Source organism: Xanthomonas sp. AM6 (assembly GCF_025665335.1).
Taxonomy (GTDB): domain Bacteria; phylum Pseudomonadota; class Gammaproteobacteria; order Xanthomonadales; family Xanthomonadaceae; genus Xanthomonas_A.
On the sequence record NZ_CP106869.1, the window covers coordinates 3083574 to 3314259 of the forward strand.

A 230686-nucleotide genomic window follows, 5' to 3' on the forward strand; every position below is an offset into this window, starting at 1 on the left:
CAGCCAGGTGTGCACCGGGAACATCGGCACCTTGACCGCGAACGCGATCAGGAACGCGAAGAACAGCCAGGTCTGCTCCTTGGAGCTCAGCGACAGCTGGTACAGGTCGGCGAGCTGGAAGCTGCCGCCTTTCAGGTACAGGTAGATCAACCCGACCAGCATCAGCACCGAGCCGAGGAAGGTGTACAGGAAGAACTTGACCGCGGCGTAGATGCGGCGCGGGCCGCCCCAGATGCCGATGATCAGGAACATCGGGATCAGCATCGCCTCGAAGAACACGTAGAACAGCATCGCGTCGGTGGCGGCGAAGATGCCGACGGTGACGCCTTCCAGGATCAGGAACGCGGCCACGTACTGGTTGACGCGCTTCTCGATCGAGGTCCAGGCGCCGATCAGCGCCAGCACCGTGACCAGCGTGGTCAGCACGATCAGCGCCACCGCGATGCCGTCGGCGCCGAGGTTGTAGCCGATGTCGTAGGCCGGGATCCACGCATGGGTCTCGACGAACTGCAGCGCGTCGCTGGCGTAGTCGAAGCCGGTGAGCAGCGGGATGCTCAGCGCGAAGGTCAGCAACGCGACCAGCAGCGACGCCCAGCGCGCCGCCTTGGCGTCGCGCAGCGCGAGGATCAGCGCGCCGCCGAGGATCGGCAGCCAGATCAGGAGAGTAAGCAGGGGCCAGTTCGACACGTGTTCTTATTCCGTACAGGTCAACGCCAGAAATGCATCAGCACGCCCAACAGGGCAATGAGACCGATGATCATCGCGAAGGCGTAGTGATAGAGGAAACCGGATTGCGTGCGACGCAGCAGGTTGGCCGCCAGGTCGATCACGCGCGCGGTGCCGTTGACCATGACGCCGTCCACGACATGCGTATCCACCGCGCGCGACACCTTGCCCAGGCCCAGACCGGCGCCGGCGAAGCCGTTGATCCAGAGCTTGTCCAAACCGTACTTGTTCTCGAGGATCCACACCGGCAGCGAGAACGTCTTGCGCGCCTTCGCCGCCAGTTCCGGCTTCCACAGGTACAGGATCCAGGCCAGGGCGAAGCCGGCCAGGGTCAGGAAGAACGGCGGCTGGGTCAGGCCGTGCAGCGCGAACGCGACCGGGCCGTGGAACTCCTCGGCCAGCGCGCCGACGGTGTCGCGCGCCGGGTTGTAGAAGTCGACGATGCCGCTGAAGAAGCCCAGCGCCTGGCCCTTGATCGCCGCCGCGGCGTGGTGCCCGGCCCAGTCGGTGCCGAACAGCATCGGGCCGATGGTGAAGAAGCCGATCGCGATCGACGGGATCGCCAGCAGCACCAGCGGCACCGTCACCACCCACGGCGACTCGTGCGGCTCGTGCGCGCCGTGGTGGCCGTGGCCGTGGTCGTCGTGCGCGTGGTCGTCATGGGCATGCGCGTCGTGCGCATGCGCCTGCTGCGCCTCGGCGTCGGTGTGCGCGCTGTCGTTGTGCGCGTGCACCTCGTGCGCATGCGCGTCGCGGAAGCGCTCCTTGCCGTGGAAGGTCAAAAACAGCAGGCGGAAGCTGTAGAAGCTGGTGACCAGCACGCCGCCGAGCACCGCCCAGTAGCCGTAGCTGGCGATGCTCCAGAACGGGGCGCCATGCGCGTGGTGCTGCGCCGCCTCGATGATCGTGTCCTTGGAGTAGAAGCCGGCGAAGAACGGCGTGCCGACCAGCGCCAGGGTGCCGATCACGCTGGTCCAGTAGGTGACCGGCATGTACTTGCGCAGGCCGCCCATCTTGCGCATGTCCTGCTCGTGGTGCATGCCGATGATCACCGAGCCGGCGGCCAGGAATAGCAGCGCCTTGAAGAAAGCATGGGTCATCAGGTGGAACACCGCCGCCGAGTACGCCGACACGCCCAGCGCCACGGTCATGTAGCCCAGCTGCGACAGCGTCGAATAGGCGACCACGCGCTTGATGTCGTTCTGCACGATGCCGATCAGGCCGGTGAAGAACGCGGTGGTGGCGCCGACGAGCAGCACGAAGTCCAGCGCGGTCTGCGACAGCTCGAACAGCGGCGACATGCGCGCCACCATGAAGATGCCGGCGGTGACCATGGTCGCGGCATGGATCAGCGCCGAGATCGGGGTCGGGCCTTCCATCGAGTCGGGCAGCCACACGTGCAGCGGCACCTGCGCCGACTTGCCCATCGCGCCGATGAACAGGCAGATGCAGATGATCGTCGACACGTTCCACGGATGGCCCTGGAACAGCTGCACCTGGGCCAGGCCGCCGGCCGCCTCGCTGCCGAGCACGGCGGTGGCGTTGGCGAACACGGTGGAATAGTCCAGCGTGCCGAACCACAGCAGCACGCCGGCGATGCCGAGGATGAAGCCGAAATCGCCGACGCGGTTGACCAGGAACGCCTTCATGTTGGCGAACACCGCGCTCGGGCGCTTGAACCAGAAGCCGATCAGCAGGTACGACACCAGGCCCACCGCTTCCCAGCCGAAGAACAGCTGCAGGAAGTTGTTGCTCATCACCAGGCTCAGCATCGAGAAGGTGAACAGCGAGATGTAGCTGAAGAAACGCTGGTAGCCCGGATCGTCGGCCATGTAGCCGATGGTGTAGACGTGCACCAGCAGCGACACGAAGGTCACCACCACCATCATCATCGCGGTCAGCCGGTCGACCATGAAACCGACGTGGGCCGAGTAATGGCCGACCTCGAAGAAGGTGTAGACGTTCTGGTTGAACGGCGCCGCGCCCTGCCCGACCAGCTGGTACAGGGTCCAGCACGACAGCGCGCAGCTGACCGCCACGCCGAGAATGGTGACCAGCTGGGCGCCCTTGCGGCCGACCTGGCGGCCGAACAGGCCGGCGATGACGCTGCCGAGCAGCGGCGCGAGCACCACGGCGATCAGCAGACTCTTGGAGAGAGTGATTTCCATCTACGGGTCAGCCCTTCAGCGAATCGACTTCGGCCACGTTGATCGTGTGGCGGGTACGGAACAGCGTCACCAGGATCGCGAGGCCGATGGCGGCCTCGGCCGCGGCCACGGTCAGGATGAAGAACACGAACAGCTGACCGGCGGCGTCGCCGAGTTCGCGCGAGAACGCCACGAAGTTGATGTTGACCGACAGCAGCATCAGCTCGATCGACATCAGCAGCACGATGACGTTCTTGCGGTTGAGGAAGATGCCGGCCAGGCTGATGCAGAACAGCACCGCGCCGAGCGCCAGCAGGTGGCCCAGGGTGATCATGGCTGGCCCTCCTGCGGTGCCGCGGCCGGGGTGGTGTGCAACGTAGGTTTCTCGGCGTCCATCTTGACGATGCGCAGGCGGTCGCCGGCCTTGACCCGCGCCTGGTCGCCGGGGTTCTGGGTCTTGATGCCGGTGCGCTTGCGCAGGGTCAGCATCACCGCCGCCACCACCGCCACGGTCAGGATGATCGCGGCGAACTCGAACGGCAGCAGGAACTGGGTGAACAGGGTCTTGGCCAGCCACGCGATGTTGGAGGTGTCGGCGGCCTGCGCGGCGGCGTTGTCGGCCGGGAACGGCGTGGCCGTGCGCGCCTTGACCCCGATCAGGGTGACCATCTGCACCAGCATCGCCACCGCCACCACCAGCCCGACCGGCAGGTAGCGCACCCAGCCCTGGCGCAGCCGCGCCGTATCGATGTCGAGCATCATCACCACGAACAGGAACAGCACCATCACCGCGCCGACGTAGACCAGCACCAGGGTCACGCCGAGGAACTCGGCGCCCACCAGCAGCCACACGCAGGCGATGGAGAAGAAGGTCAGGATCAGGCACAGCACCGCGTACACCGAGTTGCGCACGCTGATCACCGCGCCGGCGGAGACCGCGGCGATGGTGGCGAAGATCCAGAAAGCGATATTTACCCAATCCATTTCAGGACCTCAGCGGAAGGCGGCGTCGGCGGCGCGGCGCTCGGCGATCTCGGCTTCGAGCCGGTCGCCGATCGCCAGCAGCTGCGGCTTGGTGACGATGTTCTCGCCGCGGTTCTCGAAGTGGTACTCGAGCACGTGGGTCTCCACGATCGAGTCGACCGGGCAGCTCTCCTCGCAGAAACCGCAGTAGATGCACTTGAACAGGTCGATGTCGTAGCGGGTGGTGCGGCGGGTGCCGTCCTCGCGCTTGGCCGAATCGATGGTGATCGCCAGCGCCGGGCACACCGCCTCGCACAGCTTGCAGGCGATGCAGCGTTCCTCGCCGTTGGGATAGCGGCGCAGCGCGTGCAGGCCGCGGAAGCGCACCGACTGCGGGAACTTCTCCATCGGGTACAGCACGGTGTACTTCGGACGGAACGTGTACTTCAGGGTCAGCCACAGGCCGCCGAGCAGCTCGAGCAGCAGCAGGCTCTTGAAGTAATGGGTGACTTTATTCATCGCTTACACGCCCTTCTGGATCACGCCGTAGAACACCATCAATGCCGTCACCGCGATCCACACGATCGTCAGCGGGATGAATACCTTCCAGCCCAGACGCATGATCTGGTCGTAGCGGTAGCGCGGGAAGCTGGCGCGGAACCAGATGTAGGCGCTGGCGAAGAACAACACCTTCATCAGCAGCCACGGCCAGCCGCCGGTCCAGATCCAGTTGATCCACGGCGAGATGTCCGCCGTGACCCAGCCCTGGATCGGGCTCAGCCAGCCACCCAGGAAGAAGATCGAGACCAGGAAGCTGACCAGGATCATGTTGGCGTATTCGGCCAGGAAGAACAGCGCGAACGCGCCGCCCGAATACTCGACCATGTGCCCGGCCACGATTTCCGACTCGCCTTCGACCACGTCGAACGGCGCGCGGTTGGTCTCGGCCACGCCGGACACCCAGTACACGATGAACAGCGGGAACAGCGGCACCAGGAACCAGTCGAGGAAGCCCCAGTTGCCGGCCTGCGCGGCCACGATCGTGCTCAGGTTGAGGCTGCCGGCGGCGATCATGACGCCGACCAGGGCGAAGCCCATCGCGATCTCGTAGCTGACCACCTGCGCAGCCGAGCGCATCGCGCCCAGGAACGCGTACTTGGAGTTGGACGCCCAGCCGGCCAGGATGATGCCGTACACGCCCAGCGAGGTCATCGCCAGCAGGTACAGCAGGCCGGCGTTGGCGTTGGACAGCACCAGCTTGGCGTCGAACGGCACCACCGCCCACGCCGCGAACGCCGGCGCCAGGGTGATCAGCGGGGCGATCACGAACATCGCCTTGTGCGAGCTGCTGGGCTGGATGATCTCCTTGAACAGCAGCTTGAACACGTCGGCGAAGGCCTGGAAGATGCCCATGCCCACGTACATCGGCCCGTGGCGCACGTGCATCCAGCCGATCAGCTTGCGCTCCCAGACCACGTAGAACGCCACCGAGATGATCACCGGCATGGCGATCAGCAGGATCTTCAGCACGATCCACAGCACCACGCCGATCGCGCCCAGGCCAACGAACCACTGGTGCAGCGGATCGACCACGTTCAACAGCATCTCGTTCATGCAGCCACCACCGTTACCCGGCCGGCACCGATCGGCGCCGTCGCACCATGGCCCGATTCGATCCAGGCCACCCCTGCCGCGACCCGCGGATCCAGCACCACCGGCAGCGTCGCGTTGCCGACGGCGTTGCCGACCCTGACCACCTGCCCGGCGGCCACGCCCAGTTGCGCAGCGTGCTCGGGATGCAGGCGGATCGCCGGCGCGTCGTTGAGCGGATGCGCCTGCAGCGCGGGCGCGCGGCGCACCACCGCATCGGTGCGGTAGATCGCCGGCGTCGCCGCCACCTCGATGCCCTCGCCCGCCGCCGCGCCCTGCGCCGAACCGCGCAGGCTCACGCTGCGCGGTTGCACGCCTGCGCGCAGGCCGGCCAGGTCGGTGAAGTCGAAGCCGGCCAGCTGCAGCGCGCCGCCGAGCGCGCGCAGCACCCGCCAGCCTTCGCGCGCCTGGTCCGGCAGCTTGCCGGCGGCGCGCGCGAGCTGGTCCACGCCGTCCAGGTTGGTCAGCGTCGCGTCGATCTCAGGCAGCGCGCCGATCGGCAGGATCACGTCGGCGACGTCGCGGGTGGAGGCGCAGGCGAACTGGCTGAACGCCACCACCTTGGCCCCGCTCAGCGCGGCGCGCGCGGCGCCGGCGTCGGCGAAATCCAGGCCCGGCTCGATGCCGTACAGCAGGTAGGCGCTGCGCGGTTCGGCGAACATGCCGGCCACGTCGCGCGCGCTCGGCAGCACGCCCAGCCGGGCCAGGCCGACCGCGTTGGCGCCCTGCGGCACGCGGCACAGCGCCGCGCCGGTGGCGGCGGCGAAGTCGCGCGCGGCGGCGCGCAGCGCGGCGGCCTGCGGGTGGTTCTCGACTAGCGCGCCGACGATCAGCACCGCGCGCCCGGCCGCGCCCTGCACCGCCTCGCGCAGCGCCGCATCGGCGAGCGCATCGGCGAAACCGGACGGAGCCACGATCTGCTTGCCCGCCTGGTCGAAGGCGAAGTCGAAATCGACCGGATTGATCGAGTACACGCGCGCCTGGCGCTGCATCCGCGCCTTGCGGATGCGGGCGTGCAGCAGCGGCAGCTCGTGGCGCAGGTTGCTGCCCAGCACCACGATCACCTCGGCCTGCTCGATCTGCGCCAGCGGCACCGCGAACGGTTCGGCCACGGCGCCGTCGGAGAAATCGCGGTTGCCGATGCGGTGGTCCAGGTTGCCGCTGCCCAGGCCATCGGCCAGGCGCGCCAGCAGCGCGCCTTCCTCGTTGGAGGTGGCCGGGTGCGCGAGCACGCCCAGCGCGTCGCCGCGGTGGTCGCCCAGGATCTGCGCGGCCGCGGCCAGGCCGTCGGCCCAGGACACTTCCTGCCACTGCCCGTCGATCTTGCGCAGCGGCCGGGTGGCGCGGTCGGCGGCGTACAGGCCCTGGTGCGAATAGCGGTCGCGGTCGGACAGCCAGCACTCGTTGACCGCCTCGTTGTCGCGCGGCACGGTGCGCAGCACTTCGCCGCGGCGCACGTGCAGGAACAGGTTCGAGCCCATCGCGTCGTGGTAGCCGAGCGATTCGCGCGCGGTCAGCTCCCACGGGCGGGCGCGGAACTGGAACACCTTGTTGGTCAGCGCGCCGACCGGGCACACGTCGATGACATTGCCCGACAGCTCGGTGGTCAGCGGCTTGCCGTCGTAGGTGCCGATCTGCAGGTTCTCGCCGCGGTACATGCCGCCCAGCTCGTAGGTCCCGGCGATGTCGGCGGTGAAGCGCACGCAGCGCGTGCACTGGATGCAGCGGGTCATCTCGGTGGCGACCAGCGGACCGATGTCCTCGTCGGCGACCACGCGCTTGCGCTCGTTGAAGCGGCTGACCGAGCGGCCATAGCCCAGCGACACGTCCTGCAGTTCGCACTCGCCGCCCTGGTCGCAGATCGGGCAGTCCAGCGGGTGGTTGATCAGCAGGAATTCCATCACGCTGCGCTGGTACTTCAGCGCCTTCTCGCTGCGCGTGGCGACCTTCATGCCGTCCATCACCGGCGTGGCGCAGGCCGGCGACGGCTTCGGCGACTTCTCCACGTCGACCAGGCACATGCGGCAGTTGGCCGCGATCGGCAGCTTCTCGTGGTAGCAGAAGCGCGGGATCGGGATGCCGGCCTTGTCGGCGGCCTGGATGATCATCGAGCCCTTCGGCACGACCAGGGACTGGCCGTCGATCTCGACGGTGACGTGGTCCGGCGGAACGTTGGGATTTACCGGCTGCGCACTCATGCGGCCACTTCCAGTTGCTGGTCGACGATCGAACGACCGTTGACGATGTAGTACTCGAATTCGTCCCAGAACTGGCGCAGGAAGCCCTGGATCGGCCACGCCGCGGCTTCGCCGAAGGCGCAGATGGTGTGGCCCTCGATCTGCCCGGCGACGGTGCGCAGCTGGTGCAGGTCGTCCATCGTCGCCTTGCCGGCGACGATGCGCTCCAGCACGCGGTGCATCCAGCCGGTGCCTTCGCGGCACGGGGTGCACTGGCCGCAGGACTCCTTGTGGAAGAACTGCGAGATGCGGCAGGCGAACTTGACGCAGCACACGCTGTCGTCCAGCACCACGATGGCGCCCGACCCCAGGCCGGTGCCGAGCGCGCGCAGGGTGTCGTAGTCCATCTGCAGGCCCTTGAGCTGCTCGGCCTTGAGCACCGGCATCGACACGCCGCCCGGGATCGCCGCCTTCAGCGTGCGGCCCGGCTTCAGCCCGCCGGCCATCTCCAGCAGCTCGTCGAAGGTGGTGCCCAGCGGCACCTCGAAGTTGCCGCCCTTCTGCACGCAGCCGGACACCGAGAAGATCTTCGGCCCGCCGTTCTTGGTCTTGCTCAGACCCAGGAACCATTCCGGGCCGTTGCGGATGATCGCCGGCACCGAGGCGTAGGTCTCGGTGTTGTTGATCGTCGACGGCTTGCCGTACAGGCCGAAATTGGCCGGGAACGGCGGCTTGTAGCGCGGCTGGCCCTTCTTGCCTTCCAGCGACTCCATCAGCGCGGTCTCTTCGCCGCAGATGTAGGCGCCGGCGCCGAGCGCGCCGTAGATGTCGATGTCCACGCCGCTGCCCAGCACGTTCTTGCCCAGCCAGCCGTTGGCGTAGGCATCGGCCAGGGCCTGCTCGAAGTGCTCGAACGGCTCGTGGTGGAACTCGCCGCGCAGGTAGTTGTAGCCCACCGTGCTGCCGGTGGCGTAGCAGGCGATGGCCATGCCCTCCACCACCGAGTGCGGGTTGTAGCGCAGGATGTCGCGGTCCTTGCAGGTGCCCGGCTCGGACTCGTCCGAGTTGCACAGGATGTACTTCTGCGGCGCGCCCTTGGGCATGAACGACCACTTCAGGCCGGTCGGGAAACCGGCGCCGCCGCGGCCGCGCAGGTTCGGCTGCTTGACCATCTCGATCACCTGCTCCGGCGCGATCTTCTCTTCGAGGATCTTGCGCAGGGCGGCGTAGCCGCCGGTCTTCAGGTAGCTCTCGTACGACCACGGGGTGTCGTAGTGCAGCGTGGTGTACACCACCTGGTGCGGCAGCGGCGCGGGGCCGACCGGACCGGTGGAAGCGTGGGGATGCTGTGCCATTGCCGTTACTCCAACCCGTCCAGCAGCGCGTCGACCTTGTCCTTGGTCAAGTGCTCGTGATAGTGGCCGTTGATCACCATCATCGGCGCGCCGGCGCAGCCGGCCAGGCATTCCTCTTCGCGCTTGAGGTAGACGCGGCCGTCGGCGGTGGACTGGCCCAGCTTGCAGCCGAGCTTCTTCTCCGCGTGCGCGACCAGGTCCTCGGCGCCGTTGAGCCAGCAGCTGATGTTGGTGCAGAAGGCGACGTTGTTGCGGCCGACCTTCTCGGTCTCGAACATCGAGTAGAAGCTGGCGACCTCGTAGGCCCACACCGGCGGCAGCTCCAGGTACTTGGCCACGCCGGCGATCAGCTCGTCGGTCAGCCAGCCCTGGTTCTGCTCCTGCGCCGCGTGCAGGCCCTGCAGCACCGCCGAACGCTTGCGGTCCGGCGGGAACTTGGCCAGCCAGTGATCGATGTGCGCGCGCGTCTTGTCGCTCAGCACCACCATCGGATCGACGTCGCGCGCCGCCTCGAAATTACCTGTCGCCTTCATCGGTCGACCTCACCAAACACCAGATCATAGGTACCAATCATCGCCACCACGTCGGCCAGCATGTGCCCGCGCACGATCGCGTCCATCGAGGACAGATGGGCGAAGCCCGGCGCGCGCAGGTGCACGCGGAACGGCTTGTTGGCGCCGTCGGAAGCCAGGTAGCAGCCGAACTCGCCCTTCGGCGCCTCGACCGCGCAATAGGTCTCGCCGGCCGGCACGCAGTAGCCTTCGCTGAACAGCTTGAAGTGGTGGATCAGCGCTTCCATGTCGTCCTTCATGTCGGCGCGCTTGGGCGGCGCCACCTTGAAGTTCTCGACCATCACCGGGCCGGGGTTGGCCTTGAGCCACTTCACGCACTGCTGGATGATGCGGTTGGATTCGCGCATCTCGGCCACGCGCACCAGGTAGCGGTCGTAGCAGTCGCCGTTGGTGCCGACCGGGATGTCGAAATCGACCGCGTCGTACTTGGCGTACGGCTGCTTCTTGCGCAGGTCCCACTCGATGCCCGAGCCGCGCAGCATCGCGCCGGTCATGCCCCAGCCATAGGCCTGCTCCGGGGTGACCACGCCGATGCCGACGGTACGCTGCTTCCAGATGCGGTTGTCGGTGAGCAGGGTCTCGTACTCGTCGACGCGGCCCGGGAAGGTGTTGGTGAAGTCTTCCAGGAAGTCGAGCAGCGAGCCTTCGCGCGCGGCGTTGAGCCGCTTGAGCGCGTTGCCCTTGTGCCAGCGCGATTCCTTGTACTTGGGCATGCGGTCCGGCAGGTCGCGGTAGACGCCGCCGGGCCGGTAGTAGGTCGCGTGCATGCGCGCGCCGGAGACCGCCTCGTAGCAGTCCATCAGCTCCTCGCGCTCGCGGAACGCGTACAGCATCACCGCCATCGCGCCCAGGTCCAGGCCGTTGGAGCCGACCCACATCAGGTGGTTCAGGATGCGGGTGATCTCGTCGAACATGGTGCGGATGTACTGCGCGCGCTCGGGCGCCTCGATCCCCATCAGGGTCTCGATCGCGCGCACGTAGGCGTGCTCGTTGCACATCATCGACACGTAGTCCAGGCGGTCCATGTAGCCGATCGACTGGTTGAACGGCTTGGACTCGGCCAGCTTCTCGGTGCCCCGGTGCAGCAGGCCGATGTGCGGATCGGCGCGGACCACGGTCTCGCCGTCCATCTCCAGGATCAGGCGCAGCACGCCATGCGCGGCCGGATGCTGCGGGCCGAAGTTCATGGTGTAGTTGCGGATCTCCTGCTTGCTCTCGGCAGGATTGCTGGCGAAGGCGTCGTGCGCCTGCTGGTACTCGCTCACTTGGCGGGCTCCTTGAGTGCTTCGCCCGCGGCGGTCTGGTAGCGCGCGTCGTCGCGGATCACCCGCGGCACGCCCACGCGCGGCTCGACCGAGGTCACCGGCTCGTAGACCACGCGCTGCTTCTCCTCGTCGTAGCGCACTTCGACGTTGCCGATCAGCGGGAAGTCCTTGCGGAACGGGTGGCCGACGAAGCCGTAGTCGGTGAGGATGCGGCGCAGGTCCGGGTGGCCGGCGAAGACCACGCCGAACAGGTCGAAGGCCTCGCGCTCGAACCAGTTGGCGCCCGGCCAGATGTCGGTGACCGAGGCCACCACCGGCAGGTCCTCGTTCGGCGCATAGCAGCGCACGCGCAGGCGCTGGTTGTGGCGATAGGAGATCAGCTGCGCGAGCACCGCGTAGCGCTGCAGCGGCACCGGCAGCGGCTGGATGTCGCCGGCGGTCTCGCCGCTGGGGAATTCGCCCCAGGCGAAACGGCCCATGCCCTTGCCTTCGACGCCGCGGCTGAAGCCCTGCGACGACACGTCGGCGGTATCCCACTCGTCGCTGCCGTAGCCCAGGTAGTCCACGCCGCACAGGTCGGACAACTGCTCGAAACCGAACTCGTCGCGCAGCGCCAGGCAGGTGGCGTGCCAGGCGTCGGCCGGCACTTCCAGGGTGACTTCGCCACGCGGGAGGACCACGAACACCTGGCTGCCGGGGAAACGGGCGCCGAGTCGGTCGCTAAAGGAAGATGCTTGCTCTGCCATGGGGGCTTGGCGTGCTCTTAAGAAGTAAGAGGAATCAGCGCGCGATGGTCTGGGTTCGCCAGATCTTCTTCTGCAGCTGCAAGATGCCGTAGACCAGCGCTTCGGCGGTCGGCGGGCAGCCCGGGACGTAGATGTCCACCGGCACGATGCGGTCGCAGCCGCGCACCACCGAGTACGAATAGTGGTAGTAGCCGCCGCCGTTGGCGCAGCTGCCCATCGAGATCACCCACTTCGGGTCCGGCATCTGGTCGTAGACCTTGCGCAGCGCCGGGGCCATCTTGTTGACCAGGGTGCCGGCGACGATCATCACGTCGGACTGGCGCGGCGACGGGCGGAACACCACGCCGTAGCGGTCCAGATCCAGGCGCGCGGCGCCGGCGTGCATCATCTCCACCGCGCAGCAGGCCAGGCCGAAGGTCATCGGCCACATCGAGCCGGTGCGCGCCCAGTTCAGCAGCGCATCGACGCTGGTGGTCACGTAGCCCTTCTCGAGCAACGGGTTCTCGCCTTCGGGACGCAGGATGTCGTCGACCCGCCCTTCCGGGATCGGGTTGGTCATCAGGCGATCCAGGGTCTGAATCACTCCCATTCCAGCGCTCCCTTCTTCCACACGTAGATAAAACCGAGGAACAGCATGCCGACGAACAGGCCCATGGTGACCAGGGAGCGAGCGCCCAGGTCCATGAACACCTGCGTCCACGGCACGATGAAGATGATTTCCAGATCGAAGACGATGAACTGGATCGCGATCAGGTAGTAGCGCACGTCGAACTTCATGCGCGCGTCCTCGAAGGCCTCGAAGCCGCACTCGTACGGCGAGAGCTTCTTCAGGTCCGGACGCCGGGGACCGAGGAACCGTCCCACCAGCATCAGCGCGACGCCGATTCCGGTGGCCACGATCAGAAACAGCAGGGTCGGCAAATATTCGGCCAGCACTCGCAATTCTCTCTTGCCTGTGCCCGCGCGCGTGCCGCGCAGGCATGGGATAGACGATTTTCACGGCAGGGACGTGACGTTCCTGCGCAGAAACCGTAGCCAAACAATGGTGCCCAAGAGGGGACTCGAACCCCTACGACCTAAGTCGCTACCACCTCAAGGTAGTGCGTCTACCAATTCCGCCACCTGGGCTTGCGTATCGCGCGCGGCATCCCGCCGCGCAACATATTGTAACCGTCTTCAGTCTTTCTGCGACGGGGCAGGCGACTTTTGTTGTGCATTTTCCGGCGCCGGCTGCACGGGCGGCGCGGCGACCGGCGCGGTCGCCGCCGGCGCCTGCGGGATCTGCAGCTCACCGGCCGGCGCGGCCGGGCCCGGGGTCGCGGCCTGCGACATCACGCCGAGGTTGGCCTCGGCCGCCGGGCGGGCGCTGTGGCCGGCGTACCAGGCCATGAACAGGCTGATGGCGAAGAACACCACCGCCAGCCACTTGGTCGACTTGGACAGGAAGTTGGATGCGCCGCGCGATCCGAACACAGTGCCGGACGCGCCCGCGCCGAAGCCCGACCCCGCCGCCGCGCCGGAACCGCGCTGCATCAGGATCAGCGCGATCATCGCGATCGCCACCAGCACGTAGACCACATTGAGGATGACCATCAGCATTTCGAAATCCGTCCGGACAGTACGACTTGGGTAGCGAGCGGCCGCCAACGCGGCGGCCGTTCGGTTAACGGGCGGCCGCCGCGCGCGCGATGGCCAGGAAGTCCTCGGCGACCAGCGACGCGCCGCCGACCAGCCCTCCATCGACGTCGGGCTGCGCGAACAGCTCCGCGGCGTTGTCGGGCTTGACGCTGCCCCCATACAGGAGCGGCAGCGAATCAGCGATTCTAGCATCGTGGGCGGCGACTTCGCCACGGATGAACGCGTGCACCGCCTGCGCCTGGGCCGGACTGGCGGTGCGCCCGGTGCCGATCGCCCAGACCGGCTCGTAGGCGACCACGGCATTGGCGAAGCCCTGCGCGCCGACCAGCGCCAGCACCGGCGCCAGCTGCGCGGCGATGACCGGTTCAGTCTGGCCGGCCTCGCGCTGCTCCAGGGTCTCGCCCACGCACAGGATCGGGACCAGCCCGGCGTGCAGCGCCGCGGCGAACTTGCGCGCGACCAGCTCGCTGCTCTCGGCGTGGTACTGGCGCCGCTCCGAATGCCCGACCAGGCCGTACTCGGCGCCGACGTCGACCAGCATCGCCGCCGACACCTCGCCGGTGTAGGCGCCCTTCTCGTTGCTGCTCACGTCCTGCGCGCCGAAGCGCAGCGCATGGCCCTCGAAATCCTCGATCAGGTCGCCCAGGTAGGGCAGCGGCGGCAGGATCACCACCTCCACGCCACCGGCGGGCAGGCCCGCGGCCACCTCCTGCACCAGCGCGGTGGCGAAATGGCGGTTGCCGTGCAGCTTCCAGTTTCCGGCTACGATCTTGCGTCGCATCGGCGCGTTCTCCGGCGAAAAAGTGCCGAAAGGATAGCCGATGCGCGGTGAGGCCCGGCACGCCGCCGGGCGCGCCGCCCCGCCCCGCCCCTGCCGCTCCCGCGAGACCGCCATGCCCCAGCCCTCCGGCCATGCCCTGATCACCGGCGCCTCCAGCGGCATCGGCCGCGAGATCGCCCGCGAATACGCCCGCCGCGGCGTGCCCCTGATCCTCAGCGCGCGCCGCGAGGCGCTGCTGCAGGCGCTGGCCGAGGAACTGCGCGCGCAGGTGCCGGTGCAGATCGTGGTCGCCGACCTGGCCGACCCGGCGGCGCCGGCCGCGCTGGTGGCCGAACTGGAACGCCGCGGCCTGGCGGTGCGGATCCTGGTCAACAATGCCGGCTACGGCGTGCCGGGACGCTTTCCCGACAGCGACTGGGCCACCCACGCCGCGTTCCTGCAGGTGATGGTCGGCGCGGTCTGCGAGCTGACCTGGCGCCTGCTGCCGGCGCTGCGCGCCAGCGGCCACGGCCGCATCCTCAACGTCGCCTCGTTCGCCGCGCTGGTGCCCGGCGCCGACGGGCAGACCCTGTACGCGGCGGCGAAGAGCTTCATGCTGCGCTTCAGCGAATCGCTGGCGCTGGAGAACGCCGACCGCGGCGTCAACGTCTGCGCGCTGTGCCCGGGCTTCACCTGGTCCGAATTCCACGACGTGACCGGCACCCGCGCGCAGATGGACAAGCTGCCGCGCTGGGCCTGGCTGCACGCCGACGCGGTGGCCCGCGCCGGCATCGACGGCGCCGAGCGCGGCCACGTGCGGGTAGTGCCGGGCCTGTTCTACCGCACCTTGCTGGGCCTGATCGCGCTGCTTCCGAACGCCCTGCTGCTGAGACTGATGCGCCGCGGCTCGCAGCGGATCAGGCCGCTGTGAGGGGCCGGGATTGGGGATTTGGGATTGGGGATTCGCAAAAGCGGCATATCGCAGCATGCAACCGTCGGCGCGGGGACCCGCTCTTGCGAATCCCCAATCCCCAATCCCGACTCCCGGCTACTTCAGCTTGATCTCCCGCAACCGCTCCTCCAGATACCCCTGTGCGGTGATCGGCTCGGGATAGCGGCTGGGGTTGTCGGCGCTGACGCAGGAGGGCAGCACGTCGATGACGAAGTCCGGGTTCGGGTGCAGGAAGAACGGCACCGAATAGCGCGGCTGGCGCGCCTGCTCGCCCGGCGGGTTGACCACGCGGTGGGTGGTCGAGGGATACACGTGGTTGGTCAGGCGCTGCAGCATGTCGCCGATGTTGACCACGATGGTGTCGGCGTCGGAGGTGAACGGCACCCACTCGCCCTGCTTGGACTTGACTTCCAGGCCGGCGGCGCTGGCGCCGACCAGCAGGGTGATCAGGTTGATGTCCTCGTGCGCGCCGGCGCGCACGTTGGGGATGTCGTCGGCGGTGATCGGCGGGTAGTGGATCGGGCGCAGGATCGAGTTGCCCGAGTCGGTCTTGTCGGCGAAGTACTGCTCCGGCAGGCCGATGTGCAGCGCCAGCGCCGCCAGCACGCGCGCGCCGAGCTGGTCCAGCGCCTGGTACAGGCCGTAGCCGTGCTCGCGGAAGCCCGGCACCTCGCTCGGCCACAGGTTGGGCGGCATCACCTCGCGATACCTGGAATCGTCCGGGATCTCGCGGCCGATGTGCCAGAACTCCTTCAGGTCGAAGTGCTTGGAGTCCTTGGCGGTCTCCACGCCGAACGCGGTGTAGCCGCGCGCGCCGCCGCTGCCGGGCAGGTGGTACTTGCGCTTGGTGTCCTCGGGCAGCGCGAAGAACGCCTTGAACACGCCGTAGGCCGCGTCGATCCGCGCCTGCGCGATGCCGTGGTTGCGAATGCCGGCGAAGCCCCACTCGCGGTAGGCCGCGCCCAGTTCGGCGACGAAGGCGTCGCGGTCGCTGGCACTGGAGGGATTGATGAAGCGGTTGATGTCCAGGGTCGGGATGCGCGCAGTCATGGCGGGAACCGTAGTCGTGAAAGGAAGAAACGCCGCGATCAGATCAGCAGGCGGTACAGCAGGTAGAAGGTGGCCATCTTGGCGAGGACCACCGCCACGGCGATGGCGAGCGACTCACGCCGCGTCACGGACCGCCCCGGCCAGTTTTTCCAGGGTGTCCTGCATCAGCGCCGCGTCGTCGGCCTCGACCGTCACCCGCACCACCGGCTCGGTGCCGGACGGGCGCAGGAACGCGCGTCCGCGGCCCTGCACCGCCGCCTGCGCCGCGGCCAGCGCGGCCTGCACGCTGGCCGCCTCGGCCGGGCGCGCGCCCTGCTGCAGGCGCACGTTGACGGTCTTCTGCGGCACCTTGTCCAGGCCCTGCAGCGCCTGCCGCAGGGTCTGCCGGGAGCGCTTGAGCACTTCCAGCACCTGCAGCGCGCTGACGATGGCGTCGCCGGTAGTGGCGCGGTCCAGGCACAGCATGTGCCCGGAGGTCTCGCCGCCGAGCACGCCGCCCTGTTCGACCAGCGCCTGGTGCACGTAGCGGTCGCCGACCTTGACCCGCAGGAACGGCAGCTGCAGCGCGGCCAGGGCCTTCTCCAGCCCGTAGTTGGTCATCAGCGTACCGACCACCGGCCCGCGCAGGCGCCCGCTGGCCTGCCAGCCGCGCGCCAGCACGTACAGCAGGTCGTCGCCGTCGACCGGGTTGCCCTGGTCGTCGGCCATCAGCACGCGGTCGCCGTCGCCGTCGAAGGCGATGCCCAGCTGCGCGCCATGCTGGCGCACGTTGCTGGCGAGGTTGTCGATGTGCATCGAACCGACCCCGGCGTTGATGTTGAGCCCGTCCGGCGCGGCGCCGATCGCGATCACCTCCGCGCCCAGTTCGCGGAACAGCAGCGGCGCGATGTGGTAGGTCGCGCCGTGCGCGCAGTCCAGCACCACCTTGAGCCCGCGCAGGTCGAAGCCGCGCGGCACGCTGGCCTTGCAGAACTCGATGTAGCGGCCGATCGCGTCGCGCGCGCGCATCGCCTTGCCCAGGCGCTCGGACTCCACCGTGGCGAACGGCGCGTCGAGCGCGGCCTCGATCGCGCTCTCGGTGGCGTCGTCGAGCTTCTCGCCTTCGGCGGAGAAGAACTTGATGCCGTTGTCGTAGTGCGGGTTGTGCGAGGCGCTGATCACGATGCCGGCGCTGGCGCCGAGCGTGCGGGTCAGGAACGCCACCGCCGGGGTCGGCATCGGCCCGAGCAGTTGCACGTCGGCGCCGGCGGCGACCAGCCCGGCCTCCAGCGCCGATTCGAACATGTAGCCGGAGATGCGCGTGTCCTTGCCGATCACCACCGTCGGCCGCGCGCCGCCGGCGCTGCCGGCACCGAGCACGCGGCCCAGCGCATTGCCCAGGCGCATCACGAAATCGGCGGAAATCGCGCCCTGCCCGACCCGGCCGCGGATGCCGTCGGTACCGAAGTACTTGCGCGTGCTCATGCGGCGGGGAATCGGGAATCGGGAATGGGGAATCGGGAAAAGCCGGAGACGTCCAGGGATCGCGAGCGATGCGCGCTTGCCGCGCAATGCATCACGCGCGCGGGACCACGATTCCCGATTCCCATTTCCCGATTCCCGGCACCCATCACGCCACCACCTCGCTCTTCGCCGGCGCCGGCTGCCGCATCATCATCGCCAGCAGTTCGGACAGGCGGTCGCGCAGTTCGCGGCGGTCGCAGATCTGGTCGATGGCGCCGTGCTCGAGCAGGAACTCCGAGCGCTGGAAGCCTTCCGGCAGGGTCTCGCGCACGGTCTGCTCGATCACCCGCGGGCCGGCGAAGCCGATCAGCGCGTGCGGCTCGGCGATGTTGATGTCGCCGAGCATGGCGAAGCTGGCCGAGACGCCGCCGGTGGTCGGATGGGTCAGCACCGACACGTACGGCAGGCCGGCCTCGCGCAGGCGCCCGAGCGCGGCCGAGGTCTTGGCCATCTGCATCAGCGAGAACAGGCCTTCCTGCATGCGCGCGCCGCCGCTGGCGGAGAAGCACACGAACGGCGCGCCGATCTGCAGCGCGGTTTCGGCGGCCAGCGCGAAGCGTTCGCCGACCACCGAGCCCATCGAGCCGCCCATGAAGGCGAAGTCGAACGAGGCGGCGACCAGCGGCTGCGCCTTGAGCAGGCCCTGCATCGCGATCAGCGCGTCGTATTCGCCGGTGCTCTTCTGCGAGGCCTTGATGCGCTCGCCGTATTTCTTCTGGTCCTTGAACTTCAGCGCGTCGGTCGGGCCCAGGCGCGCGCCGATCTCGGTCGGCGCAGTGTCCGGGTCGAACAGCGCGGCCAGGCGCGCGCGCGCGCGGATCGCCATGTGGTGGCCGCACTTCGGGCACACCTCCAGGTTCTCCTCCAGTTCCGGCCGGTACAGCACGGCGCTGCAGTTGGGGCACTTCTCCCACAGGCCTTCGGGAACGCTGCGCTTCTTGCTGGGCGTGCTATCGGTGCGGATGCCGGAGGGCATCAATTTGCTGAGCCAACTCATGCGGAATGACGATCCAGTCGCGCGGCCCGCCGGGCCGCCAAGGGGCGACAGTCTAGCGCGCCGCTAGATATCGCGCCGCAACGAGGTCACGCGGGCGGCAGCGCCACGTCGTTGATGCACCGCAACATCCCAGCCTCGTGGCCGGCGCGCAACCGCCTCGCACGGCAAGCCATGCCTCAGGCCTGATCCAGCGCCTGCCGCAGCGGCGCGAGGAAGGCCAGCGCGCGTTCGCGCGCCGCCTGCGGGCTCGCGGCCTCGGCCAGCGCCGCGACCAGCGCGCTGCCGACCACCACGCCGTCGGCGTCCACCGCCATGGCCTTGGCGCTGGCGGCGTCCTTGATCCCGAACCCGGCCACCACCGGCACCGCGGAACGGGCGCGCAACTGGCGCAGGCGGTCCCCGGCGGCGCGGGTGTCGAGATGGTCGGCGCCGGTCACGCCGGCGAAGCTGACGTAGTACAGGTAGCCGCGCGCGGCATCGCACAGCAGGCCGATGCGTTCGTCGCTGGTGGTCGGCGAGGCCAGCACGATCAGGTCCAGGCCGGCCGCGGTGAAGATCGCCAACGTCTCGGCCGACTCTTCCGGCGGCAGATCGACCAGCAGCACGCCGTCCACGCCGGCGGCCACCGCTTCGTCGGCGAAGCGCGCGGTGCCGTGGATCTCGACCGGGTTGAGGTAGCCCATCAGCACCACCGGCGTGGCCGCGTCGTCGCGGCGGAACGCGCTGACCGTCTCCAGCACGTAGGCCAGGCCGGCGCCGCGCGCCAGCGCGCGCTCGGAGCTGCGCTGGATGGTCGGGCCGTCGGCCATCGGATCGGAGAACGGCACGCCGAGTTCGATCACGTCGGCGCCGGCTTCGACCAGCGCGTGCATCGCCGGCACGGTGGCCTCCAGCGACGGGTCGCCGGCGGTGAGGAAGGGAATCAGGGCCTTGCGCGAGTGCGTGCGCAGGCGGGCAAAGGTGTCGTCGATACGGCGCATGGGAGTCCAGGCTGATGAGGATGAGGAATCAATCGGTCGGCGGCGGCGCATCGGGCCGGGCGCTGCGGGCCACCATGTGCCCCGGCAGTTCGGCCAGTGCCTGCTCGGGCGCCTCCACCTGGAACGTGTCCACGCAGCAGCCGCAGCCGGTGTTCTCGGAACAGGCACGCAGTGCGCCGCGCCAGCGGTCCAGCCAGTCGAGCAGCAGGTCCTGCTCGCCGGGCGCGTCGATCTCGGCGGTCAGCGTCGCGCGCACCCAGCGCATCGGTCAGACCTGCACGCCTTCGCGCGCGGCGATGGTGTGCACGTCCTTGTCGCCGCGACCGGACAGGTTGCACAGCACCAGCGCGTCCCTGGGCAGGTCGCGCGCCAGCTTGATCGACTGCGCCACCGCGTGGCTGGATTCCAGCGCGGCCAGGATGCCTTCGGTGTGCGCCAGCAGGTGGAACGCGGCCAGCGCCTCGTCGTCGGTGATGCCCTGGTAGACCGCGCGGCCGCTGTCGGACAGGAACGCGTGCTCGGGACCGACGCCGGGGTAGTCCAGGCCGGCGGAGACCGAATGGGTCTCGGTGATCTGGCCGTCGTCGTCGCAGATCACGTAGGTGCGGTTGCCGTGCAGCACGCCGGGACGGCCGGCGGCGATCGAGGCGGCGTGGCGGCCGCTGGCGATGCCGTCGCCGGCGGCTTCGGCGCCGTAGATCTTCACCCCCGGATCGTTGAGGAAGGCATGGAACAGGCCGATCGCGTTGCTGCCGCCGCCGACGCAGGCGCTGATCGCGTCCGGCAGGCGGCCGTAGTCCTCGAGCATCTGCACGCGCGCCTCGCGGCCGACGATGGCGTTGAAGTCGCGCACCATGCGCGGATACGGATCCGGGCCGGCGACGGTGCCGATGATGTAGAAGGTGTCGCGCACGTTGGTCACCCAGTCGCGCATCGCCTCGTTCAGCGCGTCCTTGAGCGTGGCCGAGCCCGAGGTCACCGGCACCACCGTGGCGCCGAGCAGCTTCATCCGGTAGACGTTGATCTTCTGCCGCTCGATGTCGGTGGCGCCCATGTACACCACGCACTCCAGGCCCAGCCGCGCGGCCACCGTGGCGCTGGCCACGCCGTGCTGGCCGGCGCCGGTCTCGGCGATGATGCGGGTCTTGCCCATGCGGCTGGCCAGAAGCGCCTGGCCGATGGTGTTGTTGATCTTGTGCGCGCCGGTGTGGTTCAGGTCCTCGCGCTTGAGCAGGATCTGCGCGCCGCCGACCTCGCGGCTGAGCCGCTCGGCGTGGTAGATCGGGCTGGGCCGGCCGACGTAGTGCTTCAGGTCCTTGTCGTACTCGGCGATGAAGGCCGGGTCCTGGCGCGCGGCGTCGTAGGCCGCCGCCAGTTCCTGCAGCGGCCCGATCAGGGTCTCGGCGACGAAGCGGCCGCCGTAGCGGCCGAAATGGCCGCTGGCGTCGGGATAGGCGTGGAAGTCGCTGATGGGGACGGAGGACATGGCGATCGCAGGCAGCAGGACAGGCCTGCACTTTAGCGCACGCGTGTTCGCGCAAAAACCGATAAAGTCTGAGCACATCCGTCAGGAAATCTCACATGTCCAGCCTGCGCCGCCTGCCCTCGCTGAACGCGCTGCGCGCGTTCGAGGCCGCCGCGCGCCTGCGCAGCGTCGGCGGCGCGGCGGCCGAACTGCACGTCACCCACGGCGCGGTCAGCCGCCAGATCCGGCTGCTGGAGGAGGAACTGGGGCTGGCGCTGCTGCAGCGCGAAGGCCGCGGCATCCGCCCGACCGCGGCCGGCGAACGGCTGCGCGAGGCGGCCGGCGGCGCCTTCGGCCAGTTGCAGGATGCGGTGGCGGAACTGCGCCGCCCGGCGCGCGCCAGCGCCCTGGTGCTGGGCTGCCCGGGCAGCATCCTGGCGCGCTGGATGATTCCGCGGCTGCAGGCGCTGCAGCGCGACCTGCCCGACCTGACCCTGCACCTGTCCGCGCACGAAGGCGACTTCGGCGCCGACCTGGACGGCCTGGACGCCGCGCTGCTGCTGGGCCAGGCGCCGTGGCCGGACGGTTGGCAGGTGCACGTGCTGGCGCCGGAACGGATCGGCCCGGTGCTCAGCCCTGCCCTGCCGCAGGCGCAGGCGCTGGCGGCAAGTTCGCCGGCGGCGCTGCTGCGGCAGCCGCTGCTGCACACCGCCTCGCGCCCGCAGGCATGGCCGGCCTGGGCGCAGGCGCATGGCGTGGACCCGGCCGCGCTGCGCTACGGCACCGGCTTCGAACACCTGTACTACCTGCTCGAAGCCGCGCTCGCCGGCATCGGCGTGGCGATCGCGCCGCAGCCGCTGGTCGCCGACGACCTGGCCAGCGGGCGCCTGCTGGCGCCGTGGGGGTTCGCCGGGACCGGCGGGCAATGGGCGCTGTGCGCGCCGGGCGGGCGCGAGGACCCGCGCATCGCCGCGCTGGCGGCGTGGCTGCGCCTGCAGTTGCGTTGAAGCGACGCATCTCGCGCGGCGGCCGTACGCGAGCCGAGAGCGTTGTCCGATGGCGTCGCTTGCACGGGCGTCGCTTGCAGGAACGCCCTGCGCAAGCTCGTCGCTACGGCACCCGCGACGGAAGCACATCGGCGACGTCGCTTCCTTCCGAAGCGCGCCGATCGCCAATCGCCAAGCCCGCGGCGATCGCTGACGCTCAGCAGCCGGTGGACAGCTCGTGGCAGTCGGCGCGGCGCACTTCCTCGACGAACTTGCGCATCTTGTGGCCGTCCTTGATCCCCGGCTGGCTCTCGATGCCGCTGGAGACGTCCACGCCCCACGGCAGGGTGGCGATGATCGCGTCGAACACGTTGTCGGCGGTGACGCCGCCGGCGAGCAGGAACGGCCGGTGCAGGCCGGTCGGCAGGCGGGTCCAGTCGAAGGTCTTGCCCGAGCCGCCGCTCTCGCCCGGGGCATGGCTGTCGAACAGGAAGCCGGACGCGTTGGGGTACTGCAGCTGCAGGGTGCGGGCGTTGACGTCGGCGCCGCCCATCGGCACCGCTTTCAGGTACGGCAGGTTGAAGCCGCGGCAGAAGCCGTCGTCCTCGTCGCCGTGGAACTGCAGCAGGGTCGGCCGCACCGTGCGCAGCACCTCGCGCACTTCGTCCTTGGGGTTGTCGCGGAACAGCGCGACCACGTCCACCATCGGCGAGGCGGCCTGGCGCATCGCGCGGGCCTCGGCCGGGGCGACCCGCCGCGGGCTGCCGTGCGCGAAGATGAACCCCACCGAATCCACACCAAGTTCGCCCGCCAGGCGGATGTCGCCAGCGCGGGTCATGCCACAAAACTTGATGCGGGTGCGATACAGGGTGCGATTCATAGGGTGACCTCGGCCGGTAACTTCCAGATGTCGGGATAGAGGGGACCGACGAAGACCAATCCCTGCGGCGGCGCGGTCGGGCCTGCGACGCTACGGTCGCGCCCTGCAAGCAGTTCGCCGATCCAGGAAACCGGCTTGTCGCCCGTTCCTACCATGATTAAGGACCCTACGATATTGCGCACCATGTGATGAAGGAATGCATTGGCCTGGACCTGGACCTCGACCACCTCGCCGACCCGGGTCACCGCGATCGACTGCAGTTCGCGGCGGGCGTGCAGCGCCTGGCACTGGATGCTGCGGAACGCGCTGAAGTCCTGTTCGCCCAGCAGCGCCTGCGCCGCGGCATGCATCGCCTCGGCCTGCAGCGGCCGCCGTTCCCAGCTCAGCGTCTGCCGGTACAGCGCCGGGCGCACCTGGCGGTTGAGCAGGCGGTAGCGGTAGCGCCGCGCGCGCGCGGAGAAGCGCGCATGGAAATCGTCCGCGGCCGGCACGCACCAGCGCACGCACACCGACGCCGGCAGCCGCGCGGTGGCGCCGAGCATCCAGCCGCGCGGCGCGCGCGGCGCATCGCAATCGAAATGCACGACCTGGCATTCGCCGTGCACGCCGGCGTCGGTGCGCCCGGCGCAGACCACGCTCACCGGCGCATCGGCCACCGACGACAGCGCCGCCTGCAACGCGGCCTGCACGCTCGGCCCGCCCGATTCGCCGAGCTGCTGCCAGCCCTGGAACTCGCTGCCGTCGTATTCCACGCCAAGCGCGTAACGCATGCCGGCCTACTCCGCGATGCCGTGCGACGCGGGCACGCGCGGCCAGCGCCGGGCGGCGTGGTGCGCGCGAACCTGCTGCGGCGCGCATCGCAGAGTGGCGGCGCGGGCCGGCCGCGGCGACGGCAGCGTCAAACAGGCGCCGCCGGCAGCGCGTGCGCGGCCGGCCACGGCCTGGTGGCGATATGCCGCCGGCCAGTGAGCCGCGTTGCGTGCCGCCGCCAGCGCACCGTCGAGGATGTGTTCGCGCATCGTCGCATTCCCTGTCGAGGCAGGACGGCGGCGGCGCACCCGCCGCGCGCCGCCTGCGCACATCAGCCCAGGCGTCCCAGCAGTTGCAGGGCTTCGGCGCGTGCCGCCGGATCGCCGCCGGCCGCCACTTCGGTCAGCAGGGTGCGCGCGGTCTCGTTGTCGCCCAGGTCCATGTAGGCCACCGCCAGCTCCAGGCGTTCGCGGCCCATCGGCGCATAGGTCGGCGCCGGTTCGACGCTGGGCTCGGCCGCGGCCGGCGCTTCTTCCTGGTGCCAGGTCGGTTCGAGGCGTTCCGCCGCCGCGGGCGCGATGGCGGACGCCGGCGCCAGCGGCGGTTGCCGCCAGGGTTCGTCGGGGTCGGCCGGCGGCGCCTGCGGCGCAGGCGCGGCAGCGAAGGCGGACTGCGCTGCGACGTGCGGACGCTCCACGGCCGGCTCGGCGGTCGCATCCGCCGCATCCTCGGGACGCTGCACATGCGCGGCCAGCTCGCGCTCGAACGCCTGGTCCTGGTAGGCCCGCTCCTCGTCCAGGTCGTCTTCGGCCACGTCGTGCGCGTGTTCGTCCAGCGGCGGCAGGTCCGGCGCGTCCACGTCGCGATGCGCGACCACCGGCACCGCCGCGGCCAGTTCCGCCGCGTCGTAGCCATGCCGCGGCAGCGGCGGCAGCGGCGAGGGCTTGCGCCGGCGCGACAGCAGCAGCGCGCCAACGCCCAGCACCAGCAGCGCCAGCCCGCCCCACAGCCACAGCGGCCAGCCGCCGTCGGACGTTGCCGCTGGCGCCGGTTGCGCCTGGGCCTGGGTCTGCCCGGCCTGGGCCAGGCGCTTCTGCGCCGCGGCCAGGTCGCTGTCCTTCAGCGCGATCAGTTGCTGCTGCTGGGCCTTGAGCTTTTCCAGCTGCTCGACCCGCGAACGCAGTTCCTGGACCTCGGCATCGCGTGCCGCGAGGTCTTCGCGCGCCTGCTGCAATTGTTGAGTCGCCACCATGTCTCCCTCGTCGCCGGCACCGGTGCCGGACTTGGTTCCTGCCTTGTTCTGCTGCGCCGGCACCGCCGGTGCGATTTCCAGGCGCGCGCCGGGCGCCGCGGCCGCCGCGGAGGCGGCCGGTTTGGCCGCGACGGTCGGCGCAGCGGCGTCGGCCTGTTGCGCCTGCGCCGGTTGCGGCACCGGCGCGCGTGCCTGGCGCCACTGTGCGGCCTGCTCGCGGACGATGGCCGTGGCGGCCGCCGCATCGATGTCGGCCAGTTCCTCCTGGCGCGGCGTGCGCAGCACCGCGCCCTGCTTGAGCAGGTTGACGTTGCCGCGGATGAACGCATCCGGGTTGGCGCGCAGCAGCGCAACCATGGTCTGGTCCAGCGAGTGGCCGCTGCCGCGCGCCAGTTGCCCGGCGATCTGCGACAGGGTCTGCCCGCGCTGCACCGGCGCCAGCGCATCGCCGGCCGCGGCGACCGGTGCCGGCGCGCTGCGCACTGGCGCCGTGGGTGCGGCCGGCAGCGCCGGTGGCGGCGTCGGCGTGCTCGCGGCGGGCGCCGGCACCTGCGCCGGCAGCGGTTCGCTGCGCACGATGCGGTCGGACGGCACCGCGGCGGCGGGCGCATCGATCGCCGGCGCGTCGATCGCCGCGGCGGTGTTGGGCGCGTCGACCAGCGCCGAGTATTCGCGGATCAACCGGCCCTGGCCCCAATCGACTTCGATCAGGAAGCTCAGCGACGGCACCTCGACCGGCATCCGGCTGCTGACGCGGATCACCGCGCGGCCCTGGTTGGTCTGGGCGAAGCGGAACTGCAGGTCGCCGACCAGGCCGTCCGGGCGCTGCAGCCCGACCCGGGCGAAGGTCGCCGGCGACGCCAGCGCCACGCGCGCGTTCTCCAGTTCGCCCGGCTCGTTGGAAATCACCGGGATCTCGGCCAGGAACGGCTCGCCGGGCTTGGACAGCACGCGGATGTCGCCCAGCCCCAGCGCCAGCGCGGCCTGGCTGCAGGCCAGCAACAGCACTGCGCATGCGGCGCGCCAGCCGCGGCCCAGGCCGGACGCGATGGAAACGCGGTCGCCGCCTTGGCGGCGGCGATGGAAGAAGCGTGGTTGTAGGCGCATCACGCCCCTGCCCTTGGTGTCATGGCGTGCAATATAGCCGTTGCCCCTGGAATTGTGGCATTCGGCGACGCCGCCGGGCGACGGGGCTTGCGCAGCGTCATGCCGCTCTCCCCTTCTCCCCTGGGAGAAGGGGCCCGAAAGACGGATGAGGGTACGGCCGGTGCCGCGCAGTCGAATGCCGCGAGGGCTTCGTTCGTACCCTCACCCCTCTCCCGAGGGGTGAGGGGAATCACGACTTCGTACGATTGTTGCGATGCGACTGGGTTGCGTCGAGTGCGCAGCGCCGCTCCCCTCTCCCCTCGGGAGACGGTGCCCCAAGGGCGGATGAGGGCACGGCCGGTGCGCGGCAATCGAATGCCGCGAGGGCTTCGCCCCGTACCCTCACCCCTGCCCCTCTCCCGGAAGGAGAGGGGCATCATGGGCGCGGAGGAGAGACCCGTGCTCAGCCTTCCTGGGCGACCAGTTCGGCCAGCTGCACCGCATTGAGCGCGGCGCCCTTGCGGATGTTGTCGGAGACGATCCACAGGTTGAGGCCGCGCGGATGCGAGATGTCCTCGCGGATGCGGCCGACGTAGACCGCGTCGTTGCCGGAGGCGTGGGTGACCGGGGTCGGGTAGCCGCCGGGCTTGCGCTCGTCCACCACTTCCACGCCGGGCGCGGCGGACAGCAGCGCGCGCGCCTGTTCGGCGCTGACCTTGCGCGTGGTCTCGATCGCCACCGCCTCGGAGTGGCCGTAGAACACCGGCACGCGCACCGCGGTCGGGTTCACCTGGATGCTGTCGTCGCCGAGGATCTTGCGCGTCTCCCAGACCAGCTTCATCTCTTCCTTGGTGAAGCCGTTCTCGAGGAAATCGTCGATCTGCGGGATCAGGTTGAAGGCGATCTGCACCGGGAAGCGCTGCGGGTCGATCTCCTGGAAGTTGAGCAGCTGGCCGGTCTGCTTGCCCAATTCTTCCAGCGCCGACCGCCCGCCGCCGGACACCGACTGGTAGGTGGCCACGTTGATGCGCTCGATGTTGTATTCGCGGTGCAGGGGCGCCAGCGCCACCAGCATCTGCATGGTCGAGCAGTTGGGATTGGCGATGATGCCGCGCGGACGCTGCTTCAGCGCGTCCGGGTTCACTTCCGACACCACCAGCGGCACGTCGTCGTCGTAGCGGAACGCGGAGGAATTGTCGATCACCACCGCGCCGGCGGCGGCGAACTTCGGCGCGTATTCCTTGGAGATACCGCCGCCGGCGGAGAACAGCGCGATGTCCACGCCGGTCGGGTCGAAGGTGGCCAGGTCGAGCACGGTGACCTTCTGGCCCTTGAACTCGACCTGCCCGCCGGCCGAGCGCTCGGAGGCCAGCGGGTACAGGGTGGCGATGGGGAAATCGCGTTCGGCGAGGATGGCCAGCATGGTTTCGCCGACGGCACCGGTGGCGCCGACGACGGCGACGTTGAAACGACGGGGTTCGTTGCTCATGGGAGATTGTTCGATCGGGTAGGAGAAAGGGGGGAACAGCCGCAGTGCCAGCTGGATTCGGGGAACCTCCCGAGCGCGCCGCTCAGGTCGCCGGAGGTTCCCTATCGTTTTTTGCCGGCGATGATGCCGCCGCCGTTGCCGGCCGCGATCGCGTCCAGGTTCAATGCGTTCGGCGGACGCCCGGCGTCTGCGCCGATGCCCAGCGCGGCGAGCAGGTTGTCCACCGCCAGCGCCACCATCGCGCGCCGGGTCGCGGCGCTGGCGCTGCCGATGTGCGGGGTCAGCACCACGTTGCGCAGCGCCAGCAGTTCCGGGCGCACCGCCGGCTCGCCTTCGTACACGTCCAGCCCGGCCGCGGCCAGGCGCCCGTGCGCGAGCGCGTCGGCCAGCGCCAGTTCGTCGATCAGGCCGCCGCGGGCGATGTTCACCACCGTGGCGCTCGGCTTCATCTGCGCCAGCGCGGCGGCATCCAGGATGTGGTGCGACTGCGCCGAATACGGCAGCACCAGCAGCAGGTGATCGGCGCGCGCCAGCAGTTCGTCGAAGCCGACGTACCCGGCGGCGTGCGCGCGCTCCACCTCGGCCGGCAGGCGGCTGCGGTTGTGGTACAGCACGCGCATCGAGAAGCCGGCGGCGCGCCGCGCGATGGCCTGGCCGATGCGGCCCATGCCGAGGATGCCCAGGGTGCTGCCGTGCACGTCGGCACCGAGCATGGTCTGGAACGACCACTGCCGCCATTGCCCCTCGCGCAGCCAGCGCTCGGATTCGGTGATGCGCCGCGCGGCGGCCATCAGCAGCGCGAAGCCGAGGTCGGCGGTGGTCTCGGTGAGCACGTCGGGGGTGTTGCTGGCGACGATGCCGGCCGCGCTGAGCGCGTCCAGATCCAGGTTGTTGTAGCCGACGCCGACGTTGGCGATGGCGCGCAGCCGCGGCGCGCTCGCGATCTCGGCCGCGCCGATGCGCTCGTTGAGGGTCACCAGCGCACCGTCCAGCGGCGCCAGCGCGGCGGCCAGTTGCGCTGGCGAATACCTGGTCACGTCGGCGGTGGTGGTCAGCGCGCAATGCTCGCCGAGCCGTGCGACGACATCGTCGAACAGCGGCTGGCTGACCCACACCCGGGGCCGCGACTCAGCCATCGCCACCGCCGGGAATGCGCGGGGTCACGCTGCCGACGTCGCCGCACTGCGCGCGGTGGCGCAGCGCCTGGTCCATCAGCACCAGCGCCATCATCGCCTCGGCGATCGGGGTGGCGCGGATGCCCACGCACGGATCGTGGCGGCCGGTGGTGATCACGTCCACCGCCTGCCCGTCCACGTCCACAGTGGCGCCGGGCAGGCGCAGGCTGGAGGTGGGCTTGAACGCCAGCGAGGCGACGACCGGCTGGCCGGTGGCGATGCCGCCGAGCACGCCGCCGGCGTGGTTGGACTGGAAGCCGTCCGGCGCGATCAGGTCGCGGTGCTCGGTGCCCTTCTGGGCGACCGCGGCGAAGCCGTCGCCGATCTCCACGCCCTTGACCGCGTTGATGCTCATCAGCGCCGCGGCCAGTTCGCCGTCGAGCTTGCCGTAGATCGGCTCGCCCCAGCCCGGCGGCACGCCGTCGGCGACCACGGTCACCTTGGCGCCGATCGAATCGCCGGACTTGCGCAGCGCGTCCATGTAGCGTTCCAGTTCCGGCACCTGCGCCGCGTGCGGCCAGAAGAACGGGTTGTCCTCCACCGCGTCCCAGTCGAAGCCCTGCGGCAGCAGCGGCCCGAGCTGGGACAGGTAGCCGCGCACGCGCACGCCGTAGCGCTGCGCCAGCCACTTCTTGGCGATCACGCCGGCGGCCACGCGCATGGTGGTCTCGCGCGCCGAGGAACGGCCGCCGCCGCGCGGGTCGCGGATGCCGTACTTCTGCCAGTAGCTGTAGTCGGCATGGCCCGGGCGGAACTGGCGGGCGATGTCGGTGTAGTCCTTGCTGCGCTGGTCGGTGTTGCGGATCAGCAGGCCGATCGGGGTGCCGGTGGTGCGGCCTTCGTAGACGCCGGACAGGATCTCGATGGCGTCGGCCTCGCGCCGCGCCGAGGTGTGGCGGCTCTTGCCGGTGGCGCGACGCTGCAGGTCGTGGGCGAACTCGCTGGCGTCCAGTTCCAGCCCCGGCGGGCAGCCGTCGACCACGCAGCCGATCGCCGGCCCGTGCGATTCGCCGAAGGTGGTGACGGTCAGCAGGGTGCCGAAGCTGTTCGCGCTCATGGCCGCCGGCTCACCGGCCCGCGGCCAGGTCGGCGATGCGCGCGTGGTGCGCGACCAGTTCGCTGGCTTCCACCGCGAAGATGCCCATCTGCCCGACCTTGAACTCGACCCAGGCGAAATCCACTTCCGGCAGCAGTTGCACCAGCGCGCGCTCGGATTCGCCGACTTCGCAGATCAGCAGGCCGTCCTCGCTGAGGTGGTCCGGCGCGTCGCGCAGGATCTTCAGCGCCAGGTCCAGGCCGTCGTCGCCGGCGCGCAGGCCCAGTTCCGGCTCGTGCGCGTACTCGGGCGGCAGCGCGTCGGTCTCGGCGTGGGTGACGTAGGGCGGATTGGTGACGATCAGTTCGTAGCGGCGCCCGCCCAGCCCGGCGAACAGGTCGGACTTGACCAGTTCGACGTTGTCGGCCAGCAGCCGCGCCTTGTTCTCGGCGGCCAGCGCCAGCGCATCGTCGCTGATGTCGACCGCGTCCACCTGCCAGTTCGGGTTGTAGTGCCCCATCGCGATGGCGATGCAGCCCGAGCCGGTGCACAGGTCCAGCGCGCGGCTGACCTCGCGCCCGGCCAGCCACGGCTCGAACCCGGCTTCGATCAGCTCGGCGATCGGCGAGCGCGGCACCAGCGCGCGCGCGTCGCTCTTGAAGCTGAGCCCGGCGAACCAGGCCTCGCCGGTCAGGTAGGCGGCGGGGATGCGCTCGGCGATGCGGCGCTCGAACAGCGCCAGCACCTGCGCCTTTTCCGGCGTGGTGACGCGGGCGCTGCCGTAGGCCGGGCCCAGGTCGTGCGGCAGGTGCAGCGCGTGCAGCACCAGCTGGGTGGCTTCGTCCAGGGCGTTGTCGTAGCTGTGGCCGAAGCTCAGCCCGGCGGCGTTGAAACGGCTGGTGCCGTAGCGGATCAGGTCGATGATCGTGTGGAGTTCGGCGGCCGCGTCGGCAGTCATGGCAACAGGCAAGGCAATTCGGCCCCCGATTATAGAGGCCCGACCGCTATCATGAGCGTTCGTTGCACGGGAAATCAGTATGTTCAACCGCAACTTCGGCATCGTTCTGGTGGTCGCGCTGGCCGCCGGCCTGGGCTTGCTGCTGGCCCAGAAGTATTTCGGCGGCAGCGCCGCCCCGGCCTGGCCGGAGACGCGCGCGGTGCGCCTGTACCCGCAGCCGCGCACCCTGCCCGACTTCCACCTGCGCCAGTCCGACGGCACGCCGCTGGTCCCGGGCGAGCTGAAAGGCCACTGGACGCTGGTGTTCCTGGGCTTCACCGCCTGCCCGGACGTGTGCCCGACCACCCTGGCCGACCTGGCCCGGGCGCAGAAGCAGTGGCAGCCGATCCCGGAGACGCTGCGCCCGCGGGTGCTGTTCGTGTCGGTCGATCCGCAGCGCGACACCCCGTCGCGGCTGGGCGACTACGCCCACGCCTTCCACAAGGACACGATCGCCGCCACCGCCGACGTGCCGGAGCTGGAGCGCTTCGCCACCGCGCTGGGCTTCGTGTTCCAGAAGGTGCCCGGCAAGCATTTCCAGGAAAACCCCAACGACTACAGCATGGACCACTCCGCCGCGATCGCCGTGCTCGACCCGCAGGGCCGCCAGACCGGGCTGATCCGCCCGCCGTTCGATCCGGCCGCGATCGCCGCCGACCTGCAGGCGCTGACCGAGGCGACCGCGCCATGAGCCTGGTGACCTCGCTGACCTACGTGCTGCCGCACCGGCTGCTGTCCTCGCTGGCGCGGCGCCTGGCGTATTCGTCGCGGCCGGGCCTGAAGCAATGGCTGATCGACACCGTGGTGCGCCGCTTCGGGGTGAACCTGGCCGAGGCCGCCGAACCCGACCCGCGCGCCTACCCGACCTTCAATGCGTTCTTCACCCGTGCGCTGAAGCCCGGCGCGCGCGTGGCCGACGCCGACCCGCAGGCGCTGCTGATGCCGGCCGACGGGCGCATCAGCCAGCTCGGCCCGATCCGGGACGGGCGCATCTTCCAGGCCAAGGGCCAGTCGTTCACCGCCGCCGAGCTGCTCGGCGACGAGGCGGCCGCCGCGCCGTTCGCCAACGGCCTGTACGCCACCGTGTACCTGTCCCCGCGCGACTACCACCGCGTGCACATGCCCTGGACCGGCACCCTGCGCGAGACCGTGCACGTGCCGGGCCGCCTGTTCAGCGTCGGCCCCGACGCGGTGCGCGCGGTACCGCGGCTGTTCGCGCGCAACGAGCGGCTGGTCTGCCATTTCGACACCGACTTCGGGCCGATGGCCTCGGTGATGGTCGGCGCGCTGCTGGTCTCCGGCGTGGAGACGGTGTGGAACGGCGTGGAGATCCCGCGCTATGGCGACCGCATCACCCGCAAGGACTGGCGCGGCAAGGGCATCACCTTGCAGCGGTTCGAGGAGATGGCGCGCTTCAACTACGGCTCCACCGTGATCGTGCTGCTGCCTCCGGGCGTGGCCGCCTTCGATCCGGCGCTGGCCGCAGAATCGCCGGTGCGATTGGGTCAGGCGCTGGCGCGGTTGCTGCACTGACGCGCGGCGGCGCGCCAAGCCAGCCGCGCCCTCGGGCCACTGCGGCGCGGCGCGCTTCGACTACGGCTCCACCGTGATCGTGCCGTTGCCGCCGGGCGTGGCCGCCTTCGACGCCGGCCTGGCCGCGAAAACGCAGGTGCGGCTCGGCCAGGCCCTGGCGCGGCGGCTGCAAGGCCGAGGCACGGCGGCATCGGCCAAGCATTTCGGACGGCGCGGCGCTTTCTGCAGCAGGGGCTTCAGCCCGACCAGGCGTTACCGGCAATGCCGGCCGGACTGAAGCGCTGCGCTTTGCGGGAGGGACTTCAGTCCCGACGCAGTGCCGCCGGTCCCGCACCGGAACCAGGCCCCGGTGCGCCACAGGCAAAACGCGCGTCGCCGCCGCGTTCCAGCGCCCCGCAAGCCGTCACTTGTCGCAGCCCGTCATCTTCAGCGACTGCCCCGGCTTCAGTGCATACCCCGGCGCACGCAGGCCATTGGCCTTGGCCAGCTGCTTGATGTCGCAGCTGTAGCGGTCGGCGATCCGGCCCAACGTGTCGCCCTTGGCCACACGGTAGCTGCGCACCTGCCTGGGCTTGGGCTTGACCGGCGCCGGGCGCCCGGTGGCGACCGTGGTCGGCACGCCGGCCACCGGGGTCACGTCGCCCACCGCCACGTTGCCGGTGGGGTCGGCCACCGCCGGGCCGTTGCTGCGGATCGCGGCGTTGACGTCGGCGGTGATCAGCGCGCGCGCCAGGTCGGCGCGCGGGCCGCTGACGCAGTTGCGGTTGTACAGGCCGACGATCTTGGTGGTGGCGTTGAGGGTGACCCCGGCCGGGATCCAGCCGTCCGGCTCGTAGCGCGGGTTGAGGTTGCGCAGCGCGCGCATGTAGCCGTCGCGGGTGCCGTCGCTGCCCAGGCAGATGGTCAGTTCGTAGATCGTGGTCGACTTGGCCAGGCGCAGCGTCGCCGGCTGCGCGGTGATCTTCGGGAACGCCACGCCGTACTGCTGCGGGTGCAGGAAGATCCACGCCGCGGCGATCACCATCGGCACGTAGTCCTTGGTCTCGGCCGGGAACTGGTTGTACACCGAGGCGTCCCAGAAGCTGCGCCCCTGCATCTGGTTGAACACGCGCGCGGCGCGGCCCTCGCCGCCGTTGTAGCCGGCCAGCGACAGCTCGATGCTGCGGTTGAGCTCGGCCATGCGCTCGTTGATGTACACCGCGCTGGCCTCGGCGGCGCTGCGCGCGTCGTAGCGGGTATCGAAGCCGGTGCCGTCCGGGCCCAGCCCGAAGCGGCGCCCGGTGGCCGGCATGAACTGCATCAGCCCGGCGGCGCCGACCCGCGAATTGGCGTGCACGCGGCCGTTGGATTCCTTGGCCATGATGCCGAACAGCAGCGCCTCCGGCAGCCCGCGCTTCTCCCACTCCGGCCACATGACCGCGCGCAGGTTCTGGTAGTTCTCGTAGCTGTTCATCAGCGACGGGCGCATGTCGGTGAGCCAGCGGCGGATGCCGGCCTGCACCGCCGGGTTGTATTCGACCATCGCGTCGAAGGCATGGCGCTGGTCGTTGAGCAGGCTGGCCGCGCGCGCGGCCTCCGGCACGTCGGCGGCCAGCGGGCTGATGTGGTCCGGGTCGGCCTGCAGCGGCGCGGCGCCGTCGTCGACCGCATCGGCGTCGGTGGCCTCGCCCTGCGCGTCGGCCTTCGCCTTGAGCAGGCGCTTGTAGGCGCTCAGGTAGGTGCCGACCTGGCAGCCGCGCTGCTTGATGCAGGCGTCGACCACGTCCTCGATGTCCTCCAGCGCCGCGTCGCTTTCCTGGGTGCCCTTGGGGTCGCTGTTGCCGACCAGCACCATCGCGTCGTTGTAGCGCTTCTCGGCCGCGGCCAGGCGCTGGTCGAGCACGGCGATGGCGGCCTTGTCGCGGGTGGAGACGCGTTCGGCGTGGGCGGCGGGAGCGGCGCAGGCCAGCGCCAGGGCAGCCACGGCGGGCCATCCATGGGGGATACGGAACGAAAGGGGCATGATCGGACGCGACGACGGAAAGGCCGCAGGGTAGCCGCCGCTGTCACATCGCGGCAAGGTCGGGCCATCGCCGGCCCCGTGCCGGCACGGCCTGCGTTCATCGCTGCGGCCGGGCGAATCCCGGCCCGCGGCCATCCGCCCGGCGAGCGGGCGCCGGCGCGAACGCCTAGAATCCGCCCACCTCACCGCGGAGCTGTTCATGGACCCGATCCTGCTGGGCAAAGGCGTGACCGACGACATCGCGGTGCTGCTGCAGCCGCGCCTGGGCAATCGCCACGGGCTGGTCGCCGGCGCCACCGGCACCGGCAAGACCGTGACCCTGATGACCCTGGCCGAAGGCTACTCGCGGATCGGCGTGCCGGTGTTCATGGCCGACGTGAAGGGCGACGTGGCCGGGCTGGCGGTGGCCGGCGACGGCAGCGAGAAAGTGCTGCAGCGCGCCAAGGACATCGGCGTGGCCGACTATGCCCCGGCCGCCAACCCGGTGGTGTTCTGGGACCTGTACGGCCAGCTCGGGCACCCGGTGCGCACCACCGTCAGCGAGATGGGGCCGACCCTGCTGGCGCGGATCCTGGAACTCAACGACACCCAGGCCGGGGTGCTCGACATCGTGTTCAAGCTGGCCGATGACCGCGGCCTGCTGCTGCTCGACCTGGACGACCTGCGCGCGCTGCTGGCGCTGGTGGTGGAGCAGCGCAAGGACATCTCCACCGAATACGGCCTGGTCAGCGCGCCCTCGGTGGCGGCGATCCAGCGCGCGCTGCTGCGCCTGGCGCAGGACGGCGGCGAAGGCTTCTTCGGCGAACCGGCGCTGGACCTGGCCGAGCTGATGCGGGTCGGCAGCGACGGCCGCGGCGTGATCGGCATCCTCGCCGCCGCGCAGCTGGTGCTCAAGCCGCGCCTGTACTCGACCTTCCTGCTGTGGCTGCTGTCGGAGCTGTTCGAGCGGCTGCCGGAAGTGGGCGACCTGGACAAGCCCAAGCTGGTGTTCGTGTTCGACGAGGCGCACCTGCTGTTCGACGATGCGCCGCCGGCGCTGGTGCAGCGCATCGAACAGGTGGTGCGGCTGATCCGCTCCAAGGGCGTGGGCGTGTACTTCTGCTCGCAGTTCCCCGACGACGTGCCCGACAACATCCTCGGCCAGCTCGGCAACCGCGTGCAGCACGCACTGCGCGCCTACACCCCGCGCGACCAGAAGGCGGTGCGCACCGCCGCCGAGACCTTCGTCGCCAATCCCAAGCTGGACGTGGCCAAGGCCATTTCCCAGCTCGGCACCGGCGAGGCCCTGGTCTCCACGCTGCAGGACAAGGGCGTGCCGTCGCCGGTGCAGCAGACCCTGATCGCGCCGCCGCGCTGCCGGATGGGCGCGATCTCCGATGCCGAGCGCGCGCAGGTGCGCGCCGCCAGCGTGGTCGGCAACCGCTACGACACCGCGGTCAACCGCGAATCGGCGGCGGAGCTGCTGGCGCGCCGGGTCGAGCAGGTCGCGGAGAAGACCGCCGCGCCGGCGGCGCGCACCCGCGAGCAGGACGACGCGCAGGACAGCGGCTTCGGCCAGGCGGTCAAGGACGCGGTGTTCGGCACCAAGCGCCGCCAGGGCATGCTGGAGACGATGGCCAAGCAGACCTCGCGCACCGTCGGCAACCGCATCGGCCAGCAGATCGTGCGCGGCATCTTCGGCAGCATCTTCGGCGGCAAGCGCTGAGCCCCCCACCAAAGGGCACATGGATGAGCAAGGACACGATACGCATCATGCTGCTATGCCTGGCCGCAAGCACAGCGACGGCCAACGCCCGGCAGGCCGACCCGGCCGACGGGTGGCCGCTGCAGCGGCAGCACCTGCTCGCCGGTCACTATGCCGGCAAACTGCAGTCCTACATGCGCAATTGCCAGACCGTTCGCGCCGAGCTGTGGTTGCAGATGCAGCCGCAGCGCGAAAAAAGCCGCCGCTACACGCTGAAGACGACCTGCATCGCGGGCGCCGCGCAGCACGCTCCGCCCAGGACAATCAGCGGATCCTGGTGGATGGACCGGGTGGGCGACAGCTGCCTGACGCTCAGCTTCGAAGATCCCGGCGACCCGCAGATCGGCCCCAGTCTCTACGGATTCCGCATCGAACAGGATCCACCGTCCGGCAGCCGTCCCCGCGCCGCCGGCCAAGTGCTGGTCCAGGATGGGCACAACTGCCATAGCGGCAGCCCGCCGGAGCAACGCGACAAGCGGCTGCGGCGCGTTCGCTGACGCACGCATTCGCGCCGGCGCGAGCGCCGCGGGCAACGGCGCCAGCAGTGGCGAACGCGCAGGCCGGCATGCGGGACCCGCCCCCCGCTCGCCAGCCCCTGCGCTGCCGATTGCGCGCGCGCCCGGCCCGCCGCACAATCGGCGCACATCGAACGCAGGGGGCGTCATGGAAGACCGTCGTCGTGCCGGCGCAAGCCGCGCGCACCGCACCACACCCGTCCCTTTCTGGGCGCGCACCCGCGCCATCGCGCTGTATCCGCTGCGCGGCAGTGCCTTGTTCGCGCTGATCGCGCTGACCCTGTGCAGCCTGCTGGGCATGCTGCCGGGCATCGGCTGGATCCTCGGCCTCGTCGCCACGCTGGCGACCTACAAGTACGCCTTCGAGATCCTGCGGCACACCGCCGATGGGTACATGGACGCGCCCGAGCGCGGCTTCGACATCGGCGACGGGGTGGTGCTGCGGCTGCTGGCGCTGATGATCGTGCTCGGCGCGGCGGTGATCGCGGCCTTGCTGCTGGCCGGCCCGGTCGCCGCCCTGCTGGTGCTGCTGGCGGTGGTGCTGCTGCAGCCCGGCTTCCTGATCTCGCTGGCGATGGATGGCAGCCTGCGCCGCGCGCTGAACCCGGCGGTGTCGGTCGGCCTGGCGCTGCGCATCGGCTGGCCGTACCTGGCCGCGTTCGGCCTGCTGTTCGTGATCCAGGCCAGTGCGCTGACCGCCGCCGGCTGGCTGCAGCGCTACCTGCCGCCGCTGGCCAGCGATCTGGCGGTCACCGTGGTCACGATCTGGGGCCTGTTCGCCGCCTTCCACCTGATGGGCTACCTGGTCTACCAGTACCACGAGGTGCTGGGCTACGAACCGGCCGCCGGCAACGACGCGGCGTATCGCCGCCACGACCCGGACCAGCGCGTGCTCGACGAAGCCGAGCAGTTCGTGCGCGACGGCCATGCGGCCGAGGCGCTGCAGCTGCTGCGCGGCGAAGTGCGCTCGCGTGCGGTCAGCCTGGCCGTGCACGAGCTGTACCAGCGCCTGCTGCGCAACGGCGGGCGCGCCGACGACCTGCGCGACCACACCCGCCAGTACATCGGCCGCCTGCTGCAGGAAAAGCAGGAGCGGCGCGCGCTGGCGCTGCTGCGCGAGGCGCTGGACGCCGATCCCGGCTTCGTCCCGCTGCTGCCGGAGCAGGCCAGCTTGCTGGCCGAACGCGCGCAACTGGCCGGGCAGTTCAAGCTGTCGCTCGACGGCCTGCTCGCGGCGCTGCGCGCCTGGCCGAAGGCGGCCGAGTTCGGCAACTGGTCGCTGAGCGCGGCGCTGCTGCTCGCCGAGCGCTTCGGCGAGGACGCGCAGGCGCGCGTGCTGCTGCAGGACGCGCTCGCGCGTTGCGAGGACGAAACGCAGCGCGTCAAGCTGGAAGCGGCGCTGAAGCCGCTGGCCATCGCGCCGGTCTAGACGCTGGCGGCACGGGCGGGCCGGCCATGGCGCCGTGCCTGCCGCTCACGCATTGGCGAGCAGGAACCGCGCCTTGTCCGCCTGCGGAAGATCCGGGTAGCGCTCGATCACCGCGAGCAGCAGGCGCTGCCATTCGGAAGCGGCCTGCCGCTCGCCATGGCCCAGCGCGAGCCGGAACCAGTGCTGCGCCTGCTCGGCGCGCGGCACCGTCGCGGCCTCCTGCGCCAGCAGCGCTTCGGCATCGTGCAAGCGGCCCAGCGTCAGCCAGCGATCGAACAACAGCGTGCGCGTCGCCGCGTCCACGGTGATGGCGCCGGCCGCGCAGTCGCCCAGCAGCGCCACCTGCGCCTGCGCTTCCTGCGCCGTGGCCGCCGGCAGGCGCAGCAGTTCGATCGCGCGGGCCTGCGCGGCGCGCGCGTCGCCGGCATTGCGCGCCACCCGGTAGCGCGCCTGCGCCACGTCGAAGCGGCGCGGCTGCTCGGCGGCGAGTTCGTCGAGCAGCAACGCGGCCTCGCGGTTCTCCAGCCGCCCCAGATGCCGTTGCGCCCGTTCCCAGCGGTCGTCGGCGGCGAGCGCCGTTTCGTCGCGCATGAAGTCTTCGCGGGTCTGCCGGGTCGCCACCAGCACCGCGCCGAGCAGCGCGCCGACCACCAGGCCGCCGGCATGCGCATCGAAGCCGATCCCGGCATCGCCGTTGGCCAGCAGGTTGTACAGCTCCCAGCCCAGCCACACCGGCAACAAGGCGATCGCCGGGCCGCGCACGTAGTCGAACACCACCGCGATCCAGTAGAAGAAGCGCACCGGCCGCCGCCCCCAGACCACGCAGAACGCCCCCATCAGCGCGGCGATGGCGCCGGACGCGCCCAGCCCGCCACCCGCCTCGCCCCAGCGCCACCACAGGCTGACCGCGCTCGCGCCAAACCCGCCGAGCAGGTAGACCAGCAGGAACCGCCAGCGGCCGATCGCCCCTTCCAGCAAGGTGCCGAGCACGACCAGGAACAGCATGTTGCCGAACAGGTGCAGCGCATCGCCGTGCAGGAACGTCGCCGACAGCATCCGCGCCGGCGACCATTCGGAGCTGCGCTGCAGATGGCGCAGGGTGAACACGCGATCCAGCAGCGCATCGTAGCGGGCGCGCAGCGGCGCCCAGGCCTGCCGCGCGGCAGGGTCCTCGAACGCCTCGCCGCTGCGCAGCGCCCGCACGAAGCGCACGTCGTTGACGCTGGCCTGGCCGACGAACGCCGCCTGTTGCGCCGTCGGCACGCGCTCGAGCTGGGCCAGCGCGTCCGTGCGCCCGCTGCGCTGCAGGTAGTGCGCATACGCCGGCGCTTCGTGGGCGCCGAGCCCGGAATCGAGGTAGTAGCGTTGCGCCTGTTGCAGCGGCACCGCGTCCTGGCGCTGCCAGCCGAAATAGACCGCCGCGTTGAGCAGCACCAGCAGCAGCGTGACCAGCGGAAAATTCTCCCGCGACAGCGGCTTGTGCAACGGCAGGATCAGCATCGAACAACGTCCCTGTGGATGGCCGCGCCAGCTTCGGCCATCGCCCGCCAGTGCGCAAGCCGGGCGCACGCGCTAGCATCGCCACCCCGCTCCACCGCAGTACCGAACCCGATGAGCCGCTGGCGCCCCCCTGCCGAGAAGAGCACCGCCCTGATCACCGCCGAAGGCCACGCCCGGCTCAAGGCCGAGCTGGACGAGCTGTGGCGCGTGCGCCGCCCGGAGGTGGTCAAGGCGCTGGCCGCCGCCGCGGCCGAGGGCGACCGTTCGGAGAACGCCGAGTACACCTACCGCAAGAAGCAGCTGGGCGAGATCGACCGCCGCGTGCGCTACCTGAGCAAGCGCCTGGAGGCGCTGCGCGTGGTCGACACCGCGCCGTCCGATCCGCAGGCGGTGTTCTTCGGCGCCGTGGTCGAACTGGAGGATGCCGACAGCGGCGAACTGCTGCGCTACCGCATCGTCGGCCCGGACGAGACCGACGCCGGCCGCGGCTGGATCAGCATCGACTCGCCGCTGGCGCGGGCGCTGCTGAAGAAGCGCATCGACGACGAGGTCGAGGCGCAGCTGCCCGGCGGCCGCCACAGCTTCGTCGTGGTGTCGGTGGACTACGCGGCGCGCTGAGCGCCTCGCACCCGCATGAAGGCGCGCCGGCGCGGCCGGCGGCTTCGCTCACAGTACCCGCAGGTCCAACGCGCGTGGCTGCGACGCCGCACCTGCCGGCAGGGCCTCGCCGAACAGGTCGTGCTCGTCGCTGTCGGTGATCTCCACGTCGACCAGGTCGCCCGGCCGCAGGCCCAGTTCGGCGCCGTTCTGGACATGCACCAGGCCGTCGATCTCCGGCGCATCGGCCTTCGAGCGCGCCACCGCGATGCCGTCCTCGAGCAGGTCGACCAGGCATTGCTGCACGCTGCCGATCCTGGCTTCCAGGCGCGCGGCGGAGATGTCGGCCTGCCTGGCCATGAAGCGCGCCAACCGTTCCTGCTTGACCGCCTCCGGCACCGGATCGGGCAGCGCGTTGGCGCTGGCGCCCTCCACCGGCGAGTAGGCGAACGCGCCGACGCGGTCGAGCTGGGCGGCGTCGAGGAATTCCAGCAGCTGTTCGAACTCGGCCTCGGTCTCGCCGGGGAAGCCGACGATGAAGGTCGAGCGCAGGGTGATGTCCGGGCACAGCGCGCGCCAGCGCTGCACCCGCTCCAGGGTCCGCTCCACCGCGCCCGGGCGCTTCATCAGCCGCAGGATGCGCGGGCTGGCGTGCTGGAACGGGATGTCCAGGTACGGCAGCAGCTTGCCTTCGGCCATCAGCGGGATCACCTCGTCCACGTGCGGATACGGATACACGTAGTGCAGCCGCGTCCACACACCCAGCTCCGACAAACCCTCGCACAGCGCCTTCATCCGCGTCTGGTAGCCGCGGCCGCGCCATTGCCGCTCGGCGTACTTGATATCCACGCCGTAGGCCGAGGTGTCCTGCGACACCACCAGCAGCTCGCGCACGCCGCCGGCGACCAGGCGCTCGGCCTCGCGCAGCACCTCGTCGACCGGGCGCGAATCCAGGTCGCCGCGCATCGAGGGAATGATGCAGAAGCTGCAGCGGTGGTTGCATCCTTCGGAGATCTTCAGATACGCGTAGTGGCGCGGGGTCAGCTTGACCCCGATGCCGTCCTCGTCGCGCACGCCGTGGCGCCCGCGCGGCAGCAGGTCCACGAACGGGTCGTGGCGCGGCGGCAGCGCCGCATGCACCGCCTCCATCACGCTCTGGTAGTCCTGCGGCCCGGACACCGCCAGCACGTCCGGGTAGGCCGCGCGGATCTGCTCGGAGCGCTTGCCCAGGCAGCCGGTGACGATGACCTTGCCGTTCTCGGCCATGGCCTCGCCGATCGCCTCCATCGATTCGGCCACCGCCGAGTCGATGAAGCCGCAGGTATTGACCACCACCACGTCGGCCGCATCGTAGCTGGGCACGATCGCATAGCCCTCCACGCGCAACTGGGTGAGGATGCGTTCGGAGTCGACCAGCGCCTTGGGGCAGCCGAGGCTGACGAAGCCGACTTTGGGGTTCGCGAGGGACATGGGGCCTGGGTCCAAGGGGCCTGGGAGAAAAACCGCGCGGATTATAGCCAGCCGCGCCGCGATGCGCCGGGCGAGCGGGCCGTCCCCGCGCTCGGCGCGACCGGTCCGGATCGTGTTAACCGGCCTTCGCGGCCAGCGTGGATAATCGGCGCCTCTCTTTCCGCTGCAGGAACCGACCATGGGCCACTGGACTACCCTCGATACCGCGCACGGCCAGGTCTCCGCCTGGCATGTCCTGCCGCAAGGCGCCCCGCGCGGCGGCCTGGTGATCATCCAGGAGATCTTCGGCGTCAACGCCTACGTCCGCGAGGTCGCCGAGCGCTACGCGGCGCAGGGCTACGAAGTGCTCGCTCCGGGCCTGTTCGACCTGGTGGAGAAGGACATCCAGCTCGAATACGACCAGGACGGCGTGCGCAAGGGCCTGGAGCTGGTCGGCGCGCTCGGCTTCGACAAGGCGCTGGACGTGGTGCAGGCCGCGGCGCAGGCGCTGGCGCCGGCCGGCAAGGTCGGCACCGTCGGCTACTGCTGGGGCGGCAGCGTCGCGCTGCTGGCGGCGCTGCGCCTGGGCCTGCCGTCGGTGAGCTACTACGGCGGGCGCAACACCCAGTTCCTCGACGAGACGCCGAAGGCGCCGGTGCTGTTCCACTTCGGCGCCAACGACAGCAGCATCCCGCCCGAGGCGATCCAGCAGCACCGCGAGAAGCTGCCGCAGATGCAGACCTTCGTGTACCCGGCCGGCCACGGCTTCGACCGCCATGTCGATCCCAACCACCACGATGCCGACAGCGCCAACAGCGCGCGCCAGCGCAGCCTCGCCTTCCTCGCCGAACACCTGCGCTGAGCCGCCGCCGATGCCCGATTTCGTCCTCGATCCGCGGCTGCAGGCCGACAGCGCGTTCGTCGCCGACGGCCCGCTGTCGCAGGTGCGACTGATGGACGACGCGCGCTTCCCCTGGCTGCTGCTGGTACCGCGCGTGGCCGACGCCAGCGAATGGATCGACCTGGACGGCGCCCAACAGCGCCTGCTGCTGGCCGAGATCAACCAGCTCTCGCAGTTGCTGCGCGCCGAGCCGGGGGTGCACAAGCTCAACCTCGGCGCGCTGGGCAACATCGTGCGCCAGCTGCACGTGCATCTGGTCGGGCGTCACGAAGGCGATGCGGCCTGGCCCGGGCCGGTCTGGGGCAGCGGCCCGGCGCAGCGGCTGGACGCCGACGACCTGCAGGCCCGTGTTGCGGCATGGCGGCAACGGCTACGATAGGCGCCCTTTTTGCGGAAGCCGCGTCTCCATGAAATCCAATGTGATCGCCGCCATCGTGCTGATCGTGATCGGCCTGGTGTTCCTGGCCAACAACCTCGGCTGGACCAACCTCAGCCTGGGCCGGCTGATCGCCACCTGGTGGCCGGCGATCCTGGTCGCGGTCGGCGTGGGCATGCTGTTCGGGCGCGGCAAGTAGGGGCCGGGATTGGTGATTCGGGATCGGGGATTCGATCCAGCGGTCCATATCCCGGCTGCTTGAGCCATGCGACCGGCCTCGGGCCGGTCGCATGGCTGGCGCAGGTCGGCGCGGTCGCGCCGCCTCAGCGGCGGACGTTGACCACCTGGGTGCCGGCGATCAGGTCGTGCAGGCAGCGCTTGTCCCGGCGGAAGATGAACAGCGCATCGATCAGCGCGTAGAAGTTGCCCACCACCGGCACCAGCGACAGCAACTGGGTCGGCAGGTAGCGCAGCACGAGCAGCCGCCACAGCGGCGGCTGTACGCCGTCCAGATCGACGATGCGGATCCACAGCAGCTTCTTGCCCCAGGTCTGACCGGTCTTGGCCAGCGGATAGCCCTGCACCACCACGAACATCACGAACGCCAGCGCCACGTAGCCGGCCATGGTCAGGAACGAAATCGCCTCGCCGCCGCGCGCCGCGTCCATGACCTTGCCGAAATAGCCGGTGACCGCGGCCACCGGCAGGAAGGTCGCCAGCGAGATCACGCCGTCGATCAGCGATGCGCCCAGGCGCTCGCCGCGGCCGGCCAGCACGTCGGCACCGTCCGGCGCCAACGGCACCGACGGCAGTGGCGCTTCCGGCGCCTGGTAGGGATTGGGATCGTTCATTGCGCGCTCCTTGCTTGTGGGGTTGGAAAAAGACTCAGGTTCTGGGCAGGGTGACGCCGGTCTGGCCCTGGTACTTGCCGCCGCGGTCCTTGTAGCTGGTCTCGCAGACGTCGTCGGCATCGGACTGGAAGAACAGCATCTGCGCCACGCCCTCGTTGGCGTAGATGCGCGCCGGCAGCGGCGTGGTGTTGCTGAACTCCAGGGTGACGTGGCCTTCCCACTCCGGCTCCAGCGGGGTGACGTTGACGATGATGCCGCAGCGCGCGTAGGTGCTCTTGCCCAGGCACACCACCAGGGTGTCGCGCGGGATGCGGAAGAACTCCACCGTGCGCGCCAACGCGAAGCTGTTGGGCGGGATGATGCACTCGTCGGCCTCGATGTCGACGAAGCTCTTGGGATCGAAGCGCTTGGGGTCGACGATGGTCGAGTTGATGTTGGTGAACACCTTGAACTCGCGCGAGCAGCGCACGTCGTAGCCGTAGCTGGAGGTGCCGTAGCTGACGATGCGTTCGCCGTTGGCCTGCTTCACCTGGCCCGGCTCGTACGGCGAGATCATGCCGTGTTGCTCGGACATGCGGCGGATCCAGCGGTCGCTCTTGATGCTCATGCGTATTCCTGATGCCTGTGGCGGCAGGCCGGAAACCCTGCCCGCCGGGAGCGCGGCCGACGCCGGAGCGGGCCGCAGTGACCGGCGATTCTAGCCGGTCGCGACGCGTTCGCGGCAGCTGTGGCGCCGCTCAGAGCAGCGAGGCGGAAATCGGGATCGATGCCCGCGGCCGCTTGCGCAGCTCCTCGGTCAGGCGCTGCGCGGTGGCCAGATAGGCCTGCGCGGCGGCCGACTCCGGGGCCGCGGCCACGATCGGAGTACCGGCGTCGCCCTGCTCGCGGATCGCGATCGCCAGCGGCAGCGAGCCCAGCAGCGGCACGCCGTACTGCTGCGCCATGCGCTGGCCGCCGCCCTCGCCGAACAGGTGCTCGACGTGCCCGCACTGCGTGCAGGTATGCACCGCCATGTTCTCGACGATGCCCAGCACCGGCACCTCGACCTTCTCGAACATCTTCAGCGCCTTCTTCGCATCCAGCGTGGCGATGTCCTGCGGCGTGGTGACGATCACCGCGCCGGCCACCGGGATCTTCTGCGCCAGGGTCAGCTGGATGTCGCCGGTGCCCGGCGGCAGGTCGATCAGCAGGTAGTCCAGGTCGTCCCACAGCGTATCGGTGAACAGCTGGGTCAGCGCCGAGGTCGCCATCGGCCCGCGCCAGATCATCGGCGTGTCCTGGTCCACCAGCAGCCCGATCGACATCGCCTCGATGCCGAACGCACGCATCGGCTCGATCGACTTGTTGTCGGGACTGTCCGGGCGCCCGCTCAGGCCCAGCATGGCCGGCACGCTGGGACCATAGACATCGGCATCCAGCACCCCGACCCGCGCGCCCTGGCGCTGCAGCGCCAGCGCCAGGTTGACCGCGGTGGTGGACTTGCCCACGCCGCCCTTGCCGGAACCGATGGCGATGACATTGCGGATCCGCGGCAGCGGCGACAGGTTGGGCTGGACGGCATGGGCGGGGATGCGGGGACGGTCGGTCATCGGAAAACTCGCAGGGAACCGCAGCGCACGGGCATACGGCGGAAATGAGGATGGCAGCGGCGAGCGCCGTGTTGGGGCAACGGGCGTCGCAGCGGGTCGAATGGAGGGACATGACTATACAAGTGCAGCGCGCTGCCCACGCCGGTGCGCGTCCGGGCCAGGCCGCTGGCCGCGGTCGCGCCAGCGCAGTTCTGGCCGGGCCGCGGCCAACCGCGGCCTCGGCAGTGCGTCGGCAACCCGGCGGCGGATGCCCCGAGGAGGGCAAGGACCGCAGCGTCAGCAGGCGATCGCGGCAACGCGCCCGCCGCCGAACGACCGCTCCCCATTATGGCGAAACCCGCTCACCAGATTGGTGCAGGGGGTGGCCTTCGGCAATGCCTGCCTCGATCGCGGGAATGCCCGGCTTAACGACGTTCCGAGCGGCCCCGGCACTAGCACAAGTCGCTATTCAGTGACATGGCCCATGTAACGCCCTGAAATGGTGCAAAGCAGCGTCAGCGGCGCCGCCAAGCGCACGTAACGTCATGTTTGACGGGCGTTTGCAGCCAAATCGCGGCAGATTCAATCCGTAGACGAAAAAGGTGACAGATCTGTACAAACGGCGTTAAGTTCATGTTACGTTTGGGTTGCTCGCACGGATGCGAATCCAATTTCAAGGCGATCGCGGCACGAGGCCCCTCGCCTTTTCATTCTGGTTTTTCGGGGATAGACAGAGATGACTGCTCGTCAGACACGTAGTTTCAAGCACAGCCGCCTGAGCGCGGCCCTGGTCACCGCGATGGTCGTGCCGGCCGCGTTCAGCGCCTTCGCGCAGGACAGCACCGACACCAAGGCGACCGACCTGGAGCGGGTCACCGTCACCGGCTCGCTGATCCCGCAGAGCGAGATCGAGACCGCCACGCCGGTCACCACCATCACCGCCGAAGACATCAAGGCCCGCGGCTTCAACTCGGTGGCCGACGTGCTGCAGAAGAGCTCGTTCGCGACCGGCGCCGTCCAGGGCGGACAGACCTCCGGCTCCTTCACCCAGGGCGCGAAGACGGTCAGCCTGTTCGGCCTGTCGCCGGGCTACGTGAAGTACCTGATCGACGGCCGGCCGATGTCGAACTACCCGGCGCTGTACAACGGCAGCGACACCTTCAACAACATCAGCGGCATTCCGATCGACCTGGTCGACCGCATCGAGATCCTGCCGGGCGGCCAGTCGTCGCTGTACGGCTCCGACGCGATCGCCGGCGTCATCAACGTCATTCTCAAGAAGAAGATGGACGGCGCGGTGTTCAGCATCCGCGGCGGCGGCTACTCCGAAGGCGGCGGCAGCAACTTCCGCGCGACCTTCGCCGACGGCTGGACCTCGGCCGACGGCCGCACCAGCGTGCTCGGCGGCGTGCAGTACGAAGAGAAGGACCCGATCTGGGCCTACGACCGCGGCCTGACCAGGCAGTACAACACGCAGGGCTACACCGCGCCGCTGATCAGCCGCGACTTCCTGGTGTACAGCCCGTTCACCAGCTACAAGTTCCTGGACCCGGCCAACTGCGGCAACATCTCCGGCCTGTTCGGCGGCACCATGGAACTGCAACGGCGTCCGGGCTTCGGCGACGAGTACTACTGCGGCTCCAAGTACACCCCGGGCTACCGCACCCTGGACAACGGCCAGAAGTCGCTGCAGGCGTACGTGCACGGCACCTTCGACCTCAACGACAACGTGCAGCTGTACGGCGACGTGCTCTACAGCAAGGACCAGGTCAAGTACAACTCCGGCGGCAACTATCTGTGGTGGGGTACCAACGCCGACTTCGGCTACTACTATGACCCGAACCTGGACGACCTGGTCAACCTGCAGCGCTCGTTCGCGCCTGAGGAAGTCGGCCCGAACGGCTTCAACGACACGATGAGCCGCGACACCAGCGAGTCGGTGCGCGTGACTTTCGGCGCGCAGGGCACGCTCGGCCAGTCGAGCTGGGACTACGACGCCGGCGTCACCTACACCCAGTACGAACTGGAAGAGCGCAACTTCGTCCGCTTCAAGGACCCGATCGACCAGTTCTTCATCAACAAGGTGCTGGGACCGCAGCAGGGCCTGGATCCGTACTACGACGCCTATCCGGTCTTCACCCCCGACTACGCGGCGTTCTACTCGCCGATCACGCCGGAGGAATTCGCCAGCTTCACCGGCCATGCCACCAACAAGAGCAAGACCTCCGACGGCATGCTGCGCCTGCAGCTGACCAATGCCAAGCTGTTCGCTCTGCCCGGCGGCGACGCGGGCCTGGCCGTGGTGGGCGAGTACGGCAAGCAGAAGTGGAACTACGATCCGGCGCCGGAGATCCTCAACGGCGAGGTGTGGGGCCTGACCTCGGTGGCCGGCGGCGGCGACCGCGACCGCTACGCGCTGACCTCGGAACTGCGCATGCCGGTGTTCGACCCGCTGACCATCACCCTGGCCGGCCGCTACGACGCGTTCAAGGCCAGCGGCACCACCGTCGACAAGCCGACCTACAGCGTCGCGCTGGAATACCGTCCGTTCCAGTCGCTGCTGCTGCGCGGCAAGTACGGCACCGCGTTCCGCGCGCCGACGCTGTCCGACCAGTACCAGGGCGAGAGCGGCTACTACAACACGGTGATCGACTACTACCAGTGCGCGCAGCGCGGCTTTCTGCCGGGCAATACCGACACCTGCCCGGCCGCCTACTCCAGCCGCCAGTTCTTCGGCACCCAGTCCGGCAACCTCGGCCTGAAGCCGATCAACGCCGACGTGTGGAGCGCAGGCGTGGTGTGGTCTCCGCTCGATCGCATGGCGCTGACCTTCGACTACCTCAACTGGGACATCAGCGATGAAGTCACCCAGCAGAGCGCCAATGCGCTGAGCCTGCAGGACTACCGTTGCCGCGCCGGCATCGACGACATCAATTCGGCGCTGTGCACCAGCGCGATGGCGCAGGTCACCCGCAACGCGGCCGGCCAGATCACGGAGATCTACACCCCGAAGATCAACGTGTCCAACCAGAAGCTGGAGATGGCCGTGGCCTCGTTCCGCTACGGCTACGACTTCGGGCGCTGGGGCGATCTCAGCATGATCGCCAGCTACACCCAGAAGATCAGCCACGAGTACACGCAGTACGCGGGCGACGAGCCGGTCGACCTGCTCAACGATCCGTACTGGAGCGTGGACCCGAAGCGCAAGGCGGACGCCTCGTTGACCTGGGAGATCGGCGACTTCTCGACCACCTGGTACGCCAGCTGGTTCGACAAGACCCCGAACTACGCGGCCACGATCAGCGAGGCGGGCTATGCCGCGCCCCGCGCCGGCAAGCTGCCCTCGCACATCACCCACAACGCTAGCATCACCTACACGGCGTTCGAGGGCATGGAGCTGTCGCTGATGGTGAACAACGTGTTCAACAAGATGCCGCCCTTCGACGCGTCCTACCCGGGCAGCTCGAGCTCGCCGTACAACTCGTACAACTTCGACGTGTACGGCCGCGCGTACTACCTGGAAATGCGCTACGCGTTCGGCAAGTAATCAAGCGTCAAGCGACACCAAGGCCCACCCGCAAGGGTGGGCTTTTTTTTGCGCGGCCGCCGGCCGCGGGACATGTACGCCATCTTCGGTGAGGACGCATCGTCCACAGGAACGTCCCGAGGCCGTGCGCCCGCGATGGCGCGGCGTTCGCCTTCGACCCGTTACCGTTTCAGCGGCCGTCGCGCCCCTGCACCCGCAGCGACTGGGTATCGAGCAACTGCTTCAGCTCGGCAAGGTCCTCGCCGTAGCGCCGCCAACGCCCCATGTAGGCGCGCGTCATCGAGGTGCGTACCTGGACCACGCTGGCGGTGGCCACCGGCGCCTGGTTCTGCTCGAAACGCAGGCAAGCCTCGTCCCACGGCAATCCGCAGAACTCCAGCAGGCGGCGCGTGGTCGCTTCCTGCTCCAGCACCAGGTCCTCGTAGTCGATTTCCAGGAAGCGTTGCGGGAACAGCGCGCGCCAGTGCGCCATCAGCCGCTCGAACATCAGGTAGTAGCGGCCGACGTCCATCAGGTCGAACGAGTAGTCGTAGTACGGCGAGGACAATGCGAACAGCTGGCGGAAGTTGCTCAAACAGGTATCCATCGGATCGCGGTGCAGGCAGACGATGCGCGCGTTCGGCAAGGCACGCGCGATGTGCCCCACGTACAGGAAGTTGTGCGGCAGCTTGTCCACGAAGCGCGGCTTGGCGGCAGTGCCTGGACGGGTGGACTCGACGTAGGCGCGGCCCAGTTCGCGCCAATCCAGCCCTTGCAACCGGGTCAGCGTGTCCACATCGAGAATCGCCGGCGACGGCGTTCGCACCATGCGCTTGAGCACCACCGAGAAGTTCTGCAGTTCGCCGGCCGAATGCACCTGCGGATGGCTGGACAGGATCCGGTCGACCAGGGTGGTTCCGCTGCGCGGCATGCCGACCACGAAGATCGGCTCTTCGCTGTCGAAGCCCGGCGCCGGCGCGTCGCCGGCATGGAACGTCCGGTGCAAGGCATCGAACAACTGTTGGTCGCGGCTGGACGTGTAGCCGCGCGCGCGTTTCTGCACCGCCTTGCCCTGCACATAGCCACGGAATGCCGCATGGTAATCGCCGATGTCCTCGTGCTCCTTGGCCAGCGCCAGGTTGAGGTGCAGCACGGCTTCCGGCACGTCGCCGGCCGAGGCCAGCACGCGCTGCAGCAGGGCCAGGTTGTTCTCCTCCGCGGTCCATTTGCGCAGCTGCGACAGCGACAGGTACACCTTCCAGTAGCGCGGCTCCAGGGCCAGGCAGGCCCGGTATTCCTGCTCGGCCTCCTGCAGGCGCCCGGAGAACAGCAGCGAGGTGCCGAGGTTGTAGCGGAAGCTGGCCTGCTGCGGTGCGAGTTGCACCGCCTGGGTGAACGCGCCCAGCGCGGCGACGTGCTCGTTGACCTGGGTATAGACGACGCCCAACGTGTCCAGCGTGTGCGCGTCGGTCGGATGCAACGCCATCGCCTGGTCGGCGAAGCGATGCGCCTCCTGCATGAAGCGCCCCATCGCCAGCACCTTGGCCAACTGCGTCGCATAGTCCGCGCGCTCGGGATTCAGCGTCGTCGCCTGGTACAGGTGCGCCGCCGCAGGTTGCATCTGCTTCAACTCCAAGGCCGCCACGCCGGCCACGAAATGCACGCCAGCGTGTTGCGGCAACGATCGCAACAGGTGTTGCGCGAGTCGCTGCGCCTGACCCCAGTCGCGCTGGTTGAGCGCGGCGACGGCCTGGTTGTAGAGCTGAACCTGTTCGGTCATGGAGGAGCCTGGTGTCTTTGGGAGCCGGTGATGACGCGAGAACGCCACGGTTCGACGGCCGGCCGGCCATTATGCCCGGCGAGCGCGGCGGCGACCTTGGAACGGATGCCCTGCTCCAGGTCGGCATCCGGTCCGAGCGGCGAGGCATGGCCGTGACTGCACCGGCGCCACGGCGGCGCCGATGAAGCGAAGACAACGGGGCCACCAAGGCGACCGGACTGCCGCCGCCGTGCTCAGCGGCGGCCATCGCCCAGCAGCGCCATCGCCGCATTGTGCCCGGGCGCGCCGGTCACGCCGCCGCCCGGATGGGTGCCGGAGCCGCACAGGTACAGCCCGGGAATCGCGCCGCGGTAGTTGGCCTGGCCGAGCATCGGGCGGGCGCTGAACAACTGGTTGAGGCTCAGCGCGCCATGGAAGATGTCGCCGCCGACCAGACCGAAGCTGCGCTCCAGGTCCAGCGGGGTCAGCGCCTGCCGGCCCAGCACCGAGGCGGCGAAACCCGGCGCGTAGCGTTCGACGGTGGCGATCATCAGGTCGGCGACTTCGTCGCGGTGCGCGTCCCAGCTGCGCCCGTCCGGCAGCTGCGGCGCCACGTGCTGGCAGAACAGGCTGGCCACGTGCTGGCCGGGCGGCGCCAGCGACCCGTCCAGCGTGCTGGGGATCAGCAGTTCGACGATCGGCTCGCGCGACCAGCCGTGCTCGCGCGCGTCGCGATAGGCGCGATCCATGTAGTCCAGGCTCGGCGCCAGGATGATGCCGGCGGTGAGGTGGTCGCCCTGCCCCGGCAGCGCGCGGAACTGCGGCAGCCGCGACAGCGCCACGTTCATCCGGAACGTGCCCGAGCCGCAGCGCCAGTGCGCCATGCGTTCGCGGGTGGCGGCCGGCACGTGCGCCGGGTCGAGCAGGCGCTCGTACAGCAGCTTGGGATTGACGTTGGCGACGACGCGGCGCGCATGCAGCCGCTCGCCGTGTTCGGTGACCACGCCGACCGCGCGCCCGTCCTCGACCAGGATCTCGCGCACGCCGGCGTCGGTGCGGATCTGCGCGCCGGCCGCGATCGCCGCCCTGGCCATCGCCTGGGTGATCGCGCCCATGCCGCCGAGCGCATGGCCCCAGGCGCCCTTGACCCCATTGCTCTCGCCGAACACGTGGTGCAGCAGCACGTACGCCGAGCCCGGCGTGTACGGGCTGGCGTAGTTGCCGACGATGCCGTCGAAGCCGAACAAGGCCTTGACCGGGTCGCTCTCGAACCAGCGTTCCAGGTATTCGGCGGCGGAGATCGTGAACAGGTCCAGCAGTTCCTGGCGCAGGCCGGGACCGAGCGCATGCAGGCGGCGGCCGAGGCGGCCGGCGCGCAGCAGTTCCGGCAGCGCCTGCGTCCAGCCGCCGTCGGTGACGTTCGGCGGCGGCTGCAGCGCCAGCGCGCGCAGCACGTCGGCGATGCGTTCCAGGTGCGCCTCGTAGGCCGGCAGGCGCTCGGCGTCGCGGGCGGAGAAGGTCGCCACCTGCGCCTGGGTGATGCCGGCGCCGGCGAGCAGGTAGCGGTCGTCGGGCAGCGGCACGAAGTTGTTGCAGCGGCGCGGCACGATGCGCAGGCCGTGCGCGGCCAGGTCGAGGTCGGCGATCACCTTCGGTTGCAGCAACGACACCGTGTAGGCGGCCACCGAATTGCGGAAGCCGGGATGGAATTCCTCGGTGACCGCGGCGCCGCCGACCACGCCGCGCCGCTCCAGCACCGTGACCTTCCAGCCGGCACGCGCCAGGTAGGCGGCGCAGACCAGGCCGTTGTGGCCGGCGCCGACGATCAGGGCATCGCAGGACGGTTCGCGCTTCATCGCGGGAATCATATCGAGTAGCGCGATGGCCCGCGCGCGGCGCGGCGGCGGCGGCCGGCCCTGCGCCGGCCGACCGCGCCACCCAGCCCATGACCTTCGACACCCCTGAAACCCCGGGCAGCGGCGTACAGTCTCGCCACGGCCTCCGGGCCATTTCCGTATCCACGCTGGCTTGGAGCTTCCTTGTGACCTTTCGCAATCCCCAGATGTTGCTGTTGACCCTGGCCGTGAGCGCCGCGCTGAGCGGCTGCAACAAGCCCGACGCGGCCGCCCCCGCCGCCGACACCGCCAAGACCGAGGCCGCCGCACCGGCCGCCGCCGCCGCGGCGCCGACCGAGCTCAAGCTCGACGCCAGCAAGCTGCCGGCCTACAACGCGTTCAATGCCAACGACCTGGACCCGGCCAAGGACGCCTGCGGCGACTTCGCCGGCTACGTCAACGGCAAGTGGCTGGCCGCCAACGAAATCCCCAAGGACCGCAGCAGCTGGGGCGCGTTCTCGATCCTGGACGAGCGCTCGGTCGCCGTGCAGCACCAACTGGCCGAGCAGGCCGCCGCTGCGGCCAACGCGCAGGGCGTGGACAAGATCGTCGGCGATTTCTGGGCCTCGGGCATGGACGAAGCCAAGGTCAACGCGCAGGGCATCGAACCGCTGAAGGCCGACCTGGCCGCGATCGACGGCCTCAAGGACGGCCCGGCGGTGGCCGAGTACCTGCGCCAGAGCGCGGCCAAGGGCGAGAACGGCCTGTTCGGCTTCGGCGCCGAGGCCGACTTCAAGAACTCGTCGATGAACATGGCCTACGCGATGCAGGCCGGCCTGGGCCTGCCGGACCGCGGCTACTATTTCGACGCCGACAAGAAGGACAAGCTCAAGGCCTACCAGGCGCACGTGGCCAAGGTGCTGGAGCTGTCCGGCGTGCCGGCCGCCGATGCGGCCAAGCAGGCGCAGGACGTGGTGGCGCTGGAAACGCGCCTGGCCAAGGTCTCCAAGTCCAGCGAAGAGATGTCGCGCGACGCCGAGCTGGCCTACAACCCGGTCACCCCGGCCGAGGCCGACAAGCTGACCCCGAACTTCCCGTGGACCAAGTTCTTCGAATCGCAGGGCGTGGCGGTGCCGGAGAAGTTCTCGCTGGCGATCCCGGCGTTCCACCAGGAAGTGAGCAAGGCGCTGGGCGACGCCGATCCGTCGGTGTGGCGCGCCTACCTGCGCTTCCACACCGTCGACAGCGCTTCGCCGTACCTGAGCGATGCGTTCGCGCAGGAGAACTTCGCCTTCTACGGCAAGGAACTCAACGGCCAGGCCGAGATGAAGCCGCGCTGGAAGCGCGTGCTCGGCAGCATCGAGGACGGCGCCGGCGAGGCGATGGGCCAGATGTACGTCAAGGTCGCCTTCTCGCCCGACGCCAAGGCCAAGATGCAGCAGCTGGTCGACAACCTGCGCCAGGCGCTGAAGGCCCGCATCGAGAACCTGAGCTGGATGAGCGACGAAACCAAGGCCAAGGCGATCGCCAAGTGGGAGACGTTCACCCCGAAGATCGGCTACCCGGACAAGTGGCGCGACTACAGCGGCCTGAGCACCCAGCGCGACAGCTACCTGGACAACGTGCGCGCCGCCACCGCGTTCAACTACAAGTACAACCTGAGCAAGATCGGCAAGCCGGTGGACAAGACCGAATGGGGCATGACCCCGCAGACGGTCAACGCCTACTACAATCCGCTGCAGAACGAGATCGTGTTCCCGGCCGCGATCCTGCAGCCGCCGTTCTTCGATCCCAGCGCCGACGAGGCGTTCAACTACGGCGGTATCGGCGCGGTGATCGGCCACGAGATGACCCACGGCTACGACGACCAGGGCGCGCGCTTCGGGCCCAGCGGCAACTTCGAGAACTGGTGGACGCCGACCGACGCCAAGAACTTCGCCGCGCTCACCGGCAAGCTGGTCAAGCAGTTCGACGAGTACAAGGTGAACGGCAAGCCGGTCAACGGCAAGCTGACCCTGGGCGAGAACATCGCCGACCTGGGCGGCCTGTCCACCGCCTACGACGCGATGAAGAAGGCCACCGAGGGCAAGGACGACCCGAAGGTCGGCGGCATGACCCGCGACCAGAACTTCTTCCTCAACTGGGCCACCGTGTGGCGCACCAAGTACACCCCGCAGAATGCGATGGTGCGCCTGACCACCGACCCGCACGCCCCGGCGCAGTTCCGCGCGATGGGCGCGCCGTCGAACCTGCCGGCCTTCGCCGCCGCGTTCCAGTGCAAGGCCGGTTCGCCGATGGTCCGCGCCGGCGACCGGCAGGTCGTGATCTGGTAAGCGCAGCGCCCCGGCGCAACACGAAAAGGCCCGGCATGTCCGGGCCTTTTCTTTGTGCGCAGCGTGCGCTGCGGTGCGATGCCTGCATCCGGCCAGGTGCCGGGCCCGCGCTGCGGGGGCGCTGTCGCAAGGGCAACAGCCAGCGGGCGCAACGGATCGACGACCCGAGCGACACCCCGGCCCACCCATCTGAACCGGTTAGGGACCAACCGCGCCGCGCGCGGACACAGCTGCGGGTCGCGGCTTGTTAAACTCCGCCGACTTTAATCCTGACCGGATTCGCTCCCGATGCTCAATGCCCGTCCGCTTGCCCTCGCCGTCGCCCTCGGCCTGATCGCCCTGGCGTCCACCGCCGATGCCGCGCCCAAGAAGAAGCGCGCCGCCGCCAAGGCGCCCGTCGTCAGCGCCGCCTGCACCGATTTCTACGACTACGCCAACGCCGACTGGCTGAAGAGCAACCCGCTGCCGCAGACCGGCGCGGTGACCGCGCTGGGCCAGTTGTCCGCGCGCGCGCAGCAACAGCAGCGCGACCTGCTCGACGCGTCGATGAAGACGCCGCAGAACGACGTGCAGAAGGCGCTGGGCGATTTCTGGGCCAGCGGCCTGGACGAGGCGGCGGTGGAGAAGGACGGGTCCAACCCGATCGCGCCGCTGCTCAGCCGCATCGACGCGATCAAGAAGGCCAAGGACGTCCCGGCCTCGATCGCCGCGCTGCACCAGGTCGGCATCCCGGTGGCGTTCAACTTCGGCGCCGACGTCGACCTCAAGGCGCTGGACCGCCACATCGGCTACTTCATGCAGGGCGGCATGGGCCTGCCCGACCCGGCCTTCTACACCCGCACCGACGCCGACACCGTGGCGCTGATGGGCCGCTACCGCGCCTACGTCAAGCAGATCCTGACCCTGACCGGCACCCCGGCGGCCAAGCTCGAGGCCGACGCGCAGTCGGTGCTGCAGATCGAGACCGCGCTGGCGCGCAGCGCCAAGTCGCTGGCCGGCATCAACAACCCGTTCAACAACTACGCGCCGATCTCCACCAAGGACCTGAACAAGCAGTACCGCAACCTGCAGCTGGACGCGTTCCTGAAGGCGCAGGGCGTCAACGACGACCTGGTGTCGCTGGCCGACCCGGAGATGTTCAAGCAGCTCGACGGCATGATCACCAGCATCAAGCCGGACCAGTGGAAGGCCTACCTGCGCTGGCGCGTCGGCGATGCGATGGCGCCGTACCTGTCCAAGAGCTTCCGCGACGCCAGCTTCGAGTTCCGCGGCCGCGTGCTGGAAGGCCAGGCCCTGCCGCCGCAGCGCTGGACGCAGGTGCTGGATGCGATCAACGTCGCCGCCGGCCCGATGCTGGGCCGCGAGTATGTCGGCCGCTATCTCAGCGCCGACGCCCGCCGCCAGGCCGAAAGCATCGCCGACCAGGTCCGCAACACCCAGATCGCGGCGGTCAAGCGCAGCACCTGGCTGAGCGACCCGGCGCGCGCCGAAGCGCAGGCCAAGCTGGCCGCGCTGAAGATCGAAGTCGGTGCGCCGCGCCGCGACCTGGACTACAGCGTGCAGCCGATGGGCCGCGGCAGCTTCGGCGGCAACATGCTGATCGCCTCCACCTGGCGCCACCGCGAGGAAATGAAGCGCATCGGCAAGGGCAACGCCGACCGCCGCTGGGACGTGCTGCCGCAGCAGCCGGCGCTGACCTACGACCTGGCCCAGAACCGCCTGATCGTCACCGCCGCGGTGCTGCAGCCGCCGGTGTTCGTCGCCGGCGGCGACGCGGCCGCGCTGTACGGCGGCTACGGCGCGCTGGTCGCGCACGAACTGATCGGCGCGATCGACAGCAAGGGCAGCCTGGTCGACGCCAAGGGCGAGCTGCGCAGCTGGTGGACCCCGGAAGACAAGAGCGCGTGGAACGCACTCAGCGCGCGCGCCGCGGCGCAGTACGGCGCCTACGACTTCCCCGGGGTGAAGGGCGCCAAGGTCAACGGCCAGCTGACCCAGGAAGAGGACCTGACCGACATCGGCAGCGTCGAACTGGCCTGGCAGGCCTACGCCGCCGCCCAGCCCGCCGCCGGCGACGCCGGCAAGCAGGCGTTCTACAAGGCCTGGGCCGGCCTGTGGGCGCAGCAGCTGTCGCCGAACGAAGCGGTGCAGCGCGTCACCGCCGACGTGCACGCACCGGGCCGCTGGCGCGCCAACGGCCCGCTGGCCAACCTGCCCTCCTTCGCCGCCACCTTCACCTGCAAGGCCGGCCAGCCGATGGTCCGCAGCGAGGCCGAGCAGCTGCGCCTCTGGCCGTAACTGCGGTTCGATCGGCGATGTACGCAGGACGGCGCGGGCAACCGCGCCGTCTTGCGTTGTGGCGATGACGATCGACAAGGCGGCGTCGCGGGCGTTCGCTGCCCGACCGAACGGGGCGGTCGGCACGACGCGCACGTGCTGCAGCGGCGCGGCGACCCGGCAACGCATCCCCCATGCATTGCCTGGTTGCCTTCGAGCAGGCGCTCGAACAGCTGCAGGCGGCGCGATTCGCCAACCCTCGAAATACGCCGAGCGCACGCCACAGGGCGCCGCCGCCGAAGCACAGAGCGGCTGCGTGCTATGTGGCTATTTCGGAGCGCCGTCCATCAACGCGTGCACACGTCGACTCGCCACGGCGATGTGCCCACCGACGCAGGCAGGCGCCGCTAGCGCACGATCCGCGGCCGCGGCGGCTTGCGCTTGCCGAACGGCGGCTGCCCGCGCCAGTAGCGGATCAGCAGCCAGCCGAACAGCATGCCGCCCAGGTGCGCGAAATGCGCCACGCCCGGCTGCCAGCCGGTGAAGCCCATGATCAGCTCCAGCGCGCCGAACACGATCACGAAGGTGCGCGCCTTCATCGGGATCGGCGGGAACAGCAGCATCACCCGCTGGTTCGGGAACAGCATGCCGAACGCCAGCAACAGGCCGAACACGCCGCCGGAGGCGCCCAGGGTCGGATACGGCTCGCCGCCGTTGCTGACCGTCCACCAGCCCACCAGCAACTGGCACAGGCCGGCGCCGGCCACGCACACCAGGTAGTAGGTCAGGAAGCGCTTGTTGCCCCAGGTCTGCTCCAGCGGGCCGCCGAACATGTACAGCGCCAGCATGTTGAACAGCAGGTGCGAAAAGCCGCCGTGCAGGAAGCCGTAGGTCAGCAGCTGCCAGATCTGGAAGTTCTGTCCCGGCGAGAACGCATCGAACGCGCCGATCGGCCACAGCATGAACGGTGCGAACGTCTCGTTGCCCAGCAGCATCTGCAGCAGGAACAACACCACATTGCCGATCAGCAAGGCTTGGGTAACGGGCGGAAGTCTGGGGAACATGGTCGTGTCCGTGGCAACTGCCGACCATCATAGCGGCTCGCTATTGCGGCCCCCATAACGCGGCGTCGAGGTCGCGCGCCGGCGTTGGGGCGCGCTTCACCCGCCCGCCCTGTACCGCCACGCCTTCGGCGCGCAGCCGCTGGCACTGTTCGCGGAAGCCGCGCGACCCTTCCGGGAAGGCGATGCGCCCGTCGCTGCGCAGCACGCGGTGCCAGGGCAGCGCCGGATCCTCGTTGCCGCCGAGCACGCGCGCGACCAGCCGCGCGCGGCCCGGCAACCCGGCCAGCATCGCGACCTCGCCGTAGCCGCGCACCTGGCCGGGCGGGATCGCACGGATCGTCGCCAGGATCTTCGCCTGGGCCGCGGCCGACGCCTCGGCGGCGGCCGGCGCGGGATGGCGCCCGCTCATGCCGCCACCGCCCGTGCCGGCCGCGACACCATCAGCACCCCGCCCAGCACCAGCAGCGTGCCGGCGATCTGCCACGGCCCCATCGCCTCGCCCAGCAGCAGCACGCTGAGCACGATGGTCGAGACCGGGCCGAGCATGCCAATCTGCGACGCCAGGCCCGAGCCGATCCGCCGCACCGCCAGCATCGTCGCCAGCACCGGCACCGCGGTGCAGGCGGTACCGTTGAGCAGCGACAGCCAGTACACCTGGTGCGGCAGCGCCAGCGCCTGCAGCGGCCGCAGCAGCAGGAACTGGGCGATGCACAGCACGCAGGCGACCAGGCTGGCATAGGCGGTCAGCCGCACCGCGCCGATCCGCGCCACCATCTGCCCGCTGCCGACCAGGTACAGCGCGTAGGCCAGCGCGCTGCCGAACACCAGCAGGCTGCCCCAGGCGGTGCGTGCGCCGCCGACCTGCAGGTCGTGGCCGAAGGCGAGCAGCACGCCGAGATAGCTCAGCGCCAGCGCCCACAGCTGGCGGCGCTGCGGCCGGCGGCGGAACGCCAGCACCCCGATCAGCAGCACCAGGGTCGGGGTCAGATACAGGATCAACCGCTCCAGCGTGGCGGTGATGTAGGCCAGGCCGAGGAAATCCAGATAGCTGGCCAGGTAGTAGCCGAGCACGCCGAGCGCGCCGATGCGCCAGCGGTCCCCAGGCTGCAGCGGCGCCGCGCGGCGCGCGGCCCACAGCGCCATCGCCGCGAAACACGGCAGCGCCACCAGCATGCGCAGCGCCAGCAGGGTCACCGCGTCCACGCCATAGCGATAGCCGAGCTTGACGATGATCGCCTTGCCGGAAAACGCGATCGCGCCGCCGGCGGCGAGCAACACCCCGCCCAGGTCGGCGTGCGCCGTCGGCAACGCAGCGGAAGTCGGGCGCCCGGACGCATTCATCGCGGACCGGCGCCGAGGCGGAAACGGACATCGGGCATGCGCCCATTCTACGGCCGCCGCGCGCCATGCCCAGCGTTGCCGGCGGTGCGGCGCGCAGGATCGGTGCGAACGCCGCGCGTCGACGCGATCACGGCTGCGCGCGATGCGACGACGAAGAGGACTGCAACGAGTACTGCCTCGCGCCCGCTGCGGTGTTGGGCAGCGTAGCGCCGCGCTGCCCGTCGCCTCAACGCATCAGCGTCACTTCCTCGGCCGAGGTCGGATGGATCGCCACCGTGTCCTCCAGCTGGCGCTTGGTCACGCCCAGCTTCAGCGCCACCGCGAAACCCTGCAGGATCTCGTCGGCGCCGTCGCCGAGCAGGTGGAAGCCGACCACCCGCTCCTCCTCGCCGACGCAGACCAGCTTGAACAGGCTGCGCTGCGGCGAATCGGCCAGCGCATGCAGCATCGGCCGGAAATTGCTGCGGTACACCGTCACCGCTTCGCCGTAGCGCTCCCGCGCCTGCTCCTCGCCGAGCCCGACCTGGCCCAGCGGCGGATGCGAGAACACCACGCTGGGCACGTTCTCGTAGTCCAGCCGCGCCTGCGGCCGGTCGCCGAACAGGCGCTCCATCAGCTTGCGCCCGGCGGCGATCGCCACCGGGGTCAGGCCGACCTTGCCGGCCACGTCGCCGATCGCGTACAGCCCCGGCACGTCGGTGTTCTGGTAATCGTCGACCAGCACTTCGTGCTTGTCGCCCAGCCGCACGCCCAGCGCTTCCAGGCCGATGCCCCGGCTGTTCGGGCGCCGCCCGATCGCGAAGAACGCCTGGTCGACCGCCTCGCCCGCCGTTCCGTCCGCGTCGTACAGCTGCAGACCCTGCGCGCCGCGCCGCAAGGCGCTGGCGCGATAGCCGAAATGCAGGCGCACGCCCTGATGGCGCAGGTTCTCGCCGAGTTGCCGCGCCAGCTCCGCATCGAAGCGCTCCAGCAGGCGGTCGCCCTGCACGTACAGTTCGACGCGGCTGCCCAGCGCCTGCAGCAGGCCGGCCAGTTCCACCGCGATATAGCCGCCGCCGACGATCGCCACCCGCGCCGGCGCCTCGCACAGGTTGAAGAAATCGTCCGACACCAGGCCCAGTTCGGCGCCCTCGATCGACGGCCGCAGCGCGTGCGCGCCGGTGGCGATCACCACGTGGCGGGCGCTGACCCGCACGCCGTCGCCGCACTCGACCGTGTGCGCGTCCAGCAACCGGCCGCGCTGCGGGATCAGCACCACGCCGTCGGCGTCCAGGCGCCGCCGGTAGCTGCCATGGATGTTGCCGATGTAGCCCTGGCGATGCGCCACCAGTTCCGGCCACGACAAGGTGGAATCGGGAATGGAGAAGCCGATGCCGCGCGCCAGATCGATGCGCCCGACCAGATCGGCGGCCAGCCACATCACCTTCTTCGGCACGCAGCCGACGTTGACGCAGGTGCCGCCGAGCGCGTCCGGTTCCAGGATCGCCACGCGCGCACCGAGACCGGCGGCGCGGAACGCGGCGGCCAGGCCGCCGGAACCGCCGCCGAGCACCAGCAGGTCGTAGTCGTAGAGCGCCGCGCTCACCGGCAACGCTCCACGCATTGCGGCGCGGGGTCGGTCGCGGGCGTGGGCCCGCCTGTCAGATCGGCCATCGTGTTGTGTCCTGTCGCGCTGTTGATGCTGATTTCCGAGCATGCCATGGCCGGCGGCACGCCACATGTGAGGACGTCGCGGCGAGCGCCAAGCACGCTCGCGCGGCTGCGGGACTCGTGACGCGTGCAAGCGCCGGGCGCGGCCAAGCAACCCAAGCGCACCGTTGCCGACGCTTTGCGCGTGGCCGAGGGAAAAACCGTGGTCACCGGACCTCAGGCGCGTCGCGACGCCGCAGCGGTTGCCAGCGCAGGTAGCTCGCCGAACGCCACAGCCATTCCATCGGGCCGAAGCGGAAATGCCGCAGCCACAGCTGCGACAACACCACCTGCAGCGCGAACAGCGCGAACGCGAACGGGATCTGCCAGGCGCGCGGCAGGCGTTCGAAATACCCCAGGCCGTAGCCGTAGAAGAGCGTGGTGCACACCAGCGACTGCAGCAGGTAGTTGCTCAGCGCCATGCGCCCGGCCGGCGCCAGCCAGCGCAGCGCCGGGGTGAGGCGCACGATCCAGGCCGCGTAGCCCAGCGCCATCATGCCGCTGGCCACCGTGGACAGCGCGAACGCGGCGGCCAGGCGCAGGTCCAGCCGCGCCGGATCCATCCACGGCTCCAGCCGGAAGCTCAGCAGCATCAGCGCCAGGCCCAGCGGCAGCACGCCCCAGCGCAGCGCCGCCAGCAGCCGCGGACGCCGTTGCGGCTGCGTCGCCAGGCCGCTGCGCACGCACCAGGCGCCGAGCAGGAACATGCCGAAGATGGCGGGCGCATTGAACACCAGCAGGCCCAGCGCATCGACCAGGTCGCGCAGCCGCTGCGCGGTGGCCGCGGCGTAGCTGCCATGGCCGAACACCTGGCGCTGCTCGGCCAGCGCCGTCGCCGCGCGCTGCGCCTGCTCGGCCATGTCCTGCCGCCACTGCACCGCGGCGTGCGGATCGGCCTGCGCCGCCGAGCCGACCGCGCCGGCCAGCAGCGACAGCAGCGGCGCGCACAGGTACACCGCCAGCGCCATCCACGGCAGCCAGCGCGTCGGCGCCTCGCGGAAGGCGAGCAGCATGAACGCCAGCAGCGCATAGCTGACCAGGATGTCCCCGGACCACAGCAGCGTCGCATGCAGCACGCCGATCAGCAGCAGCGCCGCGCTGCGGCGCACGAAGAAGCCGCCGAACGCGCGCCGCGCCGCCTCGGCGCGCTGCGCCATCACCGCAAAGCCCATGCCGAACAGCAACGCGAACAAGGTGTAGAACTTGCCCTGCACCAGCAGGTAGACCGCCGCGTCGGCGACGCGGTCGGCGCCGCGCAGCAGCGGATTCAGCCCGGTCATCGCTTCGTCGAGCGGCCCGACGAAGCCCTCGATGTTCATCAGCAGGATGCCGAGCAGCGCGAAGCCGCGCAGCACGTCCAGCGTGGCGATGCGCTCGGCGGGCGCGACGGGCTGCAGCACGGGGGCGGAGGAAGCCAAGGGATGGCACCGGGCGGAGGACCGGCGATCCGTCGCCGCGGCGCGCGTGCGCCCAGGCGCATGCGCGAAGAACTCTGGGCGGAGCGCGAGCGGCGCGACGCCGCCCGGCGAAGCCGCGCGGGCAACGACCGCGACGCAGCGCCCGCCCACGCGGCAGCGACGGACCCCGCAGGCGGGATCCGCGCCGCGCTCACTCAGTGGTGGTGGCCGCCATCGCCATGCACGTGGCCGTGCTCGATCTCTTCGGCGGTGGCTTCACGCACGTCGATGATCTCCACGTCGAAGTGCAGGTCCTTGCCCGCCATCGGGTGGTTGAGGTCGACGTCGACCACGCTCATGCCGACCTTCTGCACGGTCACCGCGCGCGGGCCGAAGTTGGTCTGCAGCACCACCTGGCTGCCCGGCTGCAGCTTGGTCGCGCCGAAATGCTTCTTCGGCACACGCTGGGTCAGGCCCTCGCGGTATTCGCCGTAGGCGTCGGCGGCGGCCACGTCGACGCCGAAGCTCGCACCGGCTTCCTGGTCCAGCATCGCGTTCTCCAGGCCCGGGATGATGTTGCCGTGGCCGACCAGGATCACCAGCGGATCGCGGTCCTTGGACGTTTCGATCGGCGCCTGGCCGGCTTCCGAGACGGTGTAGTGGAAACGGACGACGCGGTCTTTTTCGATCTTCATGTGCAACTACTCTGCGCTGTGGCTGCCGGGGCAGACGGTGTGGACGGCTTGTCGGCCGACGGGAGCGCCGCCATCATGGCGGCCATCTGAGGTCGCGCATTATCCGGGCTCCATGCACAACACGCCAGTTTCACCGTCCGTGCGCCGCCTGCCTCTCTGGGCCGCCCTGATCTGCATGGCCGTGCTGGCCGCCTGCGGCCGCCAGGAGGTGCGCCCGTCGCGTCCGCCGCCGGCGGTGCGCAGCTGGCCGCAGGTGGTGCCGGCCGACCCGGCCGCGGCCAACGCGGTGCTGATGCGCGCGCTGGGCCTGGTCGGCACGCCCTACCGCTATGGCGGCAACACCCCCGAGTCCGGCTTCGACTGCAGCGGCCTGGTCGCCTACGTCTACCGCGACATGCTCGACCTGCGGCTGCCGCGCACCTCGCGCGAACTGGCCGCGGTGCAGGGCCCCCGGATCGATCCGCAGCGGCTGAGCGCCGGCGACCTGGTGTTCTTCGGCAGCGCCGGCAACGTCAGCCACGTCGGCATCTATGTCGGCGAGGGCCGCTTCGTGCACGCCCCGAGCAGCGGCGGAACGGTCCGCCTGGACTATCTGGACGGGTCGTATTGGCGCGACCACTACACCGGCGCCAAGCGGGTTTTGCACTGAAGTGTGGTTTCGCTCACATTCATAATTACGAAATATTAACGTTATTTGAACTTCCTCTTGCTGTCTACAGGGCATGATCGCCCATCGTTTGAATTTGTGATCGAAGCGTGACGACCGAAGCCAAGACCTCTCCAGGCAAGACCACCGTCCCCCGCCGGGCCGCCTTCCGCCTCATCTGCACCGCCTCGCTCTGCCTCTCGGCCGTTCCGGCCCTGGCCCAGTCGGCTCCCGCCGACACCGTGATCCCCGAAGCCATCGCGGCCGCCGCGCCGGCGCCGGTGACCGCCACCAGCACCGCTCCCGCTGCAGCGCAGCCCGCGACCGCCAAGCCGGCCACCGCCGCGCAGGCGCAGGCCCCGGCCCGCAGCAAGGCCGATGCCGCCGCGACCGCCACCCTGGCCGCCCTGCTCCCGCACCTGGCCGCCAACGACACCATTCCGCTGATGGACCGCTCGGCGATGTTCGCCGGCGACATCAGCCGCCTGCTGGCCAACTACGACGTGTCCCAGGCCCCGCTGCGCGAAGGCGTGGTGCCGGGCGGCGACAAGGTCCAGTCGGTGCTCAAGCGCGCCATGGCCCTGCTCGGCACGCCCTACCGCTGGGGCGGCGAGGACACCGAAGGCTTCGATTGCAGCGGCCTGGTCGGCTACGTGTTCCGCACCGCGCTGGGCATCGAGCTGCCGCGCGTGTCGCGCGAGATGGCGCGCGAGGCCAATGCCGAACTGATCAAGGACCGCGACGCGCTGGCGCCGGGCGACCTGGTGTTCTTCGGCCGCAAGGGCCGCGTCGACCACGTCGGCCTGTACGTCGGCGAAGGCCGCTTCCTGCACGCGCCGAGCCGCGGCAAGGACGTGCGCGTGGATACGCTGGCCAGCGGCTACTGGAGCGCCAAGTTCCTGCAGGCGCGGCGCGTGGCGATGTAAGGGCCGCGGCGCACGCCGGGCACAACGAAAGGCCGCTGGGAACAGCGGCCTTTTTCGTTGCCGCGGGTCGCGCAGGCCCGTGCGGCAGATACAGGCACAGGCCATGTGCGCAGGAACACGACGGGGAACGCAACCGCGCCGGCGGCCACGGCCGGCGCGAGCCTCAGGCCTGGTAGTGGGAAATGGTGTCCTCGATCCCCTTGCTCAGCTCCATCACCTTCAGCGCGTACTCGGCCAGGCGATGGTCCTCCGGCGTGTCCGGCTGCCACGACGGCACCGGCGTCGGCTTGCCCTCCACCCCATCCAGGGCCACGAACACGATGATGCAGTGGGTGCACAGCCGCGAATCGCCGCCCATCGGGTCGCGCGCGCGCACGTCGATCGCGAAATGCATGCTGGTGCTGCCGGTGTAGACCAGCTTGGCGCTGACCGTGACCATGTCGCTGATCCGGATCGGCGAGACGAAGCGGATCCCGCCGACCGCCACGGTCACGCTGTAGTGTCCGCTCCAGCCCACCGCGGCGGCGTAACCGACCTGGTCGATCCACTTCATCACCACCCCGCCGTGGACCTTGCCGCCGTAGTTGACGTCGATCGGTTCGGCCAGGAATCGGAAGGTCAGTTCGCGTTGCGTGCCGCTCATCTGTGCTCCAGTGCACGGGAAGGAAGCGCGAGTCTGCCACGGCGGCGGCCAGGCGGTCGGTCCGCGCATCGGCCGTGGTCATGCGGGGTCCAGCGGCGGCCACCGCCGCAAGCGGCATGCGACGGCGGCGACTCAGCCGGCGCGCGCCTGCCGCCGCACCACCCGGGCCATGCCGACCGAGGCCGGCGCGGTCTCGACGAAGCCGAACTGCGCGTACAGATGGCGCGCGTCGCCGTCGGCGATCAGCGACACGTAGGCGCCCTCGGCTGCGTGCGCGCTCAGCCAGTCGTGCAGCGCGGCCATGATCCGCCGGCCCAGGCCGCGCCGCTGGTGCGCCGGCTCGACCGCGATGTCGACGATCTGGAAGAAGCAGCCGCCGTCGCCGACGATCCGCCCCATGCCCACCGCGCGCCCCTGGTGGCGCACGGTCACCGCGAAACAGCTGTTGGGCAGGCCGCGCACCGCGGCCTCCTGCGACTTGGGCGACAGGCCGGCGGCCACCCGCAGCCGCCGGTAATCCTCCACCGACGGCACTTCGGCCTCGACGACGTAACCGTCGTCGTCGGCGCGGACGTTCATGCGCGGCGGTCGGCGCCGTCGCCGAGCGGGTCTTCGAGGCCGACGTTGCTCGAGGCCGTGTCGTAGACCGCCTTGTCCAGCAACCCGGTCTCCTTGGCCACCAGCACCGGCACCAGCATCTGCCCGGTGACGTTGGTCATGGTGCGCATCATGTCCAGGATGCGGTCGATGGCATACAGATACCCGATCACTTCCAGCGGCAGGTTGGCCGCGCTCAGCACCACCGTGGCCATCACCACCGCGGTGCCGGGCACGCCGGCGGTGCCGAAGCTGCCCAGCACCGAGGCGATCAGCACCACGAAGTACTGGTTGGCGGTCAGCGGCACCCCGGTGTACTGGGCGATGAACACCGCGCACAGCGCCGGGAAGATCGCGCCGCAGCCGTCCATCTTGATGCTGGCGCCCAGCGGCACCGCGAATGCGGCGTAGTCCTTGTTCACGCCCAGGTTGTGGGTGATCGAGCGCAGCGCCACCGGCATCGCGGCGAAGCTGGAGGAACTGACGAAGGCCACCTGCATGCCCGGCGCGGCGCCGCGGAAGAACTTCCACGGGTTCAGCCCGTGCGCCAACAGCAGGCCGCTGTACACCACCAGGATGTGGATCGCGCAGGCCAGGTACAGCGCCAGCACGAAGTTGCCGAACGGCAACAGCTTCTCGAAGCCATAGCTGCCGACCAGCGAGGCGATCAGGCCGAAGGTGCCGAGCGGGGTCATCTCCAGCACGAAGCGGGTGACCTGGATCATGATCTCGCTCATCTGCGCGGTCAGCTGCCGCGCCTGCGCCACGCGCTCGCCGAGCTTGACCATCGCAAAACCGAGCAGGCCGGCGAAGAAGATCACCGGCAGGATCGAGCCGCGCCCGGCGGCCAGCACTGTCTCGCCGGCGGCATTGGTCCTGGTGCCGATGCCGGTCAGCGCGTAGAACGGGTTGGACGGCACCACGTCCAGCAACACCTGGATCGGGCTGGGCACGTCGCGCGGTTTCCATGCGCTGTCCACGCTCAGGCCGAAGTGGCCGGCGCCGGGCTGCAGCAGCGTGCCCACCGCCAGGCCGACGCCGACCGCCAGCGCGGCGGTCAGCACGAACCACAGGAAGGTGCGCCCGCCCAGCTTGGCCACCGACTGCTGGCCGTGCAGCGAGGAGATCGCGTTGATCACCGCGAAGAACACCAGCGGCACCGCGATCATCTTGATCAGGGTCACGTACAGGTCGCCCAGCGGCCCGAACCAGGTGTCCGCCGCCGGCCCCAGCGCCCAACCGGCCAGCGCGCCGAGCCCGAAGCCGGCCACCACGCGCTGCCAGAACGGAATGCGCAACCAGGCGCTCACCATTTTCATCGAGACGTCCACAAAAAACCCGAGGTCTCGCACCATAGCGCAAGCCGCCGCGGACGACGACGCCATGGCTGGAAAGGCGCGATGTCATCGGCGTGCATTGTCGCAGCCGGCATAATGCCCGGGACTTCGTGCCCAGGGCCCGCTCTTCGTATGCGCTACCTCGTTCCTGCCTTCGCCGCCGCCTCCACCCTGCTGCTGGCGGCCTGCGCCAGCGCGCCGCGCGCCCCGTCCGCCACGGCCGTCGCCCCGATCCAGGTGCCTGCCGTCGCCCATCCCGGCGGCGAGACCCCGGACTGGTGGTACCGCAGCGGCGCGGCCAAGGCCGCCAACAACGGCGCCATGCGCGGCAAGGCCAAGAACGTGATCCTGTTCCTCGGCGACGGCATGAGCCTGACCACGGTCGCCGCCGCGCGCATCCTCGACGGCCAGCGCAAGGGCGCCTCCGGCGAGGAGAACCAGCTGTCGTGGGAGGCGTTCCCGGCCACCGCGCTGAGCAAGACCTACAACACCGATTCGCAGACCCCGGACTCGGCCGGCACCATGACCTCGATCACCACCGGGGTGAAGACCCACATGGGCGCGATCGGCGTGGCCGCCGGCAAGCGCGAGGCCTGCGCCGACAGCCTCGGCAAGCAGCTGCTGACCTGGCTGGAACTGGCCGACAGCGCCGGCCTGAACACCGGCATCGTCACCACCACCCGGCTCACCCACGCCACCCCGGCGGCGACCTACGCGCACACCCCCGAACGCAACTGGGAAAGCGACACCGACCTGCCGGAGAAGGCGGTGGCCGAAGGCTGCCGCGACATCGCCCAGCAGATGGTCGGCGCGCGCTATGGCCGCGGCCCGCAGGTGATGCTGGCCGGCGGCCGCAGCCAGTTCACCACCGTCGAGCAGCGCGATCCGGAATACGACGACAAGGTCGGCCTGCGCCTGGACGGCCGCGACCTGGTCGGCGAATGGCGCCAGCGCCACCCGCAGGGCGCCTACGTGTGGAACCGCGGGCAGCTGGAAGCGGCGCAGGACGCGCCGGCGCTGCTCGGCCTGTTCGAACCGGACCACATGCAGTTCGACCACGACCGCGAGCAGAGCGCGGCCGGCGACCCGAGCCTGGCCGAGATGACCCGCGCCGCGATCCGCACCCTGTCGCGCGGCAAGGACGGCTACGTGCTGATGGTCGAAGGCGGCCGCATCGACCACGCCCACCATGCCGGCAACGCCTACCGCGCGCTGGACGAGACCATCGCCCTGTCGCAGGCGGTGCAGGCCGCAGTGGAGGCGACCTCGGCCGAGGACACGCTGATCGTGGTCACCGCCGACCACTCGCACACGCTGAACTTCGTCGGCTACCCGCAGCGCGGCAACCCGATCCTGGGCAAGGTGCGCGGCACCAGCGGCGAAGACGCCAACACCGGCGAACTGGCGCTGGACGGCAACGGCCAGCCCTACGCCACGCTCAGCTACGCCAACGGCCCCGGCTACACCGGCGCCAGCAACCAGCAGCCGGCCGGCATCAAGCAGTTCCCGCATGCGCCGAGCAGCTTCGAGCCGGTCAAGGGCCGCCCCGACCTGACCCACGTCGATACCGAGCAGCCGGACTTCATGCAGGAGGCGCTGGTGCCGACCAAGGCCGAGACCCACGGCGGCGACGACGTCGGCATCTGGGCGCGCGGCCCCGGCAGCGACGCGTTCCGCGGCAGCCTGGAAGAGAACGTGATCTACCACGTGATCGTGCAGGCCACGCCGAAGCTGCGCGGCCGCCTGTGCCAGGCCGGCACCTGCAACGGCGACGGCGTGCCGGTGCAATTGCCGAAGCCGGCCGCGTTCGTGACCGACGCCGCAGCGGCGAAATGACGGCGACACGGTGGCGGCGCGCGCTCGCGCGCTGCGCTTGGCTACTCGCGCTGGCGGCGCTGGCCATGGTGCCGTCCGCCTGGGCGCAGGCCGACGCGGCCTGCCGGCTGGCCGATCCGAACACCGACAGGGACGCCGTGCCCGGCTGCAGCGTCGGCGCCGACGGGCGCCTGGCGCTGTCGCCACAGGCCGTGCGGCGCCTGCGGTTCGACGCCGACGGCCTGTCCGTGCTGACCGTGCAGGACCGCTTCTACTACGTGCGCGCCGACGGCAGCAGCCTGCCGGTGATCCTCTGGGACAACGGGCCGGACTATTTCACCGAAGGCCTGACCCGCGGCATCGTCAACGGCCGCATCGGCTTCTACGACCAGCAACTGCGCGAAGTGATCCCGCCGGTCCACGACTTCGCCTGGCCGTTCGACAACGGCGTGGCCCGGGTCTGCGACGGCTGCCGTCGCGGCACGCCCGGGCTCGACGGGCATACGCCGATGCTGGGCGGGCGCTGGTACTACATCGACCGCAGCAACCGCGAAGTGCCCGAGCCGTCGCGCTGAGCGCGCCGCGGCCGCGGCGCGGGATTGGGGATTGGGATTGGGATTGGGGATTGGATGAAACGCGGCGCGCTGCCGCGTGCGATCAGTCCTCGTCCGCCGCGACGGCGCCGCCCTGCGGCGGATGGTCGCTTCCCCTACTGCCGCACATCCGCTTCGCCGCCGCGTCGCCAGCCTCTAAAGTGGTGCGATGAGCGACCGTTCCGATCCCGTCCCGCCTTGCACCGTGCGCGCCGCCCTGCCCGACCCGGCGCCGGCCGCGGTGCTGGTCGGCCTCAGCGGCGGGCTGGATTCCAGCGTGCTGCTGCATGCGCTGTCGCAACGGCCGCAATACCGCAGCGCCGGATTGCGTGCGCTGCACGTGCACCACGGCCTGCATGCCGATGCCGACGCCTGGGCCGAACACTGCGCCGCGGTCTGCGCCGCGCTGGCGATCCCGTTGCAGGTGCTGCGCGTGCAGGTGCCGCGCGACAGCGGCCTGGGCCTGGAGGCGGCGGCGCGGCAGGCGCGGCGCGCGGCCTTCGCCCAGGCGCTGGCCGCCGGCGAATGGCTGGCGCTGGCGCAGCACCGCGACGACCAGGCCGAGACCTTCCTGCTGCGCGCGCTGCGCGCCTCCGGCCCGGACGCGCTGGCGGCGATGCAAGGCCTGCGCCCGTTCGCCGACGGCATGCTGTGGCGGCCGCTACTGGCGCTGCCGCGCGGCGACCTGCACGCGTATGCGCTGCGGCATGCGCTGCGCTGGATCGAAGACCCGAGCAACGCCGACCCCGGCTTCGACCGCAACTTCCTGCGCCTGCACGTGCTGCCGCTGCTACGCCAGCGCTGGCCGCAGGCCGACGCGGCGCTGGCGCGCAGCGCGCAGCTGTGCGGCGAGGCCGGCGCGCTGCTGGACGATGGCGACCAGGCCGCGCTGGAGGCGGCGCGCGACGGTGCCGCGGCATCGCTGTCGCTGCCGCGGCTGCGCGCGCTGCCGGCGCCGCGGCGCGCGCGCGTGCTGCGGCGCTGGGTCGCGCAGGCGGGCCTGCCGCCGCTGCCGGCCGCCGGCCTGGCGGCGATCGAGCGCGACCTGCTGCATGCGCGTGCCGACGCCTCCGCGCAGTTCGCCTGGCACGGCGCGACGCTGCGCTGCTGGCGCGATGCGCTGTACGCCGAACGCGATCCGCCGCCGCTGCCGGCCGACTGGCATGCGCACTGGGACGGACGCGCGCCGCTGGCCCTGCCCGACGGCCGCCATCTGCGCCTGCTGGCCGATGCGCCGCTGGGATTCGACGCCCCGCTGCGGGTGCGGCTGCGCCAGGGCGGCGAACGCATCCTGCTGCCCGGGCGCGCGCACTCGCAGGCGCTCAAGCAGGTGCTGCAGGACCGCGCGGTGCCGCCGTGGCAGCGCGCGCGCTTGCCGCTGCTGTTCGACGCCGAGCGACTGCAGGCCGCCGGTGCGGACATCCTCGCCGCGCCGCTGCATGCCTGGCTGCAGGCGCACGGCGCGCGGCTGGCGCTGGACGCCGCCGCCACGCCATCGTCACCCGCCTCGCATTGACCCTGCCGCCGACGCCGCGCACACTTCCGCGATGCCCAAGAAGTCCCTAGACGATGCCTCCCCCATCGCCCGCTTCGAGCAGTCGCTCGAAGAGCTGGAAGTGCTGGTGGAGAAGATGGAAACCGGCGACCTGAGCCTGGAACAGTCGCTGAGCGCCTACGAACGCGGCGTCGGCCTGTACCGGCAGTGCCAGCAGGCGCTGGAACAGGCCGAACTGCGCGTGCGCCTGCTCAGCGACCCGGAGCAGCCGGACACCGCCGAGCCGTTCGATCCCGCCCCGCTCCATGGCGGCTGACGCCGCGTTCGCGCGCTGGCGCCAGCGCGTGGAGGCCGGCCTGGAGGCGCACCTGCCTGCCGCTGCGGCCGCGCCGCAGCGCCTGCACGCGGCGATGCGCCATGCCACGCTCGGCGGCGGCAAGCGCATGCGCCCGCTGCTGGTCTACGCCAGCGGCGCGCTGTTCGGGGCCGACGAGGCGCGGCTGGATGCGCCGGCGCTGGCGGTGGAACTGATCCATGCCTATTCCCTGGTCCACGACGACCTGCCGGCGATGGACGACGATGCGCTGCGCCGCGGCCAGCCCACCGTGCACGTCGCCTTCGACGAGGCCACCGCGATCCTGGCCGGCGACGCGCTGCAGAGCCTGGCCTTCGCGCTGCTGGCCGGCGCCGGCGATGCCGACGCCGCGCTGCGTGTGCGCTGGCTGCAGACCCTGGCCGACGCGGCGGGCGCGGCCGGCATGTGCGGCGGCCAGGCGCTGGACATCGACGCCACCGGCGCAGTGCAGCCGCTGGCCGCGCTGGAACGCATGCATGCCTTGAAGACCGGCGCGCTGATCCGCGCCAGCGTGCGCCTGGGCGCGCTCGGCGGCGGCGCCGACGCCGGCGCGCTGGCGCAGCTGGACGCCTTCGCCACCGCGCTGGGCCTGGCGTTCCAGGTGCGCGACGACATCCTCGACGTCGAGGCCAGTTCCGAACAGCTCGGCAAGACCGCCGGCAAGGACGCGGCGCAGGCCAAGTCCACCTACCCGGCGCTGCTCGGCATGGACGGCGCCAAGGCCAAGCTGGCCGAACTGGCGAGCGCGATGCGCGACGGCCTGCACGGCCATGGCGCGCGCGCCGACGCACTGGCCGCGCTGGCGCGGCTGGCGGTGGACCGCTCGCACTGACCCGTCCGATTCAGGCGCCGCTCCTGCAGGAGCGGCTTCAATCTGGCGATGGATCAGTCGCGACGCATCGTTCGGCTCAGCCGACGCTCCCTGCAGGAGCTGTAGGAGCGGCTTCAGCCGCGACGAACGAAACGGCGGGCATGTCAGGCTTCAACTGTCAGGACTCAAGCCCTTCCCGGCACACCCATCGCACCGGCCGCAGCGCCCTGCGAAGCGACTTCAGTCTGTCGATAGATCAGTCGCGACGCATCGTTCGGCTAAGCCGCCGCTCCCTGCAAGAACTGTAGGAGCGGCTTCAGCCGCGACGAACGAAGCGGCAGGCGTGTCAGGCCGCAGATCCTGTCGGCGCTCAAGCCCTCCACCGCACCCCATCGCACTGGCCTCAGTCCCTGTGGGAGCGACTTCAGTCGCGACGGGCTCTGCCGGTAACGCCTGTCGCGGCTGAAGCCGCTCCCGCAGGCTCCATGTGCAGCGATGAACGAAGGAACCCGCTAGCGCGGGCTCACCTCGACCAGCACCACGTCGTTGGCGCGCATCCGCACCTCCACCTGCGCGTTGCCGTCCTTGCCCACGCGCAGGGTGCGCGACTCCGGCGTGTCGGCGGTCAGGTCCTGCAGCTTGCGCAGCTGTTCGCTGCTCAACGTCTTCGGCGAACCCATGCGCAGATACGCGCTGTACGCGTCGTTGGCGTCGAACCCGGTGCGGCGGATCGCCAGCGCGTAGGTGCCCGGCGCCAGGCCGCGCAGCTGCAGGCGCAGCGGCGCGCTCGGCGCGGCCGGCAGCACCTGGGTGAAGTACGGGCGATTGCTCTTGTCCTGGCGCGGCGTGACGAAGTCCCAGGCCAGCAGCTTCAGCACGCCGCCGTCGTAGGTCGCATAGCTCTGCGCGTCGGCGCTGCGCAGCTGCCGCTCGCCCAGCGCGTTGAGGTACTTGTAGGCGAAGTACGCCGGCTTGCGGATGCCCTGCGGGTTGAGCAGGCCGAAGCCGCCCTGGAACGGCGCCGTCGGCGGGCCCGGCTCCTCGAACAGGTCGCTGTAGGTCCAGTAGCTCATGCCCTGCACCAGCCCTTCGGTCGCCTTGAGCTTGCTCAGGATGTAGGCGGCGCTGAGGTAGGCGTCATGCACCGGATCGCGCGGCGTGTAGCTGGTGCTCCACTCGGTGAAGTACAGCGGCAGCCCGGGCATCGCCGAGGCCTGGATCTGCTCGCGCACGCGGCGCACGTCGCCGATGATCGCGTCGGGCGACGGCGACAGCTTGGTGTCGCTCTCGCCCTTCTCGTCGAGGAAGCCGCCATCCACGCCATAGGTGTGGGTGGTGATGAAATCCAGCGGCGTGCCGGCGGCATGCGCATGGGCGATGAATTCCGGCACCCAGGCCGCGCCCGCCGTCGACGGCCCGCCGACCTTGAGCTGCGGGTCGATGCGCTTGATCGTCCTGGCCGTCGCGTCGTACAGGGCGAAATACGCCGGCTGGTCGGCGCCCTCCCAGAAGCCGGCCAGGTTCGGTTCGTTCCACACCTCGAAGTACCAGCGGCGCACTTCCTCTTCGCCGTAGCGCTGGCGCGCGTGGCGCACGAACGCCTCCACCAGCGCATTCCACTTGTCCAGCTGCGGATGCGAGGTGTTGCCCTTCCAGTAGAAGATCTGCTGGTCCGAACGCTTCATCGCCTCGGGAGTGAAGCCCAGTTCGACGAAGGGGCGGATGCCCATGCCGAGCATGCGGTCGTAGAGCTGGTCGATCCTGCTCCAGTCGTAGACCGGGCGCCCATCGACCTCGCGATAGGTGCCGAGCACGTCGTGGAAGATCGCGTGGAAGCGCAGGTAGCGGAACCCCAGTTCGTCCCGGGCGGTGCGCAGCTGCGCCAGGCTGTCCTCGCGCAGCAGCGTGCCCGGATAGTCCGACCCCACCGACAGGTCGTAGAAGCGGTCGCGCGGCGATGTCGGCCCCTGCACGTCCAGCGCGATGTCGCGCGCCGCAGGTTGCGCCGCGGCGACCGCGCCAAGCGACATCAATGCGGCAGCCAGCACCAGGCGCAGCGCTCCCATGACATCCCCTCTCCAAAGCGTGAACGCTCGACTCTAGCATCGGAATGCTCACCGGCAAATCTGCAGCGCACCGGCGAACGCGCGATCCATGGCGCCAAGCGCTCGCGCAATGCAGCGAATCGTCGCGGGTACCTGATGCCCGCAAACGTCGATGTGGGATCGAGCACCCGGTTCGCTGGACGAAATCGCAGACAACCCTGCAAACGCCGGTTGTGCGCCGATCGCCGGGCTAGTTTGCATACGCCCGCGCATGGGCAACCCTTTTTCGACGGAGAAAGCCCGCATGAAACACGCATCCCTGATCTCGGCGGCAATCGGCCTCAGCCTGGTCGGCGTCATGTCGGCGGCCACTGCGCAATCGCAGCTGTCGCGCAACGCCACCCCGCTGCAGGTCGAGTTGGCGCCGGTCGCCGACGCGGACGGCCAGTACCGCGGCCAGATCGCGGTGACGGTGCGCAACACCGGCGAGCGCGTCGCGCGCGTGCCCAAGTGGGAACTGCCGCTGGGCGAACTCGACGCCAGCCTGTTCGAGGTCGTGCGCGACGGCAGCAGCGTCGACTACGTCGGCCGCCTGGTCAAGCGCGCCGCACCGCGCGCCGAGGATTACGTGACCCTGCAGCCGGGCGAGGCGCGGCACGCGCAGATCGACCTGGCCAACGCCTACGACCTGTCGCGCAGCGGCACCTACACGATCAACCTCGACGCATCGCTGCAGTACGCCGCGTTCGCCGACGGCAGCAGGATGCAGCGCGCCGACGGCCAGCCGCAGACGGTGACCAGCGCGCCGCTGACGCTGTGGCTGGACGGCCGCGGCCGTGCGCTGCGCAACGAGCTGATGGCGGGGCCGCAGGCGGTGGTCAACGGCATCAACTATGCCTCGTGCAGCAGCAGCCAGATCAGCACCATCGGCAGCGCGGTGAACTCGGCGCGCACCTACTCGCAGAACGCCAAGACCTATCTCAACGGCGGCGGCACCGGCCCGCGCTACACCACCTGGTTCGGCGCCTACAATGCCAGCCGCTACAGCACCGCCACCTCCAACTTCGTCAACATCGACGCGGCGATCGACCAGAACAACGGCCAGGTCACCATCAACTGCGGCTGCAGCGACAGTTCCTACGCCTACGTCTACGCCAACCAGCCGTACCAGATCTACGTATGCAACGCGTTCTGGAGCGCGCCGCTGACCGGCACCGACTCCAAGGCCGGCACCCTGATCCACGAGATGAGCCACTTCACCGTGGTCGCCGGCACCTCCGACTACGCCTACGGCCAGAGCGCGGCCAAGAGCCTGGCCACCAGCAACCCGGCGCGCGCGGTGAAGAACGCCGACAGCCACGAGTACTTCGCCGAGAACACGCCGGCGCAGAACTGAGCCGGCGCGACATCCGGCGGTCCGCCCCAACGCTGCCGGCGTGCCGGCGGCGTTCGGACGTTGCCGCCAAGCGCGCCGGTCCATGCGGTGGCGGGCCTGGCCGCCATCGACGCAGGATGGCGGGCCCGGCTTGGGCCTCCGGCACGGATGCGTTCGGCATAAAAAAAGCCCGGCGGGCGCCGGGCTTTTTCGCGAAGCGGTGCCGCGCTTACTTGATCAGGCGCAGCGCGAACGGGTAGCGGTAGGCCACGCCTTCGTTGGCCTTGATCCCGGCGAGGATGCAGAACACCAGGTTCACCACCCACACCACCGGCATCAGCAGCCCGCCGATCACGATGATGCTGAGCACCACGCAGATCACGTAGCCGATGGCGACGGTGATCTGGAAGTTCAGCGCTTCCTTGGCCTGGTCGTTGAGGAACGACTTGGCCGGGTTGTCCTTGTTGATCAGCCAGATGATCAGCGGCACGATGAAGCCGGCGATGATGCCGGACAGATGGGTGATCAGTGCGACCGTGCGGTCTTCCTGCGGGCCGGTGGCCGGCGGCGGCGGCGGGGCGGTCACATTGTCGAATTCGCTCATCGGTATTCCCTTCCTATGGTGGTGAGTGGGCAAGGCTGGCGCGCCACTCTCGGCGGCTGGCGCAAGCCTGTCAAGCCGTGCGACGCGGACCGGCGCCGGCGCGGCCGCGCCGCCCGCGCCGGGAGGGCAACGCCCGGGGGGAACCGGCCGTCCTGCGCCGCCCAGGCACGCGTGCCTGCCGCCGCCCGCCTCCACCACCCGCCGCCAGGCCGATCCGCGCCGCCACAGCGCGTGACGGCGGCGCGCCGCGCAGGTTCAGGAGTTGCCGGCCACCGTCATCTTGCCGACCAGCACCGCGCCGATGTGCACGTGCGAGCGCACGTCGATGTCGCGGCCGACCGCCTCGATGCGCTGGAACATCTCGCGCAGGTTGCCGGCGATGGTCACCTCGTCCACTGGGTAGGCGATGGCGCCGTTCTCGATCCAGAAGCCGCCGGCGCCGCGCGAATAGTCGCCGGTGACCGGGTTGACGCCGTTGCCCATCAGTTCGGTGACCAGCAGGCCGCGCGGGATGCCGGCGGCGATCGACGCCAGGTCGTCGGCGTTGGCCGCCACCTGCAGGTTGTGCACGCCGCCGGCGTTGGCGGTGGTCTGCAGGCCGAGCTTGCGCGCCGAGTAGCTGCCCAGCACGTAGCGCTGCAGCACCCCGCCGGCGACCAGCGGCGCGGCGCGGGTGGCCACGCCCTCGCCGTCGAAGGCGGCCGAGCGCAGCCCGCGGCGCAGGTGCGGCAGTTCGTCGATCGCGAACCAGTCCGGGAACAGGCGGGTGCCGACGCTGTCGAGCAGGAAGCTGGCGCGGCGGTACAGCGCGCCGCCGGACACCGCGCCGAGCAGGTGCCCGACCAGCGAGCGCGCCATCTCCGGCGCGAACAGCACCGGCAGCTCGCCGGTCGGCAGCGAACGCGGCTGCAGCCGGGCGACGGTGCGTTCGGCGGCGCGGCGGCCGATCGCCGCCGGCTGTTCCAGGTCCTCGCGCGCCAGCGCGCTGCTGTACCAGCCGTCGCGCTGCATGCCGTCGCCGTGGCCGGCGATCAGCGCGCAGCCGATCGAATGGTGGGTGCTGCGCTCGCGGCCAAGGAAGCCGTGCGAGTTGGCGTATACCGACAGGCTCTCGCTGCTGCCGGCCGAGGCGCCGTCGGAATTGGCCACGCGCGGGTCGGCGTCGCGGCCGGCGGCCTCGCAGGCCAGCGCCAGTTCGATCGCCTCCTCGGCCTCCAGCGCCCACGGATGCCAACGGTCCAGCTCGGGCAGCTCGCGCGCCATCAGCGCCGCGTCGGCCAGCCCGGCGGCGACGTCGTCCTCGGTGTAGCGGGCGATCGCGCAGGCCTGGGCGACGGTCGCCTCGAGGCTGGATTCGTGCAGGTCGGCGGTGCTGGCGCTGCCCTTGCGCTGGCCGAAGTAGACGGTGACGCCGATGCCGCGGTCGCGGGTGGCCTCGACCGTTTCCACCGCGCCCAGGCGTACGTTGACGTCCAGCCCGCGGTCTTCGCTGCAGCTGACCTCGGCCTGGCTGGCGCCGAGCGCGCGCGCGCGCGCCAGCAGCCGCTCGGCGATGTCGGACAGGCGCTCCAGCCGTTCCAGGCTGTCGTCGCGGCGCAGTTCGGAGGTGATCGCGTTCAATGCTTTATCCTTGTTATGCGAGTCCCTTCGCAAGAGCCCGGCCATCCATGGCCGGACTTGGAATAATGCGATTCCTTCGCAAGAGCCCGGCCATCCATGGCCGGACTTTCTAATTTGATGTTTCAGACTGATCGAGTAGTAGGACCATGCGCGGACGCGACGAAGACACCGGTGAATTCCGCGGCGACAGCCGCAGCCAGCAGCGCCGCGCGGCGCTGGAAGTGCTGACCCTGGGCGAGAAGCTGGTGGCGCTGACCCCGGCACAGCTGGCCAAGCTGCCGGTGCCCGAGTCGCTGATCCCGCACATCGAGGAAACCAAGCGCATCACCTCGCACATCGCGCACAAGCGGCAGCTGGCGTTCCTGGCCAAGCAGATGCGCCGCGAGGACGACGCGACGCTGGACGCGATCCGCGAGGCGATGGACGTCAACAGCGACGGCGCGCGCCGCGAAGTGGCGGCGATCCACCGGGTCGAGGACTGGCGCGCGCGGCTGCTCGCCGACGGCGACAGCGCGCTGTCCGAGCTGCTGGACGAATACCCCGAGGCCGACCGCCAGCGGCTGCGCCAGCTGATCCGCAACGCCAAGGAAGAGCGGCTGAAGAACAAACCGCCGCATGCCTATCGCGAGCTGTTCCGGGAGCTGCGTGAGCTGGTGCTGGGTGACTTGGGACGCGGGGCCGGGGACGCGGGACTCGAAGAAGCGGACGCCGAAGACGACGATATGGACACCGACGACGACGCGCGCGGCTGAGCCGCGACGCCGGCCCCGCACGGTCGCGCGCCCGCGACCGCCCCGGCACGCCAGGCGGCGACGCCGGGCACGCGCATCGGCATCGCCACAGCGACGGCGCGCGGCTTTGCCGAATCCCGAATCCCGATTCCCCACTCCCGGCTCCTACGCCGTCCCGCCCACCGTCAGCCCGTCGATCAGCAGCGACGGCTGGCCGACGCCGACCGGCACGCTCTGGCCGTCCTTGCCGCACACGCCCACGCCTTCGTCCAGCGCCAGGTCGTGGCCGATCATGCGTACCTTCTGCATGGTCTCCGGGCCGTTGCCGATCAGCGTGGCGCCCTTCACCGGCGCGGTGACCTTGCCGTCCTCGATCAGGTAGGCCTCGGTGGCCGAGAACACGTACTTGCCGCTGGTGATGTCGACCTGGCCGCCGCCGAAATTGACCGCGTACAGGCCCTTCTTCACCGAGCGGATCATCTCCTGCGGGTCGTGCTGGCCGGCCAGCATATAGGTGTTGGTCATGCGCGGCATCGGCAGGTGCGCGAACGACTCGCGGCGGCCGTTGCCGGTCGGCGCCACGCCCATCAGCCGCGCGTTCAGCGAATCCTGCATGTAGCCCACCAGCACGCCGTCCTCGATCAGCGTGGTGCAGTTGCTCGGCGTGCCCTCGTCGTCGACGTTGAGCGAGCCGCGGCGGCCGGCAAGCGTGCCGTCGTCGACGATGGTCACCCCCGGCGAGGCCACGCGCTGGCCGACGCGGCCGGCATAGACGCTGGTGCCCTTGCGCGCGAAGTCGCCTTCCAGGCCGTGGCCGACCGCCTCGTGCAGCAGCACCCCGGGCCAGCCGGAGCCCAGCACCACCGGCATCACCCCGGCCGGCGCCGGCACCGCCTCCAGGTTCACCAGCGCCTGGCGCAGCGCTTCCCTGGCGAAGGCTTCGGGGCGGCCATCGGCGAACAGCACCTCGTAGCCGTAGCGGCCGCCGCCGCCGGAGTAGCCGGATTCGCGGCGCCCGTTCTGCTCGACGATCACCTGCACGTTCAGCCGCACCAGCGGGCGCACGTCGGCGGCGAGCACGCCGTCGCTGCGCGCCACCAGCACCGTGTCCACGCCGCCGGACAGGCCGACCATCACCTGCTGCACGCGCGGGTCGGCGGCACGCAGGAACTGGTCCAGGCGCCGCAGCATCTCGACCTTGAGGTCGTTGCCCATGCCGTCCACCGGGTCCAGCGCCGGGTACAGCGCGCGCCCGCCGCCGCGCAGCAGCGATTGCGCCGGCTGCGCGCCGCCGTCGCGGGAAATGGCCCGCGCCGACTGCGCCGCGGCCAGCAGCGCGTCGCGGTGGATGTCGTCGGAATAGGCGAAGCCGGTCTTCTCGCCGGAGATCGCGCGCACGCCCACGCCCTGCTCGATGGAATGCGCACCGTCCTTGACGATGCCGTCCTCCACGCTCCAGCTCTCGCGGCGGGCATGCTGGAAATACAGGTCGCCGAAGTCGATGCCGGGGCCGAGCAGCGTGCCGAAGGCGCGCTCCAGGCTGGTGGCGTCGAGGCCGGCGGGAAGCAACAGGCGGGTTTCGGCGAGGCTCAGGGCGTTTTCGGTCATGGGCTCAACATGGGGGACGGGAGCGCTCAGCGCAAGCGCGGCCGGCGCGGGATGCGCGCCGATTCAGGGACTGCGGGACGCCGCCGGCGGTGTCGGCGGCGCCGGCGCACGCGGGGCGTCGCGCTCGATCACCTCCACCTTCGGATCCTTCCACGGGCCGGTGACGCGGTAGGTGCGCGCGCCGATCGTGCCCAGCGGCTTGCCCAGCACCGCGTTGGCGGCGGCGCCGACTGCCGCGCCGACCGGGCCGCCGGCGACCGCGCCGACCACGGTCAGCAGGTTGCCGGACTTGGGATTGACGTCGATGGTCTGGTCGAACTGCTGCGCGCGCAGGTCGGCCTGCCCGCGCACCTTGATCTCCGCGGCGGGGCCGTCGATCAGCATCGATTCGCTGCGCGCCACGCCGTTGCCGAACTGCACCTGGCCGTCGATGCGGTTGAAGGCGAAGCCCTTGGAGAAGAAGTCGCGGAAGTCGAACATCAGCCGGCGCGGCAGCTGCGCCACGCTCAGCAGGCCGAGCACGCGCCCGGCGCCGGGGTTCAGTTCCAGCAGCTGGCCGTTGCGCGCGGCCACGTCGAGCTGGCCCTGCAAGGTGGCCAGCTGGAACCCGGCCGGGTCGCCCGGCCAGGCCGCGCGCAGGTTCAGCGTGCCTTCGCCGCCGCGCAGCTGGCCGCCGAAATCCAGGCTCTGCATCAGCTCGCCCAGGTCCTGGCTGTCCACGCTGGCGATGAGCTGGGTGCGCGCGCTGGCGGCCTTGCCGCGCCAGTCGCCGCTGATGTCGATCTTCTGCTTGTCCGAGCGCAGGTGCAGCTGGTCCACGCGCATGCCGTCGATCAGCTTGCGGGTCCGCAGCGAGGCCGCGCCGAGCTGCATCGTGCCCAGGCGCAGGTCGTCCACGTCCAGCGCCAGCGCCGGGATCGTGGCCGGGTCGATCGTGCTGGTCAGCGGCCGCACCGCCGCGGCCACGGGCGCGGCTGCCGCCGTCGGGTCGGGCGTCGCGCTGGGCGCAGGAGTCGCGGTCGCCGCCGGAGCCGCGGCCGCCGCGCCCGGCGCCGCGCGCCAGTGCACCCGCGCCAGGCGGCCGCCGAGCACGCCGCCGGGCTTGTTCGGCACGCTCAGTTCGCCGGCCAGCGCCGGCCCGTCCAGCTGCACGGCCACGGTATCGGCCTGCGGCTGCAGGCGCAGGCGGGTGGCGTCGAACACGCCGCCCAGCAGCAGCAGATGGTCGGCGAGCACGTCGATCTGGCGCAGCGGCATCGGGTCGGCGGCGCCCGGCGTGGCCGGCGCGTTCGGGTCCGGGCCGCTGACCAGGCCGATCCAGTCGATCGCGTTCAGCGAGGCGGTGCGCCCGCTCACGGTCAGGCCGTGGCCGGGCGGGTCCCCGGCCACGCGGTCGCTGCCCATCACCACCTTGACCCCGGTCTTGCCGTCCTGGCTGCGCGCGACCAGCGCCATCAGCTTGCCGAAGGCGACCTCGATGCGCCCGGTGCCGACCGGCAGCGGCACGTTGACCGAGGTCGCCAGCGGCGCCGCGGCGCCCTTGTCCATCGGCGCCGGCAGCAGCAACTGGGTGCCGACCAGGTCCGAATGCAGCTGCAGCCGGGTCGGCGGCTGCACCCCGCCGTCGGCGGTCTTGGGCAGGCCCACGCCGATGTTCCAGCGCGAGCGGCCCTGCACGTAGGGCTTGAGCCAGGCCATCTCCGGCGCCCGGTCGAGCAGTTCGTCCGCGTCCACCGACGCGCTCAACGCCGCCTCGAAGGCCTGCTGCGGATCGCTGACGCCGTCGCCGGCGCGCAGCGCCAGTTCGCCGGGGTGGCCCTCGTGCAGCACCGCCAGCTGCGGCGCCTCGAACCCGGTGTCGCGGTAGTCGGCGCGACCGCGCATGTCGTCGAACGCCACGTCCCAGCGGCGGTCGGCGATGTGCGCGCCGAGCAGCTCGACCGTGCCGCGCAGGTGATGGCCGCCCACGTCGCGGCGCAACGGCTGCAGCAGGTCGAAGCTGACGTCGGCCGGGCCGGAGGCGCTGAGCGCATCCAGGGTCTCGCCGTAGCGCCGGCGCAGCGGGCTCTGCCGCAGCATCGCCAGCAGCTTGCCGGTGTCGGCGCGGCTGCTGGCCAGCACGCTGAGCTGGCCCTGCTTGTAGTCCGGCAGCACCGCCGACAGCCGGTCCACCGCCACCCCGCCCAGTTCGCCGCGGCCATGCACCTCGAAGCCGTTGCCGATGAAGGCGACATCGGCGTCCACCTTCTCCACCGCCGGCCATTCGCGCTGGAAGCGGATCCTGGCATCGTCCAGCCGCGCGGTGGCCTCGAAGCGGCCGTTGTGGTCGACGAACGGCCACTGGTCGAGGTCGCCGGACACCAGCGCGCGGCCGCCGCGCAGGCGCCCGCCCTGCAGCGCGGCGTCCAGCCAGTCGGTGGCCGCCTTGCTCATCTTCGAATGCACCCAGAACTTCTTCGCCGCCGTCACCGGCGCGTCCTGCAGGTCGGCGGCCAGGTCGATCCACGGCCGCGAGCCGTCGGCCTGGAAACGCACCCCGCCGCGGACGTCGGCGCCGTAGTCGGTGCCCTGCACGCGCAGCGCCGGGGTCGCCACGCGCACGTCGTCGCCGTCGCGGAACGCCACGATGCGCCCGGCCAGCCGCACCTCGTGGACCACGCCGAAGCCGCTGGGCCAGTCGAAGCGCACCGGGCTGGCGGCGTCCAGCACCAGCTCCCCGCCCTGCGCGTCGCCATCGAAGCGGCCGCGCAGGCCGCTCACCCCGGGCGACTGCCCGACCGGCGCGAACGCCAGTTCGGTCAGCCGGCCCTGCGCGTACAGCGGCCCGCCGGCCGTGCCGGTCAGCGCCACCCGGGTCAGCTGCAGCCGCGGCCTGGCCGCGTGCAGCCAGGCACGCAGGGTCGGCGACAGGCCGTCGCTGAGCGCGGCCACCGCCAGCAGCGGCGCCGCGTCCAGGCGCTCGCCGAGCAGCGCGAAGCGGCGCCCGCCGGCCACGGTCAGCCCGTCCAGGCGCTGCGTCGGCTGGCCGGCCTGGCCGATCTGCAGCCGCGGCGCATCCAGCCGCCAGCCACCGTCGATCTGCCGCCAGCGCGCGGTGGCGCGCAGCGTGGTGAACGCGGTCTGCGGCCGCGCGCCGCCGGCGGCCAGCGGGGCGCCGCTCAGGCGCAGGTCGCGCAAGGTGGCCTCGACGCTGACCCCGACGATCCGGTGCCGCTGCAGCTGCGCCCAGCCCTGCACCGAGCCGGCGCCGCCTTCGACGCGGATCCCGGCGGCATGCAGCAGCCCCGACCAGCCGTCCAGTTCGGCCGGACGCGCGGCCACATAGGCCTGGCCGTCGCCGCGCCGACGGTCCATGTCCAGCACCGCGGTCAGCGGCGCCTGCTTCAGGTCGATCCAGGCCTGCGCGCCCACGCGCAGGCGCTCGCCGTCCACGCGCAGGCGCAGGTCGATCTTCGGCAGCTGCGCGTCCAGGCCCAGTTCCGGCGCGTGCAACGCCAGGCGGCCGTCGATGACCTGCAACTCGCCCAGGCCCTGCAGGGCGTCCAGCGGATCGCCGCCGTGCGCGGCCGGCAGCCCCTGCACCGACCAGGTGCCGTCGGCGCCGCGCAGCAGGGTCAGCGCCAGCCCGCGCAGGCGCAGCTCGGTGAACGAGCGGCCCGGCAGCAGGCCGGCGTACATCGACACCAGCACCTCGGCCTGGCCGATGCGCACCCCGTCGCCGGCGCCGATGCGCAGGCCGTCCAGGCGCAGCAGCGGCCCGCGCCGGGTCCAGGCGGTCTCGACCCGGTCGAACTGGATCGGCCGCCCGGCGCGCTCGCTGAGCCAGGCCTGGATCCGCTGCGGATGCCGCTCCACGAACGGCAGCGCCTGGCTCAGCGCCCCCACCAGCAACGCCACGCACACCAGCCCGACCGCCACCGCATAGAACGCGAAACGGCGGGCCAGGCGCAGGCGGCGGCGCAGGGGGGTGGGCATTAGGGGCCGGGAATGGGGATTGGGGAGTGGGGATTCGCGAAAGCCGCGGCGATGCGCGCGGACAGTGGACGGTTGCGATCGTGCCGCTCAACCAATCCCCACTCCCCAATCCCGAATCCCGGCCTCACAACAACACCACGTCGAACTGCTCCTGCAGGTACTGCTCGTCGGCCTGGAAGCGGATGGTCTTGCCGAGGAATTCCTCCAGTTCGGCCACCGCCGAGGATTCCTCGTCGGTGATCCGCGCCACCACCTTGGTCGAGGCGATCACCAGCAAGCGCGCCGCGTCGAACTGGCGCACGGCGCGGGTGATCTCGCGGAAGATCTCGTAGGTGACGGTCTCGGCGGTCTTGATCGAGCCGCGCCCGCTGCACTCCGGGCAGGGCTCGGACAGCTGCCGCTCCAGGCTTTCGACGGTGCGCTTGCGGGTCATCTCCACCAGGCCCAGCGGCGAGAACTCGTACACCGTGGTCTTGGCGTGGTCGCGCGACAGGGCCTTCTCCAGCGTGCGCAGCACCTGGCGGCGATGCTCGGCGTCGTCCATGTCGATGAAGTCGATGATGATGATGCCGCCCAGGTTGCGCAGCCGCAGCTGCCGCGCCACCGCCTGCGCCGCCTCCAGGTTGGTGCGGAACACCGTCTCCTCGAGGTTGCGCTGGCCCAGGAACGAGCCGGTGTTGACGTCGATGGTGGTCATCGCCTCGGTCTGGTCGATCACCAGGTAGCCGCCGGACTTCAGCGGCACCTGCTTGTCCAGCGCGCGCGCGATCTCGTCCTCCACGCCGTACAGGTCGAAGATCGGGCGGTCGCCGGTGTACAGCTCCAGGCGCTCGGCCAGCACCGGCATGTACTTGGCGACGAACGCCTGCAGGCGCTCGAAGGTCTCGTGCGAATCGACCTTGACCTTCTCCACGTCCTTGCGGATCAGATCGCGCACCGCGCGCAGCGGCAGGCTCAGGTCCTCGTAGATGATGCTGGCCGGCGCGCCCTCGCGCCCGCGCCGCTCGACCACGTTCCACACCCGCGACAGGTAGGCGATGTCCTCGGCCAGCGCCTCGGCCGGCTGGCCCTCGGCGTTGGTGCGGATGATGTAGCCGAAGCCGCCGTGGCTGGCGGCCAGGTCGGCGACCAGGGTCTTCAGGCGCAGCCGCTCGGCCTCGTCCTCGATCCGCGCCGACACCCCGATCACCCGCGACTGCGGCAGCAGCACCAGGTAGCGCGAGGGGATGCTGATCTGCGTGGTCAGCCGCGCGCCCTTGCTGCCGATCGGATCCTTGACCACCTGCACCACGATGTCCTGGCCGTCGCGCAGCAGCTCCACGATCGGCACCGCCGAGGACACCGGCAACGGCGGCGCCTCCTCGGTATCGCCGTTGGCCACCGGCGCCGGCCGCACCACGTCGTTGGCGTGCAGGAACGCCGCGCGCTCCAGCCCGACCTCGACGAACGCCGCCTGCATGCCCGGCATCACCCGCTGCACCCGGCCCTTGTAGATGTTGCCCACCACCCCGCGGCGCCAGCCGCGCTCGATGTGCAGTTCCTGCAGCATGCCGTTCTCGATGACGGCCACCCGGGTCTCGCGTGGTGTGACGTTGACCAGGATCTCTTGCGACATCAAAGCACTCCGAAGGCGCGCAGCAGGTGGGAAGTTTGATGCAGAGGCAGGCCCATCACCCCGGAATAGCTGCCGTCCAGGCGGCTGACGAAGCGCTCGGCGCCGCCCTGGATCGCATAGGCGCCGGCCCGGCCCATCGGCTCGCCGCTGGCCACGTAGTCGGCGATGTCCTGCGCCGACAGGACCGCGAAACTGACCTCGGTCGGTACCAGCACGACCTCCTCGCGCGCCGCGCCGACCAGCGCCACCGCGGTCATCGCCTGGTGGGTGCGCCCGGACAGCGCGGCGAGCATCGCCGCCGCGGCGTCGGCGTCGGCCGGCTTGCCGAACACGCGATCGTCCAGCACCACTTCGGTGTCGGCGCCGAGCACCACCGCGTCGGCCGCGCCGCCGAGCTGCGCCAGCCCGGCGCGGGCCTTGTCCAGCGCCACGCGGCGCACGTAGGCGGGCGCCGATTCGCCGGCCGCGCGCTCTTCCGGCACCTCCAGATCGAGGATCCGGAACGGCACGCCCAGGCGCGTCAGCAGGTCGTTTCTGCGGGGGGAACGGGAAGCGAGATACAGCATGGCGGAAGGATAACCCGCCGGGCCTGACTGAACGATCGCTAATTCCGGCACCATGCGCACAACCCCGGCGCGCATCACGACGCGTTCATCGTCGCGGCAACACCCTCGCCCCCACTCTTCAAGGAGAACCCCGATGCGTCCATTGTCCGTCCGTCCGCTGCTGCTGGCCCTGACCCTCGCCCTAGGAGGCACGATGACCGCCCATGCCCAGACCGCCGCGCCGGCCTACGCCGTGCCCGCCGACGGCACCCTGCTCAACATCGCCGCCCAGGCCGAGGCCAAGCATGCGCCGGACGTGGCCACGCTGTCGGCCGGGGTGGTCACCCAGGCCGTCGACAGCGCCGCGGCGATGCGCCAGAACGCCGAGCAGATGACCAAGGTGCTGGCCGCGGTGCGCGCCGCCGGCATCGCCGACAAGGACGTGCAGACCAGCGGCATCAGCCTCAGCCCGCAGTACAAGTACGCCGAGAACCAGGCGCCGCAGATCATCGGCTACCAGGCCAGCAATTCGGTCAACCTGAAGGTGCGCGACATCGCCAAGCTCGGCAAGGTGCTCGACGCGCTGGCCGCGCAGGGCGCCAACCAGATCAACGGCCCCACCTTCGAGATCGACGATCCGGAACCGCTGTACGACCAGGCCCGGGTCGATGCGCTGAAGAAGGCGCAGGCCCGCGCGCAGACCTACGCCAAGTCGCTGGGCCTGCGCGTGCGCCGCATCGTCAGCATTTCCGAAGGCGGCGGCGGTGGCGTGCGCCCGGTGCCGATGATGCGCGCGATGGCGATGAAGGCGGAGATGGACACCCCGGTGGCCGCCGGCGAAAGCAGCGTGTCGGTCAACCTGGACGTAGTGTTCGAACTGGGCAAGTAAGCCCTGCCGCACCAGCGGTACCGACGACGGCGCCTGCGGGCGCCGTCGTCGTTCCTGCGCCAGGCACGGCGCCGGAACCATGGCGCATCGCGGAGCCTGCGCGCTGCTGCGGAACGCCGGCCCGACCGCCATGGACGGTGTCCGGACGGCGATGCCCCGATGCGGCGCTTGCCAAGTCCAGGGCGACAGGCTCAATGTCGGAAGCGCCGGCGGGTGCCGCCTTGACCCCGTCCGCCGCGCTGGCGCGTTTGGTCGTACCGCAAGTCCACAAGACGCACATCATCATGGAGGTGGATCATGGTTCGCACGCAACTCCCCGCTCCCTCGTTCGGCATCGACCTGTCCCGCATCCTGGCGCTCAGCGCCGCGATCGGCCTGCACCTGCTGGCCCTGCTGCTGTTGCTGATCCCGCTCTCGCACGTGGCGCCGCCGCAGGAACCGGCGAAGGCCGAGCCGCGCTGGCAGCAACCGGTGGTGGTGCCGGTCACCCCCGCACCGCCGATCCCCACCGTGCCGACCGAAAGGAAGCCGGTCGCCACCCAGCCACGGGTCCCGACCGCCACGCCGGTCCCGACGCCGGTACAGGCGCCGCTGGTCGATGCCAGCCCGGCGCCGCTCCCGGCGGCCGCCGCCGACCCCGCGCCGGCGGCGGTGGCCGAGCCCAGCGTGCCGCCCGGCCCGGCCAATGCGCCGGTCGCCGGCATGCAGTTGCAGTACCTGCGCGCGCCGGCCCCGCCCTACCCGCGCGACGCGTTGCGCGAGGGCCTGCAGGGCAGCGTGCTGCTGCGCGTGCTGGTCGGCGTCGACGGCCAACCGCTGGAGGTCAGCATCGCCAAGAGCAGTGGCCACCGGATCCTCGACCAGGCCGCGCGCGAGCAGGTGCTGAAACGCTGGAAATTCCATGCTGCATTGCAGCAGGGGGTCCCGGTTCAGGCGTACGGGCTGGTGCCGGTGGATTTTTCGCTCGACCATTGAATGCTGGGCCGGCCCCGGCGCAGAAGCGCGCGCCGGGGCCGCTTTAATTCAAAATTCACAATTCATTCACCTTAAATACACCTAGATGGCACTCAGCCGACCCTCACGTGTCGGCGCTTTTAGCAAAATTAGAAATCAAAACTTGCGCTTCCAGTTAGGAGAGAGACTGTGAACACCCCGAACCAACGGCGTGCAACCCGCCGCCATATCCTTTGCGCGTCCGTCGCTGGCGTCCTCGCCACCGCTGCCGCCGTCCCCGCCGCGTTCGCGCAGGAGGCGGCCACCAACCTCGACCGCATCACCGTCACCGGCTCCAACATCCCGCGCACCAACACCGAGACCCCATCCCCGGTCCAGGTGGTCACGCGCCAGGAAATCGATCGCACCGGCAAGTCGACGGTCGCCGAATACCTGCAGACGCTGACCTCCGACGGCGCCGGCTCCATTCCCAAGAGCTTCGGCAACGGCTTCGCCGGCGGCGGCGCCGGCATCTCGCTGCGCGGCCTGGGCGCCGGTTCCACGCTGGTGCTGTTGAACGGCCGCCGCATGGCCACCTACGGCCTGGCCGACGACGGCCAGAAGGTCTTCACCGACCTGAGCACCATCCCGCTGGACGCGGTCGAGCGGATCGACATCCTGAAGGACGGCGCCTCGGCCATCTACGGCTCCGACGCGATCGCCGGCGTGGTCAACATCATCCTGCGCAGCGACTTCGAAGGCGCCATCCTGCGCGGCTCCTACGGCATGTCCGGCGACAGCGACGGCGACACCCGCAAGGCGACCCTGACCGCCGGTACCGGCAACCTCGCCAACGATGGCTGGAATGCGTTCTTCAGCCTGGACGTGGGCAAGTCCGACGCGATCAAGATCAGCGACCGCAAGGACCGCAAGTGGATCGGCACCGGCGACATCCGTCGCTACGGCTACGGCAACGATGCCCAGTTCCTGGGCGGCGCGTTCCTCAGCGGCGGCACCCGTGGCGGCGTCGGCCCGAACGGCTCGGTGTTCGACGACACCGGCCACTTGGTCGCCCTGCCCGGCTGCGCCGGCGTGACCACCATCCCCGGCCAGAACGACACCACCGCGCAGGACCAAGGCTGCCTGTGGGATCCGGCGCAGCAGTACCGCGACCTGAGCCCGGAAGAGAAGTATGTCAACGTGTTCGCCCGTGCCAGCTTCGCCTTCGGCGAGGGCGGCGAGATCTACACCGAACTCGGCTACTCGAAGAAGGAGACCGTGTTCTCCAATACCCCTTCCGCCGTGTCCGGTGGCTGGGGCTTTCCCGGCGGCCCGGTCAACACCAACAGCGGCGACCGCGCCACCGTGCTCTACGACGGCCATCCCGACAATCCCTTGCCCTACGCCGCACGCCTGCGCTACAGCGCCTGGGACGTGGGCCCGCGCGTGACCGACAACACCAACGAGTTCAACCGCTTCCTGGTCGGGGTCAAGGGCAACTGGGGCGAGTGGAGCTACGACACCGCCTACCTGCATTCGGGTACCGACCTGGTCAACAAGCGCACCGGCTTCCTGCGCAACAGCGCGGTGCAGTGCGTGCTGGGCAACCCGGCCTGCGCGGCCGGTACCTGGCGCATCGGCGACAACGCCGGCCTGAACTCGCAGGCGCTGTACGACTTCATCTCGCCGACCATCAGTGCGACCGCCAAGTCCAGCCTCGACATGTTCAACTTCACCGTCTCGCGCAGCCTGGCCGACCTGCAGGGCGGCCCGCTGGGCCTGGCGATGGGTACCGAATGGCGCAAGACCAGCAACAGCCTGACTCCGCAGACCTTCACCGACATCGGCGACATCATCGGCCTGGGCTACTCGGCCTACGACGGCACCCAGAACGTCTACGCCGGCTACGCCGAACTGTCGGCGCCGGTGCTGGAGCAGCTGGAACTGTCGGCGGCGGTGCGCTACGACAAGTACGAGAGCGGCGACAGCAAGGCCACGCCGAAGCTGGGCGTGAAGTGGACCCCGGCCGACTGGATCGCCCTGCGCGCCAGCTACGCCGAAGGCTTCCGTGCGCCGAACCCGGCCGAGAATGGCGATGGTGGCCTGTCCGCGTTCTCCAATGCATCCGATCCGGTGCGTTGCGCGATCGATCCGACCGAGTGCGGCGCGCGGTCGGTGGCGATCATCACCCGTCCGAACGCGGCGCTGAAGCCGGAAGAGTCCAAGAGCTACTCGGTGGGCTTCGTGCTGCAGCCGACCTCCACCACTTCGCTGACCGTGGATGCGTGGCAGATCAAGCGCACCAACGAGATCGCCCAGGGCAGCACCGAGGCCGCGATCGCCGCCGGCAACGTCCTGCGCGACAGCAACGACATCGGCGGCGTGGCCAACAGCGGCAGCATCCTGGCGGTCAACACCGCGTACGTGAACGCCAATTCCTCGCGCGTGCGCGGCGTCGATACCGACATTCGCCAGACCTTCGAGGTCGGGCCGGGCCAGCTGGAAATGGACCTGCAGTGGAGCCACCTGCTCAAGTTCGAGCGCACCGAAGCCGGCGATACGGTCGACTACGTCGGCACCCACGGCAACTGCGACGTGACCAACTGCATCGGCACCCCGCAGGACCGCGTCAACTTCGGCACCACCTGGAAGCAGGGCAACTGGAGCGTCAGCGGCGTCGTCAACTACATCTCCAGCATCGAGAACAAGGACCGTCGCGGCGGCGACTACCTGGCGTTCTACGCGGACGGCAGCCCGGTGGAGAAGATCGCCTCGTTCACCACCTTCGACCTGTCCGGCCGTTGGAACATCACCGATGCGTTCGAACTCAACGCCTCGGTGCAGAACGTGTTCGACCGGATCGCTCCGCTGGATCCGACCACCTACGGCGGCGTCAACTACAACCCGCTGCACTTCAGCGGCGCGGTCGGCCGCTACTTCACGGTGGGCGCGAAGTACACGTTCAACTGATCGAACGCGTCGCGCTGTACACGAAGCCCGGGCGCAAGCCCGGGCTTTTTTGTGCGTGTCGATGCCGATGGCATAGCGCGCGACATGGTGCCGCATGCGACCGCTGTCGGCTTACCTGCTCGGCTTCACGGCACGTCGAAAACCTCGCATCCGGAATCCGCGCGAATAACGCATCGCCGGTGCGCGCCTTTTTCTGTCGCGGCTGAAGCCGCTCCTAGAGGCGACTCACGCATTTTGTAGGAGCGGCTTCAGCCGCGACAGGACGGCGAAGCGGTTGCGATGCCAAGGCACCCATGGAAACGCGACATCGATGCCGGCAAGCCCGTCTCCGCCAAATCGCCTTACGACGTTCGGGATCCGGAAAACCTCAAATCCGAGAAACTGCACGGCGGGCATGGCACGCCCTCAAGCACTCAAGCACTCAAACACTCAAGCGCGATGGTAGGGATGGTTGGCCAGCATCGCCGCGGCGCGGTACAGCTGCTCGGCGACCACCAGGCGCACCAGCATGTGCGGCAGGGTCAGCGGCCCCAGCGACCAGGATTCGCTGGCCACGGCCAGCACTTCCGGCGAATGGCCTTCGGGGCCGCCGATCAGCAGCGCCAGGTCGCGCCCCTGCCCGCGCCAGTGCTCCATGCGCTGCGCCAGCTGCTCGGAACTGTGCGCCTTGCCGGGCACGTCCAGCGCCACCACCAGCGCATTCTTCGGCAGCGCCGCCAGCACGCGGCGGCCTTCGTCCTCGATCGCGCGCTGCGCGTCGCGGCCCTTGCCGCGCAGCCCGGGTTCGATCTCGACCAGTTCCAGCGGCAGCCAGTGCGACAGGCGCTTGCGGTATTCGGCGAAGCCCTGCGCGACCCAGGCGGGCGCGCGTTCGCCGGTGGCGATGAGTCGGCATTTCATCCGCCCATGATAGCCGCGGCGCCGATGGCGGCGCGGCGGACGCGCGCCGTGCATGGGCGCATGGCGGTGCCCGCCTCGCCTGGCCGACAACACCGGCGCCGGCACCGGCTTCACGCATGGAGCCGCGCCGGGAAATTGTCTACCGCGGTGTCACCCACGCGTTAGACGGCCTGCCTAGGGTCGGGACCACCTCAGCCAGCAGGAGCCGCATGATGCACGTCTTCGACCCCGCCCGCCGACACGTCCTCAAGAGCAGCGCCGCCGCGATGGCGATGGGCGCCATCGGCAGCCTGGGCGCCTTGCAGTCGCGCCAGGCGCATGCCGCCACCGCCGCGCAGCTGTCGCCGGTGCCCAGCCGCTACGGCCCGCTCGCTCCCGTCGCCGACGACAGCACCGGTCTGCCGCTGCTGCAGCTGCCGCGCGGCTTCAGCTATCGCTCCTTCGCCTGGAGCGGCGACCGCATGGACGATGGTCAGCCCTGCCCCGATCGCCACGACGGCATGGCGGTGGTCGCGGTGCGCCGCGCGCGCGGCGGCGGTCGCGACGACCGCCACGGCCACGGCCACGATCGCGGCCTGGAATACGTGCTGATCCGCAACCACGAACGCGGCGCCACCGCGCCGATCCGGGCGCCGGCGATGTACGACACCGGCATCGTCGCCGACGGCCAGCCCGCCGGCGGCGGCACCACCACGCTGAGCTTCCGCAACGGCCGCTGGGACCGCCTGGAGCCGAGCCTGGGCGGCACCCTGGTCAACTGTGCCGGCGGCCCGACGCCGTGGGGCACCTGGCTGAGCTGCGAGGAGATCAAGAGCGATGCGCTGTCCAGCAGCGGCCGCAAGCACGGCTACGTGTTCGAGGTGGACCCGGACAGCGAACGCACCAGCGGCCGCCCGCTGCAGGGCCTGGGCCGCTTCAGCCACGAGGCGGTGGCGGTGGACCCGCGCACCGGCATCGTCTACCTGACCGAGGACGACCGCAACAAGGCCGGGCTGTACCGCTTCGTCCCCAACGACCGCCGCGGCCGCTACGGTTCGCTGGAGAACGGCGGCCGCCTGCAGGCGGCGCGGGTCAAGGGCCGGCGCAACGCCGACCTCACCGTGGCCGCGGTCGGGCAAACCTACGACCTGGAGTGGGTCGACATCCCCGAGCCGGACCTGGACAGCATCGTCGCGCCGAGCGGCTTCGCCGACATCGGCGCCGGCGAGACTCTGAGCGGGCCGTTCGCGCAGGCCTGGAGCGAGGGTGCGCTGCGGATGAGCCGCGGCGAAGGCATCTGGTACAGCTACGGCAAGATGTTCATCGTCGACACCAGCACCGGCACCGACGCGCAGGGACGCAAGGGCCGCGGCAACGGCGCGGTCTGGGTGCTGGACCTGCTGCGCCAGCGGCTCGAGGCGCTGTTCGTCAGCGGCGACCAGTTGGCCGCGCACAACCCGGACAACGTCACCGTCAGCGCGCGCGGCGGCGTGGTGCTGTGCGAGGACGGCGGCGAGAGTCCGGACGAATACGGCCCCGGCTCGCGGCTGATCGGCCTGACCCGCGCCGGCGAATCGTTCTACCTGGCCAAGAACAACATCGCGCTGACCTCCACCCAGTTGGCCAATGCCGGCAAGACCGTCGCCGAGGGCGATTACCGCGACAGCGAGTTCTGCGGCGCGTGCTGGGATCCGCTGGCGCGCACGCTGTTCGTCAACATCCAGACCCCGGGCATCACCGTGGCGATCACCGGGCCTTGGGAGCGCGGGCCGCTGTAAACGGTCCGGTGCCCACGTCGCGGTCGCACGCGCGATCGCGGCCGCTGCACACGACGACGGCGCCGGCAAGGCGCCGCCGTCCTGGTCGTGCCGGCGGGCGGCGCGCGACGCGGCGCCGATCCGCCCGGCCGAGCACTCTGGCGGAGACACAACGCGGCGGGCAGGCAGCTGCGGCGCGGGTACTCGCAGCCGATACGTTGCAGGAGCGATCGAACCAGCTGATGCCGCGCGGCATTCGCGCACGTCTCGGTGCGCGATCGAGGGCGCGCCTAGTCGTCGCGCTGCGCGTCGTCCAGCATGGCCTGGAACAGCAGCGCTTCGCGCGTTTGCTCGGGCGGCTGCGCGTGCTGGCGCCGGAGCCAGTGGCGCAGGGACGGCTCCTGCCGCAGTGCGCGCAGATCCTCGGCCAGCTCGTCGATCTCGTCCTGCAGCGCGCGCTTGAGCTCGGCCATCGCCGCCTGCAGCCGCTCAGGCTTGAGCCGGCGCGTACCGAACACGGCGTAGTCGGCCTTGAACGCGGCATCGGTGCGGCGCAGCTCGTCCTGCGCCGCCTGCAACTGTTCGCCGAGCATGCGGTTGTAGCGGGCGATGCGGGGTTCGGCCATCGCCGCGAACGCGGCGGCGTCCAGCTGGCCGGCCTGCGCCTGCAGCTCAAGCAGGCCGAGCAGGTCGGCATCGGCGTAGGCCGCGTTGAGCCGCTGCATCAGCATGGTCTTGCGCTCGCGCTGCTGCGGGTCGGCCTCGCGGTCCGGATGCAGGGTCGCGGCCAGCCTGCGGTACAGCTCGCGCAGCGCAGCCTGCGGATCGAACGCCGGCGCGGGCGCCGACGCCGCGGCGCGCTGCGCCTTCTTCGCCTTGCGCGACGCGGCCGCGGCCTGGATCTGCCGGCGCCGCTGCTGCAGCCGCTCGAACAGCGCCTGCGGCGTGGCCAGGTACGGCAGCGCGTCGGCGTCCTCGCCGAAATGCGCGGCGATCATCGCCCGCAGCGCCGCGTCCGAGGCGGCGATGTACTGGTCGAACGGCACGTCCGCGTGGCGGTCGTAGAGCGGCTTGAGTTCGGGCAGGCCGGCATGCTCGATCAGCGGCGCGGCCAGCATGCAGATCTGCGCCGACAGCGCGGCGCGATCGGCCTTGCCCGGCTTGTGCGCCATGCACAGCGCATCCAGCGCCAGCACGCGCTCGGCGTGCAGCGCATCGCGCCGCTGCAACAGCGGCTGCACCTGTTCGTGGAAGCGCTGCTGCCAGCGCGGCAAGGCCTCGCGCCAGGCGGCGAGTTCGCCCCGGCAGCGTTCCAGTTGCAGCACCAGCGTGTCGAAGCGCAGGCCTTCGGCGCTGCGCAGCATGCTGCCGGCGGCCGGCAGCACGGCCGACAGCATCCGCTCCGGCATCGCATCCGCGACCGGCGCGTCATCGCGCCGGTGCGTGGGATCAGGCATCGCGCTCGGCGTCGTCCGCATCGCCCGGCGGCTGGTCGCCGACCGTCCACAGCCGCTCCAGCGCATAGAACTCGCGCACCCGCGGCAGCATCACGTGCACCACCACGTCGCCGAGATCGACCAGCACCCACTCGGCCTCGCGCTCGCCCTCCACGCCCAGCGGCATCACGTCCAGCTTCTTGGCGTACTTGATCACTTCGTCGGCGATCGACTTGACGTGGCGGGTGGAGGTGCCGGAGACGACGATCATGTAGTCGGTGACGCTGGACTTGCCGCGCACGTCGATTTCCACCACGTCCTTGGCCTTGAGTTCCTCGAGCGCGTTGCGGACGTGGGCCAGCAGCACCGGCAACGGCGGCGGCGGGTTGGGCAGTTGGGTCTTGATGACGTGGGCTTGTTGGCTGGACAAAGGTGCGAACTCGATGGAATGGGGCGAATTATAGGGAACTGCGCGAAGCCGCGTATTCAGCTGGCGCCGGCCGCGGCCGGCGCATACAGGCCGGCGGCGCGGATGTAGTCCGCGACCGGCGCCGGCACCAGTCCCGCCCAGTCGCCGCCGGCGGCGATGCGCGCGCGCACCTGGCTGGCCGATTCGGTGCGCAGCGGCTGCCGCAGGCACCACAGCCGGCCGCCCGGCGCGGCCGCCAGCGCCTGCGGCGAGGCCGCCCAGCGTCCCGCCACGGCCTGCGCCAGTTCGGCCGGCAGCGCGCGTTCCCAGCCGCTGCCGGCGCGGTCGGCCACGACCAGATGCGCCGCGTCGAGCAGGCTGCGCCAGTCGCGCCAGCTAGTGAACCCGACGAAGCTGTCGGCGCCGATCAGCAGCGCCAGTGGCGCGCCGGCGCCGAGTTCGGCGCGCAGTTCGCGCACCGTGTCGATGCTGTACGAGGCCACGCCCGGCTGCGCCAGCGCGCGCTGCAGTTCGTGCCGGTCCAGCAGCAGCCCCGGCTCGTCGGCGATCGCCAGCGCCAGCATCCGGCAGCGCTGCCGCGCATCGGCCCCGGGCGCGGCGCGATGCGGCGGATCGGCCGCCGGCATCAGCCGCACCGGCACCCCGAACGCATCGCGCGCGGCCCGCGCGATCGCCAGGTGGCCGTTGTGGATGGGGTCGAAGGTGCCGCCGTAGATCAGGTGGAGAGGCCGGGATTCGGGATTCGGGATTGGGGATCCGTCAGCAGCGCTGGCACCCGCCACCCTCGCAGCGCCGCCGTTGCCGATCCCCGATCCCCAATCCCGTATCCCGGCCGTCATACCACCAGCAACCGCACCGCCCGCGCCTCGGCGATCGCCAGCAGCAGACGCTCCAGCGCGACCCAGGCGTCGCCGTCGGCGCGGCCCTTGGCGATGCGGTCGATGCGCCCGGCCTCGGCGGCGAAGCGTTCCCAGCGGCGCGGTTCGGCATGCCGCTGCAGGGCGCGCTTGAACGGGGCCTGGCGCGACTCCCAGATGCCCTGCCCCTTCATCTCCGCGGCCAGGTTGCCGCCGGCGGCCTGGACCTTGGCCAGCGCCGCGGTGCGCAGCAGTTCCTTGATCAGGATCGGCAGCAGCGCCGCCACCGCTTCGCCCTCGGCGCGCAGGCCGGCGAGCATGCGCCCGACCACCGGCGCCTGCCCGGCCAGGGTGGCCTCGGCCAGGCGGAACACGTCGTAGCGCGCGGCGTCGGCGACCAGCGACTCCATCGCCGCCACGTCCAGGCTATGGCCGTCGGCCAGCAGCGCCAGCTTGTCGATCTCCTGCGCGGCCGCCAGCAGGTTGCCCTCGACCCGTTCGGCCAGGCGCTGCACCGCGCCGGCGTCGGCCCGCAGGCCCTTGCTGCGCAGGCGGCGCTCGATCCAGTCGCCCAGCTCGTGCGGCTTGATCGCCCAGGCCACCGCGATCACGCCGATGCGCCCGATCGCGTCGGCCCACTTGCCCTGGTGCGCCTTGCTCCACTCGTTGCAGGTGATCAGCAGCACCACGTCCGGCGGCGGGTCGGCGCAGAACGCGCCGAGCACCTCGGCGCCCTCCTTGCCGGGCTTGCCGCTGGACAGGCGCAGTTCGATCAGCCGGCGCGGGCTGAACAGGCTCGGCGCGTTGAAGCTGGAATACAGCTGGCTCCAGTCGAACTCGCGGCCGTCGGCGTCGAACACCTCACGCTCGCCGATGCCTTCGGCGCGCGCGCGGGCGCGCACCGCGTCGGCCGCCTCGAGCACGCGCAGGGTTTCCGGGCCGGCGATCAGGTAGACCGGGTGCAGCGGCTGCGAGGCCGGCTGGGTGGCGAGTTGTTCGGGACGCAGTTCCATGGCGGCAGCCTACGCCGAGTCGGCGCGGTTGGGAGCGGCGCTGCCGCCGCATCCGGGGATCGGGCGGGCGCGTCCGTCGCCGGCGGGCTGGCGATTGGAGGCGTGCGGCGCCGTGGCGCAGGAGCGCGCAGGCGTTGCGCCGCCGGCCCCGGGCGGCGGCATGACCCGGCCGGTCAAGGTTGCGGCGTGGTCGCCGGCGTGCCTTCGACCGGCGTGCCGGTGGCCGCAGGCGGCGCGGCGTTGACGTTCTTGCCGTCGCGCACTTCGGCGCGCACCACGCTGTCGATCCGGCGCAGCATCGAGGCCGACATCTCGCGGCGCAATTCGTCGGCGAGGATCTCGCGCTCGGTGGTGGTGCCGGTGGCGTCGGTCGGCGGCGACACGTAGTCGCGCGACAGCTCGATCACCTGCTGCGGCACCAGCACGCTGCCGTCGGCGCGGCGGAACACGAAGATCGCCGCGTAGCGCAGGCTGTATTCCTGCGCGCGGCCTTCGGCGTCGAGCGCGATCGGCAGGTCGCCCCAGCGCTCGGACAGCACTTCCAGGCGCGCCACGCCGGTGTTGACGTCCTTCGGCGCGATCTCCGCGCCGGCCGCGCGCAGGCCGCGCTCGAGCAACTTGACCAGCTCGCTGTACGGCGCCGAGGAGACCACCTTCACCGAGGGCGTGCCGGCCGGCAGGGTCAGCTTGTCGCGCAGGTGGAAGCCGCAGGCGGTCAGGGACGTCGCGAGGACGAGGGCGAGCAGGAGTCGGGTCATGGACACAGTCTGGAGGAGCCGGCTGGGCGCGGCAACAGGCGGCTAGCCTGCCGGATGCCGCGTGAACGAGGGTTGAGAAGCGCCGCGCCGCGCGCCGGACACGGCGCCGGGGCGCGGCGCGCGCCGGCGGCGACCGCGGCGCGCCGGCTCACGCCGCCACCAGGTTCACGATCTTGCCCGGCACGATGATGATCTTGCGGATGCTCAGGCCTTCCAGGAACTTGGCGGTGTTCGGCTCGGCCTGGGCCAGCGCCTCGATCTGTTCGCGCGGGGTGTCGGCGGCCACCTCGATGGTGCCGCGCAGCTTGCCGTTGACCTGCACCGCCAGGGTCAGCGCGTCGCGCACCAGCGCGGCCGGGTCCGGCTGCGGGAACGGCAGGTCTTCCAGCAGCGTCGGCGCATGGCCCAACGCCTGCCACAGCGCATGGCTGGCATGCGGGGTGATCGGGTTGAGCAGCAGCACCGCCGCTTCCAGCGCTTCCTGGCGCACCGCGCGGCCCTGCGCGCTGGCGTCGTCGAACCTGGCCAGCGCATTGGTCAGCTCCATCACCGCGGCGATGGCGGTGTTGAAGCTGTGGCGGCGGCCGTAGTCGTCGGCGACCTTGCCGATGGTCTCGTGGGTCTTGCGCCGGATCGCCTTGTGCTCGGCGCCGAGCGCGGCCGCATCCAGCGGCGGCGCGGCGCCGTCGGCGGCATGCCGGTGCACCTGCGCCCACAGCCGGCGCAGGAACCGCGCCATGCCGTCCACGCCGGCCTCGTTCCACTCCAGCGACTGCTCCGGCGGCGCGGCGAACATCGAGAACAGGCGCACCGTGTCGGCGCCGTACTTGCCGACCATCGCCTGCGGGTCCACGCCGTTGTTCTTGGACTTGGACATCTTCTCGGTGCCGCCGATCTGCACCGGCTCCCCGTCGGCCTTGTGCACCGCGCCGACCACGCGCGCCTTGTCGTCGCGCTGCACGTCCACGTCGGCGGGATTGATCCAGTCCTTGGAACCGTCCGGGTTGTGCCGGTAGAAGGTCTCGGCGATCACCATGCCCTGGGTCAGCAGGTTGGTCGCCGGCTCGTCGCTGTCGACCAGGCGCGCGTCGCGCAGCAGCTTGTGGAAGAAGCGGAAGTACATCAGGTGCAGGATCGCGTGCTCGATGCCGCCGATGTACTGGTCCACCGGCAGCCAGTAGTTGCCGCGCTTGTCGACCATGTCCTTGGCGCCGGGCGAGGTGTAGCGCGCGTAGTACCAGCTCGACTCCATGAAGGTGTCGAAGGTGTCGGTCTCGCGCTCGGCCGCCGCGCCGCACTGCGGGCAGGTGGTCTTGCGCCACTCCGGGTCGGTCTTCAGCGGCGAACCGGTGCCGCTCAGCGCCACGTTCTCCGGCAGCAGCACCGGCAACTGGTCTTCCGGCACCGGCACCGCGCCGCAGCTGGCGCAGTAGATCACCGGGATCGGGCAGCCCCAGTAGCGCTGGCGGCTGACGCCCCAGTCGCGCAGCCGGTAGTTGATGCGGCGCTGGCCCTGGCCCTTGCGCTCGAAGCGCTCGGCCAGCGCCTCGAACGCGCCGTAGTGGTCCAGCCCGTCGAACTCGGCCGAGTTGACCAGTTCCAGCTCGCGGGTCTTGTCGCCGTACCAGTCCTGCCAGCGGGTCGGATCGTAGGTGCGCTCGTCGTCGTTCTTCGGCGCCTTCAGCGCGATCACCTGGCGGATCGGCAGCGCGTACTTGGTGGCGAACTCGAAATCGCGCTGGTCGTGGCCGGGCACCGCCATCACCGCGCCGGTGCCGTAGCCCATCAGCACGAAGTTGGCGACCCACACCGGCACCCGCTCGCCGCTGACCGGATGCACCGCCACCAGGCCGGTGTCCATGCCGCGCTTTTCCTGGGTCTCCAGTTCCGCCTCCGACACTCCGCCCTGCTTCAGCTCGGCCAGCAACGCGGCCAGCTGCGGGTTGGACTTGGCCGCATGCAGCGCCAGCGGATGCTCGCTGGCGATGGAGACGAAGGTCACCCCCATCAGCGTGTCCGGGCGGGTGGTGAACACGCGCAGCGGATCCAGCGCCGCGCCGTCGGCGTCGCGCACCTCGAACTGGATCTCCAGCCCCTCGGAGCGGCCGATCCAGTTGCGCTGCATGGTCTTGACCGATTCCGGCCAGCCCGGCAGCTGGTCCAGGCCGTCCAGCAGTTCCTGCGCGTAATCGGTGATGCGCAGGAACCACTGCGGGATCTCGCGCTTCTCCACCAGCGCGCCGGAGCGCCAGCCGCGGCCGTCGATGACCTGCTCGTTGGCCAGCACGGTCTGGTCGACCGGGTCCCAGTTCACCACCGCGTTGCGGCGGTAGGCCAGGCCCTTGCGCATCAGCCGGGTGAACATGCGCTGCTCGTGCACGTAGTACTCGGGCCGGCAGGTGGCGAACTCGCGCGACCAGTCGATCGCGTAGCCCAGCGACTTGAGCTGGCTGCGCATGTGCTCGATGTTGGCGTAGGTCCACTTGGCCGGCGCGGTCTTGTTCTTGATCGCCGCGTTCTCGGCCGGCAGGCCGAACGCGTCCCAGCCCATCGGCTGCAGCACGTTCTTGCCGGTCATGCGCTGGTAGCGGCTGATCACGTCGCCGATCGTGTAGTTGCGCACGTGGCCCATGTGCAGCGCACCGGACGGGTACGGCAGCATCGACAGGCAGTAGAACTTCGGCTTGTCGGAGGTCTCGTTGACCTCGAAGGCGCGGGTGGCGTCCCAGAACTGCTGGGCGGACGATTCGACCTGCTGCGGGTCGTAGGCGGTGGGCTCGACGGCGGACATGGAGACGGGCAAGGGCCAGGCGGCAACAAAGCGGACAAGGGTACCGCAGCGCAGGAAGCGGCTCCAATCCCGGCGACGGGCGGCGCCGGCCGCACCTGCCCGAACGCGGCGCGCGCGGGCGCGCGCATGGCCGCCAGCGCGCCCGTGGCGGGCAAAACCCCGCAGGCCGCGGCGGGCGCCGTGGCGCGCCGGCCAATCCGGGGCGGCATGCGCCAGCGCCGGCAATGGACGCCGAGTGCGCAGCCGCGGGCCGCTTCAGCCGCGCCGCGGCGCCGCGTACGGGCCGGGCCGGCAGGCCAGCAGCGCCAGCCAGGCCCACCACAGCGCGAACACCAGCCGCTGCGCCACCGCCGCCGACAGCAGCGCGTCCAGCGCGAACGCGCCGAGCGCGGCCAGCACCGCCACCGCCAGCGCGGTCCGCGCCCAGCCGCGCGCGCCGGGCCGGCGCCAGGCGCCGGCCGCCAGCAGGCTCGCCGCCGCCGCCAGCGCCACCACCCATAGCAGCCAGGCGCTGGCATGCAGCCGGGTGGCGCGCGATTCCAGGTCGGCCGGGTCCAGCGGCAACAGGCCCATGCCGGCGAAGGCCAGCCCGGCCAGCAGCAGCACCTGCCCGCCGACGCGCAGCGCCCACGGCGCGCCGCGGCCGGCACGGCGCAGCAGGCGCAGCGCCAGCAGCGCGGCCAGCGCCCCGGGCAGCACGAACGCGAGCAGGTCGAACGCCCAGGCGTGCGGCATCCCGCGCGCGCCGAGCAAGGCCACCGGGTGCGACCACGGCAGGTAGCCCGGCAGCGCCAGCCCGAAGCCCAGCACCGCGGCCACCGCGGCCATCGCCAGCAACGGCCCTGCATAGCGCAGCGCCTGATCGTATCGGTTCGCCACCTCGTCTCCCGGCATCCGCGCCGCCACGCCACCGCGGCGCGCCAAGCGCCCATTGTCGCCGCTGCCGCCGCGGCTGGCACCTGCGGCGCGGGGCGGCCGTCCTTCCAGGGTGGCGCCTCGCGCCGCGGCGCATGCGGCGGCGCCGGTGGCGCCCTTGCGCCGCCGCCGGTCTGTCACCATAGAAGCCATCTTCTTCGCCTCCACGATGCCCCCATGTCCGACATGCCCCACGTTTTCGACGCCAAGACCGAGACCTTCGAAGCCGAGGTGCTGCAGAAATCGCTGCAGACCCCGGTGCTGGTGGATTTCTGGGCGCCCTGGTGCGGCCCGTGCAAGACCCTGAGCCCGATCCTGGAGAAGCTGGCCGCCGAGTACCACGGCGCGTTCGAGCTGGCCAAGGTCGACGTGGACCAGGAGCAACAGATCGCCGCCGCCTTCCAGATCCGGTCGGTGCCGACCGTGTTCCTGGTCAAGGACGGGCAACTGGTCGACGGCTTCCCCGGCGCCATGCCCGAAGGCCAGCTGCGCGAGTTCCTGAACCAGCACGGCATCGTGCCGCTGCCGGCGCCGGCCGCGGCGCAGGACGACGCCCCCGCCGCGCCGCTGGACCCGCAGGCCGAGGTGTCGCGCCTGCGCGAGGCGGTGGCGGCCGAGCCGGACAAGGACGAACTGAAGCTGGACCTGGCGCTGGCGCTGGTGAAGACCGGCGCCGCCGCCGAGGCCGAGACGCTGATCGACGCGTTGCCGGCCAACCTGGCCACCGACGAGCGCGCGGTGCGCGCGCGGGCGCGGCTGGGCTTCGTCGGCGCGCTGCAGTCGGCGCCGCCGGTGGAGACGCTGCAGGCGGCGATCGCGCAGGACCCGGCCGACCTCAAGGCGCGCCACCTGCTGGGCGTGCAGCGCCTGGTCGCCGGCGAGGACGAGGCGGCGCTGGAGCAGTTCCTGGAGATGCTGCGCCAGGACCGCAGTTTCGAGGACGGCCTGGCCAAGAAGTCGCTGATCGACGCGTTCCGGGTGATCGAGGACGAGGACCTGGTCGGGCGTTATCGGCGTAAGATGTCCGCGCTGCTATTCTGAGATTCAGGTCACGGACGGGATCGGGCGGCGATGATTCCGCGGTTCGGCCACCCGGTGGCCGGACGAGTCGTCCGGCTCCCTCCGCGACATCACGACCAGGGGGAAACCACAGGCCCGGCCCGTCCGGCGTCGCGTACCCGGTCCTTGCCAGGGCGAGACGTTGAGCAGCCACCACCGCACCCCCTTCCCGCGCCGCCTGCCGCTGCCCGCTTGGCGCCTTCTGGTCCTGTTGCTGCTGGCCTGCGCGGGCCTGGCGGCCGCGCCGCTGGCCGCGGCGCAGGACTGGGTCTACCGGGTCCGCCCCGGCGATACGCTGTGGCAGCTGCGCGACCTCTACCTCAAGCCCGGCCTGGACTGGCAGCGCCTGGGCCGGCACAACGGCGTGGCCGATCCCTATGCGCTGCCGCCGGGGCAGCCGTTGCGCTTCCCCATCGCCTGGCTGCGGGTGCAACCGGCCCCGGCGCGGGTGATCGCGCTGCGCGGCGCGGCCACCGTGCTCGGCATCGGCAATGCGACGGCGCCGGTGCAGGAGGGCATGCTGCTGCCGATCGGCACCACGTTGCAGACCGCGGCCGAGGCCAGCGTGACCGTGCAGTTCGCCGACGGCTCGCAGATGCAGATCCGCGAGAACAGCCGCGTGCGCTTCGACCAGCTGGCCCGCTACGGCGCCACCGGCATGGTCGATACGCGGGTGCGGCTGGAACAGGGCCGCGCCAGCAACGAGGTGGCCCCGGCCCAGGGCCCGGCCTCGCGCTACATCATCCAGACCCCGGCCGGCACCAGCAGCGTGCGCGGCACCCGCTTCCGTGCCGCCGCCGGCGGCGACGGCCAGCTGGCCGCCACCGAGGTGCTGCACGGCGTGGTGCAGGTCGCCAATCCGCACGGCCGGCAGCTGCTGCAGCCCGGCGAGGCCGCGCGCATGGCCGCCGACGGCTCGCCGCAGCCCGAGCGGCTGCTGCCCGCGCCGGTGCTCGACGAGCAGCGCAGCCGCCTGGACCGCGCACCGTACCTGCTGGCCTGGCAGCCGCTGCCGGGCGCGACCGCCTACCGGGTCGAAGCGGTGGACGCCGAGCGCCGCCAGGTGCTGCGCTTCGCGCGGCAGACCGCGCAGGCGCAGATCGCGCTGGACGATCTGCCGGCCGGCCGCCTGCTGGTGCTGGTGCGCGGCATCGCCGCCACCGGCGTGGAAGGCGAGGACGCCGAACGGGCGCTGCAGGTGTGGGCGACGCCATTGCCGCCGCTGACGCTGCAGCCCTTGCAACAGCAGCAGGTGCGCACGCCGCATCCGCGTTTCGAATGGACCCGCAGCGCCGACGCCAGCGCCACCGTGCTGCAGCTGGCCCGCGACGCGCAGTTCAACGACCTGCTGTTCGAACGCGCCACCGACGCCACCCGGCTGCGCGCGCCACTGCCGCTGCCGCCCGGCGACTACTACTGGCGCGTGGCCTCGCGCGATGCGCAGGGGCGCCAGGGCCCGTTCGGGCAGCCGCTGCTGCTGCGGATCAGCGACGCGCCGCCGGATCCGTCGCTGCAGCCGCCGGAAGCGGCCAAGGGCCAGCTGACCCTGCGCTGGCAGGCCGGCGAGCCGGGCCAGCGCTACCGGGTGCAGATCGCGCGCAAGCCGGACTTCGGCGCGCCGCTGCTGCTCGACCGCACCCTGGACACCCCGCAGATCTCGCTGCCGCGTCCGCGCGGCGGCACCTGGTACGTCCGCGTGCAGCAGGTCGACGACGACGGGTACGCGGCGCCGTTCTCGCCGACCCAGACGATCGCGCTGCCGTGCCGGGGCTGCTATCTGGGCGGCGGCGCCGGCGCGCTGCTGTTGTGGCTGCTGCTGTGAAGGCGCCCACGCCGCTGCGCTGGCTTGCGGCCACGGCGGCGGCACTGCTGGCCGCCGGTTTCAGCCTGTCCGACGGCCTGTGGCGGCTGGACAACACGTTCTACGACACGCTGGTGACGCACTGGCGCTACACGCCCGATTCCAGCGTGGTGCTGGTGATGATCGACGACCGCAGCCTGCAGGCGCTCGGGCAATGGCCGTGGCCGCGCAGCACCCACGCGCGGCTGCTGGACCGGCTGAGCGAGGCCGGCGTCAAGCGCGTGGCGCTGGACCTGGTGCTGAGCGAATCGGACCAGGCCGATCCGGACAACGACGCGCGGCTGGCCGCGGCGCTGCGCCGCAACGGCAACACCGTGCTGTCGGTGACCACCAGCAGCACCGATGCCGGCGAGATGCCGCAGGAACTGCTGCCGGTGCCGGTCATCGCCCGCGCCGCGGCCGGGCTGGCGCATACCGACATCGAGATCGACGCCGACGGCGTCTCGCGCGGCATCTACCTGCGCGCCGGCCTGGGCAGTGCGCACTGGCCGGCGCTGGGCGTGGCCCTGGCCGGGCTCGCCCCGCCATGGCCCGGCCTGGCGTCCGACCGTGCCGGACCGGCCGCGGACGCGATGCCGTACCGCTGGCATCGCGACAACTACGTCGGGATCCGCTACGCCGGACCGCCCGGCAGCTTCCCGCAGCTGTCCTACGTCGACGTGCTGGAAGGGCACGTGCCACCGCAGGCGCTGCGCGGCCGGCGCGTGATCGTCGGCGTCGGCGCCACCGGCCTGGGCCAGCGCTTCCTGACCCCGATGTCGCACGAGAACTGGATGAACGGCGCCGAGTACCAGGCCAACGTGGCCGCGATGCTGCTCGGCGGGCATGCGATCACGCCGTTGTCCAAACACCAGCAGATCGGCGCCTCGGCGCTGCTGGCCCTGCTCGCCGTGCTCGGCATGACCTATTCGGCCCGCCACCGGCGCTGGCCGTGGCTGGGGTTGCCGGTCATGCTGGCGCTGATCCTGGCCTGCAGCCTGCTGTGGACGCTGGCCAGCGGCCGCTGGTTCGCGCCGACCGCGTGCCTGGCGGCGGTGACCCTGGTATCGGCCTGCTGGCTGGGCCTGCGCATCGCGCACTGGCAGCGCCAGGCGCACCGCGACGGCCTCACCGGCCTGGCCAACCGCCACAGCTTCGAGCTCGCGTTCCGCCAGGAACTGGCGATGGCGCAGCGCAGCGGCAAGCCGCTGACCCTGATCGTCGTCGACGTCGACCACTTCAAGCGCTACAACGACGCCCTCGGCCACCACAGCGGCGACCGCGCGCTGACCCTGGTCGCCGCGGCGGTCGCACGCCACGCGCGGCGCGCGCACGACGTGGCCGCGCGCTTCGGCGGCGACGAATTCGCGATGATCCTGCCCGACACCGCGCTGGACGACGCGCGCCAGATCGCCGAAGCGCTGCTGGAGGACATCCGCCAGCTGACCGTGCCCGGACCGCAGGGCCCGGTGCCGATCACCGTCACCCTCGGCGTGCACAGCACCACGGTCGATGCGGACACCCGCGACCGCGACTTCTTCGCCCAGGCCGACGCGGCGCTGTACCGGGCCAAGACCGCCGGACGCGACGGCTATGCGTGCAGCGTGCCCGGCCAGGGCCTGGCGACGCGGTGACATCGCTGCGCGCTGCTAGGGCGCGCAGGCAGCGCAGAAACACGGGAGTGGATGGCGCGAGTGGTGCCCGCTGCCGTCGTCGCGCCAGTTGAAAACGCCACGCTGCGTAGCGCACCCCGCGCGGAATTCGGGCGGCCGTCCTCGCTGGCGCCTGCGGCCGGCCGCACCATACTCATGCGAATGGTAAGCTCGCCGCTTCGTCCGTCCCGCGATCCGCCATGAAAGCCTCCCTGTTCCGCCTGGGCCTGAACCTGTGGCCGCCGTTCCTGTTCGCCGGCATCCACCTGGCGGAACTGAGCGCCGACTACCGCTACGCGCGGGTCGAGCTGCGCATGCGGCCGTGGAACCGCAACTACGTCGGCACCCATTTCGGCGGCAGCCTGTTCGCCATGACCGATCCGTTCTGGATGCTGCTGGCGATGCAGAACCTGGGCGGCGCCTACTACGTCTGGGACAAGGCCGGCAGCATCGAGTTCGTGCGCCCGGGGCGCGGCACGGTGAGCGCGCAGTTCCGCCTGGACGAGGCGATGCTGGACGAAATGCGGACCGCCACCGCCGGCGGCGAGAAATACCTGCGCTGGTTCGACAACGAGATCCTCGACGCGCAGGGCGAGGTGGTGGCGCGCACGCGCAAGCAGCTGTACGTCAAGCGCAAGCCGGCGCGCTAGCGCCATCGCAAGGTCGCGATCGCGCCGGGCACGATCGCTGCACGCGCCCGCCGGCGCAGTTCCACGCACCATCGCGCTGCGCCAACACCGGCGGCGGTCCGATGTCCGCAGACCGTCCGGCTGCGCGCGTCGCGACTGAAGTCGCTCCCACAGACTCGCCCACAGGCTCGCGCAGCGCGCCCGGGGTGCGGCGCGGAGGGTGCCGATCCGTTGTGCGGACGGCTCGACGCAGCAGGAACGCGCGTCGATGCCGCCCCAATCGCACCTGCACGGCGTGCGCCATCCGTGCCGGCGGCGCAGCGGCCGGCGCAGCGCTCCACTACACTACGCCGATGTCGCCCGATACCCCCGCTCCGCACCCCCGCCCGTCCCTGCAACGGCTGTTCTTCACCGGCCTGCTGACCCTGCTGCCGATCTGGCTGACCTGGGTCGTGGTCAAGTTCGTGTTCGTGCTGCTGTCGGGCATCAGCAGCCCGTGGGTGGTGCCGCTGTCGGCGCGCATCGCCGCCTCGTTTCCGCGCGAGATGGGCTGGGTCACCGCGCTGTGGGTGCAGAACACCATCGCGCTGATCGCCACCCTGGCGGTGATCCTGCTGGTCGGCATCCTCAGCCGGCGCGTGGTCGGGCAGCGCCTGCTGCGCTGGTTCGAGGCGGTGATGCGCCGCATCCCGCTGGCCAGCGTGGTCTACGACAGCGCGCGCAAGCTGCTGGACATCCTGCAGACCCAGCCCGGCAGCACCCAGCGCGTGGTGCTGATCGACTTCCCGCACCGCGACATGAAGTCGGTGGGCCTGGTGACGCGGGTGATCAAGGAACAGGGCACCGGCCGCGAACTGGCCGCGGTGTACGTGCCGACCACGCCGAACCCGACTTCCGGCTACCTGGAGATCGTGCCGGTGGAGCTGCTGACCCCGACCGACTGGAGCGTGGACCAGGCGATGAGCTTCATCATCTCCGGCGGCGCGGTGGCGCCGGACAGCGTGCCGTTCACCCGCACCATGGACCGCTGAGGGAAGGACGATGCGCAACGGCACGCTGGACGATCGCGCCGTTCGCCTGTTCATCGGCCTGGCCGCGTTCTTCTGCGTCAACGCCGCGCTCGCCGAGTTCATCGGGGTCAAGATCTTCGCGCTGGAAGACACCCTGGGCATCGCGCCGCTGAACTGGAACCTGTTCGGCCAGGCCGGCTCGATGAACTTCACCGCCGGCACCCTGCTGTGGCCGCTGGTGTTCATCCTCACCGACACCATCAACGAGTTCTTCGGCCGCCGCGGGGTGCGCTTCATCTCCTGGCTGGCGGTGGCGCTGATCGGCTACGGCTTCCTGTTCGCGTTCGCCGCGATCGCGCTGGCGCCGGCCGGATTCTGGGTCGGCGCGGCGCAGGCGCAGGGCGTGCCGGACTACCAGGCCGCGTTCGCCGCGGTGTTCGGCCAGGGCCTGTGGACCATCGCCGGCTCGCTGGTCGCGTTCCTGGCCGGGCAGCTGATCGACGTGACGGTGTTCCACCGCATCCGCAACGCCACCGGCGAACGGCACGTGTGGCTGCGCGCCACCGGCTCCACCGCGGTGTCGCAGCTGATCGACAGCTTCGTGGTCATCTACATCGCCTTCGTGCTCGGCCCGCAGCACTGGTCGATCCCGCTGTTCCTGGCGGTGAGCACGCTCAACTACCTGTGCAAGATGCTGCTGGCGGTGCTGCTGATCCCGCTGCTGTACTTGATGCGGCGGCTGATCACCGACTACCTGAGTCCCGCGCGCGCCGCACAGCTGCGCGAGGAAGCGGCGGCCGACTGAGCCGCGCAGCGCCCGCGCAATGCGCGGATGCGCGGCCACGCCGCGGGCCATGTCCGCGCGCCGGCAGCGCCGCCGCGGCGCAACGCCGGCCCCGCCCCGCAGCGCCGGCGCGAACGCCGAAGACATCCGCCCGGCCTGCGTGCGCGCCGCGGCACGCCGGTCGCACAGGCATCGGCCGGGCTGCCCCGCACTGGATTTTTCCTGACCGCGCACGCGGCGGTGGGTGGCCTCCACGGTGCGGATCGGGCAAGCTCCCGGGCTCGCTTGTCGTTGGAGCCCGCAATGCCGCCCAGCTTTCCCCGCCTGCTGTCGCTCGCCATCGCCGCCGTCCTGAGCCTGTCGCTGGCCGCGCCGGCGGACGCGGCCAAGAAGAAGACCGCCAAACAGCAGACCTCGCAGACCCGCGCCAAGGCCAGCAAGGCCAGGAAGGCGCGACCGGCCGCCGCGCCGGTGGTGCGCAGCAAGGCCGAACAGCTCAACCGCCTGTACGACGACTACTGGGAAGCCTCGCTGAGGCTGAACCCGCTGCAGGCCACGTTCCAGGGCGACAGCCGCTACAACGACCAGTTGCCGAACTTCCTGTCGGCCGCGTTCCGCCAGCAGTCGCACGACTTCACCGTGCAGTGGCTGGGCAAGGCCGAGGCGATCGGCAAGGACGGGCTGAGCGGGCAGGACCTGCTCAGCTACGAGATCTTCGTCGGCGACGCGCGCAACGCGCTGGAAGCGGAGAAGTACCCGAGCTGGATGCAGCCGGTGAACCAGTTCTACAACGTCGGCAGCATCATGGTGATGCTCGGCTCCGGCACCGGCGCGCAGCCGTTCCGCACGGTCAAGGACTACGACAACTGGTCGCGGCGCGCGCTCGGCATTCCGGCCCTGTTCGACCAGGCCATCGCCAACATGCGCGAAGGCATGAAGGCCGGCGTGGTGCAGCCGCGCGCGCTGATGGAGAAGGTGCTGCCGCAGCTGGACGCGATCATCAAGCCCAGCGCCGAGGAAAGCCTGTTCTGGGGCCCGGTGCGCAACCTGCCGGCGGACATGCCCGAGGCCGAGAAGCAGCGCATCACCGCCGAATACAAGCGCATGATCGAATACCGGATCATGCCGGCCTACCGCGCGCTGCGCGGCTTCATCGCCACCGAGTACCTGCCGGCCACGCGCAGCACCGCCGGCGTCGGCGCGCTGCCGGGCGGCGCGGACTGGTACGCGTACAACGTGCGCCAGAGCACCACCACCGAGCTGAGCCCGGCGCAGATCCACCAGATCGGCCTGGACGAGGTCGCGCGCATCCAGGGGCAGATCCAGGCGGTGATGAAGCAGGTGAAGTTCCGCGGCTCGATGCCGAAGTTCTTCAAGTTCATGCAGACCGACAAGCGCTTCACCTTCAAGAGCGAGGACGAGCTGCTGAACTACTACCGCGGGCTGGAAGCGCGGGTGGACGCGGCGGTGCCGCGCATGTTCACGCTCAAGCCGAAGGCGGCGTTCGAGATCCGTCCGGTGGAACCGTACCGCGCGCAGTCGGCGGCCGGCGGCTCGTACATGCGCCCCAGCGAGGACGGCTCGCGCCCGGGCATCTTCTACGTCAACACCTACGACCTGCCGAGCCGCAAGACCTGGGACGCGGAAGACCTGTACCTGCACGAGGCCATTCCCGGCCACCACTTCCAGCTCGGCCTGCAGCAGGAACTGACCAACCTGCCCAAGTTCCGCCGCTTCGGCGGCGAGACCGCCTACATCGAAGGCTGGGGCCTGTACACCGAATCGCTGGGCAAGGAACTGGGCCTGTACCAGGACCCGTACAACTACTTCGGCTACCTGCAGAACGAGCTGTGGCGCGCGATCCGCCTGGTGGTGGACACCGGCCTGCACAGCAAGGGCTGGACCCGCGAGCAGGTGATCGACTACATGCTGGAGAATTCGGCCACCAGCCGCACCGATGCCGAGGCCGAAGCCGAGCGCTACATGGCCATCCCCGGGCAGGCGCTGTCCTACAAGATCGGCGAGATGAAGATCCTGCAACTGCGCGACTACGCGCGCGCGCAGCTCGGCGACACGTTCGACATCCGCGAGTTCCACGCCGAGATCCTGAAGGACGGCTCGGTGCCGCTGGACGTGCTGCAGGAAAAGATCGAGCGCTGGGTGGCGAGCAAGAAGCGCTGAGCGATCGCCCAGGCTGATCGTGCAGGAGGGGCTTGAGCCCGGCCCGGGCGTTGCCGGCAACGCCCGGACGGGCTGAACCGCGCGCGCAGGGCGTCGCGCATCGACACCGCCTGCAAAGCCGTGTCGATGCGGCGGCGGATCAGCCGCCCGGCGACGCGCCCAGCGCCAGCTGCCGCGCCACCTGCGCGATAGCCTGCGGCGTCGTGCGGCAGCAGCCGCCGATCAGGCGCGCGCCGGCCGCGCGCCATGCATCCAGATGCCCGACCAGGGCGCAGGCATCGGCGCCTGCACGTTGCCAGCGCTTGCCGGCGGCGTCGTAGCGTTCGCCGGAATTCGGATACACCAGCAGCGGCAACGCGGTCAGCGGCGCCAGGTGCTGCAGCGCCGCGGTGGCCAGCTCCGGCGCGACGCAATTGACGCCGAGCGCGGCGACCTGCGGATGGCCGTCGAGCAGGTCCGCCAACGCGCGCAACGGCGTACCGTCGCTCAGGTGCGCCGCATCGCGCAAGGTGCACGAGAACCAGGCGACGGTCTGCGGAAATTCCTCCAGCAGGTCCAGCAGCGCGGCGATCTCGGCCAGCGACGGCTGCGTCTCGCAGGCCAGCAGGTCCACGCCCGCCGCGACCAGCGCGGCGATGCGCGGGCGGTGGAAGTCCAGCATCTGCGCCCGCGGCAGCGCGTAGTCGCCGCGGTATTCCGAACCGTCGGCCAGGAACGCCCCATACGGCCCGACCGACCCGGCGACCAGCAGCGGGCCGGCATCGGCATGCGCGGCGCGATAGGCCTCGCGCGCCTCCAGCGCCAGCTGCGCGCTGCGGGCGATCAGCCGCTGCGATTGCGCCAGGTCCAGCCCGCGCGCGGCGAACCCGGACGGCGTGGCCTGGTAGCTGGCGGTGATCGCGCATTGCGCGCCGGCCTGGAAATAGTCCAGGTGCACCTGGCGGATCAGCTGCGGCTGCTCAAGCAGCACTTTCGCCGACCACAGCGCATCGCCGAGATCGCAGCCGCGCGCCTCCAGTTCGGTGGCCAGCGCGCCGTCGAGCACGATGCAGCGATCGTCGGCCAGCAGCGCGGCCAATGGGTTGTGCGGCATGGCCGCGTCCTCGCGGGCGAACGTGATGCCGCCATTGTGTCAGGCCACGCTGCGCGCGCCGCGTGGATGAGCGCGGCGACCGCACGCTCGAACTGCGCGCGTGGCGCATGCGCTTCGCCGCCGCACGACCGCCATGCCCGGCACGATTCAGGCGCGATCGCCGATCGCTGCGTTATGCTCGGTACATGGCTGTTTCCCATCCTTCCGCCGCGGAGCAACGCATGGCCTTGACCGCGTTGACGCCGATGCTGCGCAGCGCCGACCTGGCCGCCGCGCTGGCGTTCTACACCGACGTGCTGGATTTCCGCATCGACGGCGGCGGCGCGGACGCCGGCTGGGCGTCGCTGCGGCATGGCCCGCTGGCGCTGATGCTGGCCGCGCGCCAGGCGGCGGACGGCGCTGCCGATCCCGGCGTTTGCAGCTCGCTGTATTTCCGCACCGACGACGTGGACGGCTGCTGGCACCGCCTGCAGTCGCAGGCGCGCATCGCCTATCCGCTCGAGGACTTCGCCTACGGCATGCGCGAATTCGCGATCCACGATCCGGACGGGCACCTGCTGCAGTTCGGCCAGGCGCTGTGCCGATGAGCCTGACCCTGGGCGGCCTGCACCACGTGGCGATCATCGCCTCCGACTACGCGCGGTCCAAGGACTTCTACTGCCGCATCCTCGGCCTGCGCGTGGTCGCCGAGGCCTACCGCGCAGCGCGCGATTCCTGGAAGCTGGACCTGGGCCTGCCCGACGGCACCCAGGTCGAACTGTTCTCGTTCCCGGCGCCGCCGCCGCGGCCCAGCCGCCCGGAAGCCTGCGGCCTGCGCCACCTGGCCTTGCGCGTGGCCGACCTGGACGCGGCCGTCGCCCACCTGCAGGCGCACGGCGTGGTCACCGAGCCGATCCGCGTCGACGAGTACACCGGGCGCCGCTTCACCTTCTTCGCCGACCCCGACGACCTGCCGCTGGAACTGTACGAGAGCGGCTGAGGCGCGTTTCGACGCGAGGGCGCGCGCAGCACCTGCCCACCCCTGCAGCATTGGCGCACGGCGCATTGCTGAACCGCCTGCGGCCGGCGATTCCCAGCACCATACGCTTGGGTATACAGTCGGCTCCAGGTCGGCATCGCGCCGACCGCTCTGGACACACCCTGGGAGGGGACACATGCGCACCACCTTCAAGACCCTGCTGCTGGCCCTGCCGCTGAGCGTGGCCGCGTTCGTCGCGCAGGCCGCCGACACCTCGCCGGTCGGCCGCTGGAAGACCATCGACGACGAGACCGGCAAGCCCAAGTCGATCGTGCAGATCGAACAGGCCGGCAACGGCACGCTTAGCGGCAAGGTGATCGAGATCCTGCAATCGGACAAGGGCCCCAACCCGCTGTGCGACAAATGCGACGGCGCGCAGAAGGGCAAGCCGATCAAGGGCATGACGATCCTGTGGGGGCTCAAGCCGGACGGCACCGCCACCTGGAGCGGCGGCTCGGTGCTGGACCCGGCCAAGGGCAAGACCTACAAGGCCAAGGTCACCCTCAGCGATGGCGGCAAGAAGCTGCAGATGCGCGGCTACATCGGCATCGAAGCGCTGGGCCGGACGCAGACGTGGGTCAGGGAGTGAAGGGCCGGGATTCGGGAGTGGGGATTCGGGATTGGTAAGAAAGCGGGGCGCCTTCGGGCGCCCTTTTTTGCAGCGGCATGCAGCCCTTGCGGCCGACCGGAACGCCTCCGATCCCGAATCCCCCGCTCCCCGATCCCCGCTCCAAGACAATGCGATAATCGCGATCCCCCAGGATCGCCGTTCGCCATGACCCGCACCGCTCTCGTCACCACCGCCCTGCCCTATGCCAACGGTCCGCTGCACCTGGGGCACCTGGTCGGCTATATCCAGGCCGACATCTGGGTGCGCGCGCGGCGGTTGCGCGGCGACCGTACCTGGTTCGTCTGCGCCGACGATACGCACGGCACGCCGATCATGCTCGCCGCGGAAAAGGCCGGAGTCACCCCGGAGAACTTCATCGCCAACATCCAGGCCAGCCACGAGCGCGACTTCGCCGCGTTCGGCGTGGCCTTCGACCACTACGACTCGACCAACTCGGCCGCCAACCGCGCGCTGACCGAGGCGTTCTACGCGAAACTCGACGCCGGCGGCCACATTGCGCGGCGCTCGGTGGCGCAGTTCTACGATCCGGCCAAGGGCATGTTCCTGCCCGACCGCTACATCAAGGGCATCTGCCCGAACTGCGGCAGCGCCGACCAGTACGGCGACAACTGCGAGGTCTGCGGCGCCACCTACGCGCCGACCGAGCTGAAGGAACCCAGGTCGGTGATCTCCGGCGCCACGCCGGAGCTGCGCGATTCGGAGCACTTCTTCTTCGAGGTCGGCCGTTTCGACGGCTTCCTGCGGCAGTGGCTGGCCGGCGACGTGGCGCTGCCCGGGGTCAAGGCCAAGCTGATGGAGTGGCTGGACAGCGAGGGCGGGCTGCGCGCCTGGGACATCTCGCGCGACGCGCCGTACTTCGGCTTCGAGATCCCCGGCCAGCCGGGCAAGTACTTCTACGTGTGGCTGGACGCGCCGATCGGCTACCTGAGCAGCTTCCAGACCCTGTGCGCGAGCCTGGGCGAAGCGTTCGAGCCGCACCTGGCCGCCGGCACCGCCACCGAACTGCACCATTTCATCGGCAAGGACATCGTCAACTTCCACGGCCTGTTCTGGCCGGCGGTGCTGCACGGCACCGGCCACCGCGCGCCGACCCGGCTGCACGTCAACGGCTACCTGATGGTGGACGGCGCCAAGATGTCCAAGTCGCGCGGCACCTTCGTGATGGCGCGCACCTACCTGGACGTGGGCCTGGAGCCGGAAGCGCTGCGCTACTACTTCGCGGCCAAGTCCTCCGGCGGCGTGGACGACCTGGACCTGAACCTGGGCGACTTCGTGGCGCGGGTCAACGCCGACCTGGTCGGCAAGTTCGTCAACCTGGCCAGCCGCTGCGCCGGCTTCATCGACAAGCGCTTCGGCGGCCGGCTCGCCGACGCGCTGCCGGACCCGGCGCAGTACGCGCGCTTCGTCGCCGCGCTGGCGCCGATCCGCGAGGCCTACGAACGCAACGACGCGGCCAGCGCGATCCGCCAGACCATGGCCCTGGCCGACGAGGCCAACAAGTACATCGACGAGCACAAGCCGTGGGTGATCGCCAAGCAGGACGGCGCCGAGGCGCAGTTGCAGGCGGTGTGCACGCAAGGCCTGAACCTGTTCCGGGTGCTGGCCGGCGCGCTGAAGCCGGTGCTGCCGCGCACCAGCGCCGAGGCCGAGGCCTTCCTGTCCGCGCCGCTGACCGCCTGGGAAGACCTCGACGCACCGCTGCTGGCGCATACGATCCAGCCCTACACCCCGCTGTTCACCCGAATCGACCCGAAACTGATCGACGCCATGACCGACGCCTCCAAGGACACCCTCGCCCCCGCCCCCGCCGCCGCCAAGCCGGCACCGGCCAAGACCGAAGCGAAGGCCGCCGCTCCCGAATCCCCACTCCCCAATCCCGGCTTCATCGGCATCGACGATTTCGCCAAGCTCGACCTGCGCATCGGCAAGGTGCTGACCTGCGAATTCGTCGAGGGCTCGGACAAGCTGCTGCGCTTCGAACTGGACGCCGGCGAGCTGGGCAAGCGCCAGATCTTCTCCGGCATCCGCGGCAGCTATGCCGAGCCGGAAAAACTGGTCGGCCGCAACGTGGTGTTCATCGCCAACCTGGCGCCGCGCAAGATGCGCTTCGGCCTGAGCGAAGGCATGATCCTGTCGGCCGGCTTCGACGGCGGCGCGCTGGCGCTGCTCGACGCCGACGGCGGCGCGCAGCCGGGGATGCCGGTGCGGTGATGGCCGGGAGTGGGGAGTGGGGATTGGGGATTCGTTGAAGCGATTCCCCGGCACTGATCCACTCCGTGAACCCGCATTTGACCGGACGCTACGCCGACGGCGACTGCGGTCCGCACAAGGCGCGGCTGATCCGTACGCGCTACGATGTGGCGGCCTGCTCGCGCGTCTATGCCTACGGCGACAGCCGCGAGGACCGGCCGATGCTGGCACTGGCGCACGAGCGCTGGTACGGCGGCCGCCGCATCGCCTGACCCATGCCGCGCGGCGCGCCGCGCAGCCCAATCGCCCATGAAGCCCGCCCACGACCCGTTGCTCGAACGCCTCGATCGCCTGCTGCCGCAGACCCAGTGCGGGCAGTGCGGCTTCGACGGCTGCCGCCCGTATGCCGAGGCGATGGCGCGCGGCGCGGCGCAGGTGGACCGCTGCCCGCCTGGCGGCGATGCCGGCGCGCGCGCGCTGGCGCGGGTGCTCGGCACTGCGCCGCTGCCCTACGACCGCAGCCGCGGCACGCACAAGCCGCCGCAGGTGGCGTTCGTGATCGAGGCCGACTGCATCGGCTGCACCAAGTGCATCCAGGCCTGTCCGGTCGATGCCATCGTCGGCGGCGCCAAGCACATGCACACGGTGCTGGCGCCGCTGTGCACCGGCTGCGAGCTGTGCGTGCCGGCCTGCCCGGTGGACTGCATCGAACTGCGCTGAGCGCCGCCGCGCGCCGCATTCGGCGCGACGACCTCTGCAGGAGCGGCTCCTGTCCCCTATCCGGGATCAGCCCCGACGCTACGCAAAAGCGTCGGGGCCGAAGCCCCTCCTACAGGGAGCACAAAACGCACCGCACCCCGAATCCCTGCCCATCACACCGCCGCAGTCACCACGATCTCGATCTTCCACTCGGGATTGGCCAGCTTGGCCTGCACCGTGGCGCGTGCCGGGGTGCTGCCCGGACAGACCCATTCTTCCCAGACCTTGTTCATTTCCGCGAACTCGGCCAGGTCGGTCATGTAGATCTCCGCGCGCAGCACCTTGCTCTTGTCGCTGGCCGCGCGCGCCAGCAGCGCGTCGATCGCCGCCAGCACCTGGCGGGTCTGCCCGGCGATGTCCGCGCCGGTGTCGTCGGCGATCTGCCCGGCCAGGTAGGCCACGCCGTTGTGCACGGTCATTTCCGACATGCGCGGGCCGGTATCGAAACGCTGGATCATGAGGCGATGTCCTGAAGAGGGGAAACGCGGCCATTGTCGCGCGATTGCGCCGCCGCTGCAGGCCGCCACAACCGGTACGCCACCGGCAGCAGCCAGGCCAGGATCAGCACGATCGCCAGCTTCTGGGTCAGCCCGCGCGGCGGCGCCCGCCACAGCACGTGCACCCACAGGGCGACGAAGGCCGCCAGCGCCAGCGCGAACGCTGCGCCGGCGCTGCCGCGCCAGTGCGGTTGCCGGCGCAGCCAGGCGCTCTGCAGCAGCATCGCCGCGGTCACGCACAGGAATGCGGTCTGCGCGAACAGGCCGTGCAGCAGCGGCGCCAGCAACGGGGCGCGCTGCGGCAGGTAGCTGTCGCCGATCGCCACCCCGCACAGGCCCAGCGCGGCCACCACGAACAGCAGCGTCGGCGCGGCGCTGCGCGCCTGCGGCGGAGCCTGCGCATACAGGCCGGCGGCCAGCGCGACGATGCCCGCCGCCAGCAGCACGTAGACCACGCGCAGCAGCAGCCCGCCGGGACCGTGCAGGTACAGGCTCAGCGTCGCCTGCTGCCAGTGCAGGTCCGCGCGCAGCAGTTGCAGCGCCAGCGCGGTGCCGAGGAACAGCAGGCACAGCAGCGTGGCGAGGGCGCCGGCGCGGCGCGGCCAGCGCAGCGGCGCGGGGGCAAGGTCCATCGGCGACGGCATGGGCATGGCTCCGGATCGGATCGGGGACGCGATGCGCGGCGTCTCCGCGCCGGCACCCTCGGCGCACACCGACGCGGTGCCGACGTGCGATTCCACTATGATGCGCGACGCCGGCCGCCGGCACAGCCCCAGGCAACCGACATCGCGATGGACCAGCCCCCTGCCCGCTCCAGGCTCGCCACCGTGACGGCCCACGCTCTTCGCAGCGCGCACCTGCGCAACGCCGCCGGCCTGCGCGCGCTGCCGCCCTTCTTCTTCGCTTACGCTCGCCCGCAATGACCGACGCCGCACCTTCCGTTCCCTCCTCCGCCCCCGGCTGGCGCCGTGCGCTGCCGGTGCTGGCCAGCCTGGCGATCCTGGCGCTGGCGTTGCGCGCGCTGGCCACCGAGTTCAGCACCCACGGCTATGCCGCGATCCGCCATGCGTTCAACCAGCTCGGCGTCGGCCAGATCGCGCTGACCCTGCTGCTGGGCCTGAGCAGCTACGCCTGCCTGATCGGCTTCGACGCGGTCGGCCTGCACCGCAGCGGGCGCAAGCTGCATCCGATGCGGATCAGCATCACCGCGTTCCTGGCGCACGCGGTCGGCCAGACCCTGGGCTTCGCCGCGCTCACCGGCGGCGCGGTGCGCCTGCGCGGCTACGGCCGGGTCGGGCTGAGCCTGGCCGAGATCGGCCAGGTGGTGCTGATGAGCACGCTCGGCTTCGTGTTCGGCGCCTGGCTGCTGCTGGCGCTGGCGCTGACCCTGGAACCGGCCTCGGCGGCGCTGGCGCTGCCGCTCGCCGCGCCGGCGGTGCGCGCGATCGGCATCGCGCTGCTGGCCGGCTTCGGCCTGATGCTGCTGCTGGCCGGGCGCGAGGGCCGCACGCTGCGCTGGCGCAGCCACGAACTGTGGCTGCCGGACCGGCGCACCACGCTCGGCGTGACCGCGCTGAGCGTGGTCGAACTGGGCCTGGCCAGCGCCGCGTTCTACGTGCTGCTGCCGAACGAGTCGGGCATCGAGTTCGTCGGCTTCGTCGGCCTGTACCTGGTCGCGGTGGTGGCCGGGCTGATGTCGACCGTGCCGGCCGGGCTGGGCGTGTTCGAATGGAGCCTGCTCAAGCTGCTGCCCGGCGTGGCGCCGGCGGCGGTGCTGGCGGCGGCGCTGATCTACCGCATCACCTACTACGTGGTGCCGCTGCTGCTGTCGGTGCTGATGGCCGCGGCCAGCGGCCTGCGCCGGCCGCTGGCGGTCAGCGCCGGCGGAGTGCGCGTGGCCTGGGGCACGTTGCGCCCGTGGCTGCCGCAGATCATCGCGATGGCGGTGTTCGCGGTCGGCGCGGCGCTGGTCATCGACGGCACCCTGCCGACGCCGAAGCGGCGCCTGGGCATGGCGCCGCTGTCGATCGTGGAGACCTCGCACCTGCTGGCCAGCCTCGGCGGCGTGGTGCTGCTGCTGATCGGCCAGGGCCTGCAGCGGCGCAGCCATGCGGCATGGGCGCTGGCGATCGGCATCTGCGTGCTGCTGCCGCTGCCGGCCTGGCTGCGCGGCGGCCACGCCTCGGTGGCGCTGTCCTCGCTGGTGGTGGCTGCCGGGCTGTGGGGGGCGCGCCGCGAGTTCTACCGCCAGGGCGCGCTGCTCGACGAGGCCTGGTCGTGGCCGTGGATCCGCAACCTGGGCCTGGTGCTGATCGCCACGGTGTGGCTGCTGTTCTTCGTCTACAGCCACGTCGAATACCAGAACGAGCTGTGGTGGCAGTTCGCCACCTCGGCCAACGCGCCGCGCGCGCTGCGCGCGGTGCTGCTGGTCAGCGTGGCGGTGGTGGTGTTCGGCATGGCGCGGCTGCTGCACAGCACGCGTTCGCCGCTGCCGCCGGCCGACGCGGCGCAGCTGGACGCGCTGGCGCCGGTGCTGGCCACCGCCACCGACACCCAGGCCTGCCTGGTGCTGACCGGCGACAAGGCGCTGCTGCCGGCCGAGGACGGCCAGGGCTTCGTGATGATGCAGCGCTACGGCGGTTCGCTGGTGGCGATGGGCGATCCGGTGGGGCCGGCGGAGACCGCGCGGGCACTGATCTGGCGCTTCCGCGAGGAAGCCGACCGGCTGGGCCTGCGCCCGGTGTTCTACCAGGTCGGCGAGCAGCACTGGCAGACCTACCTGGACCTGGGCCTGACCCTGGTCAAGCTTGGCGAGGAAGCGATGGTGTCGCTGGAAGGCTTCCACCTGGAAGGGCGCGAACGCGCCGACCTGCGCCAGGCCTGGAACCGCGGCAAGCGCAGCGGGCTGAGCTTCCGCATCGTGCCGCTGGAGGAGATCGACGCGCTGATGCCGGCGCTGGCCGAGGTCTCGCAGCAGTGGCTGGAGGAAAAGGCCGGCGAGGAGAAGGGGTTCTCGCTCGGCAGCTTCGACCCGGCCTATCTGCGCCGCTTCCCGATCGCGGTGGTCGAGGCCGAAGGCAGGATCGTCGCCTTCGCCAACCTGTGGCAGGCGCCGGCCGGGCACGAGCTGTCGGTGGACCTGATGCGGCACATCGCCGACGCGCCGAAGGGCACGATGGATTTCCTGTTCATCGAGCTGTTCCTGTGGGGCCGCGACCAGGGCTACCAGCGCTTCTCGCTGGGCATGGCGCCGCTGTCGGGCCTGGCCCAGCACCGCCTGGCCGGGCGCTGGAACCGCTTCGGCAACCTGATCGTGCGCCACGGCGAGCGCTTCTACGGCTTCACTGGGCTGCGCCGCTTCAAGTCCAAGTTCGCCCCGACCTGGCGCACCCGCTACCTGGCCGCGCCCGGCGGCATGCATCTGCCGGCGGCGCTGCTGGACGTGACGCGGTTGATTTCGCTGGATCCGCGCAAGCCGGATTGAAGAAGCCGGGATTGGGGATTCGCAAATGCGCATTGCAGGAGGCTGAAACCCTATCTGCAGCAGGCATCGTACCGAACAGCGTGCCGGGGCATCCCCAATCCCGAATCCCGAATCCCGAATCCCGGCCCTAATCGACCCGCTGCAGGATCTGCTTGGCCAGCTCCGCGTAGTCGCCCTCGAAATGGTGGTCGCCGGGCAGCTTCACCAGTTGCGCGGCGCCGCGCGGCAGGTCCGGGCACAGGGCGTCGTCGTCGTCCTCGCCGTAGATGCACAGGGTCTGCGCGCCCGGCATCTTCGCCACTTCCGGCGCGATCGGCAGGCCGTCGTCGTCGGAGCTGATCCAGTTGGACACATGGAATTCGTAGTCGGCGGTCTTGCCCGGCGACAGCAGCGCGGTGGCCCGCACCTGCGCGCGCATCGGCGCCGGCAACTGGTTGTACGCCGCCGGCAGCACGTCGGCGCCCTGCGAGAAGCCGATCAGCACCACCCGCCCGCGCTGCCACAGGCGGCTGTAGTGGCGGTAGATCCGGTCCAGGTCGGTGGCGAAGCCCTGCGGCGTGCGCTCGCTCCAGAAGTAGCGCAGCGAATCCACGCCGACCACCGGGATGCCGGCCTGGGCCAGCGCGCCGGCGACCTGCTGGTCGAGCCCGGCCCAGCCGCCGTCGCCGGACACGAAGATCGCGAACACCTCGCCGTTGCCGCCGGCGGCGGTGCCCGCCGCGACCGGCACCTCGACCACCGGCAGCCCGGCCAGGTCGGCCGGCGTCGGCGGCAGGCTGACTCCCGGTTGCGCGCCCAGCGAACGCACCGCCGCGCGCAGCCCGGGCAGCGCATCGCCGCTGGCGCTGCGGCGGAACGGCCGCGCCTGCGGCACCTTCTGCACGAACGCATCGCTCTGCTGGCTGCAGCGCGTGGCCGGCGTGGCGGCGGCCGCCACCAGCCACGGCACCGGCAGCGCCGCCGGCTGCAGCGCGCGTGCCGGCGCGGTGATGCCGGCGCCGCAGATCTGGTCGTCCAGCACCTGCACCGGGCAGAAATCCTCGGTGACCATGCCGGCCAGCAGCTGCTTGGGCGCCTGCGCCGCGACCGCATAGGCCAGCGCCGCGCCGTCGCCATCGCCGACCAGCAGCGGCAGGTGGTAGGTGGGCATGTGGTAATAGGCCTGCACGTAGCGCGAGAAGTTCTCCACGTCGCCGGCGGAAAAGCCGCAGGTGCCGGGGATCTTGGCCAGCACCGCCTGCAGGTGCGCGCTGTCGATCACCGCGACCATCGCGCCGTCGTGGCGCAGGGCCTCGATCTGGCGCGCGCGCGCGGCCTCGCCGCGCTTGCCGCCGGCGAACCACAACACCACGCGCTGCGCATCGCCCTGCGGCAACAGTACCGGCACCTGCTCGAAGCGGCCGTGGCTGAGCTTTTCCGGGGCGGCGGCCGGCACCGCGGGCGCTGCGGGCGTCGCTGCGCCAGGCGCCGCCGAGGCGACAGCCGCTGCGGCCAGCCCGGCCAACGCACTTCCCCACATCCATCCGCCACGCATTCGCATCATCCGGCAATCCTGAAAAGGCGTGTAAAGATAATCCCGAACGGCAGCAGCGCGAAGCGCGGCGCGGACGCCGGTTCATGCGCGGTAGCTCAGCGCGTCGCCGCGCCTTGGCCGCGGCATGTCGCAGCGAGGCGGCGCGAGGCGACGAGGCCGCTGCAGCAGGCGCTCACGCGTCCGGCGCGGCCCCGGGATGGCGCAACCGCCACGCCGCCAGCGCCTGCCGATAGCGCTCCACGTCCTCGTTGTACAGGTCGTACACGCACAGCGGGCAGCCGCTGTTGCAGCAGTCGCCGGGCGCCGGCGGTTCGGGCGGCTGCGGGCGCGGGTCGGCCATGGCGGAATCGGAATCGGGATCGGACATCACGGTGTGCGGCAGAAGGCACGCCGGTGCGCGCGCAGGGATGCGATTGTAGAGCGCGCGGCCGGCGGGTTCAGCCGATCGCCTGGCGCAGGTTGGCGCGCGCCGGCGTGTCGTAGCGCGCATGGAACCAGTCGCTGAGGAAGATGCGCGGCTGCGCCAGCACCGTCTTCAGGAACGCGCGGCGCTTGCGCCGGTACAGCCAGCCCGGCACCACGCCGCGGTACTCCTCGGCGATGGCGCGATCGTAGGCGGCGAACGCGGCGGGATCGGCGCCGAGGATGGCCATGTCGCAATCCAGGAACAGCGCCGCTTCGGCATCCACCGCGGCGGCGGTCAGTTGTCCGTGGCGCGCGGTCAGTTCGATCAGCGCGGCCACGCGCGCCGCGTCCAGCCCGGCGTCGGGCAGCCATTGCGCGATCGCCGCCTGCGCCAGGCGCGCCGACTGCGCCTCGTTGTCGCCGCGCCCGGGCTGGTACACCGCGTCGTGGTACAGCACCGCCAGGTAGACCTCGCGCGGCTGCCGCCAACCCACCGCGGCGGCGACCTCGGCGTAGTGGCCCAGCACCGCCTGTACGTGGCCGAAGTGGTGGTAGGCGCGCGGCGGCGTGGCGTAGGCCGCCTGCAGCTGCGTCCATTGCGCGTCGGGCAGGCGCAGCGGCGCCTGTTCGCCCATCGGATCGCTCATGGGGCCGCTCCGTGTTCGTGCGCTGCGCGGGCCGGATCCGCGCGCAGCGGCCAGGTCGCTTCGTGCAGATGGCGGCCCTGCCCCTGCACGCTGCGGACCAGGCTCAGCGTGGCGGCCGTCCAGCGCAATTCGGGCACCGCCTGTGGCGGCAGTTCCCGATCGTCATAGGCCAGGGTCAGGTGCGGGACGTAGGTCGCATCGGCGCGCGTGGCCAGGCCCTGTTGGCCCAGTTGCCACTGCAGCGCGTGGCGCAATTCGCGCAGCGGCGTCGGCTCGGCGTCGCCAAGCATCACCAGCGGCCGCGCGCCGCGGCCGCGGCCGAAGCTGGCGACCCGGTCGAAACACAGTTCGAACGGTGCCGACGCCAACGCCTGCCCGGCGGCATGCGCCTGCTGCAACAGCCGCGGCGGCACGCCGGCGTACTCGCCGAGATAGTGCACGGTGACGTGCAGGCGTTCGGGCGGCAGCGCGCGTCCGCGCAGGCCTTGCTCGGCGCGCAGGCGCTCGCCCAGCGCGAACGCGCGCTGTGCGGTGGCCGGGTCCGGCAGCAATGCGAAGAACAGGCTCTCGCGCGGCGCCGATGCGGCGAAGCCCAGCGAGAACTGCGCGCCTGCGGAGGAAGCATCGTGGGCCATCGGCGTGAGTGCGGCGAAAGGCCGCGACGAGTCGGCAATGATCGGGCGGCCATGGTAGCAAGCGCGCAGCGGCCGGCGCATCGCAAGCGGCGCGATGGCCGCGGCGCAGAAACGCAGAAGGCCGACCGGACAATCCGGTCGGCCTTCGCTTCACTGCGGCGTCCACAGGATGCTCGCCACGGGCGACATCGCGCAGACTTGCTGCGATCGGCCGGACGCGCGGTCCGGCCGGCGGCTTACGCCGCGTTCTTCATCGCCAGCTTGCGGTTGCGCATCACGTCGTGGCAGGCGCGCACTTCCGGCAGCAGGCGAGTGGCCGCATCGCGCGCGGCGACCGGGGTGTCGCTGTCGGCGATGGTCTCGTTGAACGCCTTCATCAGGCGATCCTCGGACTCTTCCAGTTCGGCCACGTAGCCGTACTTGGTGTCGCCCAGCGCAGCGCGCACCTTGCCGTACATCTGCTGCATGCTGCCGACCATGGTGCCGTGCTCCTCGGGCTTGCCGCCGACCGCCTGGACCACGGCGCTCAGGCTGCTGACGATGTCCGACTTGACCCCGGCGATGCGCAGGAACAGCGCCGACAGTTCCGCGTCGCCGACCTTCTGCGCGGCTTCTTCGTAGAACTGCTTGCCGTCGCGGGAAATGGCGATGAGGTCGTTGAGGCTGTGCGTGGTCTTGCTCTGAATGCTCATGCTTGGACTCCTTCTGGATGGGCCGGCGAACTGGATGGGCCGGCGAACATCGCGCAACGGGCACGTCGGGTCGTGTTCCCTGGATGTCGCTCGGCCGGTATGAAGCGTCTTGCCGCGTTGCGTCGTGGGGGAATGCTGGACGGCGCGGCATAAAAGGCATGTGAGCCGAAACCGCGATGTCCTCACGCGATGCTGGCAGGCATGAACAGGCGTTCATCGCCGCAGTGGCGGGCATCAGGCCAACGATTTCGCCATGCTGTCCACACGCCTTGCGGCAGCCTGCTCCGGCGACGTCATCCACCACTGCCACGCGCTCGTCCGCAGCTGCCGTGGATGAATGCGCAGCGCCCATGGCGCAGGCCGCGCGCGCCAGCCCCAACCACGCCTTCCGGCACATCCGCCGCGCCGGCAAAGGACTATATTTGCGGCCACAGCCCTCTTCCGGGGCCGCTGCGAGGTGCGCCATGTTCGGTTGGACCGCATTCGCCCTGGTCGCCGCGACGGCGATCGCGCCACCGCCCGCGCCGCCCGCACCGGAGCAGATCATGCAGGTTCCGCCCGCGCTGCATGCGCTGGTGCAGCAGCGCGTCGATCCGCATGCCTCGCGCGAGCAGCGCCTGCAGCAGCTGGTGCGGCTGGCCTTCGATGCCGACGGGCTGGATCTGCAGTACGACGCCAAGGCCACCCACAGCGTGGCCGAGAGCTACGCCACCCGGCGCGTGAACTGCCTGTCGTTCACCCTGCTGTTCGTCGTGCTGGCGCGCGACGCCGGGCTGGATGCGCAGGTGCAGGAAGTGGGCCGCGTGCTGAGCTGGTACCAGGACGGCGATGCGTTGTACAACGCCGGCCACGTCAACGTCGGCGTGCGCATCGACGGGCGCCGCGGCAGCATCGACCTGGACCGCAGCGTGCTGATGGACCGGCGCGGCCCGCGGCCGATTTCCGACCGCCGCGCGCTGGCCCACTACTACAACAACCGCGGCGCCGAACTGATGGCCGACGGCGCGCTGCCCGCCGCGCAACAGCACCTGGCGATGGCGCTGCAGATGGACCGCGATTTCGCCGCCGCCTGGAACAACCTCGGCGTGCTGGCGCTGCGCCAGGGCGACACGCAGGCGGCCGCGCAGGACTACGCGACCGCGCTGGCGGTCGATCCCGGCCATGTCTCGACCCTGTCCAACGCCGCCAGCCTGTACCGGCGCCTGGGCGACAGCCGACGCGAGGCGGCGATGCTGGCACGGCTGCAGCGCGTGCAGCTGACCGACCCGTTCCACCAGTACCTGCTCGGCAACGAGGCCGAGCGGCGCCAGGACTACGCCGCGGCGATCGGCTACTACCGGCATGCGCTGCGCCTGTACGACGGCGCGCACCTGCTGTACTTCGCCCTGGCCCGCGCCTATCTGCTCAGCGGCGACCAGCGCCGCGCGCACCGGGCGATGCAGCAGGCGCTGGAACATGCCGACAGTGGCGCGCAGCCGCGCTACCAGACCAAGCTGGACGCGCTGCGGCGGCTGTCGCACAACACCCAGGCGCGGCGCTGAGCCACCCGGGCGGACCTCGCGGCGACGTGCGCTGCGCATCGGCGCCGCGCGGCGCGCTTCGCACGACCATGCCCCGCCGAAAAATCGGAGCGCGCTACCTAGCCACCGCCATGCGTTGCGCGCGGCGCGCGTCGTGGCGCGCCCACAGGTACACCAGCAGCCCGCCCAGCGCCGCCGCGGCGCCGACGTAGCCGGTCGAGGTCCAGCCCAGCCCGGCGCTGATCGCGATCCCGCCCATCCACGGACCCAGCGCGTTGGCCAGGTTGAACGCGGCGTGGTTGGAGGCCGCGGCCAGGGTCTGCGCCTCGCTGGCCACGTCCATCAGCCGGGTCTGCAGCACCGGCGCCAGCGCGCCCATGGTGCCCACCGCGACCACCGCCGGCAGCACCGCCCACGGCGACTGCGCGGCCAGCGGCCAGGCCAGCAGCACCGCCATCGACCACAGCAGCACCAGCGGCACCGCGCGGAACTGCAGCCGGTCGAACAGCCAGCCGCCGGCCAGATTGCCGAGCAGGCCGCCGAAGCCGAACGCGCCCATCGCCAACGGGATCCAGCGCTCGGAGACGCCGGTGACCTGGGTCAGGGTCGGCGCCAGGTAACTGAACACGCAGAACATGCCGGCGAAGCCGACCGAACCGATGCCCAGCGCCAGCCACACCTGCGGGCGGTTGAACGCGCGCAGTTCGCGCAGCGGCCGCTGCCGCGGCTCGTCCGGGTCGGCCGGCAGCAGCCGCAACACCAGCACCACGGTCAGCACCGCGATCACCGCGACCAGCGCATAGGCGTAGCGCCACTGCGCGACCTGCCCCAGCCAGGTCGCCAGCGGATTGCCGACCAGCACCGCCAGGTTCAACCCCAGCAGCACCCGGCTCACCGCCGCGCCGCGCTGGTCGGGGCGGCTGATCGACGCGGCGACCAGCGTGGCCACGCCGAAATAGGCGCCATGCGGCAGGCCGGCGATGAAGCGCACCAGCAGCATGCTGTGATAGTCCGGCGCCAGCGCGCTGGCCAGGTTGCCGACCGCGTAGAAGCCCATCAGCGCCAGCAGCAGCGTGCGCCGCGGCCAGCGCGCGCCGACGATCGCCAGCAACGGCGCGCCGACCACCACGCCCAGCGCATAGGCGCTGATCAGGTGCCCGACCTGCGGCTCGTCGATCGCCAGCCCGCGCGCGATGTACGGCATCAGGCCCATCGTGGAGAACTCGCTGGTGCCGATCGCGAAGCCGCCCATCGCCAGCGCGAACAGGATCAGCACGTAGCCGCGGCGCGACAGCGGCGTCGGATCGGTTCGGGAAATGGACATGCCCGGCTCCGGATACGGGGCGCCCCATTATTGTGCATCGCAACATCGAGCGAAAGGGGTGGGCCTGAACCGGAGGCCGAGCCCGAACGGGGCACGACGCGAGCATGGCACTCGCGATTCAGCCGGCGACACGCTTCGGTAGGCAACGGCACCGCCGCATGCGCCGCTGCGCCAGGGCGCGCTCGGATGCACGGCGCTACGGGCGATGGAAAACATCGTGACTGGCGCTCGGCTTGCGCCCACGGCGCCGTGCCATGGCTCCACACCGTGCGCGCGGCACTGGGCCGGCGCGCCAGGAAGACAGCGGAACTCAGCAGGGACTCACGGCAGCAGACCGGGCGCCAGCAGCGCCAGGCAGGCGTCCAGATGCGCCGCCACCGAACCGTCGGGCAGCGGCGCCGCCAGGCCGAGCGCCATCTGCCGCAGCGGTTCGGCCACTGCCATGGCCAGGATCAGCGTCGCCATGTCCGCCGGATCGCCGTTGCGCAGCAGGCCGCGCCGCTGCTGGCGCGCCAACCACTCCGCGAGCAAGCCGCGGCCACGCCCGATGCCGTTGGCCTGGTAGCTGTCCAGCAATTGCGGCTTGCCGGGAAATTCGGTGGTCAACAGGCGGAACAGCTTGACCGCCGACGCGGACAGCACCCGCTCGCAGATCGACTGCAGGATCCCGCGCAGCAGCGGCAGCAGTTCGTCGCGATGGCCGGCGTCGCGCTGCATCAATGGCGCGAAGCCATCGCTCCACTCGCGCACCGCCAGCCCGACCAGCGCCTCGCGGTTGGCGGCATGGCGATAGACCGTCTTCTTGGCCACGCCGGCCTGCGCCGCGACGGCTTCCATCGTGGTGGCCTCGTACCCCTGTTCGAGCAGCAGTTGCATTGCGTGGCGTAGCAGCGCCTGGCGGACCTCGGCCGGCGGTCGCGCAGGCCGGCCGCGTGGGCGCTTCTCGGGAACGGAGGTCTCTGTCATGGCAAGCGAAGGTGATGGCATCGGACGCATGGTAGCGCACCCGGATATTTGAGAAACGGATAACGTTTCTATATTATCCCTCCCCTCTTCCGCAGGAGTTCCACTGATGACCATTCCCCTCAAGGCTTCGCCCTGGTTGGACCACGACGCGCTGCTCGACCCGGCGCCGCTCCACCTGGAAACAGGCATCCAGCGCCGCGACGACGGCACCTTGCTGGTGGCCGTGCGCACCGACCTGCACGGCTGCAAGGGGCGCATGCTCGACTGGTGGTTCACGTTCTTCGAGACCACCCAACACATCAAGTGGTGGCACCCGGTCGACCATGTCGCGCACCACGGCTGGGACGGCCTCTGGCGCAAGGGCGAGAGCTATCACGGCGCCAGCATCAGCGCGGTGGAATCGCTGGCGGACATCCCGCCGGTGGCCGCCAGGCTGAAGTTCCACGATCCGCGCGAGATCTTCGATCGCCAGCGGCTGGAGCAGGCGCAGACCGAACACCGCGTGGCGGCGATCATCGCCGCCCGGGTAGGCTTCGGCGACCATGTGCAATGCGACGCCGACGGCGATCCCATCGACGGCGAAATGCTCCACGTCGCCCGCGACACGCCGTTCGGCTGCGTGCTGCGCAGCCGCTTCGTGCTCGGGCGCGCCAGCGACGATCCACACCGCGACGCCAGCGACGCGGTCGGCCTGGGCCTGCTGCGCCACTGCTACACCGAGTTCACCTTCCTCGCGCGGTTCCTGCCGTCGCTGTACTACGGCGAACACGCCAACGGGGAAACCGTACCGCTGCCCTGGTGACGTGGTATGCGCTGCCGCGCAACGGCTCGCCGATAGCGAGCGTGGCGTTGCGGGATGCCGGACTCCATCCGGACTGGCCATGGCGTCGTTTCGCCGCGCCGCGTCGCTGCGCGCCTCGACGGTGGCATGCCTCGTCGCCGGCGAGCCGGAGAACGCACTGTCTCGCCGGCGCGGCGAACTGGAGGGCATCCACGGCTTTGAGCCGCGCGCTGGCGCCCCCATGAAGAAGCGACGGACGCGCCGCGTCCGCTCCCCCCTCTTCAGACTTCTTCCATGACCTCGTCCGATATCTCCTTGTTTTCCCCGTTGCGCCTGGGCGCGATCGAACTGGCCAACCGCATCGTGATGGCGCCGCTGACCCGCAACCGCGCCGAAGGCGAAGGCCGCATCCCCTCGCCGCTGGCCGCCGAGTACTACGGCCAGCGCGCCGGCGCCGGGCTGATCGTGGCCGAGGCCACCCAGATCAGCCCGATGGGCCAGGGCTACATGGACACGCCCGGGATCTACAGCGAGGCGCAGGTCGCCGCGTGGAAGCCGGTCACCGCCGAGGTGCACCGTCGCGGCGGCAAGATCGTGCTGCAGTTGTGGCACGTGGGCCGCATCTCCCACGTCAGCCTGCTGCCGGACGGCGCCGCGCCGGTGGCGCCGAGCGCGCTGCGCGCCGAGGCCAAGACCTACACCGCCGAAGGCTTCAGCGACGTCTCCGCGCCGCGCGCGCTGCGCCTGGACGAGATTCCCGGCCTGATCGCGGACTACCGCAACGCCGCCCGCAACGCCATCGCTGCGGGCTTCGACGGCGTCGAGGTGCATGCGGCCAATGGGTACCTGATCGACCAGTTCCTGCGCGACGGCAGCAACCACCGCGATGACGCCTACGGCGGCAGCATCGAGAACCGCACCCGCTTGCTGTTCGAAGTGGTGCAGGCGGTGGCGCAGGAAATCGGCGCCGAACGCACCGGCGTGCGGCTGTCGCCGGTGACCCCGGTCAACGATGCGCGCGACAGCGACCCGCAGCCGCTGTTCGAGCGCGCGGTCGAGCGCCTGGATGCGCTGGGCCTGGCCTTCGTGCACGTGATCGAAGGCACCACCGGCGGCCCGCGCGACGGCATCGCCTTCGACTACGCCGCGCTGCGCGCCAGGTTCCGCGGGCCGTGGCTGGTCAACAACGGCTACGACAAGGCCCTGGCCGAGCAGGCCGTCGCCTCCGGCCGCGCCGACGCGGTGGCGTTCGGACGCCCGTTCATCGCCAACCCGGACCTGGTGGAACGGCTGCGCCGCGACGCGCCACTCAACCCGGTGGATGCGGACACGCTCTACGGCGGCGGCGCCAAAGGCTACATCGACTACCCGACGCTGGACTGAGCACCGAGTCGGGCCGCGGCGGCAACGCGAATCGCGTGCCGCCGCCGGCGGGCGTCAGGGCGTCCCCGCCTGCGGCGGTGCGCCCGCGGTCAGATGCGCCTGCAGGAAGCCGGCCACGCCGCTCCACAGCGCGGCACGGTGATCGACATCGGCGAAACCGTGGCCCTCGCCGGCGAAGCTCAGCCCCACCGGCGGATTGCCGGCCATGTCCAGCATCCGCAGCATGCGCCGGGTGTGTTCGTAGTCCACGCGCCGGTCTTCCAGTCCGTGCGCCAGCATCACCGGCACCTTGATCGCGTCGTAGCGGTACAGCGGCGAGGTGTTGGTCATCCGTTCCTGTTGCGTGTTCGGATCGCCGAGCCAGCGCTCCAGGTCGGCGCGGCCTTTCGCATAGCTGCCCGCATCGCTGGCGGTATAGAACAGGATCCGGTCGGCGACCCCGGCGATCGACACCGCGCAGCGGAAGCGATCGGGCCAGCGCATCGCCATCACCAGCGCCGAATAGCCGCCGTAGCTGGCACCCAGCACGCACATGCGCTGCGCATCCAGCGGATAGCGCGCCAGCGCCTGCTCGATCGCCGCGTCGATGTCGTCCTCGATCAGCGTGCCGAACCCGTCGCGCCCGGCTTCGCGGAACGCGCGGCCATAGCCGTCGGAGCCGCGGAAATTGACCCGCAGCACCGCGTAGCCGAGCGAGGCCAGGAACTGCGTGTCCGGATCGAAGCCCAGCGCGTCGGCCACGCCGATCGGGCCGCCATGCGGGTACACCACCAGCGGCTTGCGCCCGCTGCCGGGCGGCAGGGTCAGGAACGCGTCCAGCGCCAGCCCGTCGCGACCCTTGAACTTGATCACCTCGCTGGGCGCGAACGCCGTGCGCTGCAGCCACGGCATGTCCTCGCCGATCGACACCGCGGCGCGCTTGTCCAAATCCAGGTGAAACAGCTGCGGCGGGCGGTCGGCGGCATCGGCCCACAGGACCATCTGCCGTCCGTCCGCGTTGCGCGCGGCGATCTGCACGTTGCGCCCTGGCAGCGCGGCGCTCAGCGCACGGTTGAGGCGTTCGTCGGCGCTCTCGAAATAGTGGCTGACCAGGCGCCCGCTCTCATAGTAGGTCACCCCGATCGGCGCGCGCCGCGGGCCCTGGATCAGGTCGACGACGTCGACCCCGGGCTGGCTGAACAGCGTGCGCACGATCTTGCGCGCGGCGACGTCGTAGGCCACCAGGTCGCGCTGGCCGCGCCCCTCGTCGGTCACCGCGTAGATCTCGCCCGCATCGAAGGACAGGCCCACCGGCTCGAAATCGCGCAGGTCGCTGAGCGTCATCACGTCGCGGTAGGTCGCCCCCAGGCCGTCGCGGTACATCAGCACGTAGTCGTCGTCGCGCCGCACCACCGCCAGGCGCAGCCGCCCGTTGCCGTCGGTCAGCCAGCCCACGTCGCGCTCCAGGCCGATGTTCAACCGCTCCTGGTAGCGCGGCCGCCAGCGGTCGATCGCCGCCTGGCTGGACACGTCCATCAGCTGCACGGCGTTGTCGCCGTTGCGCAGCGTGGTGGCGTACAGCACCGTGTCCGGCGTCTGCGGCAAGGCGGCCACGATGTAGCCGCCGTTGGGCAGGTTCAGCGGCATCCACTTGCGCGTGCCGTCGGCGGCGGTTTCCACGCGCATGCCGCGCACCACGTCCGGGCCGTTGGGCACGCGCACGCTGAACAGCAGCGTGTCGTTGCCGGCCCACAACAACTGCTTGATCGGCTCGACGCTGGTGGCCAGCAGGCGCTGCTCGTTGCTGGGCAGATCCAGCAGTTCGATCCGCCATTCGTCCTTGCGCTCGTGCAGTTGCAGCGCCAGCAGGTCGCCGCGCGGATTCAGCCGCAGCGCATTGATCAGACCGTCGCGGAACAGCGTGGCCGGCGCGATCGGCAACGCGCTCGCCGGCGGCGGCGCACGCAATGCCACCTTGGCGGCCGGCGTGGCGCCTGGGTGCTGCGCCAGCGCCTTGCGGTAGAACTGCGGGAACGGATCGGGATAGTGTCCCGAATAGGCCAGTTCGTAGCCGGACCACAACGCCGGATGGGTCTGCTGCAGCCAGTCCATCGCTGCCAGCGAACGGTTGACCATGCCCATGTCGGCACGGAACAACGACTCCGGACGGAACAGCAGGTCGCCCGGATAGGTGATGCGCCCGGCCTGGATGCGGAAACGGAACTCGTCGCTGTCGCGCAGGTTGTAGGCGAACTGCGGTACCAGCACCACCTTGCGCCAGGCGTAGTCGCCGACCGGCGCGATGTACAGCCGGTAGCTGATGCCCGGCTTGAGCCTGGACATGGTGCCGGCGCCGAAGAGCTTGCCGTCCTTGTTCAACTCCACGCCTTGGAGGTCGACAGCGGTGTCCACCGCGACCAGCACCAGGCCCTCGTCGGCCGCCAGCTGCGGCGTCTGCCCGGGTTTGACTTCCTGCATCCGCGCCCATGCCGGCAGCGCCAGCAGGCACAGCAACAACAACCCTGCCAGCCGGCGCCCCACGCGACCGCCGGCCGCGAGACCCTGCTTCTCCATGCGTCCCCCTGCTCCTGGTTGGGCGGCGCCCCCCGGCGCCCGTCCGCATCATAGCCGCGGCCGCCGCCGCCCGCAGCCCGGCACGCGCCAGGACCTAAAGGGTCAGCCGCTCGCCGAGAAAATCGATGAACACACGCAGTTTCGGCAGCATGTGCCGGCCCGACGGCCACAGCAGGTGGAAGGTGCCGATGGAATCGACGTGTTCGTCGAGGACCGTGCGCAAGCTGCCGGCCTCCAGTTCCGCGCGCACCGAGTGCTCGGGGAGGAAGGCGATGCCGCAGCCGCGCAGCGCCAGGCTCAGCCGCGTTTCGATGTTGTTGCAGACCATCGACACCGGCAGTTGCAGGCCGGCCGCCGCCGCGCCCAGCGGCCAGGCCTCCAGCCGCCCGCTGCTGCGGAAGCGGTAGTGCAGGCACTGGTGCGCGGCTAGGTCCGCCGGTTGCTGCGGCGTGCCGTAGCGCCGCAGGTAGCCCGGCGCGGCGACCAGGCAGCGCCGGAAGCTGCCCAGTCGCCGCGAGGCCAGCCGCGAATCGTTCGGCTCGGCGACGCGCAGCACCGCGTCGAAGCCTTCCTCGATCACGTCCACCAGGCGGTCGTCGAAATCCAGGTCCAGCTGGACCTGCGGATAGGCGCACATGAAATCGGCCAGCGCCGGCAGCAGCACGGTGTTGTTCATCGGCAGGCTGATCCGCAGCCGCCCTTTCGGCGTCCCGGCCAGGCTGCTCAATTCGCCGCGCGCCGCCTCGGCCTCGGCGAGGATGCGCCGGCAACGCACCAGGAACAGCTGGCCCTCGGCGGTCAGGGTCTGGCTGCGGGTGCTGCGATGGAACAGGCGCACCCCCAGCGACTGCTCCAGCCGCGCCACGCTCTTGGCCATCGCCGATGCCGACAGGCCCTGCGCCCGGCCGGCCTCGGCGAAGCCGCCGCTCTCCACCACCTGTACGAAGCCGCGCAGGCTGCCCAGACTGTCCATCGCATCGCCACCATTGCGGACATTGGCGTCCTCATAGCCAGGAACTCTACCCGTCTTTTTCCGCAATCGGCATGCAGCCATGCTGCGCCTTCCCCTCCACGAGTGCGCCAATGCCCATGTCCCCCTCCTCCTCCGAGCCCGCCGCGGCACTTTCGCCGCGACAGGCCGCGCCGCTCGATGCCGCGATCGATGCCGCGCTGCGCGAGCAGCGGCTGGTCGGCGCCGTGGTCCTGGTCGCGCACCGCGGCGCATGCCTCTATCGCCGCGCCGCCGGCTGGGCCGACCGCGAGGCGCAGCGGCCGATGCGCGAGGACACCCCGTTCCGCCTGGCCTCGGTCAGCAAGCTGGTGGTCGCGACGGCGGCGCTGGCGCTGGTGGCGCAGGGCCGGCTGGCGCTGGATGCGCCGATCGCGCGCTGGCTGCCGTGGTTCCGCCCCGCCCTGCCCGACGGCCGGGCGCCGGACATCAGCCTGCGCCAGCTGCTCAGCCACAGCGCCGGGCTCGGCTACCGCTTCCTGGAGCCGGCGGACGGCGCGCATGCGCGCGCCGGCGTCTCCGACGGCATGGACAACAGCGGCCTGAGCCTGGAGGACAACCTGCGCCGCCTCGCCCAGGTGCCGCTGCAGTACGCGCCCGGCACCGGCTGGGGCTATTCGCTGGCGATCGACGTGGCCGGCGCGGTGCTGCAGGCGGCCGGCGGGCAACCGCTGCCGGCGTTGGTGCGCGAGCTGGTCACCGCGCCGCTGGGGATGCACGCCACCGCCTTCCATGCCGAGGACGCCGCCAGCCTGGCCGTGCCCTACGTCAATGGCGACCCGGCGCCGCACCGGCTGGGCGAAGGCGAGGTGGCCGCGCCGTTCGCCGACGCTGCCGGCATCGTGTTCCATCCCTCGCGTGCGCTGGACCGCACCGCGTTCGCCTCCGCCGGCGCCGGCATGGTCGGCAACGCCGGCGACGTGCTGCGCCTGCTGGAAGCGCTGCGCGGCGGCGGCACGCCACTGCTGCCGGCCGCGCTGGTAGCCGAGATGGGCCGCGCGCAGGCCGGCGACTTCGGCCCGCCGGACGGGCCGGGCTGGGGCTACGGCCTGGGCTTTGCGGTGCTGCGCGATCCGGCGCCGACCGCGACCCCGGAGGCGCCGGGCACCTGGCGCTGGGGCGGCGCCTACGGGCACAACTGGTTCGTCGATCCGGCGCGGCAGCTGAGCGTGGTGGCGCTGACCAACACCCTGTACGAAGGCATGTCCGGCGCGTTCGTGGTCGACCTGCGCGACGCGGTCTACGCCAGCCTGCGCGAGGTGGCGGCATGAGCGGCGATTGCCTGGCGCCCTGCCCGGCCGCGTGCGCCGCGCCCGCGCCCACCGCGGCGCGGCGCCTGCCCTGGAGCGGATTGCTGGCGCTGGCCTGCGCCGGCTTCGTCACCATCCTCACCGAAGCGCTGCCGGCCGGCCTGTTGCCGGCGATGGCGGCAGGACTGGGCGTGGGCGAGGCGTGGATCGGCCAGTTGGTGACGGTCTACGCGCTCGGCTCGCTGCTGGCGGCGATCCCGCTCACCGCCGCCACCCGGCGCCAGCGGCGGCGGCCGTTGCTGCTGCTCGCCATCGCCGGCTTCGCGGTGGCCAACACGGTCACCGCGGTGTCCGCCAGCTATCCGTTGATCCTGGCCGCGCGCCTGCTCGCCGGAGTCAGCGCCGGGCTGCTGTGGGCGCTGCTGGCCGGCTACGCCAGCCGCATGGTGGCGCCGGCGCAGCAGGGCCGCGCGATCGCGGTGGCGATGCTCGGCACGCCGCTGGCGCTGGCGCTGGGCGTGCCCGCCGGCACCCTGCTCGGTCAGCTGTGGGGTTGGCGCTGGACGTTCGGCGCGATGTCGCTGCTGAGCCTGGGCCTGCTCGTCTGGGCGCGCGCGGCGCTGCCCGATTTCGCCGGCCAGGCGGCGACCTCCGCGCTGCCGCTGCGCCGCGTGCTGGGCCTGCGCGGCGTGGCCCAGGTGCTGGCGGTGATGCTGCTGTTCGTGCTCGCGCACAACCTGCTCTACACCTATGTGGCGCCGCTGCTGGCGCTGTCGAGCGCGGCGGCGGCGCTGGACCGCTACCTGCTGCTGTTCGGCGTGGCCTCGCTGCTGGGCATCGTCGTGGTCGGGGTGTGGATCGACCGCTGGATGCGGCCGCTGCTGCTGGCCAGCATCGGCCTGTTCGCGCTCGCCGCGCTGGCGATGGCGCTGTGGCCGCGTTCGCCGCCGCTGCTGGCGGTGGCGCTGGCGCTGTGGGGCGTGGCGTTCGGCGGCTGCGCCACGCTGTTCCAGACCGCGATCGCGCGCCGCGCCGGCGACGCCGCCGACCTGGCGCAGTCGCTGGTGGTCACCGGCTGGAACCTGGCGATCGCCGGCGGCGGCGTGCTCGGCGGCGCGCTGCTGCAGCACGCCGGCGCCGGCGCGTTGTCCTGGGTGGCGCTGGCGCTGCTGGTGCTGGCATGGGCGTTCGCGCAGCGTCGGCACGGCTGGGCGAACGCCGGCGAGTGAACGCGATCGCCACGAGCGGCGATTCGTGCCGTGGCGCCGAGCGCTTGCTGGACCACGGCCCCGGGCCTAGCGCTACGCCATGCGGCGCGTCAGCGCGGCGCGCCGCGAACGCGACGCGCCAGCGCCGACGCCGCGGCGGCTAGGCCTTGCGCAGGAAGCAGGTCTTCAGCACCAGGCCCTTGATCTTGTCCGAGTGGCCTTCGATGTGTTCGGCATCGTCCTCGACCAGGCGGATGCCGCGGATCACCGTGCCCTGCTTGAGCGGGATCGACGAACCCTTGACCTTCAGGTCCTTGATCACCACCACCGTGTCGCCGGCCTGCAGCACGTTGCCGTTGCTGTCGCGCACCACCGTCGCGGCGACGGCGGCAGTGTCCGCCGCGGCCGGCCATTCGTAGCCGCAATCGGCGCAGGTCCACATCGCCCCGTCGACGTAGGTGTTGAGCAGGGTGCATTGCGGACAGGCGGGTGCGGCGGACATGGCGTTCCTTGATACGGCGACGACGGGAGGGCGGCTATTGTAGCCGCCCGCTCCGCGCCGCCTCGCCTGCGACCCGGGCCGCTCCCGCACAGGAATCCGCATGTCCGCCGCTTCCGGCTCCCGCCTTGCGATCTATGCCGCGCTCGCCGGCAACCTGGCCATCGCCATCGCCAAGTTCGTCGCCGCCGCGCTGTCCGGTAGTTCGGCGATGCTCAGCGAAGGCGTGCATTCGCTGGTCGACACCGTCAACGAACTGTTGCTGCTGTACGGGCTGCGCCGCGCCGCGCGGCCCGCCGACGCCAGCCATCCGTTCGGCTACGGGCGCGAACTGTATTTCTGGAGTTTCATCGTCGCCCTGCTGGTGTTCGCGCTCGGCGCCGGGGTCTCGCTGTACCAGGGCATCGCCCATCTGCGCCATCCGGAGCCGGCCAGCAGCCATACGCTCAACTACGTGGTGCTCGGGCTGTCGATGCTGTTCGAAGGCGGTTCGTGGTGGGTCTCGCTGCGCGAGTTCCGCGCGCGCAAGGGCGCCATGGGCTACGTGCAGGCGTTTCGCGAGAGCAAGGATCCGAGCCTGTTCACCGTGCTGCTGGAAGACAGCGCCGCGCTGATCGGCCTGCTCATCGCCCTGCTCGGCCTGCTGGCCGCGCAGTGGCTGCAGATGCCGGAACTGGACGGCGTGGCGTCGATCGGCATCGCCGCGGTGCTGGCCTGCTCGGCGTTCCTGCTGGCGCGCGAGACCAAGGGCCTGCTGATCGGCGAGCCGGCCGCGCGGCCGTTGAGCGATGCGCTGCGCCGCATCGCCGGCGCCGATCCGGACGTGCGTGCGGTCAACGGCGTGCTGAGCGTGCAGATGGGACCGCAGCAGGTGGTCGCCGCGCTCAGCGCCGAATTCGAGGACCAGCGCAGCACTGCGCAGATCGAGGCCTGCATCGAGCGCATCGAGCGTGCCGCGCGCGCCGAACACCCGGAACTGCAATCGCTGTTCGTCAAGCCGCAGACGCCGGCGGCCTGGCAGGCGCGGCGCAATGCGCTGCGCGTGCCGCCGCCAGCCTGAACACGCGCGCGGCGCGCCGACTTGCGATCGGCCGCCGCTTTTCGTTAGGGTAGCCGGGTAGCACCTCTCATCGCGCTGTGACTGTGCCGGCGTATCCCACTTTACCTACTGAATGAGGTTTCCCATGGAGATCGCCAATGGTCTTGTCGCCACCATCCACTACACCCTGACCGACGACGCGGGCGAAGTGATCGACCAGTCCGCGCCGGACAATCCGCTGAGCTATCTGCACGGCGCCGGCAACATCGTGCCCGGCCTGGAAAACGCGCTGACCGGCAAGCGCCCCGGCGAACGCGTGCAGGTCGACGTGATCCCGGCCGAAGGCTACGGCCCGCGCCACGAGCAACTGCAGCAGCAGGTGCCGCGCGGTTCGTTCCCGGACGCGGCCGGGCTGGTGCCCGGCATGCAGTTCCAGGCGCAGACCGACCAGGGCCCGCTGCTGGTCACGGTCACCGAGGTCGGCCCCGAACTGGTCACCATCGACGGCAACCATCCGCTGGCCGGACAGGTGCTGCATTTCGCGGTGGAAGTGGCCGGCGTGCGCGAGGCCACCGAGCAGGAAAAGACCCAGGGCCACGCGGGCGCGGCGCTGTAACCGCCCCTGCCACCGGCTGGATCCGCACGAGGCCCGCCAGCGCGGGCCTCGTGCATTTTGGGACGGCAGCGGCGACTTCATCGCCGATGCGGCGCTGCCGCTGTGGCAGCGCCGGCGCGGCGCCGCCGGCTTGCGCCGCGCTGCGGCTTGCCGCACAGTGCGCGGCCCCCTGCCCGGCCCGCAGCCAGATGAGACTCGGCATCGATTTCGGCACCAGCAATTCCGCCGCCGCCGCGGTCGTCGACGGCCGCGTGGTGCCGATCGCCTTCGGCGACCAGCACCAGTTCCGCACCACGGTGTACTTCCCCGACGTGATGCGCGACCCGGCCGATTTCGAGCTGACCCCGGTGCTGGAGCGGCAGGTGGACGAGCTGATCGAGGCCGGCCGCCGCGATGCGGCCGCCGCCGGCCGCGAGCGCAGCCGCGACGAACTGCGCCGCGACGCGATCCGCGTGGTGCGCCGGCAATGGATGGAAGCGCAGATGCGCGAGCCGCGCAGTTCCGCGGCGCTGCTGCAGAACGCGGTGTACGGCGACGCGGCGCTGGATGCGTATTTCCTCGAAGGCGAAGGCAGCCTGGTGCAGAGCCCGAAATCGATGCTCGGCTACAACCTGCACCCGCGCGCCAGGCAGACCATCACCGGCATCGCCACCCACATCCTCGAACACATCCGCCTGACCGCCTCGCAGCAGCTCGGCCAGCAGGTGCGCAGCGCGCTGCTCGGGCGCCCGGTGCAGTTCCGCAGCTCGATCGGCGAGGCCGGCAACGCGCAGGCGCTGGAGATCCTGCACAGCGCCGCGCTCGCCGCCGGCTTCGACGACATCGCATTCCTGGAAGAACCCGCCGCCGCGGCGATGCACTACCACGCCAACAGCCGCGAGCGCCACGACGCGGTGGTGGTGGACATCGGCGGCGGCACCACCGACATCGCCCACGCCAGCGTCGGCGGCGACGGCGCGCCGGACGTGCACCGCGCCTGGGGCATCGCCCGCGGCGGCACCGACATCGACCTGGCGCTGAGCCTGACCGGCTACATGCCGCTGTTCGGCCGCGGCAGCACGCGCGTGCCGGCGCACCACTACGTCGAGGCGGCGATGGTGCAGGACACCACCCGCCAGCGCGATTTCCGCCAGCACCGCTACGACGAGGTGCCGCGCCCGTACGACACGCGCCTGCAGGCGCTGCAGGACACCGGCAACACCGCGCGCCTGTACCGCGCGGTGGAACGCAGCAAGATCGGCCTCAGCGACAGCGCGCAGCACGAGGAGGCGCTGGACTACATCGAGGCCGGGCTGCAGGTGCGCATCCACGCCGAACAGCTGACCCACGCCGCGCGCAGCTACCTGGACGCGCTCGGCGAACTGCTCGCGCAGGTCCGCAGCGACATCGGCCACGACCCGGCGGCGGTGTTCCTGACCGGCGGCATGTCGCGCGCCGGCTACATCCGGCAGGTGGTCGCCGCCGCGTTCGCGCAGGCGCGGCTGGTGCATGGCGATCCTTCGTTCGGCGTGGTCCAGGGCCTGGCCCTGGCCGCCGCGCAGCGCTGAACGACGCCGCGCGGCGCGGCGCACTGCACGGCCTGGCGCTTCGCACGCGCAGCCCTCACCCACGCTGCGGCCATGGCGCCGAGGCGATCGCGGCATGACCGCGTTTTCATGACCGCGTTTGTAGGAGCGGCTTCAGCCGCGACCGGGCATTCCCGGTAACGCCCGGTCGCGGCTGAAGCCGCTCCTACAAAAAGCAGCGAGCGACCGATCCGCTTGCGCCGATCGCAATGGTGGCCCGCATGCAGGCGTACTAACCGCTAGCGCAGCTGCCGTTCATACGCAAGAGGCGCGACTGGCGTAGTATGCGCGGTCACGCTTCAGCGTCACGTTGCTACACGCGTCTCGTCCGGCCGTTTCTGTCGCCCGACTCGCTCCTCTTCTCGCGCCAGCCTCCGTCCCGCTCCGGGCCGGATCCACCGGGAGCGCCTGTGTCCGGCTACGCCACCCAGATTCAAACGCTCAACCTGGGCGGCCAGGACTATCGCATCCGTTCGCTGCTCGACACCCAGCAGTTCTCCGATCCCGACGCGCTGGCCGAAGACGCCGGCATCTCTTCGGCGCAGTGGAGCCTGTTCGGCAACGTGTGGCCGGCCGGGCGCCTGCTCGCCGAAGCGATGGCGGTGTACGACGTCGCCGGCAAGCGCATTCTGGAGATCGGCTGCGGCCTCGGCCTGGCCAGCCTGGTGCTGCGCCACCGCGGCGCCGACATCGTCGCCAGCGACCGCCACCCGCTGACCGAGGTGTTCCTGGCCTACAACGCCGCGCTCAACGACATGCCCGCCGTGCCGTACCGCCGCCTGGACTGGGACCAGCCCAATCCCGACCTGGGCCGTTTCGACATGATCATCGGCAGCGACGTGCTGTACGAGCACCAGCATCCGACCATGCTCGCCGACCTGCTGGCGCGGCATGCGACGCCGAGCGCGGACGTGCTGATCGCCGATCCTGGCCGCGGCAACAGCGCCGCGCTGACCCGCGCGCTGGCCACGCAGGGCTACACGCTCAGCGAACAGCGCGAACTGCAGCTGAGTCCCGGCGATCTGCCGCCGCACCGCGGCCGCGTGCTGCGCTATCGGCGCGACGCCGCGCCGACCGGCGGCAACGCTTGAGCGCGCAACCCGCAACCCGCGCGCCGGCCGAGAAATCCGTCGCCTGCGATCGCTGCGACGCGATCTGCTGCCGCCTGACCGTGCTGCTGATGCCCGAGGACAAGGTGCCCGAGCACCTCACCGAGCACACCGAGCAGGGCCTGCACGTGATGGCGCGCGACGAGGACGGCTGGTGCGTGGCGGTGGACAGCAAGCGCATGTGCTGCTCGATCTACGAACAGCGCCCGGCGATCTGCCGCAAGTTCACGATGGCCGGCCCGTATTGCCGCGACATCCGCCGCATCCACAACGACCAGTTGGCGCGCGGCATTCCCCTGACGATGTACTGACTCCAGGAGATCCACCATGGCACGTCCCACCAGCAAGACCCCGCCCCCGACCGCCAAGACCGCCCGCAGCGGCGCCGGCGGCGACAAGGCGCAGAAAGGCCTCAGCCGCGAGCGCATCGAGGCCGACATGGCCGCGTTCCGCAAGGCCGGCGGCCGCGTCGAGGTGCTCGGCACCACCCGCGTGCTGAAGAAGGTCGACGAGGCCGAAGCCGGCTGAGTCCGCGCCGCGGGCACCGCCCGCCGCGATGTCGGCGCCGTCTTCACGGCGCCGGCCGATACTCTCACTACTTCCTGCGGCAGACGCACGGCATGCTCCTGCGATCCCTCACCGCCGAACTGGGCCAGCCGGCTTGCGGCCACTGCCGCGACGGCGAACTGCTCGACTTCGGCATCCGCATGGCGTTCCAGCCGATCGTCGATGCCGACGCGCGCGCGATCTACGCCTACGAGGCGCTGGTGCGCGGCGAGGACGGCAGCGGCGCGGCCGCGGTGCTGGCGCGGGTCCGCCCGCAGCAGCTGTACCGCTTCGACCAGACCTGCCGGGTGCAGGCGATCGCCACCGCCGCGCGCCTGGGGCTGCGCACCCGGCTATCGATCAACTTCATTCCCAACGCGGTCTACGAACCGGCGGCCTGCATCCGCCTGACCCTGCTTGCGGCCGAACGCTACGGCGTGCCGTCCGGCGCGCTGATCTTCGAGATGAGCGAGTCCGAACGCATCCGCGACCTGCCCAAGGTGGTGCGGATCCTGCACGACTACGCCCAGCGCGGGTTCCTGACCGCGATCGACGATTTCGGCGCCGGCTACTCCGGACTCACCCTGCTCGCCGAGTTCCAGCCGCACCTGCTCAAGCTGGACATGGCCCTGGTCCGCGGCATCGACGCCAGCGCGGCGCGGCGGAACATCGTCGCCGGCGTCGTCGGCATCGCCGCGGCCCTGGGCTGCAGGGTGCTCGCCGAAGGCGTGGAGACGCCGGCCGAATACCGCACGCTGCGCGCGCTGGGCATCGGCCTGTACCAGGGCTTCCTGTTCGCGATGCCGGCGCTGGAGGCGTTGCCGCAGATCCCCGACGAACGCTGGGACAGCGTGGAACAGGCCGCCTGCTGAGCCCGGTGCGGCAGCCGCGTGCGCGATGAAGCGGCGGCAATGACGGTCGGCTTCGCCGCGCCGGCGCACTTGCCCGGCGCGGCGACGATTGCGACCATCGCGCCTCCCCCGCACGCCGAAACCGCCGATGTCCTCGTTCCACGCCATGCTGCCGCCCTGGGTCCACCGCTGGCTCGATCTGATCGTGCCGGGCGCGCAGGTCGCGCTGATCGTGCTTGCCGCCTGGCTGCTGCGCACGCTGCTGCGGCGGCTGATCCGGCGCCTTGGCGAGCGCTACGCCTTGCCGCCGGAGCTGGTGATGATGGCGCGCCGCGGCAGCGGCTTCGTCATCTACACCGCCGCGCTGCTGTCGATCCTGGACCGGCTCGGCGTGTCCGGCACGGTGCTGTGGACCGCGTTCACCGGTTTCGCCGCCGTCGCCGCAGTGGCGTTCTTCGCGGCCTGGAGCGTGTTGTCCAACATCTTCTGCGCGCTGCTGATCTTCACCACCCGGCCGTTCCGCCTGCACGACCACATCGAACTGCTCGAGAACGGCGAAAAACCCGGGCTCAAGGGCCAGGTGATCGACATCAACCTGATCTACACCACGCTGCACGAGAACCGCGGCGACGAGCGCGACAGCGTGCTGCAGATTCCCAACAGCCTGTTCTTCCAGCGCAGCACGCGGCGCTGGCGCGGCCATCCGGTGCCGCCGGGGCTCGGCTAGGACCGGCGCGCGAGAAGCGCACGCCCTAACAAGACACTGATCGCGCCCACGCTATCGTGCCCGGTCCGTCCGCCGCCACCATGCGGCGCGCGCCCTCCCCTGTCGACAAGGTGCCCCATGGAACAACCCGTCCATCCGTTTGCCGAGCTGTTCGCCCAGTTGGGCCTGCCCGCGTCCGAAACCGAGATCCGCCAGTTCATTGCCCGCCATTCGCCGTTGCCGGACACCATGCGGCTGGAAGAGGCGCCGTTCTGGACCCCGGCGCAGGCGCAGCTGCTGCGCGAGGAACGCCTGGACGATGCCGACTGGGCGATGGTGGTCGACCAGCTCAACATCGCCCTGCACTCGCGGCCGGTGCCGCCGGTCAGCAGCGCCGCCAACGACGACTGAGCGCCGGGACGCGCCATCATCCCGGGGTAGGATCGCGCCACGATTGCGCGTGCACTAAGGCACGAGGGAAACGCGTAGGTCCGCGCGTCGTCACAGCGCCGCGCGCGCGCAGGAACGGCCTCGCGCGTCGGGCCGTCAGGCCCGTGCGACGTACCCGGCAACGGTCGTCCCGCCCTAGCGCAGCTGGCTGTCCTTGCTGCCGCGGCGGTTGTAGCCGCTGTGCTCGTGCTGCTCGCGGTCCTGCGCTTCCTGGCAGGCCACGCACAGGCGCACGCCGGGAACCGCCTTGCGTCGCGCCTCGGGAATCGGCGCATCGCAGTCCTCGCACCGGTGCAGGCTCGGGCCCTGCGGCAACTGGCTGCGCGCACGCTTGATCGCATCTTCGACGGTGGCGTCGATCTGGTCCTGCACCGCCCCGTCGTTTGCCCATCCGGTCGCCATCGGCGTCTCCGCTTATTGCCTGTCCTGGATGATGCGGCCGTTGCCGGCCGATGCAATGAAGGACGGCTTCACATTGCCGATGCGTTCAGGGCGCTGGGCCGGGATTCGGGATTCGGGATTCGGGATTCGGGATTGGCAATCGCGCCGCGCGGATGCCGGGAAACGCGTGCTCGCTTTGTGTTTCCGTCGCCACGACCGCAACTCCCGAATCCCCAATCCCGAATCCCGGCCCCACTAGGGGCCCGCCAGAAACGCCTGCAACCGGGGCACCACGAAATCCAGGAACACGCGCACGCGCTGCGGCAGGCGCGGGCCGCCGCGATAGAGCGCGTGGATCTCCTCGGTATCGCCCTCCACCGCCTCGCGCAGCACTTCCACCAGGCGGCCGGCGGCCAGATCGGCGCGCACGTGGTAGTCGCCCAGCCGCGCCAGGCCGATACCGGCCACGGCCATGCGCCGCACCGTTTCGCCGTTGTTGGCGAGCAGCGCGCCCTGCACCGTGCGATCGACGATGCGGCCGCTGTGCGCGAGCGGCCACACCGGCGCGGCGCGGCGGAAGTTGAAGCCCAGACAGCTGTGCCGCGACAGGTCGTCGATGCTGCGCGGCGTGCCGTGGCGCGCCAGATACGCCGGCGCGGCGACGATCTTGCGGCGCGCCACGCCGACCGATCGCGCCATCATGCTCGAATCCTGCAGGGCGCCGACCCGGAACGCGACGTCGGTGCGGTCCAGGTACAGATCGACCATCTCGTCGGACAGCGAAAGATCGACCACGATCTGCGGATGCGCCTGCCAGAACGCGGGCAGCACCGGCTCCAGGCCGAGGATGCCGAACGCCACCGACGCGTTGACCCGCACGCTGCCGCCGGCGCTGGCCGCGCCACGCCCCAGATCGCGCTCCACATCGTCGAGTTCGGCGAGCAGCGACAGGCTGCGCTCGTAGTAGACCTGGCCCTCGGCGGTCAGCGACAGACGCCGCGTCGACCGCTCCAGCAGGCGCACGCCCAGGCGGGTCTCGACCCGGCCGATCAGCTTGCTGACCGTGGACGGGGTCATGCGCAGCAGGCGCGCGGCGGCCGAAAAGCTGCCCGCTTCCACCACCCGCAGGAACACCTGCATTTCGCCAACCCGATTGTCCATTGCACCGACCTGTGAATCCGCTTCACAGATCATATGCGGGCGCGGCCGATTATCAAACGCGCCGCTGCGGCCTATCGTGGCCCGTAGCGAGCGGCGTGACGCGCACTGCCATGGCCGCCAGTGGTCGTCGGGCCGTCCCGACCGCTGCGCGCGGCACCCCGTCGCGTGCGCACCGCCCATCCCGCCCGACTGCGGCCCCGTCGCACTGCTCCCTCTCCCACTCACCGAAGGAAGACCCCATGGATCTGCAACTCGACGGCAAGACCGTCCTCGTCACCGGCGCGACCGCCGGCATCGGCCTGGCCATCGCCCGCACGCTCGCCGCCGAAGGCGCCGAGGTGATCATCTGCGGCCGCAACCAGGCCAACCTGGACGCCGCCGCCGGCACGATCGGCGGCAAGGTGCGCAGCGTGCTGGCCGATCCGGCGACCGCGCAGGGCGCCCAGGCGCTCGTCGCCGCGGTGCCACAGGTCGATGTGCTGGTCAACAACCTGGGCATCTACGAGTCCAAGGAATTCGGCGCGATCAGCGACGCGGACTGGATGCGCTTCTTCGAGATCAACGTGCTCAGCGGCGCGCGCCTGGCCCGGCACTACCTGCCCGGCATGCTGGCGCGCGACTGGGGCCGGATCATCTTCATCTCCAGCGAGAGCGCGGTGCTGGTCCCGCCCAACATGATCCACTACGGCATGACCAAGACCGCGCAGCTGGCGATCTCGCGCGGCCTGGCGGCCACGACCAAGGGCACCCGCGTCACCGTCAACGCGGTGCTGCCCGGCACCACGCGCTCGGCCGGCATCGAGGACTTCATGCGCAGCGTCGCCAGCGATCCGGACATGCCGCCGGCGGACATGGAGCGCGAGTATTTCGCCAAGGAACGCGGCAGCTCGCTGATCCAGCGCATGATCGAACCCGAAGAGGTCGCCAGCCTGGTCGCCTACGTGGCCAGCCCGCTGTCGGCGGCGACCAACGGCGCGGCGCTGCGCGTGGACGGCGGCATCACCCCGACCATCGTGTGAGGCGCGGCGCGCGCAGAGGCAACGGACCGGTCGCGCATCGGCACGGCGTACGCAGGCGCTGGCCGATGCGCTGCGTGCGGTCGTCGCGCACGTGTGTCCACGCGCACCGTGGCCCGCGCTTCGCGCACGCCGCGGTGACGGGCGCGGCGATGCCGCGGCTACCAGATCAGATCGTCCGGCACCTGGAAGCGGCTGTAGTACGCGTCGTCCTCGTCGCCGGCGGCCGGCGCGGCGCGGGTGGTGTCGAGCACGATCGCCGCAGGATCGCGGCTGGCCACTTTCTCCACCACCGCGCGCGGGATCGGCGCATAGCCGGCGTCCAGCCGCGCGATCACCACCGCACCGCTGATCAGCTGCGCGCGCAGCGCCGCATCCACCCGCAAGCGCTGGATCCTGCCGGCATCGGTGAAGTGGTAGTCGATCTCGCCATCGGCCTTGAGCTTGTGGCTGTCGATGAGTTGCCGCGCCTGTACGCGCTGCTCCTGCGCGCGCGCCTGCGCGTTGCGCTCGGCGGCCAGCGCGCGGTCGCGCTCCACCCGCTCCAGCCGCAGCCGCTCGCTCTCCAGCTGCTCGGCGCTGGGCGGCGGCGGCGCCTTGCCGTGGCGCGCCTTGGCCTGCTCGCGCGCGACCTGCGCCACCTGGTTCTTCTTCACCAGGCCGGCCTTGAGCAGCTGTTCCTGCAGGGGATTGCGCATCGGGAAAATCCGGTCGATCCAGGACGTTGGCCGGCATCATACCCGCTGCCGCCGCGGCCCGGCGTGGCCGCGCGAGGGCACCGCGGCGCGCTATCGTAGCGCCATGCAGGCGCTGAAATACCTCCTCGGCTATCCGCCCCACGTGCAGGACCAGGTCCGCGAGCTGATCGCGCGCGATCGCCTGGGCGAGTGGCTGCGCAAGCGCTACGACACGCCCAATCCGGTCCGCACCGACCGCCAGCTGTACGACTACGCGCTGGCGCTGAAGGAACGCCACATGCGCAGCTCCGAGCCGCTGCACAAGGTGGTCTACGACAACCGGCTGCAGGCGGTGAAGCACGCGCTCGGCACCCACACCAGCATCTCGCGCGTGCAGGGCAGCCGGCTCAAGGCCAGCCGCGAGATCCGCATCGCCGGCGTGTTCCGCGACGCGCCGGCGGCGTTCCTGCAGATGATCGTGGCGCACGAACTGGCGCACCTGAAGGAAAGCGCGCACAACAAGCCGTTCTACCAGCTGTGCGCGCACATCGCGCCGGACTACCACCAGCTGGAATTCGACCTGCGCCTGTACCTGACCCAGCTGGAACTCGCCGGCGCCGCCGACGCCTGAGCGCTGCCGCGCCCAGCGCGCATGGCGGGGCGGCGACGGCTGCACGTACACTGCCCTGCCCCGATCGCCGAGTTTTCGATGTCCGCTCCCACCCGCCTCGACAAATACGTGGCCGCCATGCTGCCGTGCTCGCGCAGCGAAGCGCAGCAGTACATCGAGGGCGGCTGGGTCAGCGTGGACGGCGTGGTGGTCGAGGAACCGCAGGCCGCGGTGACCACGCAGCAGGTGACCCTGGCCGCCGACGCGCAACTGGGCGCGGCCGAGCCGGCCACCTTGCTGCTGCACAAGCCGGCCGGGCTGGACCTGGATGCCGCCCTGGCGCTGGCCAGGCCGCACACGCGCAGCGCGCTGGATACGGCGGACGTGCGCGTGCTCAAACGCCACTTCCTGCGCCTGAATGCGCCGCTGCCGCTGGAAGAGGCCGCCAGCGGCCTGCTGGTGCTGAGCCAGGACGGCCGCGTGCTGCGCCGCCTGACCGAGGACGCGACCTCGATCGAACAGGAATTCGTGGTCGAGGTACGCGGCGAACTGCGGCCCTACGGCATGCTGCGGCTCGCGCACGGCCTGATCTATCGCCAGCGCAGCCTGCCGCCGTGCAAGGTGAGCTGGCAGAACGAGGACCGCCTGCGCTTCGCGATCAAGCACGTGCAGCCGGGCCAGTTGCAGTCCATGTGCGCCGACGTCGGGCTGGAAGTGCTCAGCCTGCGGCGCCTGCGCGTGGGCCGCATCCCGCTGGGCAAGCTGGCGCCGGGCGAATGGCGTTATCTGCCGGGCGGCGAGCGTTTTTAGCGGTCACGGTCAGGGTCAGGCGTGATGCGCCAGCGCAGCGCGCGCGCATTCGCGCCGTCCCGCACAACCGAGCCTGGCAGCGCGAGGTCCCCCTGTCTTGCGGCCTATTGCGCGGCTCGCCGACGGCGGCAGACACTCGCCGCGGGCACAAGGGGACCTACATGTTCGCAACGATTCTGGCAGCGGCACTGGCCTTGGCGCCGACCGATGCTGCCGTGGCGCAAGCCGACCTGCAGTTCGCCGCCGCGCGCATCGCCGCCGATCATCCGGGCCTGGCTCCCGGCGTGGATCCGGCGCTGGCCGCGCAGGCGCGGCAGGCGGCGAGCGCGGCGCAGGCCAGGGCCAGGCGCATCGTCGATCGCGCCGGCTACGTCCAGGTCGTGCAGGCCTATGTCGCCTCGTTCGGCGACCCGCATGTCGCGATCGAACTGGCCTCGCCCGACGCCACGAGCGCGAGCGCGACGCAGCCCGCGCCCGCCAGCGCCGCGCAAGGCGCATTCGAACGCCTCACGCCAGCGGCCTGGAAACTGACCCTGCCGACCTTCTATGCCGGCGATCCCGGCTTCGAGACGACGATGAGCGCGATCGCCGCGGCGGCGGACGCATTGCGGCAGCACACGCCCGCCCTGCTGATCGTGGACCTGCGCGGCAACGGCGGTGGCGCCGCGGCGCCCGGCGATGCGGTGCTGGCCGCGATCTGGGGCGAGCAGGCGCTGCCCGCGCTCGATCGCCGCCGCGCCAAGGCCTCGCTGTGGCGGGTCTCCGACGGCGTGATCGACAATCTGCAGACGCGCCGCGCGCGGATCGCGACGCGCTATCCGCAGGAACTGCCCGACTTCGACCGATTGCTGGACGGCCTGCGCGCGGCGCAGCGCCAGGGAGAGGCGCTGTATCGCGATCCGCTGCCGAGCGCCGCCGCCGGCACCCCGCCGCACGGCGGACCGGCGCGCATCGTCGCGATCACCGACGGCGCCTGCATCAGCGCCTGCCTGGATTTCATGGACCGTCTGCTGGAAGGCCCCGGTGTCGAGCAGGTCGGCCAGCCGACCGGCGCCGACACGCTCTACACCGAAGTGGAAAGCGTGCCGCTGCCGAGCGGGCGCGCGACGTTGCTGCTGCCGATGCAGCGCCTGGAGGGGCGCCAGCGCGGCGCGATGCAGGCCTATGCGCCGCGCGTCCGCCTCGCCGACGACGCGGCCGTGAGCGCCTGGCTACACCGGGAAGTCGCCGCGCTGTCGCCCGCGAACGGCGCGCCCTAGCGCCTTGGCGCAATTGCGACCGGCCGATCGGCGATCCGACCGCGTCGAGCGCCTGGCCGCGACAGCGCTAAAGGCGTGTCGTCACTCCCGAGCAGGCGCTGTTGCGTGACATGCCTACGGCTGCGCCAACGCGCGCTCCACCGCCTGCTGCGCCAGCGGCGCCATCAGCGTGTAGCCGGCGGCGGTGGGATGCACGCCGTCGTAGGCCAGGGCCTTGTCCATGCCGCCTTGCCGGTTGCGCATCTTGCTGTGGTAATCCAGGTACACCGCGCCGTGGCTTTGCGCGTACTGCGCGATCCAGGCATTGAGCGCGCGGATCTTGTCCGCCGGCTGCAGCCCCGGCCGCCACGGATAGTCGCTGACCGGCAGCACCGAGGCCAGCACCACCTTGATGCGGTTGGCCTGCGCCAGTTCGACCATCGAGCGCAGGTTGTCCTCGATCATGCGCTGCGTGGACAGGCCGGTGTTGCCGGCCAGGTCGTTGGTGCCGGCCAGGATCACCACCGCCGCCGGCTTCAGGTCGATCACGTCCTGGCGGAAGCGCACCAGCATCTGCGCGGTGGTCTGCCCGGAAATGCCGCGGTTGACGTAGGGCTTGCCGGGGAAGAACGTCGAGCCCTGCATGCGCCCCCACGCGTCGGTGATCGAATCGCCGTAGAACACCACACGCCGCTCGCCCGCCGCCGGCGGCGCCAGCGCGGCGTTGTCGGCGCGGTAGCGCGCCAGTTGCGCCCAGTCCAGCAGCCGCTTCTGCAGCTCGGCCACGTCCTTGGCTTGCAGCGTGTCCGGCGCGCGCGTGTACAGCGCATCCACCTTGCCCTGCAGCGCGTCGGCGGCGGGCGCGGCGCTCTGCGCGAGCGCGGGCTGCACGATGCCCAGGCACAGCGACAGCATCGCGGCGATCGATGACGGTTTCACGGTCCACCTCCAGGTCGGGGAAACGCGCACCCTAATCCAAATCTCGCGCATGCGCGCGGGCCGCCCGGTTCGGCGTGATCCAGCGTACCTGCCGGCTCCGGCGACGCTCAGCTGCTGGCGATCGCCTGCCGCGGCAGCGTCGCCACGAACCGGGTGCCATGCTGCTGCGACGAGCTGACGTCGATGCGCCCGCCGTGCGCACGCACGATCCTGTCGACGATGTACAGCCCAAGGCCCAGGTTCGCGCCGGCCGCCTGCGGCGTACCGTCGGTCTGTGCGGTGGTGGTCAGCGGCTCGAACAACGAACCCAGCATTTCGTCGGGAATCGGCGGCCCATGGTTGTGCACGCTCACGCTGACCTCGTCCGCCAGCTCGCCGTTCAACACGATGCCGATGGAATGGTCGCGGCTGCCGTACTTCGATGCATTGGTCAGCAGGTTCGCCACCACCCGGCGCAGCCGCATCGTGTCCCAGCTGCCGTGCAGGTCGCCGCTGGCGGTCACCTGGACCGCCGGCGTGGGATAGATCGCGGCCATCTCGTCGACGACGTCGCGGGTCAACAGCTCCAGGCTGGCCGCTTCCGGCCGCACCGGCACCGCCACGCCCAGATTGTCGCCGGTGAATTCCATCAGGTCGTCGAGGATCGCCTTCATCTGCGCCGCGCTGCGCAACAGCATCTGCGCCTGCGGCGCGCGTTCGGGGCCCTGGCGCAGCATCAGTTCGGCGCAGCTCATCACCGTGGACAGCGGGCCGCGCAGGTCGTGGCCCAGGATGCCCATGAACAGGTGCCGGGTCTGCTCCATGTTCTCCATGAAGGCGCGCAGCGAGTCGGCCAGGATCTGATCCAGCGCCTCGTTGAAGCGGCTCATGTCCGGCAGGTCCTGCACTCCCGGCGTGTGCTCGGATTTGCCCCACAGGCGCATCACGCTGGCGCGCAGCGCGCGGAACTCGGACACCAGCTGCACCATGCCGAAGCCGTGCTTGACCCGCTGCCGGGCATGCAGGCTGGCCGCGCCCTCGGTCTCGAACGCCTCCGGCCCGGCATCCTGCGAACGCAGCCGCCGCTGCGCGGCGCTCATCGGCTCGCGCATGTCGGCGACGATCTCGGCCAGCAGCTGCGCGGCGTGATCGCGCAACTGGTAGGGGCTCATCGCTTCGCCCTGCTCGCCGCGGGTACGCGCGAACGCCACCCAGTCGCTGCACAGCGGCTCGATGTTCGCCTCGATGAAATCGGCCAGCTTCATGATTGCCTCTTGGCGCCGCGGCGGCCGTGCCCTGCCCGCCACACGCGACGATCCGCCGGATCGATGCGCCCCGTGCCGCCCTGGCATGTCGTCGACGCCACACAGCCTCCCCAGCAAAGCGTTGCCATTGCATATCCCCAGGCGCGTCAATGCGCCAGCTTAAACATTCCCGCGTCGATGCGTACATCCGTGTCATGCTGGCAGTGGCCGCAGGCCTGGCCATGCCTGGACGCCAGCCGCCCGGCTTGCACGGTGGCGCGCCTGTGCGAGGCGTGCCTGCAACGAGCATCGGTCCTGCCTGTCGGCACCGACGGCGGACCTTGCGTACGCTCCGGCGGCAGGCCCGTGCGCCCCCGGGCGAAAGCGCATGGTGCACAGGTCCGTCACCCAAGTGCCATGAGCTGCACCCGGTCACGCTCCTGCATGGACACCGAGACGCCGCGATCCCTGCATTCAGCCACTGCTCATGCGGCGCCGACCGCCCCCGCCGCACGCGCAGATCCGCCCGCCCTGCATGCTTGGACGAACGCATAAACCGTTGCCCGGCAAGGCACTGCAGCGGAATCCGTGCCACGTACGCCAAGGTATGCCTGCCCGGGCGATGCAGGCGCTTCCGGGCAGTTCGGCGTGCAGACGATTTGTTTTCGCTATCTGTGCGGGTTTTTCGCATGCCCTAACTTTTTTGTGCGTACATGACACGCGCCGATTTTCGTTTCTACCATTGCGCCGGAAGCAAGGGGGGATCCCTACTCCAAGTCCCGAAGGACACCGCATGAACAGGCATTACGCGCACCGGAAACTCTCTGTGCTGTGGCTGGCGTTGGTTCCCGGCTTGATGCTCGGCACATCGGCATCGGCACAGTCCGCAATCGCTCCCTCCATCCAAGACTCGAACGACACCGCAGCGCCCGCCAGTGACTTGAGCAATGGCGAAGGCGACGGCGCCAACAGCACCGCATCCGCGTACGGCAACGCCGGCAAGGGCGGCGCCGGCGCATGGTTCGGCGGCAGCGGCGGCGCGCCGTTCGCCACGCGCACCAGTTGGGAAAACGCCGGCGGCGGTTATCTCAACGCCCGCTTCGCACCCGCCGAGTGGCAGATCACTCCGTTCAACGCGGCGCGGCTGAAGACCGCCTGGACCTTCACCACGCAAGGCGACGTTTCCGCCACGCCGACCGTGCAGGGCAGCGCGCTGTACGTGCCCGACTGGGGCGGCCAGCTGTATCGCATCGACACCGCGCTGGGCAAGGCGGTGTGGCAGGTGAAGCTGTCCGACCTTACCGGCAACGCCAGCTCGCTGTCACGCAACAGCCCGGCGATCGCGCGCAACAGCGTGCTGGTCGGCGACCAGGCCAGCGGCACCGTGCTGGCGATCGACAAGAACACCGGCAAGCTGCTGTGGAAGACCGTGGTCGAAGCCAATGCGCAGGCGCGCATCACCGCCTCGCCAGTCGTGTATGGCGACCGCGTCTATGTCGGCGTGTCCTCCGGCGACTGGGGCGGACTGAGCCCGGGCTACAAATTCTCCTTCCGCGGCAGCGTGGCCGCGCTCGACCTGAAGACCGGCAAGCTGCTGTGGAGCTTCCGCACCGCGCCTGAAGGCTATTCCGGCGCGTCGGTATGGGGCACGCTGGCGATCGACCCGCGCCGGCAGCGCGTCTACGCCACCACCGGCAACAACTACTCGGTGCCGGCCGAAGTGGCCAGCTGCGTCAAGAACGCCAATGGCGACAAGAGCGCACAACTGGCCTGCCTGGCGCCCGACGACTACGTGGACTCGGTGCTGGCGCTGGACATGCGCAGCGGCAAGCCGGTGTGGACGCGCCGCCTGCAGGGCGCCGATGCCTGGTCGCTGTCGTGCCTGGTCGCGCCGACCGCCGGCATCTGCCAGGACCCGCAAGGGCCGGACTACGACTTCAGCGGCGGCGGCGCCAACCTGTTCACGGTGGTCCGCAACGGCAAGCCGCAGGCGCTGGTCGGCGCCGGCCAGAAGAGCGGCGTGTACTGGGCGCTGGACGCCGACAGCGGGCGCACCGTGTGGTCGACCCAGGTCGGCCCGGGCGGCACCGCCGGCGGCATCGAGTGGGGCTCGTCGGTCGATCCGCTCGCCTCGCGCGTTTACGTCGCCATCAACAACAGCAGCCACACCAGCTACACCCTCGCCCCCGGCAATACCGAAACCTGGAACGCCGGCTCGTGGGCGGCGCTGGACGCGGCCACCGGCAGGATCGTGTGGCAGGTGAAGGTGCCCGGCGTCGAACCGGTCCAGCCCAGCTTCGGTGCCGGCGGGCGCGGTCCGCTCGCCTCTTCGCCCGGGCTGGTCTACGCAGGCTCGATGTCCGGCGCGATGACGGTGCTCGATGCCCGGACCGGCGCCACGCTGTGGAGCTTCGATGCCGGCGGTTCGGTGGCGAGCGCGCCGGCCGTCGTGGACGGTGCGGTGTACTGGGGCGCAGGCTACAGCCGCTTCAATTTCGGCACCGGCGTGCACAAGCTCTACAAGTTCGTCCCGGCGACCCGCCGCAGCCCCTGATCGTACGATCCATCGCACCACGGCCTCTCCTGCGCAGGCAGGAGGGGCTTTTTTGTGCGCGCACGCCACCGCTGCGCCGGCTGTGCGATCGAGCCGGCGATGGCCGCCTCGCGCCACGGCTGGCGCCGTCGGCCGCGTGCGGTGCGGCGCCTTGACCCGGCACAGGCCTGCGACGGCAAGGCGACAAGCGTCTACGAAATCGGCCCCACGCGCGTGATGGCGCGCACGCAATCGCCGTGCCGGCGCCCGTAGCCTCGGCCCTGCGCCTTGGACGAGGCGCAACGGCATCCGGTCCCCTGCCGGATGGTCCAGTCGTCTTTCCAGCAGAAGGAAGATCCATGAATCGCAAGAACGCCCTGTATCTGGCCCTGCTCGCCGGCATCTCCGGCCTTTCCCCCATCGCCATGGCCGCCAATCCCCCCGCGGCCGAGATGGACTCCGCGCCGGTCGAAGCGCGCCCCGACGCCGCTGCGCTCGGCGGTGCCGAACTGCGCAGCCTCGCCACCGGCAGCGCGCATGCGCCGCGCCTGATCGAACTGGCCGCCCCCGACAGCGCCCAGGCGGCGAAGATGAGGCAAGTACGCGGCGAGCAGGTCAAGCACGGCCAGCCGCTGCAGATCGGTTTCTCCCGCGACATCGCCACCCCGGCGATCAACCTGCGCCGGCTGCGCTGGCAGAGCCTGCCCAGCGGCGCGCAGGTGACCAGCTTCGAGATCGTCTCCACCGGCGCGGCAGCGCTGCGCGCGGCATTGCAGCTCAGCGGCAGCGGCGCCCAGCCCGGCGACCCGAGCAAGGCCACGCTGCGCTTCGCCGGCGACGACGGCCGCGTGTTCGAGCAGAGCGGCGCCGACTTCGCCGGCAGCGCGCCGGGCTGGTCGGCGGCGGTATCCGGCGCGCGCCTGGTGGTGGAGATCGAGCTGCCGGCCGGCCAGTATCCGCAGGGCTTCGCGCTGAAGATTCCGCAGCTCTCGCACATGGACATCAATCCCGTCGCCAGCGAGGAAATGATGCGGCCGATGATCGGCGAGAGCGATTCGTGCGAGCGCGACATCGTCTGCCGCGCCAGCCCAACCAGCGGCTTCACTTCGGCCGCCAAGTCGGTGGCGCGCATGGTGTTCAGCACCAGCAGCGGCTCCTACCTGTGCACCGGCACCCTGCTCAACAACAGCAACTCGCCGAAGAAGTACCTGTTCTGGACCGCCGCGCACTGCATCAGCACCCAGACCGTGGCCAACACCCTGCAGACCTACTGGTTCTACGACGCCACCACCTGCAACGGCTCCACGGTCAGCTCGTCCTACACCACGCTCAGCGGCGGCGCCTACCTGCGCCATGCCAACACCACCCGCGACACCTCGCTGCTGGAACTGAAGACCGCCCCGCCCAGCGGCGCGTTCTACGCCGGCTGGAGCAGTTCGGCGATCGGTTCCACCGGCACCGCGATCGAGGGCATCCACCACCCCGCCGGCGACGTGAAGAAGTACTCGCTGGGCAGCGTCACCGGCCTGTCGACCTCGATCGACGGCAAGTCGCCGCTGTACCGGGTGGTGTGGAACACCGGCGTGACCGAAGGCGGCTCCTCCGGTTCGGGCCTGTTCACCGTCAACAGCAGCGGGGCCTACCAGCTGCGCGGCGGCCTGTACGGCGGCACCTCGTACTGCAGCGCGCCCAGCGATCCGGACTACTACTCGCGTTTCTCCGACGTGTATTCGACCATCCAGCCCTACCTGAGCCCGTAAGCGGCGCCCGGGAGGGCCGTACTCCCGGGCCGGAGCAGGCCACGCCGCGCGCGTGGCCTGCCCGCGGCCGGCCACTGCCCCGCCGCGCAACGGTTACACTGGGAGCCCCAACGCACATACGGCAGGCATCCACTTGGCAAAGCCCAACTACTCCTTCGAAAAACGTCAGCGCGAAATCGCCAAGAAGAAACAGCAGGACGAGAAGGACGCGCGCAAGCGCGAAGCGCGCGAGGCGGCCAAGGCCGCAGCGGACGCACAGGCGAAGACGCCCGACAGCGGCAACTGAGCCCGGCGGCAACGGCTCCGCGCCGGCATCTGCCGACGCGTGCCGGTCGCGCCATTGGCCGCGCCGACGTGGCGGCCTACTTGCAGTCGGACGCCCGGCAATCCGGCGCGTCACGCGAAAGAGCCGATGGACGTGCAGACCCGGCTCGGGCCAGGGGCTGTGCCCGGCTCCTTGCCTGGATCATTCCCGGACGCCTGCCCACAGCTGGCCGGTCGTCGAAGCCGATGGACGCGACAACGGTGCCGTTCTCGCCGCCTGGCCAAGCGCCAAGCGCCTGGCCGGACGCAGACCCCAAGCAGGCGCCTGCGCGCCGTCGGGATCCTGCAACGCTCAGCCGACCTTCTTGGCCAGCATGGTGCCGAGCAGGAACAGCACCAGGGCGATGGCGATACCGACCCAGAACAGGAACTTGGCAATGCCCATGGCCGCGCCCGCGGCGCCGGTGAAACCGAGCGCGCCGGCGATGAGTCCGATGATGGCGATGATGATGGCCCACTTGATCATGGTGCTGTCTTCCGGATGCGATGGAGGCGCGATGCGCCGAGCCGGCGCGCCGCCACGGCCGCGCCGTGCGACCGTGTTCCTGGATGCTAGCCAGCGCTCCATGCTCCGCACGTGAAGCGTCGCGCGTCGCCGTTTTCGCCGGTCGCGGCGCATCGATGAACGTGCCCATGAGCGGCGCAAGGCCTACACGCCCCGTCAACGCATCCATCACGGGTCGCGCGCGCGCGGCGCGGCACAGTGACCGCCGGCATTCACGCCCTATCGGAGATCCGCATGGCCAGCCCGCAGGAACTGGAAGAGAAATTCTGGAAGGCATTGAAATCCGACCGCACCGTCATGCTCGGCCTGGACGGCGTCGAGGACGGCCACGCGCGGCCGATGACCGCCCAATTCGAAGGCGACCGCGGCGGCCCGATCTGGTTCTTCACTTCCAAGGACAACGCACTGGTGCACAAGCTGACCGAGAGCCAGCGGGTGATCGCCGCATTCAGCGCCAAGGACCACGACCTGTTCGCCAGCATCAGCGGCACGCTCAGCGTGGACAACGACCAGGCAGTGATCGAACGCCTGTGGAACGGCTTCATCGATGCCTGGTACGAAGAGGGTAAGGACGATCCCAAGCTGGCGCTGCTGCGCCTGGATCCCGACCACGCGCAGATCTGGCTCAACGGCTCCAGCCTGGTGGCCGGCATCAAGGTGCTGTTCGGCATCGACCCCAAGCGCGACTACCAGGACAAGGTGGCGGACGTGCCGCTGCGCTGAGCGGCATCGGCACGACGCCGCTCTGGCGAACCGCTAGAACGGGCATCTTCAGCGCCACGGCGGCGGCTTCGGTGGCCGCCGCAATCATCTGAAACGCGCGACGCAAGAGGCGATTTGGTGACGGATCGCCTCCACAATCATTTTCCGTCGTTGCGCAGCGACATAGAGCGGCGCCCTCGGCGCTCTGTCTTGCACCGCGCACAGGAATGTCAGCGCAAATGTCTCTCCACCAGCGCGCCGCGAACGCGCGCATGAAGGTCGGCATCGGCTTTCATACCCGCAGAACCGTGCAACATCCTCTTGACGCAAGCCGGCCGCTCAAGGCGACGGCTGATTGGCCGTACGATGGCCGTAGCTGAGCACCCGCGTCAGCTTCCAGCCGTCCTGATCCTTGCGCCACACCATCACGAACTTGGCGATGCCTTCGCAACGCCCGCTGGCCAGCTCGCAGAAGCGGTGCTCGCCTTCCTCGATCGCACCGAAGTCCTTGATCGGGTAGACCCGCAGCGTGCCGTCCACCAACTCGCGGCGGACCTTGCCGCAGATCCACTTGCGCGTGTTGTCCACCACGGTCTTGCGGTCCCAGCTGGCGCCGCCGGTGTCGTGATAGAACTCCACGTCGGGCACGAACAGGTGTTCGAACGCCGCCATGTCGCAGCGGTTGTAGGCGCCGAACAGGCGCTGGTCCAGCGCGGCGACCGTGTCGAACAGCGGCCCCGTAGTGCCGTCCTCGGTCGGCGCCGCGGCCCGTGCCGTCGCAGCGCAAGCCACCAGCAGCAGTAGCGACCCCCATGCCTTCATCCGCGCATCCCCCACTTGTCGATGCGCAACTATGAGTCGCCCAGGCCGCGCCCGCAATGGCGCCAGCGCATGCCGCCGGCAGCGCGCTGAGTAGCGGCAAACGCAGACGTGGCAGCGGCTGCAGGCACCATCAACGCACGCGCCACAGCCGTCGCTGGCCGCTGCCGGCAGCTACATGTTGCGCCGGTACTCCCCGCCCACCGCGTACAGCGCGTGGCTGATCTGCCCCAGGCTATGGGTCTTCACCGCCTCCATCAGCGCGGCGAAGACGTTGCTGCGCGCGCGCGCGGCGCGTTGCAGGTAGCCGAGGCCGGCGTCGTCGCCGGGCGCTGGCGTGCCGGCTGCGCCGGCCTGCTGCGGCGGCGGCAGCACGATGCCGTTGCGGCGCCGCTGCCAGTCCTGCACGTTGGCGATCTGCTGCCCCTTCTCCCCCTCGGTGGAGCGGATCAGCTCGATCTGGGTCGCGGTCTCGCCAGCGTGCTGCTTGGGCAGGAAGGTGTTGACCCCGACCAGCGGCAGGCTGCCGTCGTGCTTCTTGTGCTCGTAGTACAGGCTCTCTTCCTGGATCTTGCCGCGCTGGTACATGGTGTCCATCGCGCCGAGCACGCCGCCGCGCTCGCTGATTGCCTCGAACTCCTTGTACACCGCCTCCTCCACCAGGTCGGTGAGCTGCTCGACGATGAAGCTGCCCTGCCACGGGTTCTCGCAGAAGTTCAGCCCGAGTTCCTTGTTGATGATCATCTGGATCGCCACCGCGCGGCGCACGCTCTCCTCGGTGGGCGTGGTGATCGCCTCGTCGTAGGCGTTGGTGTGCAGGCTGTTGCAGTTGTCGAACAGCGCGTACAGCGCCTGCAGCGTGGTACGGATGTCGTTGAACTGGATCTCCTGCGCATGCAGCGAGCGGCCGGAGGTCTGGATGTGGTACTTCATCATCTGGCTGCGCTCGTTGCCGCCGTAGCGCTCGCGCATCGCCCGCGCCCAGATGCGCCGCGCCACGCGGCCGATCACGGTGTACTCCGGGTCCATGCCGTTGCTGAAGAAGAAGCTCAGGTTCGGCGCGAAATCGTCGATGCGCATGCCGCGCGCCAGGTAGTACTCGACGATGGTGAAGCCGTTGCTCAGGGTGAAGGCGAGTTGGCTGATCGGGTTCGCCCCGGCCTCGGCGATGTGGTAGCCGGAGATCGACACCGAGTAGAAGTTGCGCACCTTGTGTTCGACGAAGTACTGCTGGATGTCGCCCATCATGCGCAGCGCGAACTCGGTGCTGAAGATGCAGGTGTTCTGCGCCTGGTCCTCCTTGAGGATGTCGGCCTGCACCGTGCCGCGCACGCTGGACAGCGTGTCCGCCTTGATCCGTGCATAGGTCTGCGCGTCGACCACCTGGTCGCCGCTGACCCCGAGCAGGGCCAGGCCCAGGCCGTCGTTGGTCGGCGGCAGCTCGCCGTGGTAGCGCGGGCGCTCCCTGCCCGCGAACAGCTGCGCCAGGGTCTGTTCGGCCTGCGCCCAGCGCTGCGCGTCGGCCTTGAGGTACTTCTCCACCTGCTGGTCGATGGCGGTGTTCATGAACATCGCCAGGATCATCGGCGCCGGGCCGTTGATGGTCATCGACACGCTGGTGGTCGGCGCGCACAGGTCGAAGCCGGAGTACAGCTTCTTCATGTCGTCCAGGGTCGGGATGTTGACCCCGGAATTGCCGACCTTGCCGTAGATGTCCGGGCGCGGCGCCGGGTCCTCGCCGTACAGGGTGACGCTGTCGAAGGCGGTGGACAGGCGCGCGGCCGGCTGGCCCACGCTGAGGTAATGGAAGCGGCGGTTGGTGCGCTCGGGCGTGCCTTCGCCGGCGAACATGCGGATCGGATCCTCGCCGGCGCGACGGTACGGGTACACGCCGCCGGTGTACGGATAGCTGCCGGGCAGGTTCTCCTTGCCGAGGAAGGTCAGCAGTTCGCCCCAGCTCTTGTAGCGCGGCGCGGCGATCTTGGGGATCGGCTGGTGGCTCAGCGATTGCCGGTAGTTCTCCACCCGGATCGCCTTGCCGCGCACTTCGTACTCGGTGACCGGGTCGGTGATCGACTTGAGCCGCTGCGGCCACTCGCGCAGCAGCTTCAGCGAGTCGCTGGACAGCGCCTGCACCGCATCGTTGTAGCGCTGGCGCAGCAGCAGCAAGGTCGCATCGACGGCGGCGCCTGCCGCCGCGGGCGCGGCCGCGGAAGGGGCGAGCTGCAGGTCCTCCATGGCATACAGATCCAACTGCTTGGGCAACTGCGGATCCTGCAGTTCGTGCAGCGACTGCCAGAACGATTGCGCGCGGTCGGCGGCCTCGGCCTGGCGTTCGATGCCGGCGTTGAGCGCGCGGCCCTGCTCGGCGATCTCGGCCAGGTAGCGCACGCGGGCGCCGGGAATCAGCACGGTGGCGCGCGGTTCCTTGAGCGTGGTGTCCAGTTCCGGCCGGAAGTCGCAGCGCAGCGCGTCGGCGCCCGCGGCCGCGTCCAGCCCCAGCTTGTCGCGCAGCAACCGGCACAGGTTGACGAACATCCAGCTGATGCCGGGATCGTTGAACTGGCTGGCGATGGTCGGATACACCGGCACCGCCTCGTCCTCCAGCTGGAACGCCACGCGGTTGCGGCGCCACTGCTTGCGCACGTCGCGCAGCGCGTCCTCGGCGCCGCGCCGGTCGTACTTGTTCAGCACCACCAGTTCGGCGAAGTCGAGCATGTCGATCTTCTCCAGCTGGCTCGGCGCGCCGTAGTCGCTGGTCATCACGTACACCGGGAAATCAACCAGGTCGACGATCTCCGAATCGCTCTGGCCGATGCCGGCGGTCTCCACGATCACCAGGTCGTAGCCGATGCCCTTCAGGAACGCGATGCAGTCCTTCAGCACCAGGTTGGTGGCCGCATGCTGGCGGCGCGTGGCCATCGAGCGCATGTACACGCGCGGGCTGCGCAAGGCGTTCATGCGGATGCGGTCGCCGAGCAGCGCGCCGCCGGTGCGGCGCCGGCTCGGGTCCACCGACACCACCGCGATGCGCATCTGCGGGAAGCCGGCCAGGAAGCGATTGAGCAGTTCGTCGGTGACCGAGGACTTGCCGGCGCCGCCGGTGCCGGTCAGGCCGAGTACCGGCGCTGCGCGCCTGGTGCGGGACTCGGGACCGGGGGCGCGGGACTCGGAAGTGCCCGGCAGGCCGGATTGCCACTGCTTGCGCAGCAGGGCCAGCTCGGATTCGGAGAACGCGCCGTCCTCGAGCGCCGAGAGCACCCTGCCGATGCCGATCTCGTCGTCGATGCCCGGAAGCGAGGCGCCGGCCTGTTCCGGGTCCCGCGTCCCCGGTGCCGCATCCCGCGCGCGCCCCGCGCGCTCCACCACATCCTCGATCATCTCCACCAGGCCCATCTTCATCCCGTCGTTGGGGTGGTAGATGCGCTCCACGCCGTAGGCCTGCAGTTCGGCGATCTCCTCGGGCGTGATGGTGCCGCCACCGCCGCCGAACACGCGCACGTGGCCGGCGCCGCGTTCGCGCAGCATGTCCACCATGTACTTGAAATACTCGACGTGGCCGCCCTGGTAGGACGACAGCGCGATCGCGTCGGCGTCCTCCTGCAGCGCCGCCCGTACCACGTCCTCGACGCTGCGGTTGTGGCCCAGATGGATCACCTCGGCGCCCTGCGCCTGGATCAGCCGGCGCATGATGTTGATCGCCGCGTCGTGGCCGTCGAACAGGCTGGCGGCGGTGACGAAGCGCAACGGGCTGGTATCCGCTTGCGGCAGCGGGACGCGGGATGCGGGAAGGCTCATCGGCAGGAGATCGGCAAAGAGAATGCCGTGATTCTAGGCGCGCGAGGTGACACGGGCAGGTTGCGCTGCAACATGCGGCGGCGTTCGCGGCGGCGACCAGGCGGCGCACAGACGCCACGCGGCTCGCCAGCTATCCGCCACATGAATGCGGCCGGGCGATGCGTCAACAGCGGCCGCATCTGCCGCGTTTGCGCTGGCGTCGGCATCCCGCCGATGTCGCTGGAGATTCCCATGTCGGTTCGTCCCTTGTTGTTGGCTTCCCTGCTCGGCAGCGCGCTCGCCGGCGGCCTGCTGGCCACGCCTGCGCAGGCGCGTTCGGTGGTGGAACTGTCGGTACAGACCGCGCCGCCGCCGCCGCGGTTCGAACGCGTGGTGGTGCGGCCGGGCCATGTCTGGGCGCCCGGCTACTGGCGCTGGAACGGCCGCCGCCATGTCTGGGTCGCCGGCCACTACGTGGTCGCGCGCCCGGGCTATGTCTACGTCGGCCCGCGCTGGGTGCATCGCGGCCCCGGCTACCGCTTCCACGACGGCTATTGGATGCATCGCTAGCCCCCGGCGTGGCGGCGCCCGGCCGCGGCTGCGGCGAGCGCGGCCACGATGCTGCGCGGCGACGTGACCGGGTTCGTCGCGCTTTGCGATAGTGCGCGCACCACGGCACCGGCCGGTTCTCGGGAGCACGCATGTCCAGGCATTCGCTGTCGCGTGCGCTCTTGCCGCGGTCGCCGGCCGCCGCCGCCGGAACGGGTGGGCTGAACCGTTGCGGCGCGGCCGGCACGCGCGGCCCGTCGTGCCGTCCCGGGATGCGTGTTCGCGGCCCGCTCCAGCGCCTGCGCGCCCGGAGGCCATAGCGATGCCGAAAGTACCGCCGGGAACCTACGTGATCGCCCTCACCGTGGTGGCGGTGGCGATCGCCAGCGTCGCCGCCTGGCGCGAGCGGCCCACCGACGCGGCCTCGCGCCGCGGGCTCGGCGAGGCCATCGGCCACACCGCCGATGCCGTTGCCGCCAGGCGCGCGGCACCCGTCGCGCCCGCCACAGCGCGCGCCAGCGACGCTACCCAGGCGCAAAGCGCACTGCGTTTCGACCGGCAAGGGCAGGTGGTGCCGGACCCGGCCTTGCGGCGCTACCTGGACCGCTTCCTGGCAACGCAGGAAGCACGGCCGCTGGCGACCCGGCGCCGGCAGCTGCAGCGCGAGCTTGCCGCGGCCATGCCGGCCGCACAGGCGCAGCAGGTGCTGGCCTGGTTCGATCGCTACGCCGCCTATCTGCAGGCCGCGGCCTCGGACCCGCCGCACGGCGCCGATCCGCATGCGCTGCGCGAACGCCTGCTCGGCGCGCAAGCGGCCAGCACCTTGTTCGCCGACGAGGCCACCGCACACTGAGCGCAACGCGCCTCGGCACCGACGTCCACCAGAACGTCGCACGACGGCACACCGTGCACCGCATCGCACATGAACCGGCGATGCGCATCGACATGAAGCGGGGCAAACGTCGCGCAGCGGATCGCAGCTGCCGAGAACGGCGCTACCTATACTCGCCGCGACCTCCCCCCTGCAAGGAACGCACGATGGACTACCAGATCCTCTGCGGCAGCGAGCGCAGCCCCCTGCCCGGTTGCGTCGATGCCGGCAAGTTCCCGGCCGCGCATCGCCTGCGCGTGCTGCTGGCGCTGCGCCAGCCTGCGCTGGACGCGGCCGCGGCCCGCCTGCTCGACGTTGCCGGCGACGACGTGCCCGCGCCGCTGTCGCGCGAGGCATTCGCTTCGCGCTTCGCCGCCGACGCCGAGGACCTGCGCGCAGTCGAGGCCTTCGCCGCGCAGCACGGCCTGTGCGTGGAGCAGACCCTGGCCCATGCCGGGGTGATGATCCTGGAAGGCAGCGTGCAGCAGTTCGACCGCGCGTTCCAGGTGGACCTGCGCGACTACCGCAACGACGACCTGCGCTACCGCGGGCGTACCGGCGCGGTGTCGGTGCCCGCCGCCCTGCACGGCGTGGTCAGCGCGGTGCTCGGCCTGGACGATCGGCCGCAGGCGCGCATGCTGCCGCACGCGCGGGCGCAGGACGTCACCGCCTCACCCGGCGCCGCGGCGCCGGTGGCCCGGTACACGCCGCCGCAGCTGGCCGAGCTGTACGGCTTTCCCGAGCACGACGGCACCGGTCAATGCATCGGCATCATCGCGCTGGGCGGCGGCTATGCGCGCGAGCAGCTGGCCGCCTACTTCGCCGAGCTGGGGCTGCCGATGCCGCAGATCGTCGACGTGCTGCTGGCCGGCGCGCGCAACCGGCCCAGCGGGCAGGCGCGCAAGGCCGACGTCGAGGTGCAGATGGACGTGCAGATCGCCGGCGCCATCGCACCGGGCGCCAAACTCTTGGTGTACTTCGCGCCCAATACCGACAACGGCTTTCTCGAGGCCATCGTCAGCGCCATCCACGATCGCGTGCATGCGCCCGACGTCATCGCGATCAGCTGGGGCTTCACCGAGACGCTGTGGACGGCGCAGTCGCGCGAGGCCTACAACCGTGCGCTGCAGGCCGCCGCGCTGCTGGGCGTCACCGTGTGCATCGCCTCCGGCGACGACGGCGCCAGCGACGGCCAGCCCGGCCTGAACGTGTGCTTCCCTGCGTCCAGCCCGTTCGTGCTGGCCTGCGGCGGCACCCGCCTGCAGGTCGACGCGCAGGCGGCGCACGAGCAGGCCTGGTCCGGCACCGGCGGCGGCCAGAGCCGGGTGTTCGCGCGGCCGCGCTGGCAGCAGGGCCTGGCGCTGCACGGCACGCAGGCGGCGGCGCAGCCGCTGAACATGCGCGGCGTGCCGGACGTGGCCGCCAACGCCGACGCCGAGACCGGCTACTACGTGCACATCGACGGGCGCCCGGCGGTCATGGGCGGCACCAGCGCCGCAGCGCCGCTGTGGGCGGCGCTGCTGGCGCGCATCTACGGCATGAACGGCGGCCGCCGCCTGTTCCTGCCGCCGCGGCTGTACGCGGTGGCCGATGCCTGCCGCGACATCGTCGGCGGCAGCAACGGCGGCTTCCGCGCAGGCCCCGGCTGGGATGCCTGCACCGGCCTGGGCGTGCCCGACGGCGGGCGCATCGCCGCCGCGCTGGGCGCCGGGCCGGGCGCGACGCCGGTAGCGGCGGCGAGCGCCAGCGGCTGAAACGGCGCCGCGCCGCCCTGGCCCAGCGTCGCAGATCACACCGAGATGCTTGCGCGGCGAGGGCCGGCACCCGCCTCCAGGGCGCTGCACGGCATGCAGGCAATTGCTTTAAAATGCGCCCATCGCGACGATCAGGACCCGTTCCGGAACCCGTCGCGTTTTTTGTTTTGCGCACCTCACTAGGACGTTCCTGGAACCAAGGTGTCCTACACCTGCAACGCCAGCGGAGCCCCCCATGCTTTTCGAAACGCTAGCCACCACCGGCCACGAACAGGTCGTCTTCTGCCACAACCGCGACGTGGGCCTGCAGGCGATCATCGCCATCCACAACACCGTGCTCGGCCCCGCCCTGGGCGGCGTGCGCATGCGCCCCTACCCCGACACCGAGGCCGCGCTGCACGACGCGCTGCGGCTCAGCCGCACGATGACCTACAAGAACGCGCTGGCCGGGCTGAACATCGGCGGCGGCAAGGCGGTGATCATCGGCGACCCGAAGGCCGACAAGTCCGAGGCGCTGTTCCGCGCGTTCGGCCGCTACGTGGATTCGCTGGGCGGGCGCTACATCACCGCCGAGGACGTGGGCACCGACGTCAACGACATGGAGCAGATCTACCTGGAGACCGAGTACGTCACCGGCGTGCACCAGGTGCATGGCGGCTCCGGCGACCCGGCACCGTTCACCGCCTACGGCGCGCTGCAGGCGCTGATGGCCTCGCTGCAGCGCAAGCTCGGCCACGAGGAGATCGGCAAGACCAGCATCGCCGTGCAGGGCCTGGGCCACATCGGCATGGAGCTGGTGAAACTGCTGAAGGAACGCGGCGCCAAGCTGTACGTCACCGACCTGGACCAGGCGCTGGTCGAGCGCGCGGTCGCCGAGTACGGCGCCGAGGCGGTCAAGCCGGACGAGATCTACGACGTGGCCGCCGACGTGCTGGCCCCATGCGCGCTGGAAAGCGCGATCGACGAAACGACGCTGCCGCGGCTGAAGGCCAAGATCATCTGCGGCACCGCCAACAACCAGCTGGCCAACGCCGCGGTCGGCGAGGAGCTGCACCGGCGCGGCATCCTCTACGCGCCGGACTACGCGGTCAACGCCGGCGGAGTGATGAACGTGTCGCTGGAGATCGACGGCTACAACCGCGAACGCGCGATGCGCTTGATCCGCAGCCTGTACCACAACCTCGGCAAGATCTTCGACCTGTCCGAGCGCGACAACATCCCGCCGCAGCAGGCCGCCGACCGCATCGCCGAAGCGCGCATGCACGCGATCGGCAAGCTCAAGCTGCCGCTGGGCCGCACCGCCCCGCGCTCGATGGGACATCTGCGCGGCGAATAGTCAAAGCGCGTACGCCGGCGCTGCGGCGAGCGAGCGCAGCGCCTGCCGATCCCGACCCCCAAGCGCGTCGGGACGGATAGGCTCAAGCGACGCGGGCCCGCCGCGGCCCACAAAACGACCCAACGTGCCAAACAGCGCCTTCCTGTAGGAGCGGCTTCAGCCGCGACGAACGAAGCCTCGATCTATGCGGCCCCAAGAAACCGCGTCGGGACTGAAGTCCCTCCCACAAAAACCGGCACCCCTTCGCCGAGGCCGAATGCCCCCTGTAGGAGCGGCTTCAGCCGCGACGAACGAAGCCCGATCTATGCGGCCCCAAGAAACCGCGTCGGGACTGAAGTCCCTCCCACAAAAGCCAGCGCAACCTCACCGAGACGAATGCCCCTGTAGGAGCGGCTTCAGCCGCGACGAACGAAGCTCCGATCTATGCGGCCCCAAGAAACCGCGTCGGGACTGAAGTCCCTCCTACAAAAACCGGCACCCCTTCGCCGAGACCGAATGCCCCTGTAGGAGCGGCTTCAGCCGCGACGAACGAAGCTCCGATCTATGCGGCCCCAAGAAACCGCGTCGGGACTGAAGTCCCTCCCACAAAAGCCAGCGCAACCTCACCGAGACGAATGCCCCTGTAGGAGCGGCTTCAGCCGCGACGAACGAAGCTCCGATCTATGCGGCCCCAAGAAACCGCGTCGGGACTGAAGTCCCTTCCACAAAAAGCCAGCGCAACCTCACCGAGACGAATGCCCCCTGTAGGAGCGGCTTCAGCCGCGACGAACGAAGACCCGATCTTCGCGGGCCGGGAAAGCGCATCGGGGCCGAAGTCCCCCCACAAAAACCCGGCACACCATCGCCGAGACCGAAGCCCTGTGGGAGCGACTTCAGTCGCGACGAGTGGAGAACCGAGCGTCCCATCCCCCAGCCATGTCGGCATCGATGCCCCGCCAAGAACCCGCGGCTGCAGCGGCCTGCATCAGAACCCCAGCCGATAGCGCAGCGACATCGCCCGGTCGTCGCCGCGCGGGCCGAAGCGCTGGTCGTAGCCCAGGCCCAGCGCGCTGCTTCCCCAGCGCCGGTCCAGGCTCAGCCCGAACAGCCCGCCCGAGCGCGCCGGCTGCAGGTCCAGCAGCGGCGCCCAGGCGTCCACGCCGACGAAGCTGGCCTGGCGCTGCAGTCCTTGCGCGGCCAGGGTCTGCTGCCATTCGCCGTAGCCCTGCAGCGACCAGCCATGCCAGCCGTACCCGGCGCGCAGCCCGGCCAGGGCCTGGCTGCGCGAGGAGGACGCGGCATCGGCCATCAGCCCGAAACCGTCGCCGCCCTGTTCGCGGAAGCCGTCGCTGTCGATGCGGCTGTAGTCGGCGCCGGCGTACGGGGTCAGCCACGCCCTGCCGCGGCCGATGCGGTAGCCGACCTCGACGCTGCCGGACAGGAAGCGCCCGTCGTAACGGCTGGACGCCGCGGCCACGCTGTCGCCGAGCAGCAGGCTGCGGTCGAGCTGGCGCCGGTACTGCCCGGTGCCCAGCTGCGCCAGCGCATAGGCGTTGCCGCTCACAGCACCGAGATAGGCCTGGCCTTGCACCTGCCGATCGCGGCTGTGGCCGAGACCGCCGTCGTCGCCACCGTCGGCGCGGGTCTCGCCGAAGGCGAAGCCGGCCACCGCATGCTCGCCCAGGCGCAGGTCCTGGCCCATCATCCAGCCGTCGAGCTGGAACCGGCTGCCGGCGAAGCTGCCCTGCCCGGTGTCGCCCAGGCGCTGGCTCCACGCGCCGATCGCGCGCGGTTGCGCAATCAGGCTGTCGAAGCGCCCGGACAGCGCGCGCCGCTGCAGGTCGATGGTGTCGAAGGTCATCGCCGTGGCCGCCGCATGCGCCTCGCCGGACAGGCTGCGCAGCGTCGCCGCCGCCACCGCCGCGCTCGGCGACTGCTGCACCGCCGCGGCCGCCTTCAGCACCGTCCCATCGACCGCCGCCGGATCCTGGCTCAGTTGCGTATCCAGTTGCGCGAACGCCGCATCCACGCGCGTGGCCGAGGCCAGCGTGGCGGCCGTGATGCTGCCGAAGCTCGCCGCCGTGGCGGTGACGCTGAGCGCCTGCACGGTGATCGAGGCGCTGGAACCGTCGTAGCTGAGCGACGAGGTCAGGAACACGTTGGACGGCGTGGTCACCGAGGCGAACGTGCCGCTCAACCCGCCGCCGGTCTCCAGCACCTTGTAGGCGGTGTTGTTGACCACGTAGTCGCGCTTGCCCAGCACGTACAGCGAGCCGCCCTGCAGCGTCGCGGTGCCGTTCACCGACAGCTTGTCGCCGACCAGCAATGCCAGCCGGCCGCTGCTCGCCTGCACGTAGTTGCCGCTCAGGCTCAACGTCGCCGCGCCGACCTGGAACGTGCCGGAGTTGTCGACGCTGCCGCGCAGCGGTCCGGTGCCGATGAAGGTGGCGCCGTTGCTGATGGCGACGTTGGAGCCCAGGCTGGCCGCGCTGAGCGTGCCGGCCTGCACCTGGGTGACGCCGCTGTAGCTGTTCTGGGTGCCGCTCAGGACCAGGGTCCCGCTGCCCTGCTTGACCAGGCCACCGCTGCCGGCGATGTCGTTGGACCAGGTCGAAGTGCCGCTGAAGGACACGCTGGCGTCGCCCCAGTCGAACCGCGCCGGTCCCCGCACCGCCTTGCCGACGTTGAGCAGGCCATAGCCGAAGGTGGCGTCCACGCCGGGCGCACCCAGGTCGGTGGCGGTGCCGAGCAGGGTCTGCCGCAGCAGGTCGTTGCTGAAGTACGGGAACGCCTGCCACACCAGCGCTGCCGCGCCGGACACCAGCGGCGCGGCGAACGAGGTGCCGCTGCCGTAGTAGTAGCCCGGGTTGGCGCTGGCGGTGGTCGCCTTGGGATCGACGAACACTTCCGTGCCCGGGGCGACCAGGCAGTAGTGCATGGCCACGCCGCAGGCGTTGGAGTACGACTCCAGCGTGCTGCCGGTGCTCGAATCCACCGCGGCCACCACCAGCCAGCCGCGCTCCAGGTCCGCCGCCGGATGGCTGCCGCCGGGACCGAGCTGGCTCGGCAGCGAGGCGATGTCCGACGGCGTGGCCTTGGATTCGTTGCCGGCCGCGAACACCACCAGACCGCCGTTGTTCAGCACGAACGGGCGGTATTCGGCGGCGATCGCGTTGGTCGCGCCCGGATCGGTCCAGTAGATGCCGCCCCAGGAATTGTTCATCACCTTGACCCCGGCGTTGATCAGGTCCTGGTGGATCGACGCCAGGCCCAGCGCGCCGCTGGTCTGGTTGCCCTCGCCGCTGCCGTCGTCGTCGGGCGAGGTGTCGTTGATGATGCGCGCCGACACGATCTGCGCGCCCGGGGCGATGCCGCCCGGCCACGCGCCCACCGCCCTGCCCGCGGCCAATTGCGCGACCGTGGTGCCGTGGCCGTCGACATCGTCGACGTTGACGTTGTTCTTGGCCGGATCGACGTAGGTCAGGTTGGACACCACGCGCCCGGCCAGCGCCGGGTGGTTGCGGTTCACGCCGGTGTCGACCACGCCGATGCGGAAGCCGCTGCCGTCGTAGCCGGCGTTGCGCGCGGCGAGCGTGTTGGTCAGCGCCAGGTGCGCGTCGAACGCCGGCTGCGGCGGTGGCGGCGAGGTCGGCGGCGAGGTGGGTGGGGAAGTCGGCGGCGGCGGCGGTGGAGGGGACGTCGGCGGTGGCGAGGTCGGCGGCGGATCGCTGCGGGTCAGCCCGCCACCGCCGCCACCGCCGCACGAGGTCAACGCCACCGCCAGTGCGGTCGCCAGCAGCGACCGGGCCATCAACTTCCGCATCATCTCTCTCCAGATATGCACGCCGGCCACTGCGGCAGGCAACGTTCCGTTAGCGGCCGCAAACGCGCGGCCTGAATCGTCCCCGAATCTACACCGGAAATCCGCCCTGCGGCGTTCGCCGGCCGGGCCGCGATTGGCAGACGCCGCGCCGAGGCAGATAATCGGGAACTCATCTTCGTAAGGGTTTGCCATGACCGAGATCGTCATCGCCGCGGCCAAGCGCACCGCCATCGGCGCCTTCCTGGGCCAGTTCAACGGCGTGCCCACGCCGGAACTCGGCGCCGCCGCGATCCGCGCCGCGCTGGAGCAGTCCGGCATCCCCGCCGCCGACGTGTCGGAAGTGATCATGGGCTGCGTGCTGCCGGCCAACCTCGGCCAGGCGCCGGCGCGCCAGGCCGCGCGCGCGGCCGGCGTGCCCGACGCCACCGGCGCCACCACCATCAACAAGGTCTGCGGATCGGGCATGAAGGCGATCATGCTCGGCCACGACCTGATCAAGGCCGGCTCGGCCAGCATCGTCGTCGCTGGCGGCATGGAGTCGATGAGCAACGCGCCGCACCTGCTGCCGAACTCGCGCACCGGCAACCGCTACGGCAACTTCCAGGCGGTCGACCACATGGCCTGGGACGGCCTGACCAACCCCGACGACGGCCAGGCCATGGGCGTGTTCGGCGAGGCCACCGCCGAGAAGTTCGGCTTCAGCCGCCAGGACCAGGACGCGTACGCGATCGAATCGGTGACCCGCGCCCAGGCCGCGCAGCGCGACGGCGCCTTCGACGCGGAGATCGTTCCGGTCCGCGTCGCCACCCGCAAGGGCGAGGCGGTGTTCGCCAGCGACGAGCAGCCGGGCAAGTCCGACGTCGCCAAGATCCCCACGCTCAAGCCGGCGTTCAAGAAGGACGGCACGGTCACCGCCGCCAGTTCCTCCAGCATCTCCGACGGCGCCGCCGCCACGGTGCTGCTCGGCGCCGACGACGCCGCGCGCCGCGGCATCGCGCCGCTGGCGCGGATCGTCGGCCACGCGACCTTCTCGCAGGCGCCGGAATGGTTCACCACCGCCCCGGTCGGCGCGATCCGCAAGCTGCTCGACCAGGTCGGCTGGAGCCAGGACCAGGTCGACCTGTTCGAGATCAACGAAGCGTTCGCCGTGGTGCCGATGGTGCCGATCAAGGAGTTGGGCCTGGACCACGCCAAGGTCAACGTCAACGGCGGCGCCTGCGCGCTCGGCCATCCCATCGGCGCCTCGGGCGCGCGGCTGGTCGTGACATTGGTGAACGCGTTGCGCACCCGCGGCGGCCGCCGCGGCATCGCGACCCTGTGCATCGGTGGCGGAGAGGCGACGGCTATCGCCATCGAATTGATTTAATTGGGATTAACCCCTGAAACACAAAAATGAATGCGCATGCGCTTGACAGCCGACTTTGGCTTGTCATCATGTTGAGGGCGCGCAATAGCGCGTTGCCTAACTAAACGACGAGGATAGACACATCATGAGCATCAACAAGCTGCTGATCGCAATGGCCCTGGGCCTGGCCCTGGCCGCATGCTCGAAGCAGGAGCAGGCGCAGGACGCCGCTGCTTCGGCTAACGAAGCCGCCACCGACGCGCAGGCTGCTGCCGACCAGGCTTCGGCCGCCGGTGCCGCCACCGCCGATTCCGCCCAGGCTGCTGCCGACACGGCCGCTACCGCCGCCAACACCGCTGCCGACGCTTCGCAGGCCGCTGCTGCTGCCCCGACCGACGCTGCTGCCGACAAGGCTGCCGACACCGCCAAGGCTGCGGACGACACCGCCGACAAGGCCAAGGACGCTGCCGAAGAAGCCAAGAAGTAATCACTTCTCGCTTCAGGCACGTCTGAGAAAGCCGCTGGTTCGCCAGCGGCTTTTTCTTTGTCTGCGATTTGCGCAAACGTGCCGACGGCCGGCTTGCGCGCTCCGGGCCTCGACCTTGCCGCGATATGGTCGATAGCCCGTCCGGCGGCGCCGCAGCGCCGCGGCCGTCCGCACAGCATCATCATCGGCTGGGCGTTGTTCCTGCTTCCCAGCGTGGCCGGGCGATGCCCATCGTGTTCAGCGTGGCGTTGGCGCTGGGCCTGCGGAGCTGTGACTTGCTGCGCTGGCGGCGTAGCTGAATGGGAGCCGGTGGTATTGCGCGGCATTGACGCCGGCTGCATGCACGCCCGCCTAGGCTGCGCCGCATCACCCAGCAACGGAGAACGCGCATGAACAAGACCCCGATCGTGGCAATGGCATTGCTGGGCACGCTGGCGCTCGCCGCGTGCCAGGGCCCGGAATCGCAGCAGGCGCAGCGCGACGCCAAGATCGCTGCCGAGCAGACTGGCGAAGCCGCCAAGGAAGCCGCCGACCAGGCCGCGCAGACCGGCCGCGAAGTCGCCGCCGACGCCCGCGACGCCGCGCATCGTGCCGCCAACTCCGAAGCCGTGCAGGATGCCTCGGCCGCCGCCAAGGAAGCGGCCGCCGACGCCAGCGAGGCCACCGCCAGCGCCGCGCAGAAGCTCGCCGACAAGGCCCGCGAGAACGCCAACCAGGATCCGCACAACGACAACCCCGAGAAGCACTGAGCCATCGCGCTAGTCGATCTTCCCGCCGCATCCGCGCAACATGCCGGATGCGGCGGGACCGCCAGCGCACCGCCGCCACGCTCTCCATGCACGACAGCCCTAGGCTCCGCCGGCTTCCACAAAGCACCTGACGACGCGCCGCAAGCGCCCACTGCGCGGCTTTCAGTCACGACCAGGCAGAACGATCGACCTGACGACTTCGACACCTCGCACTGATCCGCGCAAGGAACAAAAGCTGCGAGGCGCCGCGCCAACTCCCGCAATTCTTGTAGGAGCGACTTCAGTCGCGACCCAGCGAAGCAATGGGCTTGGTTGCAGCTTGCAGCTTGGACGAATGCCCAAAACGGACCAGAGCCCTTCCGCCATCCATCCACGGCGCGCAGCAAGCACCGCAGGAAACAGTTTCAATCGCGACCACGACGTGACCTACGGCCCGCTTTGTCTGCGCGAGCGCCTGGCCGCTTCCAGGCTGGTTACAATCCGCCAATGTCGACGTTCCACCGTGTGCGGATCAGAACCCGCCTAGCGCTGCTGTTCTCCGCCCTGGTCTTCGTGTCGATCGGTTTCGGCGTCTTTACCGGCGCGCAACGCTCGATCTCCGATGCCGCGCGCGTGGCGCATACCCACCAGGTGCTGCGCAGCATCGACGAAGTGCAATTGACCTTGCTGCAGGCCGAAACCGCGTTGCGCGGCTACGAGCTGACCGACAACCTGGCCTACCTGAGCAACTATCGCGACAGCGCCGAACGTGTCCCGCGGCACCTGACGCAGCTGCGCACGCTGGTCGCCGACAACCCGACGCAACTGGCGAACCTGCGCGTCCTGCAACGGCTGGTGCAGGCGCGGCTGACGCAGATGCAGCGGATGCTCGACGTCTATCAGCGCGACGGGCTGGAAGCGTTGCAACGCGCGATGGCGCCCAGCGTGTTCAAGGATTCCAGCACGATCCGCGATCACGTGCAGCAGATGATCGAACTGGAACAGCAGCTGCTGCAGAGCCGCGACCGTTCCAACCAGCGCAGCTCCGACCTGCTGCTGGCCCTGGCCCTGGCCGGCATCCCGTTCGGCCTGGGCAGCGTGTGCGTGGTCTACGCGTTGCTGTTCCGCGAGCTGCGCAACCGCGCGTCGGCCGAACAGGCCGCCTCGGTCGCCAACGAAAAACTCGGCGCCAGCATCGAGGAACTGCAGCGCACCAGCGCCGATCTCAATGCGCTCAGCCGCTACACCGGCCTGCTGCAGAGCTGCGTGGACCCCAAGGAAGCGCTGGCGGTGACCGCGCGCATGCTCGCCGCGCTGATGCCCGAGGCCGGCGGCAGCGTGTACCTGCTGCGCGCGTCCCGGGATCGCGCCGAGGCCATCGTCGCCTGGGGCCAGGCGCCGGTGCGCAGCGAATCGGTGGTGGCGCCGGAAGAATGCTGGGCGTTGCGCCGCGACAAGGCGCATTTCGTGCACGCGCTGCGCCACGATTCGGCCTGCGCGCATCTGCTCGACGACCCGCAGGCCCTCGGCGCCAGCAGCGCGTGCATTCCGCTGTCGGCGCAGGGCACGCAGCTGGGCTTCGTGTTCCTGGCCGGTCCCGGCCCGGGGCCGCTGCCGCGCATCGCCATCGCCGAGGCCGCGGCCGAGCAGCTGTCGCTGGCGCTGAGCAACCTGCGCCTGCGCGAATCGCTGCGCCTGCAGTCGATCCGCGACCCGCTCACCGGCCTGTTCAACCGCCGCTACCTGGAGGAGTCGCTGAACCACGAAATGGCGCGCTGCGCGCGCCGTTCGATGCCGCTGTCGCTGCTGATGCTGGACGTGGATCACTTCAAGCACTTCAACGACCTGCACGGCCACGGCGGCGGCGACAGCCTGCTGGCCGCGGTCGGACAGATGCTCACTTCGCGGCTGCGCGGCGAGGACATCGCCTGCCGCTACGGCGGCGAGGAATTCACCGTGATCCTTCCGGAAACGACGCCGGAGGCGGCGCTGGCGATCGCCGAGCAGATCCGCAGCGCCGCGCAGCAGCTGACCACCACGCTGGATGGCATGGCGCTGCCGGGCGTGACGGTCTCGATCGGGCTGGCCAGCTATTCGCGCGACGGCGTGGTCGCCACCACCCTGCTGCGCAAGGCCGATGCGGCGCTGTATCGCGCCAAGCGCAGCGGCCGCAACCAGGTGCAGCAGTTCGATCCGGCGCTGGACGGCATGGGCTGAACCGGCGGCCGCGATGCGCCAAGCACGCTTTAGAGATGACTGTCACAAAATATGCGCGGTAGAGCGGCGATAGTCCGGTCTCCCCCGACTGGAGACGTCCGCGCATGTCCATCTGGAAAGATCAGGGTACCCCACGCAAGGATGGCCTGCCGCTGCCCGGCACGCCCGCCGCCACCGCCAACGAACCGCGCCCTGCCGCCGATCCGGTGGTCGGCGAGCCCGCCGCCGCGGTCGCCGCGGCCGCTCCCCTTCCCGCGCGCGCCGCTGCACCGGCGGCCAAGGAGTCGCTGATCGCCGCCGACATCACCATCGAAGGCAAGATCGAAGGCACCGGCCACATCCGCATCGCCGGCAGGTTCAAGGGCGACGTCAACGTGCAGGGCGACCTGACCATCGAGACCGGCGCCAAGCTCAGCGGCGGCGTGCGCGCCAACAAGGTGACCATCGCCGGCGAACTGGAGGGCAACATCGAATCGGCGTCGCAGGTGGACCTGCTGGCGTCCGGCGCGCTGATCGGCGACGTCAAGGCCGGCTCGCTGACCGTGGCCGCGGGCTCGCGGATGCGCGGCCAGGCCGACTTCGGCTGGGAAGACGACAAGGGCCGCAAAGGCGGCAAGCCGACGGAGCCAGACGCCGGCGCATGAGCACGCCGCGTCCCGGCACCCCGGGGGCGACCCGGACCTGCCCGCACTGCAAGGCGACGATCCTGGAGAGCGCCAGCGTCTGCCCGGCCTGCAAGCACCACCTGCGCTTCGACTCAGCGGCGCTGCAGCAATCGGCGCCGACCGCGACGGTGCCGCTGCGCGTGCAGGGCACCATCCAGCATCCCGCCGACGGCACCGCGTGGGAGTACACGGTGGTGGTGACGATCCGCAACGGCCGCGGCGAGGAGATCAAGCGCCAGCTGGTCGGCGTCGGCGCGATGCTCGACGGCGAGGAGCGCAGCTTCACCCTGTCGGTGGAAGCGACCCAGGCCAAGGGTGGGGGCCGGCGTGGGACGAGGCATTGATGCTGGGATTGGGGATTGGGGACTCGGGACGAAGCGTGGTCCCTCTCCCACCGGGAGAGGGATTGGGGTGAGGGTCCGGGCGCGCAGCGCGCGCACTCGCTGCACTGGCTGACGTACCCTCATCCGCCCCTGCGGGGCACCTTCTCCCGAGGGGAGAACGAAAAGTGGCTGCCCTCTCGCGTCAAGAGGTTGTGCGCGGCATTGCCGCGGTCAAGGCAGCACACGCGCCAGCAGTGCTTCCACCGGCACGTCCGCCTCCAGCGTGCCGAACGCCAGTCCGTGCGCGCCGGCCAGGCGGCTGCGCACGAACGCGTCGGCCGCGGGGCTGGCGCTGCGCAGCAGCAGTGCGGCCTGCAGCGCCAGTGCGATGCGTTCGGTGATGCGCCGCGCGGCGTACTCGTCCACCTGCGCGTCGCCGGCCAGCGACATGCGCAACGCGTCCAGCGCCGCATCGTAGTGCGGGGTCGCGCCGGCCGCGGTTTCCAGCTCGGCCAGCAGCGCCGCCGCGCTGCGCGGTTCGCGCGCCAGCGCGCGCAGCACGTCCAGGCACTGGATGTTGCCGCTGCCCTCCCAGATCGAATTCAGCGGTGCCTGCCGGTACAGCCGCGGCAGGATCGATTCCTCCACGTAACCGGCGCCGCCCAGGCATTCCTGCGCTTCGTTGACGAAGGCCGGCGCGCGCTTGCACAGCCAGTACTTGCCCAGCGCGGTGGCGATGCGCGCGAACGCGGCCTCGGCCGGGTCGCGCTCGGCCGCGTCCACCGCGCGCGCCACGCGCAGCGCGAACGCGGTGGCGGCCTCGGATTCGAGTGCCAGGTCGGCGAGCACGTTGCGCATCAGCGGCTGTTCCACCAGCGGCTTGCCGAACGCGACGCGGTGCCGCGCATGGTGCAGCGCCTGCGCCAAGGCCATGCGCATCTGCGCGGCGGCGGCGAGCATGCAGTCCAGCCGGGTCAGCATCACCATGCCGATGATGCTGGCCACGCCGCGCCCTTCCTCGCCGATGCGCTGCGCCCAGGCGCCGGCGAATTCCACCTCGCTGGACGCGTTGGACCAGTCGCCGAGCTTGTCCTTCAGCCGCATCAGCCGCAGCGCGTTGAGCCTGCCGTCGGGCAGCCGCCGCGGCAGCAGGAAGCAGCTCAGCCCGCCCGGGGCCTGCGCCAGCACCAGGAAGCCGTCGGACATCGGCGCGGAGAAGAACCACTTGTGCCCGACCAGCGCGTAGGCATCGTCGCGGCCCAGCGGCGTGGCGACGGTGGCGTTGCTGCGCACGTCCGAGCCGCCCTGCTTCTCGGTCATGCCCATGCCCAGGGTGATACCGGCCTTGTCGGCGATCGGCACGTCGCGCGGATCGTAGTGCGGCGCGGCGGCCTTGTCCGCCCAGTCGCGCAGCGCCGGTGCCTGGCGCAGCACCGCAACCGCGGCATGGGTCATGGTCAGCGGGCAGCTGGTGCCGGCCTCGGCCTGGTGGTGCAGGTAGCTCAGCGCCGCCCGCGCCACGTGCGCACCCGGTTGCGGCGCGTGCCAGGACAGCCCGGCCACGCCGTGCGCCTTGGCCGCATCGAGCAACTGGTGATAGGCCGGATGGAACTCGACCGTGTCGATGCGCTGGCCGAAACGGTCGTGCGTGCGCAGCCGCGGCCGGTCGCGGTTGGCGTCGAAGCCGAGCCGGTACAGGGTGTCGCCGGCGAGCGCGCCGTAGGTGGCCAGCTGTGCGGCGAACGCGGTGCCGCCCTCGCGCGCCACCGCGGCGCGCAGCACCGCATCGTCGGCCCACAGGTCGCGCGGCTCGAACGGCGGCGGCTGGTTCTCGACCACGTGCGTGGCGAATGCGGGCAGGTCCGCTTGCATGCATCTGTCTCCCAGAAACGCGTGCCGCATTGTGGCCGATCCGTGCCTGCGCGGCGAACCGTTCGGCCTGGATTCTCATCTCCTGCACACCGCCTTGGACACAGTGGCAGGCATGCCAAAACCCGCTTCCCAGGACCTGATCGTGCTGCGCCCGGAAGGGCTGTACTGCCCCGCCGGCGACTTCCATATCGATCCCTGGCGCCCGGTGCCGCGCGCGGTCATCACCCATGGCCACGGCGACCACGCGCGCGCCGGCATGGGCGAATACCACTGCGCCGCGGCAGGCCTGCCGATCCTGCGCTGGCGGCTCGGCGAGCAGGCGTACCGCGCCTACGACTACGGCGAACGCTTCGCGCTGGGCGCCGCGCAGGTGTCGCTGCATCCGGCCGGGCACGTGCTCGGCTCGGCGCAGGTGCGCGTCGAGGTCGACGGCGAGGTGTGGGTGGCCTCCGGCGACTACAAGCGCCAGCCCGACCCGACCTGCGCGGCGTTCGAGGTGGTGCGCTGCGACACCTTCATCACCGAGGCCACCTTCGGCCTGCCGGTGTACCGCTGGCCGGACACCGCCGCGGTGGCGCGCGAGATCGTCGCCTGGCGCCGCGAGTGCGCCGCGCGTGGCGAGGCCGCGGTGCTGTTCTGCTACGCGCTGGGCAAGGCGCAGCGGGTGCTGGCCGAACTGCAGCCGTGGGACGACCAGCCGGCGCTGCTGCATGGCGCGGTCGCCGCCGGCGTGGCGGTGTACCGGCAGGCCGGGGTGGCGATGCTCGACACGCAGCCGGTCGCCGAACTGGACAAGCGCGCCGACTACGCCGGGCAACTGGTGCTGGCGCCGCCGTCGGCCGCGGGCAGCCCGTGGCTGCGCCGCTTCCGCCATGCGCAGCTCGGCTTCGCCTCCGGCTGGATGCGCCTGCGCGGCAACCGCCGCCGGCGCAACTACGACCGCGGCTTCGTGGTCTCCGACCATGCCGACTGGCCCGACCTGCTGCGCACCATCGCCGAGACCGGCGCGCAGCGGGTCATCGCCACGCACGGCAATACCGACGCGATCATCCGCGCGCTGAACGAGCGCGGCGTCGCCGCCGAGGCGTTCCGTACCGACTACGGTGCCGAGGAATGAAACACTTCGCCGCGCTGTACCGGCAGCTGGACCAGAGCACCGCGACGCTGGACAAGCGCGCCGCGCTGGTCGCGTACTTCGAGCAGGCGCCGCCGGCCGACGCGGCGTGGGCGATCTGGTTGCTGAGCGGCGGCAAGCTGCGGCGCATCGCCAACACCCGCGAACTGCGCGAGTGGATCGCGCAGGAAAGCGGCTTGCCCGGCTGGCTGGTCGACGACAGCTACGACCACGTTGGCGATCTCGCCGAAACCCTCACCCTGCTGCTGGACGATCCGGCCGAGACCTCCGATCCGGCGCCGCTGCGCGACTGGATCGAGGAACGCCTGCTGCCGGTGGCCGCGCAGGACGAGGCCGCGCGCCACGCCGCAGTGCTGGCCGGCTGGCGCAGCCTGGATTTCGACGAGCGCCTGCTGTTCAACAAGCTGCTGACCGGCGCGCTGCGCGTGGGCGTGTCGCAGCGGCTGGTGCAGCAGGCGCTGGCGGCGATGTCGGGGATCGACATCGCGCGCATCGCCCAGCGCATGCTCGGCGCGTGGTCGCCGACCCCGGCCGCGCTGGAGGACCTGCTCTCGCACGAGGTGCTGGCCAGCGACCGCCAGCAGCCCTACCCGTTCTTCCTGGCCTCGCCGCTGGAAAACGAGGTCGCCACGCTCGGCGCGATCGACGACTGGCAACTGGAATGGAAATGGGACGGCATCCGCCTGCAGCTGATCCGCCGCGACGGCGAGGTGGCGCTGTGGTCGCGCGGCGAGGAACGCCTGGACGGCCGCTTCCCGGAAATCGAGACGGCCGCGGCCACGCTGCCGCGCGATGCGGTGATCGACGGCGAACTGCTGGGCTGGCGCGAGGGCGACACCGCGCCGCTGCCGTTCACCGCGCTGCAGACCCGCATCCAGCGGCGCAAGCCCGGCGCCAAGACGCTGGCCGACACGCCGGCGCGGGTGCTCGCCTACGACCTGCTGGAACTGGACGGAGTCGACCTGCGCGAACAGCCGCTGGCGCAGCGCCGCGCGCAGCTGCAGGACTTGCTCGACGCGCACGCCGATCCGCGCATCGTGCTGTCGCCGCAGGTGCAGGCCGCGAGCTGGGAGGCGGCGGCGACGCTGCGCGAGGAGGCGCGCGAGCGCGGCGTGGAAGGGCTGATGCTCAAGCGCGCGTCCTCGCCCTACCAGTCCGGGCGCCGCCGCGGCGACTGGTGGAAGTGGAAGATCGAACCGCTGACCATCGACGCGGTGCTGCTGTACGCGCAGGCCGGCCACGGCCGCCGCAGCACGCTGTACACCGACTACACCTTCGGCCTGTGGGACGGCGAACAGCTGGTGCCGGTGGCCAAGGCGTATTCGGGCCTGGACGACAGCGAGATCCTGGCCCTGGACCGCTGGATCCGCGCGCACACCACCGAGCGCTTCGGTCCGGTGCGCGCGGTGACGCCGTACCACGTGTTCGAACTCGGCTTCGAGGCGGTGAACAAGAGCAGCCGGCACAAGTCGGGCATCGCGGTGCGCTTTCCGCGCATCCTGCGCTGGCGCCACGACAAGCCGTTCGCCGAGGCCGACCGGCTCGCCACGCTGCAGGCGCTGGCGCGATGACCCCGGCGCAGGCGCGCAAGCGCCCGGCCGACGCGCCGCTGTACGCCTGGTTCGCCGCGCAGGGATGGCGGCCGCTGCCGTTCCAGCGCGCGCTGTGGCGGCACTATCTGGACGGCGGTTCCGGACTGCTGCACACGCCCACCGGCAGCGGCAAGACCCTGGCCGCATTCGGCGGCCCGCTGCTGGAAGGCCTGCGCGACCAGGCCGCGCAGCAGGCCGCCGCGCGCAAAGCGCCGCGCCGCAGCAAGGCCGCCGCCAGCGCGAGCAAGTCGGCGCCGACCACGCGTGCGCGCCGGCAGGCGCAGCGCGACCTGAAGGTGCTGTGGATCACCCCGCTGCGCGCGCTCGCCGCCGACACCGTGCGCGCGCTGCGCGAACCGGCGCAGGCGCTGGGCCTGGACTGGCAGATCGGCGTGCGCACCGGCGACGCCAGCGCGCGCGACAAGCGCCTGGCGCGCAGCGGCAAGCTCGACGCGCTGGTGACCACGCCCGAATCGCTGGCGCTGCTGCTGTCCTATCCGGACACCGCGCCGCAGCTGGCGACGCTGCGCTGCGTGATCGTCGACGAATGGCACGAACTGCTCGGCAACAAGCGCGGCGTGCTGCTGCAGCTGTGCCTGGCGCGGCTGCGCGCCTGGGCGCCGGCGCTGCGCATCTGGGGCCTGTCGGCCACGCTCGGCAACCTGGACGAGGCGCGCGACGTGCTGCTGCCGCACGTGCCGGATGCGCCGATCGTGGCCGGGGTCAAGCCGCGCACGCTGACCCTGGAGACGCTGGCGCCGGCCAGCGGCGAGCGCTTCCCGTGGGCCGGCCACCTGGGCCTGGCGCAGTTGCCGCGGGTGCTGGAAAAACTGTTCGCGGTGCGCACCAGCCTGCTGTTCACCAACACCCGCGCGCAGGCCGAACTGTGGCACCAGGCGCTGGACTCGGTGTGGCCGGAAGACACGCAGACCCTGGCGCTGCACCACGGCTCGCTGGATCCGGCGCTGCGCAGCGCCGCCGAGCAGGGCCTGCGCGACGGCAGCCTGCGCTGCGTGGTCGCGACCTCCAGCCTGGACCTGGGCGTGGATTTCCCGGCGGTCGACCAGGTGCTGCAGATCGGCAGCCCGAAAGGCGTGGCGCGGCTGCTGCAGCGCGCCGGCCGCGCCAAGCACCGCCCCGGTGAGGCCGGCCACGTGCTGTGCGTGCCCACGCACGCGCTGGAGCTGGTCGAGTACGCCGCCGCGCGCCGCGCCATCGCCCACGGCCGCATCGAATCGCGCCCGTCGCCGCGGCTGTCGCTGGACGTGCTGGCGCAGCACTGCGTGAGCTGCGCGCTGGGCGGCGGGTTCCGCGCCGATGCGCTGCTGGCCGAAGTGCGCGGCACCGCCGCGTTCGCCGCGCTCGACGCGGCCACCTGGAATGCGGTGCTGGAGTTCATCGTGCAGGGCGGCCGCGCGCTGGCGCAGTATCCGGACTACCGCAAGGTGGTGCGCGACGACGACGGCGTGTACCGCGTGCACGACCGCCGCATCGCGCTGCGCCATCGCCTGTCGATCGGCACCATCACCAGCGACGGCAGCGTCGCGGTGCGCTTCCTGCGCGGCGGCCGGCTCGGCGCGGTGGAAGAGCAGTTCGTCGGCCGCCTGCGCCGCGGCGACCGCTTCCAGTTCGCCGGGCGCATGCTGGAGCTGGTGCGGCTGGAAGACATGACCGCCTACGTGCGCCTGGCCAAGGGCGGCGACGGCACCGTGCCGAAATGGATGGGCGGGCGCATGCCGCTGTCCTCGGCGCTGGCGCACGAAGTGGAGGCGGTGTTCGCCGAACCGCGCGGCGAGGAAGAACTGCGCGCCTTGGCGCCGCTGCTCGGCCTGCAGCGCGCGTTGTCGGCGTTGCCGTCGCCGCAGCGGCTGCTGGTGGAAAGCGTGCGCGCCCGCGACGGCCGCCACGTGTTCGTGTATCCGTTCGCCGGGCGCCAGGTGCACGAAGGCCTGGCCGCGCTGCTGGCGCTGCGCTGGGGCCGGCATCAACGCAACACCTTCAGCTTCGCCGCCAACGACTACGGTTTCGTGCTGTCGCCGGCGCAGGAAGTGGCGCCCGATGCGGCGCTGCTGCGCGCGCTGCTCAGCCCCGCGCAGCTGTTCGAGGACCTGCGCGAGAGCCTCAACCTGGGCGAACTGGCGCGGCGCCAGTTCCGCGAGATCGCGCGCGTGTCCGGCCTGCTGCCGCCCAGCCTGCCCGGCGGCACGCCGCGCAGCCTGCGCCAGCTGCAGGCCTCCAGCGGCCTGCTGTACGACGTGCTGAGCCGTTTCGATCCCGAACATCTGTTGCTGGCGCAGGCCGAACGCGAAGTGCTGCAGGGCGAGATGGAACTGACCCGGCTCGCCGCCACGCTGCACGACTGCGCCGCGCGCGAACTGGCGCTGCGCACGCCGCGCAGCCTGACCCCGCTGTCGTTCCCGCTGTGGGCCGAGAGCATCCGCGGCCAGCTCAGCACCGAGGACTGGAAGGCGCGGGTGATGCGCGCCGCCGCACAGCTGGAACAACGCCATGCCCGCTGAGCTGACCTGGACCCTGGCCGGCGAGCCGATGACCCTGCTCGGCGAGCGCGCGCTGTACTGGCCGGCGCGGCGGCGGCTGCTGATCGCCGACCTGCACCTGGGCAAGGCCGACGTGTTCCGCCGCGCGGGCATCGGCCTGCCCAGCGGCGGCACCGCGTTCGACCTGCAACGTCTTGCCGCGCTGGTGCAGGCGCAGGCCGCGCAGGAACTGTGGATCCTCGGCGACGTGCTGCACGGCGCCGCGCCCGCAGCGGCCTGGCAACGGCACTGGCACGACTGGCGCACGGCGCATCCGCAACTGCGCGTGGCCGCGATCTCGGGCAACCACGACCGCGCGCTGGCGAGTGCCGGACTGGACATCGCGTTGCTGGGCGAACAGGTGGAGGACGGCCCCTTCGTGCTGCGCCACGATCCGCTGCCGGGCGCGCATCTGCACGTGCTGTGCGGCCACCTGCATCCGCTGGCCAAGCTGCCGGACATGCGCCCGCGCTGGCCGGCGTTCTGGCTGCGCGAGCGGATGACGGTGCTGCCCGCGTTCTCGCACTTCACCGCCGGCGTGGTCCCGGTCCTGGAGACAGGCGAACGCCTGGTCGCCTGCGTCGAAGGCGAGCCGCTGGCGCTGCCGGTGGCCGCGCCGTAGCGGCAGGAGCCGGCCAAGCCATCCCGGCGAGTCGCGATTCCTGCAGGAGCGCTTCAGCCCCGACGCTCTACCGAACCAGGCATCGGGGTCGAAGCCATCTCGGGGAAAATCGCTGCGCCAGTCGCGCCGTCCCTTGCGGACATGCCCGCAAGCCTGCCGGATCGATCGCGCCGGTTGCCGAACCATCTCTTCGGACGAGGTCTGTGCAGGAAAAGCTTCAGACCGACCATTTTTATCGGCAAGGCGGTCGGGGCTGAAGCCCCTCCTACAGAAAGCGCCGGCACTGCGGCGCACGATTGCATCGAACGCTGGCGCTCAGTGCACCCGCTCGCTCCGCACCTGCTCCGGCGCGATCCGCGGCAGCGCCGCGGTATCGGCCAGCGCCTGCAAGAACGCGGGCTCCAGCGGCAGCTTGCCGAACCAGCCGTGCTGGGTGCCGCTGAGCACGCGCAGCATGTGCCCGCGGCCGCCGGGCATGCGCCCGGCCGGCAGCATGCCGATGTCGCGCACCCGCGCCACCAGGTCGCGCTCGGACTGGAACAGCGGCGTCAGCCAGCGGCTCCAGAACTGGTACACCGCCACGTGCGCATGGCGCTGCGCCTGGTAGCGCGCCAGCGCCGCGTCCAGGTCCGGCGCTTCGCGCAGGGCTTCGCTCAACACCCAGGCATCCATCAGCGCCATGTTGACGCCCTGCCCCAGCTGCGGGCTCATCGAATGCGCCGCGTCTCCGGCCAGCACCAGGCGGCCGCGGTACCAGCGCTGCTGCACCGCGTCGCGATAGCTGGCCCGCGCCAGCTGCGCCGGCGCGCACACCTGCGCCAGGCGCTCGCGCGCCTGCGGCCACAGCTGCGCGACCTCGTCCAGCCACGCCTCCATGCCGCGCGTCTGCCACGCGTCGAAATCGGCGGTGGGCAGGCTCCAGAAGAAACTCATGCGCGGCTCGGGATCGCCCGGGCGGGTGCCGACCGGCAGCAGGCCGATCATCTTGCGCGCGGCCACGTAGCGCTGGCGCAGTTCGTCGGCGAAGGCCCAGTCGCCGCGCGGCAGCAGGCACCACAGCGCGCCCCACGGATAGACCCGGTCCAGGCGTGTGCCCTGCACCTGCGCGCGCAGCGCCGAGGCCGAGCCGTCGCTGGCGATCACCAGGTCGAACGGGCCATGCCAGCGCCCGTGCTGGTCCTGCAGCCGGCGCAGGCCGTCGTCGATGGCGACGATGCGCGTGTCGCGCTGCAGCTCGGCGTAGCCGTCCCACGCCTGCGCCAGCAGCGCGAACAGCGCGCCGCGCTGCATGCCCAGGCCGAACAGGCGCGCGTCCAGGTCGCGGTAGCGCATGTCCATCACCGCGCGGCCGCACGGCGTCTCGCCGTACAGGCGCCGCACCGGCGCGCCGTGCGCCAGCGCCTGCTCGAGCAGGCCGATCCGCCACAGCACCTGCAGCCCGGTGGGCTGCAGCAGGAACCCGGCGCCGACCGGACCCGGCTGCGGCGCGCGTTCGAACACCTGCACCTGGTGGCCGTCGCGCGCCAGCAGCAGCGCCAGGGCCTGGCCCGCCGTGCCGTAGCCGACGATGCCGATCTGCATCCGTTGCCTCATCGCATCCACTGATTGCGGGCGACACCGCAGCGGTATCGCCATCCATAAAAAACCCCGCCGAAGCGGGGCTCAAAAACAGCTCAGCCGAGCAAGCGGTTTACTCGACAGGCGTAATATTGGAGGCCTGCGCGCCCTTCGGACCCTGGGTCACGTCGTAGCTGACACGCTGTCCTTCCTGCAGGCTGCGGAAGCCCTTGGAATTGATCGCGGAGAAGTGCGCGAATACATCGGCGCTGCCGTCTTCCGGTGAAATAAAGCCAAATCCCTTGGCGTCGTTGAACCACTTGACGGTACCGTTCGGCATGGTGATGCGAGACCTTTTGCAATGAATGGGTGGTGGTTGTGCGGCATCCCGCACCGGCGGAGTATGCAAAGCTTGCGCAGCGAAGACAATCACCCGCGCGCCAGTTCGCCGATCAGCTCCGGCAGGCCCGCCGAGGCCGCCTCCACGTTGGCCAGCACCTCGGCCAGGGTGATCTCCTGGGCGTCGCCGCAGCCGGCGGCCCAGTTCGCCACGATCGCCAGGCACACGTATTCCAGGCCCAGTTCGCGCGCCAGCCCGGCCTCGGGCATGCCGGTCATGCCGACCAGATCGCAGCCGTCGCGGCGCAGCCGCGCGATCTCCGCAATCGTTTCCAGCCGCGGCCCTTGCGTGGCGCCGTAGCAACCGCCGTCGACCACCGCGGCGCCGGTCACGCGCGCGGCGGCCAGCACCTTGCTGCGCAGCATCGGCGAATACGGGTGGCCGAAGTCCACGTGCAGCACCTCGCTGCCCGGCTCCTCGCTGAGCGTGGAGATGCGGCCCCAGGTGTAGTCGATCAGCTGGTCCGGGCAGGCCAGCACGCGCGGCCCGAAGCGCTCGCCGATGCCGCCGACGGTGTTGAGCGCGAGCACCCGGGTGGCGCCGATTTGCTGCAACGCCGCAAGGTTTGCGCGGTAATTGATCTTGTGCGGCGGCAGCGAATGGCCTTCGCCGTGGCGCGCCAGGAACGCGACCCGGTGGCCGAGCAGCGTGCCGATGCGCACCGGGCCGGACGGGCTGCCGTAGCGCGTGTCGACCTCGCGGGTCTCCACGTCGTCCAGTTGCGCGAGCTTGTAGACGCCGGTGCCGCCGATCACGGCCAGTGCGATGTTGTCCATGCGGATCCTCGATCAGAAAGTGCGCACGCGCCGCCACGACGGCCGGCGCGCGGGAAAGGCGACGCCCTGCGGCGCGCCCTACTCCTTCATCGCGTAGATCGCCGGCAGGTTGCGCAGGGCCTCGTTGACGTCCATGCCGAAGCCGAACACGTAGCGGTCGGGCACGTCCACGCCGGTGTAGTCGGCGCTGACCCCGGCCACGCAGCGGTCGTGGCGCTTGACCGTCAGCGCGGCGATGCGCACGTCGGTGGCGCCCTGCTCCAGGCACCACTGGCGCACTGCCTGCAGGGTCAGGCCCTCGTCGAGGATGTCGTCGAGCAGCAGCACGCGGCGCCCGTACAGCGCGGTGGCGGGGCGGTGCTTCCACACCAGCTCGCCGCCGACGGTCTCGCCGCGGTAGCGGGTGGCGTGCAGGTAGTCCAGCTGCAGGTCCTGGCCGCGCGCGCCCAGTTCCAGCGCCAACTGGCCGGCGAACGGCAATGCGCCGTGCATGATGGTCAGGTAGACCGGGATCTCGCCGCGGTAGTCGGCGGCGATGGCGTCGGCCATGCGTGCGATGGCCTGGTCGAGTTGCGGACGATCGACCAGCAGGTCGGCCTGGGCCAGGGCCTGGGCGATGGTGAGAGTGGACATCAGGCGGTTTTTCCGAAGGTTGCGAGCATGTGGGATTGGGTGCGGCCGTAGCGGGCGTCGGCGAGCAGGCCGTCCCAGCCGAGGGCGCCGCGGCCGAGCAGGCCGAGCAGCGCGGCGGTGTTGGGCGGGCGGTCGCGCACGGCCTGCAGCGACTCCTCCACCAGTTCGGGATGGCAGACCAGGACCACGTCGCAGCCGGCGTCCAGGTGCGCGGTCACCCGCGCGGCGACGCCGCCGGCGGCGAACGAGGCGGCCATGCCGATGTCGTCGGAGAACACCACGCCGCGGAAGCCCAGTTCCTGGCGCAGGATCTGCTGGATCCAGCGCGGCGAATAGCCGGCCGGCTCCGGCGCCACCTGCGGATACACCACGTGCGCCATCATCACCGCATCGGCGCCGGCGGCGATGCCGGCGGCGAACGGGACCAGGTCTTCCTGGCGCAGCGTCTGCAGCGGGCGCGGATCCTCGGCGTCGTCGACGTGGGTGTCTTCCAGCACCGTGCCGTGGCCGGGGAAGTGCTTGAGCGTGGCGGCCATGCCGACGCTGTGCATGCCGCGCACGTAGGCGGCGGTGAACGCGGCGACCACCTGCGGATCGTCGCTGAAGGCGCGATCGCCGATCGCGCGGTTGCCGCGCGCCAGGTCCACCACCGGCGCGAAGCTCAGGTCCACGCCGCTGGCGCGCACCTCGCTGGCCATCAGCCAGGCGTGCTGCTCGGCCAGCGCCAGCGCCGCCTCGCGGTCGCGCGCATACAGCGCGCCAAAGCCGTGCAGCGGCGGCAGCGCGCTGTAGCCGTCGCGGAAGCGCTGCACGCGGCCGCCTTCCTGGTCCACGCAGATCAGCTGCGGCCGCGGCGCCGCGGCGCGGATCGCCGCCGACAGCTCGGCGACCTGCGCGCGCGAGGCGAAATTGCGCTTGAACAGGACCACGCCGGCCACCGCGTCGTGCTGCAGCCAGTCGCGTTCCTGCGCGGTGAGTTCGGTACCGGCGACGCCGATCGCGAGCATGCGGGGGGTTCTCCTGCCAGCGCTGTTCAGCGCGCCTGGGCGGCATTGTCGCAGATGCCGGCGTCGGCGGCAGGTCCAGCGCGGCGCAGCGGCCTGGCATTGGCGGCGCGACGAGCGCCAGGGGCTGTCCAACGCGATGAAGCCGGGCAGGCTGCCGTGGCGCGGCCGCCTACACCGCGCAGCCGTCGGGCCCGCAGTCCTGCGCGGCGCCGGAGGCCGGCGGCAGCAGGCCGCGCAAGGCCGCGGCGAACGCTTCCGGCGGCTGCGCGCCCTGGATCGCGTGGCGGCCTTCGATGACGTAGGTCGGCACCGCGCGGATGCCCATCGCCTGCGCCTGCTGCAGCTGCGCCTGGATCTCGGCCAGGCCCTCGTCGCCGTCCAGCAGCGCCTGCACCCGCGCCGCGGACAGCCCGCCGGCGGCGCCTGCCGCCAGCAGCGTGCCGGTCTCGGCAAGATTGCGCCCCTCGGCGAAATGCGCGTGGAACAGCGCCTCGGCCACCGCGTCGACATCGCCCTCGCGCGCGGCCAGCCACAGCAGCCGGTGCGCCGGCAGCGTGGTCACCCGCACCTGGCCGCGGCCGAAATCGAACGGCAGCCCCTCGGCGCGCGCGGTGGCCTGGGTCTGCGCCAGGATCTGCTCGGTGCGCGCGGCGCCGCCGAACTTGGCCGCATACGCCTCGCGCAGCGGCACCGGCTCGGTCCCGGCATCGGGATCGAGCAGGTACGGATGCCAATGGATCTCCAGCGCCGGCGCCTCCGCGCCGAGCGCCGCGATGCCTTGCTGCAGCCGGCGCTTGCCGATCCAGCACCAGGGGCAGACCACGTCGGACCAGATGTCGATGCGCATGAGGCGGGGATTCGGGATTCGAGATTGGGGATTCGCAAAAGCATAAACCCGATCGCCGCACCTGACCCGCTTTTTGCGAATCCCCAATCCCTAATCCCGGCTCTCCGGCCACTGAGAGAACGGATGCGAGGCCAGCGCCAGGTTGTAGTAGCGCGCGTCGTCGGTGACTTCGGCGCCGATCCAGTCGGGCTTGGCGAACGGCTCGTCGGCGTGCTTCAGTTCGATCTCGGCGACCACCAGCCCGGCGTTGTCGCCGAGGAACTCGTCCACTTCCCACAGATGGCCCTGGTGCCGCACCAGATGCCGGCGCTTGTCGATCAGCCCGCCCACGCACAGCGCCAGCAGCGCCCGCGCATCGTCCAGCGGCAGCGGGTACTCGAACTCCTGCCGGGTATGCCCCAGCGCGCGCGACTTGAGGTTGAGGAACGCCTCCTCGCCCTGGATGCGCACCCGCACCGACGCCTTCTGCGCGCCGCTGTCCATCGCCGCCTGATCGTTGATGTAGCCCTGCGCCATCGGAACCACCGCATGCGCGGCCGCGCGCCAACCGTCGCCGGTGACCAGGAATTTGCGTTCGATCTCTATCGGCATGGGAATGGGGAATCGGGAAAGGAGAATGGGAAAAGCATAAGCCAGCGCGCTGGCCTCGCTGTTACGAATCCCTAATCCCCGATCCCCAATCCCGGCTTCTCGAACACGGCGATGCTCTCCACGTGCGCCGTATGCGGAAACATGTCCATCGCGCCGGCGGCCTTCAGCACGAAGCCGTGTTCGTTGACCAGGTAGCCGGCGTCGCGGGCCAGCGAGCCGGGGTGGCAGCTGACGTAGACGATGCGCTGGAAGCTGTCCAGCGGCAGCTGCCGCAGCACCTCGATCGCGCCGGAGCGCGGCGGGTCGAGCAGCAGCTTGTCGAAGCCCTGGCGCATCCACGGCGCCTGGCGCTGGTCCTGGGTCAGGTCGGCGGCGAAGAACTGCGCGTTGTCCAGGCCGTTGCGCTGCGCGTTCTCGCGCGCCCGCGCCACCAGCCCAGCGTCGCCTTCCACGCCGACCACCTCGCGCACCGTGCGCGCCAGCGGCAGGGTGAAGTTGCCCAGCCCGCAGAACAGGTCGAGCACGCGGTCGCCGGGCTGCGCGTCCAGCAGCGCCAATGCGTGCGCGATCATCTTCTGATTGAGCGAGGCGTTGACCTGAATGAAGTCCAGCGGCCGGAACGCCAGCTCCACGTCCCATTGCGGCAACCGGAACGACAGCGGCACCTCCTGCGGGTACAGCGGATGCACCGTGTCCACGCCGCCGGGCTGCAGGAAGATGGCGAAGTCGTGGGCCTGGGCGAAGACCACCAGCGCCGCCTGGTCGTGCGCGCTGAGCGGCTGCATGTGGCGGAAGGTCAGCGCCACCGCGGCGTCGCCGGCGATGAACTCGATCTGCGGGATGTCGCGCTTGCCGTCCAGGCTCTCGACTAGTTCGGCCAGCGCGCTCACCTTGAAGCCGATCTGCGGGATCACCGTGTGGCACACCGACAGGTCGGCGACGAAACGCGGGTCGAGCTCGCGGAAGCCGACCAGGGTCTTGTCCTTCTTCTCCACCCGGCGCACCGAGAAACGGCCCTTGCGCCGGTAGCCCCAGGGCTCCCCGGACAGCGCCGGCAACACAGTCTGCGCACTCACGTGGCCGATCCGCTCCAGGTTCTCGGTCAGCACCCGCTGCTTGGCCAGGATCTGCTGGTCCTCGGCCAGGTGCTGCAGCACGCAGCCGGCGCAGACCCCGAAGTGCGGGCAGCGCGGCGTCACCCGCTGCGGCGAGGCGGTCAGCACCTGCAGGGTGCGCGCCTCGTCGAAGTGGCGGTTGCGCGCGGTGGGTTCGGCGAGCACCGTCTCGCCCGGCAGCGCGCCGGCGACGAAGGCCACCTTGCCGCCCTCGCCTTCGGGGCGGGCGACGCCGCGGCCATCGTGGCTGAGGTCGGCGATGGCGGTCTGGAACGGGGTGCGGTCTAGGCGGTTTCTGGATCGGGCCACGTGGCGGCAGGCTGCGGGCAAAAAGGGCGGCCATTGTCGCAGATGCGCCCAGGGCTGCCGATGCGACCGGCGCACCGGGCCGCGCTGGGCGCGTGCGCTGACACCCGCCGCGCGCGCGTTCGAATTGACCCGCAAATGCGACCCGATCGCATCGCCATGGCCGCGCCGGCCCCACCGTCGCCGGGCACCGGCTTGCGGACGCGGCAACGGCGGCGCAAAGTGATGCGACGCATCGTCGCAGCCGCTAAGATGCGCCCAGGCCGCATGGAGGCATAAGGATGGCATCGACCCAGGACCCTGTGACGCGACTTTTGCTGGTCGAGGACGACCCGATCAGCCGCGCGTTTTTCCAAGTGACGCTGGAATCCCTGCCCGCGCAGGTCGATCTGGCCGACACCGTTTCCGCCGCACTGGCCAGCGCCCAGGCGCAGCAACACGACCTGTGGCTGATCGACGCCAACCTGCCCGACGGCAACGGCGCCGAACTGCTGCAGCGGCTGCAGCGGCAGCGCCCCGGCACCCCGGCGCTGGCGCATACCGCCGACGCCAGCGATTGGGTCCGCGAGCGCCTGCTCGGCGCCGGCTTCGCCGAAGTGCTGCTGAAACCGCTGAGCCCCGAACGCCTGCTGCAGGCCGTGCGCCGCCTGCTGGTGCGCGGCCGCGCCGGCCCCGCGCCGGGCGCGGCGGAGACGGCGGTGGACTGGGACGAGACCACCGCGCTGGTCGCGCTCAACGGCGAGCGCTCGCACCTGATCGCGCTGCGCGAACTGTTCCTGGCCGAATTGCCCGGCACCCGCGACGCGGTCGCCTCGGCGCTGCAGCTCAGCGACGAGCAGGCCGTGCGCAGCCACCTGCACCGGCTGCAGGCCAGCTGCGGCTTCGTCGGCGCCGCACGCCTGGCGCGCGCGGTGCGCCAGCTGCAGGGCGATCCGGCCTCGTCGCAGGCGCGCAACCAGTTCAGCGAGGCGGTGGCGGCGTTGCTGCATTGAGCCGGGATTGGGGAGTTGGGATTGGGGATTCGCAAAAGCGGGCGTCGGCGCATTCGCGGCACGCCCCGCCCCCCTGTAGGAGCGGCTTCAGCCGCGACACACGCCGCCCGTAAGCCGGCACGCCTCGAAAGCGGCCGGGACTGAAGCTCCTCCCAGCGTCATCCGTCCCGCCAAAGCGCGGTTCAATCGGCCTTCGGTGCCTGCGGGCCGGAGACTTCCGTCGATTCGGGCACCTCCGGCCTCTCCACGGCCTCCGCATCGCGGCGCTGGCGGGTCAGGTCCTGCAGCATCTCCCAGGACTTCAGGCCGCGCCCGCCGAGGTGGTGCAGCAGCACCACGCGCATGCCGCGGCGCAGGCCCGGCAGGTCTTCGGCCACCGGCATCTCGTCGGCGGCCAGCGCCAGCAGCGCGCGGCCGGTGGCCATGCCGCTGCGCTGGTCGTGGCCGCGGTCGCTGAGCAGGCGGCGCGGGCCGTGTTCGGCGTCCAGCACGTAGCGCGCGGCCGGGTCGATCGGCTCGCCGTCGCCGTCGTGGCGCAGGTCGAAGCCCACGCCCAGCGCGTCCAGCAGGTCGCGCTCGAAGCAGCGCAGGGTCCACGCCAGCGGCGCCTCCGCGCCCAGCCGCGCGCGCACCCGCGCGTAGGCCAAGTACAGGTCCGGCGCCGGGTCGTCGCGCGGCGCCAGGCGCAGGGTCAGTTCGTTGATGTAGAACCCGGCGAGCATGCCGTCGCCGCTCAGGCGCGGCGCCGTGTCCACCGCCTCGGCCGCACGCAGCTGGGCCAGCTCGCCGCGGCGCTGCGCGCTGAAGCGGATCGACTGCAGCGGCTGCAGCGCGGCGCGCAACGGCTGCTTCTTCGGCCCCTGCACGCCCCGCGCCAGCACGCCCAGGCGGCCGTACTGCGCGCTCAGCACCTCGACCAGCAGGCTGGTCTCGCGCCAGGGGCGCGCGTGCAGGACGAAGGCGGGTTCGTGTTCGATGAGCATGGACGCGTCGGACTCGGGACTCGGGACTCGGGACTCGGGACTCGGGACTCGGGACTCGGGACTCGGGACTCGGGACTCGGGACTCGGGACTCGGGACTCGGGACGGCAGGATGATGTGCCAGGGCAAACCGCCGTCAAGCGATTTGGCGCAAAAAAGTACCGCTCATTTCAGGAAGAGCGGTCGCCCCGAACGACTTGGCATGCCGCTTTTGTGGGAGGGGCTTCAGCCCCGACCCCTCAGCGGCAACGCGTCGGGGCTGAAGCCCCTCCCACGAAGGCAACACACCCGCGAAAATCCCGAATCCCGAATCCCGAATCCCGGCTACTCTCCGTAGCCGAACGCCTTCAGCGCCGCCTCGTCGTCCGACCAGCCCTCGCGCACGCGGACCCAGGTCTCCAGGAACACCTTGGCGCCGAACAGGCGCTCCATCTGCTGCCGGGCCTTGGCGCCGATGTCCTTCAGGCGGGTGCCGCCCTTGCCGATCACGATCGCCTTCTGGCCTTCGCGCTCGACCCAGATCACCGCGCCGATGCGCAGCAGCGCGCCGTCCTCGGCGAAGCGCTCGATCTCCACCGTGGTCGCGTACGGCAGTTCCTCGCCGAGCTGGCGCATCAGCTGCTCGCGCACCAGTTCGCCGGCCAGGAAGCGCTGGCTGCGGTCGGTGATCTCGTCCTCGCCGAACATCGCCGGGGCTTCCGGCACCAGCGCCAGCAGGTCGCGCACCAGCGCCTCCAGGCCCTTGCGCTTGAGCGCGGAGATCGGATGCACCGCGGCGAAGCTGCGGCCCTCGCTGACCTGCTGCAGGAACGGCAGCAGCGCGGTCTTGTCCTTGAGCCGGTCGACCTTGTTCACCACCAGCACCACCGGGATGCCCGAATCGCTGAGCACGTTGAACGCCAGCGTGTCCTCCTCGTCCCAGCGCCCGGCCTCGATCACCAGCAGGCCGGCGTCCACGCCCTCCAGCGAGCCGCGCGCGGCGCGGTTCATGACCCGGTTCATCGCGCGCTTCTGCTCGCGGTGCAGGCCGGGGGTGTCGACCAGCACCAGTTGCCCTTCCGGGAAGCTGGCGATGCCCAGCAGCCGGTGCCGGGTGGTCTGCGGCCGGTTGGAGACGATGCTGACCTTGGCGCCCACCAGGGCGTTGGTCAGGGTGGACTTGCCCACGTTGGGGCGGCCGATCACGGCCACGCTGCCGCTGCGGTAGGGGGGCGCTTGCTCGTTCACTTGCTCGAATCCAGTTGCTCGATGGCGGCGGCGGCGGCCTGTTGTTCGGCCAGCCGTCGCGAGGTGCCCTCGCCCTCGGTGACGAGGGCAGGCTCGGCGAGTACGCAGCGTACCCGGAATAGCTTGGCGTGGTCGTCGCCGGTTTCGCTGATCAGTTCGTAGGCCGGCAGGGACCGCTGGCGCGCCTGCAGCCATTCCTGCAGGCGGGTCTTGGCGTCCTTCTCGGCCTTGCCCACCGGCAGTGCGGCCAGCGCCGTCTCGAACCAGGGCAGGATCACCGCACGGCAGGCCTCGAACCCGGCGTCCAGGTAGATCGCCGCGACCACCGCCTCGACCGCGTCGGCCAGGATCGAATCGCGGCGATGCCCGCCGGACTTCATCTCGCCCGGCCCCAGGGTCAGCCGTTCGCCCAGCTCCAGCTGGCGGCCGATGCTGGCCAGCGAGGCCTCGCGCACCAGCTCGGCGCGGGCGCGGGTCAGCGCGCCCTCGTCGGCCTTGGGCCAGCGCCGGTACAGCGCCTCGGCGATCAGCTGGTTGACGATGCTGTCGCCGAGGAATTCCAGCCGCTCGTTGTGCGGCGCGCCGGCGCTGCGATGGGTCAGCGCCTGCGCCAGCAGCTGCGGGTCGGCGAAGCGGTGACCGATGCGGTCGCCGCGCAGGATCGTTTTACTCGCCACCGCGCGTCGTCAGGTCCTGGGTGATGTCGAACTTGCCGACCACGTCCAGGTTGGCGACCAGCGGCTTGCGCACCTCATAGGCCACGTGCATCTTCCAGCCCGAATCCATGCGTTCGAACTTGACGTCGTCCGGCGTCACGTTGTCGGAGTTGTTGATGTCCAGGCGGCGGAACAGCAGCATCTTCGCCTGCGCCGGATCCATGTCGGCGCTGCCCGGCTCGGCGGCCAGGCCCTTCATCGCCGAGCGCACCGCGTAGTATTCCATGTACATCGGGAACAGCTTCATGCCGATGTAGGCGAAGAATCCGACCACCGCCAGCACGATCACGAACGACGTCAACGTCATGCCACTTTGCTTGTGCTTCATCGCGTTTCCCCTCACGCCAGAAATCACTGGATGCCGGTCCCGATCCGCGAGGGATCGAAACTGCCGCTGCAGAACCACCCTTCGCAATTGAGCCAGACCAGGAACGCCTTGCCGCGCAGGTTCTCCTCGGGCAGGAAGTGGGTCTGGGTCCAGAAGCGGCTGTCCTCGCTATTGTCGCGATTATCGCCCATCACGAAATACTGCCCCGCCGGCACCACCCAATCGCCCTGGCCGGCCGGATTGTTGCGGTCCACCCACTCCAGTTCGGTGTGGGTGCGGCCCGGCAGGTATTCGGTGAGCAGGGTGGCGCCGGTCATCTCCGCGCCCTTGCCCTTGCCCACGTACTCGCCGCGGACCTGGTACTTCATCGGCGTGCCGTTGATGTACAGGGTATCGCCGTGGAAGCCGATGCGGTCGCCGGGCAGGCCGATGACGCGCTTGATCCAGTTCTCGTCCGGCTTGTGCGGCGGCTTGAACACCACCACGTCGCCGCGCTTGGGCTCGCCGGTCGGGATCACCTTCTGGTTGGTGATCGGCAGGCGGAAGCCGTAGGCGAACTTGTTGACCAGGATGAAATCGCCGACCAGCAGGTTGGGCATCATCGAGCTGGACGGGATCTTGTACGGCTCGGCGATGAAGCTGCGCAGGATCAGCACCACCGCCAGCACCGGGAAGAACGCCCGCGAGTAATCGACCAGCACCGGCTCGGTGTCCAGCAAGCCGGCGCGCGCGGCGCGGCGCTTGGCGAAGAACAGCTTGTCCAGCAACCAGATGATGCCGGTGGCGAAGGTCAGGACCACCAGCGCGATTTCAAACCATTTCATTCGTGTTCCTTCGGAACGGGATTCGGGATTGGGGATGAAGGGATTCGACAGAGCGGGACGTCGGACAGGCTTGCGCGCTTGCCAATCCCCAAACCCGAATCCCCAATCCCGGCTACTTGTCCATCTGCAGCACAGCCAGGAAGGCTTCCTGCGGGATCTCCACGCGGCCGACCTGCTTCATGCGCTTCTTGCCTTCCTTCTGCTTTTCCAGAAGCTTCTTCTTGCGCGACACGTCGCCACCATAACATTTGGCCAGCACGTTCTTGCGCATCGCCTTGACCGTGCTGCGCGAGATGATCTGCGAGCCGACCGCGGCCTGGATCGCCACGTCGAACATCTGCCGCGGGATCAGGTCCTTCATCTTCTCGCACAGCTCGCGGCCGCGCCGGTCGGCATGGCTGCGGTGCACGATGATCGACAGCGCATCGACCTTGTCGCCGTTGATCAGCGTGTCCACGCGCACGAACGGGCCGGCCTCGAAGCGCAGGAAGTGGTAGTCCAGCGAGGCGTAGCCGCGCGACACCGACTTGAGCTTGTCGAAGAAGTCCAGCACCACCTCGGCCATCGGCAGCTCGTAGCTGATCTGCACCTGGCTGCCCAGGTAGTTGATGCCGATCTGGCTGCCGCGTTTTTCCTCGCACAGGGTGATGATGTTGCCGACGTAGTCCGGCGGGGTGAGGATGTTGGCGCGGATGATCGGCTCGCGGATCTCCTCCACGTTGTTCAGCGGCGGCAGCTTGGACGGGTTGTCCATCGGGATCACGCTGCCGTCGGTCTTGAGCACCTCGTAGACCACGGTCGGCGCGGTCGAGATCAGGTTGAGGTTGTACTCGCGCTCCAGCCGCTCCTGCACGATCTCCATGTGCAGCATGCCGAGGAAGCCGCAGCGGAAGCCGAAGCCCATCGCCTCGGAACTCTCCGGCTCGAAGCGCAGCGCCGCGTCGTTGAGGCGCAGCTTGTCCAGCGCCTCGCGCAGGTCCGGGTAGTCCTCGGCGTCGACCGGGAACAGGCCGGCGAACACGCGCGGCTGCATTTCCTGGAAGCCGGGCAGCGCGTGCGGCGCCGGGTCGGCGGCCAGGGTCAGGGTGTCGCCGACCGGCGCGCCGTGCACGTCCTTGATCGAGGCGTTGATCCAGCCCACTTCGCCGGCGCCCAGCGCGGGCAGTTCCTTGCGCTTGGGGGTGAACACGCCGACCTTGTCGACCAGGTGGGTGCGGCCGGTGGACATCACCAGGATCTTGCTGCCCGGCTTGATCTCGCCCTGCATCACCCGTACCAGCGAGACCACGCCCAGGTAGTTGTCGAACCACGAGTCGATGATCAGCGCCTGCAGCTTGTCGGTGTCGCGCGGCTTGGGCGGCGGGATGCGATGCACGATCGCCTCCAGCACCAGGTCCACGTTGAGCCCGGTCTTGGCGCTGACCGCCACCGCGTCCTCGGCGTCGATGCCGATCACCGCCTCGATCTCGGCCTTGGCGCGGGCGATGTCGGCGGTGGGCAGGTCGATCTTGTTGAGCACCGGCACCACTTCCAGGCCCTGCTCCACCGCGGTGTAGCAGTTGGCCACCGACTGCGCTTCCACGCCCTGCGCGGCGTCGACCACCAGCAGCGCGCCCTCGCAGGCGGCCAGCGAGCGGCTGACCTCGTAGCTGAAGTCGACGTGGCCGGGGGTGTCGATGAAGTTCAGGTGGTAGACCTGCCCGTCCTTGGCCGTGTACGGCAGGGACACCGACTGGGCCTTGATGGTGATGCCGCGCTCGCGCTCGATCGGGTTGGAGTCGAGCACCTGCGCTTCCATCTCGCGCGCCTGCAGGCCGCCACAGAGCTGGATGATGCGATCGGCCAGGGTCGATTTGCCGTGGTCGACGTGGGCGATGATGGAGAAATTGCGGATGTTCCGCATCGAATCAGAGGACATGAGGTGGGCGGCGGCCAGGACCGTCGTCAGGATAACGGGCCATTATCGCATGCCCGGGGCGGAGCGGACGCCCGGCCCGGGCTGGCGCTCCGACGCGCCGGCATGGCCGCGCCGCCGGGCAGGAAAACCCAATGAAATCAAAGACGGCCAGCGAACCGGGTTCGCTGACCGTCGTGTGTGCGCGACTGGCTGGGCCGCTCAGTCGACGCTGATCGCGACGAACTGGCTGGCCGGGCTGCCCGGCGCGCGCACCAGCAGCATCACCACGTCGCCCTTCTTCGCCCCGGCGGTCAGTTTCTGGAACTGCGCCGCGCTGGACACCGGGGTGCGCCCGACCTGCAGCACGATCATGCCCGGGCGCAGCTGCGATTTGCTCGCCACCGCGCGGCTCACCTGCGCCACCTGCACGCCCTCGTCGGCGCGCAGCCCGAGCTTCTGCCGCACCGGCGCCGGGATCTCCTCCACGCTGATGCCCAGCGCGCTGCTCTCGGCGGCCTGCGGCGCGGGAGCGGCGCCGCCGCGGCCCGGCAGCTGCTGGCCCATGGCCACGCCGTCGTCGCTGAGCTCGCTCAGGGTCACGCTGATGTCGCGCGGCTTGCCGTCGCGGATCACGGTGACGCGCGCCTTGCTGCCCGGCGGCAGCATGCCCACCAGCGGCGGCAGGTCCTCGCGCGTGTTGATCTTCTGCCCGTTGAAGGCAACGATGAAGTCGCCCGGCTCGATCCCTGCCCTGGCCGCGCCGCTGCCCGGCTGCACGCCGTTGACCAGCGCGCCGCGGGTGTCGGCCAGGCCCAGGCCCTTGGCCTCCACGTCGCTGATGTTCGGCTGCATGGTCACCCCGAGCATGCCGCGGCTGACCTTGCCGGTCTTCTTGATCTGCTCGACCGCGCTCATCGCCAGGTCGATCGGGATCGCGAAGCTGATGCCCATGTAGCCGCCGGACGCGGAGAAGATCTGCGAGTTGATGCCGACCACCTCGCCGCGGGTGTTGAGCAGCGGGCCGCCGGAATTGCCCTGGTTGATCGCCACGTCGGTCTGGATGAACGGCACGTAGCGCTGGTCGGCGTACGGGTTGCTGCGCCCGGTGGCGCTGACGATGCCGGCGGTGACCGAGTGGTCCAGGCCGAACGGCGAGCCGATCGCCACCACCCACTGCCCGGGCTTGAGCGTGTTGGAATCGCCCACGCGCACGGTCGGCAGGTTCCTGCCGTCGATCTTCAGCAGGGCCACGTCGTACTGCTGGTCGCTGCCGACCACCTTGGCGGTGAACTCGCGGCGGTCGGTCAGCTTGACCTTGACCTCGCTGGCGCCGTCGACCACGTGGTGGTTGGTCAGCACGTAGCCGTCGGCCGAGATGATGAAGCCCGAGCCCATCGAGCGGCCGCCGGGAGTGCCGTCGTCGTCGTCCGGCCCCTGGCCCGGCCTGCCGGGCATGCCCGGTTGGCCGGGCATGCCATCCGGCCCGAAGAAGCGGCGGAAGAACTCGGGGATCTGCTCGTCGTCGGGCATGCCGCCGCCGCGCGCGGCCGCGGCCTTGCGGCTGATCGTGGTCTCGACGTTGACCACGCCCGGCCCGACCTGCTCGACCAGGTTGGTGAAATCGGGCAGGCCGGCGACCAGCTGCGGCGCGGGCGCCGCGCGCGCGGCCGGCGGCGCGGCGGCGGGCGCGGCCGACTCCGGCTGCTGCGCGCAGGCGGCCAGCGGCAAGGTCAGGGCCAACACGCCCAGCAGATGGTGGCGGATACGGTGAGTCATCGGACGCGAGCCTCCGGTTCGGGAAAGGGAAGGAAAACCGCGGCGGGGCCGCGGGCGCCGCGCGCCGGAGCGAAGCACGCGCTTCGGCCGGCGCCTGGCTTCAAGGTTGCTGCGGCGACGGCGACGCCGCCGCATCGGCCGGCAAGCGCGGCTCGAACGGGTAGAACGCCGCCGCTGCACCCTGGCGCGGGAAACTGGCGGTGAACTCGCCGCTGGACGCGGCCGGCGCCAGCGCCGAGCGCGGCCACGGCCGCGCCTGCAGCGGCGCCGCCTGGTGCGCGAACGGATCGCCGGCGCGCTGCTGCGCGACCACCGGCCCCGCCGCCGTGGCAGTGAGCGGCAACGCGGGCGTCGGCCGCGGCGGCAGGGCGGCGGCGATCGCGCGCGCCGGTTCGGCGGCACGCGCGGCGCTGCTGCGCGCGGCCTGCTGGGTGCGGGTCGCGCCGCGGCGGGCGGCGGCGTCCTGGCGCCGGTTCGCGGCGATGGCCACTGCCGGCGCCGCGGCGACCGCTGCGCCGAGGTCGCCCTGCGGGTCGGCCGGTGTCGGTGTTGGCGTCGGCACCTGCGCGACAGCCGCTGGTGCCGCAGGCGCACTCGGAGCAGAAGGAGCAGAAGTGCTGCTGGCGACCTGCGTGGCGGGCGCCGCCGGCGCCGCCTCGGGCAGGCGCTCGCGGGCCACGAACAAGGCGATGGCCGCGACCGAGGCCGCCAGCGCCGCGCTGCCGCCCCAGCGCCAGGAGCGGCGGTGGCCGGCCGCAGCGCCGTCGCGCGCCGCGTCGGCGTGCTGCGCCTCGGCCGCCACCGCCTGGCGCACGCGCGCAGCGAAATCGGCCGGCGCCGGCATGCACACGCGGCCGCGCAGGATGTCGCCGCACAGCTGCCAGCGTTCGTGGCAACCGGACAGTTCCTCGTCGTGCTGCAGCCGGCGCAGCACGAAGCGCGCTTCGTCGGCCGGCAGTTCGCCGTCGATCAGCGCGGACAGCTGCTGCCGGTGGTGCAGTTCGAACTTGTCCAGCAGCGGAGCGCCGGGAGCCGGCTCGGGCTGGGGAATGGGCTTGCTATCGGTCATACGCGGTGTCGCTCACGAGTGGCGCTGTCGGTATCCAGCAGGGGACGGAGTTCGGCGTCGATGGCTTCGCGCGCACGGAAGATGCGCGAGCGCACCGTGCCGATCGGGCAACCCATCTTCTGCGCGATGTCCTCGTAGCTCATCCCGTCCACCTCGCGCAGGGTGATGGCGGTACGCAATTCTTCCGGCAACGCATTCACCGCCTTCATCACCGTCTGTTCCAGCTCCTGGCGCATCAGTTCGCGCTCGGGCGTGTCGGTGTCGCGCAGGCGCGTGCCGCTGTCGAACTGCTCGGCGTCGAGCACGTCGACGTCGTCGGTGGGCGGCCTGCGGTTGTGCGCAACCAGGTAGTTCTTGGCGGTGTTCACGGCGATACGGTGCAACCATGTGGAGAACTGGGCGTCGCCGCGGAAATTCCCTATCGCGCGGTAGGCGCGGATGAAGGTGTCCTGGGCCACGTCCTGACATTCGCTCCAGTCGGCGATGTAGCGCCCGATCAGGCCGACGATCCGGTGCTGGTACTTGCGCACCAGCACATCGAACGCCGCGCTCTCGCCGCGCTGCACGCGCCGGACCAGTTCCAGGTCCAGCTCCTGAGGTGTTTCGACATCGGCCATAACGGGCCGCACTCCTGTCAGCCCAACCTACGTCGGACCATCTGACCGCCAATTCGGAAAAAAGTTCAGCGTCCTCAGCGGACCGCCGCCCCACGACGTTAACCCGCATTCCGTTAGGCTGGCGGCACGCCAGCGGTCGCCGGACCCGCGTCGCTCCCATGGATTGGGATTTGACGCAACGGAAACAACCTCTGGATGATAACGATCTTCTCCATACACAAGCGGATGGTCCTCCCCATGCTCTCAGGCTTCGATGGGCTCCGATTCAGTCACTGGCAAGCGGACATCCGCGACGACGGCGTCGTCGTGCTCAGCCTCGACCGCCAGGACGCGCCCGTCAACGCGCTGTCGCAGGACGTGCTGCTGGAGCTGGGCGACCTGCTCGAGCGCATCGCCATCGACCCGCCCAAGGGCGTGGTGATCCGCTCGGCCAAGGCCAACGGCTTCATCGCCGGCGCGGACCTGAAGGAATTCCAGGAATTCGACCGCCGCGGCACCGTCAACGACGCGATCCGCCGCGGCCAGGCCACCTTCCAGAAGCTGGCCGAACTGCCCTGCCCGACCGTGGCCGCGATCCACGGCTTCTGCATGGGCGGCGGCACCGAGATCGCGCTGGCCTGCCGCTACCGGGTCGCCTCCAGCGACGGCTCCACCCGCATCGGCCTGCCCGAGACCAAGCTCGGCATCTTCCCCGGCTGGGGCGGCAGCGCGCGGTTGCCGCGGCTGGTCGGCGCGCCGGCGGCGATGGACCTGATGCTGACCGGGCGCACCGTGTCGGCGTCGGCGGCGCGGGCCATGGGGCTGGTCGACAAGGTCGCCGCGCCGGCGGTGCTGGTCGATGCCGCGGTGGCGCTGGCCCTGACCGGCAGCGCGCGCCCGTTCAAGCAGCGCGCCACCGCCTGGGCCACCAACACCTGGCCGGCGCGCAAGCTGCTGGCGCCGCAGATGCGCAAGCAGGTGGCGCGCAGGGCGCGCAAGGAACACTACCCGGCGCCGTACGCGCTGATCGGCGTGTGGGAGCGCAGCGGCGGCGGCGGCATCCAGGCGCGGCTGGACGCCGAGCGCAAGGCGGTGGTCAAGCTGGCGAGCACGCCGACCGCGCGCAACCTGATCCGCATCTTCTTCCTCACCGAGCGGCTCAAGGCGCTGGGCGGGAAGGACCACGGCATCCGCCACGTGCACGTGGTCGGCGCCGGGGTGATGGGCGGCGACATCGCCGCCTGGTCGGCCTACAAGGGCTTCGAGGTGACCCTGCAGGACCGCGAGCAGCGCTTCATCGACGGCGCGCTGGGCCGCGCCGGCGAACTGTTCGCCAAGCGGGTCAAGGACGAGGGCAAGCGCCCGGCGGTGGCGGCGCGGCTGAAGGGCGACCTGGCTGGCGACGGCGTGCCGCTGGCGGACCTGGTGATCGAGGCGATCATCGAGAACCCGCAGGCCAAGCGCGAACTGTACGAATCGCTGGAGCCGCGGATGCAGCCCGATGCGCTGCTCAGCACCAACACCTCCTCGATCCCGCTGACCGAGCTGCGCGAGCACATCCAGCGCCCGGCGCAGTTCGCCGGCCTGCACTACTTCAATCCGGTGGCGCAGATGCCGCTGGTGGAGATCGTCTGCCACGACGGCCTGGCGCTGGACAACCAGAAGCGGCTGGCGGCGTTCTGCAAGGCGATCGACAAGCTGCCGGTGCCGGTCGCCGGCACGCCGGGCTTCCTGGTCAACCGCGTGCTGTTCCCGTACCTGCTGGAAGCGGCCACCGCCTATGCCGAGGGCATTCCCGGCCCGGTACTCGACAAGGCCGCGGTGAAGTTCGGCATGCCGATGGGGCCGATCGAATTGATCGACACGGTGGGCCTGGACGTGGCCGCCGGGGTCGGCGCGGAACTGGCGCCGTTCCTGGGCCTGCCGATTCCCGCGGCGCTGCAGACCGTGGAACCGGGCAAGCGCGGCAAGAAGGACGGCCAGGGCCTGTACGCGTGGGAGAACGGACGCGCGAAGAAGCCGGAAGTGGCCAAGGACTACCAGGCGCCGGCCGATCTGGAAGACCGTCTGATCCTGCCGCTGCTCAACGAGGCGGTGGCCTGCCTGCACGAGGGCGTGGTCGCCGATGCCGACCTGCTCGATGCCGGGGTGATCTTCGGCACCGGCTTCGCCCCGTTCCGCGGCGGTCCGATCCAGTACATCCGCACGGCCGGCGCCGATGCGCTGCTGGAGCGGCTGCGCGCACTGCAGGCGCGCTACGGCGAGCGCTTCGCGCCGCGCCCGGGCTGGGAATCGCCGGCGCTGCGCGAACCGGCGGCCTGAAGCCGGTCGGGTCGCCCGCACATTCGTCCTGTGCGCACCTGTAGGAGCGGCTTCAGCCGCGACAGCGGTTTTCCGACGCCGGAATCCGATCGGCTCCGGCGTCGCGGCTGAAGCCACTCCTGCAAGAGCCGCGTCTGCAGCCCCGATACGGGACGCGCGCCACACGCTTTGGCTTATGGATGCGAATGCCCGTGCGCGCCATGCGCATGGCGGTGCCGATGCCCATGGCCGTCGGGATGGTCGTGATCGTGCTGCGCATGATCGGCGTGCGCCCCCGCGCGCGCCGGCGTGCCGCACGGTTGCGCGCCGCAATGCCCGGCTTCCATCTGCAGGGTGACGTGGTCGATGTCGAAGCGTGCGTGCAGGCCGTCGCACAGCGTCGCGCGCAACGCATCTGCATCGATGCCGTCGGCGACCACCACGTGCGCGGTCATCGCCGGCGTGCTCGAGGCCAGCGCCCACACGTGCAGGTCGTGCACGTCCTCCACGCCGGGGACGCCGCGCAGGTAGCCGCGCACCGCGGCCATGTCCACGCCCTTGGGCACGCCTTCGAGCAGCACGTTGACCGCCTCGCGCAGCAGCACCCAGGTGCGCGGCAGCACCCACAGGCCGATCAGCACCGCCAGGATCGGGTCGATCACCTTCCAGCCGGTGAGGCGGATCGCCAGCGCGCCGGCGATCACCGCCACCGAGCCGAGCATGTCGCTCCACACTTCCAGGTAGGCGCCCTTCATGTTCAGGCTCTCGCCGCTGCCGGCCTTGAGCAGGCGCATCGAGGCCAGGTTGATCAGCAGGCCGAACGCGGCGATGCCGAGCATGCCGACCGTGGCCACTTCCTGCGGCTGGCGGAAACGCTGCACCGCCTCCCACAGGATGTAGGCGGCGACCACGAACAGCATGCCGCCGTTGAACAGCGCGCCCAGCGCTTCCAGCCGCGCGTAGCCGTAGGTGCGCTTGGCATCGGGCGGGCGCCGGCTCAGCCGCACCGCGATCAGCGCGATCATCAGCGCCAGGGTGTCGGTGGCCATGTGCGCAGCGTCGGACAGCAGCGCCAGGCTGTTGGTCAGGAACGCGCCGGCGATCTCCACCAGCAGGAACGTGGCGGTCAGCCCCAGCGCCCACCACAACGGCTTCTCGTGGCGGATTTCGGTCGGGGCGTGGCTGTGGTCGTGTCCCATGGAGGGCCTGGCGGGGCATGCGTAAGAGGTCCCGCCACCTTAGAACGGGGCCGCCGCGGAGACTATTACACCGCTGCCGGTCGCGAGTGCCGGGACGGCGCCGCGCAGATGCGGCCGTCGCATGCGCGATCGAAACCCGACGCGGCGTTGTGGCGCGATGCGACGTGCCGGTCCGGCAGCGGCGCATCCCGCACCCGGCGCGCGTCCTCGCGATTGCCGAGGCCGCGGCACGCCACTGCGCGCGTTCCCGGAAAGTCCCGTCCGCGATGCCGACGAACCGCACGCCGGCATGCATGGGCTCGCGTCACGGCAGCCACCACACCAGCAGCGCGCTGATGCCGGCCAGCGCCAGCAGCGACAGCGTGCCCGCGGCCAGCACGCGGCCGCCGGAGGCCAGCACCGAGCGCAGGTTCACCGACAGCCCCAGCGCCGCCATCGCGACCAGGGTCAGCCACGCGGACGCCTGCTGCGCCGCGGCCGCCAGCGCTGGCGGCAACAGGCCCGCCGAGCGCAGCAGCATCATGCCGACGAAGCCCAGCACGAACCACGGCAGCGCGCGGTGCCACGGCAACCGCGCCGCGCCCGGCCGTCCGGCGCGCAGGCCGAGCAGCAGCATCACCGGCCCCAGCATCAACACCCGCATCAGCTTGACCAGCGCGCCGACCTGCGCGCTGACTGCGCCCACCGGCAGCGTCGCCGCCAGCACCTGCGGCACCGCATACACGGTCATGCCGGCGAGGATGCCGTAATGGCGCTGGTCCAGGCCGAACAGCGGCACCGCCAGCGGCAGGGCCAACACCACCACGATGCCCAAGGCCGCAGTGAAGGCGATCGAGGCGGCCACTTCGTCCGAATCGGCCTCGATCACCGGCGCCGCCGCGACGATCGCCGAATTGCCGCAGATCGCATTGCCGCACGCCACCAGCGTGGCCAGGCGCGCCGGCAGGCCGAGCAGGCGGCCGATGCCGTAGCCGATGCCGATCGCCAGCAGCACGATCGCCGCGACCAGCCCCAGCAGCAGCCCGCCGGCCGCGCCGACCGTCCTGATGCTCACCGACGCACCGAGCAGCACGATCGCCACTTCCAGCGGCAGCTTGGCGGCGAACGCGATCCCGGCGTGGGCGCGCGCCGGCAACCGCACCGCCGTGCGCAGCAAGGTGCCGAGCACGATCGCCAGCACCAGCGCATCGAGCCATGGACGACCCAGCCAGCGCAGTTGCACCCGCTCCACCAGCATGGCCAGCGCCGCGACCGCCGTGGCCAACAGCGCGCCAGGCCACAGCGCCGTTCCGTTTCCTATCGCCCTGCCCATTGCCGCCACCGTGTCGAAGTGGCCGCAGGATGCGCCGGGCGATCCTGTCATTCCATCGCATAATGGTGGATAGTTCGTTCGGCTCAACCGAACGGTCTTTCCCGTGACCCTGGAACAACTCGCGCTGTTCGTCGCCGTCGCCGAACGCCAGCACCTGACCCTGGGCGCGCAGGCCGCGCACCGCACGCCGTCGGCGGCCAGCGCCGCGATCAAGGCGTTGGAAACCCGGTACGGCGTGGCTCTGTTCCACCGCGTGGGCCGCGGCATCGAACTGACCGCCGCCGGCGCCGCGTTCGCCGACGAGGCGCGGGCGATCCTGGCGCGCGCCCATGCCGCCGAACTGGCCCTGAGCGAATGGCGCGGCGTGCTGCGCGGCACGCTGGAGCTGCATGCCAGCCAGACCGTGGCCAGCTATTGGCTGCCGGCGCGGCTGATGGCCTTCCATGCGCGCTACGCGCAGATCGAGATCCGCCTCAGCGTCGGCAACACCGAAAGCGTGACGCGCGCGGTCGCCGAGGGCCGCGCGGAACTGGGCTTCGTCGAGGGCGGCGTGCGCGACCCGGCGCTGGCGCTGACCGCGCTGGCCCAGGACCGGCTGGTGGTGGTCGCCGCGCCCAGCCATCGCCTGGCCGGGCGCCGCCGGATCGCGCTGCCGGCGCTGGCGGCGTCCAGTTCGTGGATCATGCGCGAGCCCGGCTCCGGCACCCGCTCGGAGTTCGAAGCCGCGCTGCGCGCGGCGCGGGTCGCGCCGGACGCGCTGAGCGTCGCGCTGACATTGCCGTCGAACGAAGCGGTGCTGTCGGCGGTGCTGTCCGGGCACAGCGTGGCGGCGGTCTCGCAACTGGCGGCCGCGCCATGGCTGGAAAGCGGGCGCCTGCAGCGCGTGGGCGCGGCGCTGGGCACGCGCACCTTCCATGCCGTGCGCCACCGCGAGCGCGCGCTCGGCGCCGCCGCGGCGGCGCTGCTGGCCATCGATCGCGACGCGGCCGCGGCGATCGGCTGACCAGGCGCGGCCGCTGTGGCGGATGACGCCTCCGTGGGCTTCCTGCCCTGGATCGACATTGCCCCACGCCATGTCGTTTTACGGCGCGTGCGTATGCCGATCTGCCTGGTGCGCTGCTGCACCTAGAAGCCCGCCGTTCAGCGCACGCTTCTGCATCGCACCAGCCCCCATTTGCACGCCAATGCGGCGGCGCCATCCACTGCAGCGGCACGGGGGAAGCTACCGATATCTTTCAGCAGCAAGCTTCCCTTGAACGCCGCCGACGCGCATCGTTCCGGCCTAGCGATGCGAGCGATCGCCGGCTGCGCACCATGTCCGGGCTGAAGCCCTCTACAGTGTTTGCGTGAGGGGCATCTCAGGCCTCCTGCAACCCCGGCCTGCCGTGCTCGACGGCATAGCGCTTCCAGCTCTGCAGGGTGCCGTTCGGCCGCATCACCTGGTCCAGCGTCTTCATGTCGCCGATCCACGCGTCGCGGGTCACGTCGCACAGCACATAGCCGCGTTTGTCGGTGGTGGCCTTCAGGTGCGGGCTGTGCCGCAGCGTGCCTTCGGCCAGTGCGTCCACGCCCAGGCCGTCGGAACCGGAACTGATCGAGGTGGCGAGGAATTCGCTTGAGACGATCCCGGAATCGGCGTTGTCCTGCACCAGGTCGCTGGCGTAATGGCGGTGCGCGTCGCCGCAGGTGGTGACCACGTTGCCGAAGCCGACCCGCTGGATATGGTCGAGCAGGCGCCGGCGGCTGGCCAGGTAGCCGGACCACTGGTCGTCGGAGGACACCACCGCGCCGTTCTTCTCCTCCGCGTAGTTGCCCAGCGACACCTGGTGGGCGATGGCGTGCCAGCGCGGGGCCGCGTCGGCCAGCCCGTCGAACAGCCACCGTTCCTGCTTGGCGCCGACGATGCTGCGCGCCGGCGACGCCACCTGCGCGCGCTGCGCCATGTCGACCTGCTTGCTGCGGTACTGGCGGGTGTCGAGCAGGTGCAGGTCCATCAGGCTGCCGTAGCGCGCGCGCCGGTAGAGCTGCAGGTGCCCGTCGCGCGGGAACGAGGAGCGCCGCAGCGGCATGTTCTCGTAGTAGGCCTGGAACGCCTGCGCGCGCCGCAGCAGGAACACTTCGCTGGGCGTGCCGTCCTGGTCTTCGGCGCCGGCCCAGTTGTTGTCCACTTCGTGGTCGTCGAAGGTCACGAACCACGGTGCCGCCGCGTGCGCGGCCTGCAGGTCGGGATCGCTCTTGTATTGCGCGTAGCGGCGCCGGTAGTCGTCCAGCGTGTAGATCTCCGGGCCGACGTGGTTGCGCAGGTTGGTGAACGGGCGTCCGTTCATCTTGCGCACGCCCGGCTTGGTTTCGCCCTCGTAGATGTAGTCGCCGTAGTGGAAGACGAAGTCCAGCGGCTCCTCGGCGATGCGCCGCCATGCGGTGTAGTGGCCTTCCTCGTAGTGCTGGCAACCGGCGACCGCGAAGCGCACCCGCTCCACCCTGGCGTTCGCCGCGGGCAAGGTGCAGGTGCGGCCGACCGGGCTGGCGTGGCCGCCGATGTCGAAGCGGTACCAGTACGGCCGGCCCGGGGCCAGCCCGTCCAGTTCGACATGCACCGCATGGCCCAGCTCCGGATGGGCCAGCGACGTGCCGCGCCGCACCGGCTTGGCGAAGCCCTCGTCGGCGGCCACCTGCCATTGCACCACCATCGGCCGCGCCGGCACGCCGCCACCGAACACCAGCGGCTCGGTCGCCAGCCGCGTCCACAGCACCACGCCGTCCGGCGACGGATCGCCGGAGGCCACGCCGAGGGCAAACGGCGTGCTCGCGAAACGCGGCGACGCCAGCAGGTTGCGCGGGCTCAGGGCCTTGGCGTCGGTCTGCGCGGCCAGCACCGAAGCGGTGCCCATCCACGCGCCGAACGCGGAAAGGCCGGACAGGGCGAGGAAGCGCCTGCGATTGAATGTGGTCATGGCATCGCCTCAGTTGTAGATGAGGTGGAAGTAGAAGAAGCGGCCGTAGTCGTCGATCTCGGTACGGAAGCGGCCGTTCGGGCCGGTGCTGTAGGTCGGCTGCGTGTTGAACAGGTTCTTGGCTTCGTACTTCAGCGTCACGTGCCTGCCGATGCGGTGGCTGAAGGCCAGGTTGAAGGTCATGTACGGGTCGTAGTACGAGTCCAGCCACTGCGTGTCGCCGAAATCGACCAGCATGCGGCTGCGGTAGGTGCCGGACATGCGCAGCTGCGCGCCCTGCCACGGCATGCGCCAGATCACCGAGCCGTTCAACGACCAGTCCGGCTGGTACAGCAGGCGGTCGAGGCGGCGTTCGCTGCCGTCGCTGATCCGGTAGTCGGTGCGCCCCTCCAGCCGGGTGGCGTTGAAGTACATGTCGAAGCGCTGCTGGCCCCAGCGCAGGTTGCGGTTGGCGATGGCGAACTCCACGCCGCGCAGCGTGGACTCGTCGGTGTTCATCGGCTGGGTCACCCGGTAGCGGACGTCGCCGATGGTCTGGAAGGTGGTCAGGGTGTAGATGTCGTCCTTGATCACCTTGTCGAACAGCGCCACCGAGACCAGGCCGTTGTTGCCGTTGAAGTACAGGTCCCAGGCCAGGTCCAGGTTGGTGGCGCGGCGCGGCTCCAGGCCGGCGTTGCCCTGCTGGATGGTGCAGAAGTTGCCGCCCTGGCCGTCGTCGCCGCAGCTGGTGTTGGTGGCCTGGGCGATGTTGCTCGGCGTCGGCCGGCCCAGCGTGCGGCTGGCCGAGAAGCGCAGGCGCTGGTCGTCGCTGAGCTTGAAGGTGGCGTTCAACGACGGCAGCAGGTTGTCGTAGCCGCCGCCGGTCTTGCGCAAGGCGTCCGTATAGGTCGCGCCGCCGTCGTCGCTGAAGGGGCTGAACGCGTCGAAGCGGGTGTGGTCGTAGCGCAGGCCGCCGATCAGCAGCAGCCGTTCCCAGGCGTAGTGCGCCGAGACGTAGGCGTTGGCGATGTCCTCGACGTACTTGTAGTCGCTGGTGACGTTGGCGTTCGGGTAGGCGGCGTTGTTGTCGCCCAGCTTCGGCGCCAGCTGCTCGCTCCACTTGCGGTTGTCGATCAACGGAAAGCCCGGCACGGTACCCAGCAGGGTCGAGCCCGGGTACAGGTAGTCGTTGAGCGTCGCGTTGGTCTTGTAGTAGTCGAAATCGACGTCCTGCCAGATGTTCAGGTGCCGGTATTCGGCGCCGGCGGCGATACCGAAGCCGCGTGCATCGGCGCCGATGTTGTGGGTGAAGTCCACGCGCAGGTCGTCGATGGTCTCCTGCGCATCGCGCGGGGAGGTGTAGGCCTGCGCCGGGTTGAGCTTGAACGCCGAGGTGGTCAGCAGGCGGGGATCGGACACGCCGACCGCGTTCGGAAAACCGTGGGCGTCGTTGGCGTAGTCGACGAACAGGTTGCTCGGATAGGCGCGCACGCCCCAGTAGACCTGGGTGTTGTCGAAGGTCTCCTCGGTGTGGCCGGCGCGCAGGGTGAGCGTGGACAGCTCGCCCACGTCCCAGCTGAAACTGGCGATGGCGCCGCGGTTGCTGCGGTCCCAGCGGTCGTGCCGGTTCTTGATGTAGATGCTGTTGATCTGGGTGGTGCCGCCGTCCTCGGTCTGGTTGCGGATCGGGAACTTGGCGTTGGAGTACAGGTCGGTCTTGTTCATCGTCGAGTTCTCGTAGAACCGGTACGAGTACAGCAGCAGCGAGGCGTAGAACGGCTCGTCCGACGGCTTCCACTCCAGCTTGGCCGAGCCGCCGAAGTTGGTGATGTAGTTGGTGTAGGTGCCGGTGCTGAAGTTGCCCGGCGCGCGCAGGCCGTTCCAGCCGGCGGCCTCGCTGGGCTCGGTGGTGCCGTCGGTCAGGTACTTGCCGGCGTCGTTGTAGTAGTAGTTCGATTCCACCCAGCGCTTGATGCTGTTGCGCGAGCGCTGCTCGTAGCGCGCCACCGCCACGATGCCGAACTGCTGGTCGGCGCCGAACTGGTTGGAGAACACCGCCTTGGCGCTCTTGCCGAAGTGGCCCATGGTCTTGTGGTCGCCGCCGGCGCTGCGGCCGACGTCGGTTTCGGCGGTGGAGTAGATGCCGGCGAGGTCGGCGAACACGTACTTGCCCGAACGGTCGAACGCGCTGCGGCTGATGATGTCGATCACCCCGCCGATGGCGTCCGGCGCCTGCTCGGCGCTGAAGCTCTTGTAGATGTCGGTGCGGGTGCCGATGTCGCTGGGGATCAGCTGCAGGTTGTTCATGCGCTCGCCCGAGCCGCTGCTGCCCACGCTGGCGATGGCGATGCCGTCGATGGTGGTGTAGTTGAGGTTGGCCTGCACGCCGCGCACGGTCACGTAGCGCGGTTCGCCGGCGTCCTCCACGGCGCTCAGGCCCGGCGCGGCCATCAGGCTTTCGGCCAGCGTCTCGTCGCCGTAGCTGTCCATCTCGTCGTAGATCACCGAATCGCGGATCATCGGCGAGGTCTTCTTCTGCTCGATCACCTCGTGCGCGGCGATCACCTTCACCGCATCCAGGGTGGGCGCGACCCTTCCCTCCTCCTCGCGCGGCGGCGGCGGCGCGACCGGCTTGGGCGCGCTGCGTGCCGGGGCCGGATCGATGGCGATGACGTTGCCGTCCACCACCGCGTAGTGCAGGCCGGTACCGGCCAGCAGCGCGTCCAGCGCCTGCTTGACGGTCGCGCCGGCCGGCACCGCGCCGCCCATGCGCGCGGTGCCGCTCGGCGAGTACAGGAACTGCACCCCCGACTGCCGCGAGAGCTGTTCCAGCGCGCGGCTCAACGGCTGCGCGGCGATCGGCGCGGCGACCCGGGCCTCCAGGCCGTCCGGCGCCGCCGCGCGCGCCTGGGCGAGGAGACAAGGTGAGAGGGCGAGGACGATCGACAGGTAGAGCTGCTTCCGCATTGCGGTTCCTTGGAGGAGAGAGGACGGCGGGGGCCACGTCGCGGATCGACGGCGGCTTCTCCTTAAGAAAGAGCGGGAAAGCGCGGAAGTGGAGAACGCGGATTCGATGAATTTTTTTTGACAGCGCGCGGGCGCGGCGCGCTCAGCGGCTGGAGACGCGCACGGTGTCGCCATCGCGGCGCACCGCGAAGCGCGCATCGCGCTGCAGGAAGGCCTGCAGCGCCGCGACGCGGTGCGCGTCCAGGCTGCCGGACAGGCGTACCGATGCGGCCGCCGCGTCCTCGACCACCACCTGCACCGTGTTGTGGCGGTTGAACGCCGCCGCGACCTCGTCCAGGCGTTCGTCGAGGAAGGAGACCTTGCGCTGTTGCCAGTCCAGCAGCATCGACGCCGGCATGTCGAGCCGTTGCACCGCGCCGCTGCCGCGCTCCACCAGCACCACCCGGCCGGCGTCCAGCTGCGCCAGGCGCCGCGCATCCGCGCCGCCGCTCCAGACCTCCACTTCGCCGGACATCACCCCGATGCGGGTGCCCTGCAGCCGCCGCGACACGTCGAACACGGTGCCGATGTCGCGGATCTGCAGATCGTCGACCTGCACCTGGAAGGGGCGCCGGTCCGCGGCGATGTCGAAGGTGGCCTCGCCCTGCAGCAGCTCCACGCGCCGCGCCAGCCAGCCCATGCGCACGCGCACGACGCTGTCGGCGTTGAGGCGCAGCTGGCTGCCGTCGGCAAGCCGCACGTCGCGCAGTTGCCCGTGCCCGGCCGCCAGCACCAGCGCCTGCGGCTGCAGGTGCCACAGCGCCAGGCCCAACCCCAGCGCCATGCACGCCGCGGCGGCCGCCAGCGTCCAGCCACGGCGCGCGCGGCGCACGCGCGGCGCGGCCGCGCGCGGGGTGCCGGCGAACAGCGGCACCACCTTGGCCGGGGTGCCGCGCGCGGCCTGGCCGGCAGCCGCTGCATCCTGCTGCGCCATGCCCATCGCGGCGCCCACCTGCCGATGCAGGTGCAAGGCGCGCAGGTATTCGCGCACGTGCTCGGGCGAACGCTGCATCCAGTCCAGGAACGCCAGGCGCTGGGGCTCGCTCAGCGGCCCCTCGCGGTTGCGCATGAACCAGCGAGTCGCCTGCTCGGCCACGGTTCCTTCCATGGATGTCGGCTCCTGCCGGTTCATGCGTCCTCTCCCGCGCCCAACGCCTTCCGGCAGGCGTCCAGGCCCTTGCCGATGTGCTTGCGCACCATGTGCACGGACACGTCCAGCTGCGCACTGATCTGCGGGCACTCCAGGCCGTCGCGGTAATGCAGTTCCATCATGCGGCGGGTAGTCGGCGGCAGCCGCGCGATGGTGCTGCGGATGTCGCTCCAGCGCTGCCTGCGTTCGAATTCGCCCTCGACGTCCTCTTCGCTCTTCAGCACCTCGGCCAGCAGTTCCACATCCTCCAGCGGCGGCAGCGCTGAGCGCGCGCGCGCATGCTCGCGGGCCAGGTTGGCCGCCACGGTGAACAGATAGGCCTCGGGATTGGCGACCGCCTCGGCGTTCTCGCCGGTGCTGCGCAGCAGGCGCAGGTAGACCTCCTGCGCCAGGTCCTCGGCATCCTCGGTGGGCGAGCCACGGCGAAGGAAGAAGCCACGCAGCAGACGGCGCCGCAGCTCGTAGCTCTTCTCCCAGATCCTCACGCTGCTCACGACCGATCGACCGCACCACACTTGGAAACGTTCGATCTTCCCGCGACAAGATGACATCGCGGTTGCATCGCAGCGCTGCCGCACTGCGCTGCGTTGTAGTGTCGATCGCGTGTCGCGGCTCGGCGTCGATCGTCGGCGATGTCCTCGCTGAACTGCATCGAGCGCATCGGGCGCCTGTACGCGTCCGTTTCCATCCAACCGCACCCGTCCCCGACCGACCTGCAGGGCGGCGCCGCACGACACATGCACTACGGGCGCCGGGCGCTCCCGACTCCGCCCCTCCCGCGCAGGCGCCCAGGCGCACCATCGACGCCTCCGCCCATGCCGTGGTCGCGGCGCCATCTTGGGCGAAGTCGCTGACGCTTGACCCCGAAGCCGATCTCAACGCCGATCAAGCCTCTCCAAGCCGGCGAGGCTGCGTCGCCCGCATCGATGCACGACCACCCACCGCGCATGGCGGTGAGGGATCGCAAGCCGTCATCGCAAGCGCGAGAATGCGCCGATACCGGCGATCGCCAGCCGTTCGGCGGGCACCGCCGTTTCGGCGAACGATAGCCGCAGGTAGCGGATCTGGCGGACGTCGGGGAAATTCAGCCGCTGGGTCGAGAGCGCGTAGGCGATATTGGCCAGTTCGCCGGCGCCGGCCGGCTGCCAGTGTCGACCGTCTTCGCTGCTTTCGGCGCGATAGCCTTTCGGCGGCGCCGCGCCGTTCATCACCGCGCGCGACGGGGTGAGGCTGAAGCCGGCGACCTGACGCAGCGCGCCGAGGTCGATGGTCACCTGCGCGGGATGGCCAGGTTTGGGAGCGGGCACGACCCAGACCGTGCCGGCATCGTCGTCGAGCAACTTCTCCGCGCCCGGCGCACTGGCCTCGACGATTCGCCAGCCAGCGGCGGACAGCACGTCCGGCGCGTTCGCCACCGGCCGCGCGACCGGAACCGGCGCAACCGCGCGGAACAGCGCGAATTCGCTGATCGCCGGGCAGACCGGGGCCTCCAGCACGACCAAGCGCACCCGGCGCGCGGCGACCGGGCGATCCAGCCGCAGGATCCGCTGTGCCCCGATGCATTGCGCTTCGGCCAGCCGCCGCCATTGCCCATCGACCTCGGCTTCGATCGCGAAGCGGGTGACGCGCACGCCCAGCGGCAGGTATTCGCGCAGCCGGATCAGGTCGAAGCTGCGCATCGCCGACAGGTCCAGCGTCAGCGTCGGCGTGGTGACGTCGTCCGGCGTGGACCAGTAGCTGTCCGCCTGGCGGTCGAGCACGCGTGCCGGCTCGAACCCGGGACCGCGGGACGCGCTGGCGCTGGCCTTGGCGCCCTTGGCCAGATCGATGGCGAAGCTGGCGCGGATCGCGTCGCCGAAGCTCTGCAGCACCGCGACGTCGTGGTCGGCGATGCGGCCGCGTCGGTCGGGCGGAAGATTGAGGTTCATGTTGGTGCCGCGCGCGACCGAGGTGTCGAAGTAGCGCACCAGGTTCTCCGGGCTGCGCACCTTGCCGTCTTCGTCGGCATGGTAGAACCAGCCTGGGCGGATCGAGGTGTTGGTCTCGGCGGGCCACCACAGTGCCGCCCCGCGCACGCCGGCATTGCCGTTTTCCTGGGTATACGGGGCATTGGGCATGGTCGGCCAGCACGGATCGCCAGCGACGCCGTCCTCGTTGCCGACCCAGCGGATGTCGGCGCCGAGCGGGTCGAAGGTGCAGGCCAGCGGCTGGTGCTGGTGGACCAGTTCGATCATCCGCGGCCAGTCGTAGTAGGCGGGCGCATCGAGCTTGCGCGTCTCGCGCGCACCGCCATAGTAGCCGTCGCCGCCATTGGCGCCGTCGAACCAGAATTCGAACAGGTCGCCGTAGCCCGTGCACAGTTCGACGATCTGCTTGCGGAAATAGTCGAGATATCCGGGGCGACCGTACTCGGCGTGGTTGCGATCCCAGGGGGACAGGTAGATGCCGAAGGCCAGGCCAGCGCGCCGGCACGCCGCCGCCATTTCGCCGACGATGTCGCCCTTGCCGTTCTTGTAGGGCGAATTGCGAATGCAATGCTCGGTCAGGCGTGTCGGCCAGAGGCAGAACCCATCGTGGTGCTTGGCGGTAAAGATGAGCCCTTTCAGATTGCCGGCCTTGGCCGCGGCCACGATCTGATCGGCGGAGAAATCGCTGGGATCGAATTTGCGCGGATCTTCGTCGCCGTAGCCCCATTCCTTGTCGGTAAAGGTGTTCATCGCAAAATGCACGAAGGCGTATTGCTCCCACCGGTGCCACCGCAGCTGTCGCGCGCTGGGCACGGCGCCCCACGGCGCCGGCGCCCTGGGACGCGGTGCAGCCGCGATCTGAGCGGCGGATGCGCTGAAACCTGCGGCGACGGCCACAACACCCGTGGCAAGAAAGGTACGACGATCGATCATTAGCGCCTCCGACTCTGCACAAGGTCCGATCTTAGCTTTTCCGACGGCGGATGAGTCCGCCTTCGAAGCTACGGACGGTCGTGCAATGGGGAGAAGGTCAATCCGTGTGGCGATCCTTCGCCGCATGCTTGGGTAATGAACTGCGCGCTGTCGCCGATCCCGTTTCCATGGACACGTGCAGCTGACGCCCAGACGACTCGACCGTGCTTGCCATGGACTCGGCATTGCAGGTGCGGCGTACCGACCGGACATTCCTTGCCTCCCCGATTGACCTTCCTACATGTGTCCATGGAATCGGAGCGGCGCCCGGAGTTCCACCGTGGATCGCCAGGCGACGCATCGGGCCATGGAGCCAGGCTGAAGCCGCGCCACCCTGTCCTTTGCTGGCTGCACACGTCCATACTTGCCCACGGCCAGCCAACCTGAAATTCCTTAACCCATTGAATCAGATGCAAAATCGAGAAAAGACCCAAGCTCCTGGAAGCGCAGCGGAGCATACCCCGCTGATGAAGCAGTTCTTCGCCGCCAAGTCCGACTACCCGGACCTGCTGCTGTTCTTCCGCATGGGCGATTTCTACGAGCTGTTCTACGACGACGCGCGCAAGGCCGCGCGCCTGTTGGACATCACCCTGACCCAGCGCGGCAGCTCTGGCGGCGCGCCGATCCCGATGGCCGGGGTGCCGGTGCATGCCTACGAAGGCTACCTGGCGCGGCTGGTGGCGCTGGGCGAGTCGGTCGCGATCTGCGAGCAGATCGGCGATCCGGCGCTGGCCAAGGGCCTGGTCGAGCGCAAGGTGGTGCGCGTGGTCACCCCAGGCACGGTCACCGACGAGGCGCTGCTCGACGAGCGCCGCGACACCTTGCTGATGGCGATCGCGCGCAACAAGCACGGCTACGGCCTGGCCTGGGCCGACCTGGCCGGCGGCCGTTTTCTGGTCAATGAGGTCGACAGCGAGGACGCGCTGGAAGCCGAACTGGCGCGGCTGGAGCCGGCCGAACTGCTGGTCCCCGACGAGGACCAGTGGCCGGAGTTCCTGCGCGAGCGCCGCGGCGTGCGCCGCCGCGCGCCGTGGCTGTTCGACGCCGACAGCGGCCGCCGCCAGTTGTTGAATTTCTTCCAGTTGCACGACCTCACCGGTTTCGGCATCGACGACAAGCCGCGCGCCACCGCCGCCGCCGGCGCGCTGCTCGGCTACGTGGAGGAGACGCAGAAGCAGCGCCTGCCGCACCTGACCGCGATCGCGATGGAGACCGCCGCCGAGGCGATCGCGATGAACGCCGCCACCCGCCGCCACCTGGAGCTGGACACGAGGGTGGACGGCGACACCCGCAACACGCTGCTCGGCGTGCTCGACAGTACGGTCACGCCGATGGGCGGACGCCTGCTGCGGCGTTGGCTGCACCGGCCGCTGCGCCTGCGCGAGGTGCTGGTGCAGCGCCACCACGCGGTCGGCACGCTGATCGACCGCGGCGCCGATGCCGACCTGCGCGACGCGTTCCGCGCGCTCGGCGACATCGAGCGCATCCTCACCCGCGTGGCGCTGCGCTCGGCGCGCCCGCGCGATTTCTCCACGCTGCGCGACGGCCTGGGCCTGCTGCCGACGGTGCGCGCGATCCTGGCGCCGCTGGATTCGCCGCGGCTGGCGGCGCTGGCCGCCGAACTGGGCCAGCACGACGAGATCGCGCACCTGCTGGCCGCGGCGATCGCCGAACAGCCGCCGCTCAAGCTCAGCGACGGCGGCGTCATCGCCGCCGACTACGACGCCGAGCTGGACGAACTGCGCCGGCTCAGTACCCATGCCGACCAGTTCCTGATCGACCTGGAAGCGCGCGAACGCGCCAGCAGCGGCATCGCCACGCTGAAGGTCGGCTACAACCGCGTGCACGGCTACTACATCGAGATCAGCAAGGGCCAGGCCGACAGGGCGCCGGTGCACTACACGCGGCGGCAGACGCTGACCAACGCCGAGCGCTACATCACCGAGGAACTGAAGAACTTCGAGGACAAGGTGCTGTCGGCGCGCGAGCGCGCCCTGTCGCGCGAGAAGCTGCTGTACGAGGCCCTGCTGGACACGCTGGGCGAGCGCCTGGAACCGCTCAAGCGCGCCGCCGCCGCGCTCAGCGAACTGGACGTGCTGGCCGCTTTCGCCGAGCGCGCGCAGGCGCTGGACTGGGCGCAACCGGAACTGGACACCGCGCCGTGCCTGCGCATCGAGCGCGGCCGCCACCCGGTGGTGGAAGCGGTGCGCGAGCAACCGTTCGAACCCAACGACCTGGACCTGCATCCGGACCGGCGCATGCTGGTGATCACCGGCCCGAACATGGGCGGCAAGTCCACCTACATGCGCCAGAACGCGCTGATCGTGCTGCTGGCGCACATCGGCAGCTACGTGCCGGCCACCCGCGCGGTGATCGGCCCGATCGACCGCATCCTGACCCGCATCGGCGCCGGCGACGACCTGGCGCGCGGCCAGTCCACCTTCATGGTCGAGATGGCCGAGACCAGCTACATCCTGCACCATGCCAGCGCGCAGTCGCTGGTGCTGATGGACGAGATCGGCCGCGGCACCTCCACCTACGACGGCCTGGCCCTGGCCGACGCGGTGGCGCGCCACCTGGTGCACCACAACCGCTGCTACACCCTGTTCGCCACGCACTATTTCGAACTGACCGCGCTGGCCGACGAATCGGTCGAAGGCGGCGCCAGCGGCATCGCCAACGTGCACCTGGACGCGGTCGAGCACGGCGACAAGCTGGTGTTCATGCATGCGGTGAAGGACGGCCCGGCCAATCGCAGTTTCGGCCTGCAGGTGGCGGCGCTGGCCGGCCTGCCGAAGTCCACCGTCGCGCAGGCGCGGCGGCGGCTGGCGGAACTGGAGCAGCGCGGCGGCGAGAGCCACGCCTCGCAGATGGCGCCGCAGGCGCTGGACGCGCCGCAGCAGTTCGGGCTGTTCGCGGCCACGCCCTCGGCCGCGCAGGACGCGCTGGCGGCGCTGGACCCGGACGAGCTGACCCCCAAGCAGGCGCTGGAAGCGCTGTACCGGCTCAAGTCGCTGCTGTAGCGCGGCGTGCGGCTTTCGTCCCTCTCCCACCGGGAGAGGGCTGGGTGAGGGCCCGTGCGCTCAGCACGCACACCCGCTGCGCAAGCCCTCTCGCGCTAGGCGACGGCCGGCGCCACGCTCGCCGGCATGTCCGGATTGGGGTGCGCCGCGACCAGCGCATCGTCGAGCGCCTTGGCCCGCAATGCCGCCGGGCGCGCGATGTGGCGCTGGACGAAGGCGGCGAACGCCGGGCGCGGTTCGAGCACGCCGATGCGCAGGTAGAACCCGAGCACCCCCGTCGCGTACAGGTCGGCCGCGCTGAAGCGCTCGCCGACCAGGTGCTCGCGCCCCTCGATCGCCTGCTCCAGCGTGCGCAGCAGGTCGGCCTCGTTGCCGTAGCCGGCGCTGCGCGCCGGTGCCAGCGCCCCGGCTTCCTTGGCGGTGAGCAAGGCCTCGACCGGGCCGGCCAGGAACGCCAGCCAGCGATAGTAGTCGGCGCGCGCCGGCGAACCCGGCGGCGGCGCCAGTTGCCGCTCCGGCACCAGGTCGGCCAGGTAGGCGCAGATGGCCACGTTCTCGGTGACCACGGCGCTGCCGTGGGTCAGTGCCGGGACCTTGCCCATCGGGTTGATCGCCAGGTACTCCGGCGCCTTCATCGTGGTGCCGTAATCGAGGATGACGTCCGCGTACGGCAGGCCGATTTCCTCCAGCATCCAGCGGGCCAGGCGGCCGCGCGACAGCGGGTGGGTGTAGAGCACGATCTCGGTGGACATGGGCAGACTTCCGTGGTGGACAGCCTGCAGTCTGGGCGCGCCCTGCTGACAGCCGCTGTCAGCAGTCGGCGCGGTAACCGGTGGCGGCGCGCCAGCGCTTGATCAACAGATGCCGGCGCGAGGGATAGCGCTCGCCGTCGTCGGCCAGGGCCCGCACCCGGTCGGCGCGGAAATGGCGGAAATCGCCGCGCAGCTCGCACCACGCCGCGATCATCCCGTAGCCGCCGAGGAAGGCCATCGCGAAGGGCCAGATCCGCCGTTGCGAGGCCGTGCCGTCGGCATCGGCGTAGTCCATCCGCAGCACGTGCTCGAGCCGGATGCCGCGGCGCAGGACCGGCAGCCACGGCGCGAGCGGTTGCCTGACGTCGGCCGCGGGCACCAGCAGCCCGCTGGTCTCGATCGCCGCGCGCAGGTTGCCGGGCAGCGTCGCCGCGATCCGCGCCATCGCGCGTTGCGCCGCCTGCGCCAGTTCCGGGTCGGCCTGTTGCGCCACCCAGCGCGCGCCCAGCGTCAGCGCTTCCAGCTCGTCCTCGCTGAAGTTCAGCGCCGGCAGCAGGAAGCCCGGACGCAGCACGTAGCCGACGCCGGGATCGCCGAGGATGTCGGCGCCCTGCGCGCGCAGGGTCGCGATGTCGCGGTACAGCGTGCGCAGGCTGACGCCCAGCGCGGTGGCCAGCTGAGCGCCGGCCACCGGTCGGCGGCGCCCGCGCAGGGCATCGAGCAGGTGCAGCAGGCGGGTGGCGCGGATGGTCATCGCGACAGGATAGTGGTCTTTGCCCTGTACTGGCCGATGCCGGGGCAGGATCCTGCGCTCGCGCTGCGGGGCGCGCCGGACGAGCGCGCCGCCGGCCAGCGAACGATTCGCGACAGCACGCAGGCAACCGCCGCTGCCGGCCGGCTCATGCGCGGCGGTAGCCCACCCGAAACACGCGCCCCTATACTCGTGGCGCCGTCGCCTGCCGCATTGCCGGCGCGACGCAGGCCGGCGTGAACGATGGGATGAGCCGCGCGCGTGGACGCGCCCAGGACAAGGAAGAAAGGCAACGCATGTCGATACACCAGCATGTCGCGGCACCGCCACCGGCACGCCGAGCCACCGCGCCCGGGACAGCCGCCCGCAACATCCGGGCCGCCACCGCGCGCCGCGACGCCGCTCGTTCCAACCGCATCGACAGGCACTGAAGGAGCCTCGCGTGGAGATCTACCTGTTCGTGATCGGCGTCATCGTCGGTGCCTTGTTGCTGCATGTCTTCAAACACACCGGCTCGCCCGGTCCGCGCACGCCGCAATCCGCATCCGACCCGGAACCGGAGCCGCAGCAGGCCGCACCGGAGCCACCGACCGCGGAGACGCCGGCCCAGCATGTGCAGCGGTTGCGCCAGCAGGTGGAAGCGCTGGACGACCAGATCCAGAGCCCGGCCGACCTGTTGCGGATCCCGCAGTTCCAGCAAGGGGTGACACTGCTGGCCAGCCTGGAGTTCTCCGACCAGGCGGTGATCGAAGCGCTCGGCAGCCCGGGCTACGCGCTGCCGTCGATGGCCGCAGTGGCCCTGCCGCAGCGCCGCCACAGCGATCCGGACGCGGTGCTGGAACTGCTGCCGCATCTGGGTTCGTATCCGCTCAACTTCGTGCTCGATTACCTGCAGGCGCTGCCGGACGCCGATCATCTGCACCTGCTGCTGCGCCAGGCGCGCGACTGGTGGTGGGGCTTCGTGCCGTTCCGTCAGCGCCTGCGCGGCTATCTGCACTGGGCCGCGGGCAAGGCGCCAGCGGACCGCGCGGTGGAGTTCGACGGACTGGACGACGATGCGCTGGCCAAGCTGGCCGACACGCTCGGCCAGTTCAAGGAGCCGGTGCTGGAGCCGTTCCTGCAACGCTTGCAGGACGCGCGCCGCCAGCGCCGCGAGCAGCGCGTGCTGGGCGGTTTCGGCCGCGTCGTCGCCACGCTGCCGCCGCGCCTGCGACTGCGCCATCCCGCCCTGGACGCGGCGTTGCAGCGCGCGTACGAACAGCTGGTGGGCACGCCGCCGCAGCCGGTGCTGCTGGTCGGCGAACACGGCGTCGGCAAGAGCGTGCTGATCGACCTGCTCAGCGAACGCCTGCTGGCCGAAGGCTGGCGCGTGTTCGAGGCGTCGGCGGCGGAGATCCTCGCCGGGCAGAGCTACATCGGCGAGCTGGAAGGCCGCATCCGCGAAATGCTGGCGGTGCTGCATCGCGAACGCGCACTGTGGCGCGCACCGGATTTCTACGACCTGCTGCACAAGGGCTCGCACTCGCGCGATCCGCGCGGCATCCTCGATTTGGTGCTGCCGGCGCTGGAGCGCGGCGAACTGCGCCTGATCGGCGAGATCACGCCGCGGCAGCTCGCGCAGCTGCAGGTGGCGCGGCCGGCGACGCGCTCACGCTTCGAAGTGGTCGCGCTGGCGCCGGCCGCGCCCGCCGCGCTGGCGCAGATCGGCCAACAGTGGGCGCAGGCGCAGCGGCAGGCGCTGCAGGCGGAGGTGATCGACGCGCGTACTCTGGCCGAGGCCGAACGCATGGCTGCGCAGTATTTCCCCGAGCAGCACGAGCCGGGACGGCTGCTGCAGTTGCTGGACGAGACCTTGCAGGCCGCGACTGGCGCCCAGACCCCGCACCTGCCGCTCGACGACGATGCGTTGCTGCAGGCCGTGGCCAAACGCAGCGGCCTGCCGCTGGACGTGATCGACGATCGCCAGCGGCTGGAACTGGACGCGCTGCGCCGCTTCTTTCGCCAACGCGTGCTCGGCCAGGACGAGGCGGTGGAGACCCTGCTCGACCGCATCGCCATGCTCAAGGCCGGCCTGGTCGACAGCCATCGCCCGATCGGCGTGTTCCTGTTCGCCGGCCCCACCGGCACCGGCAAGACCGAACTGGCCAAGGCGCTGGGCGAACTGCTGTTCGGCAATGCCGAGCGCCTGCTGCGCCTGGACATGAGCGAATTCCAGGGCGAGGACGCGCTGGCGCGGCTCACCGGCGACGACAGCGCCGGCCAACGCACGCTGATCGCGCGGATCCGCGAACAGCCGTTCTCGGTGGTGCTGCTGGACGAGTTCGAGAAGGCCCATCCCAAGGTCTGGGACCTGTTCCTGCAGGTATTCGACGATGCGCGGCTGAGCGACCGCAACGGCAACACCGCCGACTTCCGCCACAGCATCATCATCCTCACCAGCAACGTCGGCGCCACCCTCGCCCGCGGCGCCGGCCCCGGCTTTGCCACCGTCGCCGGGGGCTATTCGCGCAACGCGGTGGAGAAGGCGGTGTACGAGACCTTCCGCCGCGAGTTCATCAACCGGCTCGACCGCGTGGTGCTGTTCAACCCGCTGGACCGCGCGCTGATGCGCGAGATCCTGCACAAGGAACTGGATCGCACGCTGACCCGGCGCGGCCTGCGCAACCGCGCCTGGGCGGTGGAATGGGAACCGTCGGCGATCGAATTCCTGCTCGACCGCGGCTTCACCCCGGATCTGGGCGCGCGCCCGCTGCGCCGGGCGATCGAACAGCATCTGCTGGCGCCGCTGGCGCGCAGCATCGTCGAACAGCGCGCGCCGGAGGGCGACCAGTTCCTGTTCGTGCGCGGCGCCGGCGATCGCCTCGACGTGCGCTTCATCGCCCCCGACGCGCCCGCGTCCACGCCCGCGCCGGGCATCGACGCCGATCCAGCGACGCCGGCAGACCTGCGCGACATCGTCTATGCACCCAGCGCCAGCGACGCGGTCCTGGCGCGCCTGGACACGGCCCTGCACACCCTGCACACGACCCATGCCGCGGACGCCTGGCGGCTGGCGCGCGAGGCGGACTTCGCGTGCATGGGCGAAGCCGATTTCTGGTCGCAGCCCGGCCGCTTCCAGGTGCTGGACCGGATCGAACGCCGCGACCGCATCGAAAGCGCATTGGACAGCGCGGTACGCATGCGCGCGCGGCTGCACGGCGCGCAGCGCGACGGCGAGTTCGTCGCCCGCCTGGCGCAACTGCTGTGGCTGCTGCAACTGGCCAGCGATGCGCTGCAGGAGCAACGCGCGCAGGACGCGCTGCTGGACCTGCGCATCGGCGCCAGCGAACTACACCGACATCCCGCCGACGCGCGGCAATGGTGGCAGCAGCTGCTGCAGATGTACTTGGCCTGGGCCGCGCAACGCAACATGCGCGTGGAAGTGCTGCAGCAGGATCCCGAGCAGGGGCGCGCCTGGCTGGCGATCGCCGGCTTCGGCGCGCTGGACCTGCTGCAGGCGGAGACCGGCCTGCACGTGCAGGAACAGGACGCCGACGAACCGGCCCTGCGGCGGCTCACGGCGCAGGTGCGGGTCGCACCGGACCTGCCCGGGCAGCCCCGTCGGGCACCGGTCGTCGACGACGAGCTGCGCGTGTGCCGGCGCTATCGCGTCGCTCCGGCACCGCTGGTACGCGACAGCGCGCGCGGTTGGCGCAGCGGCCGGCTGGAGCGCGTGCTGGGCGGCGATTTCGATGTGATGCCAAGCGCCTGAACCGCGGCGTCGCAGCTGCGCACGCCTCTCCCAGACTGCGCGACTGGCATGCCTCACGCTTGGCGCCGCCCGGGCTTTCGATTGCCATCCGCTATCGGACCGGTTCACTCAATCAATTTTATAAAGATCCGGGCGGCCGATAGTCTGCACCTACTGATCCCAGACCCAGCAGCCACACGCCAGCGTGACGTTCGCCTCGCATGTGCTGGCACCCACAGCCGCAACCGTTTCGACATCCAATCTCCATCCTGGCAACCGCCCGTCTCGGGTGTGCCCCTGCACACGTACGAAGGTCCAAACCGATGAACACCGAATCCAAATGCCCATTCCACAGCGCCGCCAGCAGCGGCACCACCAACAAGGACTGGTGGCCGCAGCAATTGCGCGTGGACCTGCTCAGCCAGCATTCGTCCAAGTCCAACCCGCTGGGCGAGTCCTTCGACTACGCCAAGGCCTTCAATGGGCTCGACCTGCAGGCGCTGAAGCAGGACCTGCGTGCGCTGATGACCGAGTCGCAGGACTGGTGGCCGGCCGACTTCGGCCACTACGGCCCGCTGTTCGTGCGCATGGCCTGGCATAGCGCCGGCACCTACCGCACCGGCGACGGCCGCGGCGGCGGCGGCCGCGGCCAGCAGCGCTTCGCCCCGCTCAACAGCTGGCCGGACAACGTCAGCCTGGACAAGGCGCGGCGCCTGCTGTGGCCGATCAAGCAGAAATACGGCCAGGCCATTTCCTGGGCCGACCTGCTGATCCTCACCGGCAACGTCGCGCTGGAATCGATGGGCTTCAAGACCTTTGGCTTCGCCGGCGGCCGCGCCGACACCTGGGAGCCGGACCAGGACGTGTACTGGGGCCGCGAGACCACCTGGCTGGGCGGCGACGTGCGCTATGCGCACGGCTCGGAAGGCGTCGAGAAGGCCGGCGGCGTGCTGGTGTCCGACGACGATGCCGACGGCGACGTGCACACCCGCGACCTGGAGAATCCGCTGGCCGCGGTGCAGATGGGCCTGATCTACGTCAATCCGGAAGGCCCGGACGGCAACCCCGATCCGCTGCTCGCCGCCAAGGACATCCGAGACACCTTCGCGCGCATGGCGATGAACGACGAAGAGACGGTCGCGCTGATCGCCGGCGGCCATACCTTCGGCAAGACCCACGGCGCCGGCCCGGCCGACCACGTCGGCGCCGAGCCGGAGGGCAGCGACCTGGAGGCGCAGGGCCTGGGCTGGCACAACAGCTTCGGCACCGGCAAGGGCGGCGACACCATCACCAGCGGCCTGGAAGTCACCTGGACCACCACCCCGGCGCAGTGGAGCCACGATTTCTTCGAGCACCTGTTCAAGTTCGATTGGGAACTGAGCAAGAGCCCGGCCGGCGCGCACCAGTGGGTGGCGAAGAACGCCGAAGCGCTGATCCCGGACGCGCACGATCCGTCGAAGAAGCGCCTGCCGACCATGCTGACCACCGACCTGGCGCTGCGCTTCGACCCGGCCTACGCCGCGATCTCGCGCCGCTTCCTCGAACACCCCGAGCAGTTCGCCGACGCCTTCGCCCGCGCCTGGTTCAAGCTGACCCACCGCGACATGGGCCCGCGCGCACGCTATCTCGGCCCGGAGGTTCCGGCCGAGGAACTGATCTGGCAGGACCCGATCCCGGCACTGGACCATCCGCTGGTCGATGCGCAGGACATCGCCGCGCTGAAGCAGACCATCCTCGACTCGGGCCTGAGCATCGCCCAACTGGTGTCCACCGCGTGGGCGTCGGCCTCCACCTTCCGCGGCTCGGACAAGCGCGGCGGCGCCAACGGCGCGCGCATCCGCCTGGCGCCGCAGAAGGACTGGGAGGTCAACCAGCCCGAACAGCTGGCGCAGGTGCTGGCCACGCTGGAAAAAATCCAGGCGCAGTTCAATGGCGCCCAGAGCGGCGGCAAGCGGATCTCGCTGGCTGACCTGATCGTGCTCGGCGGCGCCGCCGCGGTCGAGCAGGCCGCGCGCAACGCCGGGCAACCGCTGACCGTGCCGTTCGCGCCGGGGCGGATGGACGCCGCGCAGGAACAGACCGACGTCGAATCCTTCGCGGTGCTGGAGCCGGCGGCCGACGGGTTCCGCAACTACAGCAAGCGCCGCTACGCGGTGCCGGCCGAGGCGCTGCTGATCGACAAGGCGCAGCTGCTGACGCTGACCGCGCCGGAGATGACCGTGCTGGTCGGCGGCCTGCGCGTGCTCGGCGCCAATGCCGGGTCGTCGGCGCATGGCGTGTTCACCAAGCGCCGGGAGACGTTGAGCAACGACTTCTTCGTCAATCTGCTGGACATGCGCACCGCGTGGAGCGCGGCCTCGCCCGCGCGCGAGCTGTTCGAAGGCCGCGACCGCGCCACCGGCGCCCTGTTGTGGACCGCGACCCGCGCCGACCTGGTGTTCGGCTCCAACTCGATCCTGCGCGCGTTGGCCGAGGTCTATGCCGGTGCCGACGCGCAGCAGAAGTTCGTGCAGGACTTCGTCGCAGCCTGGACCAAGGTGATGGAACTGGATCGCTTCGACCTGGCGGCATGAGGCACGGCGCCGGCCCGGCGTGCTGGGACGGCCGCTGATCGTCGCGGCCCTCGCCGCGACGATCCGGGCCAGGCCGGCGGCTGTGATTCCGCGCCACACGACAGATGCGAAACGCCCTGGTTTGCCAGGGCGTTTGCGTGAGCGTCGTGACCTTGGCGTCGTGCCGATGGCGCCGATGCGAAGCCGGTTGGTGGTGTCGGGGGCCTCGGCCATCAGTCTCGATGCATCCTAGCCCGACGGCTTCCCCCTTGGTTCGTCGCGGCTGAAGCCGCTCCTACAGATACTTGCGACAGCAGGCTGGGTGCACTGCAGGAGGGGCTTCAGCCCCGACGCTTTCCGAAGCCATTAAGTCCACCACTTCGCTCGTCGCGGCTGAAGTCGCTCCCACAAGGGGCTTGCGGCGTGTTGTTTGTCGCGGCTAAAGCCGCTCCTACAGGACCTGCGGCGCGTAGGCTGGGGCACTGTAGGAGGGGCTTGAGCCCCGACGCTTTCCGAAGCCAGTAGGCCCACCACTTCGCTCGTCGCGGCTGAAGCCGCTCCCACAAGGGGCGTGCGGCGTGTTGTTTGTCGCGGCTAAAGCCGCTCCTACAGGACCTGCGCGCGTAGGCTGGGGCACTGCAGGAGGGGCTTCAGCCCCGACGCTTTCCGAAGCCATTAAGTCCACCACTTCGCTCGTCGCGACTGAAGTCGCTCCCACAAGGGGCGTGCGGCGTGTTGTTTGTCGCGGCTGAAGCCGCTCCTACAGGGCCTTGCGGCATGTTGGGCGGTGCACTGTGGGAGGGACTTCAGTCCCGACTGCATCCTGCCTCGACAAGTTCGCCGCTTCGCTCGTCGCGATTGGCATCGCTCCCACGAGGAGGCTGGCGTGGAAGCGCGTCCCGGCCTGCCTACAGCGCGTCCAGATCGCCCAGCGCGCGGATCAGGCGCCGCGCGCGCTTGTCCGGCTTGCCGTCGGGGGCCTGGTAGCCATTGCGTTCGGCGCTGCGCTGGGCGCGCTGCTGCGCGCGCCGCTCGCGCGAGGCCTCGCTCTCCTGGTACAGCGTCTGCGCGACGCTGGCCGGGCCGCGGTTGTCGCTGAGCGCCAGCACCTGCACCTCGAACACCTCTTCGCCGCGCTCCACGCGCAACTGCTCGCCCACGCGCACCGCGCGCGAGGATTTCGGGCGCTGCCCGGCCACGTCGACCTTGCCGGTCTCCACCGCCTGCTTGGCCAGGCTGCGGGTCTTGAAGAAACGTGCGGCCCACAGCCAGACGTCCAGCCTGACCACACTCGGTTGCGCTAGCGATTCATTCATCGTGCTTACGAAAAATCCACCTGTGACTGTTGGCTGTCCTGTCGCGCATCGGACCACTGCGGCGACGCCTGCGGCTGGCAACGCCGCTACCGTTGGCCGGCCGCCGGCGCGGAGCGAGATCGCGCGGCCATCTCGCCGACCAGGCATCCCGGGCGCTCGCCCGGCCGCAGGTCGGCATCGCGCGCCAGCGTGTGCCACCGGCCAGCGCCAGCGCGCTCCATCCGATCCGCTGCAGATGGCGGCGCGATGGCTGCATTGCAAGCTCCTGCGCCGGATCGTGCGCCAAGGCCCGCATGTTCGCCGCCAAGCCAGGAGCTGCATCCACAGCTCCAGCCAAAGCGCACTCCATCCGATCCGCTGTAGATCGCGGCGCAACGGATGCATTGCAGGTTTTTCCTGCGCCGGGTCGTGCGCCGAGACCTGCGCCCAGATCTGCACGTTCGCCGCCAACCCGGAAACCCGCATCGACACCACCAGTCTAAGCCGTTCGCAGCCGCACCACATCTGCCATGCGCCGCCTCCCCGGCTTCGCGCGCAGGTGCTAGTGTGCGCGGCTCCCCGTTCCCGTCCCCCGCAGGCACGCGATGGCCAAGTCCGCCGCTCTCACCGAAGGCCCGATCGGCCGGCAGCTGCTGCTGTTCTCGCTGCCGATCCTGGCCGGGAACATCGCGCAGTCGCTGAACGGGTCGGTCAATGCGATCTGGGTGGGCCGCTACCTCGGCGAGGCGGCGCTGACCGCGGCGGCCAACGCCAACAGCATCATGTTCTTCCTGATCGGCTCGGTCTTCGGCATCGGCATGGCCTCCACCATCCTGATCGGCCAGGCCATGGGCCGCGGCGACGTGGCGCAGGCGCGGCGGGTGATGGGCACCAGCGCGACCTTCTTCATCGGCATCTCGGTGCTGATCGCGGCCGGCGGCTGGTGGCTGGCGCGGCACCTGCTGGCGGCGATGGGCACGCCGGCCGCCTCGCTGCCGCTGGCCGAGGCCTACCTGCGGGTGATCTTCCTGGCGATGCCGCTGCTGTACGCGTTCGCGTTCCTGTCCGCGGCGCTGCGCGGCACCGGCGATTCGCGCACGCCGTTCCGCTTCCTGCTGCTGTCGGTGGCGCTGGACATCGGCTTCAATCCGCTGCTGCTGTTCGGGCTGGGGCCGTTCCCGAAGCTGGGCATCGCCGGCGCCGCCTGGGCCACGCTGATCGCGCAGGGCATCGCCCTGGCCGGGCTGCTGCTGTACCTGCGCCACACGCGCCACGTGCTGTGGCTGGGCCGCCAGGATGCGCGGCTGTTCCGCATCGATCCGACGATCCTGCGCGCGCTGGTGGTCAAGGGCGTGCCGATGGGCCTGCAGATGGTGCTGATCTCGCTGGCGATGATCGTGATGATGTCGATGGTCAACGGCTACGGCACCGACACCTCGGCCGCCTACGGCGCCGCGCTGCAGCTGTGGACCTACCTGCAGATGCCGGCGATGGCGATCGGCGCGGCGTGCTCGTCGATGGCCGCGCAGAACGTCGGCGCGCAACGCTGGGACCGGGTCGCGGCGACCGCGCGGCAGGGCGTGCTGTTCAACTTCCTGCTGACCGGCGCGCTGATCGCGCCGCTGATCCTGCTCGACCGCTGGACCCTGGCGCTGTTCCTGCCGCCGCACAGCGCCGCGCTGGAGATCGCGCGCCACCTCAACCATATCGCGGTGTGGTCGTTCCTGTTCTTCGGCGT

194 protein-coding genes, 1 tRNA gene and 3 pseudogenes (2 of these 198 only partly in view) are annotated in these 230686 nt (G+C 70.7%); 85 read left to right on the forward strand and 113 right to left on the reverse strand.

Translation table 11 applies throughout. The annotated features are described in order from the left end of the window. From OCJ37_RS12920 to tpiA, 16 genes are all read right to left on the reverse strand, one after another. Positions 1–687 carry the start of an NADH-quinone oxidoreductase subunit M gene (locus OCJ37_RS12920; protein ID WP_263109895.1) on the reverse strand. It extends 816 nt beyond the left edge of the window, so 687 of the gene's 1503 nt are visible here — the first part of the coding sequence; its start codon is at positions 685–687; its stop codon lies off the left edge, out of view. A 20-nt stretch (positions 688–707) separates the two neighbouring features. Then, complete coding sequence (gene nuoL / locus OCJ37_RS12925) at positions 708–2894, reverse strand: NADH-quinone oxidoreductase subunit L (protein WP_263109897.1); 2187 nt, start codon at positions 2892–2894, stop codon at positions 708–710. A gap of 7 nt (positions 2895–2901) precedes the next feature. Next, a complete protein-coding gene (gene nuoK / locus OCJ37_RS12930) occupies positions 2902–3207 on the reverse strand; it encodes an NADH-quinone oxidoreductase subunit NuoK (RefSeq protein WP_128420382.1) in 306 nt (101 codons plus the stop codon). Continuing rightward, complete coding sequence (locus tag OCJ37_RS12935) at positions 3204–3857, reverse strand: NADH-quinone oxidoreductase subunit J (RefSeq protein WP_263109899.1); 654 nt, start codon at positions 3855–3857, stop codon at positions 3204–3206. Before OCJ37_RS12935 ends, nuoK begins: the two co-directional genes overlap by 4 nt. A 9-nt stretch (positions 3858–3866) precedes the next feature. Next, positions 3867–4355: an NADH-quinone oxidoreductase subunit NuoI gene (gene nuoI, locus OCJ37_RS12940; protein ID WP_003467418.1), complete on the reverse strand. Its 489-nt coding sequence runs from the start codon at positions 4353–4355 to the stop codon at positions 3867–3869. A gap of 3 nt (positions 4356–4358) precedes the next feature. Next, positions 4359–5450, reverse strand: a complete 1092-nt coding sequence (nuoH, locus tag OCJ37_RS12945) for an NADH-quinone oxidoreductase subunit NuoH (RefSeq protein ID WP_263109903.1) — start codon at positions 5448–5450, stop codon at positions 4359–4361. Next, positions 5447–7684: an NADH-quinone oxidoreductase subunit NuoG gene (gene nuoG, locus OCJ37_RS12950; protein ID WP_263109905.1), complete on the reverse strand. Its 2238-nt coding sequence runs from the start codon at positions 7682–7684 to the stop codon at positions 5447–5449. The genes nuoH and nuoG overlap by 4 nt, the downstream gene beginning before the upstream one ends. Then, on the reverse strand, positions 7681–9018 hold the full coding sequence (gene nuoF / locus OCJ37_RS12955) for an NADH-quinone oxidoreductase subunit NuoF (protein WP_263109906.1): 1338 nt from the start codon (positions 9016–9018) through the stop codon (positions 7681–7683). Before nuoF ends, nuoG begins: the two co-directional genes overlap by 4 nt. A gap of 5 nt (positions 9019–9023) precedes the next feature. Then, positions 9024–9551, reverse strand: coding sequence for an NADH-quinone oxidoreductase subunit NuoE (gene nuoE / locus OCJ37_RS12960; protein ID WP_184411164.1), 528 nt, complete (start codon positions 9549–9551; stop codon positions 9024–9026). Next, positions 9548–10855: an NADH-quinone oxidoreductase subunit D gene (locus OCJ37_RS12965; RefSeq protein ID WP_263109909.1), complete on the reverse strand. Its 1308-nt coding sequence runs from the start codon at positions 10853–10855 to the stop codon at positions 9548–9550. Before OCJ37_RS12965 ends, nuoE begins: the two co-directional genes overlap by 4 nt. Further along, the gene (locus OCJ37_RS12970) at positions 10852–11601 is read right to left on the reverse strand and encodes an NADH-quinone oxidoreductase subunit C (RefSeq protein ID WP_263109911.1); all 750 of its coding nucleotides are present in this window, start codon (positions 11599–11601) and stop codon (positions 10852–10854) included. The genes OCJ37_RS12965 and OCJ37_RS12970 overlap by 4 nt, the downstream gene beginning before the upstream one ends. Before the next feature lie 34 nt (positions 11602–11635). Then, positions 11636–12190, reverse strand: a complete 555-nt coding sequence (locus OCJ37_RS12975; RefSeq protein WP_003467428.1) for a NuoB/complex I 20 kDa subunit family protein — start codon at positions 12188–12190, stop codon at positions 11636–11638. Next, positions 12181–12537 (reverse strand): NADH-quinone oxidoreductase subunit A, encoded by a 357-nt coding sequence (locus OCJ37_RS12980; protein ID WP_145700765.1) that lies wholly within the window; start codon positions 12535–12537, stop codon positions 12181–12183. The genes OCJ37_RS12975 and OCJ37_RS12980 overlap by 10 nt, the downstream gene beginning before the upstream one ends. 107 nt (positions 12538–12644) lie before the next feature. Then, a tRNA-Leu gene (locus tag OCJ37_RS12985) sits at positions 12645–12729 on the reverse strand. A gap of 48 nt (positions 12730–12777) precedes the next feature. Next, positions 12778–13200, reverse strand: coding sequence for a preprotein translocase subunit SecG (gene secG, locus OCJ37_RS12990; protein ID WP_263109914.1), 423 nt, complete (start codon positions 13198–13200; stop codon positions 12778–12780). A gap of 64 nt (positions 13201–13264) precedes the next feature. Then, a complete protein-coding gene (tpiA, locus tag OCJ37_RS12995; protein ID WP_263109915.1) occupies positions 13265–14020 on the reverse strand; it encodes a triose-phosphate isomerase in 756 nt (251 codons plus the stop codon). 112 nt (positions 14021–14132) lie between these two features. Here tpiA and OCJ37_RS13000 point away from each other — a divergent pair, with 112 nt between their 5' ends. Then, a complete protein-coding gene (locus OCJ37_RS13000; protein WP_263109917.1) occupies positions 14133–14930 on the forward strand; it encodes an SDR family NAD(P)-dependent oxidoreductase in 798 nt (265 codons plus the stop codon). A gap of 117 nt (positions 14931–15047) precedes the next feature. Here OCJ37_RS13000 and OCJ37_RS13005 read toward each other — a convergent pair whose 3' ends face one another. From OCJ37_RS13005 to trpB, 6 genes are all read right to left on the reverse strand, one after another. After that, positions 15048–16001 carry an isopenicillin N synthase family dioxygenase gene (locus OCJ37_RS13005; protein ID WP_263109918.1) on the reverse strand — a complete coding sequence of 318 codons (954 nt, stop codon included), beginning with the start codon at positions 15999–16001 and terminating at the stop codon, positions 15048–15050. Between the two features lie 114 nt (positions 16002–16115). Continuing rightward, a complete protein-coding gene (gene glmM, locus OCJ37_RS13010; protein WP_263109920.1) occupies positions 16116–17465 on the reverse strand; it encodes a phosphoglucosamine mutase in 1350 nt (449 codons plus the stop codon). 145 nt (positions 17466–17610) lie between these two features. Further along, the gene (gene accD, locus OCJ37_RS13015; RefSeq protein WP_263109922.1) at positions 17611–18501 is read right to left on the reverse strand and encodes an acetyl-CoA carboxylase, carboxyltransferase subunit beta; all 891 of its coding nucleotides are present in this window, start codon (positions 18499–18501) and stop codon (positions 17611–17613) included. A 176-nt stretch (positions 18502–18677) separates the two neighbouring features. Then, positions 18678–19481, reverse strand: coding sequence for a tryptophan synthase subunit alpha (gene trpA / locus OCJ37_RS13020; protein ID WP_263109924.1), 804 nt, complete (start codon positions 19479–19481; stop codon positions 18678–18680). Between the two features lie 28 nt (positions 19482–19509). Next, complete coding sequence (locus OCJ37_RS13025; RefSeq protein ID WP_263109925.1) at positions 19510–19746, reverse strand: hypothetical protein; 237 nt, start codon at positions 19744–19746, stop codon at positions 19510–19512. 3 nt (positions 19747–19749) lie between these two features. Continuing rightward, a complete protein-coding gene (gene trpB / locus OCJ37_RS13030) occupies positions 19750–20967 on the reverse strand; it encodes a tryptophan synthase subunit beta (RefSeq protein WP_263109926.1) in 1218 nt (405 codons plus the stop codon). 95 nt (positions 20968–21062) lie between these two features. On the opposite strand from trpB, the gene OCJ37_RS13035 reads away from it, so the two are divergent. Further along, positions 21063–21953, forward strand: a complete 891-nt coding sequence (locus OCJ37_RS13035; RefSeq protein ID WP_263109928.1) for a LysR family transcriptional regulator — start codon at positions 21063–21065, stop codon at positions 21951–21953. Positions 21954–22149: 196 nt separating this feature from the next. Here OCJ37_RS13035 and OCJ37_RS13040 read toward each other — a convergent pair whose 3' ends face one another. The 8 genes from OCJ37_RS13040 to prmB form a co-directional block, all read right to left on the reverse strand. Then, entirely contained in the window at positions 22150–22812 is a 663-nt protein-coding gene (locus OCJ37_RS13040) for a phosphoribosylanthranilate isomerase (protein ID WP_263109930.1), read from the reverse strand. Then, positions 22809–23582 (reverse strand): tRNA pseudouridine(38-40) synthase TruA, encoded by a 774-nt coding sequence (gene truA / locus OCJ37_RS13045; RefSeq protein ID WP_263109932.1) that lies wholly within the window; start codon positions 23580–23582, stop codon positions 22809–22811. Before truA ends, OCJ37_RS13040 begins: the two co-directional genes overlap by 4 nt. A 6-nt stretch (positions 23583–23588) precedes the next feature. Then, on the reverse strand, positions 23589–23831 hold the full coding sequence (locus OCJ37_RS13050; RefSeq protein WP_263109934.1) for a hypothetical protein: 243 nt from the start codon (positions 23829–23831) through the stop codon (positions 23589–23591). Between the two features lie 62 nt (positions 23832–23893). Next, positions 23894–25822 carry a motility hub landmark protein FimV gene (locus tag OCJ37_RS13055; protein ID WP_263113684.1) on the reverse strand — a complete coding sequence of 643 codons (1929 nt, stop codon included), beginning with the start codon at positions 25820–25822 and terminating at the stop codon, positions 23894–23896. A 541-nt stretch (positions 25823–26363) separates the two neighbouring features. Further along, on the reverse strand, positions 26364–27389 hold the full coding sequence (locus OCJ37_RS13060; RefSeq protein WP_263109935.1) for an aspartate-semialdehyde dehydrogenase: 1026 nt from the start codon (positions 27387–27389) through the stop codon (positions 26364–26366). A gap of 101 nt (positions 27390–27490) precedes the next feature. Further along, the gene (locus tag OCJ37_RS13065) at positions 27491–28525 is read right to left on the reverse strand and encodes a 2-hydroxyacid dehydrogenase (RefSeq protein WP_263109936.1); all 1035 of its coding nucleotides are present in this window, start codon (positions 28523–28525) and stop codon (positions 27491–27493) included. Beyond that, positions 28518–29621, reverse strand: a complete 1104-nt coding sequence (aroC, locus tag OCJ37_RS13070) for a chorismate synthase (protein WP_263109937.1) — start codon at positions 29619–29621, stop codon at positions 28518–28520. Before aroC ends, OCJ37_RS13065 begins: the two co-directional genes overlap by 8 nt. Positions 29622–29631: 10 nt before the next feature. After that, positions 29632–30558 carry a 50S ribosomal protein L3 N(5)-glutamine methyltransferase gene (prmB, locus tag OCJ37_RS13075; RefSeq protein WP_263109938.1) on the reverse strand — a complete coding sequence of 309 codons (927 nt, stop codon included), beginning with the start codon at positions 30556–30558 and terminating at the stop codon, positions 29632–29634. A gap of 79 nt (positions 30559–30637) precedes the next feature. Between prmB and OCJ37_RS13080 the strand changes: the two genes are divergently transcribed. From OCJ37_RS13080 to OCJ37_RS13090, 3 genes and pseudogenes are all read left to right on the forward strand, one after another. Then, positions 30638–31288 carry an SCO family protein gene (locus tag OCJ37_RS13080; protein WP_263109939.1) on the forward strand — a complete coding sequence of 217 codons (651 nt, stop codon included), beginning with the start codon at positions 30638–30640 and terminating at the stop codon, positions 31286–31288. Continuing rightward, complete coding sequence (asd, locus tag OCJ37_RS13085) at positions 31285–32130, forward strand: archaetidylserine decarboxylase (RefSeq protein WP_263109940.1); 846 nt, start codon at positions 31285–31287, stop codon at positions 32128–32130. Before OCJ37_RS13080 ends, asd begins: the two co-directional genes overlap by 4 nt. Before the next feature lie 49 nt (positions 32131–32179). Next, positions 32180–32296 (forward strand): annotated as a pseudogene (locus OCJ37_RS13090) (phosphatidylserine decarboxylase); the annotation flags it as partial. A gap of 237 nt (positions 32297–32533) precedes the next feature. Here the strand turns inward: OCJ37_RS13090 and OCJ37_RS13095 are convergent. Then, positions 32534–34132 carry a transglycosylase SLT domain-containing protein gene (locus OCJ37_RS13095; protein WP_263109942.1) on the reverse strand — a complete coding sequence of 533 codons (1599 nt, stop codon included), beginning with the start codon at positions 34130–34132 and terminating at the stop codon, positions 32534–32536. Positions 34133–34331: 199 nt separating this feature from the next. On the opposite strand from OCJ37_RS13095, the gene OCJ37_RS13100 reads away from it, so the two are divergent. The 3 genes from OCJ37_RS13100 (at position 34332) to OCJ37_RS13110 (ending at position 37820) form a co-directional block, all read left to right on the forward strand. Then, the gene (locus OCJ37_RS13100) at positions 34332–35837 is read left to right on the forward strand and encodes a helicase HerA-like domain-containing protein (RefSeq protein WP_263109943.1); all 1506 of its coding nucleotides are present in this window, start codon (positions 34332–34334) and stop codon (positions 35835–35837) included. A 23-nt stretch (positions 35838–35860) separates the two neighbouring features. Beyond that, entirely contained in the window at positions 35861–36373 is a 513-nt protein-coding gene (locus OCJ37_RS13105; protein ID WP_263109944.1) for a hypothetical protein, read from the forward strand. Between the two features lie 166 nt (positions 36374–36539). Next, entirely contained in the window at positions 36540–37820 is a 1281-nt protein-coding gene (locus OCJ37_RS13110; protein WP_263109946.1) for a hypothetical protein, read from the forward strand. Between the two features lie 45 nt (positions 37821–37865). Here OCJ37_RS13110 and OCJ37_RS13115 read toward each other — a convergent pair whose 3' ends face one another. Beyond that, positions 37866–39320, reverse strand: coding sequence for a rhomboid family intramembrane serine protease (locus tag OCJ37_RS13115; protein WP_263109948.1), 1455 nt, complete (start codon positions 39318–39320; stop codon positions 37866–37868). A 111-nt stretch (positions 39321–39431) separates the two neighbouring features. Here OCJ37_RS13115 and greB point away from each other — a divergent pair, with 111 nt between their 5' ends. Further along, positions 39432–39938, forward strand: a complete 507-nt coding sequence (greB, locus tag OCJ37_RS13120; protein ID WP_263109949.1) for a transcription elongation factor GreB — start codon at positions 39432–39434, stop codon at positions 39936–39938. A 48-nt stretch (positions 39939–39986) separates the two neighbouring features. Here the strand turns inward: greB and rimO are convergent, their stop codons facing one another. Beyond that, entirely contained in the window at positions 39987–41387 is a 1401-nt protein-coding gene (gene rimO, locus OCJ37_RS13125; protein ID WP_263109950.1) for a 30S ribosomal protein S12 methylthiotransferase RimO, read from the reverse strand. Between the two features lie 178 nt (positions 41388–41565). Between rimO and OCJ37_RS13130 the strand changes: the two genes are divergently transcribed. The 3 genes from OCJ37_RS13130 to OCJ37_RS13140 are packed head-to-tail and all read left to right on the forward strand — an operon-like array spanning position 41566 to position 42842. Further along, complete coding sequence (locus tag OCJ37_RS13130; protein WP_263109951.1) at positions 41566–42228, forward strand: dienelactone hydrolase family protein; 663 nt, start codon at positions 41566–41568, stop codon at positions 42226–42228. Positions 42229–42238: 10 nt separating this feature from the next. Next, entirely contained in the window at positions 42239–42646 is a 408-nt protein-coding gene (locus OCJ37_RS13135; RefSeq protein ID WP_263109952.1) for an HIT domain-containing protein, read from the forward strand. A 28-nt stretch (positions 42647–42674) separates the two neighbouring features. Next, a complete protein-coding gene (locus OCJ37_RS13140; protein ID WP_003467495.1) occupies positions 42675–42842 on the forward strand; it encodes a LiaI-LiaF-like domain-containing protein in 168 nt (55 codons plus the stop codon). Positions 42843–42966: 124 nt separating this feature from the next. Here the strand turns inward: OCJ37_RS13140 and OCJ37_RS13145 are convergent, their stop codons facing one another. The 3 genes from OCJ37_RS13145 to apbC all read right to left on the reverse strand — a co-directional run bounded on the left by OCJ37_RS13145 (position 42967) and on the right by apbC (position 45083). Next, positions 42967–43494 carry an RDD family protein gene (locus OCJ37_RS13145; protein ID WP_263109957.1) on the reverse strand — a complete coding sequence of 176 codons (528 nt, stop codon included), beginning with the start codon at positions 43492–43494 and terminating at the stop codon, positions 42967–42969. 34 nt (positions 43495–43528) lie between these two features. Further along, the gene (dcd, locus tag OCJ37_RS13150) at positions 43529–44101 is read right to left on the reverse strand and encodes a dCTP deaminase (protein WP_263109959.1); all 573 of its coding nucleotides are present in this window, start codon (positions 44099–44101) and stop codon (positions 43529–43531) included. Between the two features lie 130 nt (positions 44102–44231). Beyond that, on the reverse strand, positions 44232–45083 hold the full coding sequence (gene apbC / locus OCJ37_RS13155; RefSeq protein WP_263109960.1) for an iron-sulfur cluster carrier protein ApbC: 852 nt from the start codon (positions 45081–45083) through the stop codon (positions 44232–44234). 778 nt (positions 45084–45861) lie between these two features. On the opposite strand from apbC, the gene OCJ37_RS13160 reads away from it, so the two are divergent. Next, complete coding sequence (locus OCJ37_RS13160) at positions 45862–48609, forward strand: TonB-dependent receptor plug domain-containing protein (RefSeq protein WP_263113685.1); 2748 nt, start codon at positions 45862–45864, stop codon at positions 48607–48609. A gap of 169 nt (positions 48610–48778) precedes the next feature. Here the strand turns inward: OCJ37_RS13160 and OCJ37_RS13165 are convergent, their stop codons facing one another. After that, entirely contained in the window at positions 48779–50368 is a 1590-nt protein-coding gene (locus OCJ37_RS13165) for a tetratricopeptide repeat-containing sulfotransferase family protein (protein ID WP_263109962.1), read from the reverse strand. A 233-nt stretch (positions 50369–50601) separates the two neighbouring features. Then, a complete protein-coding gene (locus OCJ37_RS13170) occupies positions 50602–52203 on the reverse strand; it encodes a phytoene desaturase family protein (RefSeq protein ID WP_263109963.1) in 1602 nt (533 codons plus the stop codon). 206 nt (positions 52204–52409) lie between these two features. Here OCJ37_RS13170 and OCJ37_RS13175 point away from each other — a divergent pair, with 206 nt between their 5' ends. Continuing rightward, on the forward strand, positions 52410–54515 hold the full coding sequence (locus OCJ37_RS13175; RefSeq protein ID WP_263109964.1) for a M13 family metallopeptidase: 2106 nt from the start codon (positions 52410–52412) through the stop codon (positions 54513–54515). A gap of 288 nt (positions 54516–54803) precedes the next feature. Further along, positions 54804–56813 carry a M13 family metallopeptidase gene (locus tag OCJ37_RS13180; protein WP_263109965.1) on the forward strand — a complete coding sequence of 670 codons (2010 nt, stop codon included), beginning with the start codon at positions 54804–54806 and terminating at the stop codon, positions 56811–56813. A 386-nt stretch (positions 56814–57199) separates the two neighbouring features. Here OCJ37_RS13180 and OCJ37_RS13185 read toward each other — a convergent pair whose 3' ends face one another. The 6 genes from OCJ37_RS13185 to OCJ37_RS13210 form a co-directional block, all read right to left on the reverse strand. Beyond that, a complete protein-coding gene (locus OCJ37_RS13185) occupies positions 57200–57856 on the reverse strand; it encodes a rhomboid family intramembrane serine protease (protein WP_263109966.1) in 657 nt (218 codons plus the stop codon). Between the two features lie 40 nt (positions 57857–57896). Then, positions 57897–58265: an MGMT family protein gene (locus tag OCJ37_RS13190; RefSeq protein ID WP_263109967.1), complete on the reverse strand. Its 369-nt coding sequence runs from the start codon at positions 58263–58265 to the stop codon at positions 57897–57899. Then, positions 58262–59197, reverse strand: coding sequence for a DMT family transporter (locus OCJ37_RS13195; RefSeq protein ID WP_263109969.1), 936 nt, complete (start codon positions 59195–59197; stop codon positions 58262–58264). The genes OCJ37_RS13190 and OCJ37_RS13195 overlap by 4 nt, the downstream gene beginning before the upstream one ends. A gap of 226 nt (positions 59198–59423) precedes the next feature. Beyond that, the gene (gene gorA, locus OCJ37_RS13200) at positions 59424–60782 is read right to left on the reverse strand and encodes a glutathione-disulfide reductase (protein ID WP_263109970.1); all 1359 of its coding nucleotides are present in this window, start codon (positions 60780–60782) and stop codon (positions 59424–59426) included. A gap of 271 nt (positions 60783–61053) precedes the next feature. Beyond that, the gene (locus OCJ37_RS13205; protein WP_263109972.1) at positions 61054–62304 is read right to left on the reverse strand and encodes a DUF418 domain-containing protein; all 1251 of its coding nucleotides are present in this window, start codon (positions 62302–62304) and stop codon (positions 61054–61056) included. Between the two features lie 194 nt (positions 62305–62498). Next, positions 62499–62978: an FKBP-type peptidyl-prolyl cis-trans isomerase gene (locus OCJ37_RS13210; RefSeq protein WP_263109973.1), complete on the reverse strand. Its 480-nt coding sequence runs from the start codon at positions 62976–62978 to the stop codon at positions 62499–62501. A 175-nt stretch (positions 62979–63153) separates the two neighbouring features. Here OCJ37_RS13210 and OCJ37_RS13215 point away from each other — a divergent pair, with 175 nt between their 5' ends. Both OCJ37_RS13215 and OCJ37_RS13220 read left to right on the forward strand, forming a co-directional pair. Then, positions 63154–63627, forward strand: coding sequence for a C40 family peptidase (locus OCJ37_RS13215; RefSeq protein ID WP_263109974.1), 474 nt, complete (start codon positions 63154–63156; stop codon positions 63625–63627). A 107-nt stretch (positions 63628–63734) separates the two neighbouring features. Further along, positions 63735–64550, forward strand: a complete 816-nt coding sequence (locus tag OCJ37_RS13220) for a C40 family peptidase (protein ID WP_263109975.1) — start codon at positions 63735–63737, stop codon at positions 64548–64550. Positions 64551–64713: 163 nt separating this feature from the next. Here the strand turns inward: OCJ37_RS13220 and OCJ37_RS13225 are convergent, their stop codons facing one another. The 3 genes from OCJ37_RS13225 to OCJ37_RS13235 all read right to left on the reverse strand — a co-directional run bounded on the left by OCJ37_RS13225 (position 64714) and on the right by OCJ37_RS13235 (position 67109). Continuing rightward, entirely contained in the window at positions 64714–65193 is a 480-nt protein-coding gene (locus OCJ37_RS13225; protein ID WP_263109976.1) for an acyl-CoA thioesterase, read from the reverse strand. Positions 65194–65325: 132 nt separating this feature from the next. Then, positions 65326–65772 (reverse strand): GNAT family N-acetyltransferase, encoded by a 447-nt coding sequence (locus tag OCJ37_RS13230; RefSeq protein WP_263109979.1) that lies wholly within the window; start codon positions 65770–65772, stop codon positions 65326–65328. After that, positions 65769–67109 carry a dicarboxylate/amino acid:cation symporter gene (locus tag OCJ37_RS13235; protein WP_263109980.1) on the reverse strand — a complete coding sequence of 447 codons (1341 nt, stop codon included), beginning with the start codon at positions 67107–67109 and terminating at the stop codon, positions 65769–65771. Before OCJ37_RS13235 ends, OCJ37_RS13230 begins: the two co-directional genes overlap by 4 nt. A gap of 150 nt (positions 67110–67259) precedes the next feature. On the opposite strand from OCJ37_RS13235, the gene OCJ37_RS13240 reads away from it, so the two are divergent. From OCJ37_RS13240 to OCJ37_RS13260, 5 genes are all read left to right on the forward strand, one after another. After that, the gene (locus OCJ37_RS13240; RefSeq protein ID WP_263109981.1) at positions 67260–68963 is read left to right on the forward strand and encodes an alkaline phosphatase family protein; all 1704 of its coding nucleotides are present in this window, start codon (positions 67260–67262) and stop codon (positions 68961–68963) included. A 65-nt stretch (positions 68964–69028) separates the two neighbouring features. Next, complete coding sequence (locus tag OCJ37_RS13245; RefSeq protein ID WP_263109982.1) at positions 69029–69517, forward strand: WG repeat-containing protein; 489 nt, start codon at positions 69029–69031, stop codon at positions 69515–69517. Positions 69518–69704: 187 nt separating this feature from the next. Beyond that, the gene (tilS, locus tag OCJ37_RS13250; protein ID WP_263109984.1) at positions 69705–71051 is read left to right on the forward strand and encodes a tRNA lysidine(34) synthetase TilS; all 1347 of its coding nucleotides are present in this window, start codon (positions 69705–69707) and stop codon (positions 71049–71051) included. A 31-nt stretch (positions 71052–71082) separates the two neighbouring features. Next, positions 71083–71346: an exodeoxyribonuclease VII small subunit gene (locus tag OCJ37_RS13255; RefSeq protein ID WP_263109986.1), complete on the forward strand. Its 264-nt coding sequence runs from the start codon at positions 71083–71085 to the stop codon at positions 71344–71346. Then, positions 71336–72217 (forward strand): polyprenyl synthetase family protein, encoded by an 882-nt coding sequence (locus OCJ37_RS13260; RefSeq protein WP_263109987.1) that lies wholly within the window; start codon positions 71336–71338, stop codon positions 72215–72217. The genes OCJ37_RS13255 and OCJ37_RS13260 overlap by 11 nt, the downstream gene beginning before the upstream one ends. Before the next feature lie 491 nt (positions 72218–72708). On the opposite strand, the gene OCJ37_RS13265 is transcribed toward OCJ37_RS13260, so the two are convergent. Further along, entirely contained in the window at positions 72709–74226 is a 1518-nt protein-coding gene (locus OCJ37_RS13265) for a GH39 family glycosyl hydrolase (RefSeq protein ID WP_263113686.1), read from the reverse strand. Positions 74227–74545: 319 nt separating this feature from the next. On the opposite strand from OCJ37_RS13265, the gene OCJ37_RS13270 reads away from it, so the two are divergent. Further along, entirely contained in the window at positions 74546–75637 is a 1092-nt protein-coding gene (locus OCJ37_RS13270) for a M35 family metalloendopeptidase (protein ID WP_263109988.1), read from the forward strand. Positions 75638–75845: 208 nt separating this feature from the next. On the opposite strand, the gene OCJ37_RS13275 is transcribed toward OCJ37_RS13270, so the two are convergent. Next, positions 75846–76220 (reverse strand): DUF4870 domain-containing protein, encoded by a 375-nt coding sequence (locus tag OCJ37_RS13275; RefSeq protein ID WP_263109989.1) that lies wholly within the window; start codon positions 76218–76220, stop codon positions 75846–75848. A 255-nt stretch (positions 76221–76475) separates the two neighbouring features. Next, positions 76476–77840 (reverse strand): metalloprotease PmbA, encoded by a 1365-nt coding sequence (pmbA, locus tag OCJ37_RS13280; RefSeq protein WP_263109990.1) that lies wholly within the window; start codon positions 77838–77840, stop codon positions 76476–76478. Between the two features lie 146 nt (positions 77841–77986). On the opposite strand from pmbA, the gene yjgA reads away from it, so the two are divergent. Further along, positions 77987–78592, forward strand: a complete 606-nt coding sequence (gene yjgA / locus OCJ37_RS13285) for a ribosome biogenesis factor YjgA (protein ID WP_263109991.1) — start codon at positions 77987–77989, stop codon at positions 78590–78592. Between the two features lie 144 nt (positions 78593–78736). Here the strand turns inward: yjgA and tldD are convergent, their stop codons facing one another. From tldD to OCJ37_RS13305, 4 genes are all read right to left on the reverse strand, one after another. Beyond that, a complete protein-coding gene (gene tldD / locus OCJ37_RS13290; protein WP_263109992.1) occupies positions 78737–80179 on the reverse strand; it encodes a metalloprotease TldD in 1443 nt (480 codons plus the stop codon). A 63-nt stretch (positions 80180–80242) separates the two neighbouring features. Next, positions 80243–84154, reverse strand: coding sequence for a YhdP family protein (locus OCJ37_RS13295; protein WP_263109993.1), 3912 nt, complete (start codon positions 84152–84154; stop codon positions 80243–80245). Between the two features lie 124 nt (positions 84155–84278). Then, on the reverse strand, positions 84279–85769 hold the full coding sequence (gene rng, locus OCJ37_RS13300; protein WP_263109994.1) for a ribonuclease G: 1491 nt from the start codon (positions 85767–85769) through the stop codon (positions 84279–84281). Further along, the gene (locus OCJ37_RS13305) at positions 85769–86335 is read right to left on the reverse strand and encodes a Maf family nucleotide pyrophosphatase (protein ID WP_263109995.1); all 567 of its coding nucleotides are present in this window, start codon (positions 86333–86335) and stop codon (positions 85769–85771) included. Before OCJ37_RS13305 ends, rng begins: the two co-directional genes overlap by 1 nt. Positions 86336–86468: 133 nt before the next feature. On the opposite strand from OCJ37_RS13305, the gene OCJ37_RS13310 reads away from it, so the two are divergent. From OCJ37_RS13310 to OCJ37_RS13320, 3 genes are all read left to right on the forward strand, one after another. Further along, on the forward strand, positions 86469–87203 hold the full coding sequence (locus OCJ37_RS13310; RefSeq protein ID WP_263109996.1) for an SIMPL domain-containing protein: 735 nt from the start codon (positions 86469–86471) through the stop codon (positions 87201–87203). 297 nt (positions 87204–87500) lie between these two features. After that, complete coding sequence (locus OCJ37_RS13315) at positions 87501–88178, forward strand: energy transducer TonB (RefSeq protein ID WP_263109997.1); 678 nt, start codon at positions 87501–87503, stop codon at positions 88176–88178. A 207-nt stretch (positions 88179–88385) separates the two neighbouring features. Further along, a complete protein-coding gene (locus OCJ37_RS13320) occupies positions 88386–91106 on the forward strand; it encodes a TonB-dependent receptor (protein WP_263113687.1) in 2721 nt (906 codons plus the stop codon). A gap of 225 nt (positions 91107–91331) precedes the next feature. Here OCJ37_RS13320 and OCJ37_RS13325 read toward each other — a convergent pair whose 3' ends face one another. Then, positions 91332–91502 (reverse strand): hypothetical protein, encoded by a 171-nt coding sequence (locus OCJ37_RS13325; protein ID WP_263109999.1) that lies wholly within the window; start codon positions 91500–91502, stop codon positions 91332–91334. A gap of 33 nt (positions 91503–91535) precedes the next feature. Continuing rightward, complete coding sequence (gene rlmH, locus OCJ37_RS13330; RefSeq protein ID WP_263110001.1) at positions 91536–92006, reverse strand: 23S rRNA (pseudouridine(1915)-N(3))-methyltransferase RlmH; 471 nt, start codon at positions 92004–92006, stop codon at positions 91536–91538. 212 nt (positions 92007–92218) lie between these two features. Between rlmH and OCJ37_RS13335 the strand changes: the two genes are divergently transcribed. Continuing rightward, positions 92219–93763: an alkaline phosphatase PhoX gene (locus OCJ37_RS13335; RefSeq protein WP_263110002.1), complete on the forward strand. Its 1545-nt coding sequence runs from the start codon at positions 92219–92221 to the stop codon at positions 93761–93763. Between the two features lie 269 nt (positions 93764–94032). Here the strand turns inward: OCJ37_RS13335 and OCJ37_RS13340 are convergent, their stop codons facing one another. From OCJ37_RS13340 to OCJ37_RS13370, 7 genes are all read right to left on the reverse strand, one after another. After that, a complete protein-coding gene (locus tag OCJ37_RS13340) occupies positions 94033–95199 on the reverse strand; it encodes a J domain-containing protein (protein WP_263110003.1) in 1167 nt (388 codons plus the stop codon). Beyond that, positions 95192–95608, reverse strand: coding sequence for a ribosome silencing factor (gene rsfS, locus OCJ37_RS13345; protein ID WP_263110004.1), 417 nt, complete (start codon positions 95606–95608; stop codon positions 95192–95194). The genes OCJ37_RS13340 and rsfS overlap by 8 nt, the downstream gene beginning before the upstream one ends. Positions 95609–95664: 56 nt before the next feature. Then, the gene (nadD, locus tag OCJ37_RS13350) at positions 95665–96447 is read right to left on the reverse strand and encodes a nicotinate-nucleotide adenylyltransferase (protein ID WP_263110005.1); all 783 of its coding nucleotides are present in this window, start codon (positions 96445–96447) and stop codon (positions 95665–95667) included. Next, complete coding sequence (gene holA / locus OCJ37_RS13355) at positions 96444–97478, reverse strand: DNA polymerase III subunit delta (RefSeq protein ID WP_263110007.1); 1035 nt, start codon at positions 97476–97478, stop codon at positions 96444–96446. Before holA ends, nadD begins: the two co-directional genes overlap by 4 nt. A 173-nt stretch (positions 97479–97651) precedes the next feature. Continuing rightward, positions 97652–98236, reverse strand: coding sequence for an LPS-assembly lipoprotein LptE (gene lptE, locus OCJ37_RS13360; RefSeq protein WP_263110009.1), 585 nt, complete (start codon positions 98234–98236; stop codon positions 97652–97654). Positions 98237–98384: 148 nt separating this feature from the next. Further along, positions 98385–101027, reverse strand: a complete 2643-nt coding sequence (gene leuS / locus OCJ37_RS13365) for a leucine--tRNA ligase (protein ID WP_263110011.1) — start codon at positions 101025–101027, stop codon at positions 98385–98387. A 255-nt stretch (positions 101028–101282) separates the two neighbouring features. Then, on the reverse strand, positions 101283–101855 hold the full coding sequence (locus tag OCJ37_RS13370; RefSeq protein WP_263113688.1) for a DUF998 domain-containing protein: 573 nt from the start codon (positions 101853–101855) through the stop codon (positions 101283–101285). 264 nt (positions 101856–102119) lie between these two features. Between OCJ37_RS13370 and trxA the strand changes: the two genes are divergently transcribed. The 7 genes from trxA to OCJ37_RS13405 all read left to right on the forward strand — a co-directional run bounded on the left by trxA (position 102120) and on the right by OCJ37_RS13405 (position 111097). Beyond that, positions 102120–102983 (forward strand): thioredoxin, encoded by an 864-nt coding sequence (trxA, locus tag OCJ37_RS13375; protein ID WP_263110012.1) that lies wholly within the window; start codon positions 102120–102122, stop codon positions 102981–102983. Positions 102984–103143: 160 nt separating this feature from the next. Further along, positions 103144–104823 (forward strand): FecR domain-containing protein, encoded by a 1680-nt coding sequence (locus tag OCJ37_RS13380; protein ID WP_263110013.1) that lies wholly within the window; start codon positions 103144–103146, stop codon positions 104821–104823. Then, positions 104820–106475, forward strand: a complete 1656-nt coding sequence (locus tag OCJ37_RS13385; protein ID WP_263110016.1) for a CHASE2 domain-containing protein — start codon at positions 104820–104822, stop codon at positions 106473–106475. The genes OCJ37_RS13380 and OCJ37_RS13385 overlap by 4 nt, the downstream gene beginning before the upstream one ends. Positions 106476–106693: 218 nt before the next feature. Further along, the gene (locus OCJ37_RS13390; RefSeq protein WP_263110018.1) at positions 106694–107143 is read left to right on the forward strand and encodes a DUF4442 domain-containing protein; all 450 of its coding nucleotides are present in this window, start codon (positions 106694–106696) and stop codon (positions 107141–107143) included. A gap of 332 nt (positions 107144–107475) precedes the next feature. Further along, on the forward strand, positions 107476–108153 hold the full coding sequence (locus tag OCJ37_RS13395) for a DUF502 domain-containing protein (protein WP_263110019.1): 678 nt from the start codon (positions 107476–107478) through the stop codon (positions 108151–108153). A 10-nt stretch (positions 108154–108163) separates the two neighbouring features. Continuing rightward, on the forward strand, positions 108164–108937 hold the full coding sequence (locus OCJ37_RS13400; RefSeq protein WP_263110020.1) for a queuosine precursor transporter: 774 nt from the start codon (positions 108164–108166) through the stop codon (positions 108935–108937). A 282-nt stretch (positions 108938–109219) separates the two neighbouring features. Next, positions 109220–111097: a DUF885 domain-containing protein gene (locus tag OCJ37_RS13405; protein ID WP_263110021.1), complete on the forward strand. Its 1878-nt coding sequence runs from the start codon at positions 109220–109222 to the stop codon at positions 111095–111097. A gap of 139 nt (positions 111098–111236) precedes the next feature. Here the strand turns inward: OCJ37_RS13405 and mmuM are convergent, their stop codons facing one another. After that, positions 111237–112190: a homocysteine S-methyltransferase gene (mmuM, locus tag OCJ37_RS13410; RefSeq protein ID WP_263110023.1), complete on the reverse strand. Its 954-nt coding sequence runs from the start codon at positions 112188–112190 to the stop codon at positions 111237–111239. A 221-nt stretch (positions 112191–112411) separates the two neighbouring features. On the opposite strand from mmuM, the gene OCJ37_RS13415 reads away from it, so the two are divergent. The 6 genes and pseudogenes from OCJ37_RS13415 to rnfB all read left to right on the forward strand — a co-directional run bounded on the left by OCJ37_RS13415 (position 112412) and on the right by rnfB (position 116749). Further along, positions 112412–112777: a VOC family protein gene (locus OCJ37_RS13415; RefSeq protein WP_263110025.1), complete on the forward strand. Its 366-nt coding sequence runs from the start codon at positions 112412–112414 to the stop codon at positions 112775–112777. After that, positions 112774–113169, forward strand: a complete 396-nt coding sequence (locus OCJ37_RS13420) for an SMU1112c/YaeR family gloxylase I-like metalloprotein (RefSeq protein WP_263110026.1) — start codon at positions 112774–112776, stop codon at positions 113167–113169. Before OCJ37_RS13415 ends, OCJ37_RS13420 begins: the two co-directional genes overlap by 4 nt. A 175-nt stretch (positions 113170–113344) precedes the next feature. Beyond that, positions 113345–113797 (forward strand): DUF2147 domain-containing protein, encoded by a 453-nt coding sequence (locus OCJ37_RS13425; protein ID WP_263110027.1) that lies wholly within the window; start codon positions 113345–113347, stop codon positions 113795–113797. 186 nt (positions 113798–113983) lie between these two features. Further along, on the forward strand, positions 113984–116050 hold the full coding sequence (gene metG, locus OCJ37_RS13430; protein ID WP_263110029.1) for a methionine--tRNA ligase: 2067 nt from the start codon (positions 113984–113986) through the stop codon (positions 116048–116050). A gap of 77 nt (positions 116051–116127) precedes the next feature. Next, positions 116128–116301 (forward strand): annotated as a pseudogene (locus OCJ37_RS13435) (HAD-IB family hydrolase); the annotation flags it as partial. 37 nt (positions 116302–116338) lie between these two features. Continuing rightward, on the forward strand, positions 116339–116749 hold the full coding sequence (gene rnfB, locus OCJ37_RS13440; RefSeq protein ID WP_263110031.1) for an Rnf electron transport complex subunit RnfB: 411 nt from the start codon (positions 116339–116341) through the stop codon (positions 116747–116749). A 152-nt stretch (positions 116750–116901) separates the two neighbouring features. Here the strand turns inward: rnfB and OCJ37_RS13445 are convergent, their stop codons facing one another. Further along, a complete protein-coding gene (locus tag OCJ37_RS13445) occupies positions 116902–117246 on the reverse strand; it encodes a RidA family protein (RefSeq protein ID WP_263110032.1) in 345 nt (114 codons plus the stop codon). Beyond that, on the reverse strand, positions 117243–117929 hold the full coding sequence (locus tag OCJ37_RS13450; protein WP_263110033.1) for a DUF998 domain-containing protein: 687 nt from the start codon (positions 117927–117929) through the stop codon (positions 117243–117245). The genes OCJ37_RS13445 and OCJ37_RS13450 overlap by 4 nt, the downstream gene beginning before the upstream one ends. 275 nt (positions 117930–118204) lie before the next feature. Here OCJ37_RS13450 and mprF point away from each other — a divergent pair, with 275 nt between their 5' ends. Next, positions 118205–120769: a bifunctional lysylphosphatidylglycerol flippase/synthetase MprF gene (gene mprF / locus OCJ37_RS13455; RefSeq protein WP_263110034.1), complete on the forward strand. Its 2565-nt coding sequence runs from the start codon at positions 118205–118207 to the stop codon at positions 120767–120769. 127 nt (positions 120770–120896) lie between these two features. On the opposite strand, the gene OCJ37_RS13460 is transcribed toward mprF, so the two are convergent. The 5 genes from OCJ37_RS13460 to OCJ37_RS13480 all read right to left on the reverse strand — a co-directional run bounded on the left by OCJ37_RS13460 (position 120897) and on the right by OCJ37_RS13480 (position 124682). Next, positions 120897–122303 (reverse strand): virulence factor family protein, encoded by a 1407-nt coding sequence (locus OCJ37_RS13460; protein WP_263113689.1) that lies wholly within the window; start codon positions 122301–122303, stop codon positions 120897–120899. A 172-nt stretch (positions 122304–122475) separates the two neighbouring features. After that, positions 122476–122670, reverse strand: a complete 195-nt coding sequence (locus OCJ37_RS13465) for an oxidoreductase-like domain-containing protein (protein WP_263110035.1) — start codon at positions 122668–122670, stop codon at positions 122476–122478. Positions 122671–122740: 70 nt separating this feature from the next. Further along, a complete protein-coding gene (locus tag OCJ37_RS13470) occupies positions 122741–123355 on the reverse strand; it encodes an HD domain-containing protein (RefSeq protein WP_263110037.1) in 615 nt (204 codons plus the stop codon). Further along, positions 123352–123990 (reverse strand): 2'-5' RNA ligase family protein, encoded by a 639-nt coding sequence (locus tag OCJ37_RS13475; protein ID WP_263110039.1) that lies wholly within the window; start codon positions 123988–123990, stop codon positions 123352–123354. Before OCJ37_RS13475 ends, OCJ37_RS13470 begins: the two co-directional genes overlap by 4 nt. A gap of 236 nt (positions 123991–124226) precedes the next feature. Beyond that, positions 124227–124682, reverse strand: a complete 456-nt coding sequence (locus tag OCJ37_RS13480) for a PA2169 family four-helix-bundle protein (protein WP_263110040.1) — start codon at positions 124680–124682, stop codon at positions 124227–124229. A 545-nt stretch (positions 124683–125227) separates the two neighbouring features. Here OCJ37_RS13480 and OCJ37_RS13485 point away from each other — a divergent pair. Further along, positions 125228–126223, forward strand: coding sequence for a tetratricopeptide repeat protein (locus OCJ37_RS13485; protein ID WP_263110041.1), 996 nt, complete (start codon positions 125228–125230; stop codon positions 126221–126223). Positions 126224–126317: 94 nt separating this feature from the next. On the opposite strand, the gene OCJ37_RS13490 is transcribed toward OCJ37_RS13485, so the two are convergent. After that, positions 126318–127526 (reverse strand): MFS transporter, encoded by a 1209-nt coding sequence (locus tag OCJ37_RS13490; RefSeq protein WP_263110042.1) that lies wholly within the window; start codon positions 127524–127526, stop codon positions 126318–126320. A gap of 321 nt (positions 127527–127847) precedes the next feature. Next, positions 127848–128522 carry a TetR/AcrR family transcriptional regulator gene (locus OCJ37_RS13495; RefSeq protein WP_263113690.1) on the reverse strand — a complete coding sequence of 225 codons (675 nt, stop codon included), beginning with the start codon at positions 128520–128522 and terminating at the stop codon, positions 127848–127850. Positions 128523–128598: 76 nt separating this feature from the next. Here OCJ37_RS13495 and OCJ37_RS13500 point away from each other — a divergent pair, with 76 nt between their 5' ends. Beyond that, positions 128599–129294 (forward strand): DAPG hydrolase family protein, encoded by a 696-nt coding sequence (locus OCJ37_RS13500; RefSeq protein WP_263110043.1) that lies wholly within the window; start codon positions 128599–128601, stop codon positions 129292–129294. Positions 129295–129567: 273 nt separating this feature from the next. Beyond that, a complete protein-coding gene (locus OCJ37_RS13505; RefSeq protein ID WP_263110044.1) occupies positions 129568–130656 on the forward strand; it encodes an alkene reductase in 1089 nt (362 codons plus the stop codon). A 54-nt stretch (positions 130657–130710) separates the two neighbouring features. On the opposite strand, the gene OCJ37_RS13510 is transcribed toward OCJ37_RS13505, so the two are convergent. Together OCJ37_RS13510 and OCJ37_RS13515 are read right to left on the reverse strand one after the other, a co-directional pair. Next, positions 130711–133209 carry an alpha/beta hydrolase family protein gene (locus tag OCJ37_RS13510; RefSeq protein ID WP_263110045.1) on the reverse strand — a complete coding sequence of 833 codons (2499 nt, stop codon included), beginning with the start codon at positions 133207–133209 and terminating at the stop codon, positions 130711–130713. A 94-nt stretch (positions 133210–133303) separates the two neighbouring features. After that, positions 133304–134182, reverse strand: coding sequence for a LysR family transcriptional regulator (locus tag OCJ37_RS13515; protein ID WP_263110046.1), 879 nt, complete (start codon positions 134180–134182; stop codon positions 133304–133306). 110 nt (positions 134183–134292) lie between these two features. Between OCJ37_RS13515 and OCJ37_RS13520 the strand changes: the two genes are divergently transcribed. Both OCJ37_RS13520 and OCJ37_RS13525 read left to right on the forward strand, forming a co-directional pair. Then, the gene (locus OCJ37_RS13520; protein WP_263110047.1) at positions 134293–135489 is read left to right on the forward strand and encodes a serine hydrolase domain-containing protein; all 1197 of its coding nucleotides are present in this window, start codon (positions 134293–134295) and stop codon (positions 135487–135489) included. Next, positions 135486–136697 (forward strand): MFS transporter, encoded by a 1212-nt coding sequence (locus tag OCJ37_RS13525; RefSeq protein WP_263110048.1) that lies wholly within the window; start codon positions 135486–135488, stop codon positions 136695–136697. The genes OCJ37_RS13520 and OCJ37_RS13525 overlap by 4 nt, the downstream gene beginning before the upstream one ends. A gap of 139 nt (positions 136698–136836) precedes the next feature. Here OCJ37_RS13525 and OCJ37_RS13530 read toward each other — a convergent pair whose 3' ends face one another. Continuing rightward, on the reverse strand, positions 136837–137178 hold the full coding sequence (locus OCJ37_RS13530) for a zinc ribbon domain-containing protein YjdM (protein WP_263110049.1): 342 nt from the start codon (positions 137176–137178) through the stop codon (positions 136837–136839). Between the two features lie 115 nt (positions 137179–137293). Between OCJ37_RS13530 and OCJ37_RS13535 the strand changes: the two are divergent. From OCJ37_RS13535 to OCJ37_RS13575, 9 genes and pseudogenes are all read left to right on the forward strand, one after another. Continuing rightward, a pseudogene (locus tag OCJ37_RS13535) lies at positions 137294–138235 on the forward strand (cation diffusion facilitator family transporter); the annotation flags it as partial. Between the two features lie 124 nt (positions 138236–138359). After that, positions 138360–138830 (forward strand): FKBP-type peptidyl-prolyl cis-trans isomerase, encoded by a 471-nt coding sequence (locus OCJ37_RS13540; protein ID WP_263110052.1) that lies wholly within the window; start codon positions 138360–138362, stop codon positions 138828–138830. A gap of 188 nt (positions 138831–139018) precedes the next feature. Beyond that, entirely contained in the window at positions 139019–140377 is a 1359-nt protein-coding gene (locus tag OCJ37_RS13545) for an Hsp70 family protein (RefSeq protein WP_263110054.1), read from the forward strand. A 428-nt stretch (positions 140378–140805) separates the two neighbouring features. Then, a complete protein-coding gene (locus OCJ37_RS13550) occupies positions 140806–141486 on the forward strand; it encodes a class I SAM-dependent methyltransferase (RefSeq protein ID WP_263110055.1) in 681 nt (226 codons plus the stop codon). Beyond that, positions 141483–141815, forward strand: coding sequence for a YkgJ family cysteine cluster protein (locus OCJ37_RS13555; RefSeq protein ID WP_263110056.1), 333 nt, complete (start codon positions 141483–141485; stop codon positions 141813–141815). Before OCJ37_RS13550 ends, OCJ37_RS13555 begins: the two co-directional genes overlap by 4 nt. A gap of 16 nt (positions 141816–141831) precedes the next feature. After that, entirely contained in the window at positions 141832–142032 is a 201-nt protein-coding gene (locus OCJ37_RS13560) for a hypothetical protein (RefSeq protein WP_009583596.1), read from the forward strand. Between the two features lie 92 nt (positions 142033–142124). Continuing rightward, entirely contained in the window at positions 142125–142922 is a 798-nt protein-coding gene (locus OCJ37_RS13565; protein ID WP_263110059.1) for an EAL domain-containing protein, read from the forward strand. 145 nt (positions 142923–143067) lie between these two features. Next, entirely contained in the window at positions 143068–143628 is a 561-nt protein-coding gene (locus OCJ37_RS13570) for a mechanosensitive ion channel family protein (RefSeq protein ID WP_263113691.1), read from the forward strand. Positions 143629–143745: 117 nt separating this feature from the next. Further along, positions 143746–144018, forward strand: coding sequence for a DUF2789 domain-containing protein (locus OCJ37_RS13575; RefSeq protein WP_263110061.1), 273 nt, complete (start codon positions 143746–143748; stop codon positions 144016–144018). 174 nt (positions 144019–144192) lie between these two features. Here OCJ37_RS13575 and OCJ37_RS13580 read toward each other — a convergent pair whose 3' ends face one another. Beyond that, complete coding sequence (locus tag OCJ37_RS13580) at positions 144193–144459, reverse strand: DksA/TraR family C4-type zinc finger protein (protein WP_263110063.1); 267 nt, start codon at positions 144457–144459, stop codon at positions 144193–144195. Between the two features lie 234 nt (positions 144460–144693). Continuing rightward, positions 144694–145599 (reverse strand): LysR family transcriptional regulator, encoded by a 906-nt coding sequence (locus tag OCJ37_RS13585; protein WP_263110064.1) that lies wholly within the window; start codon positions 145597–145599, stop codon positions 144694–144696. Positions 145600–145838: 239 nt separating this feature from the next. Here OCJ37_RS13585 and OCJ37_RS13590 point away from each other — a divergent pair, with 239 nt between their 5' ends. Beyond that, entirely contained in the window at positions 145839–146618 is a 780-nt protein-coding gene (locus tag OCJ37_RS13590) for an SDR family NAD(P)-dependent oxidoreductase (RefSeq protein WP_263110066.1), read from the forward strand. A 158-nt stretch (positions 146619–146776) separates the two neighbouring features. Here the strand turns inward: OCJ37_RS13590 and OCJ37_RS13595 are convergent, their stop codons facing one another. Beyond that, positions 146777–147313, reverse strand: coding sequence for a DUF2058 domain-containing protein (locus tag OCJ37_RS13595; protein ID WP_263110068.1), 537 nt, complete (start codon positions 147311–147313; stop codon positions 146777–146779). Positions 147314–147416: 103 nt separating this feature from the next. Here OCJ37_RS13595 and OCJ37_RS13600 point away from each other — a divergent pair, with 103 nt between their 5' ends. From OCJ37_RS13600 to OCJ37_RS13610, 3 genes are all read left to right on the forward strand, one after another. Then, entirely contained in the window at positions 147417–147923 is a 507-nt protein-coding gene (locus tag OCJ37_RS13600; RefSeq protein ID WP_263110070.1) for a YgjP-like metallopeptidase domain-containing protein, read from the forward strand. 78 nt (positions 147924–148001) lie between these two features. Next, positions 148002–148712 carry an rRNA pseudouridine synthase gene (locus tag OCJ37_RS13605; protein ID WP_263110072.1) on the forward strand — a complete coding sequence of 237 codons (711 nt, stop codon included), beginning with the start codon at positions 148002–148004 and terminating at the stop codon, positions 148710–148712. After that, positions 148679–149971: a S41 family peptidase gene (locus tag OCJ37_RS13610; RefSeq protein ID WP_263110073.1), complete on the forward strand. Its 1293-nt coding sequence runs from the start codon at positions 148679–148681 to the stop codon at positions 149969–149971. Before OCJ37_RS13605 ends, OCJ37_RS13610 begins: the two co-directional genes overlap by 34 nt. Positions 149972–150085: 114 nt before the next feature. Here the strand turns inward: OCJ37_RS13610 and OCJ37_RS13615 are convergent, their stop codons facing one another. Further along, entirely contained in the window at positions 150086–150889 is an 804-nt protein-coding gene (locus tag OCJ37_RS13615; protein WP_263110075.1) for an SGNH/GDSL hydrolase family protein, read from the reverse strand. 107 nt (positions 150890–150996) lie between these two features. Then, entirely contained in the window at positions 150997–152133 is a 1137-nt protein-coding gene (locus OCJ37_RS13620; RefSeq protein WP_263110077.1) for a sensor histidine kinase, read from the reverse strand. A 772-nt stretch (positions 152134–152905) separates the two neighbouring features. On the opposite strand from OCJ37_RS13620, the gene OCJ37_RS13625 reads away from it, so the two are divergent. The 3 genes from OCJ37_RS13625 (at position 152906) to OCJ37_RS13635 (ending at position 156691) form a co-directional block, all read left to right on the forward strand. Further along, complete coding sequence (locus OCJ37_RS13625; RefSeq protein ID WP_263110079.1) at positions 152906–154666, forward strand: BamB-related PQQ repeat family beta-propellar protein; 1761 nt, start codon at positions 152906–152908, stop codon at positions 154664–154666. A 338-nt stretch (positions 154667–155004) separates the two neighbouring features. After that, positions 155005–156405 (forward strand): trypsin-like serine peptidase, encoded by a 1401-nt coding sequence (locus OCJ37_RS13630; protein WP_263110080.1) that lies wholly within the window; start codon positions 155005–155007, stop codon positions 156403–156405. 133 nt (positions 156406–156538) lie between these two features. Beyond that, positions 156539–156691, forward strand: coding sequence for a hypothetical protein (locus OCJ37_RS13635; RefSeq protein WP_263110082.1), 153 nt, complete (start codon positions 156539–156541; stop codon positions 156689–156691). A gap of 330 nt (positions 156692–157021) precedes the next feature. On the opposite strand, the gene OCJ37_RS13640 is transcribed toward OCJ37_RS13635, so the two are convergent. Next, positions 157022–157195: a DUF1328 family protein gene (locus OCJ37_RS13640; RefSeq protein ID WP_263113692.1), complete on the reverse strand. Its 174-nt coding sequence runs from the start codon at positions 157193–157195 to the stop codon at positions 157022–157024. 273 nt (positions 157196–157468) lie between these two features. Between OCJ37_RS13640 and OCJ37_RS13645 the strand changes: the two genes are divergently transcribed. After that, positions 157469–157957, forward strand: a complete 489-nt coding sequence (locus tag OCJ37_RS13645) for a pyridoxamine 5'-phosphate oxidase family protein (RefSeq protein WP_263110083.1) — start codon at positions 157469–157471, stop codon at positions 157955–157957. A 318-nt stretch (positions 157958–158275) separates the two neighbouring features. Here OCJ37_RS13645 and OCJ37_RS13650 read toward each other — a convergent pair whose 3' ends face one another. Both OCJ37_RS13650 and OCJ37_RS13655 read right to left on the reverse strand, forming a co-directional pair. Then, the gene (locus tag OCJ37_RS13650) at positions 158276–158758 is read right to left on the reverse strand and encodes a nuclear transport factor 2 family protein (RefSeq protein ID WP_263110085.1); all 483 of its coding nucleotides are present in this window, start codon (positions 158756–158758) and stop codon (positions 158276–158278) included. 171 nt (positions 158759–158929) lie between these two features. Then, positions 158930–162553, reverse strand: coding sequence for a methylmalonyl-CoA mutase family protein (locus OCJ37_RS13655; RefSeq protein WP_263110086.1), 3624 nt, complete (start codon positions 162551–162553; stop codon positions 158930–158932). A 231-nt stretch (positions 162554–162784) separates the two neighbouring features. Between OCJ37_RS13655 and OCJ37_RS13660 the strand changes: the two genes are divergently transcribed. The 4 genes from OCJ37_RS13660 to OCJ37_RS13675 all read left to right on the forward strand — a co-directional run bounded on the left by OCJ37_RS13660 (position 162785) and on the right by OCJ37_RS13675 (position 167042). Then, entirely contained in the window at positions 162785–163102 is a 318-nt protein-coding gene (locus OCJ37_RS13660) for a YXWGXW repeat-containing protein (RefSeq protein WP_263110087.1), read from the forward strand. Between the two features lie 301 nt (positions 163103–163403). Continuing rightward, complete coding sequence (locus OCJ37_RS13665; RefSeq protein ID WP_263110088.1) at positions 163404–163934, forward strand: hypothetical protein; 531 nt, start codon at positions 163404–163406, stop codon at positions 163932–163934. 185 nt (positions 163935–164119) lie between these two features. Beyond that, the gene (locus tag OCJ37_RS13670; protein WP_263110089.1) at positions 164120–165706 is read left to right on the forward strand and encodes a S53 family peptidase; all 1587 of its coding nucleotides are present in this window, start codon (positions 164120–164122) and stop codon (positions 165704–165706) included. A 235-nt stretch (positions 165707–165941) separates the two neighbouring features. After that, positions 165942–167042 carry a Glu/Leu/Phe/Val dehydrogenase dimerization domain-containing protein gene (locus tag OCJ37_RS13675; RefSeq protein ID WP_263110091.1) on the forward strand — a complete coding sequence of 367 codons (1101 nt, stop codon included), beginning with the start codon at positions 165942–165944 and terminating at the stop codon, positions 167040–167042. Between the two features lie 964 nt (positions 167043–168006). Here OCJ37_RS13675 and OCJ37_RS13680 read toward each other — a convergent pair. Beyond that, entirely contained in the window at positions 168007–170847 is a 2841-nt protein-coding gene (locus OCJ37_RS13680) for a S8 family serine peptidase (protein ID WP_263110093.1), read from the reverse strand. 187 nt (positions 170848–171034) lie between these two features. Between OCJ37_RS13680 and OCJ37_RS13685 the strand changes: the two genes are divergently transcribed. The 6 genes from OCJ37_RS13685 (at position 171035) to OCJ37_RS13710 (ending at position 176630) form a co-directional block, all read left to right on the forward strand. Beyond that, positions 171035–172210, forward strand: coding sequence for a thiolase family protein (locus tag OCJ37_RS13685; RefSeq protein ID WP_263110095.1), 1176 nt, complete (start codon positions 171035–171037; stop codon positions 172208–172210). Positions 172211–172334: 124 nt separating this feature from the next. After that, positions 172335–172676: a hypothetical protein gene (locus OCJ37_RS13690; RefSeq protein WP_145701049.1), complete on the forward strand. Its 342-nt coding sequence runs from the start codon at positions 172335–172337 to the stop codon at positions 172674–172676. Positions 172677–173065: 389 nt separating this feature from the next. Next, complete coding sequence (locus tag OCJ37_RS13695) at positions 173066–173425, forward strand: hypothetical protein (protein WP_263110097.1); 360 nt, start codon at positions 173066–173068, stop codon at positions 173423–173425. A gap of 486 nt (positions 173426–173911) precedes the next feature. Next, a complete protein-coding gene (locus tag OCJ37_RS13700) occupies positions 173912–175621 on the forward strand; it encodes a sensor domain-containing diguanylate cyclase (protein WP_263110099.1) in 1710 nt (569 codons plus the stop codon). A 104-nt stretch (positions 175622–175725) separates the two neighbouring features. Further along, the gene (locus OCJ37_RS13705; protein ID WP_263110101.1) at positions 175726–176265 is read left to right on the forward strand and encodes a bactofilin family protein; all 540 of its coding nucleotides are present in this window, start codon (positions 175726–175728) and stop codon (positions 176263–176265) included. Beyond that, positions 176262–176630: a hypothetical protein gene (locus tag OCJ37_RS13710; protein WP_263110103.1), complete on the forward strand. Its 369-nt coding sequence runs from the start codon at positions 176262–176264 to the stop codon at positions 176628–176630. Before OCJ37_RS13705 ends, OCJ37_RS13710 begins: the two co-directional genes overlap by 4 nt. 210 nt (positions 176631–176840) lie before the next feature. On the opposite strand, the gene OCJ37_RS13715 is transcribed toward OCJ37_RS13710, so the two are convergent. Then, positions 176841–178481, reverse strand: a complete 1641-nt coding sequence (locus OCJ37_RS13715) for an acyl-CoA dehydrogenase family protein (RefSeq protein WP_263110105.1) — start codon at positions 178479–178481, stop codon at positions 176841–176843. Positions 178482–178593: 112 nt separating this feature from the next. Here OCJ37_RS13715 and OCJ37_RS13720 point away from each other — a divergent pair, with 112 nt between their 5' ends. From OCJ37_RS13720 to pdeM, 4 genes are read left to right on the forward strand one after another with little or no spacing between them, the layout of a single operon-like run. Next, positions 178594–179598, forward strand: a complete 1005-nt coding sequence (locus tag OCJ37_RS13720; RefSeq protein WP_263110107.1) for a ligase-associated DNA damage response exonuclease — start codon at positions 178594–178596, stop codon at positions 179596–179598. Next, positions 179595–181187 carry an ATP-dependent DNA ligase gene (locus tag OCJ37_RS13725; protein ID WP_263110109.1) on the forward strand — a complete coding sequence of 531 codons (1593 nt, stop codon included), beginning with the start codon at positions 179595–179597 and terminating at the stop codon, positions 181185–181187. The genes OCJ37_RS13720 and OCJ37_RS13725 overlap by 4 nt, the downstream gene beginning before the upstream one ends. Beyond that, positions 181184–183727, forward strand: coding sequence for a ligase-associated DNA damage response DEXH box helicase (locus tag OCJ37_RS13730; protein WP_263110111.1), 2544 nt, complete (start codon positions 181184–181186; stop codon positions 183725–183727). The genes OCJ37_RS13725 and OCJ37_RS13730 overlap by 4 nt, the downstream gene beginning before the upstream one ends. Continuing rightward, positions 183717–184367: a ligase-associated DNA damage response endonuclease PdeM gene (gene pdeM, locus OCJ37_RS13735; RefSeq protein ID WP_263110113.1), complete on the forward strand. Its 651-nt coding sequence runs from the start codon at positions 183717–183719 to the stop codon at positions 184365–184367. Before OCJ37_RS13730 ends, pdeM begins: the two co-directional genes overlap by 11 nt. Before the next feature lie 315 nt (positions 184368–184682). Here the strand turns inward: pdeM and OCJ37_RS13740 are convergent, their stop codons facing one another. The 8 genes from OCJ37_RS13740 to rlmD all read right to left on the reverse strand — a co-directional run bounded on the left by OCJ37_RS13740 (position 184683) and on the right by rlmD (position 191602). Further along, a complete protein-coding gene (locus OCJ37_RS13740; RefSeq protein WP_263110115.1) occupies positions 184683–185960 on the reverse strand; it encodes an FAD-dependent oxidoreductase in 1278 nt (425 codons plus the stop codon). Between the two features lie 97 nt (positions 185961–186057). Continuing rightward, a complete protein-coding gene (locus OCJ37_RS13745) occupies positions 186058–186264 on the reverse strand; it encodes a transcription antiterminator/RNA stability regulator CspE (RefSeq protein ID WP_003488188.1) in 207 nt (68 codons plus the stop codon). Between the two features lie 89 nt (positions 186265–186353). Beyond that, entirely contained in the window at positions 186354–187106 is a 753-nt protein-coding gene (locus OCJ37_RS13750) for an S-methyl-5'-thioinosine phosphorylase (RefSeq protein WP_263113693.1), read from the reverse strand. A gap of 72 nt (positions 187107–187178) precedes the next feature. After that, positions 187179–187733 (reverse strand): hypoxanthine-guanine phosphoribosyltransferase, encoded by a 555-nt coding sequence (locus OCJ37_RS13755; RefSeq protein ID WP_263110117.1) that lies wholly within the window; start codon positions 187731–187733, stop codon positions 187179–187181. Continuing rightward, positions 187733–188740: a beta-N-acetylhexosaminidase gene (nagZ, locus tag OCJ37_RS13760; protein ID WP_263110119.1), complete on the reverse strand. Its 1008-nt coding sequence runs from the start codon at positions 188738–188740 to the stop codon at positions 187733–187735. Before nagZ ends, OCJ37_RS13755 begins: the two co-directional genes overlap by 1 nt. 169 nt (positions 188741–188909) lie before the next feature. Next, complete coding sequence (locus OCJ37_RS13765; protein ID WP_263110121.1) at positions 188910–189587, reverse strand: DsbA family oxidoreductase; 678 nt, start codon at positions 189585–189587, stop codon at positions 188910–188912. A 90-nt stretch (positions 189588–189677) separates the two neighbouring features. Beyond that, positions 189678–190178, reverse strand: a complete 501-nt coding sequence (locus tag OCJ37_RS13770) for a CYTH domain-containing protein (RefSeq protein ID WP_263110122.1) — start codon at positions 190176–190178, stop codon at positions 189678–189680. Between the two features lie 71 nt (positions 190179–190249). Then, entirely contained in the window at positions 190250–191602 is a 1353-nt protein-coding gene (gene rlmD / locus OCJ37_RS13775; RefSeq protein WP_263110124.1) for a 23S rRNA (uracil(1939)-C(5))-methyltransferase RlmD, read from the reverse strand. Between the two features lie 278 nt (positions 191603–191880). Here rlmD and OCJ37_RS13780 point away from each other — a divergent pair, with 278 nt between their 5' ends. After that, a complete protein-coding gene (locus OCJ37_RS13780; protein ID WP_263110125.1) occupies positions 191881–192591 on the forward strand; it encodes an Hpt domain-containing response regulator in 711 nt (236 codons plus the stop codon). 182 nt (positions 192592–192773) lie between these two features. Here OCJ37_RS13780 and recO read toward each other — a convergent pair whose 3' ends face one another. The 9 genes from recO to rpoE form a co-directional block, all read right to left on the reverse strand. Further along, entirely contained in the window at positions 192774–193574 is an 801-nt protein-coding gene (recO, locus tag OCJ37_RS13785) for a DNA repair protein RecO (protein WP_263110127.1), read from the reverse strand. A 322-nt stretch (positions 193575–193896) separates the two neighbouring features. Beyond that, positions 193897–194799 (reverse strand): GTPase Era, encoded by a 903-nt coding sequence (gene era, locus OCJ37_RS13790; RefSeq protein ID WP_263110129.1) that lies wholly within the window; start codon positions 194797–194799, stop codon positions 193897–193899. After that, positions 194796–195476: a ribonuclease III gene (gene rnc / locus OCJ37_RS13795; protein WP_263110131.1), complete on the reverse strand. Its 681-nt coding sequence runs from the start codon at positions 195474–195476 to the stop codon at positions 194796–194798. The genes era and rnc overlap by 4 nt, the downstream gene beginning before the upstream one ends. Beyond that, the gene (locus OCJ37_RS13800; protein WP_263110133.1) at positions 195466–195843 is read right to left on the reverse strand and encodes a DUF4845 domain-containing protein; all 378 of its coding nucleotides are present in this window, start codon (positions 195841–195843) and stop codon (positions 195466–195468) included. The genes rnc and OCJ37_RS13800 overlap by 11 nt, the downstream gene beginning before the upstream one ends. A 23-nt stretch (positions 195844–195866) precedes the next feature. Beyond that, entirely contained in the window at positions 195867–196667 is an 801-nt protein-coding gene (lepB, locus tag OCJ37_RS13805; protein WP_263110135.1) for a signal peptidase I, read from the reverse strand. 112 nt (positions 196668–196779) lie between these two features. Further along, the gene (gene lepA, locus OCJ37_RS13810) at positions 196780–198570 is read right to left on the reverse strand and encodes a translation elongation factor 4 (protein ID WP_263113694.1); all 1791 of its coding nucleotides are present in this window, start codon (positions 198568–198570) and stop codon (positions 196780–196782) included. Positions 198571–198783: 213 nt separating this feature from the next. After that, positions 198784–200340 carry a DegQ family serine endoprotease gene (locus OCJ37_RS13815; protein ID WP_263110136.1) on the reverse strand — a complete coding sequence of 519 codons (1557 nt, stop codon included), beginning with the start codon at positions 200338–200340 and terminating at the stop codon, positions 198784–198786. A gap of 100 nt (positions 200341–200440) precedes the next feature. Beyond that, positions 200441–201409, reverse strand: coding sequence for a sigma-E factor negative regulatory protein (locus tag OCJ37_RS13820; RefSeq protein WP_263110138.1), 969 nt, complete (start codon positions 201407–201409; stop codon positions 200441–200443). Continuing rightward, a complete protein-coding gene (gene rpoE, locus OCJ37_RS13825) occupies positions 201406–202026 on the reverse strand; it encodes an RNA polymerase sigma factor RpoE (RefSeq protein WP_263110140.1) in 621 nt (206 codons plus the stop codon). The genes OCJ37_RS13820 and rpoE overlap by 4 nt, the downstream gene beginning before the upstream one ends. Before the next feature lie 237 nt (positions 202027–202263). Between rpoE and OCJ37_RS13830 the strand changes: the two genes are divergently transcribed. Continuing rightward, positions 202264–204327, forward strand: a complete 2064-nt coding sequence (locus OCJ37_RS13830) for a 3-hydroxyacyl-CoA dehydrogenase NAD-binding domain-containing protein (protein WP_263110142.1) — start codon at positions 202264–202266, stop codon at positions 204325–204327. A gap of 173 nt (positions 204328–204500) precedes the next feature. On the opposite strand, the gene OCJ37_RS13835 is transcribed toward OCJ37_RS13830, so the two are convergent. Further along, a complete protein-coding gene (locus OCJ37_RS13835) occupies positions 204501–205505 on the reverse strand; it encodes a cation diffusion facilitator family transporter (RefSeq protein ID WP_263110143.1) in 1005 nt (334 codons plus the stop codon). 304 nt (positions 205506–205809) lie between these two features. Further along, positions 205810–206817 carry a YeiH family protein gene (locus tag OCJ37_RS13840; RefSeq protein ID WP_317633192.1) on the reverse strand — a complete coding sequence of 336 codons (1008 nt, stop codon included), beginning with the start codon at positions 206815–206817 and terminating at the stop codon, positions 205810–205812. Positions 206818–206920: 103 nt separating this feature from the next. Between OCJ37_RS13840 and OCJ37_RS13845 the strand changes: the two genes are divergently transcribed. Beyond that, positions 206921–207820: a LysR family transcriptional regulator gene (locus tag OCJ37_RS13845; protein ID WP_263110147.1), complete on the forward strand. Its 900-nt coding sequence runs from the start codon at positions 206921–206923 to the stop codon at positions 207818–207820. 355 nt (positions 207821–208175) lie between these two features. On the opposite strand, the gene OCJ37_RS13850 is transcribed toward OCJ37_RS13845, so the two are convergent. From OCJ37_RS13850 to OCJ37_RS13870, 5 genes are all read right to left on the reverse strand, one after another. Beyond that, complete coding sequence (locus OCJ37_RS13850; protein ID WP_263110149.1) at positions 208176–209771, reverse strand: alkaline phosphatase D family protein; 1596 nt, start codon at positions 209769–209771, stop codon at positions 208176–208178. 9 nt (positions 209772–209780) lie between these two features. Continuing rightward, positions 209781–212717, reverse strand: coding sequence for a TonB-dependent receptor (locus OCJ37_RS13855; RefSeq protein ID WP_263110151.1), 2937 nt, complete (start codon positions 212715–212717; stop codon positions 209781–209783). Between the two features lie 142 nt (positions 212718–212859). Continuing rightward, positions 212860–213864 (reverse strand): FecR family protein, encoded by a 1005-nt coding sequence (locus tag OCJ37_RS13860; RefSeq protein WP_263110153.1) that lies wholly within the window; start codon positions 213862–213864, stop codon positions 212860–212862. Between the two features lie 20 nt (positions 213865–213884). Further along, on the reverse strand, positions 213885–214400 hold the full coding sequence (locus OCJ37_RS13865; protein ID WP_263110154.1) for an RNA polymerase sigma factor: 516 nt from the start codon (positions 214398–214400) through the stop codon (positions 213885–213887). Positions 214401–214877: 477 nt separating this feature from the next. Further along, complete coding sequence (locus OCJ37_RS13870; RefSeq protein ID WP_263110156.1) at positions 214878–216806, reverse strand: alpha-L-fucosidase; 1929 nt, start codon at positions 216804–216806, stop codon at positions 214878–214880. A gap of 449 nt (positions 216807–217255) precedes the next feature. Here OCJ37_RS13870 and mutS point away from each other — a divergent pair, with 449 nt between their 5' ends. Further along, entirely contained in the window at positions 217256–219868 is a 2613-nt protein-coding gene (gene mutS / locus OCJ37_RS13875; protein ID WP_263110158.1) for a DNA mismatch repair protein MutS, read from the forward strand. A 95-nt stretch (positions 219869–219963) separates the two neighbouring features. Here the strand turns inward: mutS and OCJ37_RS13880 are convergent, their stop codons facing one another. Further along, positions 219964–220620, reverse strand: coding sequence for a glutathione S-transferase family protein (locus OCJ37_RS13880; RefSeq protein WP_263110160.1), 657 nt, complete (start codon positions 220618–220620; stop codon positions 219964–219966). A gap of 58 nt (positions 220621–220678) precedes the next feature. Further along, positions 220679–221374: a helix-turn-helix transcriptional regulator gene (locus tag OCJ37_RS13885; protein WP_263110162.1), complete on the reverse strand. Its 696-nt coding sequence runs from the start codon at positions 221372–221374 to the stop codon at positions 220679–220681. A 439-nt stretch (positions 221375–221813) separates the two neighbouring features. Here OCJ37_RS13885 and OCJ37_RS13890 point away from each other — a divergent pair, with 439 nt between their 5' ends. Then, positions 221814–225122, forward strand: a complete 3309-nt coding sequence (locus tag OCJ37_RS13890) for an AAA family ATPase (RefSeq protein WP_263110164.1) — start codon at positions 221814–221816, stop codon at positions 225120–225122. 302 nt (positions 225123–225424) lie between these two features. Then, positions 225425–227674: a catalase/peroxidase HPI gene (katG, locus tag OCJ37_RS13895; RefSeq protein WP_263110166.1), complete on the forward strand. Its 2250-nt coding sequence runs from the start codon at positions 225425–225427 to the stop codon at positions 227672–227674. Positions 227675–228561: 887 nt separating this feature from the next. Here katG and OCJ37_RS13900 read toward each other — a convergent pair. Further along, positions 228562–228969 carry an Hsp15 family ribosome-associated heat shock protein gene (locus OCJ37_RS13900; protein ID WP_263110168.1) on the reverse strand — a complete coding sequence of 136 codons (408 nt, stop codon included), beginning with the start codon at positions 228967–228969 and terminating at the stop codon, positions 228562–228564. A gap of 584 nt (positions 228970–229553) precedes the next feature. Here OCJ37_RS13900 and OCJ37_RS13905 point away from each other — a divergent pair. Further along, positions 229554–230686, forward strand: partial view of an MATE family efflux transporter gene (locus tag OCJ37_RS13905; protein WP_263110170.1) — the 5' portion only. It continues 328 nt past the right edge of the window; only the first 1133 of its 1461 coding nucleotides appear in the window; it begins with the start codon at positions 229554–229556; its stop codon lies off the right edge, out of view.

Bases quoted from the DNA above. Each gene is read 5' to 3' on its own strand.
- nuoL (WP_263109897.1), bottom strand. From the start codon at position 2,894: ATGGAAATCACTCTCTCCAAGAGTCTGCTGATCGCCGTGGTGCTCGCG.
- nuoK (WP_128420382.1), bottom strand. From the start codon at position 3,207: ATGATCACCCTGGGCCACCTGCTGGCGCTCGGCGCGGTGCTGTTCTGC.
- OCJ37_RS12935 (WP_263109899.1), bottom strand. From the start codon at position 3,857: ATGGATTGGGTAAATATCGCTTTCTGGATCTTCGCCACCATCGCCGCG.
- nuoI (WP_003467418.1), bottom strand. From the start codon at position 4,355: ATGAATAAAGTCACCCATTACTTCAAGAGCCTGCTGCTGCTCGAGCTG.
- nuoH (WP_263109903.1), bottom strand. From the start codon at position 5,450: ATGAACGAGATGCTGTTGAACGTGGTCGATCCGCTGCACCAGTGGTTC.
- nuoG (WP_263109905.1), bottom strand. From the start codon at position 7,684: ATGAGTGCGCAGCCGGTAAATCCCAACGTTCCGCCGGACCACGTCACC.
- nuoF (WP_263109906.1), bottom strand. From the start codon at position 9,018: ATGGCACAGCATCCCCACGCTTCCACCGGTCCGGTCGGCCCCGCGCCG.
- nuoE (WP_184411164.1), bottom strand. From the start codon at position 9,551: ATGAAGGCGACAGGTAATTTCGAGGCGGCGCGCGACGTCGATCCGATG.
- OCJ37_RS12970 (WP_263109911.1), bottom strand. From the start codon at position 11,601: ATGGCAGAGCAAGCATCTTCCTTTAGCGACCGACTCGGCGCCCGTTTC.
- OCJ37_RS12975 (WP_003467428.1), bottom strand. From the start codon at position 12,190: ATGGGAGTGATTCAGACCCTGGATCGCCTGATGACCAACCCGATCCCG.
- secG (WP_263109914.1), bottom strand. From the start codon at position 13,200: ATGCTGATGGTCATCCTCAATGTGGTCTACGTGCTGGTGGCGATCGCG.
- tpiA (WP_263109915.1), bottom strand. From the start codon at position 14,020: ATGCGACGCAAGATCGTAGCCGGAAACTGGAAGCTGCACGGCAACCGC.
- OCJ37_RS13000 (WP_263109917.1), top strand. From the start codon at position 14,133: ATGCCCCAGCCCTCCGGCCATGCCCTGATCACCGGCGCCTCCAGCGGC.
- OCJ37_RS13005 (WP_263109918.1), bottom strand. From the start codon at position 16,001: ATGACTGCGCGCATCCCGACCCTGGACATCAACCGCTTCATCAATCCC.
- glmM (WP_263109920.1), bottom strand. From the start codon at position 17,465: ATGAGCACGCGCAAGTACTTCGGTACCGACGGCATCCGCGGCCGGGTC.
- accD (WP_263109922.1), bottom strand. From the start codon at position 18,501: ATGAGTTGGCTCAGCAAATTGATGCCCTCCGGCATCCGCACCGATAGC.
- trpA (WP_263109924.1), bottom strand. From the start codon at position 19,481: ATGCGCCGTATCGACGACACCTTTGCCCGCCTGCGCACGCACTCGCGC.
- OCJ37_RS13025 (WP_263109925.1), bottom strand. From the start codon at position 19,746: ATGCGCTGGGTGCGCGCGACGCTGACCGCCGAGATCGACGCGCCCGGC.
- trpB (WP_263109926.1), bottom strand. From the start codon at position 20,967: ATGTCCTCCGTCCCCATCAGCGACTTCCACGCCTATCCCGACGCCAGC.
- OCJ37_RS13035 (WP_263109928.1), top strand. From the start codon at position 21,063: ATGTCCAGCCTGCGCCGCCTGCCCTCGCTGAACGCGCTGCGCGCGTTC.
- OCJ37_RS13040 (WP_263109930.1), bottom strand. From the start codon at position 22,812: ATGAATCGCACCCTGTATCGCACCCGCATCAAGTTTTGTGGCATGACC.
- truA (WP_263109932.1), bottom strand. From the start codon at position 23,582: ATGCGTTACGCGCTTGGCGTGGAATACGACGGCAGCGAGTTCCAGGGC.
- OCJ37_RS13050 (WP_263109934.1), bottom strand. From the start codon at position 23,831: ATGCGCGAACACATCCTCGACGGTGCGCTGGCGGCGGCACGCAACGCG.
- OCJ37_RS13060 (WP_263109935.1), bottom strand. From the start codon at position 27,389: ATGAGCAACGAACCCCGTCGTTTCAACGTCGCCGTCGTCGGCGCCACC.
- OCJ37_RS13065 (WP_263109936.1), bottom strand. From the start codon at position 28,525: ATGGCTGAGTCGCGGCCCCGGGTGTGGGTCAGCCAGCCGCTGTTCGAC.
- aroC (WP_263109937.1), bottom strand. From the start codon at position 29,621: ATGAGCGCGAACAGCTTCGGCACCCTGCTGACCGTCACCACCTTCGGC.
- prmB (WP_263109938.1), bottom strand. From the start codon at position 30,558: ATGACTGCCGACGCGGCCGCCGAACTCCACACGATCATCGACCTGATC.
- OCJ37_RS13080 (WP_263109939.1), top strand. From the start codon at position 30,638: ATGTTCAACCGCAACTTCGGCATCGTTCTGGTGGTCGCGCTGGCCGCC.
- asd (WP_263109940.1), top strand. From the start codon at position 31,285: ATGAGCCTGGTGACCTCGCTGACCTACGTGCTGCCGCACCGGCTGCTG.
- OCJ37_RS13095 (WP_263109942.1), bottom strand. From the start codon at position 34,132: ATGCCCCTTTCGTTCCGTATCCCCCATGGATGGCCCGCCGTGGCTGCC.
- OCJ37_RS13100 (WP_263109943.1), top strand. From the start codon at position 34,332: ATGGACCCGATCCTGCTGGGCAAAGGCGTGACCGACGACATCGCGGTG.
- OCJ37_RS13105 (WP_263109944.1), top strand. From the start codon at position 35,861: ATGAGCAAGGACACGATACGCATCATGCTGCTATGCCTGGCCGCAAGC.
- OCJ37_RS13110 (WP_263109946.1), top strand. From the start codon at position 36,540: ATGGAAGACCGTCGTCGTGCCGGCGCAAGCCGCGCGCACCGCACCACA.
- OCJ37_RS13115 (WP_263109948.1), bottom strand. From the start codon at position 39,320: ATGCTGATCCTGCCGTTGCACAAGCCGCTGTCGCGGGAGAATTTTCCG.
- greB (WP_263109949.1), top strand. From the start codon at position 39,432: ATGAGCCGCTGGCGCCCCCCTGCCGAGAAGAGCACCGCCCTGATCACC.
- rimO (WP_263109950.1), bottom strand. From the start codon at position 41,387: ATGTCCCTCGCGAACCCCAAAGTCGGCTTCGTCAGCCTCGGCTGCCCC.
- OCJ37_RS13130 (WP_263109951.1), top strand. From the start codon at position 41,566: ATGGGCCACTGGACTACCCTCGATACCGCGCACGGCCAGGTCTCCGCC.
- OCJ37_RS13135 (WP_263109952.1), top strand. From the start codon at position 42,239: ATGCCCGATTTCGTCCTCGATCCGCGGCTGCAGGCCGACAGCGCGTTC.
- OCJ37_RS13140 (WP_003467495.1), top strand. From the start codon at position 42,675: ATGAAATCCAATGTGATCGCCGCCATCGTGCTGATCGTGATCGGCCTG.
- OCJ37_RS13145 (WP_263109957.1), bottom strand. From the start codon at position 43,494: ATGAACGATCCCAATCCCTACCAGGCGCCGGAAGCGCCACTGCCGTCG.
- dcd (WP_263109959.1), bottom strand. From the start codon at position 44,101: ATGAGCATCAAGAGCGACCGCTGGATCCGCCGCATGTCCGAGCAACAC.
- apbC (WP_263109960.1), bottom strand. From the start codon at position 45,083: ATGACCGACCGTCCCCGCATCCCCGCCCATGCCGTCCAGCCCAACCTG.
- OCJ37_RS13160 (WP_263113685.1), top strand. From the start codon at position 45,862: ATGGTCGTGCCGGCCGCGTTCAGCGCCTTCGCGCAGGACAGCACCGAC.
- OCJ37_RS13165 (WP_263109962.1), bottom strand. From the start codon at position 50,368: ATGACCGAACAGGTTCAGCTCTACAACCAGGCCGTCGCCGCGCTCAAC.
- OCJ37_RS13170 (WP_263109963.1), bottom strand. From the start codon at position 52,203: ATGAAGCGCGAACCGTCCTGCGATGCCCTGATCGTCGGCGCCGGCCAC.
- OCJ37_RS13175 (WP_263109964.1), top strand. From the start codon at position 52,410: ATGTTGCTGTTGACCCTGGCCGTGAGCGCCGCGCTGAGCGGCTGCAAC.
- OCJ37_RS13180 (WP_263109965.1), top strand. From the start codon at position 54,804: ATGCTCAATGCCCGTCCGCTTGCCCTCGCCGTCGCCCTCGGCCTGATC.
- OCJ37_RS13185 (WP_263109966.1), bottom strand. From the start codon at position 57,856: ATGTTCCCCAGACTTCCGCCCGTTACCCAAGCCTTGCTGATCGGCAAT.
- OCJ37_RS13190 (WP_263109967.1), bottom strand. From the start codon at position 58,265: ATGAGCGGGCGCCATCCCGCGCCGGCCGCCGCCGAGGCGTCGGCCGCG.
- OCJ37_RS13195 (WP_263109969.1), bottom strand. From the start codon at position 59,197: ATGAATGCGTCCGGGCGCCCGACTTCCGCTGCGTTGCCGACGGCGCAC.
- OCJ37_RS13210 (WP_263109973.1), bottom strand. From the start codon at position 62,978: ATGAAGATCGAAAAAGACCGCGTCGTCCGTTTCCACTACACCGTCTCG.
- OCJ37_RS13215 (WP_263109974.1), top strand. From the start codon at position 63,154: ATGGCCGTGCTGGCCGCCTGCGGCCGCCAGGAGGTGCGCCCGTCGCGT.
- OCJ37_RS13225 (WP_263109976.1), bottom strand. From the start codon at position 65,193: ATGAGCGGCACGCAACGCGAACTGACCTTCCGATTCCTGGCCGAACCG.
- OCJ37_RS13230 (WP_263109979.1), bottom strand. From the start codon at position 65,772: ATGAACGTCCGCGCCGACGACGACGGTTACGTCGTCGAGGCCGAAGTG.
- OCJ37_RS13235 (WP_263109980.1), bottom strand. From the start codon at position 67,109: ATGAAAATGGTGAGCGCCTGGTTGCGCATTCCGTTCTGGCAGCGCGTG.
- OCJ37_RS13240 (WP_263109981.1), top strand. From the start codon at position 67,260: ATGCGCTACCTCGTTCCTGCCTTCGCCGCCGCCTCCACCCTGCTGCTG.
- OCJ37_RS13245 (WP_263109982.1), top strand. From the start codon at position 69,029: ATGGTGCCGTCCGCCTGGGCGCAGGCCGACGCGGCCTGCCGGCTGGCC.
- tilS (WP_263109984.1), top strand. From the start codon at position 69,705: ATGAGCGACCGTTCCGATCCCGTCCCGCCTTGCACCGTGCGCGCCGCC.
- OCJ37_RS13255 (WP_263109986.1), top strand. From the start codon at position 71,083: ATGCCCAAGAAGTCCCTAGACGATGCCTCCCCCATCGCCCGCTTCGAG.
- OCJ37_RS13260 (WP_263109987.1), top strand. From the start codon at position 71,336: ATGGCGGCTGACGCCGCGTTCGCGCGCTGGCGCCAGCGCGTGGAGGCC.
- OCJ37_RS13265 (WP_263113686.1), bottom strand. From the start codon at position 74,226: ATGTCGCTTGGCGCGGTCGCCGCGGCGCAACCTGCGGCGCGCGACATC.
- OCJ37_RS13270 (WP_263109988.1), top strand. From the start codon at position 74,546: ATGAAACACGCATCCCTGATCTCGGCGGCAATCGGCCTCAGCCTGGTC.
- OCJ37_RS13275 (WP_263109989.1), bottom strand. From the start codon at position 76,220: ATGAGCGAATTCGACAATGTGACCGCCCCGCCGCCGCCGCCGGCCACC.
- yjgA (WP_263109991.1), top strand. From the start codon at position 77,987: ATGCGCGGACGCGACGAAGACACCGGTGAATTCCGCGGCGACAGCCGC.
- tldD (WP_263109992.1), bottom strand. From the start codon at position 80,179: ATGACCGAAAACGCCCTGAGCCTCGCCGAAACCCGCCTGTTGCTTCCC.
- OCJ37_RS13295 (WP_263109993.1), bottom strand. From the start codon at position 84,154: ATGCCCACCCCCCTGCGCCGCCGCCTGCGCCTGGCCCGCCGTTTCGCG.
- rng (WP_263109994.1), bottom strand. From the start codon at position 85,769: ATGTCGCAAGAGATCCTGGTCAACGTCACACCACGCGAGACCCGGGTG.
- OCJ37_RS13305 (WP_263109995.1), bottom strand. From the start codon at position 86,335: ATGCTGTATCTCGCTTCCCGTTCCCCCCGCAGAAACGACCTGCTGACG.
- OCJ37_RS13310 (WP_263109996.1), top strand. From the start codon at position 86,469: ATGCGTCCATTGTCCGTCCGTCCGCTGCTGCTGGCCCTGACCCTCGCC.
- OCJ37_RS13315 (WP_263109997.1), top strand. From the start codon at position 87,501: ATGGTTCGCACGCAACTCCCCGCTCCCTCGTTCGGCATCGACCTGTCC.
- OCJ37_RS13325 (WP_263109999.1), bottom strand. From the start codon at position 91,502: ATGCCCGCCGTGCAGTTTCTCGGATTTGAGGTTTTCCGGATCCCGAAC.
- rlmH (WP_263110001.1), bottom strand. From the start codon at position 92,006: ATGAAATGCCGACTCATCGCCACCGGCGAACGCGCGCCCGCCTGGGTC.
- OCJ37_RS13335 (WP_263110002.1), top strand. From the start codon at position 92,219: ATGCACGTCTTCGACCCCGCCCGCCGACACGTCCTCAAGAGCAGCGCC.
- OCJ37_RS13340 (WP_263110003.1), bottom strand. From the start codon at position 95,199: ATGCCTGATCCCACGCACCGGCGCGATGACGCGCCGGTCGCGGATGCG.
- nadD (WP_263110005.1), bottom strand. From the start codon at position 96,447: ATGACGGCCGGGATACGGGATTGGGGATCGGGGATCGGCAACGGCGGC.
- holA (WP_263110007.1), bottom strand. From the start codon at position 97,478: ATGGAACTGCGTCCCGAACAACTCGCCACCCAGCCGGCCTCGCAGCCG.
- lptE (WP_263110009.1), bottom strand. From the start codon at position 98,236: ATGACCCGACTCCTGCTCGCCCTCGTCCTCGCGACGTCCCTGACCGCC.
- leuS (WP_263110011.1), bottom strand. From the start codon at position 101,027: ATGTCCGCCGTCGAGCCCACCGCCTACGACCCGCAGCAGGTCGAATCG.
- OCJ37_RS13370 (WP_263113688.1), bottom strand. From the start codon at position 101,855: ATGGCCGCGGTGGCCGCGGTGCTGGGCTTCGGGCTGGCGCTGCCGGGC.
- trxA (WP_263110012.1), top strand. From the start codon at position 102,120: ATGTCCGACATGCCCCACGTTTTCGACGCCAAGACCGAGACCTTCGAA.
- OCJ37_RS13390 (WP_263110018.1), top strand. From the start codon at position 106,694: ATGAAAGCCTCCCTGTTCCGCCTGGGCCTGAACCTGTGGCCGCCGTTC.
- OCJ37_RS13395 (WP_263110019.1), top strand. From the start codon at position 107,476: ATGTCGCCCGATACCCCCGCTCCGCACCCCCGCCCGTCCCTGCAACGG.
- OCJ37_RS13400 (WP_263110020.1), top strand. From the start codon at position 108,164: ATGCGCAACGGCACGCTGGACGATCGCGCCGTTCGCCTGTTCATCGGC.
- OCJ37_RS13405 (WP_263110021.1), top strand. From the start codon at position 109,220: ATGCCGCCCAGCTTTCCCCGCCTGCTGTCGCTCGCCATCGCCGCCGTC.
- mmuM (WP_263110023.1), bottom strand. From the start codon at position 112,190: ATGCCGCACAACCCATTGGCCGCGCTGCTGGCCGACGATCGCTGCATC.
- OCJ37_RS13415 (WP_263110025.1), top strand. From the start codon at position 112,412: ATGGCCTTGACCGCGTTGACGCCGATGCTGCGCAGCGCCGACCTGGCC.
- OCJ37_RS13420 (WP_263110026.1), top strand. From the start codon at position 112,774: ATGAGCCTGACCCTGGGCGGCCTGCACCACGTGGCGATCATCGCCTCC.
- OCJ37_RS13425 (WP_263110027.1), top strand. From the start codon at position 113,345: ATGCGCACCACCTTCAAGACCCTGCTGCTGGCCCTGCCGCTGAGCGTG.
- metG (WP_263110029.1), top strand. From the start codon at position 113,984: ATGACCCGCACCGCTCTCGTCACCACCGCCCTGCCCTATGCCAACGGT.
- rnfB (WP_263110031.1), top strand. From the start codon at position 116,339: ATGAAGCCCGCCCACGACCCGTTGCTCGAACGCCTCGATCGCCTGCTG.
- OCJ37_RS13445 (WP_263110032.1), bottom strand. From the start codon at position 117,246: ATGATCCAGCGTTTCGATACCGGCCCGCGCATGTCGGAAATGACCGTG.
- OCJ37_RS13450 (WP_263110033.1), bottom strand. From the start codon at position 117,929: ATGCCGTCGCCGATGGACCTTGCCCCCGCGCCGCTGCGCTGGCCGCGC.
- mprF (WP_263110034.1), top strand. From the start codon at position 118,205: ATGACCGACGCCGCACCTTCCGTTCCCTCCTCCGCCCCCGGCTGGCGC.
- OCJ37_RS13460 (WP_263113689.1), bottom strand. From the start codon at position 122,303: ATGCGTGGCGGATGGATGTGGGGAAGTGCGTTGGCCGGGCTGGCCGCA.
- OCJ37_RS13465 (WP_263110035.1), bottom strand. From the start codon at position 122,670: ATGTCCGATCCCGATTCCGATTCCGCCATGGCCGACCCGCGCCCGCAG.
- OCJ37_RS13470 (WP_263110037.1), bottom strand. From the start codon at position 123,355: ATGAGCGATCCGATGGGCGAACAGGCGCCGCTGCGCCTGCCCGACGCG.
- OCJ37_RS13475 (WP_263110039.1), bottom strand. From the start codon at position 123,990: ATGGCCCACGATGCTTCCTCCGCAGGCGCGCAGTTCTCGCTGGGCTTC.
- OCJ37_RS13480 (WP_263110040.1), bottom strand. From the start codon at position 124,682: ATGAGCATTCAGAGCAAGACCACGCACAGCCTCAACGACCTCATCGCC.
- OCJ37_RS13485 (WP_263110041.1), top strand. From the start codon at position 125,228: ATGCAGGTTCCGCCCGCGCTGCATGCGCTGGTGCAGCAGCGCGTCGAT.
- OCJ37_RS13490 (WP_263110042.1), bottom strand. From the start codon at position 127,526: ATGTCCATTTCCCGAACCGATCCGACGCCGCTGTCGCGCCGCGGCTAC.
- OCJ37_RS13495 (WP_263113690.1), bottom strand. From the start codon at position 128,522: ATGCGTCCGATGCCATCACCTTCGCTTGCCATGACAGAGACCTCCGTT.
- OCJ37_RS13500 (WP_263110043.1), top strand. From the start codon at position 128,599: ATGACCATTCCCCTCAAGGCTTCGCCCTGGTTGGACCACGACGCGCTG.
- OCJ37_RS13505 (WP_263110044.1), top strand. From the start codon at position 129,568: ATGACCTCGTCCGATATCTCCTTGTTTTCCCCGTTGCGCCTGGGCGCG.
- OCJ37_RS13510 (WP_263110045.1), bottom strand. From the start codon at position 133,209: ATGGAGAAGCAGGGTCTCGCGGCCGGCGGTCGCGTGGGGCGCCGGCTG.
- OCJ37_RS13515 (WP_263110046.1), bottom strand. From the start codon at position 134,182: ATGGACAGTCTGGGCAGCCTGCGCGGCTTCGTACAGGTGGTGGAGAGC.
- OCJ37_RS13520 (WP_263110047.1), top strand. From the start codon at position 134,293: ATGCCCATGTCCCCCTCCTCCTCCGAGCCCGCCGCGGCACTTTCGCCG.
- OCJ37_RS13525 (WP_263110048.1), top strand. From the start codon at position 135,486: ATGAGCGGCGATTGCCTGGCGCCCTGCCCGGCCGCGTGCGCCGCGCCC.
- OCJ37_RS13530 (WP_263110049.1), bottom strand. From the start codon at position 137,178: ATGTCCGCCGCACCCGCCTGTCCGCAATGCACCCTGCTCAACACCTAC.
- OCJ37_RS13540 (WP_263110052.1), top strand. From the start codon at position 138,360: ATGGAGATCGCCAATGGTCTTGTCGCCACCATCCACTACACCCTGACC.
- OCJ37_RS13545 (WP_263110054.1), top strand. From the start codon at position 139,019: ATGAGACTCGGCATCGATTTCGGCACCAGCAATTCCGCCGCCGCCGCG.
- OCJ37_RS13560 (WP_009583596.1), top strand. From the start codon at position 141,832: ATGGCACGTCCCACCAGCAAGACCCCGCCCCCGACCGCCAAGACCGCC.
- OCJ37_RS13565 (WP_263110059.1), top strand. From the start codon at position 142,125: ATGCTCCTGCGATCCCTCACCGCCGAACTGGGCCAGCCGGCTTGCGGC.
- OCJ37_RS13570 (WP_263113691.1), top strand. From the start codon at position 143,068: ATGCTGCCGCCCTGGGTCCACCGCTGGCTCGATCTGATCGTGCCGGGC.
- OCJ37_RS13575 (WP_263110061.1), top strand. From the start codon at position 143,746: ATGGAACAACCCGTCCATCCGTTTGCCGAGCTGTTCGCCCAGTTGGGC.
- OCJ37_RS13580 (WP_263110063.1), bottom strand. From the start codon at position 144,459: ATGGCGACCGGATGGGCAAACGACGGGGCGGTGCAGGACCAGATCGAC.
- OCJ37_RS13585 (WP_263110064.1), bottom strand. From the start codon at position 145,599: ATGGACAATCGGGTTGGCGAAATGCAGGTGTTCCTGCGGGTGGTGGAA.
- OCJ37_RS13590 (WP_263110066.1), top strand. From the start codon at position 145,839: ATGGATCTGCAACTCGACGGCAAGACCGTCCTCGTCACCGGCGCGACC.
- OCJ37_RS13595 (WP_263110068.1), bottom strand. From the start codon at position 147,313: ATGCGCAATCCCCTGCAGGAACAGCTGCTCAAGGCCGGCCTGGTGAAG.
- OCJ37_RS13600 (WP_263110070.1), top strand. From the start codon at position 147,417: ATGCAGGCGCTGAAATACCTCCTCGGCTATCCGCCCCACGTGCAGGAC.
- OCJ37_RS13605 (WP_263110072.1), top strand. From the start codon at position 148,002: ATGTCCGCTCCCACCCGCCTCGACAAATACGTGGCCGCCATGCTGCCG.
- OCJ37_RS13610 (WP_263110073.1), top strand. From the start codon at position 148,679: ATGGCGTTATCTGCCGGGCGGCGAGCGTTTTTAGCGGTCACGGTCAGG.
- OCJ37_RS13620 (WP_263110077.1), bottom strand. From the start codon at position 152,133: ATGAAGCTGGCCGATTTCATCGAGGCGAACATCGAGCCGCTGTGCAGC.
- OCJ37_RS13625 (WP_263110079.1), top strand. From the start codon at position 152,906: ATGAACAGGCATTACGCGCACCGGAAACTCTCTGTGCTGTGGCTGGCG.
- OCJ37_RS13630 (WP_263110080.1), top strand. From the start codon at position 155,005: ATGAATCGCAAGAACGCCCTGTATCTGGCCCTGCTCGCCGGCATCTCC.
- OCJ37_RS13640 (WP_263113692.1), bottom strand. From the start codon at position 157,195: ATGATCAAGTGGGCCATCATCATCGCCATCATCGGACTCATCGCCGGC.
- OCJ37_RS13645 (WP_263110083.1), top strand. From the start codon at position 157,469: ATGGCCAGCCCGCAGGAACTGGAAGAGAAATTCTGGAAGGCATTGAAA.
- OCJ37_RS13650 (WP_263110085.1), bottom strand. From the start codon at position 158,758: ATGAAGGCATGGGGGTCGCTACTGCTGCTGGTGGCTTGCGCTGCGACG.
- OCJ37_RS13655 (WP_263110086.1), bottom strand. From the start codon at position 162,553: ATGAGCCTTCCCGCATCCCGCGTCCCGCTGCCGCAAGCGGATACCAGC.
- OCJ37_RS13660 (WP_263110087.1), top strand. From the start codon at position 162,785: ATGTCGGTTCGTCCCTTGTTGTTGGCTTCCCTGCTCGGCAGCGCGCTC.
- OCJ37_RS13665 (WP_263110088.1), top strand. From the start codon at position 163,404: ATGCCGAAAGTACCGCCGGGAACCTACGTGATCGCCCTCACCGTGGTG.
- OCJ37_RS13670 (WP_263110089.1), top strand. From the start codon at position 164,120: ATGGACTACCAGATCCTCTGCGGCAGCGAGCGCAGCCCCCTGCCCGGT.
- OCJ37_RS13675 (WP_263110091.1), top strand. From the start codon at position 165,942: ATGCTTTTCGAAACGCTAGCCACCACCGGCCACGAACAGGTCGTCTTC.
- OCJ37_RS13680 (WP_263110093.1), bottom strand. From the start codon at position 170,847: ATGATGCGGAAGTTGATGGCCCGGTCGCTGCTGGCGACCGCACTGGCG.
- OCJ37_RS13685 (WP_263110095.1), top strand. From the start codon at position 171,035: ATGACCGAGATCGTCATCGCCGCGGCCAAGCGCACCGCCATCGGCGCC.
- OCJ37_RS13690 (WP_145701049.1), top strand. From the start codon at position 172,335: ATGAGCATCAACAAGCTGCTGATCGCAATGGCCCTGGGCCTGGCCCTG.
- OCJ37_RS13695 (WP_263110097.1), top strand. From the start codon at position 173,066: ATGAACAAGACCCCGATCGTGGCAATGGCATTGCTGGGCACGCTGGCG.
- OCJ37_RS13700 (WP_263110099.1), top strand. From the start codon at position 173,912: ATGTCGACGTTCCACCGTGTGCGGATCAGAACCCGCCTAGCGCTGCTG.
- OCJ37_RS13705 (WP_263110101.1), top strand. From the start codon at position 175,726: ATGTCCATCTGGAAAGATCAGGGTACCCCACGCAAGGATGGCCTGCCG.
- OCJ37_RS13710 (WP_263110103.1), top strand. From the start codon at position 176,262: ATGAGCACGCCGCGTCCCGGCACCCCGGGGGCGACCCGGACCTGCCCG.
- OCJ37_RS13715 (WP_263110105.1), bottom strand. From the start codon at position 178,481: ATGCAAGCGGACCTGCCCGCATTCGCCACGCACGTGGTCGAGAACCAG.
- OCJ37_RS13720 (WP_263110107.1), top strand. From the start codon at position 178,594: ATGCCAAAACCCGCTTCCCAGGACCTGATCGTGCTGCGCCCGGAAGGG.
- OCJ37_RS13725 (WP_263110109.1), top strand. From the start codon at position 179,595: ATGAAACACTTCGCCGCGCTGTACCGGCAGCTGGACCAGAGCACCGCG.
- OCJ37_RS13730 (WP_263110111.1), top strand. From the start codon at position 181,184: ATGACCCCGGCGCAGGCGCGCAAGCGCCCGGCCGACGCGCCGCTGTAC.
- pdeM (WP_263110113.1), top strand. From the start codon at position 183,717: ATGCCCGCTGAGCTGACCTGGACCCTGGCCGGCGAGCCGATGACCCTG.
- OCJ37_RS13740 (WP_263110115.1), bottom strand. From the start codon at position 185,960: ATGAGGCAACGGATGCAGATCGGCATCGTCGGCTACGGCACGGCGGGC.
- OCJ37_RS13745 (WP_003488188.1), bottom strand. From the start codon at position 186,264: ATGCCGAACGGTACCGTCAAGTGGTTCAACGACGCCAAGGGATTTGGC.
- OCJ37_RS13755 (WP_263110117.1), bottom strand. From the start codon at position 187,733: ATGTCCACTCTCACCATCGCCCAGGCCCTGGCCCAGGCCGACCTGCTG.
- nagZ (WP_263110119.1), bottom strand. From the start codon at position 188,740: ATGCTCGCGATCGGCGTCGCCGGTACCGAACTCACCGCGCAGGAACGC.
- OCJ37_RS13765 (WP_263110121.1), bottom strand. From the start codon at position 189,587: ATGCGCATCGACATCTGGTCCGACGTGGTCTGCCCCTGGTGCTGGATC.
- OCJ37_RS13770 (WP_263110122.1), bottom strand. From the start codon at position 190,178: ATGCCGATAGAGATCGAACGCAAATTCCTGGTCACCGGCGACGGTTGG.
- OCJ37_RS13780 (WP_263110125.1), top strand. From the start codon at position 191,881: ATGGCATCGACCCAGGACCCTGTGACGCGACTTTTGCTGGTCGAGGAC.
- recO (WP_263110127.1), bottom strand. From the start codon at position 193,574: ATGCTCATCGAACACGAACCCGCCTTCGTCCTGCACGCGCGCCCCTGG.
- OCJ37_RS13800 (WP_263110133.1), bottom strand. From the start codon at position 195,843: ATGAAGCACAAGCAAAGTGGCATGACGTTGACGTCGTTCGTGATCGTG.
- lepB (WP_263110135.1), bottom strand. From the start codon at position 196,667: ATGAAATGGTTTGAAATCGCGCTGGTGGTCCTGACCTTCGCCACCGGC.
- lepA (WP_263113694.1), bottom strand. From the start codon at position 198,570: ATGCGGAACATCCGCAATTTCTCCATCATCGCCCACGTCGACCACGGC.
- OCJ37_RS13815 (WP_263110136.1), bottom strand. From the start codon at position 200,340: ATGACTCACCGTATCCGCCACCATCTGCTGGGCGTGTTGGCCCTGACC.
- OCJ37_RS13820 (WP_263110138.1), bottom strand. From the start codon at position 201,409: ATGACCGATAGCAAGCCCATTCCCCAGCCCGAGCCGGCTCCCGGCGCT.
- rpoE (WP_263110140.1), bottom strand. From the start codon at position 202,026: ATGGCCGATGTCGAAACACCTCAGGAGCTGGACCTGGAACTGGTCCGG.
- OCJ37_RS13830 (WP_263110142.1), top strand. From the start codon at position 202,264: ATGCTCTCAGGCTTCGATGGGCTCCGATTCAGTCACTGGCAAGCGGAC.
- OCJ37_RS13835 (WP_263110143.1), bottom strand. From the start codon at position 205,505: ATGGGACACGACCACAGCCACGCCCCGACCGAAATCCGCCACGAGAAG.
- OCJ37_RS13840 (WP_317633192.1), bottom strand. From the start codon at position 206,817: ATGGGCAGGGCGATAGGAAACGGAACGGCGCTGTGGCCTGGCGCGCTG.
- OCJ37_RS13850 (WP_263110149.1), bottom strand. From the start codon at position 209,771: ATGACCACATTCAATCGCAGGCGCTTCCTCGCCCTGTCCGGCCTTTCC.
- OCJ37_RS13855 (WP_263110151.1), bottom strand. From the start codon at position 212,717: ATGCGGAAGCAGCTCTACCTGTCGATCGTCCTCGCCCTCTCACCTTGT.
- OCJ37_RS13860 (WP_263110153.1), bottom strand. From the start codon at position 213,864: ATGGAAGGAACCGTGGCCGAGCAGGCGACTCGCTGGTTCATGCGCAAC.
- OCJ37_RS13870 (WP_263110156.1), bottom strand. From the start codon at position 216,806: ATGATCGATCGTCGTACCTTTCTTGCCACGGGTGTTGTGGCCGTCGCC.
- mutS (WP_263110158.1), top strand. From the start codon at position 217,256: ATGCAAAATCGAGAAAAGACCCAAGCTCCTGGAAGCGCAGCGGAGCAT.
- OCJ37_RS13880 (WP_263110160.1), bottom strand. From the start codon at position 220,620: ATGTCCACCGAGATCGTGCTCTACACCCACCCGCTGTCGCGCGGCCGC.
- OCJ37_RS13885 (WP_263110162.1), bottom strand. From the start codon at position 221,374: ATGACCATCCGCGCCACCCGCCTGCTGCACCTGCTCGATGCCCTGCGC.
- katG (WP_263110166.1), top strand. From the start codon at position 225,425: ATGAACACCGAATCCAAATGCCCATTCCACAGCGCCGCCAGCAGCGGC.
- OCJ37_RS13900 (WP_263110168.1), bottom strand. From the start codon at position 228,969: ATGAATGAATCGCTAGCGCAACCGAGTGTGGTCAGGCTGGACGTCTGG.